This window comes from Hydrogenovibrio sp. (genome assembly GCF_965140365.1).
Lineage (GTDB): Bacteria > Pseudomonadota > Gammaproteobacteria > Thiomicrospirales > Thiomicrospiraceae > Hydrogenovibrio.
This window is the reverse complement of the sequence record NZ_OZ223196.1, coordinates 1,380,555-1,611,240: the sequence shown is the minus strand read 5'-3', so window position 1 is coordinate 1,611,240 and position 230,686 is coordinate 1,380,555. Positions and strand designations below refer to the sequence as shown.

Annotated in this window: 220 protein-coding genes, 2 tRNA genes and 1 other RNA gene (2 of these 223 only partly in view); 167 read left to right on the top strand and 56 right to left on the bottom strand. The window is 47.5% G+C overall.

The features are described 5' to 3' along the window. Both AC0KH7_RS07790 and AC0KH7_RS07785 read right to left on the bottom strand, forming a co-directional pair. Nucleotides 1-2,495, bottom strand: partial view of a valine--tRNA ligase gene (locus AC0KH7_RS07790; RefSeq protein ID WP_472372274.1) — the 5' portion only. It extends 280 nt beyond the left edge of the window; 2,495 of the gene's 2,775 nt are visible here — the first part of the coding sequence; the start codon lies at nt 2,493-2,495; the stop codon falls past the left edge of the window. A gap of 251 nt (nt 2,496-2,746) precedes the next feature. Further along, a complete protein-coding gene (locus AC0KH7_RS07785) occupies nt 2,747-3,544 on the bottom strand; it encodes a flagellin N-terminal helical domain-containing protein (protein ID WP_472372272.1) in 798 nt (265 codons plus the stop codon). Nucleotides 3,545-3,657: 113 nt separating this feature from the next. Between AC0KH7_RS07785 and AC0KH7_RS07780 the strand changes: the two genes are divergently transcribed. Further along, on the top strand, nt 3,658-4,086 hold the full coding sequence (locus AC0KH7_RS07780) for a hypothetical protein (protein WP_472372270.1): 429 nt from the start codon (nt 3,658-3,660) through the stop codon (nt 4,084-4,086). Between the two features lie 67 nt (nt 4,087-4,153). On the opposite strand, the gene AC0KH7_RS07775 is transcribed toward AC0KH7_RS07780, so the two are convergent. Next, nucleotides 4,154-5,398: an ammonium transporter gene (locus AC0KH7_RS07775; protein WP_472372268.1), complete on the bottom strand. Its 1,245-nt coding sequence runs from the start codon at nt 5,396-5,398 to the stop codon at nt 4,154-4,156. Between the two features lie 52 nt (nt 5,399-5,450). Beyond that, nucleotides 5,451-5,789: a P-II family nitrogen regulator gene (locus AC0KH7_RS07770; RefSeq protein ID WP_011370920.1), complete on the bottom strand. Its 339-nt coding sequence runs from the start codon at nt 5,787-5,789 to the stop codon at nt 5,451-5,453. A gap of 145 nt (nt 5,790-5,934) precedes the next feature. Between AC0KH7_RS07770 and AC0KH7_RS07765 the strand changes: the two genes are divergently transcribed. Next, entirely contained in the window at nt 5,935-6,756 is an 822-nt protein-coding gene (locus tag AC0KH7_RS07765; protein WP_472372266.1) for a methyltransferase domain-containing protein, read from the top strand. Between the two features lie 220 nt (nt 6,757-6,976). Next, nucleotides 6,977-9,718 carry a bifunctional [glutamate--ammonia ligase]-adenylyl-L-tyrosine phosphorylase/[glutamate--ammonia-ligase] adenylyltransferase gene (glnE, locus tag AC0KH7_RS07760; protein WP_472372264.1) on the top strand — a complete coding sequence of 914 codons (2,742 nt, stop codon included), beginning with the start codon at nt 6,977-6,979 and terminating at the stop codon, nt 9,716-9,718. Nucleotides 9,719-9,822: 104 nt separating this feature from the next. On the opposite strand, the gene ppa is transcribed toward glnE, so the two are convergent. Continuing rightward, a complete protein-coding gene (ppa, locus tag AC0KH7_RS07755) occupies nt 9,823-10,371 on the bottom strand; it encodes an inorganic diphosphatase (RefSeq protein WP_029938382.1) in 549 nt (182 codons plus the stop codon). 184 nt (nt 10,372-10,555) lie between these two features. Beyond that, nucleotides 10,556-11,530: a class 1 fructose-bisphosphatase gene (locus tag AC0KH7_RS07750; protein WP_472372262.1), complete on the bottom strand. Its 975-nt coding sequence runs from the start codon at nt 11,528-11,530 to the stop codon at nt 10,556-10,558. A gap of 276 nt (nt 11,531-11,806) precedes the next feature. Between AC0KH7_RS07750 and AC0KH7_RS07745 the strand changes: the two genes are divergently transcribed. Together AC0KH7_RS07745 and thiI are read left to right on the top strand one after the other, a co-directional pair. Beyond that, nucleotides 11,807-12,646, top strand: coding sequence for an HDOD domain-containing protein (locus AC0KH7_RS07745; protein ID WP_472372261.1), 840 nt, complete (start codon nt 11,807-11,809; stop codon nt 12,644-12,646). Between the two features lie 48 nt (nt 12,647-12,694). After that, a complete protein-coding gene (gene thiI, locus AC0KH7_RS07740) occupies nt 12,695-14,143 on the top strand; it encodes a tRNA uracil 4-sulfurtransferase ThiI (RefSeq protein WP_472372259.1) in 1,449 nt (482 codons plus the stop codon). Nucleotides 14,144-14,159: 16 nt separating this feature from the next. Here the strand turns inward: thiI and AC0KH7_RS07735 are convergent, their stop codons facing one another. Further along, the gene (locus AC0KH7_RS07735) at nt 14,160-15,671 is read right to left on the bottom strand and encodes an MltF family protein (RefSeq protein WP_472372257.1); all 1,512 of its coding nucleotides are present in this window, start codon (nt 15,669-15,671) and stop codon (nt 14,160-14,162) included. A 239-nt stretch (nt 15,672-15,910) separates the two neighbouring features. On the opposite strand from AC0KH7_RS07735, the gene AC0KH7_RS07730 reads away from it, so the two are divergent. From AC0KH7_RS07730 to rlmB, 3 genes are all read left to right on the top strand, one after another. Beyond that, complete coding sequence (locus AC0KH7_RS07730) at nt 15,911-17,314, top strand: dihydrolipoyl dehydrogenase (RefSeq protein WP_472372255.1); 1,404 nt, start codon at nt 15,911-15,913, stop codon at nt 17,312-17,314. A gap of 312 nt (nt 17,315-17,626) precedes the next feature. Continuing rightward, the gene (rnr, locus tag AC0KH7_RS07725; RefSeq protein WP_472372253.1) at nt 17,627-19,978 is read left to right on the top strand and encodes a ribonuclease R; all 2,352 of its coding nucleotides are present in this window, start codon (nt 17,627-17,629) and stop codon (nt 19,976-19,978) included. 3 nt (nt 19,979-19,981) lie between these two features. Continuing rightward, complete coding sequence (gene rlmB, locus AC0KH7_RS07720) at nt 19,982-20,710, top strand: 23S rRNA (guanosine(2251)-2'-O)-methyltransferase RlmB (protein ID WP_472372251.1); 729 nt, start codon at nt 19,982-19,984, stop codon at nt 20,708-20,710. Between the two features lie 66 nt (nt 20,711-20,776). Here rlmB and AC0KH7_RS07715 read toward each other — a convergent pair whose 3' ends face one another. Then, complete coding sequence (locus tag AC0KH7_RS07715; RefSeq protein ID WP_472372249.1) at nt 20,777-21,982, bottom strand: PfkB family carbohydrate kinase; 1,206 nt, start codon at nt 21,980-21,982, stop codon at nt 20,777-20,779. A 509-nt stretch (nt 21,983-22,491) separates the two neighbouring features. Between AC0KH7_RS07715 and AC0KH7_RS07710 the strand changes: the two genes are divergently transcribed. The 8 genes from AC0KH7_RS07710 to AC0KH7_RS07675 all read left to right on the top strand — a co-directional run bounded on the left by AC0KH7_RS07710 (nt 22,492) and on the right by AC0KH7_RS07675 (nt 30,973). Next, on the top strand, nt 22,492-23,211 hold the full coding sequence (locus AC0KH7_RS07710) for a helix-turn-helix domain-containing protein (protein WP_472372247.1): 720 nt from the start codon (nt 22,492-22,494) through the stop codon (nt 23,209-23,211). A gap of 158 nt (nt 23,212-23,369) precedes the next feature. Further along, the gene (gene pal, locus AC0KH7_RS07705) at nt 23,370-23,912 is read left to right on the top strand and encodes a peptidoglycan-associated lipoprotein Pal (protein WP_472372245.1); all 543 of its coding nucleotides are present in this window, start codon (nt 23,370-23,372) and stop codon (nt 23,910-23,912) included. 140 nt (nt 23,913-24,052) lie between these two features. Next, nucleotides 24,053-26,686, top strand: coding sequence for an aminopeptidase N (pepN, locus tag AC0KH7_RS07700; RefSeq protein WP_472372243.1), 2,634 nt, complete (start codon nt 24,053-24,055; stop codon nt 26,684-26,686). A 12-nt stretch (nt 26,687-26,698) separates the two neighbouring features. Then, nucleotides 26,699-28,099, top strand: a complete 1,401-nt coding sequence (locus tag AC0KH7_RS07695; protein WP_472372241.1) for a penicillin-binding protein activator — start codon at nt 26,699-26,701, stop codon at nt 28,097-28,099. Nucleotides 28,100-28,365: 266 nt separating this feature from the next. Next, entirely contained in the window at nt 28,366-29,634 is a 1,269-nt protein-coding gene (locus AC0KH7_RS07690) for a hypothetical protein (protein ID WP_472372239.1), read from the top strand. A gap of 32 nt (nt 29,635-29,666) precedes the next feature. Continuing rightward, on the top strand, nt 29,667-29,921 hold the full coding sequence (locus tag AC0KH7_RS07685; RefSeq protein WP_472372237.1) for a hypothetical protein: 255 nt from the start codon (nt 29,667-29,669) through the stop codon (nt 29,919-29,921). 15 nt (nt 29,922-29,936) lie between these two features. After that, complete coding sequence (locus tag AC0KH7_RS07680; protein ID WP_472372235.1) at nt 29,937-30,617, top strand: LPP20 family lipoprotein; 681 nt, start codon at nt 29,937-29,939, stop codon at nt 30,615-30,617. 56 nt (nt 30,618-30,673) lie between these two features. Beyond that, nucleotides 30,674-30,973, top strand: a complete 300-nt coding sequence (locus AC0KH7_RS07675; protein WP_472372233.1) for a hypothetical protein — start codon at nt 30,674-30,676, stop codon at nt 30,971-30,973. A gap of 84 nt (nt 30,974-31,057) precedes the next feature. Here the strand turns inward: AC0KH7_RS07675 and AC0KH7_RS07670 are convergent, their stop codons facing one another. The 4 genes from AC0KH7_RS07670 to flgA form a co-directional block, all read right to left on the bottom strand. After that, the gene (locus tag AC0KH7_RS07670; protein WP_472372231.1) at nt 31,058-31,636 is read right to left on the bottom strand and encodes a PilZ domain-containing protein; all 579 of its coding nucleotides are present in this window, start codon (nt 31,634-31,636) and stop codon (nt 31,058-31,060) included. Nucleotides 31,637-31,766: 130 nt separating this feature from the next. Beyond that, nucleotides 31,767-32,246 carry a flagella synthesis protein FlgN gene (locus AC0KH7_RS07665; protein ID WP_472372229.1) on the bottom strand — a complete coding sequence of 160 codons (480 nt, stop codon included), beginning with the start codon at nt 32,244-32,246 and terminating at the stop codon, nt 31,767-31,769. A 4-nt stretch (nt 32,247-32,250) separates the two neighbouring features. Further along, complete coding sequence (gene flgM, locus AC0KH7_RS07660; RefSeq protein WP_472372228.1) at nt 32,251-32,556, bottom strand: flagellar biosynthesis anti-sigma factor FlgM; 306 nt, start codon at nt 32,554-32,556, stop codon at nt 32,251-32,253. A gap of 100 nt (nt 32,557-32,656) precedes the next feature. Beyond that, nucleotides 32,657-33,271: a flagellar basal body P-ring formation chaperone FlgA gene (gene flgA, locus AC0KH7_RS07655; RefSeq protein WP_472372226.1), complete on the bottom strand. Its 615-nt coding sequence runs from the start codon at nt 33,269-33,271 to the stop codon at nt 32,657-32,659. Nucleotides 33,272-33,556: 285 nt separating this feature from the next. Between flgA and AC0KH7_RS07650 the strand changes: the two genes are divergently transcribed. The 29 genes from AC0KH7_RS07650 to AC0KH7_RS07510 all read left to right on the top strand — a co-directional run bounded on the left by AC0KH7_RS07650 (nt 33,557) and on the right by AC0KH7_RS07510 (nt 62,389). Further along, the gene (locus tag AC0KH7_RS07650; protein WP_472372224.1) at nt 33,557-34,534 is read left to right on the top strand and encodes a chemotaxis protein; all 978 of its coding nucleotides are present in this window, start codon (nt 33,557-33,559) and stop codon (nt 34,532-34,534) included. Between the two features lie 28 nt (nt 34,535-34,562). After that, nucleotides 34,563-35,855 carry a hypothetical protein gene (locus tag AC0KH7_RS07645; protein WP_472372223.1) on the top strand — a complete coding sequence of 431 codons (1,293 nt, stop codon included), beginning with the start codon at nt 34,563-34,565 and terminating at the stop codon, nt 35,853-35,855. A 336-nt stretch (nt 35,856-36,191) separates the two neighbouring features. Continuing rightward, nucleotides 36,192-36,593 (top strand): flagellar basal body rod protein FlgB, encoded by a 402-nt coding sequence (gene flgB, locus AC0KH7_RS07640; RefSeq protein WP_472372221.1) that lies wholly within the window; start codon nt 36,192-36,194, stop codon nt 36,591-36,593. Nucleotides 36,594-36,595: 2 nt separating this feature from the next. Beyond that, nucleotides 36,596-37,006 (top strand): flagellar basal body rod protein FlgC, encoded by a 411-nt coding sequence (gene flgC / locus AC0KH7_RS07635; RefSeq protein ID WP_472372219.1) that lies wholly within the window; start codon nt 36,596-36,598, stop codon nt 37,004-37,006. Nucleotides 37,007-37,015: 9 nt separating this feature from the next. Beyond that, a complete protein-coding gene (locus AC0KH7_RS07630) occupies nt 37,016-37,702 on the top strand; it encodes a flagellar hook assembly protein FlgD (protein ID WP_472372217.1) in 687 nt (228 codons plus the stop codon). Between the two features lie 15 nt (nt 37,703-37,717). Beyond that, nucleotides 37,718-39,325, top strand: coding sequence for a flagellar hook protein FlgE (locus AC0KH7_RS07625; RefSeq protein WP_472372215.1), 1,608 nt, complete (start codon nt 37,718-37,720; stop codon nt 39,323-39,325). A 309-nt stretch (nt 39,326-39,634) separates the two neighbouring features. Further along, the gene (locus AC0KH7_RS07620) at nt 39,635-40,375 is read left to right on the top strand and encodes a flagellar basal body rod protein FlgF (protein ID WP_472372213.1); all 741 of its coding nucleotides are present in this window, start codon (nt 39,635-39,637) and stop codon (nt 40,373-40,375) included. Nucleotides 40,376-40,393: 18 nt separating this feature from the next. Then, nucleotides 40,394-41,185 (top strand): flagellar basal-body rod protein FlgG, encoded by a 792-nt coding sequence (gene flgG / locus AC0KH7_RS07615; RefSeq protein WP_472372211.1) that lies wholly within the window; start codon nt 40,394-40,396, stop codon nt 41,183-41,185. Between the two features lie 39 nt (nt 41,186-41,224). Continuing rightward, entirely contained in the window at nt 41,225-41,974 is a 750-nt protein-coding gene (locus AC0KH7_RS07610) for a flagellar basal body L-ring protein FlgH (protein WP_472372209.1), read from the top strand. Between the two features lie 330 nt (nt 41,975-42,304). Next, complete coding sequence (locus AC0KH7_RS07605; RefSeq protein WP_472372207.1) at nt 42,305-43,405, top strand: flagellar basal body P-ring protein FlgI; 1,101 nt, start codon at nt 42,305-42,307, stop codon at nt 43,403-43,405. Nucleotides 43,406-43,424: 19 nt separating this feature from the next. Continuing rightward, nucleotides 43,425-43,910: a rod-binding protein gene (locus AC0KH7_RS07600; protein WP_472372205.1), complete on the top strand. Its 486-nt coding sequence runs from the start codon at nt 43,425-43,427 to the stop codon at nt 43,908-43,910. A gap of 41 nt (nt 43,911-43,951) precedes the next feature. Next, complete coding sequence (flgK, locus tag AC0KH7_RS07595; RefSeq protein ID WP_472372203.1) at nt 43,952-45,856, top strand: flagellar hook-associated protein FlgK; 1,905 nt, start codon at nt 43,952-43,954, stop codon at nt 45,854-45,856. An 18-nt stretch (nt 45,857-45,874) separates the two neighbouring features. Continuing rightward, nucleotides 45,875-46,897: a flagellar hook-associated protein FlgL gene (gene flgL, locus AC0KH7_RS07590; RefSeq protein ID WP_472372201.1), complete on the top strand. Its 1,023-nt coding sequence runs from the start codon at nt 45,875-45,877 to the stop codon at nt 46,895-46,897. Nucleotides 46,898-47,036: 139 nt separating this feature from the next. Further along, the gene (locus AC0KH7_RS07585) at nt 47,037-48,278 is read left to right on the top strand and encodes a murein transglycosylase domain-containing protein (protein WP_472372199.1); all 1,242 of its coding nucleotides are present in this window, start codon (nt 47,037-47,039) and stop codon (nt 48,276-48,278) included. Between the two features lie 37 nt (nt 48,279-48,315). After that, nucleotides 48,316-49,317, top strand: coding sequence for an NAD-dependent 4,6-dehydratase LegB (locus tag AC0KH7_RS07580; protein ID WP_472372197.1), 1,002 nt, complete (start codon nt 48,316-48,318; stop codon nt 49,315-49,317). After that, nucleotides 49,310-50,521 (top strand): LegC family aminotransferase, encoded by a 1,212-nt coding sequence (locus AC0KH7_RS07575; protein WP_472372195.1) that lies wholly within the window; start codon nt 49,310-49,312, stop codon nt 50,519-50,521. The genes AC0KH7_RS07580 and AC0KH7_RS07575 overlap by 8 nt, the downstream gene beginning before the upstream one ends. Further along, nucleotides 50,518-51,174 carry an acetyltransferase gene (locus tag AC0KH7_RS07570; protein ID WP_472372193.1) on the top strand — a complete coding sequence of 219 codons (657 nt, stop codon included), beginning with the start codon at nt 50,518-50,520 and terminating at the stop codon, nt 51,172-51,174. Before AC0KH7_RS07575 ends, AC0KH7_RS07570 begins: the two co-directional genes overlap by 4 nt. After that, complete coding sequence (gene neuB, locus AC0KH7_RS07565; protein ID WP_472372191.1) at nt 51,175-52,224, top strand: N-acetylneuraminate synthase; 1,050 nt, start codon at nt 51,175-51,177, stop codon at nt 52,222-52,224. It begins immediately after the preceding gene. Continuing rightward, nucleotides 52,217-52,924, top strand: a complete 708-nt coding sequence (locus AC0KH7_RS07560; protein ID WP_472372189.1) for a TylF/MycF/NovP-related O-methyltransferase — start codon at nt 52,217-52,219, stop codon at nt 52,922-52,924. The genes neuB and AC0KH7_RS07560 overlap by 8 nt, the downstream gene beginning before the upstream one ends. A gap of 15 nt (nt 52,925-52,939) precedes the next feature. Beyond that, nucleotides 52,940-53,641, top strand: coding sequence for a class I SAM-dependent methyltransferase (locus AC0KH7_RS07555; protein WP_472372187.1), 702 nt, complete (start codon nt 52,940-52,942; stop codon nt 53,639-53,641). Beyond that, complete coding sequence (locus AC0KH7_RS07550) at nt 53,638-54,528, top strand: ATP-grasp domain-containing protein (RefSeq protein WP_472372185.1); 891 nt, start codon at nt 53,638-53,640, stop codon at nt 54,526-54,528. The genes AC0KH7_RS07555 and AC0KH7_RS07550 overlap by 4 nt, the downstream gene beginning before the upstream one ends. Beyond that, the gene (gene neuC, locus AC0KH7_RS07545) at nt 54,528-55,679 is read left to right on the top strand and encodes a UDP-N-acetylglucosamine 2-epimerase (protein ID WP_472372183.1); all 1,152 of its coding nucleotides are present in this window, start codon (nt 54,528-54,530) and stop codon (nt 55,677-55,679) included. Before AC0KH7_RS07550 ends, neuC begins: the two co-directional genes overlap by 1 nt. 101 nt (nt 55,680-55,780) lie before the next feature. Continuing rightward, a complete protein-coding gene (locus AC0KH7_RS07540; protein WP_472372181.1) occupies nt 55,781-56,458 on the top strand; it encodes a PIG-L deacetylase family protein in 678 nt (225 codons plus the stop codon). A gap of 63 nt (nt 56,459-56,521) precedes the next feature. Further along, the gene (locus tag AC0KH7_RS07535) at nt 56,522-57,250 is read left to right on the top strand and encodes an acylneuraminate cytidylyltransferase family protein (protein ID WP_472372179.1); all 729 of its coding nucleotides are present in this window, start codon (nt 56,522-56,524) and stop codon (nt 57,248-57,250) included. Next, nucleotides 57,237-58,298 carry an N-acetylneuraminate synthase family protein gene (locus AC0KH7_RS07530; protein WP_472372177.1) on the top strand — a complete coding sequence of 354 codons (1,062 nt, stop codon included), beginning with the start codon at nt 57,237-57,239 and terminating at the stop codon, nt 58,296-58,298. The genes AC0KH7_RS07535 and AC0KH7_RS07530 overlap by 14 nt, the downstream gene beginning before the upstream one ends. Beyond that, a complete protein-coding gene (locus tag AC0KH7_RS07525) occupies nt 58,291-59,268 on the top strand; it encodes a phosphotransferase enzyme family protein (protein ID WP_472372175.1) in 978 nt (325 codons plus the stop codon). The genes AC0KH7_RS07530 and AC0KH7_RS07525 overlap by 8 nt, the downstream gene beginning before the upstream one ends. 367 nt (nt 59,269-59,635) lie before the next feature. Continuing rightward, nucleotides 59,636-60,601 (top strand): hypothetical protein, encoded by a 966-nt coding sequence (locus tag AC0KH7_RS07520; protein ID WP_472372173.1) that lies wholly within the window; start codon nt 59,636-59,638, stop codon nt 60,599-60,601. Next, nucleotides 60,598-61,311, top strand: a complete 714-nt coding sequence (locus tag AC0KH7_RS07515) for an acylneuraminate cytidylyltransferase family protein (RefSeq protein ID WP_472372171.1) — start codon at nt 60,598-60,600, stop codon at nt 61,309-61,311. Before AC0KH7_RS07520 ends, AC0KH7_RS07515 begins: the two co-directional genes overlap by 4 nt. A gap of 25 nt (nt 61,312-61,336) precedes the next feature. Beyond that, nucleotides 61,337-62,389, top strand: coding sequence for a nucleotidyltransferase family protein (locus tag AC0KH7_RS07510; RefSeq protein ID WP_472372169.1), 1,053 nt, complete (start codon nt 61,337-61,339; stop codon nt 62,387-62,389). Between the two features lie 63 nt (nt 62,390-62,452). On the opposite strand, the gene AC0KH7_RS07505 is transcribed toward AC0KH7_RS07510, so the two are convergent. Beyond that, nucleotides 62,453-64,936, bottom strand: coding sequence for a 6-hydroxymethylpterin diphosphokinase MptE-like protein (locus AC0KH7_RS07505; RefSeq protein ID WP_472372167.1), 2,484 nt, complete (start codon nt 64,934-64,936; stop codon nt 62,453-62,455). Nucleotides 64,937-65,187: 251 nt separating this feature from the next. Between AC0KH7_RS07505 and AC0KH7_RS07500 the strand changes: the two genes are divergently transcribed. The 24 genes from AC0KH7_RS07500 (at nt 65,188) to AC0KH7_RS07385 (ending at nt 89,671) form a co-directional block, all read left to right on the top strand. Further along, a complete protein-coding gene (locus tag AC0KH7_RS07500) occupies nt 65,188-66,006 on the top strand; it encodes a flagellin N-terminal helical domain-containing protein (protein ID WP_472372165.1) in 819 nt (272 codons plus the stop codon). Nucleotides 66,007-66,066: 60 nt separating this feature from the next. Then, a complete protein-coding gene (locus tag AC0KH7_RS07495) occupies nt 66,067-66,540 on the top strand; it encodes a flagellar protein FlaG (protein WP_472372163.1) in 474 nt (157 codons plus the stop codon). 292 nt (nt 66,541-66,832) lie between these two features. Next, nucleotides 66,833-67,651, top strand: coding sequence for a flagellin N-terminal helical domain-containing protein (locus AC0KH7_RS07490; protein ID WP_472372161.1), 819 nt, complete (start codon nt 66,833-66,835; stop codon nt 67,649-67,651). Nucleotides 67,652-68,748: 1,097 nt separating this feature from the next. Beyond that, entirely contained in the window at nt 68,749-69,567 is an 819-nt protein-coding gene (locus AC0KH7_RS07485) for a flagellin N-terminal helical domain-containing protein (protein ID WP_472372159.1), read from the top strand. Between the two features lie 244 nt (nt 69,568-69,811). Beyond that, the gene (gene fliD, locus AC0KH7_RS07480) at nt 69,812-71,818 is read left to right on the top strand and encodes a flagellar filament capping protein FliD (protein ID WP_472372157.1); all 2,007 of its coding nucleotides are present in this window, start codon (nt 69,812-69,814) and stop codon (nt 71,816-71,818) included. A gap of 93 nt (nt 71,819-71,911) precedes the next feature. Next, complete coding sequence (fliS, locus tag AC0KH7_RS07475) at nt 71,912-72,352, top strand: flagellar export chaperone FliS (RefSeq protein ID WP_472372155.1); 441 nt, start codon at nt 71,912-71,914, stop codon at nt 72,350-72,352. Nucleotides 72,353-72,362: 10 nt separating this feature from the next. Next, complete coding sequence (locus AC0KH7_RS07470; protein WP_472372153.1) at nt 72,363-72,650, top strand: flagellar protein FliT; 288 nt, start codon at nt 72,363-72,365, stop codon at nt 72,648-72,650. A gap of 273 nt (nt 72,651-72,923) precedes the next feature. Continuing rightward, on the top strand, nt 72,924-74,045 hold the full coding sequence (locus tag AC0KH7_RS07465; protein ID WP_472372151.1) for a sigma-54 interaction domain-containing protein: 1,122 nt from the start codon (nt 72,924-72,926) through the stop codon (nt 74,043-74,045). A 12-nt stretch (nt 74,046-74,057) separates the two neighbouring features. Continuing rightward, a complete protein-coding gene (locus AC0KH7_RS07460) occupies nt 74,058-75,242 on the top strand; it encodes a sensor histidine kinase (protein WP_472372149.1) in 1,185 nt (394 codons plus the stop codon). Beyond that, entirely contained in the window at nt 75,239-76,621 is a 1,383-nt protein-coding gene (locus tag AC0KH7_RS07455) for a sigma-54-dependent transcriptional regulator (RefSeq protein ID WP_472372147.1), read from the top strand. Before AC0KH7_RS07460 ends, AC0KH7_RS07455 begins: the two co-directional genes overlap by 4 nt. 224 nt (nt 76,622-76,845) lie before the next feature. Beyond that, a complete protein-coding gene (fliE, locus tag AC0KH7_RS07450; RefSeq protein ID WP_068649139.1) occupies nt 76,846-77,178 on the top strand; it encodes a flagellar hook-basal body complex protein FliE in 333 nt (110 codons plus the stop codon). A gap of 30 nt (nt 77,179-77,208) precedes the next feature. Continuing rightward, entirely contained in the window at nt 77,209-78,894 is a 1,686-nt protein-coding gene (fliF, locus tag AC0KH7_RS07445; protein ID WP_472372145.1) for a flagellar basal-body MS-ring/collar protein FliF, read from the top strand. A gap of 1 nt (nt 78,895) precedes the next feature. Next, a complete protein-coding gene (gene fliG / locus AC0KH7_RS07440; RefSeq protein ID WP_472372143.1) occupies nt 78,896-79,915 on the top strand; it encodes a flagellar motor switch protein FliG in 1,020 nt (339 codons plus the stop codon). Continuing rightward, complete coding sequence (locus AC0KH7_RS07435) at nt 79,916-80,737, top strand: FliH/SctL family protein (RefSeq protein ID WP_472372141.1); 822 nt, start codon at nt 79,916-79,918, stop codon at nt 80,735-80,737. It abuts the gene before it with no gap. Between the two features lie 19 nt (nt 80,738-80,756). Then, nucleotides 80,757-82,094, top strand: a complete 1,338-nt coding sequence (gene fliI, locus AC0KH7_RS07430; RefSeq protein WP_472372139.1) for a flagellar protein export ATPase FliI — start codon at nt 80,757-80,759, stop codon at nt 82,092-82,094. A gap of 26 nt (nt 82,095-82,120) precedes the next feature. Continuing rightward, nucleotides 82,121-82,570: a flagellar export protein FliJ gene (fliJ, locus tag AC0KH7_RS07425; protein WP_472372137.1), complete on the top strand. Its 450-nt coding sequence runs from the start codon at nt 82,121-82,123 to the stop codon at nt 82,568-82,570. Nucleotides 82,571-82,649: 79 nt separating this feature from the next. Continuing rightward, on the top strand, nt 82,650-84,392 hold the full coding sequence (locus tag AC0KH7_RS07420; protein WP_472372135.1) for a flagellar hook-length control protein FliK: 1,743 nt from the start codon (nt 82,650-82,652) through the stop codon (nt 84,390-84,392). A 33-nt stretch (nt 84,393-84,425) separates the two neighbouring features. Then, nucleotides 84,426-85,436, top strand: a complete 1,011-nt coding sequence (locus AC0KH7_RS07415) for a methyl-accepting chemotaxis protein (protein WP_472372133.1) — start codon at nt 84,426-84,428, stop codon at nt 85,434-85,436. A gap of 46 nt (nt 85,437-85,482) precedes the next feature. Then, nucleotides 85,483-86,334, top strand: a complete 852-nt coding sequence (gene motA, locus AC0KH7_RS07410) for a flagellar motor stator protein MotA (RefSeq protein ID WP_472372131.1) — start codon at nt 85,483-85,485, stop codon at nt 86,332-86,334. Between the two features lie 21 nt (nt 86,335-86,355). Then, nucleotides 86,356-87,249: a flagellar motor protein MotB gene (gene motB / locus AC0KH7_RS07405; protein WP_472372129.1), complete on the top strand. Its 894-nt coding sequence runs from the start codon at nt 86,356-86,358 to the stop codon at nt 87,247-87,249. A gap of 39 nt (nt 87,250-87,288) precedes the next feature. After that, nucleotides 87,289-87,876, top strand: a complete 588-nt coding sequence (locus tag AC0KH7_RS07400) for a flagellar basal body-associated FliL family protein (protein WP_472372127.1) — start codon at nt 87,289-87,291, stop codon at nt 87,874-87,876. Nucleotides 87,877-87,898: 22 nt separating this feature from the next. Further along, the gene (gene fliM / locus AC0KH7_RS07395; protein ID WP_472372125.1) at nt 87,899-88,918 is read left to right on the top strand and encodes a flagellar motor switch protein FliM; all 1,020 of its coding nucleotides are present in this window, start codon (nt 87,899-87,901) and stop codon (nt 88,916-88,918) included. Beyond that, the gene (gene fliN, locus AC0KH7_RS07390) at nt 88,911-89,378 is read left to right on the top strand and encodes a flagellar motor switch protein FliN (RefSeq protein WP_472372123.1); all 468 of its coding nucleotides are present in this window, start codon (nt 88,911-88,913) and stop codon (nt 89,376-89,378) included. Before fliM ends, fliN begins: the two co-directional genes overlap by 8 nt. 95 nt (nt 89,379-89,473) lie before the next feature. After that, complete coding sequence (locus tag AC0KH7_RS07385) at nt 89,474-89,671, top strand: hypothetical protein (RefSeq protein WP_472372121.1); 198 nt, start codon at nt 89,474-89,476, stop codon at nt 89,669-89,671. Between the two features lie 7 nt (nt 89,672-89,678). Here AC0KH7_RS07385 and ssrA read toward each other — a convergent pair. Further along, nucleotides 89,679-90,036: a transfer-messenger RNA gene (gene ssrA, locus AC0KH7_RS07380) on the bottom strand. Between the two features lie 131 nt (nt 90,037-90,167). Continuing rightward, entirely contained in the window at nt 90,168-90,644 is a 477-nt protein-coding gene (gene smpB, locus AC0KH7_RS07375; RefSeq protein ID WP_472372119.1) for an SsrA-binding protein SmpB, read from the bottom strand. 34 nt (nt 90,645-90,678) lie between these two features. Here smpB and AC0KH7_RS07370 point away from each other — a divergent pair, with 34 nt between their 5' ends. Beyond that, complete coding sequence (locus tag AC0KH7_RS07370) at nt 90,679-91,110, top strand: type II toxin-antitoxin system RatA family toxin (RefSeq protein ID WP_472372118.1); 432 nt, start codon at nt 90,679-90,681, stop codon at nt 91,108-91,110. Then, nucleotides 91,107-91,385: an RnfH family protein gene (locus tag AC0KH7_RS07365; protein WP_472372116.1), complete on the top strand. Its 279-nt coding sequence runs from the start codon at nt 91,107-91,109 to the stop codon at nt 91,383-91,385. Before AC0KH7_RS07370 ends, AC0KH7_RS07365 begins: the two co-directional genes overlap by 4 nt. Nucleotides 91,386-91,392: 7 nt before the next feature. On the opposite strand, the gene AC0KH7_RS07360 is transcribed toward AC0KH7_RS07365, so the two are convergent. Beyond that, a complete protein-coding gene (locus AC0KH7_RS07360) occupies nt 91,393-91,746 on the bottom strand; it encodes an outer membrane protein assembly factor BamE (protein WP_472372114.1) in 354 nt (117 codons plus the stop codon). Nucleotides 91,747-91,822: 76 nt separating this feature from the next. Here AC0KH7_RS07360 and fur point away from each other — a divergent pair, with 76 nt between their 5' ends. Beyond that, nucleotides 91,823-92,233, top strand: coding sequence for a ferric iron uptake transcriptional regulator (gene fur, locus AC0KH7_RS07355; RefSeq protein ID WP_472372112.1), 411 nt, complete (start codon nt 91,823-91,825; stop codon nt 92,231-92,233). Nucleotides 92,234-92,306: 73 nt separating this feature from the next. Here the strand turns inward: fur and AC0KH7_RS07350 are convergent, their stop codons facing one another. Together AC0KH7_RS07350 and ettA are read right to left on the bottom strand one after the other, a co-directional pair. Beyond that, entirely contained in the window at nt 92,307-93,227 is a 921-nt protein-coding gene (locus AC0KH7_RS07350) for a GGDEF domain-containing protein (protein WP_472372110.1), read from the bottom strand. Between the two features lie 38 nt (nt 93,228-93,265). Further along, nucleotides 93,266-94,936 (bottom strand): energy-dependent translational throttle protein EttA, encoded by a 1,671-nt coding sequence (gene ettA / locus AC0KH7_RS07345; protein ID WP_472372108.1) that lies wholly within the window; start codon nt 94,934-94,936, stop codon nt 93,266-93,268. Nucleotides 94,937-95,175: 239 nt separating this feature from the next. Between ettA and glyA the strand changes: the two genes are divergently transcribed. The 8 genes from glyA to thiL all read left to right on the top strand — a co-directional run bounded on the left by glyA (nt 95,176) and on the right by thiL (nt 102,176). Continuing rightward, nucleotides 95,176-96,447 carry a serine hydroxymethyltransferase gene (gene glyA / locus AC0KH7_RS07340; protein ID WP_472372106.1) on the top strand — a complete coding sequence of 424 codons (1,272 nt, stop codon included), beginning with the start codon at nt 95,176-95,178 and terminating at the stop codon, nt 96,445-96,447. 35 nt (nt 96,448-96,482) lie between these two features. After that, entirely contained in the window at nt 96,483-96,947 is a 465-nt protein-coding gene (nrdR, locus tag AC0KH7_RS07335) for a transcriptional regulator NrdR (RefSeq protein ID WP_029938293.1), read from the top strand. After that, nucleotides 96,947-98,131 carry a bifunctional diaminohydroxyphosphoribosylaminopyrimidine deaminase/5-amino-6-(5-phosphoribosylamino)uracil reductase RibD gene (gene ribD, locus AC0KH7_RS07330; RefSeq protein WP_472372104.1) on the top strand — a complete coding sequence of 395 codons (1,185 nt, stop codon included), beginning with the start codon at nt 96,947-96,949 and terminating at the stop codon, nt 98,129-98,131. The genes nrdR and ribD overlap by 1 nt, the downstream gene beginning before the upstream one ends. An 8-nt stretch (nt 98,132-98,139) precedes the next feature. After that, nucleotides 98,140-98,796 (top strand): riboflavin synthase, encoded by a 657-nt coding sequence (locus AC0KH7_RS07325; RefSeq protein WP_472372102.1) that lies wholly within the window; start codon nt 98,140-98,142, stop codon nt 98,794-98,796. A 20-nt stretch (nt 98,797-98,816) separates the two neighbouring features. After that, nucleotides 98,817-99,929, top strand: coding sequence for a bifunctional 3,4-dihydroxy-2-butanone-4-phosphate synthase/GTP cyclohydrolase II (gene ribBA / locus AC0KH7_RS07320; protein ID WP_472372100.1), 1,113 nt, complete (start codon nt 98,817-98,819; stop codon nt 99,927-99,929). Between the two features lie 214 nt (nt 99,930-100,143). Continuing rightward, entirely contained in the window at nt 100,144-100,605 is a 462-nt protein-coding gene (gene ribH / locus AC0KH7_RS07315) for a 6,7-dimethyl-8-ribityllumazine synthase (protein WP_472372099.1), read from the top strand. Nucleotides 100,606-100,621: 16 nt separating this feature from the next. Continuing rightward, complete coding sequence (nusB, locus tag AC0KH7_RS07310) at nt 100,622-101,107, top strand: transcription antitermination factor NusB (RefSeq protein ID WP_472372097.1); 486 nt, start codon at nt 100,622-100,624, stop codon at nt 101,105-101,107. 103 nt (nt 101,108-101,210) lie between these two features. After that, nucleotides 101,211-102,176: a thiamine-phosphate kinase gene (thiL, locus tag AC0KH7_RS07305; RefSeq protein ID WP_472372095.1), complete on the top strand. Its 966-nt coding sequence runs from the start codon at nt 101,211-101,213 to the stop codon at nt 102,174-102,176. 40 nt (nt 102,177-102,216) lie between these two features. Here thiL and AC0KH7_RS07300 read toward each other — a convergent pair whose 3' ends face one another. Together AC0KH7_RS07300 and aroG are read right to left on the bottom strand one after the other, a co-directional pair. After that, a complete protein-coding gene (locus AC0KH7_RS07300) occupies nt 102,217-104,754 on the bottom strand; it encodes a methyl-accepting chemotaxis protein (protein ID WP_472372093.1) in 2,538 nt (845 codons plus the stop codon). 144 nt (nt 104,755-104,898) lie between these two features. Further along, complete coding sequence (gene aroG, locus AC0KH7_RS07295; RefSeq protein ID WP_472372091.1) at nt 104,899-105,963, bottom strand: 3-deoxy-7-phosphoheptulonate synthase AroG; 1,065 nt, start codon at nt 105,961-105,963, stop codon at nt 104,899-104,901. A 244-nt stretch (nt 105,964-106,207) separates the two neighbouring features. Between aroG and AC0KH7_RS07290 the strand changes: the two genes are divergently transcribed. After that, nucleotides 106,208-106,501 (top strand): DUF3579 domain-containing protein, encoded by a 294-nt coding sequence (locus AC0KH7_RS07290; protein WP_472372089.1) that lies wholly within the window; start codon nt 106,208-106,210, stop codon nt 106,499-106,501. Between the two features lie 18 nt (nt 106,502-106,519). Here the strand turns inward: AC0KH7_RS07290 and AC0KH7_RS07285 are convergent, their stop codons facing one another. The 5 genes from AC0KH7_RS07285 to AC0KH7_RS07265 form a co-directional block, all read right to left on the bottom strand. Next, nucleotides 106,520-107,314: a prepilin peptidase gene (locus tag AC0KH7_RS07285; RefSeq protein ID WP_472372087.1), complete on the bottom strand. Its 795-nt coding sequence runs from the start codon at nt 107,312-107,314 to the stop codon at nt 106,520-106,522. A gap of 11 nt (nt 107,315-107,325) precedes the next feature. After that, nucleotides 107,326-107,616 (bottom strand): STAS domain-containing protein, encoded by a 291-nt coding sequence (locus AC0KH7_RS07280; protein ID WP_068649080.1) that lies wholly within the window; start codon nt 107,614-107,616, stop codon nt 107,326-107,328. Nucleotides 107,617-107,715: 99 nt separating this feature from the next. Beyond that, entirely contained in the window at nt 107,716-108,099 is a 384-nt protein-coding gene (queD, locus tag AC0KH7_RS07275; protein ID WP_472372085.1) for a 6-carboxytetrahydropterin synthase QueD, read from the bottom strand. 92 nt (nt 108,100-108,191) lie between these two features. Continuing rightward, a complete protein-coding gene (locus AC0KH7_RS07270) occupies nt 108,192-109,067 on the bottom strand; it encodes a polyprenyl synthetase family protein (protein ID WP_472372083.1) in 876 nt (291 codons plus the stop codon). 94 nt (nt 109,068-109,161) lie between these two features. Next, nucleotides 109,162-109,764 carry a peroxiredoxin gene (locus tag AC0KH7_RS07265; RefSeq protein ID WP_472372081.1) on the bottom strand — a complete coding sequence of 201 codons (603 nt, stop codon included), beginning with the start codon at nt 109,762-109,764 and terminating at the stop codon, nt 109,162-109,164. 212 nt (nt 109,765-109,976) lie between these two features. On the opposite strand from AC0KH7_RS07265, the gene AC0KH7_RS07260 reads away from it, so the two are divergent. After that, complete coding sequence (locus AC0KH7_RS07260) at nt 109,977-110,609, top strand: CBS domain-containing protein (RefSeq protein WP_472372079.1); 633 nt, start codon at nt 109,977-109,979, stop codon at nt 110,607-110,609. A gap of 10 nt (nt 110,610-110,619) precedes the next feature. Here the strand turns inward: AC0KH7_RS07260 and AC0KH7_RS07255 are convergent, their stop codons facing one another. The 3 genes from AC0KH7_RS07255 to AC0KH7_RS07245 form a co-directional block, all read right to left on the bottom strand. Then, on the bottom strand, nt 110,620-111,549 hold the full coding sequence (locus tag AC0KH7_RS07255) for an exopolyphosphatase (protein WP_472372077.1): 930 nt from the start codon (nt 111,547-111,549) through the stop codon (nt 110,620-110,622). 131 nt (nt 111,550-111,680) lie between these two features. Further along, a complete protein-coding gene (trxA, locus tag AC0KH7_RS07250; protein ID WP_472372075.1) occupies nt 111,681-112,052 on the bottom strand; it encodes a thioredoxin in 372 nt (123 codons plus the stop codon). A 32-nt stretch (nt 112,053-112,084) separates the two neighbouring features. Further along, nucleotides 112,085-113,479 (bottom strand): class II fumarate hydratase, encoded by a 1,395-nt coding sequence (locus AC0KH7_RS07245; RefSeq protein WP_472372073.1) that lies wholly within the window; start codon nt 113,477-113,479, stop codon nt 112,085-112,087. Between the two features lie 119 nt (nt 113,480-113,598). On the opposite strand from AC0KH7_RS07245, the gene AC0KH7_RS07240 reads away from it, so the two are divergent. Then, nucleotides 113,599-115,536: a hybrid sensor histidine kinase/response regulator gene (locus tag AC0KH7_RS07240; protein ID WP_472372071.1), complete on the top strand. Its 1,938-nt coding sequence runs from the start codon at nt 113,599-113,601 to the stop codon at nt 115,534-115,536. Nucleotides 115,537-115,632: 96 nt separating this feature from the next. Next, nucleotides 115,633-116,331: a response regulator gene (locus AC0KH7_RS07235; RefSeq protein ID WP_472372069.1), complete on the top strand. Its 699-nt coding sequence runs from the start codon at nt 115,633-115,635 to the stop codon at nt 116,329-116,331. A gap of 71 nt (nt 116,332-116,402) precedes the next feature. On the opposite strand, the gene AC0KH7_RS07230 is transcribed toward AC0KH7_RS07235, so the two are convergent. Continuing rightward, entirely contained in the window at nt 116,403-116,783 is a 381-nt protein-coding gene (locus AC0KH7_RS07230) for a DUF6858 family protein (protein WP_472372067.1), read from the bottom strand. Between the two features lie 27 nt (nt 116,784-116,810). Next, nucleotides 116,811-117,935, bottom strand: coding sequence for an NAD(P)/FAD-dependent oxidoreductase (locus tag AC0KH7_RS07225; RefSeq protein ID WP_472372065.1), 1,125 nt, complete (start codon nt 117,933-117,935; stop codon nt 116,811-116,813). A 516-nt stretch (nt 117,936-118,451) separates the two neighbouring features. Between AC0KH7_RS07225 and AC0KH7_RS07220 the strand changes: the two genes are divergently transcribed. The 5 genes from AC0KH7_RS07220 to AC0KH7_RS07200 all read left to right on the top strand — a co-directional run bounded on the left by AC0KH7_RS07220 (nt 118,452) and on the right by AC0KH7_RS07200 (nt 121,417). Next, nucleotides 118,452-118,709, top strand: coding sequence for a hypothetical protein (locus tag AC0KH7_RS07220; protein ID WP_472372063.1), 258 nt, complete (start codon nt 118,452-118,454; stop codon nt 118,707-118,709). 174 nt (nt 118,710-118,883) lie between these two features. Further along, nucleotides 118,884-119,201 carry a hypothetical protein gene (locus AC0KH7_RS07215; RefSeq protein WP_472372061.1) on the top strand — a complete coding sequence of 106 codons (318 nt, stop codon included), beginning with the start codon at nt 118,884-118,886 and terminating at the stop codon, nt 119,199-119,201. A gap of 66 nt (nt 119,202-119,267) precedes the next feature. Continuing rightward, a complete protein-coding gene (locus AC0KH7_RS07210; protein ID WP_472372059.1) occupies nt 119,268-119,615 on the top strand; it encodes a hypothetical protein in 348 nt (115 codons plus the stop codon). A 22-nt stretch (nt 119,616-119,637) separates the two neighbouring features. Further along, nucleotides 119,638-120,924, top strand: a complete 1,287-nt coding sequence (locus AC0KH7_RS07205; RefSeq protein WP_472372057.1) for a GGDEF domain-containing protein — start codon at nt 119,638-119,640, stop codon at nt 120,922-120,924. Nucleotides 120,925-120,970: 46 nt separating this feature from the next. After that, nucleotides 120,971-121,417 (top strand): FKBP-type peptidyl-prolyl cis-trans isomerase, encoded by a 447-nt coding sequence (locus AC0KH7_RS07200; RefSeq protein WP_472372055.1) that lies wholly within the window; start codon nt 120,971-120,973, stop codon nt 121,415-121,417. Nucleotides 121,418-121,429: 12 nt separating this feature from the next. On the opposite strand, the gene AC0KH7_RS07195 is transcribed toward AC0KH7_RS07200, so the two are convergent. Then, nucleotides 121,430-121,690, bottom strand: coding sequence for a PP0621 family protein (locus AC0KH7_RS07195; RefSeq protein WP_472372053.1), 261 nt, complete (start codon nt 121,688-121,690; stop codon nt 121,430-121,432). A 128-nt stretch (nt 121,691-121,818) separates the two neighbouring features. Between AC0KH7_RS07195 and sucC the strand changes: the two genes are divergently transcribed. The 3 genes from sucC to AC0KH7_RS07180 are packed head-to-tail and all read left to right on the top strand — an operon-like array spanning nt 121,819 to nt 125,533. Then, on the top strand, nt 121,819-123,003 hold the full coding sequence (gene sucC / locus AC0KH7_RS07190; RefSeq protein ID WP_472372051.1) for an ADP-forming succinate--CoA ligase subunit beta: 1,185 nt from the start codon (nt 121,819-121,821) through the stop codon (nt 123,001-123,003). Further along, complete coding sequence (gene sucD, locus AC0KH7_RS07185; protein ID WP_472372049.1) at nt 123,000-123,881, top strand: succinate--CoA ligase subunit alpha; 882 nt, start codon at nt 123,000-123,002, stop codon at nt 123,879-123,881. Before sucC ends, sucD begins: the two co-directional genes overlap by 4 nt. Before the next feature lie 20 nt (nt 123,882-123,901). Beyond that, nucleotides 123,902-125,533 carry an NAD+ synthase gene (locus AC0KH7_RS07180; protein ID WP_472372047.1) on the top strand — a complete coding sequence of 544 codons (1,632 nt, stop codon included), beginning with the start codon at nt 123,902-123,904 and terminating at the stop codon, nt 125,531-125,533. A gap of 98 nt (nt 125,534-125,631) precedes the next feature. Here AC0KH7_RS07180 and AC0KH7_RS07175 read toward each other — a convergent pair whose 3' ends face one another. Continuing rightward, nucleotides 125,632-126,432, bottom strand: a complete 801-nt coding sequence (locus AC0KH7_RS07175; protein WP_472372045.1) for an outer membrane protein assembly factor BamD — start codon at nt 126,430-126,432, stop codon at nt 125,632-125,634. A 341-nt stretch (nt 126,433-126,773) separates the two neighbouring features. Here AC0KH7_RS07175 and rluD point away from each other — a divergent pair, with 341 nt between their 5' ends. Beyond that, nucleotides 126,774-127,829, top strand: coding sequence for a 23S rRNA pseudouridine(1911/1915/1917) synthase RluD (rluD, locus tag AC0KH7_RS07170; RefSeq protein WP_472372043.1), 1,056 nt, complete (start codon nt 126,774-126,776; stop codon nt 127,827-127,829). Next, nucleotides 127,807-128,571 (top strand): peptidoglycan editing factor PgeF, encoded by a 765-nt coding sequence (gene pgeF / locus AC0KH7_RS07165; RefSeq protein WP_472372041.1) that lies wholly within the window; start codon nt 127,807-127,809, stop codon nt 128,569-128,571. Before rluD ends, pgeF begins: the two co-directional genes overlap by 23 nt. Nucleotides 128,572-128,621: 50 nt before the next feature. On the opposite strand, the gene AC0KH7_RS07160 is transcribed toward pgeF, so the two are convergent. Both AC0KH7_RS07160 and nadC read right to left on the bottom strand, forming a co-directional pair. Further along, nucleotides 128,622-130,607: a cation:proton antiporter gene (locus AC0KH7_RS07160; protein ID WP_472372039.1), complete on the bottom strand. Its 1,986-nt coding sequence runs from the start codon at nt 130,605-130,607 to the stop codon at nt 128,622-128,624. A 10-nt stretch (nt 130,608-130,617) separates the two neighbouring features. Beyond that, entirely contained in the window at nt 130,618-131,466 is an 849-nt protein-coding gene (gene nadC, locus AC0KH7_RS07155; protein WP_472372037.1) for a carboxylating nicotinate-nucleotide diphosphorylase, read from the bottom strand. 92 nt (nt 131,467-131,558) lie between these two features. Between nadC and ampD the strand changes: the two genes are divergently transcribed. After that, nucleotides 131,559-132,116, top strand: a complete 558-nt coding sequence (gene ampD, locus AC0KH7_RS07150; RefSeq protein ID WP_472372035.1) for a 1,6-anhydro-N-acetylmuramyl-L-alanine amidase AmpD — start codon at nt 131,559-131,561, stop codon at nt 132,114-132,116. Between the two features lie 33 nt (nt 132,117-132,149). Here the strand turns inward: ampD and AC0KH7_RS07145 are convergent, their stop codons facing one another. Then, the gene (locus AC0KH7_RS07145) at nt 132,150-132,377 is read right to left on the bottom strand and encodes a uracil-DNA glycosylase (protein ID WP_472372033.1); all 228 of its coding nucleotides are present in this window, start codon (nt 132,375-132,377) and stop codon (nt 132,150-132,152) included. Between the two features lie 202 nt (nt 132,378-132,579). On the opposite strand from AC0KH7_RS07145, the gene fldA reads away from it, so the two are divergent. The 11 genes from fldA (at nt 132,580) to AC0KH7_RS07090 (ending at nt 140,989) form a co-directional block, all read left to right on the top strand. After that, on the top strand, nt 132,580-133,095 hold the full coding sequence (gene fldA, locus AC0KH7_RS07140; protein ID WP_472372031.1) for a flavodoxin FldA: 516 nt from the start codon (nt 132,580-132,582) through the stop codon (nt 133,093-133,095). A 286-nt stretch (nt 133,096-133,381) separates the two neighbouring features. Further along, nucleotides 133,382-133,723 (top strand): 30S ribosomal protein S6, encoded by a 342-nt coding sequence (rpsF, locus tag AC0KH7_RS07135; RefSeq protein ID WP_472372029.1) that lies wholly within the window; start codon nt 133,382-133,384, stop codon nt 133,721-133,723. 2 nt (nt 133,724-133,725) lie between these two features. Next, nucleotides 133,726-133,953 carry a 30S ribosomal protein S18 gene (gene rpsR / locus AC0KH7_RS07130; RefSeq protein ID WP_029938252.1) on the top strand — a complete coding sequence of 76 codons (228 nt, stop codon included), beginning with the start codon at nt 133,726-133,728 and terminating at the stop codon, nt 133,951-133,953. A 37-nt stretch (nt 133,954-133,990) separates the two neighbouring features. Next, a complete protein-coding gene (locus AC0KH7_RS07125) occupies nt 133,991-134,878 on the top strand; it encodes a YybS family protein (protein ID WP_472372027.1) in 888 nt (295 codons plus the stop codon). Nucleotides 134,879-134,912: 34 nt separating this feature from the next. After that, the gene (gene rplI / locus AC0KH7_RS07120) at nt 134,913-135,362 is read left to right on the top strand and encodes a 50S ribosomal protein L9 (protein ID WP_472372025.1); all 450 of its coding nucleotides are present in this window, start codon (nt 134,913-134,915) and stop codon (nt 135,360-135,362) included. A 214-nt stretch (nt 135,363-135,576) separates the two neighbouring features. Further along, on the top strand, nt 135,577-136,998 hold the full coding sequence (gene dnaB / locus AC0KH7_RS07115; RefSeq protein WP_472372023.1) for a replicative DNA helicase: 1,422 nt from the start codon (nt 135,577-135,579) through the stop codon (nt 136,996-136,998). Nucleotides 136,999-137,072: 74 nt separating this feature from the next. Then, a complete protein-coding gene (gene alr / locus AC0KH7_RS07110) occupies nt 137,073-138,149 on the top strand; it encodes an alanine racemase (RefSeq protein ID WP_472372021.1) in 1,077 nt (358 codons plus the stop codon). After that, nucleotides 138,149-138,760 (top strand): NUDIX domain-containing protein, encoded by a 612-nt coding sequence (locus tag AC0KH7_RS07105; RefSeq protein WP_472372019.1) that lies wholly within the window; start codon nt 138,149-138,151, stop codon nt 138,758-138,760. The genes alr and AC0KH7_RS07105 overlap by 1 nt, the downstream gene beginning before the upstream one ends. Nucleotides 138,761-138,775: 15 nt before the next feature. Next, entirely contained in the window at nt 138,776-139,207 is a 432-nt protein-coding gene (locus AC0KH7_RS07100; RefSeq protein WP_472372017.1) for a hypothetical protein, read from the top strand. Beyond that, a complete protein-coding gene (locus AC0KH7_RS07095; protein WP_472372015.1) occupies nt 139,197-140,594 on the top strand; it encodes an MATE family efflux transporter in 1,398 nt (465 codons plus the stop codon). The genes AC0KH7_RS07100 and AC0KH7_RS07095 overlap by 11 nt, the downstream gene beginning before the upstream one ends. Continuing rightward, nucleotides 140,591-140,989, top strand: coding sequence for a YchJ family protein (locus AC0KH7_RS07090; protein WP_472372013.1), 399 nt, complete (start codon nt 140,591-140,593; stop codon nt 140,987-140,989). The genes AC0KH7_RS07095 and AC0KH7_RS07090 overlap by 4 nt, the downstream gene beginning before the upstream one ends. 11 nt (nt 140,990-141,000) lie before the next feature. Here the strand turns inward: AC0KH7_RS07090 and AC0KH7_RS07085 are convergent, their stop codons facing one another. Next, nucleotides 141,001-141,189, bottom strand: coding sequence for a hypothetical protein (locus tag AC0KH7_RS07085; protein WP_472372011.1), 189 nt, complete (start codon nt 141,187-141,189; stop codon nt 141,001-141,003). Between the two features lie 150 nt (nt 141,190-141,339). Between AC0KH7_RS07085 and AC0KH7_RS07080 the strand changes: the two genes are divergently transcribed. The 6 genes from AC0KH7_RS07080 (at nt 141,340) to AC0KH7_RS07055 (ending at nt 148,231) form a co-directional block, all read left to right on the top strand. Then, entirely contained in the window at nt 141,340-142,482 is a 1,143-nt protein-coding gene (locus tag AC0KH7_RS07080; protein WP_472372009.1) for an SPOR domain-containing protein, read from the top strand. Between the two features lie 94 nt (nt 142,483-142,576). Next, nucleotides 142,577-142,663 (top strand) — tRNA-Leu (locus AC0KH7_RS07075). 25 nt (nt 142,664-142,688) lie between these two features. Beyond that, a tRNA-Val gene (locus tag AC0KH7_RS07070) sits at nt 142,689-142,765 on the top strand. 199 nt (nt 142,766-142,964) lie between these two features. Continuing rightward, nucleotides 142,965-144,992, top strand: a complete 2,028-nt coding sequence (locus AC0KH7_RS07065; protein ID WP_472372007.1) for a hypothetical protein — start codon at nt 142,965-142,967, stop codon at nt 144,990-144,992. A 288-nt stretch (nt 144,993-145,280) separates the two neighbouring features. Further along, nucleotides 145,281-145,670, top strand: coding sequence for a homoserine dehydrogenase (locus tag AC0KH7_RS07060; RefSeq protein ID WP_472372005.1), 390 nt, complete (start codon nt 145,281-145,283; stop codon nt 145,668-145,670). Between the two features lie 311 nt (nt 145,671-145,981). Next, the gene (locus AC0KH7_RS07055) at nt 145,982-148,231 is read left to right on the top strand and encodes a methyl-accepting chemotaxis protein (RefSeq protein ID WP_472372003.1); all 2,250 of its coding nucleotides are present in this window, start codon (nt 145,982-145,984) and stop codon (nt 148,229-148,231) included. 47 nt (nt 148,232-148,278) lie between these two features. Here the strand turns inward: AC0KH7_RS07055 and AC0KH7_RS07050 are convergent, their stop codons facing one another. Next, nucleotides 148,279-149,694 (bottom strand): sodium/proline symporter, encoded by a 1,416-nt coding sequence (locus AC0KH7_RS07050; RefSeq protein ID WP_472372001.1) that lies wholly within the window; start codon nt 149,692-149,694, stop codon nt 148,279-148,281. Nucleotides 149,695-150,014: 320 nt separating this feature from the next. Between AC0KH7_RS07050 and AC0KH7_RS07045 the strand changes: the two genes are divergently transcribed. The 4 genes from AC0KH7_RS07045 (at nt 150,015) to AC0KH7_RS07030 (ending at nt 157,493) form a co-directional block, all read left to right on the top strand. After that, the gene (locus tag AC0KH7_RS07045) at nt 150,015-150,398 is read left to right on the top strand and encodes a SpoIIAA family protein (protein ID WP_472371999.1); all 384 of its coding nucleotides are present in this window, start codon (nt 150,015-150,017) and stop codon (nt 150,396-150,398) included. 135 nt (nt 150,399-150,533) lie between these two features. After that, nucleotides 150,534-151,637, top strand: a complete 1,104-nt coding sequence (locus AC0KH7_RS07040) for a cytochrome-c peroxidase (protein WP_472371997.1) — start codon at nt 150,534-150,536, stop codon at nt 151,635-151,637. A gap of 115 nt (nt 151,638-151,752) precedes the next feature. After that, nucleotides 151,753-154,905: a hypothetical protein gene (locus tag AC0KH7_RS07035; protein ID WP_472371995.1), complete on the top strand. Its 3,153-nt coding sequence runs from the start codon at nt 151,753-151,755 to the stop codon at nt 154,903-154,905. A gap of 83 nt (nt 154,906-154,988) precedes the next feature. Further along, nucleotides 154,989-157,493: a TonB-dependent receptor plug domain-containing protein gene (locus AC0KH7_RS07030; protein WP_472371993.1), complete on the top strand. Its 2,505-nt coding sequence runs from the start codon at nt 154,989-154,991 to the stop codon at nt 157,491-157,493. Nucleotides 157,494-157,543: 50 nt separating this feature from the next. Here the strand turns inward: AC0KH7_RS07030 and AC0KH7_RS07025 are convergent, their stop codons facing one another. After that, nucleotides 157,544-158,074 carry a DUF3087 domain-containing protein gene (locus tag AC0KH7_RS07025; protein WP_472371991.1) on the bottom strand — a complete coding sequence of 177 codons (531 nt, stop codon included), beginning with the start codon at nt 158,072-158,074 and terminating at the stop codon, nt 157,544-157,546. Between the two features lie 241 nt (nt 158,075-158,315). Between AC0KH7_RS07025 and queA the strand changes: the two genes are divergently transcribed. The 5 genes from queA to secF all read left to right on the top strand — a co-directional run bounded on the left by queA (nt 158,316) and on the right by secF (nt 163,982). Further along, nucleotides 158,316-159,386, top strand: a complete 1,071-nt coding sequence (queA, locus tag AC0KH7_RS07020; protein WP_472371989.1) for a tRNA preQ1(34) S-adenosylmethionine ribosyltransferase-isomerase QueA — start codon at nt 158,316-158,318, stop codon at nt 159,384-159,386. 17 nt (nt 159,387-159,403) lie between these two features. Further along, nucleotides 159,404-160,516, top strand: a complete 1,113-nt coding sequence (gene tgt, locus AC0KH7_RS07015) for a tRNA guanosine(34) transglycosylase Tgt (protein ID WP_472371987.1) — start codon at nt 159,404-159,406, stop codon at nt 160,514-160,516. A gap of 95 nt (nt 160,517-160,611) precedes the next feature. Next, nucleotides 160,612-160,944: a preprotein translocase subunit YajC gene (gene yajC / locus AC0KH7_RS07010; protein ID WP_029938235.1), complete on the top strand. Its 333-nt coding sequence runs from the start codon at nt 160,612-160,614 to the stop codon at nt 160,942-160,944. Nucleotides 160,945-161,073: 129 nt separating this feature from the next. Next, nucleotides 161,074-162,951: a protein translocase subunit SecD gene (gene secD / locus AC0KH7_RS07005; protein ID WP_472371985.1), complete on the top strand. Its 1,878-nt coding sequence runs from the start codon at nt 161,074-161,076 to the stop codon at nt 162,949-162,951. Between the two features lie 14 nt (nt 162,952-162,965). Continuing rightward, on the top strand, nt 162,966-163,982 hold the full coding sequence (secF, locus tag AC0KH7_RS07000) for a protein translocase subunit SecF (protein WP_472371983.1): 1,017 nt from the start codon (nt 162,966-162,968) through the stop codon (nt 163,980-163,982). A gap of 108 nt (nt 163,983-164,090) precedes the next feature. Here secF and AC0KH7_RS06995 read toward each other — a convergent pair whose 3' ends face one another. Continuing rightward, nucleotides 164,091-164,537: a hypothetical protein gene (locus AC0KH7_RS06995; RefSeq protein ID WP_235585266.1), complete on the bottom strand. Its 447-nt coding sequence runs from the start codon at nt 164,535-164,537 to the stop codon at nt 164,091-164,093. Between the two features lie 259 nt (nt 164,538-164,796). On the opposite strand from AC0KH7_RS06995, the gene AC0KH7_RS06990 reads away from it, so the two are divergent. Next, the gene (locus AC0KH7_RS06990; RefSeq protein ID WP_472371981.1) at nt 164,797-165,510 is read left to right on the top strand and encodes a TIGR01621 family pseudouridine synthase; all 714 of its coding nucleotides are present in this window, start codon (nt 164,797-164,799) and stop codon (nt 165,508-165,510) included. Between the two features lies 1 nt (nt 165,511). Next, nucleotides 165,512-165,961, top strand: a complete 450-nt coding sequence (locus tag AC0KH7_RS06985) for a YcgN family cysteine cluster protein (RefSeq protein WP_472371979.1) — start codon at nt 165,512-165,514, stop codon at nt 165,959-165,961. Nucleotides 165,962-166,054: 93 nt separating this feature from the next. On the opposite strand, the gene AC0KH7_RS06980 is transcribed toward AC0KH7_RS06985, so the two are convergent. After that, nucleotides 166,055-166,537, bottom strand: coding sequence for an FKBP-type peptidyl-prolyl cis-trans isomerase (locus AC0KH7_RS06980; protein ID WP_472371977.1), 483 nt, complete (start codon nt 166,535-166,537; stop codon nt 166,055-166,057). 44 nt (nt 166,538-166,581) lie between these two features. On the opposite strand from AC0KH7_RS06980, the gene AC0KH7_RS06975 reads away from it, so the two are divergent. Next, a complete protein-coding gene (locus AC0KH7_RS06975; RefSeq protein ID WP_472371975.1) occupies nt 166,582-167,043 on the top strand; it encodes a CopD family protein in 462 nt (153 codons plus the stop codon). A 21-nt stretch (nt 167,044-167,064) separates the two neighbouring features. Continuing rightward, nucleotides 167,065-168,129 (top strand): sialidase family protein, encoded by a 1,065-nt coding sequence (locus AC0KH7_RS06970; RefSeq protein WP_472371973.1) that lies wholly within the window; start codon nt 167,065-167,067, stop codon nt 168,127-168,129. 106 nt (nt 168,130-168,235) lie between these two features. Here the strand turns inward: AC0KH7_RS06970 and AC0KH7_RS06965 are convergent, their stop codons facing one another. Next, complete coding sequence (locus AC0KH7_RS06965; protein ID WP_472371971.1) at nt 168,236-170,356, bottom strand: TonB-dependent receptor plug domain-containing protein; 2,121 nt, start codon at nt 170,354-170,356, stop codon at nt 168,236-168,238. Between the two features lie 502 nt (nt 170,357-170,858). Here AC0KH7_RS06965 and AC0KH7_RS06960 point away from each other — a divergent pair. Continuing rightward, nucleotides 170,859-171,986 (top strand): DUF1513 domain-containing protein, encoded by a 1,128-nt coding sequence (locus tag AC0KH7_RS06960; RefSeq protein ID WP_472371969.1) that lies wholly within the window; start codon nt 170,859-170,861, stop codon nt 171,984-171,986. A gap of 104 nt (nt 171,987-172,090) precedes the next feature. Here AC0KH7_RS06960 and AC0KH7_RS06955 read toward each other — a convergent pair whose 3' ends face one another. The 6 genes from AC0KH7_RS06955 to AC0KH7_RS06930 form a co-directional block, all read right to left on the bottom strand. Continuing rightward, nucleotides 172,091-173,266 (bottom strand): porin, encoded by a 1,176-nt coding sequence (locus tag AC0KH7_RS06955; protein WP_472371967.1) that lies wholly within the window; start codon nt 173,264-173,266, stop codon nt 172,091-172,093. A 2-nt stretch (nt 173,267-173,268) separates the two neighbouring features. Continuing rightward, on the bottom strand, nt 173,269-174,006 hold the full coding sequence (locus AC0KH7_RS06950; RefSeq protein ID WP_472371965.1) for a PepSY domain-containing protein: 738 nt from the start codon (nt 174,004-174,006) through the stop codon (nt 173,269-173,271). Beyond that, nucleotides 174,003-174,542, bottom strand: a complete 540-nt coding sequence (locus AC0KH7_RS06945) for an FMN-binding protein (RefSeq protein ID WP_472371963.1) — start codon at nt 174,540-174,542, stop codon at nt 174,003-174,005. Before AC0KH7_RS06945 ends, AC0KH7_RS06950 begins: the two co-directional genes overlap by 4 nt. Beyond that, a complete protein-coding gene (locus tag AC0KH7_RS06940; protein ID WP_472371961.1) occupies nt 174,543-175,625 on the bottom strand; it encodes an imelysin family protein in 1,083 nt (360 codons plus the stop codon). A gap of 8 nt (nt 175,626-175,633) precedes the next feature. Further along, nucleotides 175,634-176,935, bottom strand: a complete 1,302-nt coding sequence (locus tag AC0KH7_RS06935) for a di-heme oxidoreductase family protein (RefSeq protein ID WP_472371959.1) — start codon at nt 176,933-176,935, stop codon at nt 175,634-175,636. 315 nt (nt 176,936-177,250) lie between these two features. Next, nucleotides 177,251-178,744 (bottom strand): imelysin family protein, encoded by a 1,494-nt coding sequence (locus AC0KH7_RS06930; protein ID WP_472371957.1) that lies wholly within the window; start codon nt 178,742-178,744, stop codon nt 177,251-177,253. Nucleotides 178,745-179,008: 264 nt separating this feature from the next. On the opposite strand from AC0KH7_RS06930, the gene AC0KH7_RS06925 reads away from it, so the two are divergent. The 20 genes from AC0KH7_RS06925 to AC0KH7_RS06830 all read left to right on the top strand — a co-directional run bounded on the left by AC0KH7_RS06925 (nt 179,009) and on the right by AC0KH7_RS06830 (nt 197,848). Then, nucleotides 179,009-180,268 (top strand): cytochrome-c peroxidase, encoded by a 1,260-nt coding sequence (locus AC0KH7_RS06925; RefSeq protein WP_472371955.1) that lies wholly within the window; start codon nt 179,009-179,011, stop codon nt 180,266-180,268. Nucleotides 180,269-180,387: 119 nt separating this feature from the next. After that, nucleotides 180,388-181,752 (top strand): 30S ribosomal protein S12 methylthiotransferase RimO, encoded by a 1,365-nt coding sequence (gene rimO, locus AC0KH7_RS06920; RefSeq protein ID WP_472371953.1) that lies wholly within the window; start codon nt 180,388-180,390, stop codon nt 181,750-181,752. 180 nt (nt 181,753-181,932) lie between these two features. Further along, entirely contained in the window at nt 181,933-182,586 is a 654-nt protein-coding gene (locus tag AC0KH7_RS06915; protein WP_472371951.1) for a peroxiredoxin, read from the top strand. 268 nt (nt 182,587-182,854) lie between these two features. Further along, entirely contained in the window at nt 182,855-183,334 is a 480-nt protein-coding gene (locus AC0KH7_RS06910) for a hypothetical protein (protein WP_472371949.1), read from the top strand. Nucleotides 183,335-183,448: 114 nt separating this feature from the next. After that, complete coding sequence (locus tag AC0KH7_RS06905; RefSeq protein ID WP_472371947.1) at nt 183,449-183,955, top strand: DNA-deoxyinosine glycosylase; 507 nt, start codon at nt 183,449-183,451, stop codon at nt 183,953-183,955. 49 nt (nt 183,956-184,004) lie between these two features. After that, entirely contained in the window at nt 184,005-185,486 is a 1,482-nt protein-coding gene (gene trhP / locus AC0KH7_RS06900) for a prephenate-dependent tRNA uridine(34) hydroxylase TrhP (protein WP_472371945.1), read from the top strand. A 32-nt stretch (nt 185,487-185,518) separates the two neighbouring features. Continuing rightward, nucleotides 185,519-185,776, top strand: coding sequence for a YfhL family 4Fe-4S dicluster ferredoxin (locus AC0KH7_RS06895; RefSeq protein WP_472371943.1), 258 nt, complete (start codon nt 185,519-185,521; stop codon nt 185,774-185,776). A 357-nt stretch (nt 185,777-186,133) separates the two neighbouring features. Continuing rightward, on the top strand, nt 186,134-186,700 hold the full coding sequence (locus tag AC0KH7_RS06890) for a DsrE family protein (RefSeq protein ID WP_472371941.1): 567 nt from the start codon (nt 186,134-186,136) through the stop codon (nt 186,698-186,700). Nucleotides 186,701-186,886: 186 nt separating this feature from the next. Next, nucleotides 186,887-187,561: a glutathione S-transferase family protein gene (locus AC0KH7_RS06885; protein WP_472371939.1), complete on the top strand. Its 675-nt coding sequence runs from the start codon at nt 186,887-186,889 to the stop codon at nt 187,559-187,561. A 55-nt stretch (nt 187,562-187,616) separates the two neighbouring features. Next, the gene (locus tag AC0KH7_RS06880) at nt 187,617-188,432 is read left to right on the top strand and encodes a hypothetical protein (RefSeq protein ID WP_472371937.1); all 816 of its coding nucleotides are present in this window, start codon (nt 187,617-187,619) and stop codon (nt 188,430-188,432) included. Between the two features lie 31 nt (nt 188,433-188,463). Continuing rightward, nucleotides 188,464-189,372, top strand: a complete 909-nt coding sequence (locus AC0KH7_RS06875; RefSeq protein WP_472373792.1) for a prenyltransferase — start codon at nt 188,464-188,466, stop codon at nt 189,370-189,372. Between the two features lie 271 nt (nt 189,373-189,643). After that, on the top strand, nt 189,644-190,567 hold the full coding sequence (gene cysM, locus AC0KH7_RS06870) for a cysteine synthase CysM (protein ID WP_472371935.1): 924 nt from the start codon (nt 189,644-189,646) through the stop codon (nt 190,565-190,567). Nucleotides 190,568-190,629: 62 nt separating this feature from the next. Further along, nucleotides 190,630-191,130, top strand: a complete 501-nt coding sequence (locus AC0KH7_RS06865) for a CYTH domain-containing protein (RefSeq protein ID WP_472371932.1) — start codon at nt 190,630-190,632, stop codon at nt 191,128-191,130. Then, entirely contained in the window at nt 191,114-192,502 is a 1,389-nt protein-coding gene (locus AC0KH7_RS06860) for a TolC family outer membrane protein (protein WP_472371930.1), read from the top strand. Before AC0KH7_RS06865 ends, AC0KH7_RS06860 begins: the two co-directional genes overlap by 17 nt. Before the next feature lie 63 nt (nt 192,503-192,565). Further along, complete coding sequence (locus AC0KH7_RS06855; protein ID WP_472371928.1) at nt 192,566-194,083, top strand: ABC transporter substrate-binding protein; 1,518 nt, start codon at nt 192,566-192,568, stop codon at nt 194,081-194,083. Between the two features lie 29 nt (nt 194,084-194,112). Then, complete coding sequence (locus tag AC0KH7_RS06850; RefSeq protein WP_472371926.1) at nt 194,113-194,709, top strand: DUF2238 domain-containing protein; 597 nt, start codon at nt 194,113-194,115, stop codon at nt 194,707-194,709. 140 nt (nt 194,710-194,849) lie between these two features. After that, a complete protein-coding gene (locus AC0KH7_RS06845; RefSeq protein WP_472371924.1) occupies nt 194,850-195,425 on the top strand; it encodes a TetR/AcrR family transcriptional regulator in 576 nt (191 codons plus the stop codon). A 163-nt stretch (nt 195,426-195,588) separates the two neighbouring features. After that, nucleotides 195,589-196,074 (top strand): L,D-transpeptidase family protein, encoded by a 486-nt coding sequence (locus AC0KH7_RS06840; protein ID WP_472373791.1) that lies wholly within the window; start codon nt 195,589-195,591, stop codon nt 196,072-196,074. Beyond that, on the top strand, nt 196,071-196,994 hold the full coding sequence (gene nikB, locus AC0KH7_RS06835; RefSeq protein ID WP_472371922.1) for a nickel ABC transporter permease: 924 nt from the start codon (nt 196,071-196,073) through the stop codon (nt 196,992-196,994). Before AC0KH7_RS06840 ends, nikB begins: the two co-directional genes overlap by 4 nt. A 23-nt stretch (nt 196,995-197,017) precedes the next feature. Then, nucleotides 197,018-197,848 (top strand): ABC transporter permease, encoded by an 831-nt coding sequence (locus tag AC0KH7_RS06830; RefSeq protein ID WP_472371920.1) that lies wholly within the window; start codon nt 197,018-197,020, stop codon nt 197,846-197,848. Between the two features lie 23 nt (nt 197,849-197,871). Here AC0KH7_RS06830 and AC0KH7_RS06825 read toward each other — a convergent pair whose 3' ends face one another. Further along, nucleotides 197,872-200,571 carry a bifunctional diguanylate cyclase/phosphodiesterase gene (locus AC0KH7_RS06825; protein WP_472371918.1) on the bottom strand — a complete coding sequence of 900 codons (2,700 nt, stop codon included), beginning with the start codon at nt 200,569-200,571 and terminating at the stop codon, nt 197,872-197,874. A gap of 385 nt (nt 200,572-200,956) precedes the next feature. On the opposite strand from AC0KH7_RS06825, the gene nagZ reads away from it, so the two are divergent. Then, on the top strand, nt 200,957-202,030 hold the full coding sequence (gene nagZ, locus AC0KH7_RS06820; RefSeq protein WP_472371916.1) for a beta-N-acetylhexosaminidase: 1,074 nt from the start codon (nt 200,957-200,959) through the stop codon (nt 202,028-202,030). Then, nucleotides 202,027-203,307, top strand: coding sequence for a mechanosensitive ion channel family protein (locus AC0KH7_RS06815; protein ID WP_472371914.1), 1,281 nt, complete (start codon nt 202,027-202,029; stop codon nt 203,305-203,307). The genes nagZ and AC0KH7_RS06815 overlap by 4 nt, the downstream gene beginning before the upstream one ends. A gap of 119 nt (nt 203,308-203,426) precedes the next feature. Here the strand turns inward: AC0KH7_RS06815 and murB are convergent, their stop codons facing one another. Further along, complete coding sequence (murB, locus tag AC0KH7_RS06810) at nt 203,427-204,458, bottom strand: UDP-N-acetylmuramate dehydrogenase (RefSeq protein WP_472371911.1); 1,032 nt, start codon at nt 204,456-204,458, stop codon at nt 203,427-203,429. Between the two features lie 50 nt (nt 204,459-204,508). Between murB and AC0KH7_RS06805 the strand changes: the two genes are divergently transcribed. Then, entirely contained in the window at nt 204,509-205,861 is a 1,353-nt protein-coding gene (locus tag AC0KH7_RS06805) for a sodium-dependent transporter (protein ID WP_472371909.1), read from the top strand. Nucleotides 205,862-205,949: 88 nt separating this feature from the next. Here AC0KH7_RS06805 and AC0KH7_RS06800 read toward each other — a convergent pair whose 3' ends face one another. The 4 genes from AC0KH7_RS06800 to AC0KH7_RS06785 form a co-directional block, all read right to left on the bottom strand. Further along, nucleotides 205,950-206,438, bottom strand: coding sequence for a Crp/Fnr family transcriptional regulator (locus AC0KH7_RS06800; protein WP_472371907.1), 489 nt, complete (start codon nt 206,436-206,438; stop codon nt 205,950-205,952). A 210-nt stretch (nt 206,439-206,648) separates the two neighbouring features. Then, complete coding sequence (locus AC0KH7_RS06795; RefSeq protein ID WP_472371905.1) at nt 206,649-206,858, bottom strand: hypothetical protein; 210 nt, start codon at nt 206,856-206,858, stop codon at nt 206,649-206,651. Continuing rightward, nucleotides 206,858-207,994 (bottom strand): succinyl-diaminopimelate desuccinylase, encoded by a 1,137-nt coding sequence (dapE, locus tag AC0KH7_RS06790; protein WP_472371903.1) that lies wholly within the window; start codon nt 207,992-207,994, stop codon nt 206,858-206,860. The genes AC0KH7_RS06795 and dapE overlap by 1 nt, the downstream gene beginning before the upstream one ends. Before the next feature lie 92 nt (nt 207,995-208,086). Then, nucleotides 208,087-208,446: an arsenate reductase gene (locus AC0KH7_RS06785; protein ID WP_472371901.1), complete on the bottom strand. Its 360-nt coding sequence runs from the start codon at nt 208,444-208,446 to the stop codon at nt 208,087-208,089. A gap of 163 nt (nt 208,447-208,609) precedes the next feature. Between AC0KH7_RS06785 and AC0KH7_RS06780 the strand changes: the two genes are divergently transcribed. Together AC0KH7_RS06780 and AC0KH7_RS06775 are read left to right on the top strand one after the other, a co-directional pair. Continuing rightward, the gene (locus tag AC0KH7_RS06780; RefSeq protein ID WP_472371899.1) at nt 208,610-209,509 is read left to right on the top strand and encodes a DapH/DapD/GlmU-related protein; all 900 of its coding nucleotides are present in this window, start codon (nt 208,610-208,612) and stop codon (nt 209,507-209,509) included. A gap of 101 nt (nt 209,510-209,610) precedes the next feature. After that, entirely contained in the window at nt 209,611-209,994 is a 384-nt protein-coding gene (locus tag AC0KH7_RS06775) for a VOC family protein (RefSeq protein ID WP_472371896.1), read from the top strand. A gap of 81 nt (nt 209,995-210,075) precedes the next feature. Here the strand turns inward: AC0KH7_RS06775 and glnD are convergent, their stop codons facing one another. Further along, on the bottom strand, nt 210,076-212,763 hold the full coding sequence (glnD, locus tag AC0KH7_RS06770; RefSeq protein WP_472371894.1) for a [protein-PII] uridylyltransferase: 2,688 nt from the start codon (nt 212,761-212,763) through the stop codon (nt 210,076-210,078). 55 nt (nt 212,764-212,818) lie between these two features. Next, nucleotides 212,819-213,625 (bottom strand): type I methionyl aminopeptidase, encoded by an 807-nt coding sequence (gene map / locus AC0KH7_RS06765; protein ID WP_472371892.1) that lies wholly within the window; start codon nt 213,623-213,625, stop codon nt 212,819-212,821. Between the two features lie 236 nt (nt 213,626-213,861). On the opposite strand from map, the gene rpsB reads away from it, so the two are divergent. From rpsB to AC0KH7_RS06690, 15 genes are all read left to right on the top strand, one after another. Continuing rightward, nucleotides 213,862-214,596 (top strand): 30S ribosomal protein S2, encoded by a 735-nt coding sequence (gene rpsB / locus AC0KH7_RS06760; RefSeq protein WP_068648918.1) that lies wholly within the window; start codon nt 213,862-213,864, stop codon nt 214,594-214,596. Nucleotides 214,597-214,861: 265 nt separating this feature from the next. Next, a complete protein-coding gene (tsf, locus tag AC0KH7_RS06755) occupies nt 214,862-215,746 on the top strand; it encodes a translation elongation factor Ts (RefSeq protein ID WP_472371890.1) in 885 nt (294 codons plus the stop codon). A 217-nt stretch (nt 215,747-215,963) separates the two neighbouring features. Beyond that, a complete protein-coding gene (pyrH, locus tag AC0KH7_RS06750) occupies nt 215,964-216,674 on the top strand; it encodes a UMP kinase (protein WP_472371888.1) in 711 nt (236 codons plus the stop codon). A 33-nt stretch (nt 216,675-216,707) separates the two neighbouring features. Beyond that, nucleotides 216,708-217,265: a ribosome recycling factor gene (frr, locus tag AC0KH7_RS06745; RefSeq protein WP_068648912.1), complete on the top strand. Its 558-nt coding sequence runs from the start codon at nt 216,708-216,710 to the stop codon at nt 217,263-217,265. A 118-nt stretch (nt 217,266-217,383) separates the two neighbouring features. Further along, a complete protein-coding gene (locus AC0KH7_RS06740; RefSeq protein ID WP_472371886.1) occupies nt 217,384-218,121 on the top strand; it encodes an isoprenyl transferase in 738 nt (245 codons plus the stop codon). Continuing rightward, nucleotides 218,115-218,924 (top strand): phosphatidate cytidylyltransferase, encoded by an 810-nt coding sequence (locus AC0KH7_RS06735; protein WP_472371884.1) that lies wholly within the window; start codon nt 218,115-218,117, stop codon nt 218,922-218,924. The genes AC0KH7_RS06740 and AC0KH7_RS06735 overlap by 7 nt, the downstream gene beginning before the upstream one ends. Beyond that, nucleotides 218,921-220,291, top strand: a complete 1,371-nt coding sequence (gene rseP / locus AC0KH7_RS06730; protein WP_472371882.1) for an RIP metalloprotease RseP — start codon at nt 218,921-218,923, stop codon at nt 220,289-220,291. Before AC0KH7_RS06735 ends, rseP begins: the two co-directional genes overlap by 4 nt. Beyond that, nucleotides 220,284-222,581, top strand: coding sequence for an outer membrane protein assembly factor BamA (gene bamA / locus AC0KH7_RS06725; protein ID WP_472371880.1), 2,298 nt, complete (start codon nt 220,284-220,286; stop codon nt 222,579-222,581). The genes rseP and bamA overlap by 8 nt, the downstream gene beginning before the upstream one ends. Before the next feature lie 111 nt (nt 222,582-222,692). Further along, nucleotides 222,693-223,226 (top strand): OmpH/Skp family outer membrane protein, encoded by a 534-nt coding sequence (locus AC0KH7_RS06720; RefSeq protein ID WP_472371878.1) that lies wholly within the window; start codon nt 222,693-222,695, stop codon nt 223,224-223,226. Between the two features lie 19 nt (nt 223,227-223,245). Further along, nucleotides 223,246-224,289, top strand: a complete 1,044-nt coding sequence (gene lpxD / locus AC0KH7_RS06715) for a UDP-3-O-(3-hydroxymyristoyl)glucosamine N-acyltransferase (protein WP_472371876.1) — start codon at nt 223,246-223,248, stop codon at nt 224,287-224,289. A gap of 1 nt (nt 224,290) precedes the next feature. Further along, nucleotides 224,291-224,731: a 3-hydroxyacyl-ACP dehydratase FabZ gene (fabZ, locus tag AC0KH7_RS06710; protein WP_472371874.1), complete on the top strand. Its 441-nt coding sequence runs from the start codon at nt 224,291-224,293 to the stop codon at nt 224,729-224,731. Nucleotides 224,732-224,755: 24 nt separating this feature from the next. After that, nucleotides 224,756-225,526: an acyl-ACP--UDP-N-acetylglucosamine O-acyltransferase gene (lpxA, locus tag AC0KH7_RS06705; RefSeq protein WP_472371872.1), complete on the top strand. Its 771-nt coding sequence runs from the start codon at nt 224,756-224,758 to the stop codon at nt 225,524-225,526. Beyond that, nucleotides 225,510-226,691: a lipid-A-disaccharide synthase gene (gene lpxB / locus AC0KH7_RS06700; RefSeq protein WP_472371870.1), complete on the top strand. Its 1,182-nt coding sequence runs from the start codon at nt 225,510-225,512 to the stop codon at nt 226,689-226,691. The genes lpxA and lpxB overlap by 17 nt, the downstream gene beginning before the upstream one ends. Before the next feature lie 5 nt (nt 226,692-226,696). Next, nucleotides 226,697-227,317 (top strand): ribonuclease HII, encoded by a 621-nt coding sequence (rnhB, locus tag AC0KH7_RS06695; protein ID WP_472371868.1) that lies wholly within the window; start codon nt 226,697-226,699, stop codon nt 227,315-227,317. Between the two features lie 159 nt (nt 227,318-227,476). Beyond that, a complete protein-coding gene (locus tag AC0KH7_RS06690) occupies nt 227,477-228,463 on the top strand; it encodes a chemotaxis protein CheW (RefSeq protein WP_472371866.1) in 987 nt (328 codons plus the stop codon). An 86-nt stretch (nt 228,464-228,549) separates the two neighbouring features. Here AC0KH7_RS06690 and ykgO read toward each other — a convergent pair whose 3' ends face one another. Then, a complete protein-coding gene (ykgO, locus tag AC0KH7_RS06685) occupies nt 228,550-228,675 on the bottom strand; it encodes a type B 50S ribosomal protein L36 (protein ID WP_011370693.1) in 126 nt (41 codons plus the stop codon). Nucleotides 228,676-228,809: 134 nt separating this feature from the next. Here ykgO and AC0KH7_RS06680 point away from each other — a divergent pair, with 134 nt between their 5' ends. Further along, a protein-coding gene (locus AC0KH7_RS06680) for an ATP-dependent DNA helicase (RefSeq protein ID WP_472371864.1) crosses the window boundary here: on the top strand, nt 228,810-230,686 show its 5' portion. 43 nt of this gene lie beyond the right edge of the window; only the first 1,877 of its 1,920 coding nucleotides appear in the window; its start codon is at nt 228,810-228,812; its stop codon lies beyond the right edge, outside the window.

Here is a 230,686-nt window from a genome sequence, read left to right as displayed (position 1 = left end):
TCATTCTCCAACAAGGTAATGTCTTCGAGCTTGGCGAGTGTTTGTAAGAAAACGCGGTTTTGGTTTAGCCAGGTTGTATCCTGTTCCGATAAGTTGCTGAGCATAATTGCAAGTTTTTTGCTTGGCGCGATATCCATTTCGGAACGGATTTTTCGAACGCCCATGATGACGTGTTTAACCCATTCCAATTCTTTTTCGGAAAGCTCGTCTTCTAAGGCTTCATTGCTAGCCGGATAGGGCTGCAACATAATGGTATCGCCTTTTTTGCCGGCAAGCGGGGCGACCGTTTGCCAAGCTTCTTCGGTAATGTATGGGGTGATTGGGTGTAGCAACCTTAGGATGGTTTCCAAAACGCGTACTAATGTGCGCCGTGTACCGCGTTTTTGAGCGTCGGTGGCGGTGCTTGAGTTGATGATTGGCTTGGAAAGTTCCAGGTACCAGTCGCAGTATTCGTTCCAAGTGAATTCATAAAGTGTGCTGGCGGCCAAGTCAAAGCGGTACTGTGAAAAGCTTTTCGCCACGTCGGCTTCTACTTTTTGCAGTTTGGATACAATCCATTTGTCGGCTAACGACAGTTCTATTTCTTGGGTATCGTCTAGGCCGGTATCTTGGCCTTCGGTGTTCATTAATACGTAACGTGTCGCATTCCACAGTTTGTTACAGAAGTTTCGATAGCCTTCGCAGCGATTCAAATCAAAGCGAATATCTCGACCGGTCGAAGCCAGTGAGGCGAAGGTAAAACGCAGAGCATCCGTTCCGTAGGATTCGATGCCGTCGGCAAATTGTTTGCGGGTAGTTTTTTCAATTTTGGCGGCTTTTTCCGGTTGCATCATGCCGGTGGTCCGTTTGGCGACAAGGCTTTCCAGATCAATGCCGTCAATCAGATCAATCGGGTCCAGAACATTGCCTTTGGATTTTGACATTTTCTGGCCTTCGCCGTCACGAACCAAGCCGTGGACATAAACCTGTTTGAATGGCACCTGTCCGGTGAACTTCAGGGTCATCATAATCATGCGGGCCACCCAGAAGAAAATGATGTCGAACCCGGTGACCAAAACGGAGGTGGGGTGGAACTTTTCCAGTTCAGGTGTTTTCGCCGGCCAACCGAGTGTGGAGAAGGTCCATAAGGCCGAGCTGAACCAGGTATCGAGTACATCCTCGTCTTGGTGTAACGTGACCCCGGAGGCGATTTGGTATTTTTCGCGCGCCTCTTCTTCGCTGCGCGCCACATAGACTTGGCCTTTGTCGTCATACCAGGCCGGGATGCGATGCCCCCACCAAATTTGGCGAGAAATACACCAGTCCTGCAGATTGTTCATCCATTCGAAATAGGTATTTTCCCAGTTCTTTGGAACGAATTCGATATCGCCATTTTTGACGGCGTCAATCGCAGGTTTGGCCAGTTCCTGAACGGCGACATACCATTGGTCGGTTAGGAAGGGTTCGATGACAGCGTGCGAACGGTCTCCGCGCGGCACCATTAACTTATGCGGTTCGATTTTTTCCATTAAATCGGCCGCTTCCAGGTCGGCGACGACTTGTTTACGGGCGTCGTATCGATCCAGGCCTTGGTATTTTTCAGGCACTTCTTCATTCATGGCGGCATCGACCGTCATGACATTCAGCATCGGTAAATCGTGGCGTTTGCCCATTTCGTAGTCATTGAAGTCGTGTGCCGGGGTGATTTTGACACAACCGGTTCCAAATTCCATATCGACATAATCGTCCGCGATAATCGGAATTTCACGCCCGACTAACGGCAAGGTGATGGTTTTACCAATCAGGCTCTGATAACGTTCGTCTTCTGGGTGAACCGCGACGGCTTGGTCACCGAACAGGGTTTCCGGACGGGTGGTGGCGACAATCAGGTGCCCGGAGCCGTCGGTTAATGGGTAACGCATATGCCACAGGCTGCCCATTTCTTCTTCGGACAAGACTTCCAAGTCGGATACGGCGGTATGGAGAACCGGGTCCCAGTTGACCAAGCGTTTCCCGCGATAAATCAGTCCTTCACTGTGTAACTGAACAAAGACTTCTCTCACCGCATCGGATAGACCGTCGTCCATGGTAAAGCGCTCACGGCTCCAGTCCGGTGAAGCGCCCAAGCGACGAAGCTGCTGTGTGATGGTGCCACCGGATTCGGCTTTCCATTCCCAAATTTTTTGGGTGAAGGCTTCTCGTCCTAAATCATGCCGACTCAACCCTTTTGCGGTCAATTGGCGTTCGACGACCATTTGGGTGGCGATACCGGCGTGGTCTGTACCGGGTTGCCACAAGGTTTCATCGCCCTTCATGCGGTGATAGCGGGTCAGGGTGTCCATAATGGTGTCTTGAAAAGCATGGCCCATGTGCAGGCTGCCTGTCACGTTCGGTGGGGGAATCATAATACTGTAAGTGTCGCCGGACGTGCTGGTCTGCGGTTTAAAGTAACCGCTCTTTTCCCAAGTTTGATACCACTTTGTTTCAATAGATTTAGGGTCGAAATGCTTTTCCATGTTTGGTTTGTGTCTTCTCGGTCTTTAATCGGGTTTACGTGGAGGGAATTCCGGGGTTCTTTTACCTGGAACGCGTGTCGGAATGCCCTGAGTATTTAAATTATGAAATTCATGGGATTATAGCAAATCAAATGGGGCTTTTATGAGAGAAAAAACGATTTGAATGGATAGGCGTGTATTCAACGGCACCGTATTTGGATTCAGAGTATCAATCACTCAAACGGCCAGGCCTGGCCGTTTGAGTGATTGATTTAGCCAAGCAAGGCCAAGACACTTTCATAGCTTTGGTTGTTCTGGGCTTGCATCGCCACCCCGGCATTGTTTAGCACTTGTTGGCGGTTTTGTTCGGCGTAAACCTGCGCCATGTCGGCATCATTGATTTGGCTGCGCGAGGCCATGGCATTCAGGTTTTGGTTGGCAATGGTGTCCACGGCAGCGGTTAAACCGTTTTGCTGTGCGCCAAATTGCGCTTGGCTATCGGTTGTTAAGCCCAGCGCTTCCGTTAGGAGCGCTTGTGTCGCTGCGGCTTGGTCCGGGGTGGTCAGGTTGGAACCCGTCAGGCCCAGAGCATCAATCGTTAAGTTGGGTAGATCAATGGTTGAACGGCTGTTTGTGTCCAAAGCGATGTCTACCGTACTGGTGTCTGCATTGAGTAAGCTGATGCCATTGAACGAAGTGGATTCGGCGATTTGATTCAGGCCTTCCATGCCTTGTTGGAAGGCCTGGTTTAACATATCCCGTTGGCTGGCGGAATAGGTACCGTTTTGAGCTTGTACACTCAAATCGTTCAAATATTGCAGTTGTTCGGTAATCGATTGGCTGGCGGCATCGGCGGTTTGAATTAGGTTGATGCCGGTGTTGGCGTTTTTAATCGCCATATCTTGACCGTCAATTTGTGCTGTTAAAGCCGAAACAATCGCTTGACCGGCCGCATCATCGGCGCTGTTGTTAATGCGAGAACCGGATGCCGCACTTTGGCCGACGGACGTGGAGCGGTTGTCTAGATACGTTGCGTAAGAGTCGGTGGCGTTTAGGGAGTCAATGGCCATGATATGCTCCTCCTTACAGTGCGTGAGTAAGGTTTCTGTTTTTAAGACTTGCTATTTCCTTAAGCTGTTATTTATTATACGCTTTTTTATTTCGTTTGAAAGTGAACCTATCGATGTCATGTTGCCCCGCTAATTTCTGCCAGTTTCAATTTCCGGACGGCCCGCCGTTAACCGATAACCCGGTGACCAATTTAAATGCGCGTTATCTGTTTCTGCCCTATGGCACTTTGTTGCAGGAGGGCGAAGTGGTTCGAATCTGGATGGAATCCGGGCAAACGCAGACCGTGATGTTGGAGTCGAAAATTTTGTTGGAGATTGGACCAACCGGGCCGGTCAGTCAGGAAGAGGGCGCTTTTTTGCCTTGGCAGTTGATTGCGCTGGATTCGGGTATGGAGGAAGAGGATATTCGCAAATGGTACTTTCATCCGTTACATAACCCGGATGCGCAGGCGATGGTATTGAAGTTCAAACATCCGCTCAAAACGAAGCCGACGCTGAAAATGCGTTTGATGCAGTGGTTGTATAAACTTCGGACGCTTTAAAGAGCAAAGATTGGGAATATAAAAAAACCGCCAGGCCTGGCGGTTTTTTATTTTCGTGAAAGAAGGCTTACTTTGTAAACTCTGGGTAAGCTTCCATGCCACATTCAGATTGGTCTGCACCTTCGAATTCATCTTCTTCAGAGATTCGAATGCCCATGACCGCTTTGATGATGCCCCACACGATCAAGCTTGTGATGAAGACCCAGGCAAAAATAACACCGGCACCGATCAACTGAGCGACCAAGCTCGCATCCGGATTTGTGAAGGTGACCGCGATCAAACCAAAGATCCCGACGACACCGTGAACCGAGATGGCACCAACTGGATCGTCGATCTTGAACTTCGTATCCAAGATGATGATTGAGAAGACCACGATGATACCGGCCACAACACCAATCAGTGTCGCGGACAAGGCTGTTGGCGTGAGTGGTTCGGCTGTAATCGCAACCAAACCAGCCAAAGCACCGTTCAACATCATCGTCAAATCCGCTTTACCGAACTTGATCTTAGACATCAATAGGGCACCGACAACACCACCAGCAGCGGCTAGCAGCGTGTTAACAAAGATCATTGCAACCGCATTTGCCTCGTCAACGTTCGAGATTTTAAGCTCAGAACCGCCGTTAAACCCGAACCAACCTAACCATAGGATAAATGTCCCTAAAGTCGCAAGCGGAAGGTTTGCACCTGGGATAGCGCGAGATTCGCCGTCAGGGCCGTATTTACCTTTACGGGCACCCAGTAGTAGGACACCTGCAAGTGCTGCCGCCGCACCGGCCATGTGAACGATGCCGGAACCAGCGAAGTCTAGGAAGCCAAGACCGTCTAGGAAGCCGCCGCCCCATTTCCAGTAACCTTCAACCGGATAGATGACACCCGTGAAGATGATGGCGAAAACGAAGAAAGACATCAACTTCATACGTTCCGCCACCGCACCCGAAACAACCGACATGGCCGTTGCAACGAATACGACTTGGAAGAAGAAGTCAGACATGTTTGAGTAGTAAGGTGCGTCATCGCCACCTGCAACAACCGCTGCAGTCGCGTTATCACCACCGATGAAGAAGCTTAGACCAGGGACGATCGAGCTGATGGCATCGCCGTACATGATGTTGTAACCCACAAACATATACATGATACAGGCGATGGCAAACAGCCCGACGTTCTTAGCTAAAATTTCCGTTGTGTTTTTGGTTCTGACCAAGCCTGCTTCCAGCATGGCAAAACCGGCGGCCATCCACATGACCAAAGCGCCAGACATTAGAAAATAAAACGTATCCAATGCATAGCCGAGTTCTAATACTTGTTCCATAACATGAGTTCCTTACCGTTAAATATCAAGACTTGTAAAGGGTAGCCTCTGCTTAAAGCGCTACTTCACCTTTTTCTTCGGTTCTGATACGAACAGCTTGTTCGATCGGGCTGACAAAGATCTTACCGTCACCGATTTTGCCCGTTCTTGCTGCGTTGCCGATGGCTTCGATTACGCTTTCCACTTTCTCCTCTGGTACCGCAATTTCAATGCGCACTTTTGGTAGGAATTCGATCGCGTATTCAGCGCCACGATAAATTTCTGTGTGGCCTTTCTGACGGCCGAAACCTTTCGCTTCAGTGACGGTCATGCCATGCACATCGATTTCGTGCAAGGATTCACGAACATCATCAAGCTTAAAAGGTTTGATAATTGCGACTACAAGTTTCATACTAACCTCTGTATTTTGTTATTAAAGAATGTTCAAGCTTTTTAAAGCGTCGCTTATGCCAGTTTTGAATTATTTTTTTAAAACATAGGGTTACGTCAATTTTTGCGTTTTTTTTGAAAAATAAAAAATTTTTTGTGGTGCTGTTTTGAAACAAGTTGGTGCAATCAAAAAAACACTGGGGAAATTTCCTAAGATTGTCATTGCCTTATTGGCGCAAATCGTGGCGTTGATTGTGCTGGCAGGGCTTGTCTGGTGGTTGCCGTGGGTGGTCGCGCCGCCTTACCCTTTGTGGGCTTTGGTCATTGCGCAAGGCGTGTTAGCCGCCTTTTTAAGCTGCCGGATGGGGCTGCCGTGCTGGTGGCGTATTATTCAATTCGGTTTGCCGGTTGGCTTGTATCTTGGCGTGCATTATGCGATTAATCCCATATGGGCATTGGGTGTGTTTCTGGTGCTTTGGCTGGTGTTTTTCAACGCTATCAAAGAGCGCGTTCCGCTGTATTTGACCAACGCCACCACGCGTAATGCACTGAAACGGTTAATCAAACGCCGCAAGTCGGTGCGTTTTCTGGACTTGGGGTGCGGCTTGGGCGGGAACGTGGTTTTCATGGCCCAACAAGTCAATGTCGAACGTTCCGATGGGGTAGAAACGGCCCCGATTCCTTACCTGATTGCTAAGTTCTATTCGTTATTGAGAGGCGGTGACGTCTTTGCCATGGATTTATGGAAAACACAGTTGGATTATTACGATGTGGTCTATGCGTTTTTATCCCCGGAACCCATGCCGAAGTTGTGGCAAAAAGTACGCGAAGAAATGCGCGAGGATGCGGTGTTCGTATCCAACAGTTTTGCCGTGCCGGATGTCGAGCCCAGTGAGGTTTGGGCTTTGTCGGATCGACGCGAAACGCAATTATATGTTTATTATTTGAAAGATTTTAAAACACCCCCTGAAGCCAAAGCCGAATCATGATTTTAGCCAGGCCTGGCTAAAAATTGGATTAGAACCAAGAGAGCTTTGCACGGGATGGATACACGGCTAAAAATGGCTAAAATCTTCCTGAATGTCGTTAAAAAACTCGTTAATAGCTAGCTATTAGCTTCGTTTTCCGCCTAATTCAGAAAAATTTTATCTCATTTTTTCCACGCGCCCCACCCCTGCAAAGCTCTCCAAGAATAAGAAGAGTAAAAGCATGAGTCACGAAATCAGTCTGGAACAAGTGCAATCCTGGAGTTTGTTTGTTGAGCGGGAAACCAAACGGTTTCCGGAGCTGTTAGCCGAAGACACTTGGCAAAATCCGTATTCCCCGGGTGAAATGGTGGGACGCATCCATACGGCTTTAGTGGCATCCGAGAGTTTGGCGCAACTTAACCAGCAGTTAAGGCAGTATCGTCGCGCCGAAATGGTACGCATCGCCATCCGTGATTTGAAAGGCCTGGCTGAAGTGGAGGAAACTCTGCAGGATTTATCCGATTTGGCGGATGCACTGGTGTCGGGCGCGTTGGATTGGCATTATGCGGTATTAGCTCAGCGTTATGGCACACCCATCGGTCAGGAAAGTGGTGAGCCGCAAAAATTGATTGTACTGGGGATGGGAAAACTCGGCGGTCGGGAGCTGAATTTCTCCTCGGATATCGACTTGATTTTTGCCTATCCCGAAAAAGGGCAAACGCAAGGTGCCGACCGTTCCATTCCGAACGATCAATTTTTCATTCGGCTTGGTCAGGCGATGAATAAATCACTCACCGAATTCAATGCCGACGGCACCGTATACCGGGTGGATATGCGTTTACGCCCGTTTGGTCAAAGCGGACCTTTGGCGGTCAGTTTTGCGGAAATGGAAACTTATTATCAAGTGCATGGCCGGGCCTGGGAGCGTTATGCTCTGGTCAAGGCGCGTATTATCGCCGGGGATCATGAGAAAGGGCAGGAACTGTTCGAAATTTTGCGACCGTTCGTATACCGTAAATACGTCGACTTTTCCGCGATTGAAGCCTTGCGTGATCTGAAAGCGATGATTAACGTTGAAGTTCAGAAAAAAGATATGCACCGTAATATCAAACTCGGACCAGGCGGAATTCGAGAGATTGAATTTATTGTCCAGGCCTTTCAATTGGTGCACGGCGGCCGCGAAAAATTGTTGCAGGGGCGTCAATTGATGCCGATGCTGGACACTTTGGTCCAGCGTCATTATCTTGATGAAGCTACTCAGCAGCGTTTGTTGGCGGCCTATGTCTTTTTGAGACGAGCCGAAAACCGTTTGCAGGAATGGAACGACCAGCAAACCCATGATTTACCAGTCGATGCGCGTCAACAGCAAGCCTTGGCCGAGTCGATGGGTTTTGGTGACTATGATGCCTTTAAAGCGGCCTTGAATGGGCATTTGACGTTTGTGCAATCGGAATTCGACCTGGTGTTTGCGGACGAAGCGCAAGAAGCCGTGACCGATAAAACCTTAAAAGAAGCCTGCCTGTCGGATGAAATCGTCTCGTCCGGGTTGCAATCTCTTTCACTGGAACAACCAGATGAAGTGGCCAACAAACTTAATAAGTTTATGACGTCTCGTTCCTATACGCATGCCAGTGCGGAAGCCGTTGAGCGCTTTAAAGCGGTGTTGCCTTTGGTGCTCACGGAATTGAGTCAGGTGGACAACCAAACCTTGGCGTTGGAGCGTTCCTTGAATGTGTTGGCCAGTGTCATGAATCGCAGTGTGTACTTGGTGTTGCTGAAAGAAAATCTGCAAGCCATTAAACACTTGTTGCAACTCTGTGCTTTGAGCGCCTGGATGGCCGAAGTGTTGGTGAAATATCCGGCACTGTTAGACCAGCTGTTGGACGAAAGCATTCTGTATGAGCCGCTTGATTTGGCCGGATTGAAACAGGAAGCCACGGCGATTTTGGCAGAAACTTTTGATGACGACGAAGCGTTTATGAACCAAATTCGTCAGTGGAAGCACGCTCAGGTGTTCCGGGTGGCGGCGGCTGACATTACCGGCCATTTGCCGATTATGAAGGTGAGTGATTACCTGACTTGGATCGCCGAGGCGGTGCTGGAAGCCACCACCGAATATGCCTGGCAGTTTTTACAGAAACGCAGTGGTTTGCCCGGCGGTTATGACCCGCAAGCCGGGCTGCCGTTTTTGATTATCGGGTACGGTAAACTGGGCGGGATTGAGCTGGGTTACGGTTCCGATCTGGATATTGTCTTTTTGTACGATGAATTGAATCCGTCGGCAATGAGTGATGGGCCAAAGGCGCTGGAGAACAATCTTTACTTTATGCGTCTGACGCAAAAGGTGATTTCGTTGCTGACGACCTTTATGCCAACCGGGGTTTTGTACGAAGTGGATACGCGTTTGAGACCGAATGGGGCCAGCGGTATGATTGTGACGGATTTAGCGGCGTTTGAGGCTTATGAAAGAAATAAAGCCTGGGTTTGGGAACATCAAGCACTGGTACGTACGCGGGCCATCGTCGGTTCTGAACGGGCGCAAACGCATTTTTACGATTTCAAGAAAGCCTTTATCGCTCAAGAGCGATCATTGGGTGACTTGAGAGATGAAGTGGTGTCGATGCGTCATAAAATGCGTGCGTCTCTGGACAAGACGTCGGCGGAGCGGTTTGATTTGAAGCAGGGCGCTGGCGGGATTGTCGATATTGAATTTATGGTGCAATATTTGGTGCTTGGCTTCGCGCATCAATATGAGTCTTTAATCGATTGGTCGGATAACATACGGCTGCTGGAAACGATTAAGTCGGTTGGATTGTTAGAGGCCGAACAAGCCGATCAACTCATTGAGGCGTATCGCGTTTACCGTAACCGTTATCACCGTTTGGCGTTGCAGAATGAAAAGGCACTTGTTTCGGTGCAAGAGTTTACTGAGGAACGGGCCGCCGTATCAAACGCCTGGCAGGCTTTGATGGAACCGACGTAATTCACGGTCACGTTCATTTTTTCGGATGCAAAAAAAGCCCCGCTTAAAGGCGGGGCTTTTTTATCATTGAAAATGACCAGGCCTGGTCATTTTTTGCATGAAACTTAGGCTGGTTGAGAACCCATTTTAGTGGCTTCGTATTGTTCGATGCCGTCCAAAATTTCTTTACGGGCCGCTTCGACATCGCCCCAGCCGTCGACTTTCACCCATTTGCCTGGTTCAATGTCTTTATAGTGGCTGAAGAACAGTTCAACTTGTTCTTTTAAAAGCGGAATGTCTTCAACTTTTTCCACGTCTTTGTAGATGGGTGTCAGCTTGTCGACCGGCACGGCGATGACCTTGGCGTCTTCACCGCCGTCGTCGGTCATGTGGAAGATCCCGATTGGGCGACAGCGAATAACCGAGCCGATCATCAATGGATGGGGAGTGACTACCAAAACATCGACCGGATCGCCATCATTGGACAAGGTGTCGTTGATATAACCATAGTTGGCTGGGTACTGCATGGTGGCCCCTTGAAGGCGGTCAACCCAAACCAGGTCGGTTTCTTTGTCGACTTCGTATTTGATCGGTGGCGCAAACGCCGGAATTTCAATGATGACGTTAATGTCGTTAGGAGCGTCTTTTCCGGCTGGAACGGCTGAATAACCCATGATATTTCCTTTTTTAATACTGAATAGAGCCTTTTGCACCCAATGCACTCAAGCGGGCATCGGTACGAGATCGGAAAGAATTTTTCGTCTCTGGCTTGTGCAAATTTCTCTGGTAAAAAGTGTGGTTAGAGACTAAAACACCCGCCGGAAGCGGGTGTTCGTAAACATTACAGAAACTGTAAGCTTATTTTGTGTGGTATGCAACCACTTTAGCAACTTCGTTCTTGGAACCAAGCACCACCGGAACACGGTCATGAATGCCTTCTGGCTGAACGTCCATGATGTCCATGCGGCCAGTTGAGGAGGCCCCACCCGCTTGTTCAATCAACATGGACATCGGGTTGCCTTCATACATCAAGCGCAGTTTACCGGCTTTAGACGGATCGCGGTTGTCGTAAGGGTACATGAAGATACCGCCGCGTACCAGGATACGGTGAACTTCCGCCACCATGGAAGCTACCCAGCGCATGTTGTAGCGTTTGGCCAAAGGACCTTCTTCGCCCAACAAACAGTCGTCGATGTATTGCTTCATTTCCGGTTCCCAGAAACGTTGGTTCGACATGTTGATCGCAAACTCAGAGGTGTCGGCCGGGATGGTCACGCCTTCTTTGGTTAGGACGAATTCACCGACGGTTTGGTCTAGCGTAAAGAAGTTGACGCCGTTGCCCGTGGTTAGAACCAAAATGGCGGATGGTCCGTAAAGAACGTAACCGGCCGCGACTTGCTTGCGTCCGTTTTGCAAGAAAATGGATTGATCGTCTGCAGCACGGTCGTCTTCCGGCGCTTCAAGAATCGAGAAGATGGTACCAACGGACAGGTTGACGTCGATGTTTGAAGAACCGTCTAATGGATCGAATGTTACCAAGTATTTGCCTGGGGTGGTGCTGGCAACCGTGTAATCTTCTTCTTCAGACCCGATGGCTTTAACATATGGGTTGTCGATCAGAATATCTTTCAACAAGTCGTTAGAAATGACGTCCAGTTTCTTTTGGGTTTCACCTTGGATGTTTTCGTCTTCAGTGGCACCTAAAATACCGGCCAATTCACCTTGTGCCAGTTTGTAAGCGATGTCCTTACAAGCAATCATGATGTGGTCGATGACCAATTCCAATTCCGCTGGAACACCGTCACGTGCTAATACTTGATCCAATCTTTTCATTGAGATTCTCTCTTTATAGTCGATAAAAAACTGGCGTAAGCATAACAGGCAAGGGAGCAAATATCAAGCTGGGAAGTGCAAAGCCCGGCGACCTTAAGACGATGGAATTGCTGGTAAAAGCGTGGCCGGGTGTCGGGGTGATAAAGCTGACACGACCAGGCCTGGGTGTTTTATAATATCGCACACTCCATCCGGTTATTTGCACAGGGTAATGTGTACCTGTCATGCTTGGTTGGAATGAACCCATGAATGAAACGCAAACTAAAACGGTATTAAATGGATTTAAAGCAACAAATGCTGGCCGCGCATCAGCAACTTGAGGGGTTTGAAATCCCTACCATTCCAGCCGAATTGCTGGAGCTTCAGGGCTTACTGCAAAAAACCGATTTTCCGGACTTTGGTGAAGTGGCGGACATCATCGGCCGTAATACCGTTTTGTCCGGCGAGCTCATCAAAGTGGCGAATCAGGCGCAGTTTTTGCCGAAAGACTCCGATCCGGTCAGTACCATTCGCGGTGCCATTGATTCATTGGGGTTGTATCGTTTGAAAAACCTAGTATTCAGCCTGGGGTTTAAAACACAAGTCTCCGATATTATTTTCGACGATCTGATGGACCACAGCATTGATGTGGCGAATGTGGCGACGGAACTGGGGCGTTGGGTCAGCGATATTTCACCGGATGAAATCTATCTGGCCGGGGTTTTTCATAACGCCGGGGCGATTATTATGGAAATGAAATTTGGCAACTACCAATCCACTTTCTACAATACGCTCACGAATTGTTACACCGGCTTGGTCAGAGAAAAGACAACCTACCAGGCGCATCATGGCGTTTATGGTTTGTTGGTGGCTAAAAAATGGCATCTGGATTCCGTTTTTGCTCAGGTGATGTTGCTTCACCATCAGCGTGATCTAAGTGTGATTAAAGACGAATATGTCCGAACATTAGTGGCGTTGATTCAAGTGGCCAATGCAATTGTCAGCGAAGTCAGCTTCGGCAGTTTTCTTGGAACGGAGGTGAAGGATATGCTGCATAACGCACAAGAAGAGTTGCTGATTCAAGATGATGTCATTGATGAAATTCGTATGGCGTTGATGAGTAACAGTTTGGTGTGATGCAAGGGGGAATCCCTGTTTTTAGGTTAAGGGTTTTGAACGTCGTTTATGAAATTTATAATTAAGCTTTTTCCGGAAATCATGGTAAAAGGCCATGCCGTTAAGAAAAAAATGGTCAATCAGCTACATTTTAACCTCCGGAATTTGCTGAGCCGGGAAATCCCCGAAGTCGAGACCAAGCGGTACTGGGATAAAATTGAGGTTTTTTGCCAGCCGGACGAAGCGGATTTTGTCCGCCAAGTGTTATTAAACACGCCGGGTATTGAACAGTTTCTGGAGGTGGAGCAGTTTTACACCACCAGCTTGGACGAAGTGGCGCAACGGGTGGCGGATTTTGCGCTGCCGAAAATCGAAGGTAAATCGTTTGTGGTGCGGGTTAAACGCACCGGAAACCACACTTTCTCATCATTTGATATGGAGCGTATCATCGGCGCGCATTTATGCCGTCATGGCAACCCGGATAAAGTGGATTTACACCATCCAGACGTCAAAATCGAATTGGAATATCACCAGGATCAACTGAATATCGTTAAACACCGTCGCCCAGGCCTGGGCGGTTTTCCACTGGGTTCTCAAGGGGATGTTTTGTCCCTTATGTCCGGTGGTTTTGACTCGACGGTCGCCAGTTATTTGACGATTCGACGTGGCTTGAAAACCCACTTCATTTTTTTCAACTTGGGGGGCGCCGCGCATGAGATTGGCGTTAAACAAGTGGCCTTGTATCTGTGGGAAAAGTTTAGCGCCTCGCATCGAGTCATGTTCGTTACCATCCCATTTGAAGCGGTGGTGTCTGAGATTTTCCGCAGTACACCGGAACCGTATATGGGGGTTACTCTGAAGCGTTTAATGATTATGGCGGCCGAAAGTGTGGCGGATGACATGGGAATTGATGCTTTGGTAACCGGAGAGTCGGTGGCGCAGGTCTCGAGCCAGACGTTGCGTAACCTGGCGTTAATTGATCAGGTGTCCGAAAAACTGGTATTGCGTCCGTTAGCGGTGATGAGCAAACCGGATATTATGGCGATTGCCGACCAAATCGGTACGCGTGAATTTGCGGAAAATATGCCGGAATATTGTGGTGTGATTTCGCAAAACCCGATTACGCATGGGTCTTTTAAACGCATGGCGGTGGAAGCGAAAAAATTTGATTATGCCGTGTTGGATCAAGCGGTGGCGTCGGCGGAAGCGATTCCGGTGGATTCGATTATTGAAAATGTCAATCAGGCGCAAGCGGTGGAAATTATCGATGACATTGGGCCGGATGATGTTGTTATTGATATTCGCAAGGCGGAAATGGCCAAGGCGCATCCCTTGGGGATGGAGTCTGTTTTGACAATACCGTTTCATGAGTTGAACCGAGCTTTTAAGACGCTGGACGCTTCCAAGCGTTACTTGCTGTATTGCCAAAAAGGGGTCATGAGCCAACTGCACGCTCAATATTTACGTGATGCGGGCTTTGAGAATGTAAAAGTCTATCGTCCCAAATCCACTGGCTAGCAAATGGGGCAGCGGGTCAGTTAAGGGTTGCAGCCGGAAGATTGGCTTGGTCATTATCCTCCTGGCCGTTGTTCAGCAGTAAGCGTTTGTTTTGATCTAACCGCTTCGACGCATCGAGGAATATACGCATTTTTTGAATGCTGGTGACGTAGTTAACCGTTTCATGTCCGATGACTTGTCTGGCCGTTGTTTCGACATTATAAAACCATTTGTACGGGTCCAGCCCCAGTTCACGAGTTTTCTGTTGTAGCTGTAATACCCGGCGTGGCCCGGCATTGTAAGCCGCAAGTGCAAAGTTCTCTTTTTCTTCAGGGGTGTAATCCGTGCTTGAAAAATAGCGGTCTCGAAGGAAAGCTAAATACTTTACCCCTGCGTGAATATTGGTTTCCAGATCGGTAATATTTGGCAGATTGACGTTTCGGTCGCGTGCTGTGGACGGTTTGATCTGCATAATACCGATGGCGCCCGCGTGGCTTTTTTTGCTGGGGTCAAAGCGTGATTCCTGATACGCCAAGGCGGCAACCAACCGCCAATCGAATCCATAGAATTCGGCGTAAAGTTGGAAATAGTATTTTAAACAATTCACTCGCTTCAAGAGGTCGTGCGTTAGAGGGCGCTCAATCCAATAAGTATCTTCAAAATATTTACGGTAAACGGCGTTGCCCAGAAAGCGCCCCGGTTCGGCATAGTCTTCAATGAATGTATTCAGCGAGGCCAAGAGTTTCGGATGGTGCTTTTGCACGGCCCAAGCGATATTGCTGTGGTGGTGAATGATGATATTGGGGTGCAATGCTATATTGTCGAGAATTTTTTGCCAGATGTCGGCAATGTGATTATCAACCACCGTGTACTGGTAGATGTCTTCGTTTAGCATTTCCAATATGTCTTCCGCTTCCACTAAAGGGTCCGCTTTGATGATTTCCATGGTGGGCAAGCCTAAAAAGCCAAGGGTTTGGTTGATGCGTTCTAAGTGGATGATGTAGCTGCTGTTCCGAACGACGATGACGCGCTTGCCGGAGAAATCGAGTAAACTGTTAATGGGCGGGGCATTTTTGTTGGAAACCAGTATTTCTTTCACGTTTTCGATATACGGCTGTGTAAAGTCGACCAGCCCTTGTCGTTCTGGTGTGATGGTTAATCCGGAAGCGGCAATATCGCCGTATCCCGCTTGTAGGCTCGGCAATATTTTGTTGAAGGTGGTTGGAATAAACGTTAAATGGGTTTGATAGCGTTGTCGTCTTGGGCCACGATTCAAATAGGCTTCATAAGCCTTTAAGAGGTCGTATTCCACCCCTCGGAACCCGCGAGGCGTGAGAAAAAAGTTGGTGCGAGTGTAGCTCACTAAAACTCGTATCAACCGTCGCTCTCGCAGTTCCGGTAAATCGCCATGGAACGGTTTGAGTATGCGTTCGGAGATGGATATTTCAGGCAAAGGCGGGGTTGGGTCTCCGAGTGAATACACTGGCGCCAAGCCAAGTGTTATTCCAAAGACGGCCAGTAACAACGCACGTTTCGATTTTTGTAGCAAACTCGTTATCTCAAATGGGTCAGAAGGTTTGATTGTATTTTGACTCACATATTAATCAAGTCAAAATTGCGAAAAATCACCGATTTCAGTTTCATTTCTTTAAGTTGTCATAATCTAGGGTTAGAATGAAACCCACTGCGCGTGAATAATAGATAGGCAGCAGCGGCCTCCAATGAGGGGGTTATGTTAGCTGTGGCACGATTGAATCGATTGAAAATACGTTTAGAGATGGTAAAAGAATGAGACAGGTTAAGTACATTATTTTGGGAGCGGGTTCATCCGGTTTGACAGCACTAAGCCAGATTCGTCGTGAAACCGATGATTTCGTTATGATTAATGGCGGATATTTTGGAACCACCTGCGCCCGTGTGGGCTGTATGCCATCAAAAGCCTTGATTCATTGCGCGGAGCATTTCCATGCCCGCAAACACTTTTATGATTTTGGCATTGACGGTGCCGATGGCTTGACAATTGATCATGCTGCCGTGATGAAGCGGGTTCGCGCGTTTCGTGACCGTTTTACCAACGGAGTGCAATCCGGTTCCACGGATACCTTAGAAGATAGCCAGTTGATTAAGGGGTATGCTCAGTTTGTGGCACCGGATACTGTGGAGGTTAACGGGGAACGTATTCAAGGCGAGCGCATTATCATTGCCACCGGCTCCAGACCGGTGGTTCCCGCACCTTGGAAGGAATCGTTAGGCGACCGGTTGCTGACAAGCGATGAAATTTTTGAGTTGGAAACCTTGCCGAAACGGATTGCGGTGATTGGTTTGGGGGTGATTGGTCTGGAACTCGGGCAGGCCCTGTCGCGTTTGGGGGTTGAGGTCATTGGTTTTGAAATGACCAACAGCATTGCCGGGTTGCGATCGCCAAGTGTTTCAAAAGAGGCGGTTAAGTTAATTTCCAAGGAATTCCCAATTTATCTTGGAGAAGCGGCGGAAATTGAAGCGACGGAATCGGGCGCGAAAATTACCGTTTCGTCCGGATCCTTTGAAGTGGATGTCGTGTTGGCCTCGCTTGGTCGTCGCCCGAATATCGACCAAATTGGTATTGAAAATTTGGGGGTGAAACTGGACGAAAGAGGGATGCCGCCATTTGACTTGAATACGATGCAGGTCGCCGACTTACCGGTGTTTATTGCCGGGGATGTGAATGCTTTCCGTCCAATTTTGCATGAAGCCGGGCATGAAGGAAAAATCGCTGTCTTGAATACCATGAGTTATCCAAATGTTCAATCTTACAAGCGTAAAACCGCTTTGGGGGTTGCGTTTACCCATCCGCAAGTGGCGGCTTTCGGGTGTGGTTATGATGACTTGGATTTGGACGAAAGTGTGGTGGTTGAGTTCAATCTTGAACGTAATAACGGCCGAGCGATTGTCATGGGTGAAGACCGTGGCATGATTTCTTTATTCGCCGATAAAACATCTAAGCGTTTGATCGGGGGGGAGCTGATGATGCCCCAGGCCGAGCATTTGGCGCATTTGTTGACATGGGCGATTGAGCAGGAAATGGATGTTTTACAGTTGGTGAGAATGCCTTATTATCATCCGGTGCTTGAAGAGGCGGTTGAATCGGCCATTCAGTTACTGGCAAAAGAATTGTATTCGTCTGAAACGCTAAATGCTTTGGAAACCTGCTAAGGGTTTCTTTTGATTAAAATGCCGGGCGTGAGCGAGGCGAAAATCTTAATACTTACATATTGTTATAATTGGTATATAATAGGCGCGCCCGATTTGGTTCGGGCTTTTTAAAATTAAACATTTAAATCTGACTGAATGAATGGAAAGATGGTTGCCTTGATAGGGGCCTTTCAGACGGTTTAAATTGAGTGAAAAATCCTTTAAAGTGTGGAATGAATAACTTTAGATTTTTCAAAAGTAGACACAAAAATAGTTGAATTTCGAGTGACTGAAAAAAGTAAAAATGAAAATATCGAGTCGTCTGTAGAGACGATGAAAGAAGAATCCCATCCGCAAACCCAACCTGATACGCCTACCGCTGATCCGCATGCTGATCGCGAGGCCGACAAATACGAAAACCCGATTCCGAGTCGAGAGTTCATTATCGATTTGCTGGAAAACGAGCAAAAACCTCTGCGTATCAAACAGATTGCCGACAGCTTAGATATTAACGATGATGAACGCTTTGAAGCCTTATCTCGCCGCTTGAAAGCCATGGTGCGTGACGGGCAGTTGCTGAGAAACCGACGAGGCGCTTTCGGGTTAATCCAGAAAATGGATTTGATCAAAGGGAAAGTCATCGGCCATCCGGGCGGTTTCGGCTTTGTTCAGCCGGAAGACGGTGGTTCCGATTTATTCCTGGGTGACCGGGAAATGCACAAGGTGTTTCACGGCGACTTGGTGATTGCTTCTGTTATTGGCGTCGACCGTAAGGGACGTCGTGAGGGGATGATTGTTGAGGTTATCGAGCATGCCAACGAGCAGCTTCTGGGGCGTTTGCACTTTGAAGATGGTTTGGCTTGGGTGCAGCCGACCAATAACAAGATTGCGCAGGACGTTTTCATCCCGCAAGATGGTGTTCTGGATGCTCAAGAAGGTCAAATCGTTAAGGTTGAGGTGATTCACCAGCCGACCAAACGTTCCAGCGCCATCGGTAAAGTGATTGAAGTGGTCGGGGACTATTTGGCTCCGGGAATGGAAATCGATTCCGCCATTCATGCTTATGATATCCCGAATGAATGGTCCGACGAGGCCTTGAAGCAATTGGATGAAATTCCAGATGAAGTGACGGAAGAAGATAAAGCGGGCCGTAAAGATTTGCGAAGCCTGCCGTTGGTGACTATTGACGGTGAGGATTCCAAAGACTTCGATGATGCCGTGTTTGCAAAACGTCGTAAGAAAGGCTGGCGTTTGGTCGTGGCGATTGCCGATGTGTCGCATTATGTGAAGCCGGGAACCGCTTTGGATAAAGAAGCTTATGAACGCGGTAATTCGGTGTACTTCCCGCAACAGGTGATTCCGATGTTGCCGGAAAAACTGTCGAATGGCTTATGTTCTTTGAACCCGAAAGTGGACCGTTTATGTATGGTCTGCGATATGTATATCGACGATGACGGGAAACTGGAAAGAACGCAGTTTTATGATGCGGTCATGAACTCAAAAGCGCGTTTGACTTATAACAAGGTGCACGAAATGTTGACGGATAAAGATTCCGAACACCGTCAAACTTATGCGGAGTTTGTGCCGAACATTGAAGATTTGAATGAGTTGTATCAAGTCTTGAAGAAAGCGCGCGATGTACGCGGTGCCTTGGATTTTGATACTACCGAGACGCGTATTGTCTTTGATGACAACCGTAAGATTGAAAAAATCGTTCCGGTGACTCGTAACGACGCGCATAAGTTGATTGAAGAATGCATGTTGATGGCGAACGTGGCCACAGCCCGTTATTTGAAATGGCATAAGATTCCGATGTTGTATCGTGTGCATGACAAGCCGTCGGAAGAACGCTTGGCTAACCTTCGAACTTTCTTGGGCGATTTTGGCCTGACATTGGAAGGGGGCGACGAGCCGGATGCGCATGATTACGCGGCTGTTTCCGAAGCGGTTAAAGGTTCGCCACATGAGCATTTGGTGGAAACCGTGTTGCTGAGAAGTATGAATCAGGCCGTATATCAGCCGGAAAACTTAGGGCACTTTGGATTGAATTACGAATATTATGCGCACTTCACGTCGCCGATTCGTCGTTATCCGGATTTGTTGATCCACCGTGCGATTCGTTTTGCCTGGACTAAGCAACCCGTGACGGAGTTCAGTTATTCTGAGCAAGATATGAAATCCTTTGGTGAGCATTGCTCTTCCACTGAAAGACGTGCCGACGAAGCGACACGTGATGCCGTAACCTTCTTGAAGTGTGAGTTTTTATCACATCGATTGGGTGAAGAATATGACGCCGTGGTAACCGCTGCGACCAACTTCGGCTTGTTCGTCGAACTGGATCCGTTGTACGTTGAAGGTTTGGTACACATTACTGAACTGGGTGAAGATTATTTCCACTACGATGCGTCCCGCCATTGTCTGAAAGGGGAAAGAACGGGCAAAGTCTACCGTCTAGGCGACCGCTTGAGAGTGCAAGTGGCTCAGGTCAATTTAGATGATCGTAAAATCGATTTACGTTTTTTGTCTTCGGATGAAGACGCGGAACCTGCGGTTGAAGAGAAGTCGACCAATGAAGAAGCCTCTACAGAAGAGTCGGAAGATTCGAAACCGAAAAAGCGTAAGCGTTCTTACCGTAAAAAACGCGGTGGACGTGGGCGCGGCGGCAAGAAAAAGTCAGGCAGCTAAGTCGTGAAGCAAGATATCCTTTACGGCATTCACGCAATTGAAAAGTTCCTGAAACAGTCGCCACATCTCGTTTATTCCCTGACCTTTCAAAAAGGTGTGGAGAATAGACGCATTCAGGCTTTGATGGCCCAAGCCAAGTCGCTTGGGATTCAGTATCAGTTGGAACCCAAATCTTACTTCAATCGTTTTGATGCCGTGCACCAAGGGGTCGTGGCCATGATTGCTAAGCAAGCGGAATTGCAAGAATCCGATTTGCTGTCGATGATGGAAACGGAAAACCAGCCGGTTTTTTTGTTCCTGGACGAAGTGCAGGATCCGCATAATTTAGGAGCCATTTTGAGAACCGCGGATGCCGCGGGCGTGACGGCGGTGGTGTTGCCGAAACATAATTCCGTCGGCGTCAATGCAACGGTTCGAAAAGTGGCCTGTGGCGCGGCAGAGACGGTCAAAGTGGTGGTGGTTTCAAATCTGGCGCGTACTTTGAAAACACTGCAGCAAGCCGGGTTGTGGGTGACGGGATTGGATGGCGAAACCGAATCCACCATTTACGATATGGATTTTACCGGGGCGGTTGGACTGGTCATGGGAGCTGAAGGCTCAGGCTTGCGTAAGTTAACCCGTGAAACTTGTGACCATTTGGCCGCCATTCCGATGGTGGGGTCGGTGGAAAGTTTAAACGTTTCGGTGGCCACCGGGGTGACGTTGTATGAGGTTTTCCGTCAGCGAAAGTAGGTGTGTAAGGTTATACAGTAGCTCATTGTGAGTCAATTCAAAAAACGACCAGGCCTGGTCGTTTTTTTATTGTGCGAGGTAGATATCCCCTTGTTCATCAATTTCAATCGCGACAGCGGTTAGCTCTTCGTTCATACAAGGGCCTTCCACACAGATCCCATCTTCAATATTGAAAAAGGCATCGTGTACCGAACATTTTAAAGTGTTGTCAAAAGGATTGACGTCGATTTTGTAGGCTTCATTTAATGGCACATCCTGATGCGGGCAATTGTTTTCATAAGCTTTGATGTGGTCTTCGTATTTAATGAGCACCACGGAGTGCGGTAAGTCGTCGCAGGGAACAACCAATGTTTTGGCATTGGTGACCTGTTTGATGTTGGCGAGGGGCTGCTTGTCTTTGATTTCGCTCATCAGGTTATCTAAGCCTGTCTGGCGGCATTTTCGGGCCGCCAGTCGGCTTCCCGCTTGCACCGCTGCGGCCAAAGAGTCGTTGTGTAAAAGACGGTCAATGACACCCGCATTAAACGTATCGCCCGCGCCTAGGCTATCAACCGTATGTGGGATGGCGTCAATGGGCTGGTGCTGGATAGCTTCATTCGGAGAGGCGTACCAGGCACCTTGTTTTCCCCAAGTACACACCAAGTGGCTTTGCGGGGCTTTTTTCTGCATGGCTTTTAACAATGTCTCACCATCGGCATAGCCTTTGGCGGCTGCATAATGATGTGAGAAGAAAATGACATTGGCTTGCGGGAAAAGTGCCTCAATGCCGTCACGAGGCTTTTCCACTTCCAGTGAAATGGGTTGATGGCTTAAAAAGGTTTTGGCGATATTGAGCATGCCGGTCAAATTTTCAATATTTCGACCCTCAAAATGCAGCCAGTCATATTGTTCGATTTCAACTTTGGCAAAAAAATCAAAGCTCAGTTCCGGCAAGTCTCGATAATGGGTAATGGTTCGGCTGCCGGTGGCTTCATTCAATAATACATAAGACGTTGGCGTTTGCCCCTGAATAAAACGTTGAACGTGTTCTGTTTCGATATGGCGCTCTTGTAAACCGTTTAGCAATTGTTTTGAAGATTGGTCGCCGCCAACGGTTGTCATAATACTGGTTTGGTGCCCCAGTTGGTTCAAGACATAAAGGCTATTGCATACATTGCCGCCGACTTGATGCAGTCGGGAAAGTGCTCGCAGTTCTTCATCTTCCTGCGGAAAATGCGGCGTTTTTAAAATGATGTCCAAAACCGCGTTACCAATGCCTAAAATATTCGCCATGAGGTGTTCCTTAATAATGACCGTTTTATGACGTAAATTTTACCATAAATCCAATGTTTAAGAGGGATGCAAGCCTTCTGTCGATAAAAGTGAATAATTTCAAAAAAAACTTGACAGGAGAATAGGGGGTATTAGTTTTTTAAATTAATTTGCATTCTATTAATGTGTCGTAACACATTGTATTTTATGAATTATTAGGTTTTTTATAAAGTTTATCATGCTTTTTTGTGCTTTGAATTATAATCCACAGAACCTGTGGATAACTTTGTGAAGATTTCTTTTTAGAGCGGCTAAATGCTTTAAAAATGTTACTGTTTTTATAAATTGATTAAAAAATAGGCAGTTTAAATTTATAAGAAGTTTTAAGTAAAAAATAAAATTATTTTTAGGACAAGTTATGCGTTTTTTGACGAATTCAAAATGCCGGGTCTTTTTTCATACATTTTGTGTCCTTGAAAAGATATTTTGGTAGAATCGCCGAAAAAGGGATTTTACAAAAAAGTGGTGTTATGACAGAAAAGCATTCCGGTTTTAACGCAAGTTGCTCCAAATGTGCAATGCAAGGGATTTGCTTTGCCAATGGGTTATACGATACCGATATCGAGCGGTTGGATCAACTCGTCGACCGAAAACCCTCTTTAGTGAAGGGGGAGTACCTCTATCAGGCAGGAGACGCGTTTACTTCTCTGTATGCAATTAGAGCTGGAATGGTAAAAGTTTTTTCCGTCAATGAGCATGAGCTGGAAGTGATACATGGTTTTTATCTGCCGGGCGACATTGTTGGGATGGAAGCCTTGGCTTGTTGTCAGCATGAATTTTATGCGGTAGCGATGGATACGACCACGGTCTGTGCTTTGCCCTATGAACAACTGACTAAACTGGGATCGGAAGTCCCAAATCTGAATGCTCAAATTTTCAGTCTAATGAGTCATGAAATCGTCACAGGCCGATTGCATTCAACGATTTTGACGCAGAAGACGGCGGAACAACGTTTGGCCGATTTTGTTTTGATGATGTCGCAACGCCTTCGAGCGCGTGGTTACGAGCACACTCAGTTTCGGTTGAATGTGCTACACCGCGATGTTGCCAGTTACCTTAACCTGACACCGGAAACCGTTTCGCGCATTCTCGGAAAATTTCAAAAGCAAGGGTTAATGATTTGGAAGCGCAAAGAGGTTATTATTCAGGACATGGATGGCTTGCAAAACATGGCGTCCTCGATGATGTAACTTGCTTTAAGCTTTTCTGTTGGAGTAAATAAAATCTAAAAAAATAAGGTTTTTTACATAAATTCTTATTTTGAGTTCAATTTTCTTTGGAATTCAGGTATATTTGAATTTCGGTTATATTTTAAATACGTTTTTTTAACATTTTAGGGAGATTTACGATGTCTTTATCAGGTCTTAAACAGCTATTTTTAGTTGGCTTCTTGGGGTTCGCGCTAGTCGGTTGTAGCTCTACGCCAACAACAGAAGAGTCTGGTTCATCAACGGATACGCAAGCTGAAAATGCAGAGCCAGTGGTCGTTGAAGAAGCAGAAGTTGTTGAAGTCGTTGAAGCGACAAATGATGCCGGACAAACGGCGGCTGAATTGAAAGCGACTTTGCAGGGCAAAGTGGTTAACTTTGATTTCGACCGTTCTGCAGTGAAACCAGAATTCTATGAAATCATCAAAATGAATGCCGATTACATGGCATTGGACTCCACTGCAAACGTAACCATTAAAGGTTATTGTGATGAAAGAGGCACCCGTGAGTACAACTTGGCGTTGGGTGAGCGTCGTGCAAACGCGGTGAAAAACGCATTGGTCGCTGAAGGCGTTAGCCCAAGTCGTATCAATGTTATCAGCTATGGTGAAGAAGATCCTATCGATCCAGCTCATACTGAAGCCGCCTGGGCGAAAAATCGTCGCGCTGAGTTCTCTTACTAAGACACTCCTGTAACTTTCCCTAAAAGCCTTTCTGTCTTTGGCAGGAAGGCTTTTTTTTTCGGATTTTTTTTCGCCAGTCTTTTACAATCAACACCAAGAAACATTCAATACAACGATTCAACCGAGCTCCCGATATTCTTATGACACAAAATTTACCCAAAACGCATTACTTAACCGATTATCAACCCCCAGCATTTGATATTGAGTCCATTTTTCTGACATTCGAATTGTCGCCAAACGTTACGCGCGTTACGAACCGTATGCGTGTCCGTCGAATCAGCGATGCCGCAACCCCCTTTGTATTGGATGGAGACGGTTTAAAGCTGGCGCAGGTTGATTTGGATGGTGTGGCGTTGATGCCCACACAGTATGAGGTGACGGATACGCAATTGATCTTGGCCGATGTGCCGGAGCATTTTGACCTGGAAGTGGTAACCGAAATTGATCCGGAAAACAACACACGCCTGGAAGGGCTTTATCGGACCAGTGGTAATTATTGTACGCAGTGCGAAGCGGAAGGGTTTCGCCGCATTACCTATTATCTGGATCGTCCGGATGTTTTGACTTATTTCACCACTAAAATCATTGCCGACAAAGCGGAAAATAAAGTACTGCTTTCCAACGGTAATTTGGTCGAAGTGGGTGATTTACCGAATAACCGCCATTATGCGATTTGGAAAGACCCTTATAAAAAGCCTTGTTATTTATTTGCACTGGTCGCCGGAAACCTGGAAGAGGTGGAAGATACGTTTATCACACGCGACCAGCGGCAGATTGATTTACGTATTTATGTTGAACCGAAAAACCTGGATAAATGCGAGCACGCGATGGCGTCGCTGAAACGTTCCATGAAATGGGATGAAGAGCGTTTCGGTTTGGTATATGACTTAGATATTTACATGATTGTGGCCGTGGACGATTTCAATATGGGCGCCATGGAAAACAAAGGCCTGAATGTGTTCAACTCAAAGTATGTTTTGGCCAGGTCTGAAACGGCGACGGATATGGACTATGAAGGGATTGAATCCGTTATCGGACATGAATACTTTCACAACTGGACCGGCAACCGGGTGACGTGCCGTGATTGGTTTCAATTGACCTTAAAGGAAGGCTTAACCGTTTTCCGCGATCAAGAATTTACATCGGACATGCTGTCGCCAGCCGTGAAACGAATCGAAGACGTTAAGCGTCTGCGGAGCAATCAATTTCCGGAAGATGCCGGCCCAATGTCGCACCCGATTCAGCCGCAGTCGTATATTGAAATGAACAATTTTTATACGATGACGGTGTATGAAAAGGGCGCGGAAGTGGTGCGTTTGTATCACACGTTACTCGGTGAAGCCGGTTTTCAAAAGGGAATGAACCGCTATATTGAACGTTTTGATGGGCAGGCGGTAACGGTTGAAGATTTCCGGGATGCAATGGGCGCGGCCAACGATGTGGATTTGTCTCAAATGCACAACTGGTACACGCAAGCTGGAACGCCGACGCTGAAGGTGGAAAAACATTTCGATGCCGCGACCGGTACCTTAACGCTCCACTGCGAACAATTTTTAAAGGGGCAATCCACTCACGCACCGTTATTGATTCCGGTTTTATTCGGCTTTTTGGACGATTCCGGTACCGCTTTGCCGGTCAGGCCTGGTGAAAATAGCCGAAACAAGGTGTTTGAAACCGAAAAAGGCCATTTATTGAAAATAACCGACATTTCGGAGACCTTTGAATTTACCGGGCTGTCTCAAGTACCGCATTTATCTTTGTTGCGCCATTTTTCCGCGCCGGTCAATCTGGATTATGTCGCCAGCGACGACGAGTTAATGATGTTGGCGTCCCACGATTCGGACAGTTTTGTTCGCTGGGAGTCGATTCAAACCCTTGCATTGCAAAACATTAAAGACAATGTCGCCCGTTTCCAGGCCGGTGACGGCATGGTGTTTTCAGCGCATTATCAGAGCGCCTTTAAAGCAGTTTTGGAAGCGCAAGGGCTAGACCCGGCCTTGAAAGCACTGGCCATGGGGTTGCCGGATGTGCCTTATGTGTTCGAACAGTTCGAATCGATTGATGTCAATGGCGTGTTGCAGGCACTGGCATATCAGAAGCATCAAATTGCGCAGGTATTTCAGCCGGCCTTGGAGGCAACTTACACTGAGTTGCAATCCGAAAAAAGCTATTGCTACGATAAGCATGATATTGCAGATCGAATGCTGAAAAACCAATGCTTGATGTATTTAGCCTATGGCGATGAATCCATCGAGACGTTAGTGGCGCAATACCAAAAACAGCAAAATATGACCGACGTTTTGGCGGCCTTAAACGCGTTGAATCATTTAGATGTTCCAGAAAGAGCCGATTGCCTGTCGGACTTTTATCAGCGTTGGCACAAGGACAGCTTGGTAATGGATAAATGGTTTTCACTTCAGGCACGCTCGGAATCAAGCCAAGCCTTGCAAGTTGTGAGAGGTTTGTTGGAGCATCCTGACTTTAATTATCGTAATCCTAACCGGGTTCGCAGTGTATTAGGTGTATTCGGACGACTCAATATGAAGGCTTTCCATGACGCATCGGGCGGTGGCTATGACTTATTGGCCGAAGAAGTGCTTAAAATGGACAAGATTAACCCGCAAGTGGCGGCCCGACTGGTAACGGCTTTTACGGCCTGGAAACGTTTTAAAGGTCATCGTCAGGAAAAAATGCATGCCGCTTTACAACGGATTGCAGCGGAAAAGGCGCTGTCGAAAGATGTATATGAAATTGTTTCCAAGTCGTTAGAGTAGACCGACGGTATCATGAGTATGCATCGAAACCTGTTGGCTTGGGGGGCAATGGTGGCAATATTTGCCTCTCCGTGGGGATGTTTCGCCGAAGAAGGCCGTGTTGTATCATCGCTGTCGGAAAACACCTTGCAAAGTCAGGACTTGACGTTGGATCAACAGATTCAAATGATCGATGTGGAAATTCTGTTGTTGAAAGCTGAATTGGCGCAAAAAAATCAGCAAGTTTCCCAAGTCGGTGTTTATTTGAAAGAGTTGAAAACCCTGCTACCGCCGAAGTCTCTTAATTCGACAATGCAGGCGCGTTTCGATCGATTGCAAACCTATTACGATTCGGCACAGCAGACTTTACAACCGTTAAACGCTGGGCAATTCCATTTCAATCCAAAGAAAATGTTGGCTCTCTTGCCCATGAGCGGACCTTATTCCCAGGCCGGGCAAGCCGTTTATCAGGGGTTACAGGAGGCTTTTCAGGAAATGCCCATGCCTTATGACCTGGAAGTGTTGGATACCAATATCTATGACTCCATGTTTGATGCTTGGGAATGGGTTCGTTTATATCAACCCAGTTTCATTTTTGGCCCTTTACAGAAATCGCATGTCGCCGAGCTGAAAACTTTGGATTTGCACACGCCGGTACTGGCTTTTAATGAGGTTGAAGAGGCGGATTTTGGTGATGCGCTGCGCGTTCTCTCTCCGTCGTCGGCTAACGATGCGCTGACGTCGTTAATAACGTATTTGCAGGAAAGTCATGCGCAACGAATTGTATTGCTGTCTGACGGTGACAAAAAATCTCAGCGGCTGGTTAAACGTTTTGAAGCGCTGCTTAAACAAACCGATGCGCTGTTGCCGATTGAGGTCGTGGACGTTACCAAAATTGATTCACACGTTGACGCGGCTTTGGAAAAAGCGTTGCATGCGCGGCAATCTCAGGGCCGAAAAGGTTGGTTACAACACACTATTGACCACCGATTGGAGTTTGACGAGCGCCCGAGGCAAGACCTTGATGTGGTGGTGAGTTTTTTACCTTATCGTTTGGCGATGCAAGTTTCCCCTTTGCTGGAGTATTACCATTTGAATGCTCTGGCGCATTACTGGTTACCATCTGAGCTACCGCCTGTGGATCAGTTGGTAACCAGCCTTCCTTACTGGCAGTCTACATCTGCTATTCTTCCAAGCTATTATGCCGCGTTGGTCCGGGAAAAACAGTCTTCAAAGGCAAGCGATCCTGGAGTTGGCATTTTTTATGCTTTAGGTCAGTTGGCGGCAAAAGCCGTTGTAAATTTGACGCAAGAAAATACGCATGTCATGCGCTCTGAGTTAGGTGACTTAAGCGTGGACAGTGAACAGCGCTTTCATATCTACCCGGATGTCTACTGGTTAGACACAGGGGTGTTTGAGCGGCTGACGCCGTAATTTCAAGTGTATCCGGTTTGGCGAAAACGGCCAGGCCTGGTGAATTTTAAGAAATTGATAGAGAGCTTTGCACGAGCGGGGCGCGAGTAAAAAAGGAGATAAAATTTTTCTGAATTAGGCGGAAAACGAAGCTAATAGCTGGCTATTAACGAGTTTTTCAACGACATTCAGGAAAATTTTAGCCATTTTTAGCCGTGTATCCATCTCGTGTTTATGCCCTTTGGGTGCGAAGCTCTCTGATAATAGGCAAGTTTGGGGAATAAGCGGTGGCTGAATCCAATGATACCATTGATCCGAATGATCTAGACAGCATCGATGCCTTACTGGATGAGGCCGAGCTGGAAGCGATTTCGGCAGAAGATGATCAAGACGATACTCAAGCGGATCAAGCCGAGGAGGTAGCTTCTCTTGATGAAGGGAATCTCGATGACCTTCCAAAAGAAGAAGCGCCTGAGCCGGTTGATGAGCCCGCTGAACCGGAACCTGCTGTTGACGAGCCTGCTGTTGAAGAACCCGCAGAGACCGGGGGCGGAATTATGGATAACTTTCCGTCACCTGACGAGGAAGAAACAAGACCGCTAGAACCGGAAATGCCGGCTCCGGAACCGGAGGCACCGCCAGAACCGGAATCTGCTCTGGAACCAATGTTTAAAGACGAACCGGTTTCGAAACCGGACGCCGCGAATATGGGCGACGAATCGCCTACGGCCGCTCCGATTGCTGAAGAAGGAGCGGAAAGCTTTTTGCAGAAGCGAGCGGCATTACAGCAACAGAATCAAAACCAAAATCAAAATACGTTAACGGTGGCCGAAATGGACTCAATTAAAAAACTGATCATTATTTTCAGCTCAATCACCATCACTTTGGTCTTGGTGGCGATAGGTACCGGGGTGTGGGCCGCTTTAGCTTCCAACCCTGGGCTGGATAAAGAGGCACAATCTTTATTGGAAGATATTCATGCCGGCTCAACTCAGAGCATGATCAAAAGCGCCAGCTCAGAAAAAACCGTTAAGCAGTTAGAAAAAAAGCTTGATGCGCTGAGTTTCCAGGTTGAACAGCTGAACCGTGATTTAGTACAGATGATGCCGAGCCAAGAAGCGGATACCGTTTCTGAAGCGGGGGCTTCACCGGAAAAAGACACTAAAAACACTGAGCAGAAAGGAACGGGCGTAACCGTTATTCCTCAGGCAAGCCAACCCGTTCCTATCGCTCAAAGTTTACAGGTGGCCGCCGTGGATCCGGAGTTGGTGAAGAAAATGGATAAAGTCAGCTCTCGAATGGTCGTTACACAAAGAAGAGTGAATGAAATCAATAACCGTGTTAAGTCTTTACAGTCTCAGTACAAGTCGATATTAAGAACGGTTAAGAAAGTCGAGCAAGGCATGCTGCAAGAAAAGGTCAAGGTGGCCGATGAGCAGAAAAAAGCCGAAGCGCTTGAAAAAGAGGAGCTGGCAAAACAGAAGCAACGTGCGATGGAAAAGGCCAGAGCTTATGAATACAGCGCGCCGAATAATCCTTATTTCGATTCGTACTAAGGATAGGACGACCTTTGTTGGGAGAGCGTTAAATGCCCGGAAGTATGCAAAAAATTGTTTGGTTGATGCTGGTCAGTGGTTTGATGACCGCTTGTACCGGCATGGATGCGAAATACCGGGTACCCGACTATTACACGAATGAACTGATTCCGAAGCATTATCAGCCGGGTCCGGAATACTCAGTGAATGGGCTGAAATGCAGTGAACAAATTAACCGGTGTGAGCCGAAGCGATCCAACCGTTGGATCACTCATCGAGCTTACCCAAAACCTTATTTTTTTGAGTAAAATGGAGACACTGTTATGAATAAACAGAGCTTATTTTTAACAACCGCCATGGCCAGTGCAATGGTTTTGGCTGGTTGCAGTACCCAACCGCAAGTGAAGTCCACTTCGGCTCCTACGCCAGCCCCTGTTCAAGTGGCTAAACCTCAACCGGCTTCTGCTCCGGAAGAGTCTTCAGCCGGCTCGGCGAAAATGTCGGATCAAGCTTCTTCTGAAAAAGAGGCACCAACGGTCGAAGAGATGGTTGCGAAACAGCCAGTTGTGTACAAAGTGCCAAAAAGTGCCTTACAACCGCAGTTAATTAAAATTTCCGGTATTGGTTATGGTGCCGAAAGTACCTATGAAGGTTACACTCCGGGGCAGCGTCGTTTGATGGCGATTCGTTCGGCAAAACTGGATGCCTATCGTTCTTTGGCTGAGCAGTTGTATGGCATTAAAATCGACAGTAATACATCGGTGGCCACTTTGACCGCGCAAAATGACAGTTTCCGCGCTCGTGTCAATGCGATTGTCCGAGGTGCGCGAGTGGTGAGTATCACGCCAATGGCGGATCATAACTATGAGACCATTTTGGAAGTCTATATTGATAAAAGTTTCTTCTACAATGCGTTTGTTTATTCTAAAAAAGAAGAAGAAACAACGATTTCAGCGGACGATTTATGCCGCACACTGACTTGTCACACGATTGGAGAGCACTGATATTTAGCTTTTGTCAGTGTCGTTCGCGTCTTGGTGACGTATAAGGAGAAACGATAATGAATCGAACAGCCATTTTGGCTTCGGTGGTGGTCATGTTTTTGACCTTCCAATCGATTGCCGAAGCCGCAAGTATCAGTACTCGGGTGCGGATTCTTGAAAGCAAGGTCTATAAACAAGGTAAGCTGATTCAACAGCAAGCTAAGAAAGATCGCGCTTATACCAGTGATCTGAAGCAGGGGCTGAAAGAGATTGAGTTATTGAGAGTTGAACTCCAGAAGTTTATGCGTCAAAAAGAAACATCGGAGAAGAAACCTTCTTATGATGGCGACCTTGACCGAGCGTATTCTTTTCCTTAGAAAGTGTTTCCACGGACTCAAAAAAATAAAACCGGCGAAAGCCGGTTTTTTTATATCGGGAGATTAAATGGAAAAAAGACCGGTTTACTGGGATTCTTTTTTCATTTGGTTGGCCAACTCGATTTCCTTACTTTGAATGAAGTAGACTAGTTTGCGACGATCATCTTCGGTCATGTTTTGATATTCTAATGATACGGTAGCGGCAGAACCGTCGGTTTCCGGCATAATTTTAACGATATTGCAACGAACCAGAACAGGTGATTCTTCTTCAAGTGGCTGGAATAACAAGTCGACCTTATCATTTGTATCGACGTTTTCCGAAATTTTGATCGCAACACCGCCGGCGCTGATGTTCACCATTCGCTGCGGGATAGCGTGAACCAGTTGTTTTCTATCCACTGTCTGTAGCAGAAAGTTGATTTTACTGTTCATTGCCGTTAAAGCGGTGGCAAGTAAAGTACTTTTCTGACCAATTTGAGAGATGACAGTGCTTAACTGCTCGTCCAGTTGTGTCAAATTCTCCATGAAATATTTTTCGATGTAACCGGCATCAGGTGCGGTTGGAAGAGGCTGATTTATCGCTTCTTCTTCTGTGACGATTCGATAGCTGCACGGTAGCATGACATCAATTCTGAAAAAAGATCGACTGTTTTTCGACGACATAAAGGTTCTCTTTTAAGTTGCGTTTTCAGGATATCTTAATCGATATGCATGAAACGAGTTTATTAAATTCAAAAAAATCGTCAAGCAGAAATTACGCCAAATATTGGGTGTAAGTCAGAGTGAACGGTTATCAAGCTTTTCCAAGCGGGTTGGATTTTTGATCACTGGGAACGGTTTTCCCGGAAGCGCTATAGGTTTTGGTGTTTTCTTGCCCGGTCAGGAGGTTGAGTGTGGTTTGGTTTAAGTGTCTTAAGGACTGGACGGTCATGCCGTTAATGGTGTTTAGCTTATGACAATGTTTGGCTTTTTCAGAGATGTTCTGTAATGCCTGTTTGTCTTCTGGCTTTAAGCCTGGTAGGGAGGATAAAGAAACCTCTTTTGGAGAGGACAGGTTCACGTCATTTGGTAGATGTGTCGCTAAAGCATCAAACTTTTCGGATACCGATTGAGAAAGCTGTTCTTTTCTTTGGAGTGTATCGGTTAAGTTGTTTAGTTGAGCGCTTTTTAGCGCAGAGGCTTCTGCCTCCAGAACGGATTCGAATTGAGACAGAAGGTCAAGCAGCTCAGTTAAAAGCGGGGATAAGTTTTGAGTGTCTGCGGCTTGACCCATTCAATTAACTGCCTGTGAATAACGTCTCGGTTTGAATCAATTTATTAGCAACGCTTTCAGCGTTTACTTGATAACGACCATCTTGGATTGCCGCTTTTAATTCTTCAATTTTGGCTGAGTTGTCAACAGTGCTGGCAGCCGCTTGTTTTTCAAGCGTTTGCATTTGCGTTGAAACGTCTGTCAATGTGACTCTGTCAGTGTTGGCATTTGGCTGCGCAACATTCTGCCCACCAGCATTTTTCGGTGCACCATTTCCCGATTCGTTTAATCGGCCGTTCACCAGATTTTGATTAATATTCTTAATATCCATAACGGTATCCCCAAACCTTTAATGTATTTTAACAACTTATGACATTTGTTCTAGTACTTTTAACGGCTGAACCTTTCGATACTTTAATTTTATTTTTACCTTAAGGTATTACAACGGTATTGGGAGCAATAACTATGCCTTTTACCACTTTTTGTGAAGAAAGGTTTTTAACCGGTATTTGCTGATTCTTTATGCCGTTTTTTAAAGCAACGCCAATGGATTTGACTTTGATGTGGCCGACACGGGTAATAATAGTCACATTATTATCTTTAAACACCATATAAGGCGGTTGCAAATGCCGAACCTTTAAAATGGTATTGGGTGGAATGGCGCGTTTGGCTCGCATGCCGACGGCTCGATCAACGTTAATCAAGGCGCCTCGCCGAACTTTTTGGTAGGGCATGAAAACTTGTTTGACGTCGCCAGGTTGAATAACGGCCTGTTTTAGAATTCCTTTAGTGGTCATGACAACGGGCAAATCGCCCTCTACGGTGGCGGTGACAAAAATTTTCCATTCCGGGGCGGGGCACTGAAGTTTGAATGTCATGCGCCCAAACGTTTTTTCTGGGGCTTTGTCTTCGAGCTCGAGCGGTTTTTCGCAGCGGGGTAAGCGCAGTCGATCACTGAATTTTCGAATGTCGTAAGACGGGTTGTGTATTTTTTGGTCGGTTTTTTGCTTAAGGTGTTTCAGCACCATGTCATAAAGCACTTGCATTGGTTGGTTTTCAGAGCGGGAATCGCTTTGTGAGGCTTGAACTGGCTGGAGGCATAAGAGGCTTGTGCTCAGCGCAAGGCCCAGAAGAGGCAAGTATTTGATTGTCCATTTTGTGAGTGAGTGCATAGGTGACTTTGCTTACCGGCTTGTGTTTTGCTTGCTTTAGAGAATTCAGTTATATTAACTGATATTGATTGAATTATCATTGTTGTATTCGTTATGCGTCATACGATGGGTGTTGGCGAATAGAGTACGATAATCAAAATGAAGAAGAAGGTGGCATCCATGTCAAGTTTTCTAAAAGGGGTTGACCAACGAACGTCGCTTGCGGGTATGAACCGCATGGAGTTATTGCTGTTTAAGATTCACGGCAATCAGTTGTTCGGAATCAATGTCTTCAAGGTTCGTGAGGTGATTCGCACACCGTTCATTTCACCGGTTCCAAAAGCGGATTCAAGAGTGGTCGGCGTGTCGGATATTCGTGGGCAAACCATGCCGATGATTGACTTGGCCAAGTCTTTGGACTTGCCGGCGGTTCCAGCCGATAAATATAAAGACTCTTTGACGATTGTGACCGAGTTTAACAGTTCCGTACAAGGTTTTTTGGTAGAGGATGTCGATCGCATCGTCCACTTACGTTGGGAAGATATTTTACCGCCACCGGATTCCCTGCAAAACGTCAATTACTTGACAGGCATTACCCGAGCTCAAGAGCAGATTGTCGAAATTGTGGATGTCGAAAAAGTATTGGCCGAAGTATCGGGAATGCAAGAGCAGATGTCGGATGAATTCTTACATCAAAATCAATCCAAAACAGAAGGGCATGACTTCTTTGTTTTGGCGGCGGATGATTCTGCGGTGGCACGTAACCAATTAAAAACCACGTTGGATAAGCTTGGGATTACCAACAAAATCGTCACTAATGGCCGAATGGCTTTGGATTTCCTGAAAAAATGGGCCGATGATGCTGACAAAGACATTAGTCCAGCCGTAAAAGATCGGGTCTTGATGGTGATTTCCGATATCGAAATGCCGGAAATGGACGGTTATACCCTGACCACCAATATTCGTAAAGACCCGCGCTTGAGTGATTTGTATGTGGTGTTGAGTTCATCGTTGAGTGGTGGTTTTAATGAGACGTTGACTGAAAAGGTCGGGGCGAATAAGTTTATGTCGAAGTGGCATCCCGAAGAACTGGCACAGGCCATTATTGATCGTATCGATGTTGTCACCACGCAAAAACAGCAAGCACAGGCTTCCTGATCAAAATTGAGTGAGAGTTGGAACTTTTATGAAACAGGTGACTAAGAGGCTTTTTGTCTTTTTTTTCATCTTGATGTTCGGGGCGGCCGCTTGGGCGGCTCCCGTTACGGATGGTGTGAAAAAAGAGTACCCCAGTCGTTGTGTCGTGGTGACGGGGGTCGCGTCGATGGATGGTGTTTCCAAAGAATTTGCCAGGCAAATGGCGATTCGTAACGGTTTGAAGCAAGCCAGCATGCAGAATAACTTGAAAGTGTCTTCTGACCAAGTCATGAAGGATTTCATGCTCACAAAAGACGCCACGCGTTTTACCTCAAACAGTAAGGTTTCCCAATTTTTGATTGTCGAGGAAGGGGTACAAGAAGCCGATTTCAACAAACGTTTTGATGATAAAGGCATTGAAATTCTGGATGAGCAGAAGCTCAAAAAGATGGAAACTTATCAAGTCAAAATGGAAGTGTGCCTGACGGAAGACCCACAAGCCTGTAACAATGTGCCGGGAAACCATTATCAACCTAAACTGGCCATTGCTCGTCCCATTACGACCGATAGCCGAGGTGCGACCGACATCTCCAACTTGTTAGGCGGTTTCCAAACGGAATTGCAACGGCGTTTGTATGATCGCGGTTACCGCAATATGGTGATGATTGAAGATAATTCGTTATTGGATACCACTCAGGCCGTAGCGCCGAATTTATCACCGGATGTGTTAGAACCGATCCGGGAGGGCACGGGAGCGCAATATCTTTTATTGACGGTGATTCGTTCTATTTCCAGACACAATGATGACCCGAAACTGTGGAATGACTTTAAACGTTTTTATAGCCGTGAAGTTCAACCGAACACGCGCTTTATTGAGACGGACACCTATATTGTGGATTTATATAATTACGATATTGTGCTGGAAAAACGTAACGGTTTTGATATTAAAGGCGATGTAACGGTCGGGCGTCAGCGTCCGTTTGGCACCAATGCGTTTTTCGACACGAATACAGGCATGGTTTTCCATGCGTTGTTAGCCAACTCAACTCAGCAAGTTTATGGTTATATGCGCTGCAAGCCGGTTGAAACCCGTATTATTGATATTCGTGGCGACGATTATGTGATCTATCTTTCCAACGAATCCGGTGCTCAAGTGGGTGACGAGTTGGCGGTTTATCATAATGTCGGCCGCCCGGTTCGATACCAAGGAAACGATTTGGGTCTGGATTCTGTGCCGTCCGGCTTTCTTAAAATCAAACGGATCCAGTCGCGTTTTGCGGTGGGTGAAGTTCTCGCAAAAGACGGTCTTATCCAGATCGGCGATAAAGTACGATCCTGGTAATCTCTGATTTCTTTAATGGCAAAAACGGCCAGGCCTGGCCATTTTTGCCTAATGTATTTAAAACCTGCCTTTTTACTCAAAAAATAACACGTTAAAAAACAATCTCTTATGACTTTTATCGGCAAATTTTGCCGAATTCGGAAAAAAATGGCCTTTTTTTTCTAAAGTTTTTTCAACCTCAGCCGATAAACGGCCAATTTTTCAGTCCTTTAGCCTTTTTTTAATATTTGGCATTCCTATTGCTACGTTTCGATAGAACAATAAAAACAATAGTATTTTGACGGTTGTTTGACAGCACGTCTGGCGCGACCGAAAAAGATCAGAAAGGAAAAAATTATGGAATCTGTTTTTGGCATACATGAGCAAGCCTTAGCGGTTCGTAAAGAGCGCCAAGGCATTTTGGCAAACAACTTGGCCAATGCCGACACGCCGAACTTTAAAGCGCGTGACTTGGATTGGCGGAAAGAATTGCAAGCGGCAGAAGAAAATATGCAAAGTGGTCGTTATAAGCCGGATATGAAAATGACGAATAGCCGTCATATTGAAGGCTTTGCAGAAGCATCAACCGATGATTTTCTGAAATATCGCATGCCGACCCAGCCATCATTGGATGGTAATACGGTCGAAACGCATATTGAAAAAGCGCAATTTATGGAAAATTCCATGCAGTATCAAGCGACTCTGGAGTTTATGAATAGCAAAATCACCAGCATTCGCGGCGCCTTGAGAGGAGAATAATCATGAGTATGTTTCCAACCCTTGATGTTTCTGCAACCGGGATGCATGTGCAAACGGTTCGATTAAATACCATTGCATCGAATATGGCCAACGTTGACAGTATCAGCTCCAACTCGGATGAGACCTATCGTTCCAAACAGCCGGTTTTCAAGACGATTTTGAATGAAGAAACCGGTCGTCCGGTGGGTGGCGTCATGATCGACGATATTGTTGAAAGCGAAGCACCGGCTATTATGGAGTACAACCCGAATCACCCAATGGCGGATGATGAAGGTTATATTTACCGACCAAATGTCAATGTGGTGGAGGAAATGGCCAATATGATGGATGCGTCCAGAACCTATGAGACGAACATCGAGGTGATGAACACCACTAAACAAATTTTATTGAAAACCATTCAGATGGGTAAATAGGAGTAAGTTATGTCGACAGCCGTTTCAAATAACTCTGTGTCGGACTACATTGCTTCGACGCAAGACAGTTCCAATCCTGCTGCCTTTGCGCCGAATAAGACAATGGATCAAACGGATTTTTTACGTTTGCTGACGACGCAGCTAAAAAATCAGGACCCGAATAAGCCGATGGATCCGACGAACTTTGTCACTGATATGACGCAGATGAGTCAGTTGGAAGCCACAACCCAATTGAATGCTTCTGTAATGTCTATGACGGAAGGTTTTCAAAACTTGCAAACCATGCAAGCGTCTTCCTTGATTGGTAAATCGGTATTGGCCGAAGGCGGTGAGTTCAGTCACACAGAAGGTTCTGAGTCATCTTTTAAACTGAACCTGGATGAGCCCCTGACGGATGTCACCGTCGTGGTGTCGGATGGCAATGGAGCTGTTAAGGAGCTGGATGTTGGTGATCTCGCTTCCGGAGAGAAAACCATTTCTTGGGATGGTACCGATGATCATGGTACTCCTATGGCAGGTGGCGTATATAAATTAATTGCTTACGGCACGGACAAAGATGGTGAAATGCAATCCGTCAAAACGGTGGTGAGCACAAAAGTAAACAGTGTGTCCATTAACTCAGATGGCACGATGAAGTTAACGTTGGCGACAGGTGAAGATGTCGACATGTCCGCCGTTAGAAAAATTAGCGAATAGAGAAGGGGTAGAACAATGGCAACTTATGATTTAAACGCACTGAGTGGTATCAACGCCGCTTCCAATGGTTTAGGCGTTATTTCAAATAACTTGGCGAATGCGCAGACAGTTGGCTTTAAGTCTTCTCGTGCTGAGTTTTCAGACATGTTTTCCGGCGCACAAAAATCGCCTGGCAACGGTGTTCGAGTCGGGGCGATTACGCAGGATTTCAGCGTGGGGAGTATCAATGATACCGGCCGTGAACTGGATATGGCGATTGATGGCGAAGGCCTCTTTATTTTGGAAGATAAAACCGGAAAATATGAAAATGTTTATACCCGTAACGGCTCTTTTAAACTGGATAAAGAAGGGTATATTACGGATCAGAGGGGCAACCGCCTACAGGGGTATTTATTGGATCAAACCTTGTCAACGGAAACCAATCCTGTGTTCAGTACGGCGTTAAACTCGATTGATTTGGATGATTTGAATAAAATACCCAAAGCCACTACAGAAATGACCTATGACATTAACTTAGATGGCGATGAAGTGAATAATGTCGATCCAACTGGCACCAATACCGGTGTCGATGGGACGGATGACTCCGTTGGTTCAAGCCAGAACTTAGCGAAGTTAGCTGACCCTGAAAATAATACCGGTTCAGGTGGTCTTTTTGATGGTTCGCCGGACTATTTTGCACCTCCAAAAACTATTTACGATAGTTTGGGAGGGGAGCATACGCTGAATGCCAGCTTCTATAAACGTGATGTGGTGCCGGAACCGAATGCTAGTTCAGCCAACACTTCCGGTGAAAAATATACTTCTTGGATCGTGCAATACACTATTACTGCGGAAGACGATCAAGGTAATCCACAGTATACAGGGCATGTCATGGACCCAAATGTCGGTCCCCCTCAAGCTCCATCCAACCGAGCTGGCCAGGTGTATGAATTGCGATTCGATACGGATGGTAACTATTTGGGAGCCTATGCCCCAACGTTAGATGCGAATGGTCAGTATGACCCAACTGCAGCGATTGCCGGTGGTCCGGACTCGGATCCGGCGGCAGGTACTCCTGCTACCGACTTGGGTACTGCTGGGTGGGTTCCGGTAACGGGTAACCCAAAACTTAACTTTATGATTGACAATCCTATGACAGGGGCAACCGATCCGTTGGGTGGCGCGACTCAAGGCACCCCAGCCGGCTTTGAAATCGATTTAGATATGCAAGAAATCACCCAGTTCGGTGGGGCTTATATTCAGCGCGGTACGACTCAAAACGGTTATGCCATCGGGGATTTGGTCGGAGTTAATACCAACTCGGATGGTGTGATTGAAGCGCGTTACTCCAATGGCCGTTCCGTTCCGGTGGCTCAGCTGGCTTTGGCTAACTTTAACGATAAAAATGCCATGGAAAAACTCGGTGGACAAACCTATGCTGAAACCTTTGGTTCAGGCCCTGTTCAAATAGGTAAGCCAGAGCAAAATGGTTACGGTTCGATCAGTGCGGGCTCCTTGGAGTACTCTAATGTGGATACAACCGGTGAATTGGTGAATATGATTCAAACGCAACGAACCTATCAGGCGAGTGCTCAGGTTATTTCAACGTCACAAACCTTGACACAAACCATTCTGAATCTGTAATTGATTTTGTGGCACAAAAGAACCGGCATTTTTTGCCGGTTTTTTATTTAATCCTTCCTATATATCTTTATCGGCCGAATTCTGAAGGCTTTAATTCTTTTTTGCTTAATTTTGGCACGGCAAGTGCTACTAACTCTTTAACAGATTTTCGAAGCGTCGGAAATTTGACGAATAGCAGTACATAACGTTAACACACAAGGAAGTCGAAACACCGGCCGTTAGAGCCATTTAAATATAAGTGTTTCTATGGGAGCCGCCTCTTTGGCGACTCCATTCTTTCAAGACTGGATAAAAGTAAGGATTTCGCTGATGGATCGTATGTTATACATCGCAATGAGCGGCGCCAAAGAAGTGATGCTTTCCCAGGCGAATAATGCCAATAATTTGGCCAACGCCAATACAGATGGGTTTAAGCAGGACTTCAACCAGTTCCGCGCGCAACACATGGAAGGGCCGGGCTGGCATACGCGTACTTATGCACTGGATGAAAGACCGGCGACCGACTTTACGCCGGGAGCCGTCAAGGTGACCGGGCGGAATATGGATATCATGACCAAAGAAAATGGGTTTATCGGTATCCAGGCTCCGGACGGGTCTGAAGCGTTGGTCCGTTCCGCTTCCATGCATGTAACGCAAGAGGGCGACTTGGTGAACGTTAAAGGTGATCCGATTCTCAACGAGGGCGGGGCTCCGATTAATATTCCACCCGCGAAAGCCATCGAGATCGGCGATGACGGTACCATCTCCTTTTTGCCGGCCGACGCGCCGAATAATTTGATGGTGGTGTTGGATCAGGTTCGTATGGTGAGCCCCGATGTTAAGAATTTAGAAAAAGGGCTGGATGGTTATATTCGCAGTACTGAAGACGGTGAGTTGCCGCAAGCACCTGTGAAGGTTGTTAATGGGGCTTTGGAAACCAGTAATGTTAATACCGTTCAGGCTTTAACGAATATGATTGAGTTGTCACGAAAATATGAGATGCAAATCAAAATGATGAGTACCTCAAAGACGCATGCTCAAAAGTCAGACAGTCTTGTGAAGTTAAGCTAGGGAATTTAGGAGTTTAAAATGAATCGAACACTCTATGTTGCGACAACCGGTCTTGAAGCCCAGGATTTTAGATTGGCAACCATTTCCAACAACCTGGCCAATGCAAACACTTATGGTTATAAAACCGGCCGTGCTGAATTTGCGGATTTGATGTATCAAAATGTCCGTCAGCCAGGGGCTCAAGCGACCCAGAATGAAGAAAATACCTTGCCATCCGGCCTGCAAATGGGAACCGGGGTGAAAGCCATTGGCGTGCAAAAAATTCATACCGAAGGGAACCCTATTATTACCGATAACGAACTGGATTTAATGATTCAAGGTAAGGGTTTCTTCCAGGCATTAGACCAGGATGGGAATTTGATGTACACCCGTGATGGCTCGTTTGAAGTCAATCAAAACGGTGACTTAGTGACTTCATCCGGGTATCTGGTGGAACCCAATATCAATATCCCGCTGAACGCGACGGAAGTTTTTGTGACGAATGACGGCGTGGTCTCCGCAAAAGAGCCCGGTAATCCACAACCTGTACAGCTTGGGCAGCTGCAACTGGCCACGTTTATTAATCCATCCGGACTGGAATCCATTGGGAAGAACTTCTATATGGAAACACTGGCCAGTGGACCGCCAAACGTGAAAAACCCTGAGGTGGAAGAAGCCGGCGGAATCCTTCAAGGCGCGCTGGAATCCTCAAACGTGAATACGGTGGAAGAACTTGTCGGCATGATTGAAGCCCAGCGGACCTATGAGATGAACTCAAAAGCCATCAGTGCTGCAGACGGCATGATGCAATACTTAAATAATAACGTTTAACCATCTGGCGGCTAAAAAATTTAGCCTAAGGAGTGAGAAATGACTGGAAAAAAACAACCATTACAAGGTGTGTCGTCGCCCTTACTCAAAGTGGCGATGGCGACGGCTGTATCATCCATGATGCTGTCAGGGTGTTCAACCGTTCCGGAGCGTATGGAGAAGTTTTCATATGAGCCGAATTATCCGATGAATATTCCCGCGAAGACCGTACCAAGAGATGGTTCACTGTATCAAGCGGGTGATAACTTGAGTTTATTTGATGATTCCCGTGCACACAAAGTTGGGGATATTATTACGATTAACTTGGCTGAAAAGTTCGATGCCAAGAAAAAAGACGAAGCAAAATACAACAAAACCAATCAACAGAACTTCGGTTTGAATGGCCAGGCGGCGATTGGGTCCAATGCAACGGCTTTTGGCGGGAATATTTCGGTGCCCGGACTGGGGACGGGAATCGGCATTGGTTATGGGTCTGATGGCTCCTTCAATGGCAAGTCAGACGTCAAACAGAACTCCAGCTTGAGTGGCTCGATTGCGGTGACCGTTGTCGAAGTCATCCCAAACGGTAATTTGGTGATTCGAGGCGAAAAATGGATCACGATCCACGAAGGGGAAGAAGTGATTCGTTTTGCGGGGATTATCCGACCACAGGACATCAGCCCAGATAACACCATTGATTCGGCGAAAGTGGCGGATGTTCGATTGATTTATAAAGATACCGGCATCTCCGGTGACATGAACCGACCAAGCGCGGGGACTCAGTTCTTGCACAAGTACTGGCCGCTGTGATTTTGGTTCGAGTTTGATTTTGGTGGGCCGCGCACCGAAACGGCGGCTAAGTTTTTCCGACTTGTTTTTTTTACAATCTCCTTTTTGCAAGTCGGTTTTTTATTCTCTTCAAAACGGCCAGGCCTGGTCGTTTTTTGATAACCGTTTTTTCTGGTCTTTGGGGGCGCTCGGCGCCCCATTTTTTTATCTATTATTTTCAATAACCCATCTTTATCGGCTTACCCTACAAATTATTGAGCTATTTTTTGTGTTTTTGTCTGTTATGGCATAACTGATGCTAAGCTGTTATTAAAATAACAATAAAATTGTCCTAAATGATAGGAGAAAATCATGTTTACCAGAAGAAATGTCATTTTAATGGCGATCTTACTTGTTTGGAGTGCCGTGTCCTATGCCGAAAGAGTCAAGGATTTGGCAAATGTGGCAGGTGTGCGCTCCAACCAATTGATTGGTTATGGTTTGGTTGTCGGGTTAAATGGTACCGGCGACAAAACCGATTATGCCGATCAGAGCTTGCTGAGTATGTTGAATAAGTTTGGCATCAATTTACCGCCGGGCACCAAAACCAATTCCAAAAACGTAGCCGCGGTAGCCGTTCATGCTGATTTACCGGCGTTTGCTAAACCCGGTCAGCGGATTGATGTAACGGTTTCTTCTTTGGGGAATGCCAAAAGTTTACGAGGGGGCACTTTGCTGTTGACGCCGTTGAAAGGGGTGGATGGCAATGTCTATGCGTTGGCTCAAGGAAATTTGATTGTGGGCGGTTTGGATGCAACCGGTGCCGATGGTTCCCGTATTACGGTCAACGTTCCAAGTGTGGGGCGAGTACCGGGTGGCGCATCCGTGGAAAAAACCGTTAACAGTGGTTTTGATTTGGGCAATACCATTACGTTGAATCTCAAGAATGCCGATTTCACAACGGCGTCCAACCTGGTGAAGGCCATCAATAAAAAGCTGGGTGACGGCACCGCTTATGCTTTGGATGGCGAGTCGGTGGAAGTCATGGCACCTCGTATTCCGAATCAACGCGTCGCGTTTTTATCGATTGTTGAAAATATTGAGCTGAAGCCGGGCGCTGAAGCGGCGAGAGTGATCATTAACTCACGAACAGGCACGGTGGTCATTGGCAATAATGTTCGCGTTTCGGCCGCTGCCGTTACGCACGGAAACCTTGTGGTAAAAGTCAGCGAATTTGACAATGTTTCTCAACCCAACCCGTTTGCCGGTGGGGAAACCGCCGTGACTCCGGAATCTTCAATCAGTGTGCAAAACCAAGGAAAAGGTCGTATGTTCAAATTTCCGAAAGGCGTGACGTTGGATGATATCGTTCAGGCCGTGAATAAAGTCGGGGCCGCACCGGGTGATTTGGTGGCGATTCTGGAAGCGTTAAAGCAATCCGGTGCGTTGCAAGCGGACTTAATGGTTATTTAAGGAGAGGATGATGTCGGGAATGGATTTACAGGTCCCGAAACTGGAGGCCTATCAACAAATTTACGGTAACGGCGGCAGCTTTAACGACCTGAAACAGACCGCCAAGCACGATCAGCGAGAGGCATTGCGCCCTGTTGCAGAACAGTTTGAAGCACTGTTTTTATCGCAAATTCTGAAAGAAGCCCGTAAAGTCAAGTTGGATGATGGCTGGTTAGACGGCGACCAAGGCAGTTTTTATCGGGATTGGTATGATCGACAGTTGAGCCAGGTTCTCTCCACTAAAGGTTCTCTTGGGTTGGCCGATAAAATAGTTGAAGAACTTGCGCCTAAGTTGCCGACTGTGTCAAAATCAGACTATAAAGATCTGTTAAATCAAGGTCCTAAACACGAGGGTCCTAAGCAAGAGAGTCAAGAAAGCACACAAGTGGAAGACGCTCAGGCAAAACAAAATATAACACCGGCGCAAACGACAGCAGACAGTCTGGCATTACGACGTTTTCGATAAACGGTTGACCAGATAAATGAGACCAGAAAGAGGAAAACACAATGGCTGACCTATTATCCATCGGTTCCAGCGCGGCCAATGCCTTCAAAAATGCCATCGACGTGACCAGTAACAATGTCGCGAATGTGGCTACAGAAGGTTACAACCGGCAACGTGCAGAATTTGCCAGTAATGCCACTCATGCTTTGACCACTTCCTATAATGGTGGGGGTTCTCGAGTCGAAAGTGTCGAGCGTATTTATGCCAGTTACATTCAAACCCAGCTTGTAAACAGTTACAGCCTAAAAAGTCGTTATGATGAGCAATTGTCTTTAGCTCAGCAAGTTGAAGGGGTGGTTGCGAGTAATGACGAAGGGGTTCAGGATTTTATGAGACGTATCTTTGATTCGTTTCAGGAGTTGGCGGATAACCCGACATCGTCTACGGCCCGCAAATTAACGGTGGATCAATCCAAAAGCCTCGAAAACCTTTTGGGTAATATGAACAGCGTCTTAAATGAAACCAGTGATCAGGTCAATAAACAGCTTTCTAATACGGTGGATGAGGTGAACCAACGCCTCGAAAGCATTAATCAATTGAATCAACAAATCGCTAACCTGTCGCATGTTAACGGCCAACAACCGAATGATTTAATGGATCAGCGGGATGAGGAAATCAAACAACTCAGTCAATACATGGACATCAAAACATCCCCACAGCCCGATGGTAAAGTGAATGTAGCGACGGGGGATGGGCGTTATTCTTTAATTGGTGATAATACCGTTACGAAGTTGTCCTCTGGCTTATCTGAGTTTACGCATGATAACCGTTATGAAATTTACATGAACGTGAATGGCGAAAAGCGGGTGATTTCCGATCATATCAACGGCGGCGAAATGGGGGCGGTTCTGGATTTCCGGGATAATATGCTGGACAAGTCCAAAGACGAGCTTGGCGTGGTGATTAATGGTTTGACGGCGTCCGTTAACTGGCAACATTATCAGGGCTGGGATCAAAACGGTGAACCCGGCCAATCTTTCTATCAACCGTTGGACACGAATGCAACGGCAAGTAGTAAGAATAAAGAGATTGCCGGTGGTGGCGCGGAAGACGGAACCAATATCTTGGTGAACTTTACTCCGGTTTATGATCCGAACGCACCGGTACAAGGTTCGAACCCCCCATATTCCTCGACCGCCGTTCCGCCTGCCGCAGATGCTCAGCCGGTAGGTTATGGTACGAAGCAAGGTTTTTTGGATCAGGCTCTGACGGAAATCGGTAATTTTGAAGCACGAGAATATGAATTACGGGTTAACACGGCCGGTAATTTTGAAGTGTTTGACCATAAAACCGGAAATGCGGTAGAAGATTCAACCGGTGCACCGGTTGAAATCACTTTAGGTGCACCGGACAATGGTATTGAAAATATCGAAGGTTTGCGTTTTGATGTTCGTGGCATTAACGCCGTACAGCCGGGCGAAAAGTTTTTGGTGAAGCCGCATCAAGATATGCTGGAGAACTTTAAAACGGAAATAAGTAGTTCGGAAGGCGTTGCGACGCGAGGCCAGTCGCCGGTTGAAACAGGGACTGGCAATCCGGTATCGCCAACCAGTCCGCCTGAACCGGGGGCGGCTGGGGATAACGTCAATATGGCGAATATGGCCAGTCTGCAAAATAAGAATCTGTTGTACTCCGATTTGACAGGTGAGGCCTCTGAGACCTTGTTGGGTGGCTATTCGACAATGGCGACGAATGTCGGTGCCTATGTCAGTAATACCGAAATTCAGCAAGTTGCTCAGAACAATGTTTATGGCGAAATGGTGGCGAGACGGGAATCTTTGTCCGGTGTTAACCTTGATGAAGAGGCCGCGAATTTGTTGCGATTCCAGCAAGCCTACCAAGCTTCAGCACAGATTTTGCAGACGGCACAATCGACATTTCAGACATTAATCAATGCTATCGGTTAAGGGTTGAAGGAGAAAAAAATGAGAATTTCAACCAACTTATTTCATATGCAATCGTTCGCTTCGATTGAAAAACACCAAAATTCGGTATTGGCAATCCAGGAAAAACTCAGTTCCGGTCAAAGAGTTAACAAGCCCAGTGACGACCCTTTAGCCATTGGTCAGATCCATGCGCTGAATCAAAGTATGAATGACCTAGCGCAGTTTAAGAAGAATGGTGATTTTGCCAAAACCATGTTGTCTTATGAGGAAACTCAAATTGACTCGGCTGTTAATGTAACGCAGCGTGCCCGTGAGTTGACCATTCAAATGATGAATGAAACTTATACACCTGAGCAGCGCCAAGCGGCGGGTTTGGAAATCGGTCAATTAATTAAAGGAATGGCGAACGTTATGAACAGCAGTAACTCGGAAGAAGAGTTACTGTTTGCGGGGAACAATGTAACAGCGAATGCCGCTTTTGTTAAAGATCCCGCAAACTCCGGCGGATTGCAGCCGGGGAATGAATACTATGCTTACATCGGTAGCCCGAATGCGGGAGCGGATTATGATGTTCAAGCGAATTATGGATCGCGTTTTGTGCAGATTGCATTTGACGATAACAATCAACTAAGCCCAGATGATGACGGCGATCCAAGCCGAGTACGTGTGACGGATAACGGCTCCAAGGTTTTTGATGTGCCGGGGGCCAGTTCGTTACCGCCGGGGGTGGATCGTAATCTGTTGAATGTCATGGTTCAATTAAAAGATGAACTGGACCAGGGCAATCAGCCACCGGCGGAGATCGGTACCGATTTATTAGCTGGGCTGGATGCTATGTCGGATGCTTTGGCCGAAGTGGGTAGCCGCCAAAACCGTATTCAAAACCAAGATGAGTCCGGCCAAGAGTTTGGCATTGCGTTGAATCAGCGTCGTTCAGATTTGCAGGATCAGGATGTGGTGGAAGGAATCTCGGAATTCACCATGAAACAGAACGCTCTGCAAATGGCTCAACAGGTTTTCTCCCGAGTTCAAGGCATGACGTTGTTTGATTATTTAGGATAATTCTCGTCCAGACTGGATATTTTAAAGCCTCTTTTTCAAGAGGCTTTTTATTTTGTCGGCTCAGCAACAAAATTGGCGTTTAAATTGCTACGTCCTGTCGAATACAACTTTTTTTACGGATTTTTGACAGAGGGTGCACGTGTCATTGCCTAAAATTTTTTTTCATTTGATGTTTGCCGTCATGATGCTCGGGGTGGTGAGTAGTGGTGTAATGACCGCTTTTCAACATTGGGTTTTGTCGCAATCGGTGCTTACGGAGCCGCCAAAAAGCCAAGTGGTCGCGGAGTCTGGCATTCGTCATATGATTTCCTCTCCCAAAAAAGATGACGATAATCGTTTGGCTAAGAAAGCCTATACAGAATCTTTTCCCAACGAAACGACTCCGGCTAAGCCGAAAAAGGCCGTTTTGCCTGAGTTGAAAGCACCCGTTTCATCTTCTTCTATCGTGACCAAGTCCGTCACCTCACCGGTGGGAAAAAATGCTTCCGTTAAACCTGATGCCAGTTCGGCCAGCCCGGTTTTGGTTGTGTATGAAGATGAGTTGGTGATTGAATTTCCGAAAGCCATCGCCTCTACACGAAATATTAAAAATGCCGTTAGCCGTGTGCTGCTGCTGGATCGCCCGACGGCTGGGCATGAACTACTGTCCCGTGAAAAAATGAATTTGCGCAAACGCCCGTATTTTTATCGTCGAGTGTTGGACCAAAATCAAAATCCGGTCCGTTACCCGAAACAGGCCTTCGACTACGCCGATTATCTGATGGAACACCAAGTGGAAGAGTTGTCGGATGAAGAGGGCGACTTTATTGCCCTGCATATTCCATTGCATGAAAGTGGTTTGTCGGGTCCGGCCAAAGACTACCAGGCCTGGGTGAAAACCTACGCGAGCGAGTTTGGCGTGCCGGAGTCTTTGGTTTATGCGGTGATGGAAACCGAAAGTGCCTTTAACCCCAAAGCCGTCAGTCGCTCCAATGCCATTGGTTTGATGCAGGTCAAGGCGGAAGCGGCCGGAAAGGATGTCTACCAATATATTGACGCCAAACCCGGTCAACCCAGTCTTGACGAATTGTTTGATTCCGAAAAGAACATTCGCATGGGAACAGCTTATCTTGGCTTGTTGAAGCATGATTATCTGTCGGATATTCTGGATGATAAAATCAAGCAAATGGTGACCATTTCTTCTTATAATGGTGGCATCAAAACGGTCTTGGGGTTGTTTGGCAAAACGCCGGGAGCAGCAATTAAACGTTTGAACCATATGAAGCCGAATCAGGTGTATCGTAAATTACGTTACGATCACCATTCGGACGAAACGCGTCGTTATTTGGATAAGGTCATGAAAGCCGAAACCAAATATCGGGAGTTGTTGCAGGAAACCTGACCGTTTCAAGACAAACACAATAAAAGCGAGAGAGGGAATGACGGAAGCATATTGGCACGGAAAACAGGTTTTGGTCACGGGCGCGGACGGTTTTATCGGTTCGCACTTAACGGAGCAACTCGTGAAAGCCGGCGCCAAAGTCCGCGCCCTGGCGTTATACAATTCCTTCAATTCCTGGGGCTGGCTGGATCAATCCCCTTATCTGGACGACATCGAAGTGGTGGCCGGGGACGTTCGGGATCCGTTTCTGTGCCGAAAAATCACTCAGGATTGTCACACGGTCTTCCATCTGGCCGCTTTGATCGCGATTCCGTATTCCTATGTCGCGCCGAATTCGTATGTGGAAACCAATATCAACGGGACTTTGAATATTGCCCAGGCCTGCCTGGATAACGGCGTTCAACGATTGATGCATACCTCCACGTCGGAAATCTATGGCACCGCGCAGTATGTACCGATTGACGAAAAACACCCGGCGCAACCGCAATCGCCTTACAGTGCCAGTAAAATCGGCGCCGACGCCATGGCGATGTCGTATTTCAACGCCTTTGAATTGCCGGTTTCCATTGCAAGACCGTTCAATACTTACGGGCCGAGACAGTCCGCCAGAGCCGTGATTCCGACCATCATCACCCAAATCGCCAATGGCATGAAAGAAATCAAACTCGGGGATACCAGCCCGACACGCGATTTTAATTTCGTGACCGATACTTGCCGAGGCATGATGGCGATTGCTCAGTCTGAAAATGCGGTTGGTGAAACCATTAATATTGGTTCCAACTTTGAAATTTCCGTGCAGGATACGTTGGAGATGATTAAAGACATCATGGAATCCGATGTGGTGTTCGTGACCGACGAAGCGCGCTTGCGTCCTAAGGATTCGGAAGTCTTTCGCCTATGGTGTGACAACACCTTGATTCAATCGTTGACCGGTTTCGAGCCGCAATACGACCTGCGAACAGGCCTGGAAGAAACCGTTCGTTGGTTCCGCAACCTGGACAATCTCAAACAATACAAAGCGGGCATTTACAATGTCTGACCGCTTGGCCGACACGCAAACACTGATTGATTTTATCCGGGATACCTATGCGGTGCCGAGCGCTGAAGACGGCTTGATTCCATTGCACGCGCCTTGTTTTGACGACACCGAAAAACACATGGTATCGGACTGCATCGACAGCACCTTTGTGTCGTCAGTAGGTCAGTATGTGAACCGCTTTGAAGAAGCCATGGCCGACTTTACCGGCGCCAAGCATGCGGTTGCGGTGGTGAATGGCACCATGGGCTTGTTTCTGGCGCTGAAAGTGGTCGGTGTGCAACCGGGGGATTTGGTGTTGACGCAGTCTTTGACTTTTGTGGCCACGCCGAATGCCATCAAGTTGTGTGGCGCGGAGCCTGTGCTTTTGGATGTGTCTCGTAAAACCATGGGTTTGTGTCCGCACAGTTTGGCGAGTTTTCTCGCCGAACAAACGCATTTTGAAAACGGGCAATGCGTGCATACTGAAACCGGCCGACGCATTGCGGCCTGTGTGCCGATGCACACCTTAGGGTTTCCGTGCGAAATCGACCGTCTGGTGGATATTTGCCGAGAACATCACATTAAGCTGGTGGAAGATGCCGCTGAAAGCCTCGGTTCCGAGTATCGAGGGCGCCATACCGGTACGTTTGGCGATGTCGGTGTGTTCAGTTTTAATGGCAATAAAATTCTCACCACTGGCGGCGGTGGCATGTTGGTGACCGACAATGCCGAATTGGCAGAGCATGCTAAACACCTCAGCACCACCGCCAAGGTGCCGCACGCTTGGCATTTTGAGCATGACGAAGTGGCGTTTAATCTGCGGATGCCGAATTTGAACGCGGCGCTGGGCGTAGCGCAAATGCAAAAGCTACCGGCGTTTCGCCAGCAAAAACGCGCTTTGGCCGAACGTTATCGAACGATTATTGAAAAAACGCCAGGCCTGGCGTTTTTTGATGATGCCAATAATGGCCATGCGGCGGAATCCAATTATTGGTTGAATGCCGTTTTGTGTGACGATGCCGCTCATCGCGAGGCATTTCTGGCGTTTACCAATGAGCAGAAGATCCAAACCCGGCCACTCTGGACACCGATGCATAAGTTGGAAATCTACCAGGCCTGCCTGCAAACCGAGCTGGCGAATACCGAGTGGCTGGCGAATCGGGTTGTAAATTTGCCGAGCGGGATTCCTTGCCAAGGTTCGTCAAAAGAGGGCACGGGGTTATGAATCGGACGCCTTTGTTGTTATTGGGGGGCGGCGGTCATTGCGCGTCGGTGATCGAGGTGATTGAAGCCACGGATGCTTATGATATTGTCGGCATTATTGAGTCCCCCGAATCGCAAACCGACTGTGTGTTGGGATATCCGGTCATCGGGCTTGATGACGATCTGCCTTACTGGATTCAAAAAGTGCCGACTTGTCTGGTGACCGTCGGCCAGCTTAAGTCCTCAGCGGTACGGCGTCGTTTGTACCAACAGGTGCTTGATTTGGGCGGGCATTTCCCCAGTGTGATTTCGCCATTCGCGAAGGTATCCGCATCGGCTAAAATCGGCGGGGGTACGGTGGTGATGCATCATGCCTTGGTGAATCCCGGAGCGGAAATTGGCGTGAACAGTATTATCAATTCAAAAGCGTTGGTCGAGCACGATGCTCGTATCGGAGATCATTGTCATATTGCGACGGGCGCCTTATTGAATGGCGGAGTGAGTGTTGGCGATGATTGTTTGGTCGGCAGCGGTTCGGTGGTGGTGCAATCAACGCAGATTACTGAAAAAACCGTTATTGGCGCAGGCGCTGTGGTGGTTAAGGATATTACCGAACCGGGTGTTTATCTCGGGCAGCCAGCCGTCCGGTACGTTGAAACGGGGGCAGGAGATTAAATGGCAAACTCAAACAGTACTTTCCGTACTTTCATTATCGCCGAAGCCGGGGTGAACCATAACGGCCATTTAGAATCGGCGTTAGCCTTGGTCGATGCCGCGGTTGCGGCGGGTGCGGATGCGGTGAAGTTTCAAACGTTCAAAACCGAAGCCCTAGTGTCTAAATCCGCCAAACAGGCCGATTATCAAACGGAAAATACCGGTCAGGAACAAAGTCAGTACGATTTATTGAAATCGCTAGAGTTATCGGACTCCGATCACCAAACCCTGATCGAGCATTGCCATCAAACCGGGATTGAATTTATGTCCACGGCGTTTGATTCCGACAGTATTGATCTTTTAAGCGCTTTGGGTGTAACGCGGTGGAAAATCCCATCGGGGGAATTGTTGTCGGTGCCTTATTTGCGGAAAATCGCGAATTTGAATCAGCCAACCATTTTATCGACCGGAATGGGAAACTTGGAAGAAGTGCAACTGGCGGTGGCCACTTTGCTTAATGCCGGACTGCATGTCTCTAATTTAACCGTATTGCATGCCAATACGGCTTACCCGACGCCTTATGAAGATGTTAATTTACGCGCGATGAAAACTCTGAAAGAGGCGCTGAATGTGCCCATCGGTTTGTCCGATCATTCCCTCGGCATCGAAGTGCCGATTGCGGCGGTGGCATTGGGGGCTTCGATTATTGAAAAACATTTTACATTGGATCGTTCTTTACCCGGGCCGGACCATAAAGCCAGTTTGGAGCCGCCAGAATTGGCAAGTATGGTTTCGTCGATTCGTCATGTTGAAATGGCCATGGGATCCGGTCAAAAAGTCGCGTCTGAGTCAGAAAAGTGCAATATGTCTGTTGCTCGTAAACGAATTGTGGCCGCGACGGCTATTCAGCCGGGTGAGACCTTGTCTGAACGTAATTTAACCTTGAAAAGGAGTGATCGGGGGATTGAAGCCCGTTTTTGGGATCAGGTGATTGGCATCGTGGCCGATAAAGCTTATATGAAAGATGCTGAAATCGAAGCGTCTATAATTCTAGGAAACAAACATGATTGAAAAAATTTGGAATCAAAATACCAGTGGCCTTCAAGCCAAACTGGATCAGTTTGAAAAATATGCCCGAAGACAAAATATATCGCGTTTCATTGCTCGATATGAGCTTTTTAAATTACAGATGCCTGTCAAGGGTTCGATTGTGGAAGGAGGCGTTCATCACGGAGCCGGTTTATTCGGTTGGGCAAAACTTTCGTCTGCACTGGAGCCTTATGCATTGGATCGTTGGGTGGTCGGCTTTGATTCGTTTGGTGGTTTCCCGTCTACACACGCCAAAGATCAGGAAACGGCTCATGAAAATGAACAACGGGTGACGGGCGGGTTTGATACGGGCTATGATGTTTTCCAAGAGCTTCAAGACTTAACCGAGGTTTATGATGAAAATCGTTTTTTAAATCAATTTGAGAAAATTAAACTGGTGAAAGGGGATGTGGCCGAGACGGTACCGGCTTTTTTAGAAGAAAATCCACATTTTTTGTGTAGTTTATTGGTGTGTGATTTTGACTTGTATGAGCCGACGAAGGTGATGTTAGAGCAGATGGTTCCGAGAATGCCGAAAGGAGCTGTGATTGTGTTTGACGAAATCAATAACCCGAACTGGCCGGGTGAAACGATGGCGTTACTTGAAACGCTGACATTGAATCAGTTACGAATTCAGCGCTTCCCGTTTGATCCAAATATCGCTTATGCAATGATTGAATAATAAATGGAATGAATTATGTCGGACAAATTGAAAAAAGAAAAATGGGATGAAAGTTACTTGAGAAAAGGCGGTCATGTCTTTTTTCCGCATGAAGAAATTATTCGCTTTTTTGCAAAATACATTCGTAAACGCACCGGCGTCAATGAATTTGAAAATCGCGTCGACTTTTCTACAGCACCTAAAGTGTTGGACGTAGGTTGCGGTATGGGACGCCATATGGTTTTTGCGAGCCAAATGGGATTGGATGCTTATGGCGTGGATCTCTCTTCGGAAGCGATTCGTTTGGCTAGAAGCTGGTTTGAAGCGGAAGGTTTGGGGATTCCCGATGATCAGGCTCATAATGGCAGTATCACAGAGCTGCCGTGGGAAGACGCTTTTTTCGATTTTGCGATGAGCCACGGTGTGTTAGACAGCATGTATTTTGATATTGCCAGGCAGGGGTTAGCCGAAGTGGGGCGAACCTTGAAGCCCGGCGGTCTTTTTTATTGCGACTTGATTTCCGGTGATGACTTTAAACACGCCAAAGAATATAGCGGAGACGAAGTGGTTGAAACCGAGCATGAAAACGGCACGGTGCAATCTTACTACAACTACGGCCGTATTCAGGAATTGTGCCAAGGACTGTTTGATATCAAAGAAGCTTTTTTGATTCGAAAGGAAGAAGTCCATTCAGGTGTTTACATTTCCAGATGGCATTTGGTTTTAGAGAAGCAATGACATACAAGGTTATGACCGAGGCTTCCGGAAGTCTGGCGGCCGCTTTCCTGATCGAAAACATTCAACAGGCGGGGTTTAAAGCCATTGCTTCCGATATTTCGGAGGAAAATGCCGGGCGTTATTTAGCGGATGACTTTATTCAACTTCCGAGGGTTTCGGCAGAGGACTTATGGTCGGTGACGCAAAAAAAAGTGATTCAACATGGCGTGGATACCATTCTGCCCTCTTTGGATGAAACCCTGAGTGATTGGTCAGGCCAGGCCTGGCTGAATGAAGAGAAGATTACTTTGGTGGCTTCGCCAGTGGACACGTTGAACTGTTTTTTGGATAAATGGCAAGCCTATCGTTTTTTTACGGCGGTGGGAATTCCGACCCCTAAGACAAGCCTGGAAGCCGATTATGCCTTGGTTAAGCCACGGTTTGGTCGAGGAGGCCAAGGTATTGAGGTGGGGACTCAGCCAGAAGATATGAGCGGGCTTATCAGCCAAGAAGTGGCCTCTGGCATTGAGTACACGGTGGACGTCCTGTGTGACCAATCGGGAGAACCCGTGTATATTATTCCGCGTCGGCGTGGTGGTGTAGTGGCCGGTAAATCGACCAGCGGCCTAACCGAAAACCATGTTGAAATCATTCGAACCGTCAAAAAAGCCTGTCAAGCGATTCATTTTATCGGTCCGGTGAATTTTCAATGCTTTGTGAATGAAGATGGTCTGTCTTTTATCGAAGTGAACCCCAGAATATCGAGTGGTATGGCCTTGAGTTTTGCGGCGACGAATAATTGGATTGAGCAAATCGTTAACCATCTGAAAAATGGAAAGCGGATTGAAAGCGTCCCCGTTCGATGGGGGATGAAAATGTATCGATACTACAAAGAGGTCTTTGTTTAATGAAGGTCATGGGCATTACTGGCATTCGTTCGGAATATGATATTTTGCAGCCGGTTTTAGCGGAAATCGCTCGTCGAGCAGGGTTTCAAGTTTCCGTTACCGTGATGGGTGCGCATTTATCTAAAACGTTTGGTGAAACGGTTCAGGAAATTCGTAAAGACGGTTTTCAGATTGCGGATGAAATCGAGAGTTTATTGGATAGCGATCGTAAAAGTGCACGGATAAAAGGTCTGGGAATGGAAGTTTTGGGGCTGACGCAAACGGTGACGCGGGAGCAGCCTGATTTATTACTCATTGTCGGCGACCGTGAAGAATCGATTGTGACGGCTCTGGTTGGCGCTTATTTGGATATTCCGGTAGCGCATATTGCCGGAGGAGACCGGGTTGTAGGGAATGTAGACGATCAGGTGCGTCACGCGGTTTCCAAGTTGGCAACCATCCATTTCACCACCAATGAAGAAAGCGCGCAAAGACTGATTAAGATGGGGGAGCAACCGTTTCGAGTGTTCAATGTCGGTACTCCGGGGATTGATCGCTTAATGAGTACGCCGACGCTTTCTCGTGATGCTTTGGGTCAACAATTGGGCATCGATTTAGCCGGCGAAAAGCCTTATATTGTGGTCTTGCAACATGTTATTTCTTCTGAAGCGGATGAAGCTTATACTCAAATGACACAAACACTTCAGGCGGTTAAAGCTTTTGGGCACCCCGCTGTGGTGATTTACCCGAATTCAGATTCCGGTGGACGGGAAATTATTCGGTGCATTGAAGATGAGGCGCCCGAAGGGTATTTTGTAACGGCGCAGAATTTGCCCCGGCTGGAATTTGTTAACCTTCTGAAAGGGGCGAGTTGTTTGCTTGGAAACTCCAGTTTAGGCATTATGGAAGCGCCCGCTTTATCCTTGCCGGTCATCAATGTGGGTAACCGCCAAAAAGGACGGCTTCACGGTAATAATGTGCAATTTATTCCCCACCAAAGTGACAAGATTGTTTCTGCATTACAGAAAGCCGTTTATGATTTGCCATATCGGCAATCGGTTCAAGAAGGGGAGAAGCCTTACGGAAGCGGTGATTCAGCCAGTAGAATCGCTGATGCGCTTGAAGGTATCGACTTTGATGATCAATGGATGATTAAAGATATAACGTATTAAATAAGTATTAAATAAGGACACCTCGAATACCCACCGGTGAGATTTTGCGGGACAAAAAGGTGGCTTATTCGAGATGCCCATAAACGAAACCGGATAAATAAATGAAAGATTCGAAACGCGTTTTAGTGGTGGCCCCACACCCGGATGATGAAATTTTAGGGTGTGGCGGTTCTTTATTACGGTTGCAAAACAGCGGGGCTGACATTTATTGGTTAATCGTGACCCATATGAATGAAGCTTTAGGGTATTCCGCTGACCAGATTCAAAAGCGAAATCAGGAAATTCAATCGGTGGCCAAAGGCGTTGGGGTGACTCAAGTTTTTAATCTTGAGTTCCCGCCTGCACGCCTGGATACACTCCCGTTATCGGATTTGGTGGGAGCCTTTGTCCAAGTGGTTGAAACGGTTGAACCGGATACGTTGTTAATTCCGAACCGGGGCGATGTTCACAGCGATCATAAAATCGTTTTTGATGCGTGCTCGCCGCTCTCCAAGTCGTTTCGGTTTCCTTATATTAAAAACATTAAAGTCTATGAGACGCTCTCGGAAACCGACTTTAGTATCAACCCGGATGCGAAGCCCTTTCAACCGGATTTTTACTTTGATATCACGGATTTTCTGGACGAGAAAACGAAGTTGATGTCTTTGTATGAAAGTGAGGTCGCTCCATCGCCGTTCCCTCGGAATGGCGAGGCTCTAGAAGCTTTAGCACGGCTCAGAGGTCAGGTCGCTGGTTGTCGATATGCCGAAGCGTTCATGACGTTAAAAAATGTGCAATAACCCGAGCTTGAATGATCAATTCGCTCGTTTAGAAAACATCCTGTGTTTGAGAAAAAGGTAACTATGTCCAACAGTACTCAAAAAGCGATTGCTTTGATTCCCGCACGCGGGGGATCGAAAAGATTTCCGGGCAAAAACATTGCCCGTTTTATCGATAAACCACTTCTTTGTTGGACGCTTGAAGCGGCGATGGCTTCAAACTGTTTTGAAAAAATCGTGGTCAGCAGCGATGATGATGAAACGCTTGAGATTGCGAACCGTTATAACAACCCGAAAGTTGAAGCGATCAAACGATCAGACGCGCTTTCGGCCGATAATGCGACAAGCGCGATGGTGTTAAACGATTTGTTGGATCAATGTGACGCTAAGGGAGAAGCGTATGATTGCTGTGCCATTTTATTACCGACCTGCCCTTTGCGAAGCGGTGCGGATATAGTCAATGCGTTTGAGCTGCTGGATTCGGAAACGGATGCGGTTGTTTCGATGAAAGCGTCGCCCTGCATTCCGGAGTTTGTTTTCACCTTGGATGGGCACCAAAAGGCGGCACCTTTGGTTAAAAATTCAGCTTTGTTTAAAGGCATCAGTCGTCGTCAGGATTATCAGGAAATGTTTTACCCAAACGGTGCCATCTATTTGGGCTGGACATCGACTTACCGAGAAAATGAATCATTTTACACGCAAAATTTTAAAATCTACGCGATGCCGGAATATCGGTCTGTTGATATTGATGTGGTTGAAGACTTGACCTTGGCAGAGGCTTACTGGAAGGACTACATTAATGGACAAAAATAAGACCTTTCAACTTGGTGGTGTTATGGTCGGAGCGGGGAAATGCCCGCTGTTGCTGCCGGATATCGGAACCTTTTTCAATCAAGATATGGAACAGGCCGAACAAATGATACGGCAGTTGGCGGAAGCCGGTGTGAAAACGGTGAAGGGCGAAGTCTTGCAACGAGCCGATATTGCCTTGGACGTGGATTATGAAGACGAATATTTAGTACGCGAAGGTCAGCTTCAAAAAGAAAATTACCGTCGTTTGATTGAACGTAAAGTGGTCAGTCTAGAGGGTTATGAACGCTTGTTTACGCTTTGTCGAAACCTTGGCATGCAAGTGGTGGTTTCCATTTACGATTTCGAAGGCGCAACGTTCGCCGCTGACCAAGGCTGCGTGGCGTTAAAAATTGCATCGTCTAATATTACGCACCAACCGTTGATTGAATATGTTGCCCAGCTTGGATTGCCGATGATTATGGATACGGGACGGGCCAACTTAGGCGAAATTGCGCGAGCGGTGAATTGGGCCGAGAAAGCCGGAGTTCGCCACTTGATTATTCAGCAGAGTCCTAAAGCGCCGCCTGCACCGGTTTCTGAACACAATTTGCGTTTTATGGAAACTTTACGTCAAACATTCGGTTGTCAGGTGGGGTTGTCGGACCATCATGCCGGGACGGAAATGCTATTGGCCGCTACGGTGATGGATGTGGCGGTGTTGGAGAAGGGTGTTTATCCGGATGGTGCGGAAATGGATCAAGGCGTTTATCATGCCATGCCGGTTTCGCAAGTAGGTGAAACGCTCAAGCAAATTCAACAAATTCATGCCGCTTTGGGGGATGGACGAGCGCCGTTGGAAACCCAACCACACCGTGCACGAATGGGGCTGGTTGCTAAAACGGATTTGCCCGCGGGTGCCGTTTTAAGTCTGGACATGGTGGATTTTGCTTTCCCAGCCTTGGGCATTGGTACCCAGGCCTGGCCAGAAGTGGATAAAGCCGTTTTGAAGCACCCCATTGCAGGTGGCAGCGTGATTCGATGGAGTGACCTTGAGCCACGAAATGCATAAACCTCCAGCCTTTCTTGCGCATGCGCCAGAGCGAGTGTGTTATGAGGCCTTATCGGCCTCTGACAATGCGGCTTTGTGTCAGTTTCTGGATGAAACTGAGGGCCAGCTGTTTCGGATGCAGGAGACCGCTTATGAATTTCCATACGGTTTTTATCGATTTGACGAAAAAGGGTCTGACCCATGTCGCCGTTTTTGGAAGCTGCTACCGGAGGCCTTTTACGACTTGGAAAGTTTTTCAGCTCAATTGGAAAGAGATCTAAACCAAGCCGGGGTGCGGGCGCGGTTTTTGAACATGGCCAGAGGTGACTTTCAGGGGGTTAGGGTCTGTGTGGTCGGCAGTGATTTTCTCGATTTTTCTCCCTGGCCCGCGCAACCGGAACACGCCGCTAGGCTTGGCCAATATTTAGCACGCTTACATCAGGTACTGAAACGGCACCCTTTTCAGGCACAATGTCGTGAAAACTGGTTGGAGCGAAAAACCGGGTTCGATCACGTTCTGGAGTGGGTTGACGCTTTTTCGGGTTCAAAACTGGTGGTGGGCGAGTTGACCATCCCTAAAGCCGAGTTAGCGTTATTCATTGAGCATTATGCACTGTTGGATTTTGATTTAAGTGACGCGCAAATGGTGCATGGTGATTTGAACCCGGGCAATGTTTTGTCGTTTGAAGGCGAGCCTTGTGTCATCGATTATGAAAATGCGCGTTACAGTTTTTTTCCTCCGGTATTTGATTTGGCCATGGCGGTTCAACGGTTGTTGTGGAAACAACCGTTGAACACGGTCGAGCTCCTCGAAACACGTATGTGTGAAGCTTATGGATTTGACGGCGATTTAAAGCCTGCCATGATGGCATTGTCGGTTCGTTCCATGGCGGTCTTACTGGAAAATGCAATTTTTAAACAGGGGCCTGTGCCACAGAGAGAGTGGGATAAATTCGTGGCACTGATGAGGCAGGCACAAAACCGTCCTTGATCCAAAGGAAGGATAGCGAGTCGTCCTGTCGTTCCTAGGATGACGTGCTTAAAAAGGATTGAATTCGGAGTGGTAAAAAGCCGTATTTTTATATAACCTTAACAGTGAATTGAACTGGGAATCGATAAACCATAAGGATTGTGGCCGACCAATTAATTTGATGATGAAATTATTGATAACAGCGAGAGACCCCGCAACGGCCGTTTCCTTTGAAAGATTGATTCCGGAATTGTTTCGAAGCAATCGATTCCAGTTAAAGGTGCTTTGTCAGGAGCCGGCCTATGGGCTCTTAAAAGCGTTGATCCCGAGGGAACAATTGGAGCGGGTCGCGGAAAAGGATTGCAAGGCACTCTTACAAGAAGGGAGCTTGCAAACCATATTTAAGCGCTTTCAACCGGATGCGGTTTTGACCGGGATCTCCGGCCCGGATACGGGGCTTGATGAAGCGGTCTTGCATTATGCGGAGCAATGTCAGATTCATTCTTATGCCTTACAAAATTCTTGGGGCGGGATGAATCGGCTTTCCGGCGCTTTGCCCAAAACGGTTTTTGTGATTGACCAGGAAGCGGCGCGATTGACGCATAAGCGACACCCCCGAATAGAAAGTGTTCCGATTGGGTCGCTTAAACATGCCGGTTATCGTTATTATGATCCGGTGTCGTCCAGGCGGAAAAATCGTCCAGGCCTGGTCGGTTTGGACTCGGATACCATTTTGGTGGGTTTTTTTGGGCAACCGATTCCGGGCGTTCTCGGCTACTTTGAAACCGTGGAAGGCTTGATTCGACAATTGTCGAAATGGCAGCGACCCTTTAAGTTACTTTATCGACCACACCCGAAAGAAAGCCGTCAGCAACGCGATCGGACGTTGGACATGTTTCGGAAGGCGTTCGGCAATCAAGTCGAAATGAATCCGTGCCGGGATATTAAAGACAGTTTGGTGGTATGTGATTTGGTTTTGAGTGCGTTTTCCAGTTCGTGCTTTGATAACCTGTATTTGAATGAAGTGGCGGCTGAACCCTTTAATGTCAGTGTCTATTTATGGTTTGAGCCGGCTTTGATCGAATGGTGGCAGTCCTATAGCCAACTGGAACAATTGCCGTTGGTGACTGAAGAGTTACTGTTGTCGGTCGATACAGAAGATGAGTTACTATTCGTTCTTGAGAAAGGGTTACGGGGCGATACGCGCCATTATTTATGGAATCGAGCCAAACGGTCTTTGCCCTGTCCGCAGGCGTCTGCCGATTTACTCATTCATAAGTTATTGAGTGACTTTGACGCTATGAAGCATGGAATGGACGATACCCCGGAGTTTAAAAGACGAGGAAAGGTATGATTGAACAAGAAACAATTTTAGGCATTATTCCAGCCTATGATGCCGAGATCGGTTTCATTGCTCGGGACCTGTATCCGATTTTAGACAAACCGCTTTTGCAATATACGATTGAAGAGGCGCAAAAAAGCCAATACTTTAATCGGTTAATCGTATCCAGCGAAGAGGCTCAAGTTATTGAGTTTGCCGACACATTTGGTGTGGAAACCGATAACGATTGCTTGGATCGCTCCTTGACAGATCAAGATAGGCTGGTTGAAGTTGTTCTTCATGCCTTGGATCGTCTGGAGGAGTGTGACCAGTTGCCGGATGTGGTTGTGGTGTTATCGCCGACGACGCCTTTACGTACCATCGAAGAAATTGAGGCGGCTATTTTGCAGTTTTTGGAAAATGATTCGGATTCTTTGGTCAGTGTGCATCCGGTGAGTGAATCCCTCCATAAATACCTGAGCGTGCAGGATGGGGGCTGGGAGTACAGTTGTCAGTCGCAGTTGCCTGTGGAAGAAGCGGCTTTAACGGATGGGCATTATTTGATTAATGACGCTATTTGCATTGTCACGCCCCAATTTTTAAGAGAACATCGTCAATGGGTTGTGAAAGGGGCATCCAGTCTGTTTATGATGGACGCGGCTTCCGGTATGCATGTGAATGATTTGGCGAATGTGTATCAAGTGGAAGCGCTGTTGAAGATGCGACAGGTCCATATGAAGTAAAAGGAAAATGAAGTTGGGAGATGCGATGGATTTATTTGATTGGCAAGCCATTTCGATAGACGAAAAGGCGACGATTCGCGATGCCTTGACGGTATTGGATCAACAGGCAATGCAAATTGTCCTGGTCATTTCCCAAGATCGAAAGTTGCTTGGCACGGTTACCGATGGTGACATCCGTCGTGGCTTGCTGAGAGGGGAAACCTTGGATAGCCCAATCGACTTGGTCGCTAACCCGCACCCGACAGTGGGGTATCAATCGGAAACGGAAATGGTTTGGCATCAGCATATGAAACGGCGTTCGTTGCGCCATATGCCAATTCTGAACGACCACCATCAAGTGGTTGGTCTATATTACCGTAAAACGCAAGCCACGCCACGCCGTGATAATCCGGTGGTCTTAATGTTGGGTGGGCTAGGGATGCGGTTGCGTCCTTTAACCGAAACCATTCCAAAACCCATGTTGCCGGTTGGCAATCAACCCATTTTGGAAACCATTGTGAAACACATTGCAGAACAAGGCTTTACGGAGTTTTATTTTTGCATTAATTATCTGGGTGAGAAAATTCGTCAATATTTTGGGGATGGCGAGAAGTGGGGCATTCATATTACCTATATTGAAGAAAGCAAGCCGATGGGAACGGCCGGCGCTTTGGGGTTGTTGCCAAAATTACCAGGCCTGCCTTTTATCGTTATGAATGGCGATTTGTTAACTAAAATTGATTTTCGTTCTTTGCTGGAGTTTCACGAAGAGCATGGCAACTGTGTTACAACCTGTGTTCGTGAATATTCGCATCAAGTACCCTATGGCGTGATTGAAATGGAAGGCCCTTATATCAATCAAATGGTGGAAAAACCGATTTATCGATACTTTGTGAATGCCGGTATTTATTGCCTCTCGCCAGAGGTATTGGCGAAGATTCCGCAAGACAGTTTTTATGATATGCCAACCTTGGTGGATGTTTTGATTGACGATAATCGAAAAACAGGTGGTTTTCCATTGACGGAATATTGGATGGATATCGGCCATATCCCCGATTACGAACAAGCGCAAGCGGATTATGAAGTATATTTTAAATAAGTCGCAAAAAAGCCAGATTTTATCCGGCTTTAAATGTTTGTGACTTTGGTGAATAAAGAAAGGTTAATTTTTCGGGCGGGTGGCTAAATTCATTAACTCATTCGCAACGATGTTGTCCGGTTCCATTTCTTGAATGGTTTGAATGGTTTGAATGGCATCGTCTTGAAGCCCGAGATAAATCAAAAGTTTGGCCAGTTTTATCCGCGCCGCGACATCCTTTTCGTTGCGGTTTAAATAGTGTATGTAGATTTCGGCCGCGCCAGGCCCGTCGCCTGTGGCCGCTAAAATATCGGCGTAGGCTACAAAAAACTCGTCGGAGTAATGGGTTAACACTTCGAGCGCATTTAACGCTGTGTGATAATCTTTTTTCTCTAACGATATTTTCACGACGCGTTTCAATCCTGTCATGAGAAGTTGTTGGTCTTTAATTTGAACGAATTGGTCGATGGCATCGTCCAGCATACCTTTCAATTCATACAAAAAACCGGTTCCTAAATGACAGAGATCTTTTGATTTAGGATTATCCCGTTCCGAAATGTAATTGATCAGTTCTTGCAAATCGTACGGACGGTTTTCTGCAAAGTAACGGCGGGCTCTTTCGGCCAGGTTGGATAACTTTTCGCCTTCCAGTTTTAGCTGACGATGCTGCTTTGTTTCTGTGGATTTCAGCTCGGTTTCATAAGCGTCTAAAAGTTCATCAACTGCTTTGCGCTGAGAAGCGTCGAGATCCTCTAAGGACAGGTTGTTCATTTTTAACCAGACGAGCGGTCGGCCTTCCTCGTGTAACTCTCGCCATTTGGGGATTAATTTATCGAAGTGTTTGGTGCCTTCCGTTTCCTTTAAGCGGTGGTTTAAGCGGTCAATGGCGGTTTCAATCGCTTTTTTCAACGGGGTGGCTGAATCCACCAGGCCTGAAAAATAACGTAGAAAAGATTCTTTGATCTCGTCACGTGTCATTTCTTCCTGGTTGATACTGGGGTCCATGAAGTCTTTATAGGCTTTAGTGTAGTAATTGAAAATGAATTCAGCATGTGATCCGAGTTGATGATTGACACTTCGTATCAGCTGAATGATGTCTTGAGTCAAACGGTCGGTTTCATCTAAGTTTTTAAAAAGGCGCTTGGCGTATTTTTTACCTTGTTTAGATTCTTTGATTACAGTTTGACATAAGCTGTGTATTTCCTGGCAATAACGTTTGGCGTCTTTTAAGTGCGTTTTGTAGGACTCTAAGTCAAACGTTAAGACATCTTTAATGGACGCTAGGGCGGAATTTTTGTTTAAGTCGGACAGGTGGATTTCGTCAGGGTGTCTGTATTCAACATTTTCCATAAACGCCGTTTCTTGGCTCAGAGTGAAATAACGGCTTTTGAAATGTTTTAACGAATAGATGACAAGTTCTTCCATGCCTTCACGGGCATTGGCAAAACTCGGTGTGGTTTCGGCAATACGCCCACTGTAAGTCTTAACTCGGTTGGTTGCGGTATTCAGGTATTTACCCGTTTTGGATTCGACACTTTCGGATTCATGGCTTTGGCCGCTTGCGGCATGGCAAAAGTCGACGCCGGAAAATAATATTTGTTCGGCACCGAGGTAGGCTGCCACGGAGGTCATTGTGTTCGTCACGGTCGGGCCGACAATGTTTAAATTGTCTGGCTGAGGATGAGCATCGTCAAGCCATGGGTACATCAGCCCCAGATAGGCATGAGCGCCCCCCCATTCAGCCAATAATTTATTATTGGCGTTATTGGAATGAACCAAAATGGCGGAGTCGGCAAACTGCAGTATCGGCTTGCTGTTATCGTAACTGACATCATGCGGATCAACGGTAACGAAGAAATCAGGGTGAATGCCTTCTTTTTTCAGACGATTGGCTATCCTTGCAGCGGCAAATATAATCAGTTGATGTTGATGCTGTTTGACCCAGTTAATCGATTCGTCAAGAGAGGGGCCTCCGCCCATAATGACGGCGGTTTTACCCTCCAGTGTATTTTCGATGAGAGAGAGGGGATGATGGTTTGTGGCTAAATTGTTCAGTTGGCTGTCAACAAAAATGTTATTGATGGCGAACCCGACTTCAGAAATAGAAAAAATATTGAACTTGTCAAGTGTGGTTTCCCAAAGCTGCTGGTAGGGTTCACTTTTCCGGTCCAGGACGGCTAAGGAGCGTAGCAGCTGATATCGATTATGGGCAACGTAGTCTGTGTAGCTGTCCGATAATTCAGAGAAGTTAATATCTTCCGGCTTCAGACTAATCAAATCCTCATCCCAATCCATATTCTTTTGGATGTAATCCATGAGTTCCGGTTTCTCAATCACAATATAGCGCCGACCCTTGCCAGAATGATATTTTTCGAGGTATGGAATCAGTAAGCCAGAATCCGAACCGACAATAATAAATAGAGTGTTTTTTTGATCAAGAACTTGGCTGAATACCTTGTTGAAGGTCGATGTTGCACCGATGTTATCAAAAGCCGATTGATTGATCTCTTGGAAATATTGGTCACCGAAAGCATTGGTGTAGACATTTTGGGTGTCGATGGTATTCATAGACTCTCATTTTTTGCATATGGTTGGAAAGAAAATTCTGGGTTGAAAGGCTTTGTTTTTCAAGCTCTTTATATTTCCTGAAACCCTAAACAGGAAGTATGCCAAAAAAAAATTAAAAAAAATGTATTTTTTTTCTAAAGGTTTATAAAAATCGGCCGTTACCAACAGTGAAGGGAAAGATTCTGACGATTGATGAAGCTATAAAAATAATAACAATCGCGTATTAAGTAATAGTAAAAGGAGATAAGATCATGGCAATGGTAATCAACACCAATATCCCATCGGAGAATGCGGTACGTTTATTAGATCGTTCAAGTACTCAGATGGATACTGCAATGGAACGTTTGACCTCAGGTCTTCGTATCAACAAAACAGCCGATGACGCAGCCGGTAAAGCGGTGGTCACTGGCATGACAGCGCAAATCACCAGTACCGATATGGCCATTCGTAATGCCAATGACGGGGTTGGTCTGGTACAAACCGCAGACGGTGCCGCGGAAGAAACAGTGAATATGCTGTATCGAATCCGTGAGTTGGCCACGCAGTCCACCAACGAAACCTACACGTCTTCACAACGTGCACAAATGAATGTAGAGGTGTCGCAGTTACGTCAGGAAATCAACCGGGTGGCTTCGACCACCAAATTCAACGGTGTCAAACTGATGGCTTCCGCGAATAACATTTCCATCCATGCCGGTTGGGAAACCAATGGGATGAACACGTTGAAAGTGTCCTTGAAACGCATGACGGCTTCTTCGCTGGGTGTGACCGGGACGGTACAAACAGCGGCTTCTGCGCTGGGCGTGATGTCTCAGGTGGATCAGGCTTTGAAAAGTGTGGCCACTATTCGTGCCGGTTGGGGTGCGATGCAGAACCGGATGGAATACACCATCTCCAACCTGCAGAATGTGAATGAAAACATCTCGGCCGCGCGTAGCCGAATCGAAGATACGGATTATGCGAAAGAGAGTGCGGAACTGGCAAGAACGCAAGTATTGCAGCAAGCGGGTCAAAGTATGTTGGCGCAAGCCAATCAGCAACCGCAAAACGTTTTGTCACTGTTGAGTTAATCTTAGTGTAAACTTTGAATTAGCTCACTGGGCTTGTTTATAGATAGGGGAGGGTATGACATGAATACTCTTAATGATGAAATGTTAAGTATCAGAGCTCTGTTGCAGGGAGGTGCTGTTGTACAGTCTCGTTCAGAGGATACCAAAGCATCCGAACCATCGACTCCTTTGAACAAGCTCAGCGTTTCTGATGAAGTGCAAGCTTCTCGGGATTCGTTAAAGTCAGGGGTTTCTCAATCGGCAACGCAAGAGGTGCCTAAAGTCTTATCGAATGAAGACATGGAGGCATTGGTTGATAACATTAATAATATGTTAGAGAATCTGGATAACTTTATGCGTTTCCAAAAAGATGAACTTACCGGTCGCAACATTTATTCGTTGGTCGATGGTGATTCAAATGAAGTGATAAAACAATTTCCTTCAGAAGAATTTCTTGATGTCTCTCGTAGATTGGTTGAATATTTAGAAGCTGAGCTTTCTAAAGGCGCTTCTCTAGACAGTAAAACTGGAAATATAGTCAGCGATATTGTTTAGCTAGGGGCTTGTTTTTTGCTCGAAGCCTTAAAAAAGCGGATGTTAGGGGAAACCTAACATCCGCTTTTTTATTTTTAGCATTTATTCCTTTATAACCGGAGGTTATATTTGACCCCTTGCGCTGTTTAAAAAGCGTATTTGTTGAAGGGGAAGTCATTTTTTTTGTAAAAAAGCATCAAGTTTTTAGGTGAGATACCGATAACCCTATTGAAGCACAGAGGTTTCCAACTTTGCTTAATAGAAGGTAAGGAAGGTGGCCTTTAATTTCGACTACACATGGGAGTAAAGTATCATGGCAATGGTAATTAATACGAACATCCCTTCCGAGAACGCGGTGCGTTTATTGGATCGTTCAAGCAATGAGATGAGCACAGCAATGGAACGTTTGACTTCCGGTCTGCGTATCAACAAAACCGCAGATGATGCGGCCGGTAAAGCAGTTGTTACAGGGATGACAGCGCAAATCACCAGTACTGAAATGGCGATTCGCAACACCAATGACGGGATTGGTCTGGTACAAACCGCAGACGGTGCCGCGGAAGAAACAGTGAATATGCTGTATCGAATCCGTGAGTTGGCCACTCAGTCCACCAACGAAACCTACACGTCTTCACAACGTGCACAAATGAATGTAGAGGTGTCGCAGTTACGTCAGGAAATCAACCGGGTGGCTTCGACCACCAAATTCAACGGTGTCAAACTGATGGCTTCCGCGAATAACATTTCCATCCATGCCGGTTGGGAAACCAATGGGATGAACACGTTGAAAGTGTCCTTGAAACGCATGACGGCTTCTTCGCTGGGTGTGACCGGGACGGTACAAACAGCGGCTTCTGCGCTGGGCGTGATGTCTCAGGTGGATCAGGCTTTGAAAAGTGTGGCCACTATTCGTGCCGGTTGGGGTGCGATGCAGAACCGGATGGAATACACCATCTCCAACCTGCAGAATGTGAATGAAAACATCTCGGCCGCGCGTAGCCGAATCGAAGATACGGATTATGCGAAAGAGAGTGCGGAACTGGCAAGAACGCAAGTATTGCAGCAAGCGGGTCAAAGTATGTTGGCGCAAGCCAATCAGCAACCGCAAAACGTTTTGAGTTTACTTCGGTAATCAATAGGGTAGTAACCGAGAGGGCTTTGTCCTCTCGGGCATTTTCAATTATGTTTTGATTTAAAGGCTGTATCTACAGCCTTTAAATCAAAACATAATACCACTTAGATGGGCTTTAAGGCTTTTGTATCGGTGAGGAGAGCTATCGTGATAGACCCAAAAAGTGTCAGGTTTAACAAAGGAATCTATGCACGTCGAATAGGGAGTGATTTAACGTTCTCTTTGTCGTTGCTTTCTTCCAGCAGACAGGAAGCCAGCAAGATTCAATCTTTTGAGCGGCTAGAGGTTAGGCGTTTAATGGCTCGAATTAAAGACTGCGTGAGAGGCGGAGCGAGTGAGTTTATGAAAGCGCAATCCTCTGCTTCAGAAGACGGTAGCATTTTAAAGCTATTAAGATAGTAGAGAACAGGACGTGTTGATTTGTCCGTTGATAATAACCTCAATATCAATTAGAAATCATCAAATAAAACATTTTAAATAAAAATTTTTAGGGGTTTCCCTTGTGTGTTAACGGCGTGACCAGTAATGGCATGCCGTTTTTTTTAGCTGTTTTTTGTTGAATAGAATGAGAACCGGTTCTGTGGGGGAGAGAAAAAATGTTACTGGGGACAGTCTTTATGATTGATTAAAGTTATACGGATCGACCTAAGAGGAATAAGTAATTGAGTCGATTTTAAGGTAAAATAAAGGTGCTGGATTATCTTTGTGATAATAACAGCTCCCTTGTGTGTTAACGGTTTGTTCAGAAATGGGCAAGCCGTTTTTTTTGTTACTAATTTTGAAATATTTTGAGAGATTTGCATGAGTGGGGCGCGATAGAAAAATGAGATAAAATTTTTCTGAATTAGGCGGAAAACGCAGCGAATAGCGAGCTATTTGCCAGTTTTTCAACGACATTCAGGGAAATTTTAGCCGTTTTTATCCGTGCATTCATCTCGTGCAAATCTCTCATTTTTTTAAAAAAAGACAAAAAAAACTAAAGAGATTTGATTTGGGTCCGATAAAGGTATTGAAGGCCACGAAGAAGGTCTCAATAGTAAAGATAATAAGCAATAACAAATAGTTAAAACACACAGGTACACACAAGGAGAACTATCATGGCAATGGTAATTAATACAAATATCCCTTCAGAAAATGCAGTACGTTTATTGGATCGTTCAAGCTTTGAAATGAACACTGCAATGGAACGTTTGACTTCCGGTCTTCGTATCAACAAAACTGCAGATGATGCAGCCGGTAAAGCGGTTGTCACTGGTATGACAGCGCAAATCACAAGTACCACCATGGCGATTCGCAACACCAACGACGGGATTGGTTTGGTACAAACCGCAGACGGCGCGGCGGAAGAAACAGTGAATATGCTGTATCGAATCCGTGAGTTGGCGACTCAGTCCGCCAACGAAACCTACACGTCTTCACAACGTGCACAAATGAATGTAGAGGTGTCGCAGTTACGTCAGGAAATAGCTCGAATTGCTTCCACCACCAAATTCAACGGTGTCAAACTGATGGCTTCCGCGAATATCATTTCCATCCATGCCGGTTGGGAAACCAATGGGATGAACACGTTGAAAGTGTCCTTGAAACGCATGACGGCTTCTTCGCTGGGTCTGGTCGGAACGGTACAAACAGCGGCTTCTGCGCTGGGCGTGATGTCTCAGGTAGATCAGGCTTTGAACAGTGTGGCTACTATTCGTGCCGGTTGGGGTGCGATGCAAAACCGAATGGAATACACTGTGTCCAACCTGCAGAATGTGAATGAAAACATCTCGGCCGCGCGTAGCCGAATCGAAGATACGGATTATGCGAAAGAGAGTGCGGAACTGGCAAGAACGCAAGTATTGCAGCAAGCGGGCCAAAGCATGTTAGCACAGGCTAATCAGGCTCCACAAAATGTGCTGTCCTTGCTACAATAAGTTTAAAAGCAATTAAGCATCAAACCCGGGGGTGTACGCCTACCGGGTTTTTTTTTGCCATTTTACCCATCCTGGCCTATGTTATGCTTTAGGTTTTAAAGGTGTCTTTTTAATCTGTGGCGAGATGTGGCCGTATAGAATTAAAGTTTTATTTTAGGCGGCCGATTTACTAATTGTAGTAACCAAAAAATAATACAAATAGCGTTACAATATAGATATTCCAATTTTAGGCTGGAGAAAAATCATGGCAAACGATATCGGTGTAAGTATTCTCAACTCGATGGGTGCGAACACGTTTGATGTGGCAAATATGTCCAAGACACTGGCAGAAGCCGATGTCGCGTCCAGACGAAGCATTATTGAAAACAATGAAACCAGATATAACAGCCGTTTAACAGGCTACGATACTTTAGGATTGGCCTTTGATGGTTTTATGTCGCAAATAACGACGTTAACGGATATCAGTAATTTCCAGCAGAAATCAGTGCTTTCGTCCGACCCTTCTGTCATTGATGCGACTGTGACGGGCAGCCCTAATAATGGTTCTTATCAAGTCGAAGTTCAGTCTTTAGCCTCTTCTCATACTTTGGCGACACAGGCCGAGTTTGCTTCTACGAACAGTGTTGTTGGGGAAGGTACTTTGAGCTTTAATGTGGGCGGTGCGGTGAGTAATGTCACTATCGATGCCACCAATAATACCCTGTCCGGTATTCAGCAGGCCGTGAATGATGCCGGTATCGGTGTTAATGCGACTGTCGTCAATGTCGGAACAGGCTATAAGTTGATGTTTTCTTCTGCTCAATCGGGTGCCGGTAATACGATTGATGTTTCCATCACGGGCGATACCGATGGAAATAATACGGATGCCTCTGGTCTGTCACGATTAGCCACCGCCAATATGGATCAAACGGTAGCGGCTCAGGATGCGACGATTGTGGTGAACGGTTTGACCGTAACAAACTCCGGTAATCAAATTGACGGTGTTATCGAAGGCGTATCTTTAAACTTAAAATCTTCCGATGTTGGCAGCGTTAAAACCATTGAAATTCAGAATGATACCGAAGGCTTGGGTCAAGCGGTTCAGGATTTCGTTGATTTGTATAACTCCCTGGGAGGCATTTTCGACAACTTAGGTTCAGATGAAACCAGTGAAGATGACGAAACCATGGGGGTGCTTAATGGCGATTCGACGTTAAGAGAAGTTAAAAGTCGTATTCGCAGTGCGTTGATTGATTCGATTCCAGGGTTGTCCGGCTCGGTTCAATCGTTAGCCGATATTGGAGTCAAATCCAATTTGGATGGTACGTTGTCTTTGGATACGGCTCGTTTGAATACCGCCATCGCCAATAATCCTGAAGCCGTCGGGAAGTTGTTTGCGGCCAGTGCAACGGCGACAGACAATCAGGTTTCCTACCTTGGTTCAACGGACGAAACGGTGGAAGGAACCTTTGATTTGACAATCAATACGGCGGCTTCACAAGCGCAAGTTGCCGGTGGTTCAATTGGTGCCGGAGGCGACATTACCATTGACGGTACCAATAACGTTTTGAAGGTTGGCGTGGATGGTGCCACATCGCTTGATTTGCAGTTGACTGCGGGAACCTATACTCGAGATGATTTAGCGAAAGAAATTGCTCGGGTGATTAATAATGATACAAATGTCTCGTCCGCTGGCGGACATGTCGCGGTTGAATATGATGCGGCCACGCAAAGTTACACGATGACATCGGAAAAATACGGGTCGGCTTCCAAATTGGAGCTGGTCTCCGGTAATTTTTTAACCTCTGGTGTGTCGGGGCTTGGTGTGACGGCGGAAACGGCCGGGCAGGATGTACAGGGTTATCTGGAAAACACCGATGGCACTTTGTATACGTTTGTTGGCCAAGGGCAAGATGTTACCATTAATTCGATCTTAGATGGTTCGCCGAGAGGATTGGAATTTAAAGTTGAAGGCGCTACGACTGGTGCCAGAGGCTCTTTAGAATTTAACCGCGGTTATGCGGATCGTTTGGGTATTTTGTTTGACGAGTTAATGGATTCTGAGACCGGTGTGGTTGGTAATCGTATTTCGAATTATCAAGACCGCTTAGATGAGGTCGAAGCAGAAAAGGAAAAAGTGGATGATCGCTACGAAAAATTGGAAATGAAATATCGCATTCAATTTGGTGCCCTTCAAAGCTTGATTTCTCAAATGGATCAAACGCGTCAGTCACTCGCTTCTATGTTGGTGACAAATAATAATGATAACTGATCATTGTGCAATCGCTCGGCTTAGGCACTTTTATGTTTAAGCTGGGTATTATCAATGACGAAGTACAATGATATAACATAGGGAATGAGAATAATGAATCCAATGATGAAACAGAAGTTTTTGGATCAATATCAGCAAACATCCTTGCAAACGGGGTTGGAAGACGCAACTCCGCATAAACTGGTCGCCATGTTATACGATGGCATTCTGGATAACTTGGCATTAGCCAAAGGCGCGATGGAGCGTAAGGATTTTGAGTTAAAGGCCAATAAGCTTAATAAAGCGATTATGATTATTGGGTCTTTACGTTCGAATCTGGACATGGATAATGGCGGTGAAGTGGCCTCAAACTATGAAGCCTTGTATTCTTATATGAACCGTCGTTTGCTGGAAGCCAGTTCACAAAATCAGGTTGAAACGTTGGATGAGGTGGCTGGCTTGGCACGCGAGCTGAAAGACGCCTGGAACCAGATGCCTAGTAATTTTAAAATGGCCAGTCAATCTCAAATTGAAATGGTTAAAAAAGCCACATAATGAGGTTTATATGACTCCTGCATTTTTAAATTGTCTTCATGAATCACAGTTATTGCTCGACTTGGCTCAAAAAGGCGATTGGGATGCTTTCATTGAGCGTCACTCTGCTTGGAGCCACCAAGTTGATGATGTTATTCAGGCTTCGCCACAAGATGAGCCTGAAGGGGCGAGTATTCGTCAACTCTTGAACGATGTTGATGAAATTCGCTCTCTGATTCGACAAAGAATGAACGAATTAGAATCGCAAGTCTCATCGGGAAGACAGCAAAAACAGGCGGTCAAACAGTATTTGAAATAGAGAGCTTCGCACGAGGTGGTGCACGGCTAAAAATGGCTAAAATCTCCCTGAATGTCGTTGAAAAACTCGTTAATAGCTGGCTATTAGCTTCGTTTTTCGTCTAATTCAGAAAAATTTTATCTCATTTTTCTATCGCGCCTCACTCATGCAAAGCTCTCAAATAGTTTTTTTACGAATCTGGCGGTTATTTGGCAAAAAGAATGCCAAATTTTTGACATCCTAGGTAAAAACTTATATAAAGAGCCTTAGATGTCCAAATAAGATGGCGGCTAGATGAAAGAAGAACTTTTATCCTCATTGGTTGGTAACGGACCAGCCATGCAACAAGTCAAAAAACTCATTCAACAGGTTGCCAAGACAGATGCAACCGTCCTCATTCTCGGGGAGTCGGGAACGGGTAAAGAAGTTGTCGCCCAAACCCTACACTCCGTTTCCAATCGATCCAATCAATCATTTATACCTATTAATTGCGGTGCCATCCCGGGTGAACTGCTGGAATCCGAATTATTTGGTCATGAAAAAGGGGCTTTTACCGGCGCGATTACGGCTCGAAAAGGTCGTTTTGAAATGGCGGAAAAAGGAACGATTTTTCTTGACGAAATTGGCGATATGCCATTGCCGATGCAAGTGAAGTTGTTGCGTGTTCTGCAAGAACGAATTTATGAACGGGTGGGCGGTAATAAAAGTTTTGAGTGTGATGTTCGAGTCATTGCGGCCACGCACAGAAACTTGGAAGATAACATTGCCGATGGCTCTTTTCGTGAAGACTTGTTCTATCGCCTGAACGTTTTTCCGATTGAAATGCCTTCTTTGAGAGAGCGCCCGGAAGATATCCCGGATTTGTTCGACTTTATGTTTGATAAAATCCAGGCAATGGGGCGCGAGATTCCTAAATTATCGGAAAAAGCGATGATCGCTTTGCAGCATTATTCGTGGCCGGGTAATGTGCGAGAGTTAGGGAACTTATCGGAACGCTTGTCCATTCTTTTTCCCGATTTAACCGTCGATTACGACGACTTGCCGGTGAAGTATCAAATTGAACTCCCTGAAGATGCCAGTTTGATTCGCATTGATTCGTCTCAGTTGGCGCAAGAAGCTAGAGATGCGGGTTCCTGCGAGCAGACAGGGCAAATCTCGGCAACCGAAATTGTAATGGAATCCGGTTCGATTGAGCCTTCAGAGAGTACTTCTGAAGAAAACAGTTTTTCCGCTTCCAGTGCGGCACCTAACTTGGAAGAAGGATTGGACCTAAAGTCGTATTTGGTGGAAATGGAAGTGCAGCTGATTCAAAAAGCGTTGGTTCAAACGGATGGTAATGTGTCGCAAGCCGCTAAACTGTTACAAACGAACCGAACAACACTCGTCGAAAAAATTCGCAAATTTAACTTGAACTGATAAGGGCTCTTTGTGGACGAAGCCAAGGATAATGCGGTTGAGCAAAAGCGTTTAGCCGAGCTGGAAGAAGCATTTGAACTGTTTAATCAGACGTCTTCACAATTGACTCTGGCTTATGAGTCTTTGCAACATGAGGTTGAAGATCTTCAGCACAAGTTAGACGAGAGTAATCGTGAAAAGCACCGTGTTGGCGAGCGTCTTAAGCAGTTATTGAATTTATTGCCGGCCGGCGTAATTGTGTTGGATGAGCACGACCGTATTATTGATATGAATCCGGCGGCCGAAACCATCCTGGGGGCCGATGCGATTGATCGCAACTGGGAGGTCGTGGTGCGCAATGTTTTTTTGATTGCCAACGATGCCGGTGAATTGATCACGCACAACCAAGATTGTTATCAGTTATCCGAATCACCGTTGAGTTTGTCTCAAGATCACGGAGCGCATCTAAATGGCAAAATCTTGTTGATTCAGGATGTGACGGCGGCGAGAGATTTACAGCAACACATGAGCCGCCACCAACGTTTGAGTTCTATGGGCGAAATGGCGGCTTCTCTTGCTCACCAAGTTCGTACGCCTTTAGCTTCTGCGCTCTTGTATGTGTCGCAAATGTCCTCAGCACAGCTGGGGGACGATAAGCGTGAAAAGTTTGTGGCCAAGACTTTAACCAGCTTACGTCATTTGGAAGCCCTGGTAAACGATATGCTGCAATATGCAAAAGGTGGTAAGGCCAAAGACCAAAAGGTTGAGATTAGTGCGCTTTTAGAGGGGTTGAAACACTCGGTAGAGCCGAAAGTTCAACAGTCACACAGTTTGATTCGGTTTCATGAAAAATCACCAGGCCTGGTGGTTTTAGGCGATCAGGATGCGTTGTTGACCGCCTTGGAAAATTTGGTCAGTAATGCTATTGACATTGTTTCCGAGCACGCTGAAATTGACGTGTCGGCGGCACTGGACGAAAAACGCCATCAAGTCGATATTACGGTTGCGGATAATGGGCCGGGCTTGAGTGAAGAAATGAATGAGAAAATTTTTGAACCTTTTTTTACCAGCCGCGCGCAGGGCACCGGCTTGGGATTGGCCGTAGTCAGAGCCGTCGCCGAAGCACACGGTGGTGAAGCCTGGGTGAAATCGGTAAAAGGGCGTGGAGCCGTCTTCGGCCTAAGATTGCCGTTATTAGCAAATGGAGAGGATGCATGACTCTAGCGAAAATACTTGTGGTGGAAGATGACCTGAAATTGCAGGAAGCATTGGTCGACACGCTTGAGTTGAATGACTTTGAGGTTGTGGCGGTCAGCTCCGCTGAAGAAGCGCTGGTCGCACTGGATGACGAAATTGCCATGGTGTTTAGCGATATTCGTATGGACGGCAGTATGGATGGCTATGACTTGATGAAGCGTATTCGCGCTATTAAGCCCTATCTTCCAATTGTCTTGATGACCGCTTATGGTACGGTCGAACAAGCGGTGGATGCCATGAAATCCGGTGCGGTTGATTACATTTTGAAACCGTTTGAAGCGGATATTCTGGTGGAAAAGGCCCGGGCCTATTTTTACCGCGATGCATCGGCGGAAGAAGACTTTGTTGTCGCGGATTCGACCACCATTCAATTAAAAGCGATGGCTCAAAAAGTGGCGGAAAGTGACACGACGGTTCTGATTACCGGTGAAAGTGGAACCGGTAAGGAAGTATTGGCGCGTTTTATTCATAATCACTCTAATCGCAATAAGCAACCGTTTATTGCGATTAACTGTGCCGCCATCCCTGAAAATATGTTGGAAGCCACCTTGTTCGGTTATGAAAAAGGGGCTTTTACCGGTGCGTTGAAGTCGATGCCCGGCAAATTTGAGTTAGCGCAGGGCGGCACCATCTTCTTGGATGAAATCGGTGAGATGAAACCGGATTTGCAGGCTAAGTTACTGCGTGTTCTGCAAGAGCGTGAAGTGGAGCGTATCGGTAGCTCGAAAATGATCAAATTAGACGTTCGAGTCTTGAGCGCTTCCAATATCGACATGAAACAGGCTATCGCCGATGGTGACTTTCGTGAAGACTTGTTTTACCGGTTGAATGTGTTTCCGATGCGCATTCCTCCCTTGCGGAGTCGACCGAAAGACATCGCAGCCATTGCGGAACGACTTTTGCAGCGTCACTGCGGTGGTCGCCGAGTTGAGCCGATGTTGTCGGCCCCCGCGTTGAAAGCGCTGATTGAGTTTCCGTGGCCCGGTAATATTCGTGAGTTGGATAACGTTATTCAGCGTGCGTTGGTCATGATGTCGGGCGAAACCATTCAAAAGCAAGACATTTTTTTTGATGACACTTTTGAAATGGATGCACCGCCGGTTGCTCACCCCTCTGGAATGAATCGTTCGGGAGATGGTTTGAACGCCGCATCTAGCGGTCTTGAAGAAGCCATGACCAGTACAACGGATTTAAAAGAACGTGAAGTGCAGATCATTTTGGAAACACTCAAAGCCAATAACGGCCACCGACAAAAAACAGCGGAGGCGTTGAATATCAGTCCACGTACTTTGCGTTATAAGTTGGCCAGATTTAAAGAACAGGGCTTGGATGTTTTATAGCTTGCTGAAACATGTTACATTGGCGATATGGTTCAGGCTACACCGCTTGTAAACAAAGGGCGAATTTTGTTCCTCAAGGCCCCAGTTTTAAAGCGTTGAAGGTTGTGTTATTTATTTGACACATTTTTGGCATATCAATTGCTCATTGTGTCATAATTGAATCATAAAAATATCGGTTGGATTTTTATCGAAAGTCCTCGATTTAATGGAGTTTTAACGAAATCATGACTAATTCGGTAGACACTCAAAGTTTAATGTTGCAAATGCGTTCCCTTGCGGCGGAAGCGGCCTCTCAGTCGCAACCGGTTAAACAACCGGAAAAAGGTGCCGAGGCGGCGGGGAATTTTGCCGAGTTACTGTCGCAGTCCGTCAATTCGGTTGCGGAAGAACAGAATAAATCTTCTGCAATGAAAACCGCTTTTGAGAAAGGCGAAGACGTTGATCTGACCGAAGTAATGGTTCAAGCGCAAAAGGCGAGTTTATCTTTTCAAGCAATGACACAGGTTCGAAACAAACTGGTTGAAGCTTACAAAGATATTAAAAACATGCCGATTTAAGCATTTTTGTAACAAGAGACTATTTTTTCGATGGCTGAACAACCTACTCTTGATCCTAGTTTAAGTTCGCAAAAGGCGTCGGAAGGTTCCCCTCTCCTTAAAAACCTCACGTCGCTTTCCGTCGCGAAACAAGTGAGTTTGGTCATTGCTTTGGCTGCCAGTGTGGCTCTGGCTGTCGGTATTATTCTTTGGTCTCAATCCACTAACTATACGCTTCTTTTTGGCAGCATGGATGCCAAAGACATGAATGAGGTTATTCAAACCCTCGACCAAGAAAACGTTCCCTATAAGATTGAAGAAAACTCCGGCGCGATTTTGGTGCCGAATGAGATGGTGCATTCATTGCGTTTGAAATTGGCGGCTCAAGGTTATCCAAAACAAGCGCCGACCGGCTATCAATTGCTTGATATCGACCAAGGGTTCGGGATTTCTCAATTTAAAGAAACCACGCAGTACCAACGAGCCCTGGAAGGGGAGTTAGCGAAATCGGTTTCCAGTATTAACGCAGTGAAATCGGCTCGTGTTCTTTTGGGGATGCCAAAGCGATCGGTTTTTGTCCGGAAACAGCAAGAACCCACAGCATCGGTGACGGTGAAGCTTTACCCGGGGCGTTCTTTGGGTGAAGAGCAGGTTAATGCCATTGTGTATCTAGTGTCGTCCAGTATTCCGAATATGAAGCCTAAAGGCGTAACGGTTGTTGATCAGCAGGGGAACTTGCTGACCAGTGATTCCCATTCCGGCATTATGAATGTCAGCCTGAAGCAGCTTGGTTATACCCGTCAAGTGGAAGATACCTTATCCCGCCGAATTGTGCGTTTATTGACACCGGTTGCCGGTGGCGACCACAAAGTACGGGCTCAGGTTACGGCGGAATTGGATTTTACGCAGCAGGAACAAACGCGCGAAAATTATGAACCGGACCCGGAAGCCATTCGTTCCGAGCAGGAAATTAAAGAAATTAACCGTAATGAAGGCCCGATGGGCATTCCGGGCGCTTTAACCAATCAGCCTCCGCGTGCCGGGATTGCACCGGAAGAAGGCTATGAACCGGAAAAAGACCCGAATCTGAAAAACTCCAAAGAGAAAACCACCAAGAATTACGAATTGGACCGTACGGTGAGTCATATCAAGAACTCCGTTGGAAGCATTCGACGTTTGTCGGTGGCCGTTGTGTTGGATGATAAGTTGACGCTTGACGAAAATGGCGATACCCAGCGTACACCCTTGACCGAAGATGAACTGGCGCGTTACCGTCAGTTGGTGAGTGATGCCGTGGGCTTGGATGAAGCCCGTGGCGATACGTTAAGCATTGTCAACGCGTCGTTTGTTCAAGAAAAACAAGAAGATTTTGCGTCCCCGGAAATTTGGGAAGAACCGTGGTTCTGGACGCTGGTGAAGCAAGTATTAGCAGGCCTGGCCGTTTTGATTATTATCTTCGGCGTGATACGTCCAATGTTGAAAGACCTATCGAAACGCGAAGAAACGGTGGTGGATTATCCGGAAGATGTTCCGGAGGAAGAAGAAAAGCTTGAAAATGCGGACGAAATTTCACGTGCGCTTGAACAGATGAATGAAGAAGTCGAGCAGAAAGCAGAAGAGGATGATGAGACCTCCGAGAAAGAAAAAGAGATGCTCGAGAAAGTCAAAGCCATTGTGTCGGCGGACCCGAAACTGGCCGCTCACATCATCAAGCAATGGATGACGAAGGAAAAGTAATATGGCGAATTCAGAAATCGAAGAAGTTGGTGATGACAATTTGACTGGTTTGGAAAAGACCTCGATTCTGTTGCTGGCGTTGGGCAAGGAAACGGCTTCCAAAGTTTTGTCGCACCTCAATCCGCGAGAGGTACAACAGATTGGTACCGCCATGACCGATGTATCCGATGTATCGCATTCCGACATTCATGTGGTGCTGAAAAGCTTTATGGATGAATTGGGTGAAGATGCATTGGGCATTAACCCGACCGAATACGCTCAATCCTTGATGGTGGATGCTTTGGGTGAAGGCGGCGGTGGCTTAATGGATGCCGCGATGCTGGGCGATCAAGTAAAAGGGCTGGAAGCCTTGAAGTGGATGCATCCATCAACCATTTCCAATATGCTGCGTAATGAACACCCACAGGTCGTGGCCATCGTATTGTCTTACTTTGAGCCCGATCTGTCGGCGGAAATTCTGGCGGGGATTCCTGAACGTTTCCAGTCGGAAGTCATTTATCGTATTGCCACCCTGACCACAATTCAGCCGCGCGCTTTGTTCGATTTGAACGAAGTGTTAGAGCATGCTTCCAGTGACGGCGAAGGCGGTAAACTGGCGACTATTGGTGGTGAAAAACGTGCGGCAGAAATCCTCAACTTAGTTGGTGGCGGTGTGGATTCACGTGTGTTGGACGACATTGCGGTTGAGCATGAAGACATCAGTAAAGCGATTCAAGACAAAATGTTCGTATTCGAAGACATCAGCGGCATCGAACCGAGAGGCATTCAAACCATTCTGGGCGAAGTTCCAACCGATGTGCTTAAAATCGCGCTTAAGGGAGCCGATCAAACGATGGTGGAATTGTTCCTGGAAAACATGTCCAAACGTCAAGCCGAGATGCTGAGAGAGGAATTGGAAATGACCGGACCAGTCAAACTCAGCGATGTCGAAGAAGCGCAGAGAACCATTATTCAAACCGTTCGCCGTCTGGCCGACGAAGAGAAGGTTATGATGCCGGGTGGTGGCGAGGAGTTCGTCTAAATGGCCATTGACGACACCCCGTTGACCAAAGACGCTCCGGGGGAAGAAGAGGCTCTGCCGGTTGCGACTTTATTACGTGCCGATGACGTTGAAGCTCCGGAAATCAAAGCGTGGCAATATCAGGATCTTGCAAAAGAAGAAGCCGAAAAAGAACAAAAGCTTCGCTCTGATGTTGAAGAAAAATTGCGCGAGGAAATTCGTCCTGAAATCCTCCGTCGAGCTTCGGTTTTGAAAAAAGAGGCTTATGAATCGGCTCAAAAAGAAGGGTATGACGCCGGCTACCAAGAAGGATTGGAAGTCGGCCGAAAAGAAGCGTTTGAAAAAGCCGAAAAGGAAGCCGATGCGGCCTTATCCGCACAGGTTAAATCCATGCAAAACCTTGTCGAGGCGATGAGTGATCCCTATCAGCAGATTGCACAAAGTGTCTTCGAGTCCTTGGCCAAATTGTCGTTGGATTTGGCAGAAACCTTAGTCGGGGAAGAAGTTCAGTCGCGTCACGATTGGGTTTTAGAAGCGGTACAAGAAGCGATTGGTCAGTTGCCAGATGACAGTGTTCAGTTGGAAGTTATTTTAAACCCCAAAGACGCCGATATTATTCAGAAATATCAGCAAGCGCATCAGAAAAAATGGCGATTACAAACGGATGATAGTGTCGCTGTTGGTAGCTGTAAAATCAAACAAGGATCCTCCTTAATCGTCAACGATTGGCGTCCCCGTATGAGTGAATTATTGGAAAGCGCTCAAGCGGCTTCGGAAAGAGTCGCTAAAGAGGCCAGCCAGCCATTAGCTTCACCAAACGCCAGCGAATCATCTTCCTCTTGAGGATAAGGGGTTTGCCGTTATGATGAAGCAACTCTTCAATCAATATCTTAACCATAAATTTGCCGAATTTTCCGAGCAATTGCCTGATAAGCCGGATCTAAAAGTCGAAGGCAAATTAGTGCGCATGGTTGGCATGACGCTGGAAGTGGTTGGAACCTATGCTCCCATTGGCTCGCGTTGCCAAGTCATCTCTAAATACGGCGACCCAGTGGAAGCCGAAGTGGTTGGTTTTAATAATGATCGCCTTTATCTGATGCCAATTGGTAAGGTACACGGGTTGGAGCCCAATGCCAAAGTTATTCCGGTCTCTGGCGGGATTAAGGTCGGGGTGAGCGCAGCCATGCTGGGGCGGGTGATCGACGGTGCCGGCAACCCTCTAGACGGCCAGGGGCCGATTGCTTCAGAAGAACGAGTTTCCTTGAGCGGCGAAAAAATAAACCCTCTGCATCGCGCTCCAATTGAAGAACCATTAGACGTTGGAATCAAAACCATTAATGGTTTATTGACGCTTGGTAAAGGGCAGCGTGTCGGATTGTTGGCTGGCACCGGGGTTGGGAAAAGTGTCTTGCTTGGTATGATGACCCGCTTTACCAATGCCGAGGTAGTGGTGGTTGGCCTGGTCGGAGAGCGTGGCCGAGAGGTAAATGATTTTGTGCGTAACAACTTGGGGGAAGAAGGGTTGAAACGCTCCGTTGTGGTGGCAACACCAGCGGATGATCCGCCTTTGATGCGGTTGCATGGTGCTATGCTGGCCACTTCCATTGCCGAATATTTTCGCGACCAAGGCAAAGATGTTCTTTTGCTCATGGATTCCCTCACTCGTTTTGCTCAAGCGCAACGTGAAATTGCTTTGGCGGTGGGCGAACCGCCGGCCAGTAAAGGGTATCCACCATCGGTGTTTGCCAAGTTGCCGCAGTTGGTGGAGCGTGCCGGTAACGGCTCAACCCATTCCGGTTCGATTACGGCGATTTATACGGTTCTGGCTGAAGGGGATGATCAAAACGATCCGGTGGTGGATTCGGCTCGTGGGGTGTTGGATGGGCATATCCTGTTATCCAGGCAAATTGCCGATTCGGGTCGTTATCCGGCAATTGATATTGAGTCGTCTATCAGCCGGGTGATGATCGATATTGTTTCACCCCAACAGACTCGATTGGCACGACGCTTTAAACAAGTCTATTCGGTTTATCAACAGAATCAGGACTTAATCAGTATCGGGGCTTACCGGAAGGGGACCGACGCTTCCATTGACGAAGCCATCGACAAGTTCCCGCAATTGAACGGTTTCTTGTCCCAAGGCATAGACGAATCCTTTTCGGTGAAGGAAAGTCTTGAAAAACTGGAAGCGCTCTTTTGATACGCCATCGTATTTAAGGTTGTCCTATGGCTCTGTCAAAACTTAAAAGGCTCCGTATTTTAGTCGATTTAGCACAAGATGAGCTTGATAAAGCGCAAGATGTGTTCGTGGCTGTCCGCAGTCAACGGGACGAACATCAAATGCAGCTCGACTCCTTATTGGAGTATCACACGGATTATGTCGGTCAGTTGACCAAGTCTCGAGACACTTCTGTGACGCAACTTCAAACCATGCAAGCGTTTCTGGACAAGGTCACCAATGCCATCCATTCACAAACCCAGCAGGTTCGGCAACTCGATGAGGTGGTCGAAAAAGCGCATGCAGAATGGTTGGAAAAACGTGTCCGGCATAAATCACTGGAAAAATTATGTCAAAAAATCGAAAAAGATCATCATGCCAAGCTGGAAAAACAAGAGCAAAAGTTGCTTGATGAATTGGCGTCACAGCGCTTTGTGCAAGGCACTCAAAAGGATTGAATGTACGGTTTGCTAAGTTGGCTTGCATGTTGCTTAATCCAAACTGACGTTGAACAATATCTTATTGGCGGACAGTATTATGATTGAACAAAATCCAGTTTTAAAAGCGCTTAACACCAGTGGGCAACCGCAAGCAGGCACCGAAAGCACAGGTGAACGGCAATTATTGCCGAAGTTGAAGGGGGCGTTTGCAGAGGTTTTGAATCAAGCTTCGCAGGCCACGGAAAAAACGTCACTTGGCGCTTCAAAGCTTGGTCAGACGGCCTTGTCAGACATTCAAATCGATGTGGAAGGGGCGGCTAAAAATGCGGGTGTGATGGTGGCTTCTTTGGCTGTTGCCGAAAACGATTTGCCGCAGACGGCACTTATGGATGGCGCAACCGAAACGGATTTGGACATGGTGATGAAGCAAATTCACTTACCGCAAGAGAAATTACCGGCTTTGCCATCTGATGCTATGAAAGCGGTTTCTTCGGTAAACACCATGCTGGACGCGGCAACTGAACCGTCTGAGAAATCACCAGGCCTGGCGAAATTAAGCCCGGACTTGGTTGCGGAGGGCGAAGAAGCTAATGTTTTGCTCGATCAGGAAACTGCTGCTAATAACCTTAATCAGCCGGTTGTTTCGGAAAGTGTCTCCGATATCGTTGATTCAGAGCTAACCGCTGAATCGATGAGCGATGTGGCGGATAATGTTTCACAAACGGTGAGTCCTGAAAAATTAACGGGCTTAACGCAAGCAAGCGAAAACTTAACAGAAAATACACCGGATGAGGCCAAGGCTTCCGACATTCTGGCTTCGCTTCAAAGTGATGCGGATAACGAATCCGATGAAGTGGATCCATTGATGAAGGCTAATTCGGCGATGAATGATCCATCACAGAAACCTTCTGGAGTGAACGAGGCTCATGATGGTTCGCAAAATACAGTGCCGGGAATGGCGACTTCTGCAAATGGAGCGGCTCAAGCGCAAACATCTGAAAGCAATATAAAAGACGTTGCACAGGAAAAAGAACGTCCGCCTATCAATGCTCAAATGCATACCACTCAATCTAAAGCCGATAACGCTCTGGGCAAAGAAATGAGTGACGGTAAATCGCTCAAGTCGTCGGAGGCTGGAATTTCCACTTCCACACAGCAAAATACAGCTTCGTCACAGTCTAACCAGCAAGGACAACAGTCTTTTTCTGGCCAGCAACAGGCGCAACAACAGTTTATGAACCAGGTGCAAAAGCAAGTGGTTCAGAGTCAGCAAGAAGCTGTGAAAACGGCGAATGAAGCCTCTACTGTAGAATCGGAAAAGGCCGAAAAAGCCGAAAAACTGCTGGGGAATCTGGGGTTGGGAACGGATGCCAAAAGAACCATGAATCCGGGACTTTCCATTCCGCATCCAGTGCGTTCTCCTCAATGGGGCCAGGCATTAGGTCAAAAAGTGACTTATATGGCGAACAACAAGCTTCAGGAAGCCAAGATTACGTTGAATCCGGAAAAGTTAGGGCCGATTCAGGTGAAATTAACTGTGGATAAAGATCAACATGCGCATGTGTCAATGGTGGCGCAGCATGGTACGACACGAGAGGCCATTGAAAATGCAATGCCTCGACTGAAAGAGATGTTGGAAGCAGCCGGTATTGGGTTTGGATCTTTTGATGTTCGCGATGAAAACGGTTCTTCTGAGCAAAGCTTGGCGAATCAAAATGGTCAATCGGGTTCTGGTCAATCGTCCGGAGGTTTGTTAGCGGATGGTGAAGAGGTGGAAGCTGATGGAAATGGTATGGTCCAGACAGTTTCATCCGATAACTTAGTAGATTTCTACGCATAAAAAGATAAGCATAAAGAATAGAAAGGAATGGACATGAAATTACATCACAAAATTTCAATGGCAATGATGGCGGGATTGGCTTCTCCTTTAGTGAATGCGGATTCCGAAATACAAGGTATTCCGACAGCCGGTATTGCGTTGATTGCCATTGCCGTCGGCGCGGTGGTCGCCGGGGCGTTAGTGTATCTGGTTTGGTGTAATAAGCCGGGTGTTTGTGAACAATCCTCTTTGATCAGTGCTTTGAATAAGCGGACGGAAAATGGTGATTTTTCGGGTGGTTTAGCCGAGGAATCGGCTGACCCGAAGCTGGTGAAGGCTTTAAATGAATTGTTCTCAAAAGTGTCAGAATCTCTGGATGAAAAAGACATGGCGGCGAATCTTGCAGGACAACGGGTCACCGAACTGGAAGAACAAATTGAAGAATTAAACGCCTCGTTAGCGGCTGCTTATGAACAGGTGAATGCCTCCGGTGGCGAAGACGCCGCTTTACCGGCGGTTTTTGATTCTTCCGAGTTGGTCAGTGTATCTGAGAAACTATCGGATGTGGTTGAGCAGATGAATTCTGGCACGAAAGAAGGTATGACTTCAGCGGGCAGTGTTATTTCAGAAGTCACCGGGCTAACGGATGAAGTTACGCACGCTTCTAGCGTCATCAAAAAATTGGAAGAAGACAGCAGTAATATTGGAACCGTTTTGGTCTTGATTCGTGACATTGCCGAACAGACGAACCTGTTGGCGTTGAACGCGGCGATTGAAGCGGCCCGTGCCGGTGAGCATGGACGAGGGTTCGCGGTGGTCGCGGATGAAGTGCGTATTTTGGCTGGTAAAACCCAACAAGCGACAACCGAAATTCAGACAATTATTGAAGAGTTGCAACAACGGGCGCGTAATGCTGTTGAAGTCATGGGAAATGGGCAAGAGCGAGTGGAAACGACCCAAATGCAAGCTGGAAAAGTGAATGATTTTTTACATGAAATCGAAGATAATCTGTTCCAGCTTAAAACAGCGCAGGAAGCGTTGTCTAATGTTGTTAAAAACCTTTAATAAGCCTAATTGCTTAGTGTGGTGCAAATAAAAAATAAGGTTATATATGAAAGCAATTGTCGGAACATTGGTGGTCATAGGCTGTTTGCTTGGCGGGTATCTTCCGCACGGCAGCTTTGGCATTTTGATTCAGCCCTTGGAAGTGCTCATCATTTGTGGGAGTGCTTTGGGGGCCTTCATCATCGCCAATCCGGGTTGGGTGGTTAAAGCCAGTTTTTCTGGCGCTTTGGGGTTAGCCAAGCCCGCTCCTTACAATAAAGAAGCTTATATGGAGCTTCTGGGGCTGATGTTCCGTATTTTCAATAAAGCGCGTCGTGAAGGTTTGATGGCGATTGAGGCGGATGTCGAAGAACCTCATGACAGTGAGCTGTTTAATGCGTCGCCTAAAATTGCCAATGATCACCATGCCGTCGATTTTATTTGTGATTATTTGAGACTGATGATCAGTGGCGCGAGTAATCCTTACCAGCTTGAAGATTTGATGATTTTGGAAATGGATATTCATCACCATGAGGCCGCAGCTCCGGCTGAAGCAGTTGGCAAAGTGGCGGAAGCGTTACCCGGTTTCGGTATTGTGGCCGCGGTACTGGGTATTATCGTCACGATGAGTTATTTGGATGCTGGGCCGTTGGAAATTGCGCACCATATGTCGGTGGCCCTGGTCGGGACTTTCTTGGGGATTTTGGTGGCCTACGGGATTGTTGGCCCGATTGCATCGGACATGGCGAACCGTGCCCATGATGAAGGTGCTTTTTTCGGGACAATCAAAACCTGTTTGATGGCCAACCTGAATGGTTATGCTCCGCAAATTGCGGTGGAGTTTGGACGAAAATCGATTCCAGGAGCGGAAAGACCTTCGTTCCAGGAAGTGGATGAGTTTTTGCAGACTCAAAAATAACGAACACGGTAGAGAAGCGCCATGAGCGATGAACAGTCCATAATCATCAAGCGGCTGAAAAAATGCCCGCATTGCGCCCACGGTGGTGCTTGGAAGGTGGCCTTTGCCGACTTTATGACGGCGGCAATGGCCTTCTTCCTGATGTTGTGGGTTTTGAGTGGTGTAAACGATGAAGAGATGCGCGCCATGGCGGAATATTTCCGTGATCCGACAGTTATTGAGTCGGCCCCTGCTCAGTTGGTACAGTCCAAGGAAGCTGGCCAGAGTTCGGATTCCATGATTGACATGGGAGGCTTTAAAGATACCCCGAAGGGCGATCAAGGCGATGATGATGCCGCCAATAAAGCGAAAGAAAAAGCCGAAATGGAGATGTTGAAGCTTCAGATTGAAAAAAAGATCTCCGAAAATCCGGTATTGGAGCAGTTTAAGAATCAGTTAAAAATTGAAGTGACGCCAAATGGCTTGCAGGTGCAGATTTTGGATGATCGTAAGCGCCCGATGTTTGGTAGTGGGGTGGATTTGCCGAAAGATTATGCGGCGAAAATATTGAAAGAGGTGGGCAGTGTGTTGGCTCAAACTAATAATCGAATCAGTATTGCCGGTCATACCGACTCCTCTGGGTATCATTCGAATGCGGAATATACCAACTGGGAGTTATCGGCTGACCGAGCGAATGCCGCCAGACGATTATTGTTGGACGGCGGAGTTGAGTCGAATAAAGTCGCCCAGGTCGTGGGGCTGTCGGATACGGTGCCATTTGATAAAGAAAACCCGTATAATCCACGTAATAGACGGATTAGCATCATCGTCTTGAATAAAGAAGCAGATCAAAGGCTACGAAGCCTGAGCGAAGCACCTGGTATTGAAGATTTGTCCAAGGAGATGGTGAAGCCTCCCGAAGGTGAGTCCAACTAGGTTTGATGATTATAAAGTTGCTGAAATAAAGGAAAAAAGATGGCTGAAGAAGTTCAAGAAGAGAAAAAAAGTGGTGGTGGAAAAGGTCTTGTTGTCGCCTTGCTGGTGGTCGTGATTCTATTGATCATCGGGATAGGGGTGATGACCTTTTTCCTGTTGAGCAGTGGTGGTAGCGATAACGGTGCCAACTCTTCAGAAACCGAACAGCATGCTTCAGCCGAGCACGGTGGGGAAACGATTGGTGATGACGGAGTGGTGAGAGATTATTCTCCAAAATTCAAGCAATACGATCCGCCGGAGCCGGGTTCTGCTCCGCAATATTTCTCCATGGAGCCGTTTGTGGTTAACTTTAAAGGCGAAGGGCAAGCTAAGTTTTTGGCCGTGAATATGAAGTTTATGTCGCACTACCCTCAATTGATTACCGATATGGAAAATTATCGCCCGATTTTGAGAAACGACATTACCAGCTTGTTGCGTATTCAAACCTATACGGATATGAATCAAGATAACGGACCGGATATTTTAAGAGAGAAAGTGTTGGCAAAGGCACGCAGTGTTCTGGAGAAGCACAATATTTATCCAGACCTGCTGGAAGACGTCTACTTCGAACGCTTTGTGATGCAATAAGTTGTGATCGGGTAATCAACCAATGGATGATATTTTAAGCCAAGATGAAGTCGATGCCCTGTTAAAGGGGATGGGCGGCGGAGACGTTGAAACCGAAGGGGACGAACCGGGTGAAGGAACGTCGGCTAAGGTTTATGATTTCACGAACCAGGAAAGAATCGTTCGTGGGCGTTTGCCAGCTTTGGATATCATCAATGAACGATTTGCCAGAGGCTTTCAGCGGCACTTCAATGAGATGATTATGTCGAGTGTCGAGGTGACGGCAGGAGAAGTCAAGATTATCAAGATGATTGATTATCTGCGTAACTTGTTCGTTCCGACAAGCTTGAATATTTATCGAATTAATCCATTGAATGGTGTGTCTCTGTTTACCTTGGATTCCAAGCTGATTTTCACCGCAGTGGATATGTATTTCGGTGGTACGGGTTTACTGCCTTTCAAAATTGAAGGCCGTGAATACACCCCGGTGGAAATGAGTATGGTCCGCAGTATTCTTGACATGTCGTCGGAAAACTTGCGAAAAGCCTGGGCGCCGGTGATGGACATTGAAATCGACTACATGCATTCGGAAATGAATCCGAAATTTGCGAGTATCGTCGATGCAACGGACATGATTGTGGTCAGCCCGATCAATGTTCGTTTTGAAGGTGTGGAAGGGCGTGTCGATATCGTGATGCCTTATGCCATGTTGGAACCGGTGCGAGATAAGTTGGAAGAAGGCATGTCTAACTTACAAGGCGAGTCGGATAACCGCTGGTCACGCACACTGAAAGAAGAAGCGAAGAATATTGAAGTCGATCTATCCGTTAATCTTGCTGAGTTGCAAATGCAGATGGACGACTTGATGAAAATGGAAAAAGGCGACATTATCCCGATTGAAATGCCGGAACTGGTAACGGTCAAAGCCGAAGGCATTAGCCTAGTGAAAGGGAAAGTCGGTGAAAGCAATGACCGTAAAGCAGTACGTATAGAACAGATCTTACACCATCCTGCTTATCAGGAAAGAATGATCGAAAACGTAAAGGAATGGTACGATGAGTGAAGAAGATGATTTGAGCGCATGGGGTGACGCTCTGAACGAACAAGCGGAAGCCGAGCAAGAAGAAACTTCATCATCGGCGGCAGAAGACGACCCATGGGGCGCAGCTTTAAACGAGCAGGCTGAAGCATCAAATAACTCGGATGAAATCGATGCGGCGTCTTTCTCGGCCTTAGAAAAAGGGCGGGGTGACAGCAGTGAAAAAGTCGACCTGGACGTTTTGCTGGATATTCCTGTCACGCTTCAGTTGGAAATCGGCCGTGCGAAGGTGTCGATTCGTAATTTGTTGTCTTATACTCAAGGCTCGGTAATTGAAATGGATCGTTTGGCGGGTGAGCCTTTGGATTTGTTAGTCAACGGCACACTGATTGCGCATGGCGAAGTGGTTGTCATCAATGATAAGTTTGGTGTGCGCCTGACGGATGTCATCAGTCCGCAAGAACGGATCAAAAAACTGAAATAAGTTTTTTGATAACCGATAAATCGATGATAAATCGAGATTAGGAAAAGGGCTTTCAAGCCCTTTTTTTATGGCTTTTTAATACAACGAGTGTTTTGGTGAACGAATTTAGCGAATTGATTCTGCAAGGTGATGCGGTCGCGATTGCCGGTTTAGTGATGATTCTTGCCGTGTTGTACCTAGTGGTCAGGTTATCGGGTATGCTATTAAAAGGGGCGCTGATTGTCAGCGTCATCGTTTTGGTCGCCGTGTGGGTTTTTCCGGGTGCGTTTGAGGTTGTCAACGCAAACGGATAAAAGAATTTGGTGGAGATGGGCGGAGTCGAACCGCCGTCCGAGAAGCCTCCATTTAAAACTCTACATGCTTATTTGATCTACTATTTTAACCAGAATACTGCCCGATCAACAGGGATCATATTCGGCGAGTTTGTAAAGTTTAATCAGACTCCATCCAAACACATGGGCCTGACGATTCCGTGTAAGTCGACACAGAACTGGGCGCCACGAACAACGGCCCCAGTCTGCGCTAGCGGGATTAAGCCGCTAGAGCGTAGTTATCGTCGTTTGCAACTATAACAAATTGAAATAAAGATTAACGTGCATCATTCAGGCACGGCATGCATCCTAAACTTTGTACTCCCCGTCGAAACCAGTGCATCCCCAAATGGTGTGATGGTTTGTCGGAAATATGAAAAGTCACCAGGTCTGGTGGTTTTCCGCAAAATTTAATCAGGTTGCTTATTATACGAGTTATATGGGGGCCTTGTTAAGTTTTTCAAGGCCTGACGGTGAATTAGCCGTGATATTTCATAATACGTTGTTTGTCACGGTTCCAATCGCGTTCTTTTTCGGTTGCACGTTTGTCGTGCTGCTTTTTCCCTTTCGCCAAGCCAATATTGAGTTTGACCTTTCCTTGGCGCCAGTGCATGTCTAGAGGGACAATGGTGTAGCCTTTTTGATCCACCAAACCCAGTAAGCGATCGATTTCGCGACGATGCATCAGAAGTTTGCGCAAACGCAGTGGATCGTGCGGCAGGTGGGATGAGGCGGAAATCAAAGGCGTAATCAAAGCACCGAATAACCAAGCTTCGTTGTTTTTTAACAGAATGTAACTTTCGTTAAGTTGAATCTTTCCCTGTCGCAAGCTTTTGACTTCCCAGCCTTCCAGAGCCAACCCCGCTTCAAAGGTGTCTTCGATAAAATAGTCGAAACGCGCCTTTTTATTCTGTGCGATGGTGTTTGGATTGTTTTGCTTTTTTTTCTTTGCCATAATAAGCGGATTATAGCGAATTTACCGGGAAAATATGAAAAAAATCTCACGCTCGGCGTTGTTGCCTTATTCGTCACAAGCGGTGTTCGATTTGGTGAATGATGTCGAAGCTTATCCTGAATTTCTGCCTTGGTGTGGCGGGGCGGAAATCAAAGAATCCGCCGAAAATGAAATGGTCGCCAGTGTTCTGATTTCCAAAGCGGGCATCAAACAGGCATTCACGACGCGAAATACGCTGACCGAGCCGGAACGAATCGATATGACCTTGGTGGACGGTCCTTTTAAGGCCTTGACCGGAACCTGGTTGTTTAAGGCGCTGGATGAAAATGCGTGTAAAATCAGCCTGGACATTGAGTTTGAAATCAGCAACAGCCTGTTGAATGCGGCCATCGGTGCAATTTTTGAACAAATTGCTTCAACCTTAGTGCAGTCTTTCTGTGATCGAGCCAAGCAGGTGTACGGATGAAGATTGAAGTGGCGTATGCGCTTGAAGAGGAACAGTTTCTTTTCGAGGAGGAAGTGCCCGAGGGAACAACGGTTGAAACGGCTTTGAAAACGTCAATGTTATTGAAAAAGTTTCCAGATCTGGATATCAGTAAAGTCGGAATCTGGTCGCAAGTTGTTAAGCTGGATCAGGTCTTGCAAGAGAGAGATCGTATCGAGATCTACCGTCCTCTGAAAGCCGATCCGCGTGACCGTCGTCGTAAACAGGTGGCGGCAGAGCGGCAAAAGGGCGCTTAATAACGGTTTAATCGCCCGGATGGGGTTCGCGTTGCAGAATTTTCCAATCCGTTAAGTAGCCTTCGCGGTCAAAGTTGACATACATATGGCGTACCGCATCCGGGTGAAAAGTGGGGTCAGTGGTGTAGAAAACGTACTCCCAGTGCAAAGGGTTGTAAGGGTCTTGGCCCATCGGTGGCCCTAAAATGTCTTTGACCTGCCCCATAACCAAACCGGGTTGCAGAGTATCCAAAGCTTCCTGGTTAATGACCGTTCCCTGGGTGATCGTTGCCTTGTAAGGTGTAAAAAACGAACATCCGGATAGAGTGATCAAGGCGCAGCTGAGCGCAATGATGAATATTTTTTTAATGCCTTTATTCATAGATTAGTTTTAACTTAGATCAATTTTTGGTTTATTATACACACTACTGAAGTTTTAATAAGGAATCTTAAGTTCGATGAGCAGCGCTGATTTAAAAAAAGTTGGTCTTAAAGTGACCTTGCCTCGCTTAAAAGTGTTAGAAATTCTCGAGCAGGAAGGGGATGAACATCACTTGACGGCGGAAGACGTTTACAAAATGCTGATTGACCAAGGTGAGGAAGTTGGCTTGGCGACTGTGTACCGTGTTTTGACTCAGTTTGAGCAAGCCGGTATTGTGCGACGTTTGAATTTTGAGAATAATATCTCCGTATTTGAGCTGGACACCGGCGACAACCACGATCATTTGGTGTGTTTAAAAACCGGTAAGGTCAAAGAGTTTGTTGACCCGATCATTGAAGAGCGTATTCAGGAAATTGCCAAGGAGAAAGGCTATAATCTTTCCGCTCACAGTTTAGTGATCTATGGGACCTTGAAAGACGAAGAATAAAATTCGGTTTCAAAGGAATATAAAAAAACCGCCAGGCCTGGCGGTTTTTTTATGTCTGTTGAAAAGGTCGGTTTTATAATATCTTGGTTTTTTCGCGCGTCCCTTCCAGGGATTTGATGGCTTTATTGACGCGTTTGAAAAGTACTTGGCTGTCTTCTTCGTTCGGTTCCCGTAAATCGGTGACACCGGCATGGCTGGTCAGGCAAGTGGTCTCATTTTCATCCAACGGGATGGTTTGAGCGGAAATGGTTTCCTGTGCCAATTTGGTGATTCGAAAAGCATCCACCGCCTTCACTTCCGGTAAAACAATCATAAATTGGTCGCAGCTTAAGCGGCCAATGTAGCCCAATTCACCGACCACGTTTCGAATGGCGTGTGCGGCTGTTAGAATGGCCTTGTCACCCATTTCATGTCCAAAGGCATCGGTAATGCGCTTAAAACAATCCAGGTTGATTTTTGCCAGCGATAATGGCCGATTGTTCAAGCGAGCTTTATTCAACTCTTCGTCAACAATTCCCAAGAAGTAGTCTCGGTTATAGAGATCCGTGAGGGGGTCGTTGGAGGAAAGGCGCTCAATTTGCTCTTCCATGTGTTTGCGATGGGTGATATTGATGGCCAGCCAAATAACCGCCGGCTGGTCGTAAGTATTCTCTTCCAAAGGGTAAACACGCGCTTCATACCACTGGCCTTCCGTTGTGGTTAGGGGTTCGATCCCTTGAACTTCGGTGTCGGCCAGCTGGTATTCGATTTCCTGAAGATGATTGGCGCGAATCGCTTTGTTGACGACTTTCAGAAAGCGTTCAGCCATTTTTTCAGGAAGAACATCGGCGTATTTTTTACCGATCAAACTGTGACCATCCGCATACAGCGTACGCTCCTGACCGCCGATAACGTCTAAATAGGTGCCGTCCTGTCCCATCACAAAGATCGGGTCCGGCATCGCATTCGCGATGGCTTCAATGTGCGAGTGCATTTTTTCAAACTGTTCGGCCATACTGTGTTTCCTCTGTAGTGGGTCTGAGTGGGCAGAAATTAATTTTTAATAACCGGTTTGTATTTGATTCGGTGTGGCTGGGCAGCATCGGCGCCTTTGCGACGCTTGAGGTCTTCCTCGTAATCCGAGAAATTGCCCTCGAACCATTCTACATGAGAGTCGCCTTCAAAAGCGAGCATGTGTGTGGCGATTCGGTCCAAGAACCAGCGGTCGTGGGAGATTACGACGGCGCAGCCTGCAAAGTCCAGCAAGGCCTCTTCCAGGGCGCGTAATGTTTCGACATCCAGGTCGTTGGTCGGCTCATCGAGCAATAATAAGTTGCCGCCACTGCGCAGCGTTTTCGCTAAGTGGACTCGGTTGCGCTCACCACCCGATAACTCGCCAATGCGTTTTTGTTGGTCATTGCCTTTGAAGTTAAAGCGACCACAATAAGCGCGGGCATTGATTTCAATATTGCCGACCATGAAAATGTCGTCGCCTTCGGATATTTCTTCGTAAACGGTTTTGCTGTCGTCCAGTGCATCACGGGATTGATCAACATAGGAGAGTTTGACGGTTTCACCGTATTCGATGTTGCCGGCGTCTGGTTTTTCTTGCCCAGTAAGCATTTTAAATAGGGTGGATTTACCGGCACCGTTTGGCCCGATGATGCCGACAATGCCGCCTTGCGGTAATTTGAAGTTCAGGTCTTCGATTAATAAACGGTCGCCGAAGCTTTTGGAGATATTGTTCACTTCGATGACTTTTTCACCTAAGCGCTCGGAAACCGGAATGAAGATTTCCTTGGTTTCGTTGCGTTTTTGGCTTTCCTGGCTGCTTAATTCATCAAATCGTGCCAAACGGGCCTTGGATTTGGCGTGGCGTCCCTTGGCATTGGAGCGGACCCATTCCAATTCGTGTTGGATGGTTTTCATGCGAGCGGCTTCTTGTTTGGCTTCCATTTCCAGGCGTTTTTCCTTTTGCTCTAGCCAGGAAGAATAGTTGCCCTGATAAGGAATGCCTTCACCGCGATCCAGTTCTAGAATCCACTCGGCGGCGTTGTCCAAGAAGTAACGGTCGTGCGTGATGGCGACGACGGTGCCGCTGAACTCCAACAGAAAGCGTTCCAGCCAGGCAATGGATTCCGCATCCAAATGGTTGGTCGGTTCGTCCAGCAGCAGCATGTCCGGTCTTTCCAGTAGCAGCTTGCATAACGCCACTCGGCGGCGCTCCCCGCCGGAGAGTTTGGTCACGTCCGCTTCCCAAGGTGGTAGGCGCAGTGCATCGGCTGCGATTTCCAAGGTGCGGTCCAAATTGTGACCGTCTTTGGCTTGAATCAGGTCTTCGATTTCCGCTTGTTTCTTTGCCAGAGCGTCAAAGTCGGCATCTGGTTCGGCGTAGGCGGCGTAGATGGCATCCAATTCCGCCAGGGCGTCTTTGACTTCTTTGACGGCTTCTTCCACATTGCCTCGAACGTCCATATCTGGATTGAGTTGGGGTTCCTGAGGTAGATAACCGATTTTAATGCCTGGTTGTGGGCGCGCTTCGCCGACAATATCCGTGTCGATGCCCGCCATGATTTTCAGCAGTGTGGATTTCCCGGCACCGTTCAAACCCAATACACCGATTTTGGCTCCCGGGAAAAAGGATAGGGAGATGTCTTTCAGGATGTGTTTGTTTGGCGGAACGATTTTTCCAACGCGATTCATGGTGTAAACAAATTGTGCCACGATATTACCTCAGGTTGTTTTGGTTCGAAGGTGTTTTAACTTAGCCGTTAAAATTTTAGGATGTTTTCAGGCCAGCTTTTTGAAAAATCCATAAAAATGCCTATTTTACAAACTTGATCATCCGCTTGTGAAAATAATTCAAGTTAAACCACCGGTTTTGTCGTTTAAACCCTGAATAATTTGGTAAAATTTCTCTTTTAAATTCAGTAGTACTTATTTTCTGTTTGGAGACCTTTAGCATGTTTGATAAGAATATGACCATTGCCGGTTATGATGATGCACTTGCGGATGCGATGAATGCAGAAGCGCAACGCCAGGAAGATCATATCGAATTGATCGCTTCCGAGAATTACACCAGCCCGCGTGTAATGGAAGCGCAAGGCTCTGTGTTGACCAACAAATATGCTGAAGGGTATCCGCACAAACGTTATTACGGCGGTTGTGAGTACGTCGATATTGTTGAACAATTGGCCATTGATCGTGCGAAGGAATTGTTTGGCGCCGATTACGCCAACGTACAGCCGCACTCAGGGTCGCAAGCCAACGCGCCGGTTTACATGGCGTTGTTGGAACCGGGCGATACCGTGCTGGGAATGAGTTTGGCGCACGGTGGTCACTTGACGCACGGTTCGCACGTCAGTTTTTCCGGCAAAATGTACCATGCCGTCCAATATGGTTTGAACACCGAAACAGGTGAAATCGATTATGAAGAAGTCGAGCGTTTGGCGAAAGAGCACAAGCCTAAAATGATTATCGCCGGTTTCTCGGCTTATTCCCAAGTGGTTGATTGGCAGCGTTTCCGTGACATTGCCGATGCCGTTGGCGCGTATTTGATGGTGGATATGGCGCACGTAGCTGGCTTGGTTGCGGCGGGCGAATACCCGAATCCGGTACAGATTGCTGACGTTACCACCACAACAACGCATAAGACTTTACGCGGCCCAAGAAGCGGGTTGATTTTAGCCAAAGCGAATCCTGAAATTGAGAAAAAATTGAATTCGGCGATTTTTCCGGGTGCGCAAGGTGGGCCTTTGATGCATGTCATCGCGGCCAAAGCTGTTGCCTTCAAAGAGGCGATGGAACCGGAGTTTAAGGATTACGCCAAGCGCGTTAAAACGAACGCCAAAGCCATGGCAAACGTCTTTATGGCGCGTGGTTACGATGTGGTTTCAAAAGGCACTGAAAATCACCTCTTCTTGGTCAGCTTCATTGAGCAAGGCTTGACTGGTAAATTGGTGGATGCGGCGTTGGGCGAAGCGCACATCACCATCAATAAAAACTCGGTTCCGAATGACCCTATGTCACCATTTGTGACCAGCGGGATTCGTGTTGGGACGGCGGCATCAACGACGCGTGGTTTCACCGAGGAAGATTCCGTGAACTTGGCCAACTGGATGTGTGATGTCATTGATTCTTGCAACCAGGAAAGCGAGTCTTGGGACGAACAGGTCATCGCAGACGTTCGCGAAAAAGTAAAAGCATTGTGTGCCGCAAGACCGGTGTATAAATAAGCCACTTTGATAACAAACAACGGTGACCGCAAGCTATGCATTGTCCTTTTTGTAACGCGCCAGATACCAAAGTAATTGATTCCCGCCTGGCCACGGAAGGCAGTCAGGTTCGGCGTCGGCGTGAATGTATGCGTTGCGGTGAGCGCTTTACAACCTATGAAACCGCTGAACTGACCCTGCCAAGGGTCATTAAATCCGACGGTAATCGTGAAAAATTTGATGACGATAAAATCCGTCGCGGGTTGATTAAAGCGCTGGAAAAACGGCCGGTGGAAAGTGAAGTTATCGATCAGGTTGTCAATCGCATTCATAAGCAGTTGACTGCGGAAGGGGTGAAGGAGATCCCTTCCTCTCAAATCGGTGAACTGTTGATGGATGCACTTCGGGAACTTGATCAAGTGGCCTATGTCCGTTTTGCTTCCGTTTATCGTTCCTTTCAGGACGTGAACGCTTTCCGCGAAGAAATTGAAAAACTGGTGAAAGCCACCACTTCCCAATAATGATGTCTTCTCGTTCCAATACGTTTTCTAATTTCGATATCCAGATGATGACACGGGCAATGGCGCTTGCTCGTCAAGGTGAATTTTCCACCAAGCCGAATCCGGCCGTCGGCTGTGTCATCACAAAAGACGATAACATCCTCGCCGAAGGTTGGCATCAACGAGCCGGCGAGCCACATGCGGAAAGAGTGGCGTTGGCCGCCGCTCAGGAGTCAGTGGAAGGTGCGACCGTTTACGTCACGCTGGAACCCTGTTCGCATTATGGTAAAACACCGCCGTGTGCCGATGCCTTGGTCGCAGCCAAGGTCGCTCGAGTGGTGGTGGCGATGGAAGATCCGAATCCATTGGTCTCCGGTCAGGGCTTGGCGCGATTGGAAAACGCCGGTATTGCGGTGCAATGTGGTTTGTTGGCGGATGAAGCCGAAGCCTTGAATGCGGGGTTTGTACATGCCATGCGGTGCAAATTACCTTATGTCCGCTTGAAGATGGCGAATAGCTTGGACGGCCACACGGCGATGGCCAACGGGGAAAGTCAGTGGATCACCGGTGACGCCGCTCGCCATGAAGTGCACCGAATGCGGGCCAAAAGCGGCGCTTTGGTGACAGGGATTGGAACTGTCTTGGCGGATGACCCAAGTATGACCGTGCGGTTGCCGGAAGCCGAGTTGCAAGCCATGCATTTGTCGGAAGCGGACAGCCACCCGATTCGCGTGGTGTTGGACGCGCATTTGAGTATGCCGTCCGACGCGAAAATACTCTCTCAGCCGGGCCGTACTATCTTGATGACCTCGCGTGAAACGGTTGATGGTCAACCGACACTCGTAGAGTTGCTGGCTAATGCCGGCGCGGAAATCGTTGCGGTGGAAGCCGATGGCGATAAGTTGGACATTCTTTCGGTGCTGGAGTACCTTTATCAAGAAGAGCGGGTCTTTGATGTGTTGGTGGAAGCCGGCGCCATTGTGGCGGGGGCTTTTTTGCAATCCGGCTACGTAAACGAACTGCATGTATTTATGGCACCGTGCCTGATGGGGCACGAAGCCAAACCGATGTTCTTTTTACCAGGCCTGGTCGAAATGAGTGATAAAATGCCGTTTCAATATCAGTCGGTTCAAACCGTTGGAAATGACTTACATCTGGTTTTGAAGCCGGTTTCCCAAGCAGCCACTCCGGCGACATCTTTTTAGGAGCGCACATGTTTACAGGCATTATCGAAGCAGAAGGCACCATTCGAAAAATTCAGCCCGTCAATGGCGACGCGAAAATGACCATCGCCACCGGAAAACTGGATATGAGCGATGTCAAAACCGGTGACAGTATCGCCTGCAACGGTGTCTGCTTGACGGCCGTGGAACTCGGGCACGATTTTTACGTCGCGGACGTATCGGCGGAAACCTTGAAAGTCTCAACGTTGGGGCATCTGAAGGTCGGTTCGCAGGTGAATCTTGAAAAGGCACTGCGCTTACAGGATCGATTGGGCGGCCATTTGGTCAGCGGCCATGTGGACGGCATCGGAAAAGTGATCTCGATTCGACAAGAAGCGCGTTCTTGGCGTTACCAGATCGAATCACCGGTGGCGTTGAGCAAATACATTGCCGCGAAAGGTTCTATCTGCATCAACGGCATCAGTTTGACCGTGAATCAGGTGGAAGACAATACATTTGATGTTAATATTGTGCCGCATACGCGGCAAGAAACCACGATTAAGGATTTTCAGGTTGGCACCGAAGTCAATTTGGAAGTGGATTTACTGGCGCGCTATTTGGAACGGATGCTGACTGCGCCGCAAGATGATAAACAAAGCCCGGCAGGTGTGACCGAAACGCTTTTGGCCGACCGCGGTTTTATCTAACGAAATTTCTGGAAAGAGACATGCAGTTAAACACGATTGAAGAAATCATTGAAGATTATCGCCAAGGCAAGATGGTCATCCTGATGGATGACGAAGACCGGGAAAACGAAGGGGATGTGATGATTGCCGCCAGTGCGATTACGGCGGAGCATATCAACTTTATGGCACGTTACGGGCGAGGCCTGATTTGTTTGACCTTGACCAAAGAACGCTGTCAACAATTGCACTTGCCATTAATGTCGCGTACTAATCAGGATACGCACAGCACCAGCTTTACGGTTTCCATTGAAGCCGCAGAAGGGGTGACGACCGGTATTTCAGCGGCAGACCGTGCCACCACGATTCAAGCGGCCATCAAACCGGATGCTACGTCGGCGGATATCGTCACACCGGGCCATGTCTTTCCCATTATGGCCAAGCCTGGCGGTGTTCTGGAGCGCGCCGGCCATACCGAGGCGGGTTGTGATTTGGCGCGTTTAGCCGGTTTGGAGCCCGCTTCGGCCATTGTGGAAATCATGAACGAAGACGGCACCATGGCGCGTCGCGACGACCTGGAAGTGTTTGCTCAGGAGCATGGTATTAAGTTGGGTACGGTAGCGGATTTGATCCAATATCGTTTGAAAAATGAAAAAACCATCGAGCGAGTATCCGAATGCCACATGCCAACCGAGTACGGTGATTTCCGTTTGATCGGCTATGAGGATGTTTTAGAGCATCGAGCGCATATGGCCTTGGTTTACGGCCCGTTAGATAGCACTCGGCCTACAGCGGTTCGCGTCCATATGTTGGATACGCTGTGCGATCTGTTTGACTCCAAGCGCAGTGAATGCGGCTGGTCGTTGCGTTTGGCGATGAAGCAAATCGCGCAAGAAGGCTCTGGTGTGATCGTTATTTTGCGTAAGCATGAAGAGGGCGCCGAGTTGTTGGATAAAATCCAGCAATTTCAGATGAAAGACCGCGGCATTAGCCAGCCGGAAACGCAATCGGAAGACGATGCCAAAACTTATGGTTTGGGCGCGCAAATCCTGTCTGATCTAGGACTGAAAAAATTAAAAGTCATCGGTTCGGCTTGGCGCATGAGCGCGTTGGGCGGTTTCGGCTTGGAAATTGTAGAGAATATTGAGAAAATATAAGAGAGCCTTGCACGAGATGGATACACGGCTAAAAATGGCTAAAATCTTCCTGAATGTCGTTGAAAAACTCGTTAATAGCTAGCTATTAGCGTCGTTTTCCGCCTAATTCAGAAAAATTTTATCTCATTTTTTCCTCGCGTCCCACTCGTGCAAAACTCTCTATGAGATTGAGGCGCTCAAGCGGCCACAATGAATTGAAAAATAGGGTATGAGAATGAAAATCATCGAAGGAAATTTGACGGCGGAAGGGTTGAAAATCGGTCTGCTTGTTGGGCGTTTTAACAGCTTTATCGTTGACAGCCTGGTTAAGGGTGCTGTAGACACCATCGTACGTCATGGTGGCTCGGAAGCTAATATTGAACAAGTTTTTGTGCCGGGTGCGTTTGAAATTCCAATCGTGGCGCAAAAAATGGCCGATTCCGGTAAGTACGACGCTATTGTGGCTTTGGGTGCGGTCATTCGAGGCGGTACGCCGCATTTCGATTACGTGGCCGGTGAATGTGTGAAAGGCATCGGCCAGGTGGCGTTGAAAAGCGGTACTCCGGTATCGTTCGGTGTTTTGACGGTGGATACCATTGAGCAAGCCATTGAGCGTGCCGGTACCAAAGCCGGTAACAAAGGTGAAGAGTGCACTTTAGCGGCGATTGAAACCGCTAATGTGTTAAAACAGTTTTAATGGATTTCGGAACACTATGAATCGATCGGATTTTAAGCCCGGCGACGGTGTCGAGGTGGCAGAAGAAGAGGGGCCGGTAAGCCCTCGTAGCCAATCGCGCCGTGTTGCACTGCAGGCCTTGTATCAATGGCAGATGAATCATGCTGAGCCATTTGACATCATCAAGCAATTTTCAGAAGACGGCTTGTTGGGCGATGTCGACGCGTCTTTGTTTCGTGATTTGGTCAATAGTGTGACCGGCCAGGTCACGGAACTGGATGCGATTTTTGCGCCGTTTTTGGATCGTGCTGTGGCGATGATCGATCCGGTGGAAAAGAACATTCTGAGAATGGGGGTTTATGAGCTTCAGTCGAAGCCGGAAATCCCTTATCGAGTGGTGATTAATGAATCCGTTGAACTGGCGAAACGCTTTGGTGCGGAAGAAAGCCACAAATACATCAATGGTGTTTTGGATAAAGTGGCTTTGGAGTTACGCAGTCTGGAAAAAACGCAAATGGACTGACCCCAGGTTCTTTTCGGTCATTTAAAAAGCCAGAGCTTGCTCTGGCTTTTTTGTTTGACCAGAGAACGACCACAAAGTCCTTTTAACAAGAGATAAAGAATGCATGGCGCATGAATTTGATTTGATCCGAACCTTTTTCCAGCCTTTATCGCAGGTTGCGACACCGGATATCGGGATTGGCGACGATGGAGCGGTCTTGTCCTGCCCTCAAGGCCAACAATTGGTGGTGGTGACCGATACCCTGGTGGAAGGCGTGCATTTTCCAATCGATACCGCACCGGAAGACATCGGCTGGAAAGCGTTGGCCGTCAATCTCAGCGATTTAGCCGCGATGGGCGCTTGTCCGGCTTTTTTTTCATTGGCGTTGAGTTTGCCGGAATCGAAAAATCACCTGGCCTGGTTAAAAGCCTTTTCAAGTGGGTTGCGAGATTTAGCGGAAGACCATCAGACTCCGTTGATCGGCGGGGATACCACCCGTTCGGATCGTTTAACGGTGACAGTGACGGCGCACGGTTGGGTGCCTGCCGGGAAGGCCTTGCGGCGTTCCGGTGCGAACCCGGGGGACGGTCTTTACGTTTCCGGTCATATCGGCGATGGTGCTTTGGGATTGATAGCCGTCAACGAATCATTGAACGTCGAAGATTACGCCGGTGCCTTGCAAAAATTGAACCGGCCCGAGCCGCGAGTGGCGTTGGGAAGTTTATTGTCTGATCTGGCCAGCAGTGCCATTGATGTTTCCGATGGTTTACTGGCTGACATTGAGCATCTATTGGAGGCGTCCCAGTGTGGGTGCGAAGTGAATGTGGCCGCGGTTCCGTACTCGCAAGCCATGCGAGGTTATTTGGCGCAAAACCCCCAGGCCTGGTCATTACCGCTGACGGGCGGCGACGATTATGAATTATGTTTTACCGTGCCGGCTGAAAAAGAAGTGTTGCTGAAAGAGCGAACATGTCATTTGAATTTGCCGATAACGCAAATCGGTCGCATCATCACCGGAACCGGCGTGGTATTGAAAAACGCACCGAAAGGGGTCCAAACCTTGGAACACTTAGGCTATCAGCACTTTTAAATTGACCTTGGCCTTTATAAACCGCTTAAACAATTGGCTCTTAAGCCGTCTTGTCGGTCAGTAACTTTTCTTCGCCAACGTCGTCATCATGAGGGTCTTCTTCATTTTCATCCATTTCGTTGGCGGGCGGTAAGTCTGTGACCGCATCGCTGGCTTTAAGCCGGAAGTTCAACAAACGTTCCTCAACCCCTTTTACGCTGTCGATGATGCTGGTTGAGGTGTGCGTCACTTCTTCCACCAACGAGGCGTTTTGTTGGGTGATTTCGTTGATTTCCAACAATGAATGGTTCACTTGTTCGATGCCGTGAGACTGGTGGTTCAGCGAATCGTGCATGGCGGACATCATCGATGAAATTTCGTCGATGGCTTGAGCGTTCTCTTCAAAAGCTTTTTTGGTGAGTTCGCTGAGTTCAATGCCTTGTTTGACTTTTTTCAAGCTGTTTTGAGTCACTCCCTGAATGCTGTGCGCCGCATCACCGGACTTGGACGCCAGATTACGGACTTCGCTCGCCACCACGGCAAACCCACGACCTTGTTCGCCGGCACGTGCCGCTTCAACCGCCGCGTTCAACGCTAGGAGGTTGGTTTGGAAAGCAATGTCGTCAATGACCTGGGTAAAGCTGGCGATTTCCTCGCTGGCGGCTTCGATTTCGCTGATGGCTTCGACCATGCTGTTGACGATATTGACGCCGGATAAGGTATTTTCCTTGGCCTGGGAACTTCGGTTATTGACCGTTGACGCATTAGACAGGGATTCATTGACCTGATTGATCATTTGTTGCATGTGGTTCATGGTGTTTTGAATGGCCTGGGCTTGTTGGTTGACGCGCTGGTTCAAGTCCTGATTGCCCAAGCTGATTTCCTGCACACCACTCACGGCATCGGAGGAAGCATTTTGCACGTCGGCCAGCATGTCGCTGATGTTGGTGGCCATATCTTGCATATTATCTTTCAGTTCTTTCAGCTTGCCTTCAAATTCGCCTTGGATTTCGAAAGCGAAGTTGCCTTGACGGAAATGATCCAATGTGTGGGATTTTTGAGTGATGGCTTCATCCAGTTTGTCCAGGGAGTTGTTCAAATAGGTTTTCAGCTGGGTTAAATCCCCCGGCATATCCAGTTCGATGCGCTTTGAAAAATCGCCTTTATTCATCATTAGCATCACGTCCTTGACCGATTCGATGGCTTGACGTTGGGTGGTCATGGCATCGTTCAGGCTTTCGACCACTTTGCGATAAGCCCCTTGGTATTGATCGGCCGATTCGCTGAAAGCCAAGTTGCCTTGTTGGATGGCTTCACTCATGTTCTGAATGGAAGACATGGTGTGGGAAATCTGGCTGACGGAATCGTTGAAGTTTTCTTTCAGGCTGAGCAGATCGCCGGCATATTCTTTTTCGACGTGGCGATTAAATTGGCCGTGGGACAGGGCGGTGCCGACTTGTTGCAGTTCACCGGTAATGTGACGGAAAGAACCGATCAGGTCGTTGATGCTGTTGCTCATTTCGACCAGCTCGTTTTTACCTTTAAGGGTTTTCCATTGCGCCAGTTCACCGCTTTGGGCAATGCGGGCGATGGTTTTCTTCATGCGATGCAGCGGGCCGGTTATGGAGGTGACGACCAGCAGGTTTAATAAAAGAATCAAAATCAGTCCAATCAAACTGAGCAGACCTAAGCGGTAGATTTGTTCATTGGACAGTTGGTTCAGTTCTTGAATCAGGCCAGAGGTGGTTTGTTGGGATTCCGAGGACAGAAAGTTGATTTGCTGGTTGGCTTGGTTAATCAAAGCAATCAGTGAATTGTTGTTCTCGGTTTCCGTGTTCAAATAATCTTTAATGTCGCCGAAGGATTCCTGAAAGCCATCTCGCGCATTATTTAATTCGGATAGGGTGTCCATCCAGGCAAAGTTGGAACCGAGTTCATCGTTTAAAACCGATAAATCGGTATCGGCAATATCGCCCAATCCGTGTTGATCAAATAACGTATTGACGCTGGTATCCTTTGTGGAAATCAGTTTTCCGAGCATTAATTGCGAGTCGGCCAGGCGTTTTTGCAGATTTTTGACGGCAGTCATCAAGGCCTCGGAATCTTGAATCTCAGGACTGACGGCGAGGCTTTTAAGGGTTTTTTCCATGGTTTCCGCGGTGGGTGTAATGCCATACTCCAAGGTATTGTTGATTTCATTTTTTAGGAAAACGTTGGAGTTGGTGACTTTCTTGTATTGGCGCAGTACCGTTTCAATGGTGTGAATGACTTCCTGGTTTTCGGGGGACGTCAGTACGTTCAACATCTGCTCGGTTTGTACTTTGAGCTCATCGATGGCTTGGTTGAACTTTTGGTTGGAGGCTTGGCTGCGCGTCAAGATGTATTCATTCGATAACTGGGTGGTCAGAATCAGCGATTGCTGTAAATGGGCGATACGACTGGTGTGTTCTTTCTGTAACACGGAGAGCGCATCGGCTTTGGTTTGCACATCGGAGAGTGATTGCCAGCCGATATAGGCGATGGCGGACATAAACCCGATGGATAACAGCGTGTTGATGAACAGTCGTAGATTGATGGAAATGTAATTGAAAAACTTCATATCGCCTTTGAGGCTCCTTAAATACCTGTTATGGAAATAACAGTTTCAGTATATAAAAGGAATGTGACAGCGGGATGAAGTTTAGAGGAAGACATCCTGTCCTTGTTGGCTGAAGGACGGGATGCCATCAATAAGACAGAACGGTTATTTTGCAGCGCGGCGGGCGCGAACGCCGGTGGCTAAATCTTCCAGTAAGGTGAGGCTGGATTCCCAGCTGATGCAGGCATCGGTGATGCTTTGACCGTAGGTTAGAGGTTGACCCGAAACCACGTCCTGGCGACCTTCAATCAAATGGCTTTCCACCATGGCCCCCATAATATGGTCGGCGCCTTTGCTGAGTTGATCTCGAATCGATTGGGCGACGACAAGCTGTCTTTCATGTTGTTTGCTGCTGTTGGCATGGCTGCAGTCAATCATCAATTTTTTCTGAACGCCGGCTTTTTCCAGTTCGGATACGGCTTGATTCACGCTGTCTTCATCGTAGTTCGGGCCGTCGTTGCCACCACGCAGGATGACGTGACAGTCCGGGTTGCCGTTCGTGGAGAAAATCGCGGAATGGCCCATTTTCGTTAAGGATAGGAAAATGTGCGGGTTGTTGGCGGCGCGGATGGCGTCAACGGCGATTTTAAAGCCGCCGTCGGTACCGTTTTTAAATCCAATCGGGCAGGAAAGGCCAGACGCTAATTCACGGTGCCCTTGGCTTTCGGTGGTGCGTGCCCCAATGGCCCCCCAGGAAACCAAGTCGGCAATGTACTGTGGTGAAATCAAATCCAAAAATTCAGTGGCACAGGGAACACCCATGTCGTTGATGTCGACGAGTAGGGAACGGGCGGCTTCCAATCCTTTATTGATTTCAAACGATTCGTTCAAGTCGGGATCATTAATTAGACCTTTCCAACCGACGGTTGTACGAGGCTTTTCGAAGTAAACACGCATGACAATCAACAAATCTTTTTCATAGTGAGCGATCTGCGCTTTCAGGCGTTCAGCGTATTCTCGCGCCGCCTTGGTGTCATGAATAGAGCACGGGCCGATAATGACCAACAGACGATCGTCTTCACCGGTCAGAATGTTGTGAATTTGTTGGCGGGTATCGTACACGGTCTTGGAGGCGTTTTCCGAAATCGGAAACAGTTCGTGCAAGACTTGAGGTGGGCGTACTTCCGTGATCGTCTTTATGCGTAAATCGTCGGTCTGATACTGTGTCATCGTGCTGTCTCTGGTGTCAAATTCATTAACCGTAAAAACGGTATATTATGCCATTTCTGGGACGAAAAAGTTGGCTAAAAATGCGTCCGTGTCATCGGCAATGGTTTTGATAGTTATTTTTTATGAAATTCTGCGGAATTTAACGGGGTTAAGGGTGGCTATTCGAGCGAGTTATGCTAGAATCCCCCGTTAATAAATCGAACATCACACGTCTTAAATTCGGAATTTTTGGAAGAGAAACGCAGTGCATTGTAAATATATTATTGAAGGTTATACCAACGAAGGGCGTAAATTTCGTCCCAGTGACTGGATCGACCGCATCGCGTCGATGATGGCATCGTATGGTTCCTCGCACCGTTTAGTGTTTTCGGAATTGCTGCATCCGGAGTTGTATAAGGGGCAAAAGTGCTTGATTATTGATACCGAGTTGCAGGCCAAGGACCCGGCGATGTTTGATTATGTGATGAATTTTGTTAAATCCAATGATTTGAAAATGTCTGAGGTTTGTGACTCCATGGAGTCTGATCTCGGTTCCTGAGCTCTTTTTTTCCTGTCTTTAGAGTTGTTGAATCAACTCGCTCCCAAACATTAAACTGACCCAACCGCCCAGCGCCAGGAATGGCCCGAACGGGAGTGGGCTGTTAAAACTTCTGCGTTTCAGCAAAACCAATGTCAATCCAACGATTAAACTGCTAATCGAAGCAATTAAAATAATTTGCGGTATCGCCAAGGCACCAAACCAAGCTCCGAGTGCGGCCAGTAGTTTGAAGTCGCCATAGCCCATACCTTCCTTGCCCGTTAACCCCTTAAACGTTTGAAAGATGGCCCATAGGATCAAATATCCGGTTGCGGCGCCAAGAATAGCCTGCTCCGGTGTGGTAAACATACTTTGGGTGTTGAGGATAAGTCCTAGCCATAATAAAGGTAGGCTGAGTGCGTCCAGAATCAACTGGTGTTCGATATCGATAATGGCAATCGCCAGCAGTATCCACAAAAAAATCAGACCGTAAATGGCTAACCAGTTGAACCCGGCATGATAGACCAACGTGGCTGAGAGTACGGCGGTGGTGAATTCAATGACTGGATAGCGCCATGAAATGGTCGTATGGCAATGATGGCATTGACCTCGACCCCATAACCAGCTGAACAGGGGGAACAGTCGAAACCAGGGTAAGGTTGCATGACAGTTGGGGCACGCGGAGCGACTAAGTGAAAGGTGTTTGAATTGTTCTGAAGCGTTTAAGTGTAGTAGGCGTGGCCAGCGCCAAGTGAGCATCGACAGGAAGCTCCCGACAATTAACCCCAGAACGGCCGCGAATAAAACAGCTTCTGTCGGATGAATCGTCGGCATGAGGCTAGGCGTCAAGCCATTTTGAAAAGTTTTTCGAAGTTGACGACTTCAAAGACTTTCAGGATATGATCCGATAGACCGGAAAGGGTAATGCGATTGGCGTTTTCGCCTAAATGAGTACGAAGTTGCAACAACATCCCCAAGCCTCCACTATCAATCTGAGAGGTTTGACTGAAATCGATGACAATGTCTTTGAATTCGTTCTCGCAGTAAGCGGCTTGAAATTCGGCGAAAGAATCAATGGTGAATTTGTCGCCGACATACACCCAAAGCGTATCGCCTTTCAATTTACTGTTAATCATTTTGATCTGTCCAGTTTGCTGTTTTCTCTGCTTAGTATAGGGTAAAAAAAATTTAATTGAAAGCTTTCCGAATTGTGACCTCGGTCAAAAAACGAAACCTCAGTCGTCTTCGCTGTAGATGACGCAATTACGGTCGTTTTCCCAGACCGTTAAACTGTGCATTTTCACCGTCTCGGATTGAATGCGCGATTCGATTTCACGGTATAAAAAAACCGCGATGTTTTCGGCCGTCGGGTTTTGCTCTTGGAAAGAAGGGTGATCGTTCAAAAACGTATGATCCAGTTCGGCCACAACTTGTTTAGCGTGCTTTTTGACTTCTTTGAAATCGACCAGCATGCCAATTTCATTGAGTTTGGAACCTTGCACTTGCACTTCGATTTTCCAGTTATGGCCGTGCAGTTTGGCGCAATCCCCGGGGTAGTTTTTCAAACTGTGAGCCGCGGCGAAGTCCAGTAGGGTTTTGAGTACAAATTGTTGTGCCATATCGGAAACCGAATCCAGTGTTGCTAAGTTGGCGACAATTATAGCAAATTTCCATTTGAGATAAGGAAATTTGCATGAGATTTCCAGTGGATTCAGTGGTCACGCTGGGCGATGTATTGAATCAGGTTTTCCAGAAAAGGGCTGTCGATTTTCAGCTGCATCAGTTGGTTTTGGGCTTCCTGGATCAAGTGGTCTCGGAAAGCTTTGGCTTCGTTTATTCCCATGAGTTTTGGATAGGTCGATTTGGCTTGTGCTTCGTCACTGCCTTGCGGTTTACCGAGTTGCTCAGTGGTGCTTTCGATATCCAAAATGTCGTCCTGCACTTGAAAAGCCAGGCCGATCTTTTGGCCTAAATCCGCCAGGCCTGGTCGAATGCTCTCATAACGGGGTGAGGAAACCGCCCCCATGAGGAGGGCGGCCTGAATCAGCGCGCCGGTTTTCATTTCGTGAAGCCGTTGGAGTTGTTCGAGCGAAATGCGTTGACCGGTGGATTCAATATCCAGTATTTGACCGCCAATCATGCCTTCCGGCCCAGCGGCATGTGCCAGAAGGCGTAAGGCTTCCACTTGTGCTGCCGGCGGCAGATGGGTGTCGGTCAAGATAGCTTCGTAGGAGAGGGATTGCTGGGCGTCGCCTACCAAGATCGCGGTGGCCACATCGTATTGGATGTGGCAGGTGGGTTTCCCGCGGCGAAGGTCGTCGTCGTCCATGGCGGGTAAATCGTCATGCACCAGTGAATAACTGTGAATCAGTTCCAGTGCGCAGGCACAGGCGTCTAATCGCTCAATGGGGGTTTCGAGTGCTTCGCCGATGGCATACAGCAACGCCGGGCGCAGACGCTTGCCCTGATTCAGGGTGGCGTATTGAATGGCTTCCAGCAGGCGGGGTGGTATGGACCGCGGCTGTTCCAGAAACTGGGACAGTGTCTGATGGATGCGTTCTTGGTAAGCAATCAGCGTGGTTTTCAAGCTATCTCCCAGGCCTGGTCAAAATTGAATGCCAGTTGTTAGAAAGAAAAAAGGCTGCTCGAAGCAGCCTTTTGATATTTCCTTTCGGAAAGGATTACAGTTCTTCACCGTGCTTGGACAGGTAATCCGCCACACCTTCTGGTGAGTCTTTCATCCCTTCGTCGCCTTTGTTCCAACCGGCCGGGCATACTTCGCCGTGCTCTTCGTGGAATTGCAGGGCTTCAACCATGCGAACCATTTCGTCAACGTTACGGCCTAATGGCAGGTCGTTGACTACTTGGTGACGAACCACGCCGTCTTTGTCGATCAGGAAGGCACCGCGAAGCGCGACGTTACCTGGGTGAACAATGCCGTAAGCATCCATGATGGAGCCGCCTACATCGGCTACCAATGGGAATTTCACCGGTCCTAGGCCACCTTCGTTGACCGGTGTGTTGCGCCAAGCATTGTGCGTGAATTGCGAATCGATGGATACGCCGATGACTTCGGTGCCCAGTTCTTTAAATCTGTCCACACGGTGGTCGAATGCCAAAATTTCAGATGGACAAACAAATGTGAAATCCAACGGATAAAAGAAAACAACCGCGTATTTGCCTTCAATGTGGCTTTTCAGGTTGAAGTCATCAACGATGGTGCCATCGGCTAAAACGGCGGCGGCTGTGAAGTCTGGTGCTTGTTTGGTAACGAGTACTGACATGATTGACAATCCTTTTTAACGTTTCAATTTTGAAGTGCAAATAGTATAGTCAATTTGTGGCGGCTTGAAAACTGCTTTACAATCGAAATATCCGTTTCGGCTTGTTTCCGCGTTCAGGGTGTTTGAATGCTGGGTGGGTAAAATTTATTTAATCCTTTTAAAAACAAGGTCGATAACCACTTTATTGAAGTCTTTTAAAAGGAAATCCGGTTATGTTTATCGTCTATACCCCAGAAGGACGCAATCGCATTCAGCCGGGTGAATTGTCACCGCAATTGAAAGTGGCTCGAACCAAGCGGGTGAACCCGGTCGGTGAATCGGAAATGGACCAGATGCATTTTAAAGAGGCGATGGCCCAGGTGCATGAAAAAACGCAACCCGCGGTAAAAGAGTATCAATCCGTCCAGAACAAGAATGAACGGAAAGCGGTGGTGAAGGTCTATGAAATCATGACCCAACCGGTGATGACCATTCGTGATGACCGCACCTTGGCGCAGGCCTGGCAACAAATGGTGGAAGCGCATGTCCATCATTTACCGGTGCAGGATGAAGCTGGTGAACTGGTGGGGTTGGTGTCCAGCCATGACATTTTGATGCGTGCCGTGGTGGGCGATAACGGTCAGTTGGATATCGGGGGGGAAGGGCTGGTAACTGATGTGATGACGGAACAGGTGGTGACGACCAGAGCTGAAATGGATATCCGACGTGTGGCTCAGGTCATGAGCGAATACGATTTAGGCTGCATTGTTATTATGTCTGACGCTGAGTCGATTCGCGGCATTGTTACGCTGTCCGACATTGTGCGGCGGCTGTCCGAATCGCCACCGCTGGAGATTTACGTATAATTTTGGCAGGTTAACCGTCCTGGTTAATAGCGCTGACCAATTCCTTGAGAACGATGTCCGCTTGCTCGTTGTCGACCTGACAGGTGCCGGCCGCTCGATGGCCGCCGCCATTGTATTTCAGACATAATTCCCCTACATTGGTGTTGGAACCACGGTCCAAAATGGATTTTCCGATGGCGAATACCGTGTTTTGTTTTTGAAAGCCCCACAGTATGTGAATGGAAATATTGCACTGCGGGTAAAGCGCGTAAATCATAAAACGGTTGGTGGGGTGGATGATGTCTTCATGCCGTAAGTCCAAGACCACTAAGTTACCTTGCACCGTTGAGCAACGCTGAATTTGTTCTTTGGCTTGCGCCTCGTGTTCAAAATACAGGTCAACGCGTTCTTTGACGTCGGGCAATTGCAGGATTTGGTCGATGGTATGGTCGCGACAGTAATCAATCAATTCCATCATCAACTGATAGTTGGAGATGCGAAAGTCGCGGAAGCGCCCCAGCCCGGTGCGGGCATCCATAAGGTAGTTCAGTAGCGGCCAACCGGTTGGGTTGAGCACTTCTTCACGGCTGAATTGTGCGGCATCGCTTTTATCGACCGCCTCCATAATGTCATCGGAGACACGTGGAAAGGCTTTTTTACCACCGTAATAATCGTACACAACACGTGCCGCGGAAGGCGCACTGGCATCGATAATGTGATTGTCGGTCTGAGCGTTGCGGACGCTTTCGCTTAAATGATGGTCAAACGCGAGATGGCAGCCTTTGACGTAAGGGAGGTTGGTGGTGATGTCGTTCTCGGTGATTTCAATCTTGCCATCCTGCATATCCTTAGGGTGGACAAACAAAATATCATCAATCAAATCGAGTTCTTTAAGTAGGACGGCGCACACCAAGCCGTCGAAATCGCTGCGCGTGACTAAACGAAATGTCTTATCCGCCATAAAAGCCTCCTTGTACTTGTAAGGTGTTTAGGAAACCTCTGTGATTAAATCCAAACGGATTTAATCACAGAGGTTCCTTAGGTTGTTCAGAACATTTCGTTTAATTTAGCACAAATTGCGCGGATAGAAATTTAAGAATTTTCTTGTTGGGCGGCTTCCAAATCCTGACGGACTTTTGCCATGTCCAAATCGCACAATTGTTGGATGCCTTCTTCCAGATTGGACTCCGGAATCATGCCGGGGTTGGAGAAAACGACAATTTTTTCGCGCATGAATACCAGCGTTGGAATGGAGCGCACTTGGAACATGCCAGCCAGTTCTTGCTGTTCTTCCACATTGACCTTGGCGAAAACGATGTCAGGGTGTTTTTCGGATACGGCTTCGAAAATCGGTGAAAATTGTTTACAGGGGCCACACCATTCGGCCCAGAAGTCCAGAATGACAATGTCGTTGTTTTCGATAGTGGATTCAAAATCTTCGATTTTTAGGTTGGTTACAGCCATTCTAGTCTCCTTGAGCTGGTTTAGTGAACGGATTAGGCATCCGGGTTGGGATTGCCGCCTTGCGTGAGCAGGGCGGGATTCAGGTACTTGCGCAGAGTCTCTTCGTCGAGCTCCGTCATGGCTTTAGCCACGTCCAAAACCGGTTGTCCGGTTTCGTAGGCTTTTTTCGCGATGGCGGCCCCGGTTTCGTAACCGACAACACGGTTCAAAGCGGTGACCAGAATCGGATTGACTTCCAAGGCTTCTTGAATGTTCTGTGGGTTGACGGTAAAACCGGCAATGGCTTTTTCCGCCAGAACCTTGCCGGCATTGGCGGCAATTTCAATGCTTTCCAATAGGTTGCGGGCAATCATCGGTAACATGACGTTCAATTGGAAATTACCGGCCTGCCCGCCAACGGTGATGGCGGTGTGGTTGCCCATGATTTGCGCGGCGACCATGCAAACCGCTTCCGGAATGACCGGGTTGACCTTGCCCGGCATAATGGAGCTGCCCGGTTGTAAAGCCGGTAGTTGAATTTCGCCCAGGCCTGCCAAGGGACCGGAGTTCATCCAGCGCAAGTCGTTGGCGATTTTCATCAAGCTGGTGGCCAGCACGTTTAATTGTCCGCTGAGTTCCACGGCGGTGTCTTGTGAACTGAGGCCGACGAACAGGTTGGCCATGGGTTCGAAATGCACGGCGGTGATGGTGGACAGGTTGGCGCTCACCAAGCGGCTGAATTCCGGGTCGGCGTTAATGCCGGTGCCGACGGCCGTGCCGCCCTGCGGTAAACGGTGCAGTCGAACCTGAGTGTGTTTCAAGCGTTCGATATTGTCCAGAATCAGGTGGCGCCAGGCGGAAATCTCCTGGTCGAACCGAATGGGCGTCGCATCCATTAAATGGGTGCGACCGGTTTTAACGGTTCCGGCCAGCTCGTGTTCTTTGGCTTCCAGGGTTTGAACCAATGCTTCCAGGCCTGGTAATAATTGCTCTTCGACGGCAATGGCGGCTGCGACATGAATGCTGGTCGGAATGACGTCGTTGGAGCTTTGGCTCATATTGACGTCATCATTCGGGTGAATGTCCACTCCGGTCAGCTGTTTCGCCAGTGTGGCGATGACTTCGTTCATGTTCATGTTGGTGCTGGTGCCGGAGCCGGTCTGGAACACATCGATCGGGAAATGTTCCAAATGTTGGCCTTGAATGATTTCTTTGGCGGCGGCTTGGATGGCACTGGCTTTTTCTTCCGAAATCAAGCCCAGTTCCAAGTTACTTTCCGAGCAGGCGAACTTGACATAAGCCAGCGCCTGGATGAAACCGGCGGGTATCGGTTGATGGCTGATCGGAAAATTGTCGATGGCTCTTTGTGTTTGAGCGCCGTAAAGGGCGGATTCGGGAACTTCCAAGGTTCCCATACTGTCTTTTTCAATGCGATAGTGTTGTGTCATAGGAAGCGTCTTTGGCTTATTTTTAGGGCGTTGAGCGGACTCGGCCCCTTTGCTGGTATCTGGTTAAATTTGTTGCTATTCTATCGCATTCATACTCAAAATTATAGAAAGTGTCGCGAATGGATTTGGATAAAAATTTTCTGGGCGAAATGCTGCTCAATAAAACCCTTTGGTGGTGTTTAACTCAGGAAGGTGACGGCGTGAAGTTCAAAGCGTCGCCGGCGTTGCAAGAGATGGTGGGGGCGCAAATTCCGGACTATGCCACCTTTCTTTCCTATTTGATGCCGGAAAGCGCGCACCTGCTTGAGTATAAGTCTCGTGAATTTATGGCGCGTCCGGAAGTGGATGAACGCTTTTTAGTCGGCTTTAAAGTCGACGAAAAGATTACCTGGCTGATTAATAAGCTTCATCTGGCCCATCAAGGGCCGGGCGATTGTCGCGTGCTTTACTCCACTTGTGTGGAAGTGTCGGAGATGTACGCACTGGAAGAGCAGTTGATCGAATCGCACAGTCGTTTGATGATCGAGCAGCTCCGTGCTAAAGAGGAAATGGCCAAAAAAGAAGCGGCGTTGTTGCAACAGCAATACGACGACCAAACGCAGTTTTTGGCGATGCTCAGTCATGAATTGCGCTCACCCTTGATGGGGATGAACAGTTTGGTTTCCGTGGTTAAAAAGAAACAGCAAGCCCATGAAGATGCGACGGACGATCTGAAAACCATGCGGTTGACCATCGAGCAACTGAATTTTCTGATTAATGATATTTTGACGTTCGCTCAAACTGAATTCGGGTCAATTCAATTAAAACCGACGATATTTGAACTCGATCAGTTGGGCGAATATGTCAGTCACCTAACCAAGTCGATTGCGTCGGAGAAAGGCATTTTTGTCTCCTTCGCGATCAGCAGTCGCAATAACTGCTTCTACGGCGATTTAGTCCGGGTATCGCAAATTTTGGTGAATCTGATTGTCAACGCCATTAAATTTACCGAAATCGGCGGGGTGTTCGTTGAAATCCGCGAGTTGGATAATGAATTGGAAATTCAGGTGTCCGATTCCGGAGTCGGAATGGATGAAGCTGACTTAAAAAACATTTTTAAACCGTTCAAGCAGCTGGAATCGGATGCGGGGCCGCGTTATGTGGGGTCGGGTTTGGGGTTGGCCATAGTGAACACCTTGGTTGAGTTAATGAACGGACGGATTTATGTTGAGTCCACAAAAGGCGTCGGCAGTTTATTCACTGTGAATTTGCCGATGGAGGTTAAGTCCTGCCCAACAGGTGACCTCAATGTGGCAATGGGGTGTGATACCTGTTCGGAGCTGAGTGACAGTTTTCGGTGTGAGGATGTTGATGTCTTGATTGCCGATGATTCCAATATCAACCAAAAAGTGCTCGAGACCTTTTTGGAGCAAATCGGTTGTCGGGTCGATAAAGCAAATGACGGTAACCAGGCCTGGGAAAAATTCCAACAGAACGCCTATGACTTCGTGTTTTTGGATATTCAAATGCCAGGCATGAATGGCGCGGAGGTGTGCCAAAAAATTCGAGATTTACCGGCGGAATCCAAACCGCGTTTGCAAGGCGTATTTGCGTTGACCGCGGCGCATACCGTCAATGAAGTCGAGCAGATGGGGATTGAAATCGACCAAAGCATTTTTGATGAATGGGTGGAAAAGCCAATTTCACAGGACAAGATCATTCATCTGCTGCATTGCAAGGAACACGCGGCGACAAAAGCCAATTTAAGCACCTTGAAGGGCGTTAAGCAGATGGAAAGTCTAGCCTTGGATATTCCCGAACACCTGCAGCATCTTGTGCCGCAATTAGTGGAAAGCAGCCGAAAAGAAATTGATGAGATACGAGCCCGGCTTCAGGCTGAGGATGAGGCGGCTATTCGTAAGGTTCTGCACCGCATGAAGGGGAATTTGATGTTGTTCAATATGCCAAGCGTGTTGGATGTGGTGCGTGAAATGGAGCAAATGCCGTCTTATCAGAACCGCTCGGATGTGGAAGCGCGGTTGCGCTTTCTGGAAAATCAATTACGAAAACTGGGGTAATTTTTCAATGAAATTTTTTTGAAACGGTCTATAATGACCAAAATAAAGAAGTTTTACTACGAACTTTTACTCCCAAAACTACAGAAGGATTTTCGCATGGCAAAAGCAAAACCTAAAGTTCTCTTGGCAGAAGATCATGATTTGGTTCGTGCCGGTTTTAAGTCCATCTTGGATTCCGACGGTACGGTCAAGGTGGTAGCCGAAGCTCAAGATGGTGAATCCACACTTGCTTTGATTGACGAAAAACAGCCGGATATTTTGATTATTGACCTGTCGATGCCTAAGTTGAGCGGCATAGCGGTGATCACGCACCTGAAAAAGAAAAAATACGATACCAAAGTCATCGTCTTGACGGCGGCCGAAGCACCGAATGTTTGGAAAGAAGTACTGGATTTGGGGGTAGAAGGGATTGCGCTAAAATCGGTGTCGAAAGAAGAGCTAATTGGCGGTATCAAAAATGTGATTGCCGGTGAGAGTTTTGTTCATTCCGATATTCAGCCAGGTCTGGAAGAATATAAAGCGGAATTGGCCGCACAACAAACCGACGACGTGGAGCTGGACGATAAGCCCAAGCGTCCGAAAAAATTGTCGGTGCGTGAAAAACAGGTTATTAAACTGGTAGCCGAAGGTTATAAGACCAAAGACATTGCCGAAATGTTGGAGATCAGTGACCGAACGGTATCCAAACACCGCGAGAACATTATGACCAAGCTGGGGATGACCGCGTCTGCGGAATTGGTGAATTATGCCAGTCATATCGGTTTGTTGAAAGTCGGGTTGAACGAAATCCACTGATTGCAAACGTTCACTTAGGCATAAAAAAAGGGGCTTTTAAGCCCCTTTTTTTATGGGTTATGACTTGAATCTTAAATGGCTTCCACCCACTCCGTCATCCAGTCTTGTGCTTTTGGGTTTGGCGCTTCCATAAAACTCACGACAAAGTTATCTCCCATATCGGTTACGCCGAACGAGCGAGGGCGAACCGCCATCGCTTGAGGCACCGGTAATTGCATGCCAAAGCAAAAGATGATGTGCTTGGCTTCCAAAATATCCGGTGCCACTTCACCGTTAATGTTTTGAGTATGAGCGGCGTGGTCGAAACGGGCGATGTATCCCGCTTTTTCATTGTCGTTAATACAGTCTTCCAAGTAATCTAAGATGGCATCGACACTTTGATATTGGGTGTCGGATTTAGCAATGGTTTTCGAGAAAACCGGGTATTTGTCATGAAAAAGCGATTGTTCCATGTGTGGTTCCTAAGTAATGATGAAAAATTACTTGTACTGTCTGAGGTACAAGAGTTCGAAAAAGCGTTTGGCTAAATGCATCAGACGACACGGTGGCAACATCAATGTTCCTTTTTCGGTCCGCTTGATGAGAACGCCGTGGGATAGGGTGTCGATAATGCATATTAGTTCGTGCTTAAAGGTTTTAAAATTCGTTTGGTCTTGCAGCTCTGCAACCAGGTTGTGGGCCGCGGCTTCGGCTTGCAAGTCGGCCATATGAGCTTGTTTGGCTTGCCAGTCTGGTCCCGGGTAGCTACCGGAGTCACCGGCGACATAGGTTTTTTCCAACCCGTCCACTTGGCAGAATTCGTTGGCTTTGATCAAACCGCCTTCGGATTTTGCAATGTCTGAATTTTGTGACCAGGCCGGTCCGGTCATGCCAGGCATAAACAGAATCAAATCCGCTTCAAATTCATCGCCTTCGGTGATGACTTTGTTGGCCTCAAAGGCTTTCATTTTGTGGCCGAGGCGCGTTTTGATGCCTTTTTTGGCCATCATCTTCATGACGGCATCCGGTACTTTGTCGCCCAAGCGTTTGCCGGGTTTGGGGGCCGGGTTGAAGAAGATGAGTTCGAATTGGTCGCGACGCCCTTGTTTGCGAAGCAGGGTGTCGATGCCGAACAGGAATTCAAACATCGGGCCGCCGCGCATGGCGGAAGGTTCTTTTGGGTTGCCGCCGAAACCAATGGCAATGGTTCCGCCGGACATATTGTTCAAACGTTCTTTGATTTTCTCGGCGGCCGGAATGCCTTCACAGGGGGTGATGGCGTGTTCGATGCCGGGCAGTTTTTTGATAAAGCGGCCGCCGGACGCGATGATCAGACCGTCGTTTTCAAAATCACCTTGGTCAGTGTGGACGGTGCGTCCGTTATTGGAAATATCGGTGACGCTGGCCTGAATGTATTCCACTGTTTGGCGGTTAAAGAAATTGGTCAAATTAATACGAAGGTCCTCTCCACGGCGGAGATTGGACGGAATCCAGATTAAACTTGGAAGATAAATCAATTCTTTGGTGGGGGCAATCACTGTGATCCGAGCGTTTGGTGCTAGTTTACGAGTTTTCTTGATAGCGGTAAGGGCGGCAAATCCTGTGCCGAGAATGGTAATATTCATCAGAGTTTAATCCTTTTATTTAAGGTTAAATAAATGGTATAGAAAAAATCTATATGGGTAAAATAAAATTTTATCGATGTTCGTGATAAAAATTAATTATGTTTCTGTTTGTCGTGTCTTTTTTGCATGTGTAAAGCATGGACGTAAGTGTTTGAAGTTTTAAGAATTCATTAAAGTACACATATTTTACCTCGTCAACCTTAAGAAAATTGACTATACTCATTTTGCCTTATGGACGGACGGTGGAAGCCGGCTGGAATGGAACGCTCGCGATTGATGAAAATACAATTAAAAAATATAAAAACATTAAATGAACGTATAAGAGAGCTTTGCATGAGATGGATACACGGCTAAAAATGGCTAAAATTTTCCTGAATGTCGTTGAAAAACTCGTTAATAGCCAGCTATTAGCTTCGTTTTCCGCCTAATTCAGAAGAATTTTATCTCATTTTTTCCTCGCGTCCCACTCGTGCAAAGCTCTCTAGTAAGTGAGAGGGTGTAACCATGAAACAATTAATGAAATTATTTAGTGTCGTGATTCTATTGGGTGCAACGATGAGCGCTCAAGCGGGGTTGTGGAGTAATGTTAAGGAAGATGCCGCCAAGGCTTGGGAAGGTACCAAAGAAAATGCTTCCAAAGTCGCCGATGACGGTGAAGAAGCTTATGAAGACGGTAAAGATACTTCCGTTAAGGAAATTAAGCAGGAAGCCGAAGAGCAAGGTTTGAAGCCGGTGAAGCCGAAAGAAGACGAAGCGGGAATTCCCGTGGATTGATGTCGTTTGGGTGGAACTCGATTCAATTTGGAAAGCCGACAATTGTCGGCTTTCTTGTTTTTTGACGCCTTAAAACGTGTAAAATAACCCTCAATTTTAAACAAAGCTCTCACAAAGACGTTTTGTGAAAGCGTCCGTGTTCAATAACGGTCTCACTTGAGGAGCCAAAGGTTGATGAAAAAGATGAAACCTTTTCTGAAGTTGCTGTTGGTGCTGCCTGCTTTGTTGGCGGTAACGGCATGCGAAAAAGTCTCGAATACCGCTAAGAATATTCAGTCCGATTGGGTCGGCCTGGACCGTAAAATAGAGATTTACAGCTGTTATACCGGTAAGGTTTTGAAAACCTATAAAGGCAGTGTTCGTTTGAACCCGGATGACAAAATCGGTGGGGCCACTTCCTTTTTGGTGGACGGCAAAAAGCTGCACACCAATATGTGTTATGTGGTGAGTGAAATCGGGATTAAAGAAGAGCCGGTCGATTCGGCTCCGTAAAATCATTCAATCGGGTCATTCGGTTTTGAATGACGACCATAAACTGTTTAATAGAGAAGCATTCACGTGTTTAAACCATCCTTTTTCAAGCTTTTTTTACTGTCAGGCCTGGCCGTTTTTCTGGTGGGCTGTTCCGGCGTGCAAACCAAAGACATGGGCGACGATACCTATCAAATCGTCAACTTTTACAGCGAACCACCACGTGATTTCGACAGCTTCACCATTGAAAGCGAAGCGGATGAACTCTGCCCGCTGGGGTATTTGGTGCTGACCAAAAATGCCGGGAAATCCGCCGAATTCGGTTATAACGATTTCAGTTGTGCCGCCGGTCAAAACTGTGATTATGTGTTGGAATGGCGTATTCGCTGTGAAGAAAGAGCCAAACCGGACTTCTCCATTTTCGGTAAAACCTAATCGACGGTTTGAGACGCGTTAAATGGGGCCATTGAAACACATTATTTGGTTGCTGGGGTTAACGGTATTTGCCATTTGGCAGATGCCGAGCATTCCGAACTGGCCTTTGGCGTTACAAAAGCTGCTGTTCTGGTTGCCCTATCTGATTGCAGGCCTGGGTATTTTTGTCAGTGCGTTTCTGAACCGTCTTCAACCGATATTGATTCTCGCCAGTCTGGTGTTGTTCAACGCCGGAATGCAGTATTTTGTGCCCCAGGCGGACGTCACCTTGTCGGCCATTACCTTGTACCCGGTTTTAGCGCTGCTGTTGCCATTGAATTTACTCTTCTGGTTACTGTTTCCGGAAAGAGGTGTTCAGGATAAACTTTATGTCTCTGTCCAATTTATTTTGTTGGCTGCGCAAGGCTATTTTGTTTATTGGGTTATGGCGAATTTGCCGCTTGAATACTGGCGTTGGGTTGCTTCGCCGAGCGGCTATGAAGCGGTACGTTTGCCGTTCGTGGCGATGCTCACAATGGTGGGAGTCTGGTTCCTGATGATGTTCCGCAATGCACTTCTCAGTCACGCCAAGGTGTTGGATCAAACCGTGGTGTTTGTTCTGATTGTCATGGCGTTTGGTTTGAATGCTTTTTACGAGTATGGCGCTTTGGCCTGGACCAGTGCCTTTGCCGCGATGATGATTTTATTATCGCTGATTTTCGATGCGCATCATATTGCTTATACCGACCAGTTGACGGGGTTAAAAGGGCGTCGCGCCTTATTGGAATCGTTTTTAGGTTTGGGCCGCAAATACAGCATCGCCATGATGGATATCGACCATTTTAAATCTTTTAACGATACTTACGGTCATGATGTCGGGGATTTGGTGTTGCGAACCGTTGCGCAGGAGTTGGAAATGATTGCCACCGGCCAGGTGTATCGCTATGGCGGTGAAGAATTTACGGTGGTGTTTAAAGGCAAGTTGCCTGACCAAGTGTTACCGGCGCTGGAAACCGTGCGCAAGGCGATTGAGACCCGTGTTTTGAAGGTGCCGTTGAATGGCCAGGATGAGGAAACACATGTCACGGTGAGTTTTGGCCTGGCCACGCGGGATGCACAGCATAAGAAACCGCACGAGGTCATGAAATACGCCGATGAAGCCTTGTATCAAGCCAAGGAAGCCGGACGAAACCGAATCGTGGTGGCGGGGCAACCGGTAGCGACTGCAAAATCGACGCCCAAGACGCGTACTAAAACAAAACCAAAGACCGCGCCTAAGCCCAAAACGGCCAGGCCTAGTCAAAAACGTTCAACTCCCGCCAAGCGGTAATTCGAAACCAATTCGTCGCCGATTATCAAAACGAGAAGATAATATTATGAGTCAAAAAACCGTTAAAACCGTACAAGAAAACAGCGAAATTGAAATTTCTTTTCAACTCTCCCTACTGGATGGCACCGTGGTCGATCAAACCGAAGAAGGGGAGGTGTTTGCCTTTCAGATCGGCGATGGGCAACTGTTGAACCGTCTGGACGAGTTGCTAATCGGTCTGGAAGTGGGCACGACCGGAAAATTCACACTGATGCCGGAACAGGCGTTCGGTTTGCCGGATCCCGAGAACTTCAAAACCATGTCGCGCAATGAATTTCCCGACACGATGGTGCTGGAAGAAGGCTATGTTATCGGCTTTGATACCCCGTCCGGGGATGAAATACCCGGTACGATTTATGAAGTGAACGGCGATGAAGTGGTGGTGGATTTTAATCACCCTCTGACCGGTCAGGTCGTGGTGTTTGAAGCGAAAATCGAAAACATTCTGTCCTGATTTCGTTTCAGCTTAATCTTCTTTATGTGCCTGTTGTTGGTGGGCCTCTGAACAAAAAAAGCGGTCGCCTGCTTCGGACGTTTCGCAAATCGCTTCGTGTTTTGGCAGGTGTAAACCACAGGTCGCGCAGGCCACCATTTCTTCCGGTTCGGCTTTGTTTTTTAAGGTTTCAGCCTCGGCTGACGCGGCGCGCAATTCCCGCACACGTTTTAATGTAAAGCGAATGGCCAGGTAAACGACTAGGATAAATACGAAAAAAAGCAGGGCTCTCATAGGAATTCAGTGATTTCAGCGGTTGTTTTAATGCATTTATTGTCTAAAAAACATAAAATAATTGCAATTTAATTTACCGCCGAACATCGTATCAAGGTGGGTGCGGCAAATCCGTTAAAAGGCAATTCATGAACTTACACGAATATCAAGCAAAATCGCTGTTTCAGCAGTATGGTATCCCGACGCCGACCGGCGTCAAGATTGATGACTTGAGCCAGTTGCCTGATGCGCTGGCGCAAATCGATTCGGATGGTTGGGTCGTTAAGGCCCAAATTCATGCCGGAGCACGTGGTAAAGCCGGTGGTGTAAAGCTGGTGAAAACGGCTGAAGAAGCACAGCAAGCGGCGGCTTCTTTATTAGGGTCGTCATTGGCGACGATTCAGACGGCCGGAAAAGCCTTGCCGGTGAATGCGCTTTTGATCGAGCAGACGTTGGATATTCGCCACGAATTTTATTTGAGCTTATTGGTGGATCGTGTCACCAAAACACATACCTTTGTGATTTCCGAAGCGGGTGGCATGGACATTGAACTGGTGGCCGAAGCCTCGCCGGAAAAAATCTTGTCCGTGCATGTGGATGGTGCCATCGGGCTGATGCCGTATCAATGCCGTGAAATCGGTTTTGCATTGGGTTTGACCGGTACCGCATTCAAGCAGATGGCGGCGATGATGCAAAGCTTTTACCGTATGGCGCTGGATCAGGATGTCTCTCTACTGGAAATCAATCCGTTGGTGCTGACCGCGGACAATGAGTTGGTGGCATTGGATGCGAAATTGAATATCGATTCCAATGCCTTATATCGCCAACCAGGCCTGGTGGAAATGCGCGATGCGACTCAGGAAGACGAGCGTGAAGCCAAAGCGGCCGATCATCAGCTCAATTACATTGCGCTGGACGGCAACATCGGCTGTATGGTCAATGGCGCCGGTTTGGCGATGGCCACGATGGATTTAATCAAGCTGAATGGTGGCGAGCCAGCCAATTTTCTGGATGTGGGCGGTGGCGCGACGCCGGAGCGCGTGGCGGAAGCTTTTAAACTGATTCTATCCTCTTCTGAAGTGAAATCGATTCTGGTGAATATTTTTGGCGGCATTGTGCGTTGCGACCTGATTGCCGACGGGATTATTCAGGCGGTGCAGGAAGTTGGTTTGCAAATTCCTGTCGTGGTGCGTTTAGAAGGAACCAATGTGACATTAGGAAAAGAAAAACTCGCCAATAGCGGCTTGAGTATCATTACCGCAGACGGCTTGGCCGATGCGGCGCAAAAAGCAGTCGATGCGGCGTTAAATGCGGCAATGGAGGGTCAAGCATGAGTATTTTGATCAACCATCAAACCAAAGTCATTTGCCAAGGCTTTACCGGCAAACAAGGCACTTTCCACTCCGAACAGGCCATGGCGTATGGCACCCGGATGGTCGGCGGCGTGACGCCGGGTAAAGGCGGCAGCGAACACTTAGGCTTGCCGGTGTTTAATACCGTCAAAGAAGCGGTGGCCGCAACCGGCGCCGAGGCCTCAATGATTTATGTGCCGCCGGCGTTTGCAGCCGATTCGATTATTGAAGCCATCAACGCCGGTATTAAAGTGATTACCTGTATTACGGAAGGGATTCCGGTCAATGATATGTTGAAAGTTCGAACAGTGCTGGACAAGTCCGATGCCTATTTGATTGGGCCGAATTGCCCAGGCCTGATTACGCCGGGCGATCATCAACAGGGCTGTAAAATCGGGATTATGCCGGGCCACATTCATTTGCCCGGAAAAGTGGGTATCGTGTCGCGCTCTGGCACCTTGACGTACGAAGCGGTTCACCAAACCACGCAAAACGGCCTGGGTCAATCGACCTGTGTCGGTATTGGCGGAGACCCAATCCAGGGGATGAACTTTATCGATTGCTTGACCTTGTTTGAGCAGGACCCACAAACCGAGGGCATTATTCTGGTCGGTGAAATCGGCGGTCAAGCCGAAGAAGACGCCGCGCAATACATTCAAGAAAACGTTTCCAAACCGGTGGTGGCTTACATTGCCGGTGTCACGGCACCGGCCGGAAAACGCATGGGCCATGCCGGCGCCATTGTCAGCGGTGGTCAGGGCACGGCGGAAGCCAAGTTTGACGCCCTGGAAGCGGCGGGCGTGACCGTAGTGCGCTCTCCAGCTGAGTTGGGTAACGCCATGTTCAAGCTGATCGGATAAGGTCAAACGGAATTCAAACTATGTCACAACAATTAACGGTCGTCATGGCGCAAATCAATCCAGTAGTCGGTGATATCGACGGTAACGTCGATTTGATCATCGACTCGGCACGACGGGCAAAAACCGAACAAAATGCCGATATCGTGGTGTACCCGGAAATGACCTTGACCGGTTATCCGCCCGAAGACCTGTTGTTTCGCGAAGCTTTGTACGATCAGGTTAAAAAAGCCTTGCTGAGCATTTGTGAACAAGTCCAGGACGTGGTGCTGGTGTTGGGGTATCCGATGATGGACGAATTGGGTGAACGCTTCAATATGGCCGCCTGGATCGAAAACGGTCAGATTCAAGCCAGTTACATCAAGCAGAACCTGCCGAATTACAGTGTGTTTGACGAGAAGCGTTATTTTTCGGCCAGTGAGCAGCCTTGCGTTGTGGAATACAAAGGCGTGCGTTTTGGGTTGTTGATTTGTGAAGATATTTGGAAGCCGTCGCCAGCCAGTCAATCCGTTCAAGCCGGAGCGGATATTTTGCTCAGTCTAAATGCCTCCCCGTTTTCGCAGGAAAAACATCAGGATCGCATCCAGGTGGTCAATCGCCGCGTCAGTGAAGTGAAGCGACCGATGATTTATGTCAACCAGGTCGGCGGACAGGATGAACTGGTGTTTGATGGTGGCTCCTTTGCGACCTGTGCCGAAGGGGATGTTCAGGTGCAAGGCGGCGAATTCAAGCCGGACCTGATTCCCGTTCAGGTCTTAAAACAAGCGGACTCGGTTGTCATTTTGCCGGGGGAAAAACAGCCGTTATATCAAGATGAAGCGCGTATTTATGAAGCTCTGGTAACCGGCGTGAAGGATTATGTCGAAAAAAATGGTTTTGGTGGCGTGGTATTGGGCTTGTCCGGCGGCATCGACTCGGCTTTGACGTTGGCGGTGGCCGTGGATGCGTTAGGTGCCGATAAGGTTGAAGCGGTGATGATGCCGTTCCGTTACACGGCAGACATTAGCATTGAAGATGCTGAAAAAGAAGCCAATACTCTTGGTGTCAAATACCATTCTATTCCGATTGAATCGGTGTATGCGGCAAGTGAATCCGCTCTGGCAGATCGTTTTCAAGGTTATGAAGAAGATGTGACGGAAGAAAATATGCAGGCGCGCATTCGCGGGATGTTATTGATGTCGATTTCCAATAAAACGCATAAATTGGTGCTGGCGACGAGCAATAAATCCGAAGTGGCCGTGGGGTATTCTACTTTGTATGGCGACATGGTCGGTGGCTTTTCGCCGTTGAAAGACGTGCCAAAAACCTGGGTGTATCGTTTGGCGGCTTATCGAAACCGTGAGGGTGAAGTGATTCCGGAGCGGGTGATTACACGCGCGCCATCAGCCGAATTGCGCCCGGATCAGAAAGATCAGGATTCGCTGCCGGATTACGAGGTGCTGGACAATGTGATTCAGGCCTTTGTGGAAGAAGATAAAAGCCCGGAACAGATTGTTAAAGCCTTTGGGTATGACGAAGCCGAAGTGCGTCGTGTGGTGGGAATGATTACTCGTAACGAATACAAACGCCGTCAGGCGGCACCGGGAGTGAAAATTTCGCCGAGAGCTTTTGGCCGTGACAGACGTTATCCGATTACCAGCCGTTACAGTGAATGATGGTTGAGGCTTTGAATAGCACTTTTCACCCGAAATAAAAAAACCGCCACACCCTAAAGAGTATAAAGGCTTGGCGGTTTTTTTATATCAGTCGTTTTTTAATCAGTTTCCTCGGCTTTTTCTTGAGATTGAATACGAGCCAGGTTGAGGTCAATGACCGCTTGAGCGTCATCGGCGTTCTGCTTCATGCCCAGCTCTTGGTAAGCATCGCGCATCAGTTGCAAGGCATAAATATTGACCACCGAGCGTGGGTAAGTATCGATAATGAATTTGGCGCGGTTGGCGGAGGCTAAATAGGCTTTGCGTTTGAAATAATATTCGGCCACCTGATATTCATGGCGTGCCATGCGATTGCGCAACACAATCAGCCGCTCGCGGGACTTGGCAGAATATTTAGACGTTGGAAAACGGTTCAGTAACTCTAAATAAGCATTATAGGCTTCTTGTGTCGAATCCATGTCTCGTGAGGCGGGGTCGGTTAGCCAGCTGTCGAACCAGCTTTTGTTGATGGAGTCTGCCGACAAAGCGCGCAAGTAATAAGCGTAAGGCAAAGCCGTATGTTTCGGGTATAAGCGAATAAACTCTTCCAGTTCGCGTTGAGCCGATTCCGGTTCATCATAGCGATAATAAGAGTAAGCCAGTTCCAGATAAGATTGTTCGGCGTATTTGCCGTAGGGGTAGTAGGCTTTGAGCTTTTCATAATACCCAATGGCCGATTCCCACTGCTCGCTGTTATAAGCGTCTTTGGCATGTTCGTAGAAATCTTTGACCGTCCATTCGGATTCGTCTTTCTCTACGAGAGAGCAAGCTTGCAGTGCAAGGGTCAATAAAACAATCAGGGATAACAGCGAGTGCTTCATATTTTGGTAAAATGGCGTTTCGAATAAAAAATTAATCATACCATATGTGCCGAGCTGAGTATAAGTAGTCGACTCTGAATAACGCATTTAAATTTATGTGAGACGTTTAAGCAGGTGGGCTCTAGGCGTGGATTGAAGATAATGGTTATTCCATTATCGAAATTCACAACAACGAGAATGCTTGCTTAAACGCTCACCCGAAGGGGCTTCTCCAGTTTTCACTCCTCTGCGTTAGAATGCTTTATGTTATCTAGATAGCATTGCACCATTCTTTCTTGATGAGTAAAAACTGGCTTTGCCATAAATTAAATGAGTTATTCAGAGTCGACTAAGTAATGGATGGTTAAAATCCATTCGGCACTGGGTTTTTAGGAGCGGTTTTGAGCAGTCAACAATTGGAAGCACGCATTCCTTCGGATAAGTTGGGGCAACGCCTCGACGCGGTTTTGGCCGAATTGTTTTCGGATTATTCACGCAGTCGGATTCAGGATTGGATTAAAACGGGGCAGACCACATTGGATGGTCAGGTCCAAACCAAACCCAATATGAAAGTGTTGGGCGGGGAGAAAGTCGTTCTTCAAGCGGAAATCGAAGAAGAAATCGAGTATCAGGCTCAAGAGATTCCGCTGGACATCGTCTATGAGGATGCGGATATTCTTGTTATCAACAAACCGGCTGGTTTGGTGGTGCATCCGGGGGCCGGTAATCCGGATGGAACCTTGCTGAATGCCTTGTTGTTTCATGACGAACGTTTGCGTGAAGTGCCGCGTGCCGGCATTGTGCATCGTTTGGACAAAGAAACCACCGGTTTGATGGTGGTGGCCAAAACGGTACCCGCACAAACGCACTTGGTGGAGCAGTTACAACGTCACGCGGTCGAGCGTGTCTACGACGCCATCGTGGTGGGGAAAATGATTTCCGGTGGCACGGTGAATAAATCGATTGGGCGTCACCCAACCGACCGAAAGCGCATGGCCGTGATTACCACTGGTGGCGGAAAACCCGCCGTGTCGCATTATCGAGTACTGGAACGGTTTCGGCAGCATACTCATGTTCGGGTTCAGCTGGAAACCGGGCGAACGCATCAAATTCGGGTTCACATGTCGTCGCTTGGTTTTCCTCTGGTAGGGGATCCGGTTTACGGTGGTCGTTTACGAATTCCACAGAAGATGCTGCCTGAGTTTGCCGATTTTCTGCGCGGCTTTAAACGTCAGGCGTTGCATGCCGGACAACTCAGTCTGACGCACCCGGTGACAGGCAAACTGATGAAGTGGAAGGCGCCCATGCCGGACGATATGCTGGAATTAATCGATATTTTGCGTGACGATATGGAAGATTTTCATGCTATGCGGGATGACCTGGGCTACGATGACTACGACTATGATGATGGTGTTGAAGTCGAGTGGGTGACGGATGCAGATATTCCTCAAGAATGATTTGCAGTTTATTCGTCCGGAATGGCAGGCGCCCCTAGGCGTTAAAGCTTTTGTGACAACCCGTTTGGGTGGCCAAAGTCAGCCGCCTTATGATGGTTTGAACCTAGCCAGTCATGTCGGTGATAATTCAAATGACGTCGCCGCGAATCGTCAGGCGCTGGAAGGGGCTTTAGGGTTGCCGACGGAACCTTTTTGGTTGGCTCAGGAGCACACGACTGAGGCGATACACTGGCAAGGTCAGCGATATGAATCGCCGCCTGTGGCTGATGCCAGTTGGACCTGTCAAAGTGGTCGCGTCTGCTGTGTGATGACGGCGGACTGTCTGCCGGTGTTGATCTCGAATCGGAGTGGTTCGGTGGTGGCGGCGATTCACGCCGGTTGGCGAGGATTGTTGAACGGCGTTGTCGCCAATACGATTCGTCAGTTACCGGATGAACCGGAAAATTTGTTGGCTTGGATTGGGCCAGCCATCAGTTCGGCTTACTTTGAAGTCGGGGCGGATGTATATGACGGGTTTGTCGAGCAAAATGTCGATCATGCGCCGTATTTTATCGCAGCGGCGTCGCATGGAAAGTGGTATGCCGATTTACCAGGCCTGGCGGAATTTGAGTTACGGCGTTTGGGCGTGGCGGAAGTAACGCAAAGCGGACTGTGCAGTTACCAGGACGAAGACTTGTTCTATTCTTACCGTCGCGACGGGCAAACCGGTCGGATGGCGACGATGATCTGGTTGGCGCCGTAATCCGGCGATCCTTTTAAACGCGGCCAACCGTTCCGGAACCCCACCGCCGGTTAAGTTTTTCCGGTATTTAAATAGTGTTCGAATTTGTCGATGTTTTCCGGCAGCCCTTGCACAATCAAAATATCATTGACGCGGATTCGGGTTTTCATATCTGGATTGTCACCGCGAACCGACCCGCGTCGGACCGATTTAATATAAAGATCCAACGGTTCAACAGGAAAGGCTTCCAGGCGTTTGCCGACGGCGAATGCGGATTCATTGACGGTAATCGGCTGGATGATTTGCCCCATTTGCGCATGATCAAACGGAACCTGGTCGGATTCACCGGGGTAGAGACCATTCAGCAAATTATAGCGACCGCGCCGAGCTGCGCGGGTCTGCTTCAATACCTGGCTCGGCGGGTGTCCGATCATCAACAGCAGGTGTGATGCCAACATGATACTGGATTCGAAGGTATCCGGAATAACTTCCGTGGCGCCGGCTTTGGTCAGCTCGTTGATGTGGGTGTCGTCGATGGAACGGACCAAAATCGGCAGTTCCGGCGCCACGTCCTGTAAGGTTTTCAGCGTTTTGATGGCGGCGTGGTAGTCGTGGAACGTAATGATGGCGACTTTGGCTTTACTGATGTTGGTGGCGTGGATAATACTGTGCTTGGCCGAATCGCCGAAATAGACCGGTTCGCCACTTTGTTGGGCTTCATGCACCCGTTTGATATCCATATCCAGGGCCACAAACGGCACGTGTGCCTGTTCAAGAAATTTTGCGGTAATCTGGCCAACACGGCCGAAGCCGAGCAAAACCACGTGGTCGGAAAGGAATTTGGTGTCTTCTTTGATGACGCTTTCCATTTCGGCAAAGTCATTCTGGTAACTTTTACGACAGAAACGGTTGGCAATTCGCCCGTTGTACTTAATGAGGAACGGTGTGGCGACCATGCTGAATACGGCGGACGTTAACAAAATTTGCCCGAGTTGGTGCGGCAGCAATTCGTAGGTTAGCGCCAGGGTGATTAAGACCAATCCAAATTCGCCGACTTGTGAGAGGGAAACGGCGGTGCGGAGGCTGACACCGTCCGGTTTTTGAAACAAACGCATAATGCCGAAAATGACAATGGTTTTGACCAACATAATGCTGAGAGTGATGGCCATAATGGTCATAAAGTGGGTTTGAATCAACTCCGGTGAAATCATCATCCCGACGGTGATGAAAAATAACCCCAGCAAAATGTCTTGGAAGGGGCGGATATCGGCTTCGATTTGGTGGCGATATTCGGTTTCGCCGAGCATCATACCGGCCAGGAAGGCGCCCAGTGTCATAGAAATTTCCATTTCTTCGGTAAAGGCCGCCGCGCTTAATACGACGGTGAGAACCGTTAAGGTGAACAACTCCTGGGATTTGGAGGAGGCGACTTCATGGAAGAGTGGGCGCAGAATATAGCGCCCGGCAAACAGCATGACCACAACCACGACGGCCCCTTTTAAAAAGGCCATGCCCAGTTCGGTTGGCAGGGATTGCCCCGTGGCTGTGCCGAGGGCGGGGATCAAAATCAACAATGGAATCGCCATAATGTCCTGAAAAATCAGGACGCCGACGGTGGCACGACCATGCCGGGTTTGAATTTCCGATTGCTCGGTTAACTGTTTGATGACGATGGCGGTGGAGGATAAAGCGAATGCACTGGCGATTACGACGCTGGTTTCCACGCCAAAGCCCAGCAGATAAGAGACTCCGAAAACGGCCAGGCCTGTGATTAAAACCTGTAAGCCGCCGAAGCCGAATACCATGCGGCGCATCGACATCATTTGCGTCAGTGAGAACTCCAAACCAATCGAGAACAGCAGAAATACGATGCCGAATTCGGCCAGAAAACTGATGCTTTTTTCACTTTGAATGAGCCCGAAGCCGAAAGGGCCGACAATGGCCCCGACCAGAATGTAATTTAGGATGGCCGGAAGGTGTAGGCGTCTGGAAATCGATACCAGTCCGACGGTAATAATGAGCAAAAAAACGATGTTTAAAAGAATGTGATCAAACATAGTGTCCGGGTTAACCTTTCTCTAAATCAAAGCGCATGGAGTAATCAATCGCTCGAATGTGTTTGGTGATTGCGCCAGTGGAGATAAAGTCAACACCCGTTGTTGCCAGTTCCGTTAAGTGCGGCAGTTCGACATTGCCGGAGACTTCCAGCTTTGCCTGATGGTTGACCATTTTAACCGCTTCATGCATGTCCGTCAGAGAAAAATTATCCAGCATAATAATGTCTGCACCGGCTTCGAGTGCTTGTTTGACCTCGTTGAGGTTTTCGGTTTCCACTTCAACGGTTTTGCCGGGGTGATGCTGGCGCGCTTGCTGAACCGCCGCGTCAATGCCGCCGGCGGCCATGATGTGGTTTTCTTTCAGTAAAATAGCGTCGTATAGGCCGATGCGATGGTTGGTGCCGCCGCCGCAATGGACGGCGTATTTTTGTGCCAACCGTAAACCCGGCAGCGTTTTGCGCGTGTCTAACAAGCGGGTTTGAGTGTCTTTCAGTTGTTCGACGTATTGATGTGTAACCGTAGCCGTGGCCGATAAAGTTTGCAGAAAGTTCAAAGCACTGCGCTCACCGGATAAAATGGCGGCGGCCGGCCCTTTTAGTTCGCATACTAGGGTGCCGTTCTTGACGGCTTCGCCTTCGTCACAATGCCAGTGGATTTCAATGCGTTCATCGACTTGGTGCATGACTTCGTCAAACCAAGGGCGCCCACAAACAACGGCATCTTCCTTTGCGATGACGGTGGCTTTCGCCATTTGGTGTTCGGGGAGAAAGCTGGCGCTCAAGTCGCCATGGCCGATGTCTTCGGCGAGGGCGTTGGCAACGTTGGTGTGCAAATCATTAAAATAGTTTATTTCTGGCATATTAATTTACAGGTTCAATAAAGGCTTCTTTGTCTGTTTCTTATCCATGCGAGTTCTCATGGCCGATTCTTTTCGATTATACTATCTGACATATGAAAAGCCCATTAACACTTGACCCGAATAGCCATCTTTTTCAAGGTGCGCGCTACATTCCAAGCCCGAATGCGGATGATCGTCCGGATGAATCTGATTTGCATCTGATCGTGATTCATGGCATCAGTCTGCCGCCCGGCCGGTTTGGCGGCAAAGGGGTTGAGCAGCTGTTTACCAATGCCTTAAACCCGGATGAAGATGAGTATTATAAGCAAATTCAATCGCTTAAGGTGTCATCGCATTTGTTTATCAACCGCGCAGGAGAGTTGTTTCAGTTTGTGCCGCTCAATAAACGGGCCTGGCATGCTGGGGTGTCGCAATTTGAAGGGCGCGAAGCCTGTAACGATTTTTCAATCGGGATCGAGTTGGAAGGAACCGACGATACGCCTTACACGGCATCGCAATATGAGACATTGAAAGAAGTCGTGCAAGCGATGACAGAAGCTTATCCGTCCTTGTCTCTGGAGCGTATTCGCGGGCACAGTGATATTGCGCCGGGCCGCAAGACCGATCCTGGGCCGTATTTTATGTGGGATTTTATCGAATCGTTGAAGTAGGGTTAAGGCGTAGGGTCAATGCAATGCGCCAAGTTAAGCAATCCAACCGTTGTCTTTTGTGTCCGATGGTGGTGGGCGACGTTTGGGTTTGAATTTCATGCAGGGGTGGCCGGACGATTCCAAGACCACAACGCTGGGCAGCTGCTTGGTTTTAAAGCCGAAGGCTTTGCAGCCACGCGGTTGGTTCGCATCCCAGGTGACGAAGAAGTGTTCGCACTGAAAACAGTCGATGGGCGGGTTGTCAGAATTAGTTTTCTTCATTGTTGGTAATAAGTTTTTTTTGAAATGCGATAGTTAATATTTATGCTATGATGCCCAGCACGAAATAACTTGCAGGACGGGTGGTTTCCCCACGCCGTTTTTCGTATACTTAAATTCACATTGTCGGTCTTGTGAGGCGCGGCTATCAAAGCTTAGTCACGCATTTTACAAGAAATGGATAACTTTTAAAAAGGGTTTAAACATGAGTCAAGTCGGCCTATTCTATGGAACGGATACAGGAAACACCGAGCGTGTTGCGGATATGATTAAAGACAAGATCGGAAGCGATCTGGTAGATGTTTATGATGTCGCGACGGCCAGTCCGGAAGATTTCGCCAAATATGACAAGATTATTCTGGGGCAACCGACTTGGTATTACGGCGAGCTACAAAGCAGCTGGGACGATTTTTGGGAAGACTTTAAAACCATTGATTTTACCGATAAAACGGTGGCCTGTTTTGGTTTGGGCGATCAGGCTGATTATGCGGAGTATTTCCTTGATGCGATGGGCATGATGCACGACATTGCTTTGGAAAACGGCGCAATTCCAGCGGGGTATTGGTCTACGGAAGGGTTTGAGTTCGATGAGTCTAAAGCCGTCACCGAAGACGGTGAATTCTTTGTGGGTTTGGCGATTGATGAAGATCAACAGCCTGAAATGACCGCCGAGCGGGTTGATCAATGGGTTGATCAAATCAAAGAAGAAATGGGACTGTAACCGAGTTTCTGTGAAAGCGCCCAGGAAATACGGGCGTTTTCGCGATGCGTTTTTCGTTCAAAACCACCAGGCCTGGTGGTTTTTTGTATTCCGTTCTTACACGCCTTTTAAATAGTTATTAAAATACTTGTTGTTTTTCAAATAAATAGCGGTTTTTCTGTTTGAAAAAATACGGAAAGTGTTTATAATACTGCGCTTTCAGTTTGTTTAAATTCTGAATTTCCTTGCTTCACCGGTCCATTTCGGGCTTGGGAGGCTTAGTTTTAATCCATAAGGAGATCAATAAATGCGTCATTATGAAGTCGTATTTTTAGTGCACCCTGATCAAAGCGAACAGGTCCCTGCAATGATTGAACGTTACCGTGGTCTGATCGAAGAGAAGGGTGGCGCTGTTCACCGTCTTGAAGACTGGGGTCGTCGTCAACTGGCTTATCTAATCAACAAAGTCCATAAAGCACACTATGTTTTGATGAACATTGAATGTGATCAAGCAACTCTGGACGAGTTGGATAACTTGTTCTACTACAACGATGCGGTTTTGCGCAACATGTTCATTAAGCGTAAAGCAGCGGATACTGAGCCGTCTGTTATGGCTTCTCAGAAAGAAGATAAGCGTAGAGGAGAGTAATCATGGCTAGAGGTTTTGGAAGAAAAAAATTCTGTCGTTTCACGGTAGAGGGTGTTAAAGAGATCGATTATAAAGATCTGGATACCTTGAAAAGCTACATTACTGAAACAGGTAAAATCGTTCCGAGTCGTATCACTGGAACCAGTGCTAAATACCAGCGTCAGCTAGCCACGGCTATCAAGCGCGCTCGTTACTTGGCGCTATTGCCTTATACAGATCAGCATAAGTAATCCGTATTTGTATTAGGAAGCAAGCAAAGGACAGACAATGCTAGGTGTTGCCAACTATGTGATGAAAGGACCGATGCAGGCCCTCATCGCAACGCTGTTGTTATCCGCACTGACTGTCTGGATCGCCCCGCTGGGAATTCTCGTGGGCGCGATTATTTCACTGGTCACGCTCAGAGTCGGTGAAATTGAAGGATTGAAAGTTTTAGCCGCTGCTGTGGCGACGACACTGGGGTTGACATTGTTTATGTCCGGTTCGATTTGGCCGGGCGTGGTTGGTGTCATCGAGTATATGCTCCCGATTTGGCTGTTAAGTTGGGTCTTGCGCAACACCAATTCCATGGCGTTGAGTTTGAGCCTGAACATGCTGATTGTCGGAGCGGGTGTCATTGCATTTCACTTGGTTGTCGGAGATACCGCGGCTTGGTGGCAGCAAGTGTTTAAGGAATTTGTGCAACCGGTTTTTGAGCAAACCGGAACACCGTTCCCGCAAGCTATGTTTGAAGACCTGACTCAGGTCGCAACTATGTTACTTGCCATGTTTGTGGTGGTATTATGGTTTTCAATTGTGCTGTTGGGGCGTTGGTGGCAAAGTGCCTTGTACGTTCCGGGACAATTCCGCACTGATTTTTATGAAATTCGGTTGCCGAAAGGAATCGCAGGGCTCGCCGTCTTTGTGGCGGTGGTTGGGTTATTTACCCAAAACGGTTTGATTCAGGATTTGTCCGGTGTGCTGATGGCGGGGTTGATGTTCCAAGGCTTGGCCGTGGCGCATCACACCGTTCATAAGCGGCAGATGAGCTCAATGTGGTTGGGCGGCTTGTATGTGCTTTTGTTTTTGTTTCCACAGGCAGTTTTAATTTTAGCAACCATCGGTTTGATAGACATTTGGGTGGATATCCGAAATCGATGGACAGAGGCCGAGTAAGGTCTTAAAGAATTTAACTTTAGAGGTTTTAGCCATGAATGTTATTTTACTTGAAAAAGTACAGAACCTAGGATCCTTGGGTGATCAGGTGACTGTTAAATCAGGTTTTGCACGTAATTTCTTGATTCCACAAGGAAAAGCCAAGCCAGCGACCAAAGAAAACATCGCTGAGTTTGAAGCGCGTCGCGCTGAGTTGGAAAAACAAGCGGCCGAAGCATTGGCGGCGGCTCAAGCGGTTTATGAAAAAATGAACGGCGTTGTTGTCACAATTGAATCCGTTGCCGGTGACGAAGGGAAACTATTCGGTTCCATCGGGACGGCGGACATTGCAGACGCATTGTCAAGTGCCGGTTTTGAAGTCGAGCGTAAAAACGTTCGCATGCCAGAAGGGGCAATCCGTTTTGTTGGTACATTTGAATTCGACGTTGAGTTGCACTCTGATGTCGTTGCATCCATCACGGTGGATGTGAAACCAACAGAGTAATAATAAATTGTCCTGAACTTTCTGACATTATGTCAGCTTGAAAGCGAGGTTTATCCTCGCTTTTTTTTGCCCTTTTTTTAGGCCTGACGCTGTCAGCCCGGCTTGTAAGCCGCTCTTCGGATCCATTATGAAAATCGAGTCCAAAACCGGGTAATTCCCCGTATAATAGTAATCTTCTTCCGACACGAAAACGATGGAATAGTTTGACCGCCGCATGACTCAAGAAGCTCTATTTAAAACCCCGCCGCATTCGATTGAATCCGAACAGTCTGTTATCGGTGGACTGATGTTGGATAATGAAAAGTTTTCCGACATCTCGGTGGTGCTGAAAGCGGAGGATTTTTATACCCATCAACATCAGTTGATTTACACCGCCATCACCCAACTTAGCGAGCGCAATAAGCCTTTCGATTTGGTCACGGTCATTGAAATGCTCGAATCCACCGGTAAGCTGGAGGATGTGGGCGATAAACAGTATTTGATCGACTTGGTGTCGAATACGCCAGGTTCGGTGAATATTGAGTTCTACGCAGAGACCGTTCGGGAAAAATCTATTTTGCGCTCTTTGATTGCGGTTTCCAATGAAATTTCCGAAGCGAGTTACTTCCCGCAGGGCAAAGATATTCGTGAAGTGCTCGATTTGGCTGAATCCCGAGTAATGGGGATTGCCGAACATGGTTCCGGCAAACAGCGCGAATATGAGACCATGGAAACCTTGTTGAGTCGGGCGGTCAGTACGATTGACGAGCGTTTTAACTCCGACGGGTCGATTACGGGGCTGGCCACTAAATTGACGGAATTTGATGAAGTGACCTCCGGCTTGCAGAATGGTGACTTGGTGATTGTCGCGGGGCGCCCGTCGATGGGGAAAACCACTTTTTCGATGAACCTGGCCGAGAATGTCGCCATGCAAAATAATCCGGTGGCGGTCTTTAGTATGGAGATGCCGGGAGAACAACTGGTGCTGAGAATGATTAGCTCCATCGGTAAAATCGATGCCGAGCGTATTCGAACCGGTAAATTGCAACAGGAAGATTGGCCGAGCTTGAATAAGGCGGTCAGTATGTTGTCGCAAACCCAATTCTTTATTGACGATACCCCCGCCTTGATGATCACGGATTTACGGGCCAGGGCGCGTCGCATCGACAAAGACATTCGTGATGCTCAGTTCAAAAAAGCCGTTGAAGAGGGCGCTGAAAATCCGGAAGAAAAAATGACCGGTCTCGGCCTGATCGTCATCGATTACCTGCAATTGATGCGCGGTTCCACGAATACCGATAATCGTGTGAATGAAATTTCCGAAATTTCACGAGGATTGAAGGCCATTGCAAAAGAGTTGAATGTGCCGGTAATCGCGTTGTCTCAGTTGAGTCGTAATCTGGAACAGCGTCCGGATAAGCGCCCTAAAATGGCAGACTTGCGTGAGTCAGGGGCGATTGAGCAGGATGCTGATTTGATCATTTTTATCTATCGTGACGAAGTCTATAACCCGGATACCGACGATAAAGGCACGGCAGAAATCATTCTCGGCAAACACCGTAACGGTGCTTTGGCGAATATTCGCTTGACCTTTATGGGGCAATACACCAAATTCGAAAATTATGCCGGGTTTGATGTGCCCGACGATCCTTACTGATTATTTGTTAACCGCCTGAAAAAAGGTAGCCACAGGATGTCTGAACAACCTCTCTTACGATGCTGGATGATGCCATGACTGCGTATCGTCCCATTCAAGCCCGTATTCATTTAAATGCCTTTCATAATAACTTGTGTGTCGTAAAACGCTTTGCGCCAAAAGCTAAAGTGCTGGCCATTATTAAATCCAACGGCTATGGTCACGGTGCCGAACGTGTGGCGCGTGAGCTGGCTGAAGCGGATGGTTTTGGGGTGGCTTCCATTGATGAAGCGATTTTTTTGCGTCAAAAAGGCTTTTTACATCCAATCGTCATTTTGGAAGGACTGTTTACAGCAGCGGAGCTGGAACTGGCCGTGCAGCACCGTCTGGAATTTTCCATACATAATTGGGAACAACTGAATTGGTTGAAAGAAAGCCGAATCACCACTCCGCTGAACCTTTGGCTCAAATTAGACACCGGTATGCATCGTCTGGGCTTTGAAGAAAGTGAGGTTGAACAAGTGTTTGCGGCTGTTGACAGCCTCTCCATGCCGGTTAATTTGAACTTAATGTCGCACTTTGCCTCCGCCGATACATCCGACGACTTTACGTTACAACAATTGTCTATTTTCAATCGGGTTGCGCAAAAACTGAATTGTCCAAGAAGTCTGGCCAATTCGGCCGGTGTGCAGCGTTATCCACAAAGCCATTTCGAATGGGTGCGCCCGGGGATTATGTTGTACGGTGCCTGTGCTACTGAGGAAACCGTTCCTGGCTTGCAACCGGCCATGACGTTGGCTTCTGAAATCACCAGTTTGAAATGGGTCGAAGCCGGGGAAACCGTCGGGTATGGCCAAACGTGGACAGCGAAACGACGGAGTTTGATTGCGGTGGTGGCCGCCGGTTATGGGGACGGTTATCCACGTTGTGCGCCAACCGGAACACCGGTGTTAATTCAAGGGCAGCGAATGCCGATGGCCGGACGAGTGTCGATGGATATGTTAACGGTGGATGTGACCGAAATGGCCGACAAAGTCGCGTTGGGCGACGAAGTCATTTTGTGGGGTCGAGGCTTGCCTGTGGATGTCATTGCTCAGGCTTGCGGTACCATCGGGTATGAGCTGTTGTGCGATGTCACCCAGCGGGTACCGAGAGTTGAGGTGAAAGACTGATGGGCGACGATAAACGCATTGAACTGAAGCAAAAACAACGTGGTTACGACGGTTTTTTTAAAATTGACCGGCTGACCTTCCGTCATACTTTGTTTCAGGGTGGGTGGACGCCTTGGATTGAACGGGAGTTGTTTGGCCGCGGGCAAGCGGTGGTGGCGTTGTTGTATGATTTAGCCGCGGAAAAAGTGGTGTTGGTCGAGCAATGCCGGGCCGGTGCCCTAACGCATGCCACCGAGCAAAACGCCCAGGCCTGGCTGATTGAACCGGTCGCGGGCATGATTGATGACGGTGAAACCAAATTGCAGGCCTGTGCGCGTGAGGCTTATGAAGAGGCCGGCGTAAAAGAAGCCGAATTTGAGTTTATCTGCGAGTTTTATCCCAGCCCGGGCGGCAGTGATGAAATACTCCATTTGTATGCGGCGGAAGTCGATTCGATGGCCTTGCCTGACCATGCTGGCCAAGCCCATGAAGTGGAAGACATCCGTTTGTTGAAAATGGACTTTGAAACCGCGAAAGCCAAGCTCGGACGAGCGGAATTCAATGTCGCCAGCACCATTATTGCTTTACAATGGTTGTTTTTTCAAAAGCTCCAAAAGCTCCAAATGCCTTGAGGATAACGTTGTCTGATGTTTTGTTTATTTAAAAATTCCCGTATCGCGTATCCGTTGAACTGGTGGGTTTGGCTCGCCAGCTTGAGCGGCACAGGCTATTGGTTGTACTTCGCGTTTATCGAAAAAGCGTTTTTACAGAAAGTCTTTGCCGGGCAGGCTTTGTTTGTCGATTTGTTACTGGGCCTGCCCGTGGTATTGGTGTTCGCGTTGGTGGTGTACGCCATGATTTTCTGGGGGCTGAAAGTCTTAATTATTCTGTTCTGGTCGGACAAAATCATTCAGCTGCCGAGTGATGCCTCTGAGTTGAGCGATGAGTTGGATCCGACCTTGGAAGATCGCTATTGGGAACGCGAGGAAGACGCTCCAAGAGACCATCCGGCGGATTCGTCTTCCACGTCAAGTAAACCGACTTCTGAATCCGAAACCAACACATCGCATGACAAATAGCACCACTTCGAACCCCGTCAGTGGATATTGGCTGGAGTTGAAACAGCTGGTGCATTTGTCTGTACCGATTTTATTGGCGCAACTGGCTTTAACCGGGCTGGGCGTCGTGGACACGATTATGTCCGGTCAGGTGGGTACCGACGATTTGGCGGCCATTGGGTTAGGCTCCAGTTTGTTATTTCCGGTGTTTATGATTGCGACCGGTGTACTGTTGGCGGTGACGCCGATTGTGGCTCGCCAAAAAGGCCGCGAAGCCTGGGGCGACGTGACCCAATTTCTGCATCAGGCAATTTGGTTATCGATTCCGTTAGGCCTCTTTTCGTTATTTGTTTTAATGCATTTGCAATGGGTGCTGGATTGGTTGGCGCTGCCGCCAGCGGTTTACCGCTTGACCGATGATTATCTGTTTTATATTGCCTTTGGATTGCCCGGTATTGCGCTCTATCAAGCGTTTCGTTTTTTTTGGGAAGGGTTAGGGCTAACCGTTCCAACCATGATTATCAGTGGCTTGGCTTTGGTGATGAATATTCCGCTGAATGCTATGTTTATTTACGGTTGGGGGCCGGTTGACGCTTATGGCGCTGCCGGTTGCGGCATCGCTTCGGCGATCGTGATGTGGGCAATGTTGTTGATGGCGGTATTGTATGTGCTGGCTTCACGCCACACCTCGCATTTGGTGGCCTTGCATTGGGCAAGGTTCAGCTTGCCCAGTTGGCAAAACGGCATTCGAGATTTGTTGGCGCTGGGGGTTCCGAATACGCTGGCCTTATTGTTTGAAGTCAGTCTGTTCAGTTTTATCGCATTGTTTATCGCTCAGCTTGGCACGGTCGTGATTGCTGCGCACCAAGTCGCCATTAGTTATACCTCTATGGTTTTTATGATTCCGCTGAGCGTGGCGATGGCGATTACCGTACGCACCGGGTTGGCTTACGGGCAGGGACGCTTACAGGCCGTGAAGCAATCGTTGGTAACGGGAATCGGTTTTTCAGGCCTGATCAGTTTGGTGACGGCCGGACTGACGTACTGGCTGGCTTACCCGATTGCCGCACTTTATTCGCCGGATGCGGACGTGATTACACTGGCGGGCAGCTTGCTATGGCTGGCGGCGATGTATCAGCTCTTTGATGCGGTTCAAGTTGGTTGTGCTGGTGCCTTACGCGGTTTACACAGTACGCGTATTATCATGGTGGTCACCTTTATCAGTTACTGGCTGATTGGTCTTGGTTTAGGTTATGCGCTGGCCTTCGTCGATTGGTTTTGGGCGCCGCAAGGGGTGATGGGTTTTTGGATTGGTATTTTGCTGGGGCTGATGCTGGCCGCAGTGCTTTTGTCACTTAATTTGCGTCAGCGGGTTCGTTATTTGGTGAAAGCAGGGGAGTTGCAATGAGTGAAGCGCTTTGTCTGTGTGGGTCGAAAAAGTCGTATGCCGAATGCTGCCAGCCGTTTCATTCCGGGGTGGCTTTCCCGGCCACGGCTGAGCAGTTAATGCGCTCACGTTATACGGCTTATGCATTACACCTGAAAGATTATATCTTGCAAACTTGGGATAAAACCACCAGGCCTGGTGATTTTACCTTTGAAGTCGGCTTGCAATGGTGCAAGTTGCGAATTGTGAAAACCAAGCAAGGCACAGAAAAGGATGCAAAAGGCATGGTGGTGTTTCGGGCGGAATACGAGCTGGACAGCGAATTCGGCAGTGAAAAAGGCGTGATGACGGAAAAAAGCCGATTTAAGCGTGATGCCAATGATCACTGGGTGTATGTCAGCGGAGAGGTTTCCTAAACCAGGCGTTTCTATTCGGATTTGGAGCGATTAGAAGCGTCATCGGCGTGGTTGGTTTTTTGTGCGTTTTTTTCGTCTTTATTTTTAAAAAAACGGTACAGCCACCACATGGCTAATCCCACCACGGTAAGACTGACCACCAGCATTACCAAAGTAATTAATAAAGCGGAACCGACATCATCCAAACCGATACTGTGCATAGACTTTTTTCTATCCTTATTACTTCCCGCCGCCGTTAGCAGGAATCCGTAAAATTTCCCTTTGCAAAGGTCATGTAACATTCTACAATACAGAAGCGGTTGAAAGTGAAATTAATCGCTCCCATTAATCCGTTACGAAGTGTTTGTCGAATGGCCCAAACCATCTCAGAATTGGAAAAAGAAAGAGCCGAGTTGCTGGAAGCAATTGAAAGCCAGGCTCAGCAAATGTCTTCATCGCGCCAAAGCCGCGATACCCACAGCTCCGAACATACCTTGAACGATTGGCTCAATGCCGCAGAGGAAGTTATGCCCAGTACCCCGAAAAGACCGACATCATCCAATGACACCAAATCATCGAAACCAAAATCCAGCAAAGCCTCTTTCTTTGGCGTGGTGATCATGTTGTCACTGTTGCTGACAATTCTCGGCGTGGTGTACATCGCCTACACCAGCATTCATAACGAGCTGCAAAAAGTGTTGGCCGTGAAAGAAGACTCAATGCGCGAAGTCACTTTATTAAAAGAGTCGGTTGCGGAATTGAAAAAGTCGGTGGCTACCGGTGGAAAAAGCGAATTATTCGACCAATTACAGCAGCGTGTCGCTACTTTGGAAAAGGAATTGGCGGCCTTGAAGAAGCAACCGTTGGTAACGGCAGAAACGGTTGAAAGTCAAACCGTGACCGAGACAGTGCCATCCTCTGACGCTTTAGCTCCGAATGTGGTGACCACGGATATTTTGGAGCAGAAGCTGCAAGAATATACCCAGGGGATTGATAAAAAGCTCGAAGTGATTCTGAAACACTTGCACATTAATCCGGCCGAGATGGAAGAGGGAGGTCAGGCGGCAGGAGCGGCCAATGTCTCCATTAAGGAAGAAACGGTCAAGGAACCGTCCATAACCGAACCGGCACAACCGAAAGTGAAACCCCTGGATCAACCGGTGGTACGTTTGGTGAAAAAGGTTGAAAAACCAACGGAACCGACGACTGAAACCCCGGTGAAAAACTACACCGCCGATGTGAAATGGCTGTTGGAAGAACCGGCTTTTAATTACACCTTGCAGTTGGCCAGTATGCAAGAGCGCAGCTCGGTTGAGAAAATGATTCGTGAAAAAGGTCTGGACGGAGCCAAAATCATACCGTTGGAACGAAAAGGCGAGGCCTATTACGTTTTGTTGACCGGCAGTTATGCCTCTCGCACTGAAGCCGATAAAGCCGCTAAGCGTTACAAGCAAAACTTCGGCATTTCGCCTTGGGTACGTAAAATCAAAGACTTAAGCAACAAACTCGATTGATGCGCGAAAAAAGGCGCTTTTTAAGCGATTTTTCCTGGAAAAACGTTTGACTTGCCCAGGGAATCTCTCTATAATTCGCACATCTTTTCACAGCGCCAGTGTGATGAAATTGGTAGACATGACGGATTCAAAATCCGTTGGTGGCAACACCGTGGCGGTTCGAGTCCGCCCACTGGTACCATTTACTTTTCGTATATTCTCTATATACGACCGTAGCTCAGCTGGTTAGAGCACCACCTTGACATGGTGGGGGTCGGTGGTTCGAATCCACTCGGTCGTACCAAATTTTCTTTATTTTCCCGTCGTCAAAATATTTCGCATTTAACCGTTTGTGTGATGTTTTTGTGACTTTCGTATCATAGTGTTTTCTTTTATCCTTTAAGTGTTTTATACTCGGGGAAAATTCAATATTCGGATAATGCGCAAAGAAGCTCTTAACCGGTTTTGTCAGTAAGCACTCAGTTTTCGGAAAGGATAACGGTATGAAGGTCATTCACGGATTGAAATTTTTAGTTGTTTTCACGCTCTCTTTATTTATATCCGCTTGTGGCGGCGGTAGTTCATCAAGTTCTTCAGATAACCTTGATGCAGCTACTCCAACTTCTAAACTGGAACTGTCTTACGAAGAAAATATCGGCGAAACGCTTTACTATAATGACCCCACAGGCCCGCAGTTTAATTATAAGCCGGTTTTCGTCTTTAAAAACACATCCGGTTCTTCTGTTACCGTCAATACTGTGGATGTCAACGATGCGTCTTATTTAACCAATGTGTCGTATCAGTGTAATGGTGTTTCGAAGGCGTTGCCGTGTTCATTAGAGGCTGATGAGACCTTGAGTGTGAAAGGAACGCTTGCCGGTTTCAGTGAAGCGAACAATTCTAAAACCCTTTCTAACTCTAAAACCCTTTCTTTAACGTTTAAAAATACCAACAATGAGAGCATTGGCCAGTATGAAATGACGACGCAGTTCGTTAAATATTTAGCTTACCATGTTGCCGTGCGTACGATTAATAAAAATGCGGGTGCGACAGCTTTGTACTTGGCTGCGGCCTATGGTGGAAACACGGTGCATTTTGCTAAAAATAGTGATGGACTCTATGTCGGTACAAAAAGTACTACGATGGAGTATATGACCGATGACTTTTCTTTTCCTAATAAGGATGGCGGAGTTGTGTATATTCCAGATGGTTCGTCAGGAACACTTTATTTGTCATTTGAACAATTTACTTATGAACAAACCCCTAGTGTAAATGATCCAAGAACGCCTGGTTTCTTTACCGCTGAATTTACCTATTTGAATCAGGTGCCGAGTCCACCGCCTAAGTGTACAGCATCAGATGGAACCTGTGAGCAACTTACTTTGGATACAACCTATGTTAATTATATGCAGTATTTCGGTTCTGCTAGCACACTGGGAACTTCCAGTTATTTACCGGATTCTGTTTTAACGGGTAATGGTTATGCCGGAGCAACGGAAGATGCCATTTCACAGGGGACAGCAGCCGTTTACAAAGCCATTTACGATGTTTATGAAACCTTTGATGTTCCTTGGAAGTACGTCGAACCTGCTACGCCGGATTTAACGGCCAACTATTTTGCAACATCTAAGACGGGTGGGGCCATTCCGGCTGATACAACCACGCTTTACGCGCCTATCCAGCTTTTTGATGCCGCACAAGCATCGAATGCACCAATGGGCAATGACTATTACACCAGTTATGTGAATGCCCTTTGGGAGTACATGAAAACGAATCCTATTTTTGTTGATGCCAGTTCGGTAACAAACCCAGCAAGTCCCGGGTGTATATTAAAAGGGCAGGTTGTAACAGCAAGCCCGCAAGATTTACTCAAATTTCAAGCGGTTGATGTTTCAAAGTGTCCGGACTATGCATATGTGGTTCCGGCCTTGGCTGGTAGTTTTTCATCTTGTACTGGTTCGACCGCTCCGGTATCGGGAGGAACGGATTGTGCCGATACACCAAATTTAACGTTTGCCAAGTTCAATACTTGCGATTTTGTAACCGCGGCCGGTTCGGCGTCATGCAGTGGAACAACTATTGATCAATCAAAGTTTGTAAGCAATACAACCCTTTGGGGGCCAAATGGTACCTTTAGAGCGATTGTCGGGCGTGCCATTGCTTCTTATCAGGCGGCCGGTTTGCTTCCTATTTGTTCCGGTTCCGGTATGACACCAATCAGTGAATCTAGTCCGATGAATCAAACCAATAGCCGTAATGCCGTGGCAACCGGTAATGCGTTTCAAAACCCGAGTTGTTTGACGGGCCTTAGTAGTTCTAAACCGGTGTACAATCTGTACACCAAAGAGTTATCAAAATACGTTCAGGCTTATACCTATAGCTATGGCGACTTCTTGGGAATGGATGCTACCATGACCTATTCCCGTAATGCATTTTCCGGTAATGACGGTAGCGAGACCTGTGCAACTAACCCGGATAGTCAGTTCTGTAATTTACCGCGTGCCTTACCGATTACGTTGAAAATTCATTAAGGCTGAGACGAGATGCCTTTCATTAAAACGCCCAGACCTGGGCGTTTTTTATATTTAAAACTCACTTGGTTCGTTCCAATGAATGGCAGCCCGTCTTTAATTTTTGCACTTATAACCTATGCGTTTTTAGCTATAAAAAATCCATATCCAGAAAACGGGGTGATTGCATAGATTGGCTAAGTAGGATGTCGTATACTCTAATGGGTGGCATCTAACCTTTGTTTTTATAAGGAAATTAATGAGGTTTTTACGGTGCCGGTTTTAATAGAGCATGGAGGAGCGTACTCAGTGAGAAAAATCACGATATTAATGATTGGTTTAGGTCGTATTGGCGGCAAATTTTATGAACAGTTCAGCGAATTGAACCCGGATCAAGTGGAAATCATCGCAATCAGCGAACCGAATTTTGAAAACCCTTTGGTGGACGATGCTGAAAAGAAAGGGATTCCGAATTATCCACAGTTTGAAGAGGCCATTGACCGTTTCGGAGAGGGCATCGACATTATTATGGATACCTCGAACCGGCCGGAACTGAAACAGGCAATCCGTCAAAAATTGGTGGATTCGGGCAATCAGCACAGTGTGGTTGTGCCAATGGTGGTGGACTATTTAATGTGGTATTTGTTACCGGGAACAGAAGCCATTCCACAATCGCATCATAAGAATATCGGTTATTAGTGTCAGTTTAGCAACCGTTATTCAAAAAGGCGCTGAATAAGCGCCTTTTTTGTATGTGAATTTAGGCTTATAAACAGGTAGCAAAGCTCTTATTTTGACGGTTTTAGGTTGATTTTTGTCATTCTTTGAGGACAAAGTTAAACCTTAAGTATTGTTATTTATATTTCTAGTTATTCTTTTTTAATTCATTACCATTTTCTTATATAATCCTGGCCTAATAAAATGCAACAGTGGTGTAACACTGTGCGAACGTCACTCTGAATGTTTGTCTTTAAATGTTTTGAAAACCTCGTTTCGAGGCTGAGGATTCTATGACCATTCGAACAAGATTAATTTTGTCTTTTGCAGCCATGCTGCTCCTTACAGCCATTCTTGGGCTGACAACCTTATGGGAAACGCAACGGCTTTCTAGCTCTCAGGAGTTAATCGTCAGTGACCGATTACCGAAACTGTCCGCGGTGAATACTATTCAAGCACTTAACCCTCGTATACAGCGAGACTTTCGGGAGTATTTATTGGTTACGGATGAAACGTCACGAGATGTTTTAATGAAGCGTATTTCGAATTATCGTCAAGATGTTGCTAAGCAGTTCGAGTATTTGAAACAAAATACACATTCCAAGAAAGGGAAACGTTTGCTGGCGGATCTGGAAGCGAAAAACACGGATATGATTGACGTTAATAATCTGGCTGTAGAATGGGTTAAAAATGGTTATGAAGAGCAAGCCAAGCAAACTCTGTTGGATTCCACGTCAAGAGAGAAGCGCATTGCCTTAAGGGATGCTTTGCAAGACATTGCTGATTATCAGGATGGATTGGCAAAGCAAAGCGGCGATGAAGGCGTTCGAATCGCCAATGAAACTCGGGTGGTCGTGACGGCGATTTTGATTGCCGGGTTGGTTTTTGGGGTGCTTATGGTGCTGTACATTTTGCGAAGCGCCGTCAAGCCGATTAACGAGATGCAAAGTGTGATGCAGGCTGTCGCGCAGGATGGTAATTTCAAACGTCAGGTGCCGGTTAGGAGCAAAGACGAGATTGGTTTGGCATTGATGGCCTTCAACCAGTTGCTGAAAAACTTGGATGAAGCCCTTGAGCAAACGGGGCTGGTGGTTGTGGCGCTGTCGGAAGGCGATTTCTCTAAACGCATTACCGGCGATTTTGTCGGCAGCTTGAATGATGTCAAGCAGGGCGTCAATACTTCGGTGGAACAGGTTTCAAACACGATGACCGAGTTGAATCAGTTGATGCAATCCATGGCGCGTGGCGACTTTAAAGCTCGTTTCGATGCCGATGTAAAAGGTGAGTTTTCAGAAATTGCCAGCAGCGCGATGACCACCGTGAATGGTTTGGATCGTGTGATTTCCGAAATCAACGGTGTGATGGCGCAAGTGGTGGATGGACAGTTTTCGGGGCGTGTTAAAGCCAATGCCGAAGGCGATTTAGCCAAGTTGAAAACGTCGATTAACGAAACACTGAACAATTTGGAAAGTGTGATGCGTAATATCGGCGATGTATTGCAAGCGCAAGCACAGGGCGATTTCACTAAAGAAATCACGACGGAATGTCATGGGCAATTGAAAGAGTTAAAAGACGCTATTCATTTTTCCTCTACCAAGGTGAGCGAGGTGGTTGCCCAAATCAGTCACAGTAATGAAGTGGTGGCATCGGCCGCACAAGAGTTGGCGCAAGGCTCCAGTGATTTGTCGTCGCGCGTTCAACAGCAGGCGGCCGCGTTGGAAGAAACCTCAGCCACGATGGATCAAATGGCTTCGACCGTGAAACAAAACACCGATAATGCCATTCAGGTCGCAGATATGTCGCAACAGGCCAGTGAAGAAGCCGGGCAAGGCATGACGGTGATGAAGCAGACCATTGAAGCCATGAATGGCATTAAAGACTCCAGTCACCGTATTGCCGACATCGTGACCTTGATTGACGGTATCGCTTTCCAGACCAACTTGCTGGCCTTGAATGCGGCGGTGGAGGCGGCGCGTGCCGGTGACCACGGGCGTGGTTTCGCGGTGGTGGCCGGTGAAGTCCGCGCTTTGGCGCAAAAGTCGGCCGAAGCAGCGAAAGAAATCAAAGACTTGATTGAAGAAAGCGTGAGCCGTGTCGAAAACGGTAGCCGTCTGGCCGAAGATTCCGGGCAATCGTTGGAGTCGATTACTGAGGTGATTCGCCAGGTCAATGGCATGATTAATGAAATCTCCAAAGCGTCACAGGAGCAAACCACCGGTGTTGAACAAGTGAATCGTGTGGTGACCGATATCGACCAGATGACCCAGCAGAATGCGGCGTTGGTGGAAGAATCTGCATCGGCTTCGGAAGAACTGAACGAACAAGCGAATGAAATGCGGGAAGCGGTGGCCTTCTTTAAAGTGGTCGGGGGCTATACGCCTAAGGCACTTGAAGCGGAGACTGCGTTGAATGCCCCCAAAGCCGCTGAACCTGCCGCTTTGGAAAGCCAGTCGGCACGCCATGCCGAGAAGCTAGCTCCGACAAAATCGGCTTCCAACTCGGATAAGGTGTTGGAAAATGATGGCGAGTGGTCAACTTTTTAAAGGCCCTCGAAAGGCCTACGCTTTCATTCATCTGATTGATCCCGGCGTTAGCCGGGATTTTTGTTTGCGGCCACTGGAATAAGTCGCGATCCCAGGAAAGCGGTTCCAAGCCCGAACAAGAAGCCGAAGGTGATGGTGTACACAAACGATAGCCATCCAAAATAAGTAATCAGTGTAAAGCTCAGCATGCCGACCAGAATGGTTAAAATCGCCCAGGCCTGGTTGATTCGTTGTTTTAACGCCAGCCAGATAATCAATGGGCCAAAGGCCGAACCGAGCAGCCCCCAGGCATCCAAGACCAGACTGAACACGGTTTGGTTGTTGGATAAAGCGATGGAAACGGCGACAACCAAGATGGTGAAGGTGGCGAGTTTGGTCAGCATCAGGCTGTTGGTCGGCGTGTTTCGTAAATCCCGCGTTAGAGACGCCGAGCAAGACAGAATCAGGGAATCCACAGTTGACATGGTCGCGGCAAACAGCGCGGCCAGCATCAGGCCGGCAAACATATCCGGCATCAATTGGTTAGCCAACAGTGGCAGGGCCATTTCAGCATCGAAGTTATCGGTGGAGGGGATTAATAAGCGGCTTAAAAGTCCGACACAGAGGGTCAGACCATAAAATACCGTAAACCAACCGTAATAATAAAACTGCATTTCTTTCGGCGTACGATCCGGGTGCAGTGTCATAAAGCGGATGACCACATGCGGTTGACCGATGACGCCCATGCCGCCGAATATCCAGCCAATGACAAACAAAACGGCAGAAAAGGCATTCAGATCGGAGGGAAACCAGAACATATAGTCGCTGGATACCTCATGCAATAAATGATTGATGTCACCGAAACTGCCAAGCGACACCACGCCGAAATACACCATCAGCAGCATACCGCCCAGCATGACGATGGATTGCGCCACGTCGGTCCAAATCGAAGCGCGTAAGCCGCCAACCAAACTGTAAACGAAAATAATGACCGCCGCCAATAAGATACCGGTTTCTCTTGGCCAATCCAATAAGGCTTCGGTGGCTTTGGTACCGGCTTTCAATTGTGCCGCCGCGTAGATGGTGAGAAATAGAATGGTCAATAACCCGATGAGTTGGCGTAGACGATGTGCGCTGGGCGCTTTCATCCAATGCAGAATCAGCCCGCCGAACGAATGAACATGGTCGTTCTGCGCCTGGGTTTGAATGGCTTTGACGGCCTGGCGTTGCACCAACCAATCGCCGAAAATCCAACCGATCATCAGCCAGATGGAGGACAGCCCCATAAAGTAGGTGGCGCCGATCATGCCGATAAACATAAAGCCGCTGTTATTGGTGGCAACAGCCGACAAACCTACCAATGCAGGGTGGACGCTTTTACCCGCAACGAGGTAATCTTCGGTGGTTTTTCGCGAGAAAAAGTAACTGGCGACACCAATCAAAAAGAACAAGGATAGAAAAAACAAAAAAGTATATAAAATCATAGGATTCCGATTGATTGAAATGGGTTGCTGTTGGAAAAAGGCTGAGGTACCGTCTGGGCGGAGTAAGGCATTGAAGGAATTGAAGGAATTGAAACAGATCGGGCTAGAAGCAAGAAAGCCGAATCGATGAAAGCGGTCAAGCTGTCGATAATAACGCCTTTGGGAGGTGTTTAAATTGGTATTCATCCTAACAAACCGTTTCCGGGATGGCAAATTTGGTGTGAAACGGGATTTTAATTTTGCGTGATTAAGCGTATGATTTGAATGGTTGTTGAGACGTCTCTTCGGAGGCATTTTAAAGCAGTGTTTAGGAGGCAAAGATGGCAGTTCAAAAACACGGTATTTCGTTGGGCATCCAACGGGTCGGCGCGCAGTTTTTTCTGGCGTTGACCGCAGTAGGAAAACTGACGCACGAAGATTATGAAATGATGACCCCGATGATTGATTCAGCCTTGGAAGGGGTTAAAGAAGCGAAAATTCATGCCTTGGCCGATTTAACCGAAATGGAAGGCTGGGAAATGCGTGCCGCCTGGGATGATTTTCGGCTGGGCATGAAGCATCGTAATCAGTTTGAAAAAATCGCCATTTTGGGCCATAAAAAGTGGCAGGAATACTCGGCCAAAGTCGGTAAGTGGTTTGTGTCGGGCGACATCCAGTATTTTGAAGACGAACAAGCAGCGTTGGATTGGTTGCAGGAACCGTAATCGATAACGTTATCTCAATATTAAAAACCACCAGGCCTGGTGGTTTTTTTATGTCTAAAAAATACAGAAGGGGGTTTTATAAGGTAATAAAAAGAATTATCATTTGCTTTTTTGGTTGTATTGAAGAGGGTTTTAATGAAAAGGGCGTTCTTTTTTTTCTTGATATTGGTGTTGATCGTTTTAACCGTGGGCGCGTCTTGGTGGTTTTTAAGCTTGGGTAACAGCAGTTCGAGTTTACGTTCTCTTTATGCCACACAACCGGAAAATTGGCCCCAACCCACGTTGGATGAAGGGGTTGAACTGGATGAGTTAGGTTCTTTACCCCCTGTACAAGCGGTGGACGATGAATTGGCCGACTTGGGAAAACACCTCTTTTTTGACCCCAGACTGTCCAAGTCAGGGCAGATTTCCTGTGCGTCTTGCCATGATCCGCAATTAGCCTGGGCAGATGGTCGACGTTTTGCTTTTGGTCATGATCGGGCACAGGGTAATCGTAATACCATGAGTTTGTTCAATATCGGTTTGTTCAATGAATTTTTCTGGGATGGTCGAGTGTCGGGCTTGGCCAAGCAAGCGCTGGTGCCGATTGAAAACCCCATCGAAATGAATGCCAAGCTATCCGAGGTGTTGGAGAGATTGAATGCGACAGCCTTTTATCAAAGTGCTTTTCAAACGGTTTTTCCGGAAGAGTCGCACATTACCGACGAGATGCTTGGGCAAGCGTTGGCTGGATTTGAAATGACCATTCGTTCCAGAAAAACACGGTTTGACCGGTTTGTGGAAGGGGACTATAAGCAATTGTCGGATCAGGAGATTCAGGGGCTTCATTTATTCCGTACAAAAGGGCGCTGTTTGAATTGTCACAGTGGCGCTTTATTTTCGGACCAAAAATACCATAACACCGGCTTGAGTTACTTTGGCCGCAAATATCAAGACTTGGGGCGCTATGAAGCGACACAGCTTGAAACGGATAAAGGAAAATTCAAAACACCTTCATTACGAAATATCACGCTTTCTGGCCCTTATATGCACAACGGTCTGTTCCCGCACTTGAGAGGGGTGCTCAATATGTATAACCATGGGATGACCGTCAATAAAAAGCTCAAACCTGGGGAGCCCGCGGTTTCATCTTTGATAAGGCCTTTAAAGCTGACCAGAAAGGAGTTGGAAGCCCTCGAGTCTTTTCTGGAAGCCATTTCCTCGGAGAGCAGTGGTTATGTCTCTCCGCCTAATTTTTAAACTTTTCCTAAATTAATTGACGACCGACGGTTGTAATTTTCTCATAAATGTAAATAATAATAACTATCATTTATTTTATAATTGTTTTTCCAAAATTTATTTTTTCGGGGTTTTTATGTTTATGAGAAGTCGTTATAAAGCGTTGGTTGTCACCGCTTCTTTTTCTTTATTGCTCTCTGCCTGCGGTGGAGGCGGCGGTTCTTCCAGTTCCGGGAGTACTACACCAACGCCTTCAGACCCTGATACATCGACTCAAACTGTGCTGGGGAAGGTGGTGGATCCAGCCATTGAAAATGCCATTGTCAAAATGTGCCGAATCGATTCACCATCCATGTGTCTTACGCAAAAAACGCTCACGAATGCGGTCGGGGGATATTCACTGCAGGTGCCAGGGGATACCGATTTGACAGCACATTCCATTGTCAGTATTGGTGGTTCGGATACCGAAACCGGTGAAAGCTTAGGTCGCATGGCGTTGAGTTCGCCTTTGGCGTTTTCTGAAAATGGCATGCTTTACGTCACGCCGGTGACGACACTGGTTTCCAATTACATGATGTCCCAATCGGTTGATGTTGAAACCGCCAGAACGGCCATCGCCTCTCAGCTCAATTTATCGAAAAGCATTCTCGATGACTCCACCGAGAGCTCAGCTAGCTTAATGAAAACCGGTTTGATGTTGACGCAAGTTGGTTTGAATCGAACAGAAGGGCTTTCTGGTTTAACGGTCAATAATGGCGATTTGGATGCCTTAATTGATTCTCAGGTCTCCGACGCGACGGTATGCGCTAAATTGAAAGAAACCAATCGTTACATTCAAGCGGCCACAACCGTTAGCGGGGCCGTGAACGCTTTTGTGGTGCATAAAGCGGTTTTAGAGAGTGCGTTTTTGAACAGTGCGGATTTATCCGACGCGACGACGTCGAGCAACGCTGAAAAAATTACCGAAAAAGTGCTTCAGATTTTAAGTGATAACGGTGTTTCCCAGGCGAATAGAGCGCAAGCGCAATTAATCCTTTCTAAGCTGGACAGTTCTTTGGACGTCACCGACGCTGGCATGACGATTCCCGAACCGGATCTGAGTGGCGTGAACTTGGCCGCCGTGGTGGTCGATAATTTATTGAATAATGAGCAGCCGTTGGCGGAAGCCTTGTCTGGGGACAGTGATTCAAAACGAGCCTACTATTTTGCCTCTTCCGCTTCTTATCTGGCCCAGTCGGAAACCATTGTGGCGGATGTCACCGATGTCGACACCATGGAAGATGTTTATGTTGCGCTGGCAGAAGCCTATCTTAAAAATGGGGAACCGGAACTGGCTTTGCAATATGCTAACCGAAAATTATTCAAACCCATCAGTGAGGCGGAAATTTCAGAGGACATTGCCGATTACTATATCGACCACAATGAGGAGCTGGAAACAGCCGAAGCGCTTCTGGATAAAGCGTATACCTTGATGAAAAGTTATCTGGAATCTAAAGGTTTTGCCAGTGTTAAGTCTGCAGATTTGCAGATTATGATGGCGGTGTATGGTGGTTATAACCACCTAGGGAAAACTGAAAAAGCCGATCAGCTTTTTTCTTATGTAAACGCTATGGTTGATAGTTTTGGCGATAATTATAGCCCTTATTTTGCACTTGTCAGTGGCTTAGCGTCTTCGGCGGAAGTGTTTGCTGAAGAGGGGGAGTCGGTATTGGCTCGTTCAATTCTGGAAAAAGCCTATGATGTGGCGAAAATCATGCCACCCAATAATAAAGCCAAATATCCGGATACACCGGAAAAATGGAATTATTTCACGAAAGTCTTTGCTATGGTCACTGTCATGGATGTTTATTACTGGCAATTGCAGGATACTGGTAGAGCGCTTTCCATTATTAACGATATTCAACTGATTCGTGCCGATGACGGCATTGCCGGGAATACCTATAAGACTTACGACGATGCAACCCTTGCGAGAACGGACTTTCATATGTATTCATACATCGTTCCTCTGTTAGCGGATTATGGCTATAACACAGCGCAAATCAGTGACGTAATCGGGACGATGGTACAAGAAAAATATATATCCAATGCGTGGGCGAATTTTGCAAAATTCTATGCTAAAACGGACATTGGCGGTGCTTTACAGGTTATTTCCGATGAGATGACGGCAACGGCGTTTGGTTCCGATTATTATCGCGATGTTGTTAAAGCCTTAACGTACAACGGTATTAATAAAGGTGGCGACTATATGGCGCAATACTTGATCGAAAATGGCTATAACGCGGAGGCGATTAAAGCTGTCGATGCGGCCAGAGCCGCGCTTGATAATGCTGTTGCGAATGGAATTGAAACCTCTGACTCGAATAAAGCCAGATATTACGTGAATTACGGCTATGCCAAGCTCGCGGATTTATATTATTTTGCCGGTGCACCCGATGCCAAAATTAATGAAATGATGGATTTGGCCATTGCCATCGCCACCAATGCGGATAGTGCGCCAGAAAGCGCTAAAGTGTCTGATCCTTATCACCAAGTTTATGCTTTGACTTACATTGCGGATCATTATTTGGAAATGGGTATGGTTGATAAAGGCACTGAGTATGCTGAAATGGCTTTGGCTTATGCGGACAACATTTCTGATTTATTGAAGCGTGATGACCGTTTGGGGACATTGGCAACTGTGATCAATGATGAAGGGGATTCAATGTTGGCCACTTCCACAAAAGTTACGGATGCCATTTATGCTCTGGCAACGGGAGATGCGATGATGGATACCGATTCGGTCCAGGAAGATTATGTTGCCAAAGCGGAAATTTTAGCGGGTAGTTATCGGTCTGCGACCTACTCTTTTGCCAGTAATCTCGCCGTCTTTTATATTGAAGTTAATAATTTAACGAAAGCACAAAATGCGGTAAATGCCTTAATTGATGTGGCCGGTAATATTGCCGACGATGGAGACCGTATCGACTCTTATCAAGCGGTGGTTTATGGTTATGCACTGCTCAATCAAGTGGATTTGGCGAAAAGCTTTGCTGTCGCGAATATTCCGTATACAGAGGATTATTTACAGAGTTTGGTGATTTTGTCGCATGCATTAGCCAATTATGATGCGTTTAAGACGTGTGATGTAGCGACCGTGGATTTCGACAAAGATGGTAAGCCTGATTTTTACGATTACGGCGCGACCAATGATCAGATTGCCGCGTGTGGCCTGACACTGGATGACGACAGTGATGGGGATGGTGTTATCGATTCGAATGATTTAACGCCGTTCTATGCCGGTTCTTATTAAATAATCCAATTTTAACCAAATCATAGGGTGGGGGCGAACAGCTTCCGCCCTTTTTTGCGTTGAACGTAATTGAGCAAGAAAAAGTGACACATTATCAAAGAATTTTACTTGGCAGTAGCTTATGGGTCCTGCCGGTTTATGACGTTATAGCGGATGAGCTGCCGACGGTTGTAGTGCAAGGCGAAACGGAAGAACACTCGCTCTCCAAAGACTCGACCAGTCAGTCAGGAAAAAGCGTTTTATCCGAAGAGGTTTTGAAGGCTATGCCAGAGGGTAACGGCAATATGAACGAAGCCCTGAGAATTGTACCGGAAGTGGAGTTGAGCGACTCTTCAATGACCTCCTCGCAAGCTGGGGAAATCAAGCCGGGGGAAGTGTCGATTTTGGGCGGGCGAGCGTACCAGAATAATTTTATTGTGGATGGCTCACCAAACAACTCGATTTTAGATCCGGCATCCGAAAGTAATGGTATTGGGAGTGTGGCAGGCCATTCTCAAGAAATGTTTCTGAATTTGGATTTGATTGAAAGTATCAATGTGTACAGCAGCAATGTGCCGGCTAAATATGGACGGTTTGGTGGCGGTGTAATTGATGCTAAAACCAAGCGTGCCAAATTTGACTTTACCGGTCGCATCAGCGGGCGTTATACCTCGGATGCAATGACACAGTTTCATGTGCCGGACGAAACGGATTTTGAGCTATCGAATAATGCCTCAAAGGCGCAACCGAAGTTTGATAAGCAAAACTATAACGTGTTTATCAATATGCCAATTAACGAAGATACCGCGTTTTATATCAATTATGACCGAACTTCGTCCAATATTCCGGTTTTGCACCTTGGTGAAACAGTTAATGAAAAACGGGGACTTGATAATATCCTGGCAAAAGTGACCCATTATTTTAATGATGATCACGTTGTCGACGCGTCATTCACCTATGCGCCTTATACGGAAACCCGATATTTGACCACAACGGCGAACAGTCAATACGACATCGAAGGCGGCGGCTATAAGTTCAACCTGGATTTTGAAAATCGATTTGATGTCGGGGTGTTTAAAACCACCGCGTCTTATAACCAAAGTTACAATCGCCGTTTTGCGCCAGATGATTATTATCGTTGGGCGCCAACGGATACCTTTCCTTGGGGGCGTGTCTATTCCGATGGGGTATATTCGAAAGAAGGCGGTTATGGCGACCTGGATAGCCAGCAAAGTCGAACCTATTTGAAGTCGGACTTTGAAGGTAAAGAGTATTCGATTGGTAGCTGGCTAAGTCAATTCAATGCCGGAGCGGAATTGGATTATGTGTCGGCCTATAAAAAACGGCCTAACGATACCCATAATTATGTGGTGGGTAACGATGCCAGTGGCCTGCCGGAAGCAGGGTTATCGAATTTAAGGTGTAATGGGACGGATGCCTGTGTGGAGGGTGAACAATATGCCGTTGGAGATATTACCTATAGTGCCGGTCAGGCCAATGCGGACATTATGAATGTCGGAACCTATTTAGAAGATATTCTGGAGTATGAACGTTTAATGCTGCGTTTGGGGCTGCGATACGACTATAACGACTTTATGGAAAACCACGATGTGGCTTATCGTACGTTTGGTAAGTTCGATTTGTTCGGCGGTAAAAAAGTGTTTTTGACGGGGGGGATGAACCGTTATTACGCCAATACGTTTTTGACCTACAAGTTACGACAAGCCGGACTGGATTATCAGCAATATACTCGTGGAGCAACGGCGGGTTATGACGCTTACGGTCAAAAGGTCATTACGCCGGACGCTTGGAGTCTCGGAACTGGAACCAATGAAGACATTACCCGTTACTCGGAATTGAATACGCCCTATACCGACGAGAAATCACTTGGGGTGGAAATTAATGTTTTTGGCGGTGTGTTTGTCGCCGAGCGAGTGTTCAGAAACAGTTACGATCAATTTGTCAGTACTACCAGCCCGGTGGCGGATGACGGCCATCAATATGAAGAAATGACCAATGATGGTTGGAGTAAGTACGATAGCTGGAAGCTGGAATGGCGCCGTGAATGGACTCGGCATTTGTTGCAAGTGAGTTTCTTCATCGGTGAAGGCGAGAAGAATTTCTTGGATAATTACGATGATGAAGTTGATGACGGTGTGAATACCGCAGAAATCTACTACAACGGTGAAACTATTCCGATTTCTCAAATGGGAAAAATTAAAGACCCGAATCCGGGAACCGTGAAGTTGTATTACAGTTATCTGCCACGCGAAAACTTACAGTTGGGTGTGTATGCCTTCTATAAAGACGGCTATACTCGTTTTGAACAAACCGGGGCGGAGCATGTCGAGTTCGTTCAGGATGATGGAACGGATAGAACATCGTCTTTTGATATTACCAATGAATACGACTACATTGACTATGAGCCATATTTTCAGATGGACTTATCCGCGATTTACCGCTTTAAAATCTCGGAAACCTTCTTGAGTTTGACTGTCGATGTCACCAATGTGTTCGATAATTACCAGAAAAAGTTCAATAAGAGCAGTGGTTCTTACGATTATGTATTGGGTCGTCAAATATGGCTGGGCGCCGGTTACGACTGGTAGAAAAGCGTTCTATAAAAAACCACCAGGCCTGGTGGTTTTTCATTTTAGGCTTACGATGCCTCGGGGTCTTTGTATTCTTCGACCATGCTGGGATCGAACCGGGTTTGGTTGATGTCGATGCCAAGATTGACCAGACGTTGAACCAACTGTTCTTTTTCGGATTTGATTTCAATCAGCTCATGGCTGTTTTCTTCCAGTTGATACATTTGGGTGAGCCCCAGGTGATAGAAGCGCAGGATTTTTAACGCCTTTTCATCGTCCTGATTGGCTTTGGCCTTGACCTTGTCAATGACGTTGGTGATGTACATTAAATTGCGTTTCAAACGCCAGCCGTACATGGCCTCGTTCATCCAGGCGCTGTCCTTAAAGAAAAAACGTACGATCAGGCCGGTAATCACCAGGCCGACAAAGGCCCCCAGCAGGTTCAACACGATGTGGTTCGAGCTGTAAGGGCCAAGATACTCCACAAAACTGGTCGCGGTAATCATGCCGATGACAATGAAAATCGCCATGATTTTTAAAGTGGCATTACGGGTTTGTTTGCGGTAAAACGCCGGATCAATGTCTTTGATTTCGAACATAACCGATTCCTTGCTGATTGCGTGTTATCTCCCCATGAACCGGGGCGTTATTCTGTGTATGGCAAAATCTTAGCATGACCGTTGCTGGGTTGCGAGACAATCTCATGATAATGGTCTAAATGGCCAGGCCTGGTGAATTTTGATTTTCCATCTCACGACACGGTCAAATCACGGTATAATCTTGCGTTTTTAACCCGTGACTGAAAACAGAACCGCCGGTCAATGTCCGGCATTCGATACTATGCGACGACAAGATTTTTATTTTGACCTGCCCGAAGAACTGATTGCGCAGCAACCAACGGAAGAGCGTACCCAAAGCCGACTGCTGGTGATGGAGCCGGACGGTGGTGTATCCGACAAATATTTCCCGGATTTACTGTCGTATCTGAATGAAAACGATTGTTTGATTTTCAACGACACCAAAGTCATCCCGGCGCGGCTGTTCGGGCAAAAATCCACCGGCGGTCAGGTGGAACTGTTGATTGAACGGGTGCTGGATCATGATCGGGTGTTGTCGCATGTGCGTTCCAGTCGCGCCCCGAAGCCCGGTGCCGTTCTGCACATCGCGGATGCGTTTGAGGCCGAAGTGTTGGGGCGAGAGGGTGCGTTATTCGAATTGAAGCTGTCGCAAAAAGCATCGGATGTGTCGGCTTTGGAATTGATTGAAGCGCACGGACATATGCCGTTGCCGCCGTATATTGAGCGCGAAGACGAATTGGAAGATAAAGAGCGCTATCAAACGGTGTATTCCGCCAAACCAGGAGCGGTCGCCGCACCGACGGCGGGACTGCACTTTGATGACGCCTTGCTGGAGCGCATTCGTGCCAAAGGCGTCTCGACCGGGTTTGTTACCTTGCATGTCGGGGCCGGCACCTTTAAACCGGTGCAAGTGGACGACATTGCCGAGCATGTCATGCACTCCGAAGTGATTGAAGTGTTGCCGGAAACCGTTGCCCTGATTGAGGAAACCAAGCGGAAAGGCGGGCGGGTGATTGCCGTGGGCACCACGTCGGTTCGCTGTTTGGAAAGCGCCGCGCATTTATCTGATTCCGGTGTTTTGCAAGCCTATCAGGGCGAAACCGATATTTTCATTACCCCCGGTTACGAATTCCAGGTGGTGGATGTACTCTTGACTAATTTTCACCTGCCGGAATCCACCTTGATAATGTTGGTGTCGGCGCTGGCCGGCTATCAGCGTACCATGCAAGCTTATGCGCATGCCGTAGAACAAGGTTACCGCTTTTTCAGTTACGGCGATGCCATGTTGGTGCATCCCGCGAAGAAAACGTCAGAAGAGGCGGTCAACGAATAACAAATGGACACGATTGAATGAAATTTGAATTGGATAAACAGGACGGACGTGCGCGTCGCGGACGATTGATTTTTGACCGTGGCGTGGTGGAAACACCGGCCTTTATGCCGGTCGGCACTTACGGCTCGGTGAAAGGCATGATGCCGGAAGAAGTGGCCGACACCGGCGCACAGATTATTTTAGGTAATACGTTTCATTTAGCCATTCGTCCGGGAACGGACATTATCGAACAGCATGGCGATTTGCACGATTTCATTAACTGGCCGGGCCCGATTCTCACCGACTCCGGCGGGTTTCAGGTGTTCAGCCTCGGCAAGATGCGCAAAATCGTGGAAGAGGGCGTGCATTTCCGCAATCCTGTCAATGGTTCACGCTTGTTTATGGGGCCGGAAGAGTCGATGGAAATTCAACGCAAGCTGGGTTCCGATATCGTGATGATTTTTGACGAATGCACTCCTTATCCGGCTTCACATGAGGTGGCGGCCGAATCGATGCGTTTGTCATTGCGTTGGGCCGAACGGTCCAAAAAAGCACATGAAGGGAACCCATCCGCTTTATTCGGTATTGTGCAAGGCGGCATGTATGAAGATTTACGACAAGAGTCCATTCAGGCGTTGATGGAAATCGGTTTCGACGGCTACGCCATCGGCGGCTTGTCCGTAGGCGAGCCGAAAGAAGAAATGATGGCGACGTTGGATTTTACCGAACCGCATATGCCGAAAGATCGTCCCCGTTACATGATGGGGGTCGGAAAACCGGAAGATATTGTTGAAGCGGTTCGACGCGGCATTGATATGTTCGACTGCGTGATTCCGACCCGCAACGCTCGGAATGGTTTCCTGTTTACCCATTCGGGGGTCATCAAGATCCGGAATGCGGTGCATAAAACCAGTCTGGAGCCGTTGGATGCGAAGTGCGACTGCTATACCTGTCGGAATTACACACGGGCTTATCTGCATCATTTGGACAAGTGCGGTGAAATTCAGGGAGCACGTTTGAATACCATTCATAATCTGCACTATTATCAATTATTGATGAAAGGGCTACGTGAGGCCATTGCGTCGGATTCTTTAGACACATTTGTCGCCGATTTTTATGCTGAACGAGGCGAGACGGTCCCGCCGTTGTGATAAACCCATCTTGACGCAAAATAACACAGGGTTTGTTAATAGAATTTTCAAATTTTTTATGCAACAATAACGCAGTTAATTTTAAGGAGAAAAATATGATTTTGATTTCGGATGCCATGGCAGAAGGCGGCGCGGCCGCGCAAGGAAGTGGTTTTGAAGCGTTGCTTCCGTTGGTTCTATTGTTTGTGGTGTTTTACTTCTTGTTGATTCGTCCACAGCAAAAAAAGGTCAAAGAGCATAAGAAGCTGGTTCAAGCGTTGGGTAAAGGTGCCGAAGTGGTTACTTACGGCGGTTTGGCCGGTAAAATCCGCGAATTGGACGAAAACTTCGTCGATTTGGAAATCGCCGATAACGTTACCGTGAAAGTTGAACGTCAAAACGTTGCGCGCGAATTGCCGAAAGGCACATTGAAAGGGACGGCCGAATAAGTCGGCGTCAAAACAACAAGGGGCTGATCGGCCCCTTTTGTTGTTTTAAGAGAAGCATTTGCACGTATCGAAACCCACGGTGCGTACTCTCTAGGCTAACGCTTTAGCCGTTTTTTGGAAAATACGACCATGTTTGAATCAAGACAAAAAGTCATCAGTAATCAGTATCCCGCCTGGAAATATCTACTCTTGCTCGTTGTCATCGTGCTGGGATTGATTTATGCCGCCCCGAACCTGTTCGGTGACGATCCGGCGGTACAGGTTTCTCCGGCCAAGTCGGTGCAATTTAATGACGCGACGGAAAAGACCATTGAATCCACCTTGGCGAAAGCCGACTTGGATCCAAAATCCTTAAAATATCAAAACGGCCAGTTCCTGATCCGTTTTCACAATGCCGACGATCAGCTAAAAGCCAAAAGTGTGCTGAAAGAAGTCTTAGGCCGTCAGGCCGTGGTGGCGTTGAACTTGGCTCCGGCCACACCGGAATTTTTGAGAGCGCTGGGCGCACAGCCCATGTATCTTGGCCTGGATTTACGTGGCGGGGTGCATTTCTTGATGGACGTCGATATGGAAGCGGCTATCGAGAAAAATTACAACCGTTATGTGGATGAAATCAAAGCGACTTTCCGTAAAGAACGGATTCGGTATCTTGGTGTGGATTACCAACAAGATCACTTGATGGCAAAATTCCGTGATGCGGCCAGTGTGCAGTCGGCGGAGAAAGCGCTTCAGGTAGCTTATCCGGGGCAGTTCAACTTGATTCAAAAGCCGGAAGAGCATGCCTTGGAAATCCGTTTGCTTCCGAAAACATTGGAAGAAGCGCGCACCTATGCCTTAAAACAAAATATCACCACTTTGCGTAACCGTATCAACGAGCTGGGCGTGGCTGAGCCGGTGATTCAGCAGCAAGGTGACCGCCGCATCGTAGTGCAGTTGCCGGGGGTGCAAGACACGGCTAAAGCCAAGGAAATTCTCGGTGCGACCGCCACTTTGGAATTCCGTCTGGTGGAAGAAAAAGGCGATGCGATTCGTGCTGAAAAAACCGGGTATGCGCCAAATGGTTCTCGTTTATACCACTTCCGCAACGGGCGCCCGATTTTGTTGCAGCGCAGTGTGATTGTCACCGGTGATAATGTCATTAACGCGCAATCCGGTATTGATGCCGAAGCCGGTTCGCCGGAAGTCACCGTGACATTGGACGGTGTCGGTGGGCGTAAGATGTTGGCAACCACGAAGGAAAACATTGGTAACCGCATGGCGGTGGTGTTTATTGAAAATCGTGTGGATACCATCGAAAAGGGCGATGAAACCATTAAAAAACGCGTCACCACCAAAGACGTGATTAATGCGGCGGTCATCAGGGGGCAGTTCGCTAACCGTTTCCAAATCACTGGTTTGGACAGTCCGCAAGAAGCTCAGGATCTCGCGCTGTTATTGCGAGCCGGGGCCTTGGCGGCACCGATGGAAATTGTTGAAGAACGTACGGTGGGGCCAAGCTTGGGGCAGGATAATATCAACCAGGGCATGATGTCCGTGATCGTTGGCTTCCTACTGGTTTTGGTCATCATGGTGTGGCGTTATAAGACGTTTGGTATGATTGCGAATGCGGCGTTGACGCTCAACCTGGTGTTGATTGTGGCGGTGCTGTCTTTGTTGCAAGCGACCTTGACCTTGCCGGGGATTGCTGGCATTGTGTTGACCGTCGGGATGGCGGTGGATGCCAATGTGTTGATTTTTGAACGAATTCGCGAGGAATTGCGTAACTCGTCGGTGCAGTCCGCCATTCATGCCGGTTATGAAAAAGCTTTCGTGACCATCGCGGATGCCAATATCACCACCTTGTTGGCGGCGATAGTGTTATTCAGCTTCGGCACCGGCCCGATTAAAGGGTTTGCGATTACGCTGTCCATCGGGATTATTACCTCCATGTTCACGGCTATCTTGGGCACAAGAGCTGTGGTAAACGCGCTATACGGCAATAAGCCGGTAGAAAAATTATCGGTTTAGTCAGGAGAAACACTATGAGCGCACAAGTAAAAAAACAATATAACTTTATGGGCCATCGCAAGTTGGCGATGGGGGTTTCGCTGGCTTTTGTCATACTGTCGGTTGTGGGACTGTTTGTAAAAGGTCTGAATCTTGGCATCGATTTCACCGGCGGAACGATTATCGAGCTGTCGTACGAAGAGCCGGCCGATGTGGACAACATTCGCGATGCCTTACAGGTCAGTGGTTTTGAAGAAGCGGTGGTTCAGAACTTCGGTTCGGCAGAAGATGTTTTGATTCGCATCGCGCCGCGTGACGGCGTCAATTCCGCACAAATCAGCAATATGGCGATGGACGGCCTGCGTGACAACCATTCCGATGGTTTTGAGTTGCGTCGGGTGGAGTTTGTCGGCCCGCAGGTTGGGGACGAACTGACCGAAGACGGTGCTTTATCCGTGATTTATGCCTTGATCGGGATTTTGATTTATGTCGCTTTACGGTTCGAATTCCGTTTTTCGATTGGTTCTGTTGCCGCCTTGGTACATGATGTTGTGGTGACGTTAGGCGTATTTGCCTGGACGCAAGCCCAATTTGATTTGACGGTGTTGGCGGCCTTGCTGGCGGTCATCGGTTATTCTTTGAATGATACCATCGTGGTCTTCGACCGGGTGCGGGAGAATTTCCGAACCGTGCGTGACGGCACGCCGGAAGACGTCACCAACCTGGCCATCAATCAAATGTTGTCGCGTACAATCATGACCTCTTTGACCACCTTGTTGGTGTTGATTGCCTTGTTCGTTCTTGGCGGGGAAATCATCCACAACTTCGCGTTGGCCTTGATTGTCGGTGTGGTGGTCGGGACCTATTCCTCCACCTATGTCGCCAGTTCCATTGCGTTAGCGTTAGGGGTGTCAAAAGAAGACTTGATGAAACCGGTGAAGGAAGGCGCGGATGCGACGGCTCAGGAAGAAGAGTTAAACCGCATTTTCCTAGAGCAGGAAGCGGAGCGTGAAGCACGCGACGCGGCCAAACAGACGAAGCGCAAAAAATAATCCGGTTTTCAGACAGAAAATTGGAAATATAAAAAAAGACCAGGCCTGGTCTTTTTTTATGTCTGCCGTTCAGTGAACGACATTGAACAGGACATTAAACCGATTGGCTTAATGGTGCGTGGACGATACCGGCAGTTGTTTGATGTCCGACGCCATTAAGGCTTCAATCTGCTCCTGCGTCAAGTATTCATGCTCGTGTTCAGGGTGGTCCCGTTTCACGGCGCTGGGCATGTCGAAATCCAGGTGTTTCAACTGCTTTTTATTCATGGTGTTGATAAAGTTCTGCAGCGCTTGAATGACCTGGCCGTTCAAATCCCGATTGGTTTGCTCCAGAATAATGTCATGCAATTGATTAACCCACTTCATTTGAGTGGTGCGCACGCGTTCGGCATGCTCTCTCAGTTGATTGTTTTTCAGGGCTTCCGGATAAGCCGCCGTCAGCTCTTTGATATCGTTAATAATCATTTCAGCAATCTGGATGGTTTGTTCGGACGTGGTTTCCAAGCGTCGGTCAATGTAATCCAAACAGGTGCTGACTTTTTGTGATGTATTCATTTTACTCGCCATAATAGAGTTCCCCAGTGTTTGATTGTCAATTTGTTGACGTTTTAACGCCTGTTGGTTTGATTCAAACAGAACCATTACAAGAAGCATGCCAGAATTAAAGTTAACTTAAGGTATTGAAATTTAAATAATTTTAGTGATCTTTTAGTGTCATTTAATTGTTGTTTTTGAAGCGGCGGTATGAAATTAAATGACAATTAAGGCCTTGAATTCGGTAAACTTTCGCTTTTTTAGGCCATGACGGTTGCAAATGACACAGCGGATTTCAACGGTATTTCGGGGACAGGACTTCTGGGTGGTGAATAAACCGGCCGGTTTGGACTTTCACACTGAGGCGGGCACGGCGGGTGAAAAACAGCCAGGCCTGGCTGTTTTGCTGCAACAGCAATATGAATTGCCTGAGCTGTATCCGGTGCATCGTTTGGATAAAATGACGTCAGGCCTGGTGATTTTTGCACTTAACTTGTCGGCGGCGCAGCGCTTTCAAACATTGTTTGAACAGCGTGAAGTGGAAAAGTACTATCTGGCGGTTTCCACGCACAAGCCGAAGAAAAAGCAAGGCTGGGTGAAAGGTGATATGCTTCCGGCGCGTCGGGGCAGTTGGAAATTGGCCACCACACAAACCAACCCGGCCGTGACGCAATTTATTTCCCAGAGTTGTTGCCCGAATGAACGTTGGTTTTTATTGAAACCGCATACCGGCAAAACTCATCAGTTACGGGTGGCATTGAAAAGCCTTGGCGCACCGATTGCGGGCGATCAACGTTATGATGCCATGGAAAAAGCACGCCATGAAGAACGTGGCTATTTGCACGCTTATGGGTTGCGATTTGTTTATCAAGATGAAGAGTATGAGTTTGTTTTGAAGCCGGATCAGGGCGAACGCTTTTTAAGTGACGCCGCCGACGCTTGTTTGAACGAATGGCAAGCGCCTTGGCGGTTTTTCAAGAAAAAAGAGAAATGAGATGACGGATAAGACGCCTGAAAAACCTTTTTGGGAAATCAAAACCTTGGCGGAAATGACTCCAAGTGAGTGGGAAGCGATTTGCGATGGTTGCGGCTTATGTTGTTTAACAAAATTACAGGACGATGAGACCGACGAAATTGTTTATACCCGCGTGGTTTGCCCGTATTCGGATACCCAAACGGCGGCGTGTTCCGATTATGCGAATCGTTCGGTGAATGTACCAACCTGCGTTAATTTGACGGTGGAGCGGGTCGCCGAGTTTGATTGGCTACCGGATACCTGCGGTTATCGGGTGTTGTTGCGCGGCGATCCTTTACCGGGTTGGCACCCGCTGGTATCGGGCCATAAAGACTCGGTTAAAAAGGCCGGGGTTGGGTTGTTGGCGATTCCGGTGGTGGTGGATCGACCGGGGTTGGATTACGAAGACTATCTGATGGAAAAGCCGTAAAGCCATTTCAATATATCGGACGCCTTGTAGCGGATATAAAAAAGCGCTGGAATGTAATCATTCTCAGCGCTTTTTTGTTCAAGCTTTTAGCTTTTAGTGCTGGTGTCCGCCGTCGCCGTGTGCGTGGCCGTGTTCCAACTCTTCTTCGGTGGCATCACGTACGCCCATAACTTCAATGTCAAAGTTCAAATCTTTACCCGCCAATGGGTGGTTACCATCCACGGTGACCGTTTCGTCTTGAATGTCGGTGATTTCAACCGAGTGAACGCCTTGTTCGGATTGGGCTTCGAAACGCATGCCGACTTCCAGGTTTTCGACACCCTGGAACATGCTTTTCGGTACACCTTCTTGAATCAAGTTCGGTTCGATGTCACCGTAGGCTTCGCCGGCTGGAATGTTTGCGTTGAATTTATCGCCGGTGGTTTTACCTTCAAGCTCTTTTTCCAAACCAGGAATAAGATTGGAATGACCGTGCAAATAAGCCAGCGCCTGACCGTTTGAAGAATCGATTAAGTTGCCTTCGGAATCCGTCAAAGAGTAGTTGATCATGCCAACTTTATTTTGTTCAATTTTCATCTTAAAGTCCTGTTTTGTTCATGTTTTGAATCGTTAGAAATTGTATGATACAGATTCTAAAAACCGTATTGGAGAAAATCGACGTGTTGTGGTTAAAAACTTTTCATATTCTGTTTATGATGTCTTGGATGGCGGGAATCTTTTATTTACCGCGTATTTTTGTGCATTTTGTTGAAGGTCAGGCGGCTGGTGAACAGGTGGACCGTTTGGCGATAATGGCCAAAAAACTGTATAAATTTATGACCATTATGATGGTGCTGGCGGTGGGAACCGGACTTTGGTTATGGCTGGCGTATTGGCCATTGGCGCAAGGTATGGGGTGGCTGCACGCGAAAATTTTATTTGTGATTCTATTGTTAGGGTATCACTATTGGACGAAAAAGCGCACCGATGAAATGCAGGAAGGGCACTTGAATCACAGCGGGGTTTATTATCGTTGGGCCAATGAAATTCCGCTCTTGCTGACCATTGTGATTTTGATTTTGGTCGTCGTTAAACCTTTTTAAACACACTTGGTGATGGACACGATGAAAGCCTATCCTGACATTCAACTGGATTTTAAACGGGCGCCGAAAACCGAGACGAGTGTTTATTTGAATGATAGCGTGCAACCGTTGGGCATTGAACAAACCGGGCCGTTTGTTCGTAACGAGCAAGGTGAAATCGTTTGCATCAAGGCAACGCAGGCGCTTATCTCTAAAGATGATGGTCAAAGTTGGGATTCCGCGCCATTATTTTCCAGTGACGGGTTTGAAGCGCATGATTCGCACAGTTTGTGTGTGACTGAATTGGGTGTTATCGTGCTGGGCTTTTTGAATTTGGCCGATTATCATTTTAATTGGCGACGGAAAGCCAACAAACCCACACAAAACACCCAAATTGTTTTGTGGTCCGTACGCAGTTTGGATGGCGGTTATACCTGGGAAGCGCCCGTGTTGGTGTCGAAAGGGTATTGCGGGGCGACCACCACTATGGTTCAACTCGGCAGTGGCGAGCTGGTAATGGCGGCACAAAACCTCGATTATGAGACCGGTCGTCATTACAGCTTGACCTATCGCTCGGAAGACGAGGGCCAGACTTGGCAAGCCAGTAATAAACTGGATATCGGTGGGCAAGGACATCATGCCGGTTGCTTTGAAGGCAGTTTGGTTGAACTGAAAGACGGGCGGGTTTGGTATCTGATTCGCACCAATCTCGATTGGTTTTGGAATGCCTATTCCGAGGATAAGGGGCGAACTTGGACGCAGTTATCGCCAGGCTTGGAAGCCAGCAGTTCGCCGGGCATGTTGTGCCGTTTGCAAAGCGGACGATTGCTGTTGGCGTATAACCCTCTGACCAATACACAAGACGGCACCGCGCCACGAGTGGCCGGACTCTTTTCCGAAGTTGCCGCTTCTTGGTATCGGGCGGAATTGTGCTTGATTTGGTCGGACGATGACGGCCAGACCTGGTCAAAACCCAAAGTGCTCGCGCAATGCGATGGCGCTTGGTTGTCTTACTGTTATCTCTTTGAAGCCAGGCCTGGCCAAATTTGGCTAACCACCATGCAAAGCCATCTAAAAGTCCGTTTTTTAGAAAAAGACTTAATTTGACCAGACCTGGTGAATAATAAAAGCGGTATAAAGGACATGTGGATGGTTTAAACCCAATGCATGGATGTGATTGAGTTTAACCGATTTGAAAGGAATGGGGCTTTGTTTAGAATTTGGCGTTAATACCGCCGTAAATTAAACGACCGCGTAGTGGTCCCCAAATATGAGTGACGTCGACATTGCCGTCCGTATCATAAAAGAGTGGCGAATCGCCTTCTCCGGTTTGGGTGTAATCAAACAGGTTATTGGCACCGGCGTAGACTTTCCAATGGTTACCGAGCGATTTGGCGATTCTGACGTCCACCGTGTAGTAAGCCGGGGAGTGATCGCCTTTGCTTTCGGTATTGGCTTTATCGTCGTAATGCTGGTCGTAATCGGCATTGCTGTAATCTTTATAATCGCGTTCACCAATCCAGGTAGCTGTGGCGTTGAATTCCCAGCCGTGCCCTTCATAGTCGGCCATCAAACGCACACGCTGTTCCACCGGAATGATGCTGAAGGTGTCGCGGTAGTTTTTGTCGTAGAAGAAACCTTCCACCGTGCCGCCGGCCGACCAGTGCCCGGTCAGTTGGTAAGTGGCCGACACGTCGGCATGCTGTACCGTTCCGGTATCCGGGCTGTTGACCAGCGTTGGAATATTATGAATGGTTTCCAGCATGGCCAGGTTTTCCACTGCCGTCCAGGTATAACTGGTTTCAAAAGTGGTTCGGGCCCCGTTATAGGCTAGGCTGTATTGCGCTGAGTTGGATTTTTCCAGTTGATCGACACCAACGGAAAAACCGTCGTCGACAATGCCGTGATCGGTTTCAAAAAACGCCAGAGGAACGCGATAACCTTGTCCGGCGGAAAAACGGGACGTCCAGTTGAAGTTGTGATCGTAGCGGATATGCAGACGCGGGGCGACAACGGTTTCGTTAAAGTGTCGATCCTGATCAACGAAATCCACATTGACGTTATCGGCTCGTAAAGCCAGAGACACTTCCAGTTTAGAAGACGCCGTCCAGATATCACGAATATAAGCGCCATAGGTATTCAGATCGTAGGAATCGTTGGCGGGCAAAGTGCCGCCGGTGGATTCGGAACGGTAGGTGTCGTCTTTCAAGTCCACGCCAAACGTTAAGGCGTTGGTGTCGTTTAAGAAATAGTCGGCTCGTGCATCGGCATAATAAATGTCCTGATCGGCTTTGTAGGTGATGCCTTCGTAAATGGAGTCCATGGTAATGTCGACATAGGAACCGGTGACTTGTGTTTGCAGATCGGGTGAAAATTCATGTTGCCATTTGCCGGTATAGGCCTGTTTGGTGGTGACGATGTTTTCCAAGAAATCCCTCGGCGAGGCGCCGGCGGTCATATCCGGGCGATTATTGATGTTATTGTCCACAAAAGCCGCCGTACCGGGTTGAGAGGTTTCCGCCGCTTTTTCCGAAGCGGCAAATGGGGTGTCGACCATGGGGCCGCCGAAGACTTCCGAGCGCTGATCGGTCAGGCGGAAATCGAGATTGTCGGCTTCCGACGCTTTTAACCAGACCTGGGCGACCAGAGCGCGGTTTTCCAAAGAGGGGGACTCGTTTACCCAGTTGTTGTCTTCATCAACCTGCCCGCGATTGTCGGATTGAGCGGAAACAAAAAGGGCGGTGTCTTTGTCTTCACTGACTTTGGTGCCGACGATCTGGTATTTTCGGTAATCTTGATTGCCCTGAGAAAGGTCGAATTCCAAACGGTCGTCGGTCGGTTTGGCGGTGACGACGTTAATGACACCGCCAATGGCTTCGGGCGCAATAAGCGAGGCACCAGCACCACGAGCGATTTCCACTGATGTGACACCCGCCATCGGGATGGCGTCGTAACCATAAAAACCTTCCATAATGGAACTGTTCGGTACGCCGTTAATCATTAAGGTAGTGTGTTCACCTTTCAACCCATTCAACATAACGCGTTTGACCCCGCACAGTGAGCAGTCGGTACTGACTTTAACCCCTGGCTCATTCTCAATGGCTTGAGTTAGGCTGCCGGCTTGCTTCTTTTCAATTTTTTCCTGAGTGATCACTTCGGTGTGAACGATGGAATCTTTCAGCTTCAACATCTTGTCGCGTTTTTGTTTTGCGGATGCGGATTGAACGGTGATCGGTGCTAGCGTCGTTTTTTCAGGTGTGGCTAACGCCACATTGTGGGGGCCGAACATCGCTAATGCGAGCGGTGTTATCGCAAAAAATTGAGTTTTGTTCATAGAGAAAATAACCTTTAAAAAATAAATAAGAATCAAAATCATTAAGTTTGCTGTATGCTACAAAATAAATTTTTAAAAGACAATAAAAAAATTAGTCATAGCTAAAATTTTTATAGGAAGCAAGACTGATCTACTGAAAAAGAGCGAACTACTTTTCGGATACGGATGAATGGGCGAGGAATTTCATAAATTGAGAATTTAAACAATGAGTGCTTTTAACAAAATTAAATGTTTTTAGTATGGATAATCATTCTTATTTAAGGCAAAATAACCCTTTCGAATGATCGTACGCTAACTACTTCCCAGTTTAAATTCAAAGAGAGCTTTGCACGGGTGGAACATGAAAGAAAAATTCGGAAAAAAATTGGTTGATTTAGGCGGAAGACGCAGCTAATAGCTAGGCTATTAGCCAGTTTTTCAACAACAATCAGGCGGTTTTCAACCATTTTTACTCGTGTAATCATCTTGTGCAAATCTCTCTCAAATACAGTAAGGAAATCTTATGACGCTTCGTAGACGTGATTTTTTAAACGGACTCATGGTTTTTGGATTATCTCCCGCCATTATGGCAAAGCAGTTTTCCGAACGACCGAAAAATCCGCACGAAGTTTGGTTTTCCGCACAGGGAACGCGTTCTCAAGGTTATGGTTTTGCCGCTTTAACCGATGAAACCCATTTAATGAAAGGGCATAGCTCCTTCCGAGGACATGGTTCGGCTCTTCACCCTTTAAAGCCCGGCTCGGTGATTTTATTTGCTCGTCGTCCAGGACGAGAGGCTCTGGAAATTAACTTGAAAACCGGGGCGGTCGAAAAACGCTTTGAAGCCGCCGAAAATCGGCATTTCTACGGTCATGGTTGTTTCAGTGAAGACGGTAAGTGGCTGTTTACGACCGAAGCGGACCTGACGGGAAATATCGGCAAAATCGGTATTCGAGATGCTTTAACTTATCAGCAGGTCGGTGAGTACGAGAGTTATGGTATCGGTCCGCACGAAATGAAGTTGATGCCGGACGGGAAAAGCTTTGTGATCGCCAACGGTGGCATGCTGACTCGCCCCGAAAGTGGTCGGAAGGTGTTGAACCTGGATACGATGAATTCACACCTGACTTATGTTGATGCTTTGACCGGGCAGAAGGTGGATGAGTTTCATGTGCCAGAAGCTAAAGCCAGCATTCGGCACTTGGATGTAGCCAAAGACGGTACCGTCGCCATTGCCATGCAAGTACAACGTAAGGCGATGAGTTCTTCTGATATTGTGCCTTTGGGCGCGATTCAAAAACCCGGCCATTCTTTACGGTTACTGAAAGAACCGGTCGGTATTTTATCAAGCATGAACGACTATATGGGCAGTGTGGCCATTAATAACCGTAGCCGTATTGCTGGTTTTACCAGCCCGAGAGGGGATGTGGCCGCATTCTGGCATTTGGACGATGAACGTTTTGCAGGCTATTACCGTTTGAACGATGTGTGTGGTTTAACCGTTTCCGAGGATGAGTCACATTTTATTGTGAGCAACTCATTTGGCTCGGTGCGTCAGTTGGATGCCTTTAGTTTGCAGGAAAATAAAGCCAAGCGGCAAAAGTTTTCAGGCGTGGCTTGGGATAATCATATGATTACCGCCAGCATCTGATTCGTTAAGAAGTTAAGAATTAAAAAAACGCCCGTTTAATCACGGCTAAAGAGTAAAAGCCTTTGTGATTGAACGGGCGTTTTGCATTTTATGTGACTCGGGAGTTAGAACTGGAAGCCCATACCAAGATTGAAGCCATTGGTGTCTATGTTGTCTTGCGTCTGATTGACGACATCCACTTTGAAGACGATGTCTTCAATTGGCCAGTAGTTCATACCGAAATCGGTTTGCGTATTGTCGACGCCTTTTTCTTCGGACCATTGGCTTTGGCGAACGAAGAAGCCGAATTTTTCAAACGGTTTGTAATCCAGTTCGGCGTAAGCCCCCCATTGATTATCACGTCCGGCATTTTTGGCACCATCTCCGGCCAGGAACCAGTTTGCATAAAGCCCTTTAAAGGTGAAATCGGAGAATTGGTACACTAGGTGGGTGCTGACCAGTGTGGCGGAGTCGGCATAAGAATCTTTTGCGCTTTGATCCAAGTCAGGTTGATATTGAAGGGAAGCGGCAATTTCCAAGCCGGGTGTTCCGGTGTATTTGATGCGTCCCGTCATCGCTAGATCGTAAGCGTCTGCCGCGCCGCCTTCACCGGCCGGGCTGGTGGTTTTTTGTTTTCCACCTTTGATGTTGTATGGGTCGTTATTGGCGTCGACAGTCGGGTCCTGGGTTTTTAAACCTTCCGACAAGAATAGGTCGTAGCTGATTCCCGATGACATCTGCTGGGTAAACATGGCACCTGCGGCCCACCAAGTTGATGGAATGATGGTGGTTTCGACAATCGGCCGATCCACGCCGTAAAATGTTGGCGGTTCGTGGTTTTCGTTAATCAAGCCGACCGGCATTAGAATAATCCCGGTTTTCAGGTGCATGCTTTTGGTTTCGTCGAGGTCAAATTCCAGATAAGCTTGCTCCAGTTCCACTTCACCTGCCTTGGAGGCACTGGAAACAGTGTGTTCCAATTCGATCTCCGAAACCAGTCGAATGTCGCTGGTGAAATCATACCCGACAAAAAGGACAAAACGATGGAAATCGAAATTCTGCTCGTCTTTGCCATCGACGCTTAGGTTGTGGTATTTCAATTCGCCATAGCCGCCCAAATGGACTTTATGCAATGTCGACGACGAGGTGTTCTGTGGTTGAGACTCCACCATTTCGGTTAAAGCGTCCACTTTTTTTTCCAGTTCGTTAATGCGCTTGTCGTCGTCCGTTGCCGCGTGTGCGGGTAAATGGACCAGGGAAGAAATCACAGCTGTCAGTAACAGCTTGGAAGGGATTTTCATAATTATTTCCTTTTTGCTTGATTACGAAATTGCTTTAAATAAATCCAAAACCCGGAAAGACTGATAATGATAAATACGATGGCGAAACCATCCATGACCCAGTGCCCGTACGAACCGAAAAAGCGTCCGGAATGAATATCCAGAATCAAACGCTCTAACGACAGGCCTTGCCGGTAAAGAGCGTTTTGAAGTGGTTTTTTGACGTTATCGGGAACGGGAGTCAGCTCCATGCGATTAAGGGATTTGGGCTCGGAAGCCACGGGAGTCAATCGAGTCCAATCGGTATTGGCCTGCCAAACGGTACCGTCATTCATTCGGAAGTAGAGTGTGTGTTTATCGAACTTAAGACGTTGCAACGATCGATTTTCCGGGTAATTGAGCCAATCGATGGCTTCACCTTGGGCGGTGGTGAGCAGGGCGCGTGATTTTAAGGCTAGAAGAAAACCAAACGATGTTTTCCAAGCCCCTCGAAGTTCGCCCTCGCTCAGTTGGGTTTGATTGAAATAAACGTTTTTCCCCACTTGAATGAACCACTGGCGATCAAGAGAGATGCCTTGCGAAACTTGTGGAATGTCAATGCCGTACCAATCATTTAGCCAGGCCTGATGTATTTGTACCTGATTCAGCTTCAATCCATCCGTATGGTTGAGCAAAATGCCGGTAAACGACAGCAGAAGCACGACGACCAGCGCCGAAAGCCCTAGACGTTTGTGCCAGTTTCTTAACGCCGCCAGTTTCATTGAGCTTCGGCCTCCACCTGTTTGTCAAGGTACAGGGCCATACGCGCCAGTTTAGTGACGGCTCGCCAGGATAGAGTTGCGCCGGTTATGGCATCAATGCGGTCTGAGAGATCGTGGGAATCGGTTAAGCCGATACCTTCAAATTGTTTGGTAAAGAAAGGGAGCTTAACTTCCCATCCTCGGCTTTCCCGAAAGGCCAATACCCGCAGTTTTTGAATTTTGTGCCGTTCGATTTGAATGCCAACGTCGATCATTCTTTCTTTGCCGATTTCCTGCAAAATCCAGACTCGTCGGTTTGGAAAATGGGGGTTCTGCCAATAACCGACGCGTAAAAAGTGATAAGGATGGCCGAGAATTTCGGTTGTGACGCGTTTTTTATCACCGATGAGCCAGATTTTTTTGGCCTGAGTGTTGGCCTGCTGTTCAAAAGCCTCGGCGATAAATGTATCCGGTGCAATATCGGCTCTTACCCCGGTTGATGCGCCGATCAGCATAAAGGCGAGAATAAGCCAGGCCTGGTGAAAACCGAAACGCATTTAGTCTCCGTCGTTAAAGTTAATGCTGAGCGAGACGGCTAGAGAATCGGGAATTTCGCGTTTGAAATTTCCGTCTAGCAGGCCTATGTAGGTTGCCAAAGTGCTTCTATCCTGGTCAACGGCGGCTTGTTTTGCGGCCGCGAGATTGGTTTTAACCGTTTCGATTGCCGAGGTATAACCACCGGCTTCCATGTATTCGAAAAAGCTCGGGGTTTCACCGCGTCGATTTAAAAAGGCTTCGATACCGTCCAGCATTTGCAGAATATTTTGGTAAAAAACGCCGGACAGTTGGGCATCTAAAGTGCCTTGCAATTTACGGCGTTTGATGTAATCCAAGTGTTGCTGGATAGTGGTCAGCAAAGAGGGAATCGGTTCGGAGTCATCGTCAAGTTTCCCCGTTTTTAACAAGGTGGCATAAGGCGTGCCGGACGATTGGTAGCTTTGCAACCATTGCTCGGACAGTGTTGTACTCATACGGTTGACGAAAGCGGCCATGCCGAGCAGATAATCACATTTTCGGTTATTGGCTTGATAATCGGAAACGATATCAGACGGCGCTTGAGAATGACCACTGCGTGAGTCTTCGAAAATCAGCACCTCTAAAGACAGGAGCCCGGTTTTGGTGAAGGATAGATTGTCGAAATATGCTTCATTCAAGGGGGCGCTGCCGCTCACCTGAGTTTCAATTTCGCTGCGCACCGTATTGGTGTAATCGGTGCCTCTTTGACGCATGGATTCGATATAGTTTATCCGTGGCGTAATCAAGTCGTCGTTCAAAGGACCGATGTTATAAAAAGCGGTTTGATTCCATTGGTAAGAAAGGTTTTTCCAGGCCTGTTGCAGTTGGGTCAGGTGGGGTTCGTCTGTGGCGCTGCAAAACGCTTCTGCGGTCGATAAGGTGTTTGCAGTTTGGCTTTGAAAGGACGTAAAGGCGGGGGCGACTTCATTGTCGACGGTGTAGTTCAATGTAGCCTGTAACCCTCCTTCTGTTGTGTTTAACGAGTCATTTTGCCGATCACCACCGCAAGCGGTTAATAAAAACATCGGTAGGGCATAAACGAAGAGAGATTTTAATCGAATCATTTCGAGTCCTATAAAGATTTAACAAATGTGAGCAAGGCGTTACGGTAAGGCTCGTCCAAAGCAATAAAGGCCTGTTTGGTGTCTTCCGCTTCGCCGCCATGCCATAAGATCGCTTCTTCAATACTTCGCGCGCGACCGTCATGTAGAAAGTTGCCGGCACCGTTCACCTGCTGACTCAAGCCGACGCCCCATAATGGCGGAGTGCGCCATTCCGAGCCAGAAGCCTCATAATCCGGACGATTGTCCGCCAAAGCCGGCCCCATATCATGTAGCAAAAAATCACTATAAGGCCAAATGGTTTGGTTAGACAGATGCGGGTAATCGGGCGCTTTTCCGGTGGTGTAGGACGGGTGGTGGCATTTGACGCAACCGGTTGTGTAAAACAGCTTTCGCCCGAGTTGTGCGGTATCGCTTTGAAGGTTACGGGCTTTCGGCACACCGAGCGACCGAGTGAAGTCCACCATTAATCCCATTAATTTCTCGTTGATTTCCAAGCCGTCCGAGTCGTTGCCGGTCGGTGCTTTCAGGCAGTTTTTTTGGGCCGCGGTACAAGGCTGTGTCGGAAACACAGGGTTGGCAATGCCCATATCACCGTGTAGGGCCGCTGCGGTTTGTAAGCGAACACTGGCCTTATTCGCCTTCAATCCAAAGCGTCCCGGCACGGTTTGTTTGGTTTCGAAATCCCACACATGGTTTAATCGACCGGAAATGCCGTCACCGTCACGGTCATTTTCATCAACAAGTGCGTCAATCTGGACTTGAGGAATCTGTTCAATCAGCCCAACACCGTGAATCGGCGGTGCGTTACGAAGGCTCATTAAGGTGTTTGGCGATAAGTCGCCGTACCCAAGGTTTTCAATGCGTATTTTGGGTTGCCGCATGGCCACTTTTCGGCCGTCCGGATAGGTGAAGCTCTGTGATTGCCAGTCAATATAAACATAGCCTTCCGGGCGAACGTCTCCAGGTTGGTAAACCGGTTGTACATGGCGAAGTTGGTGGGCGAGGGCCGTGGATTGCGCTTGCAATTGGTCGCCGTAGATCGGCTCTGGTACCACGCCGTGAACCAGGTCTTTTCCGGGTAAGCTCAGCCGTAAAAAGTTGGTAAAAAGCAGTTGTTTTCCATCCTGTGGCATTAGGCCGCGTCCGCCGTTAATGTGGCAGGCCAGGCAGGTGCGGGCATTGTAAAGTGGACCGAGTCCGTCACGAGCGTCGGTGGCTGTCGGGGCCTTTATCCAGGGTTGGTGTGCTAAGGCTTTTCCGGCATGGAAATTTGCTTGCCGATTGGCCGGCAGGTTTTCTGCTGGTTTCATATAAGATGGAAATGGAAGGTAGGAAACACTGGTTTTCCCGCCTGGAAAGCTTTCGGTATTGGAAAAACCGGGTACGGTATTAGGCTTTAAAAACAGGGCCGCCGGCGCATAAAAAACTCCCAAGATAATCAGGATAAAAAACGCCAATAAAATAAAAATAAGAATGATTGCTTTTCTAAATTTCATAAATGGGGATTTTAGCATAATGAGATGCTAAAGTAGCGAATTTAACTCATAAATTCTGTTGTGCTGGGTAATGAAAAGCCGGGCAATCGCCCGGCTTTTTATGGAGAGAATGTTTAAACGTTACGGTGTTTATTCACATTCAGCGGTTGGATCGGTGGTATCGCAGGCGGTTCCTTCCGGATCGTAAGCGTCACCGTCGATTTCCATGGCTTCCAGAATTTCTTGCACGCCAAAGGCTTCTTCTGTCAGTGAATAAATCATGTCCGCTACGGGCTTCGCTCGTTCGCCTGTTTTATCCATAATCACTACATCCACCGGGTAACCGGCACGGGCATTGGCGTCAATTGCTTCATATTTGGTTTTGGTTGTGGTTAACGCGACTTCCAGGTCGCTTCCGGCTGAAGAGCCAACATCCGCCAAGTAGTCGTCAAGACCATAACCTGTGACGGCGCGGGTTGTATTGTCGTCGGTGCCGTCCAGTGTTGAATCATAGCCGGCGTAGTCGCCGTAATAAACATTGGCAATGCCTTCCGCGTTTAGCCAGAAATCACGGTGCGTATTATCGGAGAAGCAAGAGTGTTCGTCTTCTTGGGAGTCTGCCGACAGGGCAATCTGCATACGCTCACCCGCCAATTCGCCTTGGGCTAAGGTGCCCATAGCGTAAAGAATTTCATAGAATTTGCTTTTGGCTTGGTCAATTGACGAGACAGAGGTGAATTGGTCACGATAATTCCCGGCTGAATAGCCCGGTTGTCCTGATTTTGCCCAGCCATTACGAACGGTGGTCAAATCGTCAACCAGTTTCTGTGCGGCGACTTGAAGATAATCCAGGCGTCTCTGTGCATAAGTGTCAGAGGTAAAGTCTGTTAAAGGGCGCTGACCACCCGTTGCCAAGTTGTTGGCATCATGGGTCTTGACAGCTTCATCGCGGCTTCCGCTTGTGTCAGGACTCATCGTGTTGTCTAGGTCCTGTCCCCACAGCAGAAACTCGATGGCGTGGTAGCCGGCAATGACATCACGTTCATCGGCTGCTTGCATGGTGTTTGACAGTAACGTGGCATCAATTGTAATGCTGGTTGTATTAATGATGTTTGCATCTCCGGAGTTAACCGCTCCTCCCGAGTTCAGCCCTGGTGCTGGTACCGAGTTTTCCGTGACGCCGAGTTGGTCGTTTCCAAAGTCATTACCCGCAGTGGTATAGTCGATTAACGCTTCTCCTAGTGGCCAGGCATTGATATCACCCTCTGGGCCGTCTTCATTGGTATAGTCCGTAGAATCGATCGGGCTAAGACGAAAACGGTAGACTTCCGTTTGTCCATAAGGTTCACGGGCCACCAACCAAGCTTCTTTGGCGGCATTGAGGTTGGCTTGTGTTGGGTTGTTCGCGAAAGTATCAATAGCCTCTTTAAGGTTTTGCGCCGTATCCACCGAGTCGCTGTAGGCGGCATAAGCAATGTCGGCATTGGTTTCCAATACTTTTTGCATATTTGTTAAATTATGGGAGATGTTTGAAGAGCCTTGTTGGGGGTCGGGGTCATTTGAAGAACCGCCGCTGGATGAACCTCCGCAGCCGGAAAGTAGAGTGGTGGACAAAATGGCCGCTGTAATGAGTTTGAGTTTCATAAGGTTTAGTTTCCTTTATATTTGCGTTTTAAGTTTTTAAGTGAAATAAATGTAAACATTTTTATCGGCATGAAATTTTCAATATATTTTCATGATTATTCTAAGTGTAAATAATAATTATTGTCAATACTAATACTTAATTGATTTATTTTATGTTTGTCCATTATTATTCATTTCTTTATTTTGTTTGCTTCTCCCTTTAAAATAAACCGTCTTTGATGGCTTTTTGCTTAGTGTGGATTTAAAGTGGGTTTATAAAATTAAATGAAATTTCGAACGATTGTCTATTTGTCGGTCACAATGTCCTTGGCCGGGTGTGGTGGTTCTAGCGGCGGTTCCAGCGCTGGTAAAGATGGCGTTTCTTATAATTCCGAAGCGGAACTGGGAGAGGCCTTGTTTCATGACGTGAATTTATCCGAAAACAGAACACAATCCTGTGCCACTTGTCATAATCCCGGCCATGGCTTGGCGGACACACGCGACAATGAGGCGACTGATGTGGGCGTTTCTTTGGGAGATGATGGTTTTTCAATCGGAGTGCGTAATGCGCCGACGGCTTCTTATGCCGCTTTGATGCCAGCGTTTCATTGGAACGAAGAGGAGCAGGCTTATATGGGAGGACAGTTTCTGGACGGTCGAGCTTCCGATTTAGCCGCGCAAGCTGGCGGTCCGCCATTAAACCCGGTGGAAATGGCAATGGCCGATAAGCCAGCCGTGGTGGCGCGACTGGAAGAAAATTCCGATTATGTCGCGGCCTTTAAGCGTTTTTATGGCGACACGATTTTTGATGAATGCACTGCGGAAAGTTGTGAGGCTTATGAGTCTATGCGCGGTGCCATTGCCGAGTTTGAAAAAACCGATACCTTTGCGCCGTTTGATTCCAAGTGGGATAAGTTTGTGAATCGTGATATTCCGCTGTCGGACTTGTCGGAAAAAGAGCGGTTGGGCTATTCGGTATTTTTTTCCAATGCCAACAGCAGTTGTGTCAATTGCCACCAAATGAATGATGCGCCGCAGACCTTTGCTAAAAATCAAACTTTTACCGATGCAAAGTACTTTAATATTGGTGTGCCGAAGAATCAGGCGTTGATTGACTTGAACGAGGCGAAAGGCTTGAATGCTGGTTTTGTTGCAAACGGCGATATGGGGTTGTATGAGAATCCGGCCGTCACTGAAGAAACTGAAATGGGCAAATTCAAGGTGCCGACTTTGCGTAATGTCGCGGTGACCGGACCTTATATGCACAACGGGGTGTTTAAAGATTTGAGAACAGTGCTGGAATTTTATAATTTTATGGGCAATACGGCCGGAACCCAAAGCCCAATCAATCCGGAAACCGGCCAGGCCTGGGCGGAAACGCCGTTTCCTGAGACGATTGATCACGATCTGTTGGGGCAGCAACCTATGACGGAAGAGGAATTGGAAGGGTTGGAGTGCTTTTTACGAACCTTGACGGATGAGCGTTATGAGCATTTAATGCCGACAACACGTTCCGACGGTTCGGTTATCGATTGCAGTGATTAAAACACAAACGAATCTGAATATTCATACAAGCGGCTTTAATATTAGCCGCTTTTTTGTTTTTATGATCACAGGGGCTTTTTGATAAAATAACCTTTTCGATTATTTACAAAGAGCTTTTTATGTCACACGCGCAATCAACCGTCGGTATTGTCAGTTTAGGGTGCCCGAAGGCGACCGTCGATTCGGAGCGGATTCTCACCCAATTGAAAGCCGAAGGCTATCACTTAACCAACTCTTATGAAGAGGCGGATACGGTCATCGTCAATACTTGCGGGTTTATCGACAGCGCCGTGCAGGAATCGCTGGACACCATTGGCGAAGCCTTGGAAGAAAACGGTAAAGTCATCGTCACCGGCTGTTTGGGTGGAAAAGACGATAACCAAATCAAGGAGATTCATCCGAAAGTCTTGGCGGTATCCGGCCCGGCGGCTTATGAGGAGGTCTTGACAGCGGTACATGACGTGATTGCGCCACCGGCGCATGATCCGTTTGTGGATTTGGTGCCGCCACAGGGCATTAAATTAACACCGAAACACTTTGCCTATCTGAAGATTTCCGAAGGGTGTAATCATCGTTGTACTTTTTGCATTATTCCGTCGATGCGTGGTGACTTGGTTAGCCGCCCTGTGGCGGATGTGGTGGCAGAAGCCAAGCGTTTGAAGGAAGCCGGCGTTAAAGAGTTGCTGGTGGTGTCTCAGGACACGGCGGCTTATGGTGTGGACGTCAAATATAAAACCGATTTCGCCGATGGGCGCCCAACCAAAACCTCCATGCTTGGTTTGGCCGAAGCGCTGGGTGAGCAGGGCATTTGGGTGCGTTTGCATTATGTGTATCCCTACCCGAATGTCGAAGAAGTGATTCCGTTGATGGCACAAGGCAAAATCTTGCCGTATCTGGACATGCCGTTACAGCATGCCGATCCGGAGATTTTGAAAGCCATGAAGCGTCCGGGGAATGTCGATAAAACCTTGGAGCGCATTCAAAAGTGGCGCGAACAGGTGCCGGACTTGACCATTCGTTCCACCTTTATCGTCGGGTTCCCGGGTGAAACGGAAGAACAGTTCCAGAATTTGTTGGATTTCATCACCGAAGCGCGCCTCGACCGAGTGGGGTGTTTCCAGTATTCACCGGTGGAAGGGGCCGTGGCCAATGATTTGGCCGAGCCGGTGCCGGACGGGGTTAAACAAGAGCGATTCGATCGTTTCATGCAATTGCAGCAGCAAATCAGCGCCGAGAAGATGCAAGCCAAAATCGGCCGGACGATGCAGGTGTTGGTGGACGAGGTGGATGAAGAGGGTGCGATTGCGCGCTCTCAGGCGGATGCACCGGAAATCGATGGTCTGGTGTTTATTCCGGAAGGGCATCATTTGAGTCCCGGCGACTTTGTTGAGGTGGAAATTTTTGCAGCCGATGAATATGACTTGTGGGGCACTCCGGTGAGTGGGTTTATTCCTCAGGAAACGTCTTATGTCGAACTGGGGTAATGGATTGATTTTTAATGGGAAAAATGCATTGATAGTTTTTTGCTATTAAATTTTAATAAATAATTAATTAGATTAATTTTTGGTGCGTTGCTATAGTTTGCTCCAAGCATTAAATATGCTTGTGGATGAAAAAATATATTTTATACCTAGGTATAAATAACAACTATAGGAGATTCCAAAATGGAAAACCAAGAAGCACAAGTTATTTCTCTACCTCGTTTGAACGAAGCGGCACCGGCATTTGATGCGGTGACGACTCACGGCCGTAAAACGCTTGAAGACTACAAAGGGAAATGGTTGATCCTTTTCTCTCACCCTGCGGATTTCACGCCGGTTTGTACGACTGAGTTTATGGCGTTCCAAGCCCGTAAACCACAGTTTGACGAATTGAACTGCGAACTTTTGGGGCTTTCCATCGACTCGCACCATTCGCATAACGCTTGGGTATTGAACATCAAAGAAAAATTCGGTGTGGACATTGAATTCCCAATCATCGCGGATCTGGATATGAAAGTCGCGACGACTTACGGGATGGTTCACCCGGGTGCGGCCGATACGTCTGCCGTGCGTGCGACCTTTATCATCGATCCGGAAGGCGTCTTGCGTGCTATGATGTATTATCCGATGAGTAACGGTCGCTCCATGGATGAGTTTGTACGTCTTGTGAAAGCCATGCAAACGTCGGATGCGAATGCTTGTGCGACGCCGGAAGCTTGGCAGCCAGGTGATAAAGTCATCGTTCCACCGCCTTCCACCACGGAAGAAGCGAAAGAGCGCATGGCCTCCGGCGAGTACGAGTGTGTCGATTTCTACTTCTGTAAAAAATCCATCTAATTGGATTTAGAGACAAAACGTAGAATAAAAAGCGAGAACTGCCTGTTTTTACAGGCAGTTTTTGTATCTGAAGATTTGTTGAGAGCTTGGCATGAGATAGATACACCAGTAAACATGGCTAAAATTCGTCTGATTTTTGTTGAAAAACTGGCTAATAGCGGGCTATTAGCTGCATTTCCCGCCTTAATCAGCCAAATTTTCTCTCATTTTTTCTCGTGTCCTACTCGTGCCAAGCTCTCTGTTTTAACAACTGTTTTGGAGCTCAAAAATGTTAAAGAAAATCATGATGACCATGATGTTGTTGGTTGGCGTTCAGTTCGCCGCGTATGCTCAGGCCCCGGCCAAATTGCAGGCGTTGCCCGCACAGGAATTCAAAAACCAATGGGATCAGCCGATTCGCTTGACAGCCGGAACCGAATGGGTGATTTTTTCGCACCATAAAGACGGTGGTCAATGGGTGAAAGAGACTTTCGACAACTTGAACATCACCGACCCGAAAGCGCATCAGTGGTTATATGTCGCGGATGTGTCGCAAATGCCGAGTCTGATTACCCGTTGGTTCGCCATCCCTAAAATGCAAGATTTTGCTTTCCCGATTGCGCTGTCTTATGACGAGCAATTGACGGCGACCTGGCCGCAGCAGCCGGAGACGGTCTCGGTTTATAAGCTGTATAATCTGGTGATTAAGGATGTGGAATACTTTTCAAATCAAGCCGATTTGCAAGCTTTCTTAAAGTCGGTTCAATAATTCTCGACTGAGAAAAAGAGAATAAAACCGCCAGGCCTGGCGGTTTTTGGTATTCATACTTCCAATACGCCTAATTGTAAACGACTCAATCTTTGTAAACGGTTATTCGCACTTATGTCCAGTTGTTCCGGCTTTGCGCCGATTCTGCCTGAAAACCCGAAAGTGATGATTCTCGGCACCATGCCCAGTGTGGCGTCTTTGGAAGAAGCGTTTTATTACGCGCATCCGCGCAATGCCTTTTGGCCGATTCTGGCGGACGCTTTCCAGCAACCGATTGAAACGGTCGAGCAGAAAATCGCTCTGTGTCGACAACACGCGATTTTGCTTTGGGATGTATTGGCGTTTTGTGAACGCGCCGGCAGCTTGGATTCCGCCATTAAACAGCCCGAAGCCAATGATTTTGAATCGCTTTTCAAGCGCTTCCCAGATTTGAAAACGGTACTTTTTAACGGCAAAGCCGCTCAGAATCTGTTTGAAAAACAAGTGATGAAAACCCAATCCTTGCCGGATGATCTGACGTTTCATTCGCTTCCTTCCACCAGTCCGGCCAATGCGCAACTATCCTTTGAAAATAAAAGGGTTTTATGGCATCAAACACTTGAGCAAACGGGTGTGAGATAGAGTAAAATACCCGGTTCACAACTCGGAATTAAACGATAAAGGATTTGCCTTGAAAGCAGACAACTTTAAACCGGAATTACTCTCGCCCGCCGGGACTTACAAAAATATGGAATACGCCTTTGCTTATGGCGCGGATGCGGTTTATGCCGGTCAGCCGCGTTACAGCCTGCGTGTGCGCAATAACGAATTCGACGAAGAGACCTTGGATAAAGGTATCAAGCGAGCACACGAATTGGGTAAAAAATTCTATGTGGTCAGTAATATCGCGGCGCATAACGCCAAAATCAAGACTTATATGCGTGATATCGCTCCGATTATCGCCATGAAACCGGATGCGTTGATTATGTCCGACCCGGGCTTGATTGCGATGGTGCGGGCGGAGTATCCGGAGCAGGAAATTCATTTGTCGGTGCAGTCCAATGCGGTGAACTGGGCCACGGTGAAGTTCTGGCACGATCAGGGCATCAGCCGAGTGGTGTTGTCGCGGGAGTTGTCGATTCAAGAAATCCGTGAGATCGGCGAAGCGGTACCGGGCATGGAGCTGGAGGTGTTTGTGCATGGTGCTTTGTGCATCGCTTATTCCGGGCGTTGTTTGCTGTCCGGTTACATCAATAAACGGGATGCTAACCAAGGTACTTGCACCAACGCCTGTCGTTGGAACTACAACACTTACGAAGGCCAGGAAGACGACAGCGGTGACATCGTCGGGATTCCGGTCGAGCAGGTTGAAAACATCACTGACTTAACGGCGCCGAATGACGATACGCCGGATGTGACCATTGGGGCCGGTAAACCGACGGATCAAATGATGTTGTTGGAAGAAGAAGGGCGCCCGGGCGAATATATGCCGGCTTATGAAGACGAGCATGGCACTTATATTATGAACTCCAAGGACTTACGTGCGGTCGAACTGATTCCGGAATTGGTCGATATGGGCGTGGATTCCTTAAAAATCGAAGGGCGTACCAAGTCGCATTATTATGTGGCTCGTACCGCGCAGGTGTACCGCAAAGCCATTGACGATGCGGCCGCCGGTAAACCGTTTGATCAAAATTTGTTAAGTGATTTGGAAAGCCTGGCGAGCCGCGGTTACACTGAAGGTTTCTTGCGTCGTCATGTGCATTCCGAATACCAAAACTACGAATATGGCGTATCCAAATCCGACCGCCAGCGTTTCGTCGGGGAAGTGGTCGATGTGGTTGAGCGTGACGGCAAGAGTCTACTCGAAATCGACGTGAAAAATAAATTTTGCCTGGGGGATTCGATTGAGATTATGACGCCGGCCGGCAATGTGACCTTGAAGCTGGCGGAAATGCAGGATCATCACGATAAACCGGTTGAATGTGCGTTGGGGTCCGGTTGGTTGGTCCGCATCCCGAATCCATTTAAAGACCTGGACTTGGAAACCTTGCGCTTTGGTTTGGTGATGCGCAATGAAGCCTGGGGCGGCGACTTGAAACGCGATGCGGCGGCGCGTGAAGCAAAGGCGACCAAAGAGGCGGCTAATGATACGGCCGATGCGTCGGTTTGAAATCGCTCGGGTAAGTTGAAGGAACGACGATTATGGCCTTGAAAATACTGGAAGGGTGCACCAATTGCGATATGTGCGAACCGGAGTGCCCGAACCAAGCGATTTATTACGGCGAGAAAATCTACGAAATCAACCCGGATTTATGCACGGAATGTGTGGGGTATTACGATACCCCGACTTGCGTCAGCGTGTGCCCGGTAGATTGCATTATCACCGATCCGGAACGGGTCGAAGATCAGGATACCTTGCTGAAAAAATTCGAACACTTGGTGTTGACCGACAAAATCTGACCTTTGATGCGTGCTTCTTACGCACGCCTTTATCACCTCTTTTTTTCTCAAAAATGGCCAGGCCTGGTCAATTATAACTTTATGAAATAACAGTTAAAAAACCTTCTATGAGAGCTTTGCTCGAGTGGGACGCGAGAAAAAAATGAGATAAAATTTTTCTGAATTAGGCGGAAAACGAAGCTAATAGCTGGCTATTAACGAGTTTTTCAACGACATTCAGGAAGATTTTAGCCATTTTTAGCCGTGAATCCATCTCGTGCAAAGCTCTCTATATTAGCAAGTTTTAATAAGACTGGTGTTTGATTAGGCACCGGAGTAGAATGCAAATAAAACTTGACTCTAAAGGTAGGTTATTCAATGTTGAATCCAACCGTCACCCGGCTCCAAAATCGATTTTTGCTCCTGATTTTTGCTCTGTGTTCAATGGCGGCAAAAGCCGAGCCGCTGCCCGATGTACATCCGCAGGTTGACGTTATCCTATCTGAAGCGGCCGCTCCCGACGGCGTGGTGTTCGATATTGAAACCTTGGACGCCAACGCCCTGAATTCGCTGGCACCTTATGTACGCAAGCAAATCCGCTTGATTCGGGAGCGGTTTCCGGGTGTCGATATTGCGGTGGTCAGTCATGGTGCGGAAGAGTTTGCCTTGCAGAAGCAAGCGCAATCCGACAACGCGGCTTTGCATGATACCTTCAGCCAGCTCACCCAATCCGACGGCGTTTCCATTCATGTTTGTGGCGCTGTGGGCGGCTTGAAAGGACTCTCGCGGGAAGACTTTCCCGATTTCGTCAGCTATTCCGAATCCGGCATGGCTCAACTCAATGATTATAAGGCGCTCGGCTATCAAGTCGTCACCATTCGGCAATTGTCCGATTCGGATCGCAAAGCCTTGTTCGACACACCGGAAAAATTCATTCAACCCTAAGATGCCCTGTACATGGGCGCATACCGATTTTTATCCTCCTCCATTTAGGATAGGCGTTTAAGTTCATACTTAGGCGCTCTTTTTCGGCGGCTTGCTTTCGAATACCGCTCCGATCCGGTGCCTTGGGTTGACCTGCGGCGCCGAAATTGTATGATGGGAAATCATTATTTCTTCACAGGAGACAACATGGCGAACTCGACACCGGAAAAAATGGAATTAATCAGTTTCAAACTGTGCCCGTTTGTACAAAGAGCAGTGATCGTTTTGAAAAAGAAACAGGTCGATTTTGATTTGACCTTTATTGACTTGAACAATCCTCCGGAATGGTTTGAGAGCTTGTCGCCGTTGGGGAAAGTGCCGGTGCTGAAAGTGGGGAAGGAAGTGTTGTTCGAGTCCATGGTGATTCAAGAATACGTGGATGAAGTGACGCCGCCGTCTTTACACCCGAAAGACCCGCTCAAAAAAGCCATGAACCGGGCTTGGATGACGTTTGGTGACGACTTGAATATTCTGCAGTTTAAAATGGCACATGCCACTGACCAAGCTGCATTCGACTCCTTCCGGGGTGAAATCAACGATAAGCTGGCGCGACTGGAAAGCGTTCACAGCGGTAAATCGTTTTTCAATGGCGAAGATTTCTGCCTGATTGATGCCGCTTATGCGCCGTTCTTTATGCGATTGTCGCTGATGAAAAATGTCTGTTCCATCGATTTTTTGGATGGTTTTCCGAAAATGCAGGCCTGGTCGAAAGCCTTGTTATCACAGGATTGCGTGACCGATTCGGTGGTGCCGGAGTTACCGAGTATGTACCAGAATATGATTCGTAATGTTGAAGGTGGTTATCTGGCGTCGATGGCATAAAGCCCATTGACGTAACGACCGAAAATGAGATGTTAAAACCGATGAACATGATGCCGTGAAACGACTTTTGAAAAACTTCATTCCGTTGCTGAGTGGCAGCATTGCATTGTTCTGGTTGACGGCAGCTCAGTCGGCCGATTTGCAATTGTCGAACCAACGCATCGACTATCAATGGGTGGCGAAGCAAATTGAGCAAAATGAAACCGGCGGCGATGCAAAATATCTCACCTATTGGAGCCGGAACGAGCCGTTCCCGTCATTCGGCATCGGGCATTTTATTTGGATTCCGAAAGGCGTGATGGTCCCGTTTGAACAAACCTTTCCGCAAATGGTGGCGTTTGTGTCTGCCCGTCAACCGGCACCGGAATGGCTGCAAGAGCTGACGCCGTTCGAGCCGCCCTGGCCAAATCGTTCGGCTTTTGACCAGGCCTGGTCAAAACCGAGATTAACCCAATTGCGTCAATGGCTGGCGGCCTCCAAGTCTGAACAAGCCGAGTTTATTTTTCAGCGCCTGGTGTCCGAATTGGACAGGCTGTGGTCAACCTTAACATCCGCCCAGCAGCAGCATTTGTCGTATAATGTGAATCAATTAACGCAAACGCCGCAGGGCGTTTTTGCGATGATTGATTACGCTAACTTTAAAGGCATCGGCCATAATGCCAAAGAGCGGTATCTGGGCGAAGGCTGGGGCTTGGTGGATGTGTTGCTCGCCATGCCGGAAGCCACAGAAGCCACGGCGTTACCCGATTTTGTGACATCGGCCAAAATGCGTTTGCGGTTACGGGTAAAATTATCGCCGTTAGATAACAATGAAAAACGCTGGTTGCCCGGTTGGGAAAAGCGTTTAAATCGCTATTTGACTCTCTCTTAAACAACATGAGGCTAACTGTTCCGTGATATCGATGTTTAAGCATGCCAAGACCGTTTTTCAGGCCATGCGACCGCCGTTTTTATTGTTGACACTGGCGATGATGCTGTTGGTGTCGGGCATTGCGACCTACGAAGGGTTTGAATGGTCCGGTCCCTTATTCTTTTTGATTTGTATCGCAGCCTTGGCCGCGCATTTGAGCGTCAATCTACTCAATGAATTCGAAGATTTTGAATCCGGTTTGGACTTGCAAACGGACAAAACGCCGTTCAGTGGCGGCAGTGGTGGTTTGCCGTCCAACCCGCAAGCGGCGGAGTCGGTGGCCGCCGCCGGGTATTTCTTTTTAGGGATGGTTATCAGTCTTGGCGGTTTTTTTGTCTATTTGCGTGGTGGGTCCATTTTGCCGTTGGGGCTACTTGGTGTGGTGTTGATTGTCACTTATACCTCGCACATCACGCGCTACCCTTGGTTGTGTCTGATTGCGCCAGGCCTGGCATTTGGCCCCTTTATGGTCGTGGGCGGGGTTATGGTACTGACCGGGGAATTCAGCTGGTTGGCGTTTTGGGTGTCGTGGATTCCATTTTTGTTGGTCAACAATTTGCTGTTGCTGAATCAGTTCCCGGATGAAGAAGCCGACCGGCGTATGGGGCGGTTTAATATCATTATGCGGTTGGGCCGAAAAGGGGGCTTGCGTGTTTTTAAAAGCTTTCTGGTACTGAGTTATTTGGCGTTGGCGTATTTGATTATTGACGGTTGGTTGCCCTATCAAGCGGCTTTCGGCTTTTTATCGTTGATTTTGGTGGTGCCCTTATGGCAGAAATTACGCACGCCTGCTCAGGATTTAATACAATTGACCCCTGCGTTGGGAATCAATGTGGGGGTGGTGTTGACGATGCCGGTTTTGATTGCGATTGGCCTCTATCAAGGCTTATGGAACTTCTGATTGAATCGGTTTGAGCTTCTGCGGGACTTAAAGCCTGCTTATTTTAGGCGTGGCTCGCCGACCTTAGTCATTTTAAGGTCAAGAGCCACAACAACGAAGAAGTGGGCTTTAAGCCCCGCCCGAAGGGGCTTAGCCAATTTTTTCAGCTCCGCGTTGTGAAGTTTTGCAAGGTCTAGACATTGCTGCAACTTCACGCCTTGATCTGGAAAACTTGGCGTTGCCAGAAGCCAAACCGATTCAATCAGAGGTTCCTTATCTTAAGGAAGAAACAATGTATAAGACCTTAATGGATACAGTGGGCAATACGCCTATGGTGCGGGTACAACGATTGGTACACCCGGACACGAACAGTGTGGTTCTGGCGAAGTTGGAAGGGAACAACCCGGCGGGTTCCGTGAAAGATCGTCCGGCCGTCAATATGATTCGTCAGGCGGAGAAGCGCGGTGACATTCAACCGGGAGACACGTTGATTGAAGCCACCAGCGGTAATACCGGTATTGCGTTGGCCATGGCTTCGGCCCTGATGGGGTACCGTTTGAAATTGATTATGCCGGACAATATGTCGATGGAGCGCCGCGCTTCGATGGCCGCTTACGGCGCCGAACTGATTCTGGTATCGAAAGAAACCGGTATGGAAGGCGCACGGGATTTAGCGAAAACCATGCAAACCGCGGGCGATGGGTTTGTGTTGGATCAATTTGCGAACCCGGATAACCCAATGGCGCACTACCATTCCACCGGCCCGGAAATCTGGCATGGAACGAATGGCGACATCACGCATTTCGTCAGCGCGATGGGGACCACGGGCACGATTATGGGGACGTCTATGTATTTAAAAGAACAGTCCGGTGCGGTGCAGATAGTCGGTGTTCAGCCCACGGAAGGTTCATCGATTCCGGGTATCCGTCGCTGGCCGAAAGAATATTTACCCGCCATTTACGATGACCGGCGCATTGATCGGGTGATTGATATGTCTCAGACATTGGCGGAAGACACCATGCGTGCCATGGCGGTTCAAGAAGGTATTTTTGCCGGGGTGTCTTCGGGGGGCGCGATGGCGGCGGCTTTGCAAATTGCACGAGAAACGGAAAATGCGACCATTGTGACGATTGTGTGTGACCGCGGCGACCGTTATTTATCCACCAATGTGTTTTCCGAAGGGAAAGTGACGCATCATAATGCGCCCGGCGCTTAAAACAATAAGAGAGCTTTGCATGAGTGGGGCGCAAAGCTCTCAATAATTAAAAAAGACACGAAATGGCAAGAGAGATTGAACGTAAGTTTTTGGTTGAAGGTGAGGCTTGGATGGCCCAAGCCGATAAAGAAGTGCATTTTGCACAGGGCTATTTAAACGACATCCAGCAGACGGGCAGTAAAAGCTCGGTGCGCATTCGTTTGGAAGGGCAGGAAGCGAATATCAATATCAAGAGCCTGGAAATTGGGCTGAGTCGCGACGAGTACGAGTACTCCATTGATGTGGATGATGCGAAAAAAATGCTTAAGACACTTTGTGTCGGTCCGGTGATTGAAAAAATTCGATATTATGTTACATTTAAGTCACATATTTGGGAAATCGATCGTTTTTTAGGCGATAATAACGGTTTGATTGTGGCAGAAGTTGAGCTGTCGTCGGAAGATGAAGCGCTGGAACTGCCGGAGTGGGTCGGGAAAGAAGTGACCGAACTCCCACGATATTACAATATTAGTTTAAGCCAACGGCCTTATTGCAACTGGAGTGATAATGAAAAGAACATCTGAACCGCATGCTGAGAAAGTGCGAAAAAACGTATTATTGAAGCCTTTGGCGGCGGCTTTGTTAATGGCTTCTACGACGGCTTGGTCTGCACCAGGCCTGGTGGATATTTATCAAATGGCGGTGTTGCACGACGCCAAACTGGCACAAGCCCGTGCCAGCTATCAAGCCAACCAGCAGGTAGTGGATATTGCAAAAGCCCCTTTGCTGCCGCAAGTTTCGGTTGATGGTGGCCTCAATAAGGTGGACAGTGACATTGATAATGCTGATGTGACGACGGGCGAAATCGGATTGACCTTGAATCAATCGATTTACAACCATTCTTATTGGTCGTTGTATTCGCAAGCGGACTATCAATTAAAACAAGCGGAATACCAAATGAAGTTTGCTGAGCAGGACTTGATTGTGCGTGTTGCAGACGCTTATTTTAAGGTGGTATTGGCGCAAGAAGATTTGACGTTGGCCCAAGCTAAAGAAGAAGCCGATAAAACGCAGTGGGAAAGAGCCAAGGCCTCTGCTGAAGTGGGGTTAGCCAGTAAGACCGATGTACTGCAGGCCAAGTCGAGTTACGATTTATCAACCTCCGATCGCATCACGGCTCAGAATAACCTGGACGTGACTTATGACGAGCTGATGAAGTTGACAGGCAAATCGGTACATGAATTGAAAGTCATTTCATTGAATACCAAGCTGCCTTCTCAGACTTTAAATCTCGACGAGTGGGAAATGAAAGCCCAGGATCAGAATTTGACGGTACTTCAACAGGAAGAAGCCAGCAATGTCGCTTCTGAAGAGGTGGAAGTGCAAAAGTCCGGTTATTGGCCGGATATCGGGCTAAGTGCCGGGTATCGCAACTACAACTACATCGATTCTCCATCAGGCACTGGTTCACAATATAAAGATCGTAACGATTTAACAATCGGTGTGAATGCTTCTTGGCCGTTGTATTCCGGTGGGGGCACTATGTCTCAGGTCGCGCAAGCGCGTTCCAACTACAAAGCGGCAACCGCCGGGTTGCGTGATGCCCGCGAAACGGCGCGTCTGGATGCTCGTATCCAGGTGCGTAATGTCATTCGTGGTATGGAATTGGTCACGGCCAACCGCGCGGCGGTGCAATCCAATGATGCTTTCTTGGAAGCGGCGGAAGAAGGGTATAAAGTGGGCTTGAAAAACCTGCTGGAAGTTTTGACGGCTCGAACCAATATGTTTCAGGCGCGACGGAACTTGGCCGAGTCATTGCATAATGTGGTTTTGAGTCGTTTGAAGCTGGAAGCCGCTGCAGGCTCTCTGACACCGGATAAACTTGATAAGTTCGATCAGGTGTTGTCTAACCCAACCGATGAGAAAATGCCGAAGTTAGATCCGCTTGATCCGTAAGCGGTTTTCATGACGTGGCTTTTATGACGGTAAAATCGTATTTTTTGTCAGGCTGGCGACGGAATGTTTAGCCGTCGCCAATTGTTTCAATGGGCGGCCGTTTCGGCGAGTGCGCCTTTTTTAACGGCCTGTTCATCGCCTTCAACGGATGCGGCAGCCATTCGTTTCGGCGTTACCAGCCGACCGCGTATGTTGGACCCCCGCAAAGCCACCGATGCTTTGTCCAGCCGTGTGAACCGGTTAATCTATCGTCAATTAATCGACTTCAACCAAGCGTTTGAACCGGTGCCGGAATTGGCCAGGTGGCAAGCGCTTTCCCCCACGCATTACCGATTCACCTTAATCGAATTCCCTAAGTTTCATAACGGCGAAAGTCTGACCGCGGAAGACGTCGCGGCCACCTATCGTTCGGTTTTGAACGAGGGGTTTGGTTCGCCGCACCGCGGTTCGCTCAAGCATGTTCAATCCATTGAGGTGTTGAGCGATTCGGAAGTTGAGTTCAAACTGGCTCGGCCGGATGCGCTATTTGTGGGGCGCTTGGTCATTGGCATTTTGCCGAAATCGTTGATTGAAGCCGATCACCCGTTTCAGTTGTCGCCTGTTGGTTCCGGCCCGTGTCGTTTTGTGTCCATGACTGAGCAGCGACTGGTCCTGGAACGTCCGGATAAAATGCAATTGGTGTTTATGCCGGTCAAAGACGCCACGGTTCGAGTTTTAAAGTTGCGTAAGGGTGAGCTGGATATCATTCAAAACGATTTATCGCCGGAATTGGTGCATTATTGTGATGAGCGTGACGACTTGAAGGTGTTGTGGCATAGCGGCACCAGTTTCGGGTATGTTGGTTTCAATTTTGAAGACCCATTATTATCGCAACTGGAAGTGCGCCAGGCCCTGGCTTATGGGATTGATCGCCAAGCGATTATCGACAGTGTTTTCAGTGGTCATGCCCGTTTGGCTGGCGGTTTGTTGGTACCGGAACATTGGTGTGGCGTGCCGGGGTTGCATGGTTTTGATTATCGTCCCGATAAAGCGCGGGCCTTGGTTGAGGCGGTGAAACAAAAACACCCAGGCCTGGTGAATTCCGACGGAATGTTGGAATTCAGCTATAAAACATCGTCCGACCCGACGCGGATTCGTTTGGCGACGATTTATCAGTCGCAATTGCGGGAAGTGGGCATTCATTTGAAGGTGCAAAGCTATGATTGGGGCACCTTCTACAACGACATTAAACAAGGCCGTTTTCAATTGTACAGTCTGGCGTGGGTTGGGGTGAAAAGCCCGGACATTTTTCAGTATGTGTTTGACAGCGATGCGATTCCGCCGAAAGGGGCCAACCGCGGGCGTTATCGTAATGCCGAAGCCGACCGTTTGATTCGCGAAGCGGGTGAGACCGAATCCTTGGCAAAACAAGCGGAACTGTATCGTGAGCTGCAAGTGCATTTGCAAGAAACGTTGGCCGTGATGCCGTTATGGTATGAAGATCAGTATGCGGTCATGCGTCCCCAGGTTCGTGGTTATCGAATGTATGCCGATGGCCGTTTTGACGGTTTGTTGGATGTGACAAAATCCGTCAGCGGCTAGCCGCTGGATAAACCAACAGGAGTTTGGTCATGTGGAAAGCCCTATGGGGAGTGGTCTTTTTCGGTGTCATGCTGTGGTCGGCCATCGGCGCAAAAGATACGGTGATCTGGTGGTTGGAAGCGTTGCCCGCTTTGATTGGGGCGGCGGTGTTGGCCGCCACTTACCAGGCGTTTCGTTTAACGCCCATGTTGTATGGGCTGATTCTGGCGCATATGGTGGTGTTGTTTGTCGGCGCCCATTACACCTATGCTGAAGTGCCGTTGTTTGACTGGTTGGCACAAGAGTTGGGGCAGGGGCGCAATAATTTCGATAAGTTAGGGCATTTCTTGCAGGGCTTGGTGCCGGCGTTGATTGCGCGTGAAATTCTGCTACGAAAGGCGATTGTGAATGGCCAGGCCTGGTTAAATTTTCTGGTGATGTGTTTTGCACTGGCGTTGAGTGCTTTTTACGAATTGATTGAATGGTGGGTGGCTTTGTTGAGTGAACAAGCCGCTGAAGCCTTTCTCGGAACACAAGGCTATGTCTGGGATACCCAATCCGATATGGGCTTTGCATTACTGGGAGCGTTTGTCGCTGTCACGCTGTTGGCTGGTTGGCAGAATAAGCAGATTCGAGCCCTAGGATAAGTGCTTTGAATTCATGTCAGCTTGACAGATAGTGTATGATATTAGGCTTTGAAAGGGAGTTTTGACAAAATGCAGATAATCTCTTTTTCAATTTTAATTTAGACAAACATAAGAATTAAGTAAAAAATAAGGATGCTGTTTTGAAAAATACGCGTGAAAAAATCATCTGTGCGGCTGTTTCTGTCTGGAATGAAGATTACAGCGCCCCGTTGAAGTACATCGCGCGAGAAGCTGGCATCAGTCGCATGACCTTGCATCGTCATTTTTGTGGGCGGGATGCGATATTACTGGCGATTACAGACGATTTTATCGAGAAAATCGCTAAGGTGTTGGATGATACCATGGATAAGACACAAAACCCGGTTCAGCAGATGGAGTATTTGGTAAAAAGTACGCATTTGCTGGGTGAAGATTACAATTTCTTATTTGATTTGTTTGAACAAAAAGGCCGTCCGGACGACCTGGTGGAACGGTTCACGTTTTTTGAAGAAAAGTTCGCGACCTTCTTTGATAGTTTGATTGCGCAGGGGGTTGTTAAGCCGGGCATTAATGCGCGATGGGCCAATGCCTTGCTGGAAGGCGTGATGAAGTCGGCTTTCCGTATGCGACAACGTGGCTGGCAAGGCGATTTGGATTTGGGTGATTTGCTTTGGGATTCGTACCAATCCGCCATTTTCGACCCGCAAGCCTTGCAAGAGGTGCGTTCAGCAAGCTGACAGCCTAAACTCAAGGTTTATGATCTTCTTGATTTTCCACTCTTCCTTTCGTTGAATTTTGACTCTCATTTTTGACCAGGCCTGGTCATTTTGGTTCTTTCCAAGCAAACCCTGAGCGGACACGTTAAAATAAGTGTTTTTGAGAACAACTAGAGTGTTTCGTTTGTTTTTGCATTTGTCCATTTCCAAACAGCAGTTGGCTTTATTTTCTGATGAAAGCGCTTCCATTCCTGTCAAAACCTATTCGGTCAGCACGGCTTTGAATGGCATCGGTGCGGAAAAAAACTCTGGCAAGACTCCCGTGGGGCGTCACATTGTTCGCGCTAAAATCGGAGCGGGGCAGCCATTGAACACGGTATTTGTCGGACGGCGTCCGACTGGAGAGATTTATAACGAAGCACTGGCCAAGGCTCATCCGAAGCGTGATTGGATTTTGACCCGAATCTTGTGGTTATCCGGTTTGGAAAAGGGCGTCAACCGTCTGGGGCAGGTGGACACCATGCAGCGCTATATTTACCTTCACGGTACGCCGGATTCCGAACCCATGGGCGAACCTTTGTCTCACGGGTGTGTGCGTATGCGAAACACCGATATTCTGGATTTGTTTGATCGTATCCCGGCGGGCACGGAAATGGTGATTGAAGCATGATTCAATATTTGGTACGACTGATTGGGTCGGTGGTTCTGATTACCTGGGTGGTCAGCTCGTTGGTGTTTTTATTGATTCATTTGGTTCCCGGTGATCCGGTGGCCGTTATGTTGGGCGATTGGGCCAGTCCGGCGGACGAAGCTCTGTTGCGTAAACAGCTTGGACTGGATTTGCCTATTTGGCAGCAATATTTGCATTATATGGGCGGATTATTGCACGGCGATCTCGGTGAATCGCTGTTTTATCAGCAACCGGTTTCCAGTCTGATTGCCGAACGGTTTCCGTATACATTAAAACTGACAGTAATGGCGCTTTTGATTGCGGCATTAATCGCTTTTCCATTAGGGTTTTGGGCCGCCCGCCGCGCGGGACATTGGCCGGATTACCTATCGATGACGGTGTCGTTGCTGGGCGTTTCCATTCCGAATTTTTGGTTGGGACCGATGTTGATTTTGATTTTTGCCATCGGTTTGGCCTGGTTGCCGGTGAGTGGCGCGGCTCAGCCGTGGTCGTGGGTGTTGCCGGCCCTCACTCTAGGAACGGCTTTGGCCGCAATTCTCGCCAGAATGTTACGCGCGTCCCTGTTGGAAGTGTTTCATGAGGACTTCATTCGAACCGCACAAGCTAAAGGACTGCCTCCCAGGACGGTTTTTGGTAAGCATGCGCTACGGAATGCATTGCTGCCGGTGGTGACGATTTTGGGGCTGCAACTTGGAACCTTGTTGGGCGGTGCGGTGATTACCGAGGTGGTCTTTGATTGGCCAGGCCTGGGCCAATTGTTGGTGGATTCGATTCAACGCCGCGATTATCCGGTGGTGCAAGCCTGTATTCTGATTATCAGTGTGGCGTATATTACGGTGAACGGTTTGACGGAAGTGATTTACGCTTGGCTGGACCCGCGAATCCGGTTGGCCAAGTAGGGATGAAATAAGGGCAAAGTCGAATGAAATTTCCGATGATTAAATGGTTACCTATTAAATGGTTACCTTATGGCATTGTCCTCGCCTGGATGTTGATGGCTTTGGGCGGGTATGCCGTCGGACATGCGGCCATTGAGGTGCAACTGGATAAACTTCTGGCGTTGGGCGATGTTCAGAGTTTTCTGGGGTATGACGAGCTTGGGCGGCCGGTTTGGGATCGATTGTTGATGGGGGCACAAACCTCTTTGTTGGTGGCGGTGTCAGTGGTGGTGTTTTCTGCGTTGATTGGTACGACGATAGGGGTTTACAGTGCTTATGTCGGTGGTTGGACGGATAAGCTGATTGTTAAAATTATTGATGTGTTCCTGGCGTTTCCGGGGCTGTTGTTGGCGATTGCGCTGGCCGCGATCTTAGGGCCGGGAATTGAAAATGTGGTGTTCGCCTTGGTGACGGTGGGTTGGGTCGGTTATGCGCGTCTGGCGCGGGCGCAAACCTTGAGTTTACGTCAGCGTGAGCATATTCTGGCGGCGAAGGCGATGGCCGTACCGACGCATTTGATTTTATTCCGGCATTTGATTCCATTAATGTTGGCCCCGCTGGGCGTGGAAGCGACCTTTGGCATTGCCGGAGCGGTTATCTCTGAAGCCGGGCTATCTTTTCTTGGGTTGGGCGTGCAAGCTCCAGACGCTTCCTGGGGCAGTATGATTCGAGAAGGGACCCGTTATCTTCTCGTCGCACCGCATTTGGTTTGGGCTCCGGGCATCGCGTTGATGCTGGTGGTGTTAGGCGTGAACCTGCTGGGAGACCAATGGCGTGATCGTTTGGATGTTAAGGCTCGCCCTCGCGCCATTTAATACGCTCGAACGCCGATGAACCATTAGACGTTGCTTTGCAATTTGGCCGTCATTTCATCATAAGTCACAGGCTTGCTGTATAGATAACCCTGAATCATATAGCAGCCTTCTGAATTCACAAACGCCCGCTGTTCATCCGTTTCGATGCCTTCCGCGATAATATCCAGGTTCAAACTGCGACTCATGGAAATAATGGCTTTGGTGATTTCCGCATCGTCCTTGTCGCCCGGTAGGTTGCAAATAAAGGAGCGGTCAATTTTCACTTTGTTGATTGGCAGTTTTTTCAGGTAGGCTAACGATGAATAGCCGGTGCCGAAGTCGTCGATGGAGATGGTGATGCCGCGGCGTCGAATTTGATGCAACAGCTTGATGGTGTGTTCGGTGTTTTTCATCACCGAACTTTCGGTGATTTCCAGCTCTACCCATTCGGGTAGACATTGATTTTTATCCAAAATGGCACTGAGCGTTTGCGTAAAGCTGATGTCACGCAATTGTTTGGCAGAGACATTAATCGCCATGCGCGCCCGCGTCAGGCCGTTGCGCTGCCATTCGGCAATGGTGGCGGTGGCCATATCGAGGATTTGACGGCCAAGTGGCACGATCAAGCCGGTTTCTTCAGCCACGGGGATGAATTGCTCGGGAGATATCAGGCCGCGTTCTGGATGATTCCAGCGCACCAGTGCTTCAAAACCGATGATTTCGTTGGTGCTGGAGTCGTACTGAGGCTGATAGTACATTTCGAATTCGTTACGGCTTAACGCTTCACGAAGGTTGTTTTCCATGAAGATGCGTTCGAACGCCTGTTCGGTCATTTCTTTGGTGTAGAAGTGGTAGGTGTTTTTGCCGTCGTCTTTTGCTTTATACATGGCGGCATCGGCATTTTTTAACAGTTGCTGGGCATCTTGCCCGTCGGTTGGGAATAAACTGATGCCGATACTGGCCGTCACGTGGAAAACGTCGTCGCCGAGATAAATCGGCGCCGATAAGCGGTTGATGATTTTTTCGACAATGTTAATAATCACGTTGTTGCTTTTTAGAGCATCCAGAAGAATGGTGAATTCATCGCCGCCAAGACGTGCCACGGTATCGATTTTTCGAATGCAGTTTTGTAAACGTTCTGCACACACAATGAGCACTTCGTCACCGCTGTTATGTCCGAAGGAGTCATTGATTTCCTTAAAACGGTCCAGGTCGATGAACAGCAAGGCGATTTTTTCATTATTGCGTTGTGCTTGATTGATGGCCTGGTTCAGACGATCCAAAAACAAGATGCGATTGGGTAAATCGGTTAAAGGGTCGTGATAGGCAATAAAGTCCAGATCGTTCTTTTGCTGCTGTAATTGCTCTTGAATATCCAGATAATTGGTAATTTCGTGCCCGAGTTGAATAATCGACGTGATGTCATTTTGACTGTTTTTAATGGGGGTTGTCGTCAATTCAACATAGTGCTTTTTAAACTGGTTGTCGAGATAGTACAAAACCGCCTTATGCGGTTGGCCGGATTCAAAGCTTTGTGAGGCCAGCTCCAACGCGGCAGGATAAGTTTCTAAGGTGGCTTCGCGGCTATTGAGTTGATTTTGACTGAATTTCAGTTCCGGTAAGGTGTTGGCGGCTCGGTTCATTAAGGACGTGGACAGGGTGGAATCGTATACGGTGACGGCATCAGATACGCCATCGATAACGTTTTGCAGAAACTGTTTTTGTATCGACAGTTGCTGTGTTTTTTGATCCACCTTTTCGGCAAGTTGTCGATTAAAGTTGAATATTTCTCGGGTATGATTTTTATTGGCCCAATAGAAATAACCGACCAGGAGGAAAAGATAGACCAAAATGGTGTAGGTATAGAGGTTAAACGGTTTGATTTCCTGGACACCGGCTTCAATCCGGTTTAACGGGTAAAAAAAGAAAAAATGCCCCATGGGTTCGCCGTTAATATTGGGGAGTTTATAGAAGGTAATTAATTGTTGTTGGGCGGTGTCGACGTAATAGTGATGATTTTTACTGTAAGCCAGTAAAGCGTGGCGGGTCACTTGTTGAAGATTGGTTTCGCTGGCTTGGCCGTTGACGAGGTAATAACCATCCAGGAAGCGTTTTGAAAATGGAAATTTGATTTGCGGGCGGTAACGCTTGTCCACCAATAAAACGCTTTCGATGTGACGATTTTTGAGTTTTTCGACAATAGAGTTGAATTTACCGATGACTTCGAAGACTCCTAAGAAGCGATCCTTGTCGTAAATCGGTACGCTGGATTTGAAAGTCATGTCGAAAAGTCCGACGCTAATGGTTTCGATAACCCTTGGTTTTTGCAGCATTTTTTGTAAGTCTCGTCGCTTATCTAAAACGATATCGCCACGTTTGTCGGTCCAACTCCGGTAGAAACTGTAACCATTTTTATCAACAATATGAATCCAAAGGTGTTTTAAATCAGAGTGTTGCGAAAGGGTTTTTAAGTAGCTTTGATAAGAAAGCTGTGTGTGTCGGTTTAATAAAGCGTCTTTGAGTTGAGAGTCTTGCGCCAAGGAAAGGGCGATGAACGTCATCTTGTCTTTTTGACTTTGGATCAGCGTATCCACCAGGTTTTGGATTGCCACCGCTTTGTTTTCGTATTTTTCTCGGGTGACTTCTTCCGTACGTTTTTCAGTATAAAAATGAATGCTCATCAGCAGGAGCGACAGAATCAACAACGAAAACAAGGTGGGAATAATGAGGTGTTTCTGGGGCATAAATATCCGGTTTGAATCCTTTCAAACGCTTTCAGGGTTATCGACTGTTCCGAGTCGAGGTTACGAATTGACCAGGCCTGGTCGTTTTTGTTATTTTTTGGTTGTTATTAGTTTTTGGTTGTTATTATGCGCTTGAAACGGAGCCATATTATTGTCATGAAGAGAAGGGCCATCCTCCCGTTGTTTCAAGCATTTCTCAAAATTATAACGAAGATTTTGTGGAAATGTGAAGCGAATGTCACCTAGACGGTTTTAAATTCAGTAAAACCCTAATCCATGGCTGGAGAAGCGTTGCATATAAGCCAGTTTTTCCACTTGGGAAGACTGCATTTTGGTGTGAAACCGTTATAATCGTGGCAAGTATTTTACGTAAGCACGGAAATTTATGGAAAAGTTGTTTGGTGAGTCTATGCCGTTGGGCTGTGTGATGGTTGACCTGCAAGGCACGCAGATGCAATCGCACGAGCGTGAACGTTTGATGGACCCTTTAGTCGGCGGCGTGATTTTGTTCAGCCGTAATTTTGAATCGGTGGAACAATTAATGGCGTTGACACAGGAAATTCACCAGCTGCGTCACCCGAAATTGCTGATTGGTGTTGACCATGAGGGCGGGCGTGTACAACGCTTTCGAGAAGGGTTCACTCGACTGCCGCCGATGGGCCTGATTGGTGAGCTGTATCATGAGCACCCCAGAAAAGCACAGGAATTGGCTGAGAGTGTCGGTTGGCTGATGGCGACGGAACTCTTGGCGGTGGGGATCGATTTTAGTTTTGCTCCGGTGGTGGATTTGGACTACGGTGACAGTCGTGTCATCGGCGACCGGGCCTTTGATGCCGACCCGCTGGTGGTCGGACTTTTGGCACAACACTTGGTGTCCGGGATGAAAAAAGCCGGTATGGCTTCAGTGGCTAAGCATTTCCCCGGGCATGGATATATTCAGGCGGATACCCATTTAGAAGTGGCGGTTGATGAACGAAACTTCAATACCATTTTGCAAACCGATATTCAGCCGTTTTTAAAATTGATCGAATATGGTTTGGATGCGGTCATGCCCGCTCATGTACGTTATCCGAAAGTGGACGATTTACCAGCCGGGTTTTCCAAAACCTGGTTGCAGGATGTGCTGCGCCACCAATGTCATTTTGAAGGTGCGATTATCAGCGATGATATGTCGATGCATGCGGCCACCGAATTCGGCGATGCCCCCACTCGGGTAAGAGCGGCTTTAGAAGCCGGGTGCGATTTGGTGCTGGTCTGTAATGATCCGGTTTCAGCCGATCAGGTGTTGGCGAACGTTTCCTGGGATACCGGACCGGTTTCTCATGCGCGTTTGATTCGTTTGCACGGTAAAGGTAAACTGCACCAGAAACAATTATTGACCAACCCGCTGTGGCAAGCCGCAGCCGCACAAATTGAACACTTTATGAATCAAGAAAATCAACAGGCCTTTACCGTATGAATATTTTTATGCCCATTGTCGGTTTTTTGAACGAAATGTTGCTGTCATTCGCGGGTCCTTTCGTGAATTCAGACATTGAAAAAGCTTTAAACCAGGATGAACAGACGCTGTTTGAAGACTTTGCGAAAAGTAGCTTCACCAATACGGTTGATGCTTTTCCGGAAGTCTGGCGTTATTTGGCCGAATTATTTGGCGGGCAGATCTGGTTATTGCTGTTGTTGATTGTATTTGTCATTACCTTATTGGTGGATGTGGCCTTTCGAGTCGCAATCGGTGGGCTGGATCGTTATTTGGTGAAACATCGCAAGCGTTTTACCGGCACGATTACTCAATCGCTTCGAGCGCCGGTGTCTTTTTATATTTGGTTATCCGGTTTGATCCTGGCGATGATTACCATGATGAACCATTTTCGGGTGTTCGTGGAGTTGAAACCCTACCTTACCGACTTTAAATCCACTTTGGGTGTGATTGCGGTGGCCTGGTTTTCGGTACGGTGGGTTCGACATATCGAAGTTTACTTAAAGCGTTTGGAAAGAAAGGATTCACGCTGGGATTCGGTCACCGTGGAAGCGGGGGCCAAAATGTTCAAGCTTACCGTGTTCGTGGTGACCGGGTTGTTTGTTTTGAGCGAGTTGGGGGTCAACCTCGCCGGCTTGATTGCCTTTGGTGGTGTGGGTGCGATGGCGGTCGGTTTTGCCGCTAAGGACGTCATCGGTAATGTGTTGGGCGGCTTGATGTTGTATTGGGATAAGCCTTTCAGCACGGGAGACTGGATTCGTTCACCGGATAAGGAAATTGAAGGCACGGTGGAGAGTATCGGCTGGCGTTTGACGGTAGTACGCACCTTTGATAAGCGCCCGTTGTATATTCCCAACGGTATCTTTTCGACCATTTCCATTGAAAACCCATCGCGTATGACGAATCGCCGAATCAAGCAGGTTATTGGGTTACGGTATTGTGATATCGATAAAATGGCGGCGGTGACGTCAGGTATTAAAGAAATGCTGAAAAATCATCCTGAGATTGATCAGGATCAGACCACTTTTGTGAACTTTGTGGCCTACAACAGTTCCACTCTGGATATCATGATTTACACCTTTACTAAAACGACCGTATGGGTACGTTATCAGGAGATTCAGGAAGATGTGTTGTTGAAAATCGCCGATATTGTTGCGGCACATGACGCGGAAATGGCCTTTCCGACACGCACTTTGTATGTGGAGGACTCTGTTAAGCTGGAATCACCAGGCCTGGCGGAAATGTCACAAACCAAATAAATATAGGAAAAGGCGATTGCTGTGTGGTCGATTAAGCGTAATCGGCGCTTATGTGGGGCACTTATGTGGTTTGAGTGATGCGATGAAGCGGTTCAAGAAAACGTAAAGCATTATCCGCTTTATTTCATGACGATGACTTCTTTTTCCAAGTGAATACCGAATTTGTGGTCGACGTCTTCTTGAATGCATTCCGCGAGTCGGACGATGTCGCAGCCTTTGGCGTCGCCTAGGTTGACCAAAACCAATGCGTGTTTTTCCGAGACCCCCGCATTGCGCAGTTTTCGACCTTTCCAGCCCGACTGCTCAATTAGCCAAGCCGCTGGAATTTTGTATTCATTCGTAATGGTTTTATGGTGTGGGATGTCGCCATGGACGGCGATCAATTTTCTGTAATAGTCTTCTGTAATCAACGGATTTTTGAAAAAACTACCAGCATTACCGTATATGCGCGGGTCGGGAATTTTTTGTTCTCGAATGGTGACCACGGCATCGAAAATATCCAACGGCGTCAAGCCTTCTTTATTGGGATAATGCGACAGTATCGCTTCTTTTAACGGGTCATACACTAGGTTGGGTTGGCCGGCTTCCAGTTTTTTCAGGCGAAAGGTGACGCGATGTACCAGTAAACGGTTTTCGTGTTCTTCTTTGAAAATGCTGGTGCGGTAACCGAAGCGGCAGTCGCTGTTTCGGTACTCACGGCGTTCTCCGGTGAAGAGGTTGAGGGTTTGCACCCGGGTAATGGTGTCACGGGCTTCGGCGCCGTAAGCCCCAATGTTTTGCACCGGTGCGGCTCCGACGGTGCCGGGAATTAACGCCAGGTTTTCCAGGCCCCAGTAACCTTTTTCCACGGTGTATTTCACAAAATCATGCCACGGCATACCGGCGCCGACCGACAACCAAATGCTGTCGTCGTCTTCTTTCATCACGCGAATTTTATCGTACTGACAGGTGACAATGACTTTTTCCAGATCCTGTGTGAACAGAATGTTACTGCCGCCCCCCATGATTACCCAGGGAATGGCCGATAATTTCATATCGGAACGCAAAATGGGAATGTCAGACTGTTTGCTTATTTCGACAAAATACTGTGTTTTGATGTCTATTTTGAACGTATTCCGGCTTTTTAGGGAATAATTCGCGTGAATATGCATATCTGCTATAATTTTGTAACAATAAGTGTGGTTATTATAAAGGAATATTTATGGCGCAGTTGAAACTTTCAACTCAGGCGTGGACGTCCCAAACGATTTTCATCTTAGCAGCAATCGGTTCGGCCGTCGGGCTCGGCAACCTCTGGAAGTTTCCTTACATTACCGGCGAAAATGGTGGTGGCGCTTTTGTCATTGTTTACCTGCTTTGCATCCTGCTGATCGGCTTGCCGATTCTTATCGCGGAAATCACCCTGGGGCGCGCCGGTAAGGCCAGTCCGCCGCAAGCCATCGCCAATATCGTCCGTGAAACCGGTTCCAGCAAGCTGTGGGTGCTGCTGGGGTTTAATGCGGTGATGGGCGGTTTATTGATTCTGACGTTTTATTCGGTGATTGCGGGGTGGGGCATTGCTTATTTCGTGGACAGTTTGTTTGGTGTGTTTAACGGGATGAATGCCGACCAAGCGCAACAGCACTTCGATGATTTTGTGGCCAGCCCATCCGGCTTGACGTTTTGGCATTCGGTGGTGATGCTGTTAACGATTTTGATTGTGGTGAAAGGCGTGCGCAGTGGGATTGAACGCGCTATCAACATCATGATGCCCGGTTTATTGATTATCTTGATGGTGTTGCTCGGTTATGCGACGACAACCGGCGCCTTGGGGCAGAGTTTTGAGTTTCTGTTCAAACCCAATTTTTCCGCTTTGACGACCGATTCGATATTGATTGCGTTAGGGCATGCGTTTTTCACGCTGAGTCTCGGGTTCGGTACCATGATGGTGTATGGCTCCTATATGCCGAAAGATTATTCCATCGTGCGTGCCAGTTTATGGATTGTCGCGGCCGACACCCTTATCGCGTTGATTGCAGGCCTGGTGATTTTTGCGATTGTATTTGGTAACGGCCTGGAAGCCGGCTCCGGACCGGGCTTGTTGTTCCAGACCTTGCCAATTGCTTTCGGGCAGATGACCGGCGGCTGGTTCTTCGGCACTTTATTTTTTGGTATGGTGGTGTTTGCCGCGTTGAGTTCCGCGATTTCCATGATTGAACCGGCCATCAGTTGGCTGGAACAGAACTGGGGTTTTACGCGCCGTAAAGCGGCCTGGTCACTGGGACTGTTTTCCTGGACCTTGGGCTTGGGCAGCGTTCTCTCGTTCAATCTTTGGAAAAACGTGCATTTCTTTCAGGATAAAACCTTTTTCGAGACCATGGACTTCCTGACATCGAATGTGATGTTGCCATTAGGCGGAATGTTCACCGCTTTGTTTGTCGGTTGGGTGTGGACACAGCACCAGCGTGATGAACAATCCGGTATGCCGCCAAACTGGTCAGGAATTTACGGCGTATTGGTGAAATTTGTAGCGCCGGTTTTGGTGTTCATTGTGTTTTTTGAGAGTGTGACCTAGAAGGGTAACGTTTGCGGGTTTCAGGCAAAAATTAGGTATAAAAAAAGCGGCTTTTGAGCCGCTTTTTTTATTTGAACGTTTGTCGTCATCAGTATTGCGCCATATAGCTGCTTTGAATGTGTTTTTGCATTTCCAGATTCTCTTGCAGCATTTTACGTTGTAGATGGTGGGAAAAGCGCAGGATGGAGCGCATCACATTGAACATGAGCTTTGGGTTTTTCTCGACCAGTGATTCGAATTCATCTCGATGCAAAATCAGCACCGTTACGTCATCCCGGGCTTGCAGTCGCATCGTGTGGGCAATACCATCCAAAAAGCTCAGCTCACCAATCAAGGCGCCTTTTTTCAAGGTATTGATGTGGATGGTTTTTTCCGGGTTGATGACTTTGAGAATTTCCAGTTTGCCATCCACCAGAATATACAAGTTGCCGTCCAGCGTGTCCGGTTCAAATAAGATTTCACTTTTAGTCAACGTACGTTGTTTGACGATTTCGGAGAGAGCTTCGCAATCTTCTTGCGTTAAGTCAGCTCCAAGTACGGACTCGGCAATCAACTGGGTTTCGGCTGGTTTTGGCATGGTTTGGCTCCTAAGCTTCTTTATTGTTGTTATATGGAGAGCTTTGCACGAGATGGATGCACGGATAAAAATGGCTAAAATTTCCCTGAATGTCGTTGAAAAACTGGCGAATAGCCAGCTATTCGCTGCGTTTTCCGCCTAATTCAGAAAAATTTTATCGCATTTTTCCATCGCGCCCCACTCATGCAAAGCTCTCATATGGTTTTACCATTATTGGTCAAGTCGTTCAATCGGATAAAAGTTTTCGAATAAAAGTGATAACCCAAAAGTAAACAGTAAAATCACCACAAAGACGATGAGGATTGAACGGGCTTGTTTGTTATCGATGAACTTTTCTTTCCAGTTTTCTTGTTTAATATAGGGCCAGATCAGCGCGATAAAAATGACCAGTGCCAGGATTTGGAGCATTATCGATAACATCAGTTCACCAATAGATTGATTAAAGTTTGTTCGTAAATATCCGTCAATGTATTCAAGTCATCCACGCTGACATGCTCGTCGATCTTATGAATCGTGGCATTCAGTGGTCCCAACTCAATGACTTGCGCGCCGGTTTGGGCGATGAAACGACCATCCGATGTCCCGCCGCCGGTGGAAAGCTGTGTTTGCAAACCGGTTTCCTGCCGGATGGCTTTGGAAACGGCTTGAATCAACTGGCCTTCGGCAGGGGTAATAAACGGCAGTCCGGATAAATTCCATTGTAAATCATAATGGAATTCACAACCATCTAAAATGGCGTGTACGGCTTGTTTTAAGCTGTCTGGGGTTTGTTCGGTGGAAAAGCGAAAATTGAAGTCCACGACGCAATCCCCCGGAATGACGTTAGTGACGCCGGTGCCCGCATGAATGTTGGATACTTGAAAGGACGTGGGCGGGAAATACTCGTTGCCCGTGTCCCAGACGGTGTCAGTCAAGGTTTTCAACGCTGGCGCCAGGGTGTGGATCGGGTTTTCAGCCAACTCGGGATACGCAATGTGGCCTTGTGTTCCTTTCACCGTCAGACGACCGCTGAGCGAGCCACGACGTCCGTTTTTAATGGAATCCCCCAGTTTTTGGCTGCTGGAAGGTTCTCCGACTAAGCAGTAATCGTATTTTTCACCGCGTGCTTCCAGTGCTTCCACGACTTTGACTGTACCGTCTTTGGCGGGGCCTTCTTCATCACTGGTAATCAAAAAACCGATGGAACCTGGCGCATTGGGGTATTTTGCCACGAAACGTTTGGTGGCGACCATAAAGCAGGCAATACTGCTTTTCATGTCGGCGGAACCGCGGCCGTATAACTGTCCTTTATCATCGATGTGCGCGGAGAAGGGCGGGTGTTGCCACTGCTCCTCCGGGCCGGTCGGGACCACATCGGTGTGTCCGGCAAATACGATGAAAGGGCCGGTGTCGCCACGTCTGGCCCACAGGTTATGGACCTCTCCGAATGGCATGGGTTCGATCTGGAACCCCAGCGGACGAAGGTAGTCGGCAATTAAGGGTTGGCAGCCGTTATCGTCCGGAGTGACGGATTCAATTTGAATCAGTTGTTGAGCAAGTTGAATGGTTTCGGTCATAGAGGTCATCGTGTGTTTTTGTTGGTGTATTCGTTTTCTGTACCGCTTATTTTAGGTGTTTGGCGGTGGTTTTAGAAGGCTTGAGCGGAACCTTATGTCGGTTTTTGCGTTGCCTTTTGATAATCGGCTTCATTAAAGCCAAACAGTATAGCTGTGTCGGTCTGTAAAACGGGGCGTTTAATTAACGTGGGGATGTCGGCGAGTAATAGAATGTCGTCACCGGCCATCAGTTGCTGTTTTTGTTCGTCACTTAGTTGTTTCCAGCCTGTGCTGCGTTTATTGACAATCACGTCGATCGGTTGTTGCCGTAACCAGTTTTGAAGAATGTCCTTTGTGAGGCCGTCTTTGCGGAAGTCGTGAAATTGATAATCGACTTGTTGTGCTTCCAAGAATTTACGCGCTTTTCGTACCGTATCGCAATTGGGGATGCCGTATAAAATGATGGGGTTCATCAGAGTCGTTCCTAAAAGTGTATTTTGAATGACGGTTATTTTAAAGCATTTTGCGGTGACTTTGAGCGGGAAGATGGTGCTTTTCTCGGTTGGAACGGCTTCTCTGTTTTGGTAAGAAAAGGTATAATTCGCGTTTTGGTTTTGAATAGATGAGAAGACTGTTATGACTATCAAACGAATCGGCCATCGTTATAGCGATGCAAAAACAGGTGCGACATTAGATGTATGGTTCCCGCGCTCCAATAAAGAAATTGCGCGTAACTGCTTGGCATTAAAAGCCGGCATTATCAAAAGCGATTTTGTGACGGTCGAAATCGCTTCGGTGGATGATGCGCCGACATCGGCGGAAGACGCGTATTTGCGTCTGCATTTGTTGTCGGAATGTGCTTATAAACCGCACGACATTAACCTGGATGGTGTGTTTGGTTTATTGACCAACGTGGCCTGGACCAGTGCCGGACCGGTGCTGCCGTCTGAAGTCGAAAACTTGCGTGAAGCGATTGCGGATGAAGCGATTCAGTTAACGGTGACTTCGATTGACAAGTTCCCGCGTATGGTCGATTACGTCATTCCGGAAGGGGTGCGTATCGGGGACGCGGATCGCGTTCGTTTGGGTGCGCACTTGGCACCGGGTACGACGATTATGCACGAAGGTTTCTGTAACTTTAATGCGGGCACCTTGGGGAATTCCATGGTCGAAGGTCGTATCAGTGCCGGTGTGGTTGTGGGCGAAAACACGGATATCGGTGGTGGTGCTTCCATTATGGGAACCTTGTCCGGTGGCGGTAAACAGGTCATTTCCATGGGGCAGCGCAACTTGTTAGGTGCGAATGCCGGTTTGGGTATTTCCTTGGGCGATGACTGCATTATCGAATCCGGTTTGTATTTGACCGCCGGCACTAAAGTGAAGATGCCGGACGGTTCGATTGTGTCTGCTCGTGATCTATCAGGGCAATCCAAATTGTTGTTCCGTCGCCACAGCCAAACCGGTGAAGTCCAAGCGGTTATGACGGACGGAGCCGTTTGGGGTGGCTTGAATGAAGCGCTTCATAATAACGACTAACCCGAAAACTTTATAAGGTTAGACACCCTGAAACCCAGCCTTTGTGCTGGGTTTTTTGTATTATGCGAGTGTGTTTTTCGATTTTTACAGGAGAGGAGCGGATGGCAAATGTTATTGGGCTGGATCATGTCAGCATTATTGTCTCGGATGCGGAAGCCAGTTTGAACTTTTATCAGAGCTTATTGGGGCTGTCGGTATTGAATCGGCCGAATTTAGGCTTTCCGGGTTACTGGCTGGACTTATACAATGGCCAGAGTTTGCACATCATGGAATTGCCGAACCCGAACGAAAACACTGAACGTCCTGAGCATGGCGGACGGGATTTTCACTTTGCGTTGAGAGTGGATTCGGTGACGGATTATGAAGCTTTTTTACAAGCAAGAAACGTGGTGTATACCCGAAGTCGTTCCGGGCGAAATGCGTTGTTTATCAAAGATTTGGATAATAATGCATTTGAGCTGTTTGAGGTGTGTCCAGATTCATAAAACCACCAGGCCTGGCGAGTAACAAAAATCGCCAGGCCTGGTTGGAAATGCGAAAACGAACCAAGTGGTGTTTAATGGTGTTTAGGGTTCGATATTATCCAGCAATGCGGCTTTCAAGGCTTCCTGCGTATGGTGCGAGTGAATGGAGTGGTTGCTGGTCGAGCTGATCATAAAGACGTCTTCCGCTTTTTCACCCACGGTATTGATTTTGGCGTCATGCACTCGAATCTGACAGCTCTTGAACGCTTGTCCAATCCGAGCCAGTAGGCCTGGAATGTCTTTGGTGGTAATGCTCAATTCGGTCAATTCTTCATTTAATTCCTGGAAATGAATTTCCGTTGGCGTGTGGAAGGCGCGTGTTCGCCGTGGCTCAGGTTGGGGCTGCGGTGTGCTGTCCATTTTCAGGAATAATTGATATTTCAGAGTGTCTTCGATTTCCGCCAGAATCACTTCGTCAGTAATCGATAAATTTTCGTGGTTTAACAAGTAGATAATGACCAAGGTCATGTTATCCGTGCCGGAATAAATTTTGGCTTCGACGATATTGAGCCCGAGTTTGTCGAGAATCTGAGTGAATTGCGCGAACAAGTAGTTGCGGTCGTGCATGTAAATAATTAATTCTGTGGCTCCGCGAGACGTGGTCGGCTGTAGATGAATGTTGATGTCGTCTTCGTCTTCATCATGCAGGGCCGCGGTGATGCGCGCGATTTCGCCTGGACTTTGGCGATTAAAAAAGTCGGTTTGTTCGAAAGATTGCCAGAAAGTTTGAAATTCCCGAGGTATTAGCCCTTTACCTTTCAGGATGTCGCTGGCTTTTTCTTTGTTGAAAATCGCTTGCTTGGCGCGGTCTCTCGGCTGGGTCGATGTGGCGTCCAGCGCCTGGGTGGTGTTGTGGTAAAGCTGTAGGAAAAGTTGGTTTTTCCAATCGTTCCAAACATCATCTGAGGTGGAGCGGACATCCGCCAAGGTTAGGAGATAGAGGTAGTCCAGTCGCTCCTGTGTGCCGACTTTTTCGGCAAATTGGGCGATGACTTCCGGGTCGGATAAATCTTTTTTCTGAGCGACATAGGAGAAATCCAAGTGGCGCAAAACCAACCAGCTTAAGAGTTCGGTATCGTTTTTACTTAAGTTGTGCTTAAAGCTGAACTCTTTGGCATCGACCGCACCGAGTTTTTCGTGTGCGCCATTGCGCCCTTTGGCGATGTCGTGGAAGAGTCCGGCCAGCAACAGGATTTCCGGTTTGCACAATTGTTTGGCGACTTGGTGCGCCGTTGGAAATTCATAAGCGTATTGGTTGATAAAGAATCGACGTAAGTTTCGAATGACTAAAATAGTATGCTCATCAACGGTATAGGCGTGAAATATATTAAACTGCATTAACCCGGAAATCTTTTTAAAGCTCGGCAAATATGCGCTCAATATGCCGTAAGCATACATGCGTTTAACGGCGGCATTGACGCCTTTGGGTTGGCGGAAAATTTCAATGAACAGGGCTTTGTTAATCGGGTCGGAGCGAAATTGGTCGTCGATCCGGTGCAGGTTATTGCGAATCAAGCGAATGGTGCGAGACCGGATACCTTGAATCAGGTGTTGGTAATTTTCAATAATAATGAAAACTTCCAGTAGTGCGGTTGGGTTTTTTTCGAACAGGTTGGTTTTGGCAACGTCAAGATAGTTATTGACGATGCGGAAACGCGGGTTAATCTGCTCAATATGGTCTTCGCTGGTACGAAAAATTTCTTCTTTGAAGTGTTGCAGCAGGATTTCATTCAGGCGCGCCACGATGTGGACGTTCTGATAGTAGGGTTTCATAAAGGCTTCGACGGCTTTAACGCTGTCTTCGTGGGACAGGTTCGGGTAGAGCTTCTCCGCCAGTTGCTGTTGGTTATCAAACAGTAAGCGGTCTTCGTGGCGCTTTTTCAAGCGGTGCAGGGCAAACCGAATTCGGTTGAGATACAGGTAGGCGGCCTGAATTTCCTGAAACTCGTGTTGAGTGATGAAGTTATGTTGCATCAATTCCTGTAGCGAACTGGCACCGAAGTGGCGTTTGGCCACCCAAAGAATGGTTTGAATGTCCCGTAAACCGCCCGGACTTTCTTTGACGTTGGGTTCCAGTTGGTAAAGCGTGTTGTGATAACGTTTGTGGCGGCGAGACTGCTCTTCCTGTTTGGCCTCAAAAAACTCCTGACTGGGCCAAAAAGTTTTCAGGTTGAAGAGGTTTTGCAACGCGGTGAATTGCTCGTAATCGCCTGATAACCAACGGGCTTCAAGCAGGTTGGTGGCGGTGGAGACATCTTCTTTGCCGGATTGGATGCATTCTTCCAAGTTGCGAACGGCATGGCCGACTTCGAAGCCCAGGTCCCATAAGTAGGTGATGAACTCGATGATGGTTTGTTGTTGTGTTTCATAGGACTCGCCGAGAATCAGCAGGTCAATATCGGAATAGGGTTGCAGTTCGCCTCGTCCGTAACCTCCGACCGCAATCAACGTCAGTTGATGGTTGCCGTCTTTTGGAAAGTGATGTTGCCAAATTTTTTTGAGCAGCTGGTCGATAAAAGAGGTGCGCTCTTTAATGAGCGCTTCAATGGAACGGTCCTGGTCAAATTTGACGAACTGTTGTTCATTGAACTCTTTGAGCAGGTTTTTGCCGGCGCTCAAGGATTGATTGCGTCCTTCGTGTGTCAGCTGGTAGATGAAGTTGGGAATCGAACTTTCGTCGTTGTGTTTATTCTCTGGCGTGTCGGTGGTGGTTGGTTTATCACTCGGCATGCGAAGTCCTTTGATGGTTCAATCAAATCAAAATGGCCGGCATGGGGTCTTGTTTTTAAGGTAAGACGGGTTGTTCGCCGGGGCGTAGCGTTAAGATTTCATAACCATCGTCGGTGACGGCCAGCATGTGTTCCCACTGTGCGGAAAGTTTTCGGTCAGCGGTTTTGACCGGGAAAATGGTATTTCCCGGGTGTTTTTTATTGGGGCCAAGCGTTTTAACATTGGCTTTGCCCTGGTTGATCATGGGCTCAATGGTAAAGACCATGCCGGGTTGTAGGACAATCTTCTTTAATTCCGGCTGTGTGTAGTGTACAACTTGCGGTTCTTCGTGGAATTCGGCACCGATGCCGTGTCCACAATATTCCTTCACCACGGAAAAGTCATTGTTGTGGGCGTGTGTCTCAATGGCTTCGGCTATATCGTACAAGGTGGCCCCCGGTTTGACGGCTTCAATGCCGAGCCACATACATTCGTGGGCCACACGACATAAACGGCGCGCGAAAGGTTTGACCTCGCCGACTTCGTACATCATGCTGTTGTCGCCGTGGTAACCATCTTTGATGACCGTGACGTCGATATTGACGATGTCGCCGTTTTTCAGCTTTTTGTCGTGATCCGGAATGCCGTGGCAGACGACATCATTAATGGAGATGCAGCTTTCTGACGGAAACCCATGATAGCCGAGTGTCGCCGAAACGGTGCCTTGAACCTCGGTCATGTACTTGGCCATAATGTCATTTAGCTCTCCGGTCGAGACGCCGGGCTTGACATAGGGTTCAATCATGACGAGTACGTCGGCGGCCAATTTGCCGGCAACGCGTAATTTTTCAAGTTCCTGTTCGGTTTTGATTTTAATGGCCATTGAGCTTCCAAAGTTAAGTGGTTTGAGATCGAAAAATCTTGAAAAAAAAACGGCTACATGGTATAAATGCGCCGCCTTTTCGAATAAAGGTATTTTAACAGAAAAACCACACGCCTGCCGAGACATCAAACGGGGTGCTGTTTCCTTGTTTTGAGCGATTTTATCTTAAATGTCGCTTATGCGAAACAGTTCGTTTGATGGGCAGGCGGAGGCTTAACCCAAAATGGAGAAAAATCATGGCTAAAGTCACTATGCGCCAAATGTTGGAAGCAGGTGTTCACTTCGGACACCAAACACGTTATTGGAACCCTAAAATGGGTGAGTACATTTTTGGTGCTCGCAATAAGATTCACATCATCAACCTAGAAAAAACCTTGCCGATGTTTAACGATGCGTTGAACTTCCTGGGCGGTATTGCAGCAAATAAAGGCACTGTATTGTTCGTTGGTACTAAGCGTGCCGCGGGTGATTTGGTGGCGGAAGAAGCGAAGCGTTGTGGAATGCCTTACGTGAACCACCGTTGGTTGGGTGGTATGTTGACCAACTTTAAAACCATCAAACAATCCATCAAAAACCTGAAAGACCTTGAGACTCAAGAGCAAGACGGTACCTTTGATAAGATCACCAAAAAAGAAGCGTTGATGCGCTCCCGTCAAAAGGATAAGTTGGAATTGTCTCTAGGCGGTATCAAAGATATGCGTGCTATGCCGGATGCGATTTTTGTGATCGATACCGGGAATGAAAAAATTGCGCTTCAAGAAGCGAAAAACCTAGGTATTCCGGTTGTGGGTGTTGTGGATACAAACAATGATCCGAACGGTGTTGATTATGTTATTCCTGGAAACGACGACGCGGTTCGCGCGGTTTCTTTATACCTTTCTTCGGTCGCGGATGCGATTAATGAAGGTAAAGGGTCTATCACCACGGCTTCTGAAAGCGACGAGTTTGTTGAAGAGAAAGCGGAAGCTTAATCGACCCGAACCGACTTCGCGTTCACTGAAAAACACCAGGCCTGGTCATTCTTTCCAGGCCTTTTAAATTGATTGAGAGCTTTGCACGAGATAGTTACACGAGTAAAAATGGCTAAAATCCGTCTGATTTTTGTTGAAAAACTGGCTAATAGCTCGCTATTAGCTGCATTTTCCGCCTCAATCAGCCAAATTTTCTCTCATTTTTTCTTCGCGTCCTACGCGTGCAAAGCTCTCTGATTACAACTTATTTTTAGGGGTCTAAAAAATGGCTGTTACTGCATCTATGGTAAAAGAGCTGCGTGAAATCACTGGCGCAGGGATGATGGATTGTAAGAAAGCGTTGGGTGAAACCGACGGAAATATGGAAGAAGCGGTTGAGTTTCTTCGCAAAAAAGGTATGGCGGGCGCAGATAAAAAAGCCGGTCGTACGGCGGCGGAAGGTGTCATTGCGATTGCGGTTTCCGATGATAAGAAAAAAGCAGCGATTGTTGAAGTTAACTGTGAAACGGACTTTGTGGCTAAAGGCGACGAGTTCAAAACATTCGCTGATGAGATTGCGGCCATCGTTCTAGCGACGGGTCAAATGGACATTGATGCTTTAATGAATGAGAAAATGGCGAACGGCCAGACCATTGATGAAAGACGTCGTGAAATGGTTGGTAAAATCGGCGAAAACATGGCGGTTCGTCGTATTGAGTTGGTTGAGTCAAACGGCACTATCGGTCAATATCAACACGGTGAGAAAATCGGCGTTGTGGTTGCGATGAACGGTGGGGATGATGGCTTGACGCGTGACGTAGCGATGCACATTGCGGCCGCGAACCCAGCGGCCATTTCAGCCGATGATGTGGATGCCGAGGTGTTGGAAAAAGAGCGTAAGTTCCAAATTGAACAAGCGCAAGATTCCGGTAAGCCGGCTGAAATCATCGAAAAAATGATTGAAGGTCGTATGCGTAAATACCTTCAAGAGATTACTTTGCTAGGTCAAGCGTTTGTGAAAGACCCGGATCAAACGGTTGAAAAGCTTTTGAAATCTTCCGATGCGTCTGTTTCGAACTTTGTTCGCTTGGAAGTCGGTGAAGGGATCGAGATTGAAGAAACGAACTTTGCAGACGAAGTTGCGGCGGCGGCTGCGGCTGTAAAAGGTTAATTCTGTTTCCGGTTTCATGGAGCTGAAAAAGCGTTGCCGACAAATGTCGGCCGCGCCTTTTGATGAAAAGCCATGATAAGCAAGTTTGTTTATCATGGCTTTTTTTTAACTTTTTTCCGCGATTTGTTTTGAAAGTCATTTTATAATGCTTTCCATTCCAAAAATGCATTTCAAAACGGTTTGCAGATAAATAATTCAAGATGGGTTAAGGTGAGTCATGTCATTGAAATATGAGCGAGTGCTGTTGAAGTTCAGCGGAGAGGCCTTGATGGGCGATGGTCAGTTCGGCTTAGATGCGCAGACGTTACGTCAAGTGGTGTCCGAAGTAAAGGCGTTGCGAGAGCTGGGCGTTGAAGTCGGCCTGGTGGTGGGCGGTGGCAATATCTTCCGCGGAGCCCAAATCATGGGGTCGGGGATTCAGCGTACTACCGGTGATCATATGGGAATGATGGCGACGGTCATTAATGCACTGGCCCTGCGTGACGTGATTGAAGACATGGGAATGCCCTCGGTGATTTATTCGGCAATGGGTATCGAAGGCGTGTCCCACGGTTTTAATGCCAATCATGTCAAAAAGGGCATGGCGGAGGGGCAAGTAGCCATTTTTGCCGCTGGAACCGGGAGCCCTTTCTTTACAACCGATACGGCGGCTGCGTTGCGTGGCATCGAAATTGATGCCGATATTGTTTTAAAGGCCACTAAAGTGGATGGGATTTACACGGCCGATCCGGCGAAGGATTCAACGGCGGAGCGTTTAGCTGAATTAAGTTACGATGATGTGATTCAAAAAAACCTACAGGTTATGGATATGACCGCTTTTGTGTTATGTCGTGATCATAAAATGCCGATCCGCGTATTTGATATGTTTAAAAAGGACGCGGTGATTCGAATTGTCAAAGGTGAAGACGAAGGCACATTGGTGCATTGACTTCAAGTTTGGGTTCAAAGGAGAAAATAAGAAATGTTGAATGAAATTTTTGATGATGCAAATGAAAGGATGCAGAAGTCTGTCGAGAATCTGGAAAGTAATTTTGCCAAGATTCGTACCGGACGAGCTCATCCAAGTATTCTGGATTCGATTAAAGTGGATTATTACGGTTCGGATGTGCCGGTGAGCCAGGTGGCGAATGTGAATGTTGAGGACGCTCGTACCTTAACTGTTCAACCTTGGGAGCAGGCTATGGTAGCGGTGGTCGAAAAAGCGATTATGACCTCTGATTTGGGGATTAATCCGGTCACTAACGGGAATATGATGCGCATTCCGATGCCGCCGTTAACGGAAGAGCGACGTAAAGAGTTTATCAAAATGGCACGTGCCGAAGCCGAGCAGGCGAAAGTGGCCGTTCGTAATATTCGTCGTGACGCCAATGCGGATTTCAAAAACTTGAATAAGGATAAAGAAATTACCGATGATGAGTTGCGCCAAGCGGAAGATCGCATTCAGAAAGCAACCGATGCGCATGTAGCGGAAATTGACAAAATGTTGACGGAAAAAGAAGACAGCTTGATGGAAATTTAAGCTGAAATTCTTTCGCATTTACGGCATAATTACTCGTTAATTGTCAACAGCGGCCTGTCTTGGCATACGCCTTGAGAGGCCGTTTTTGTTTAAACCATCAACCTGACTAGGAATACTTTTGAGTCAACACCCGCCCAATCCTGCAATTCCGAAACACATCGCCATCATTATGGATGGGAATGGCCGCTGGGCGAAGCAGCGTTTTTTGCCACGCTTTGTGGGGCACCAAAAAGGCGTTAATGCGGTGAAGCGCGTAGTGAAACGTTGCGGTGAAATCGGGGTGGAATCCTTGACCCTGTTTGCTTTCAGTACTGAAAATTGGAAACGACCGGAAGAGGAAGTGAATAAGTTGATGGGGCTGTTTTTGATGGCGCTGCAAAAAGAAGTTTCCAAATTGAACGAAAATAATGTGCGCCTGAGAGTCGTGGGTGACCGGTCAGCGTTTAGCGATGAAATTCAGGCGAATATAGAAAAAGCCGAAGCTTTGACGGCCGACAATACGGCCTTAACATTGAATGTTGCGGCCAATTATGGCGGACGCTGGGATGTTGTGCAGGCGGTAAAAGCATGGCAAAAAGCGCACCCTGAGCAATCTGTCGCCGATTTAACCGAGGCGGATTTGTCACAGTATGTTTGTTTGGCCGACCAGGCTACGCCGGATTTGTTGATTCGTACCGGTGGTGAGCAGCGCGTCAGTAATTTTTTGATTTGGCAAATGGCCTACGCCGAGTTGTATTTTTCCGATGAACTCTGGCCGGACTTTAATGAAGACTCCATTGATCGAGCGGTTGCGTCCTTTCAAAGACGTGAACGTCGCTTTGGTAAAACCAGTGAGCAGGTGTCGTCACCATGTTGATGCAGCGTGTGATTACCGCGTCTTTATTGTTTTTGTTGGTTGGCGGGTTGCTTTTTTTCGCGAATGACCAGGTCTGGGCGTTTTTTGTCTTAGTGGCAACGTTTTTATGTGGCTGGGAATGGGCCGGATTGGCTCGAGTTGAACGGCCGCTGACGCGGATTTTTTACGCGCTGATTGTCGCACTGGCGGCGTGGGGACTGTATGTTGCAGACAGTTCCTTGTTGTGGCTGTGGCTGACCTTGGTGATCATGGCGGTGATGGCGACCATGGTCATGATTTATCAATGGACTGCTGGGCAATATCTGCTTAAATCAACCGTCATGATTTTGATTTTAGGCGTGCTGGTGTTGGCCAATTTCGCCAGTATTTTGATGGTGTTTTTATCGGTTTTGTCTCCAGTGGTATTGCTGTTGAGTTTGTTTGTGGTTTGGGCCATTGATACCGGAGCCTATTTCGCTGGGCGTCGCTTTGGTCGCCATAAACTGGCCGTTCACGTCAGCCCGGGTAAAACCTGGGAAGGCGTTTACGGCGGGGCGTTATTGGCGTTTGTCATTGCGGTGGTCGGTTTGAATTGGTTGCAACCTGCACTGAATGGCACTTACCTGACGGTTGCGATTGTGTTTTCTGGAGTGGCTTTGTTCTCTATTTTCGGGGATTTGTTCGAAAGTTTATTGAAACGCCAGGCCGACTTAAAAGATAGCAGCCAATTATTACCGGGGCATGGTGGATTGCTGGATCGGGTTGACAGTTTATTGGTGGCGGTACCGATGTTCTTTTTTGTGTGGCAATGGATGTCGATATGACGATTCTTTGGTCGATTGTTGGGTTTGTCGTGGCGATGGGCTTGTTGGTCGCCATCCATGAATGGGGCCATTACATCGTTGCGCGCGCTTTTAATATCAAAGTGACGCATTTTTCCTTGGGGTTCGGCAAGGTTTTTTATCGTAGACAAATGGGCGAAACTCAATTCCAGTTGAGTGCCATTCCCCTGGGTGGCTACGTTAAGTTTGTTGATGAGCGAGAAGGGCCGGTCGCACCAGAAGATTTACCGAGGGCGTTTAATCGCCAAAACGTGTATCGTCGCTTTGCGGTGGTTGCGGCAGGGCCAGTTGTGAACTTGGTGTTTGCCTGGTTGGTGTTTTCGCTGATTTATTTTTCCGGTATTTCCGGATTAAAACCGGTCTTCGAGACGATTTCGCCACAAACGCCTTTGGCGGAAAGTTTGCCTGAAAATACCCAGGCCTGGCAGGTTTTGTCGGTGGATGGTAAGGATGTTTTGGATTGGCGAGCCGTGTACCAGCAAGTGCTGCAAGCACTGGTGAAAGGACAAGCCGATATTGCAGTGGGGTTGCAGGCCTTGAATGGGGCGGCAACTAAGAAGGTGGTTTTGCCGTTGACGGATTTGGACATTAACCAGCCCAAACAGGATTGGTTGAGCGCCTTAGGGTTTGCACCGAAATACCCGAAAATTCGGCCGGTAATCAATCGTGTGGTGACGGATTCTCCGGCGCAAAAAATGGGACTTCAAAGTGGTGATTGGGTTCGCCGTATTGATGGCCATGGTCTCGAATCCTGGTCGCAGTTGGTTGAATATGTGCGCAAACACCCTGGTAAAGAAGTAGAATTGCTGGTCGACCGTAATGGACGGATGGTGTTTGTAAAGGGTGTTTTGGCTGAAAAAGAAACCGCCTCCAGTACCATCGGGTCTTTGGGGGCCGGGGTTAAAATGGATGAAGCGGCTTTGAGTCAGTACCGTGTCACGGTTTCTTATGGCCCGTTGACATCCTTGGAAAAGGGGTGGCATCACACGGTTGACTTGGTTGAAATGACACTGAATATGATCAAGGGAATGTTGGTTGGAAGCGTTTCCATGACCAATATTTCCGGCCCGGTGAGCATTGCTGAGTTTTCCGGTAAGGCGATGCAGTCAGGCTGGGTGGCTTTTTTAAGCTTATTGGGATTGCTCAGTTTGAGCCTGGGGATTTTAAATTTGTTGCCGATTCCGGTTTTGGACGGCGGGCATTTGTTTTTTTATATGATTGAAATGATCAAGGGAGCACCGGTTAAGGAATCAATTGAAGCCGGTGCTCAAAAAATCGGCCTGATGTTAATTTTGGGCCTGACGTTTTTTGCTTTATTTAATGATGTGGTACGAATTTCGAATGGTTAAACAGTTTTTTCAGCGTGTTTTTTTGGTACTGGTGTTTTTCTTTACCGTGCTGAGCAGCAGCGCGCAAGCCGCCGATTTTAAAATTGAAAAAATTGAAATTGAAGGTAATAAACGCATCAGTTTTGAAACCATTCGAAGTTATCTACCGGTTGATGTTGGCGATGAGCTGACGGCAGCGAAGACGCAAGAAGGTATTGAAAAGCTTTATAAAACCGGCTTCTTCCGTGATATCGCCTTTTTTGAGCAAGGTGACGGGGTTTTGGTGATTCGCGTGTTGGAGCGTCCTTCAATTGCGGACATTTCCATTGAAGGGAATGAGTTGATTAAAACCGACGACATGAATATGGCGTTGGATTCGCTGGGCGTCAAACAAGGTCGTATTTTCAATGACACGCAAATGGATCGTATCATTCTGGATTTGCGTCGCCGTTATCAGAATCAGGGCTATTATGCGGCGGAAGTGGATATCGAGGTCACCGACTTGCCACGTAACCGGGTGGGCTTGCTGATTAAAGTTGAAGAAGGAAAGCCGGCCAGTATCGGACGTATCACCTTGGTGGGTAACCAGACTTATGAAGATGGTCGCCTGAAAGAAGCCATGCTCTTATCCGAATCCGCGATGTTTGGTGATTCGGATAAGTATGCCAAGCCGAAATTGCAATCGGATATCGAAACCCTTCGTTCTTACTATATGGACCGTGGGTTTGCCGAGTTTAAGGTCATCTCGTCGCAAGTCAGTTTGTCGTTGGATAAAACTCAGGTATTTTTGACGATTAATATGAAAGAGGGGCCGCAATACACGGTTTCTACGATTAAATTCACCGGTGATACCATTATCACCCAAAAAGAGTTGCGTGGTCTGTTGAAAATTCGCGAAGGCGAATATTTCTCTCGCAGTAAGATTGTGGCCACTGTTAACGCTATTCGTGATCGGTTGAGTGAGGAAGGTTATGCTTTTGCAGAAATTGAGCCGATTACCAATCTGGATAAAGATAATCGCTTGGTCTCGTTGGATTTTCGGATTGAGCCAAAAAGCCGGGTTTATGTTCGTCGCATTCGAATAGAAGGGAATACGCGAACAAAAGATTATGTGATTCGCCGAGAATTACGTCAATTTGAAAGCGCCCCTTATTCCTTGAAAGCCGTTCGACGTTCGAATACCCGCTTAAATCGATTGGGGTATTTTAAAACGGCTAAAATCGACACAGACCGTATTTCCAAAGACCAGGTTGATTTAGTGGTTAAAGTTGAGGAGCAGTCCACCGGATCCTTTAACGCGGGTGTGGGTTATTCACAGGTTGATGGTGTGAGCTTTACCTTAGGGGTGACGGAGCGTAACGTTATCGGTTCCGGTTATCGAGCGAACATTAACGGAACTTACAGTTCGTCAACCAAATCCGCGGATATTGGGGTGACCAACCCTTACTTTACCGTTGACGGGGTTTCGTTGGGTGGTGGACTGTATTATCGTGAAATTGATGCTGCAGAACTCGACGTATCCAGTTACACCACCAATAACTACGGTATCCGTTTGAATTTGGGGTATCCAACCAGTGAGTGGAATAACTTGAGTTACGGCTTAAAGTTTGACGACCAAACGCTCGAATGTGTTGACGACTTTTTGTACTGTAAAAATTATACGGCGGAGTATGGTAAACACTTTAATTCGGTGCGATATACTATGGGCTGGAGTCATGATACTAAAAATGCGTTTTATTTCCCGACGGATGGGCAAAGAACCAGTGTCAGTGGTGAGTTGGTGATGCCAACCAACTCGGATGTGTCTTTCTATAAGTTGTATCTGAACGAAACCTTTTATCAGCCATTGTCGGATATCTTTACGCTGCGTTTGAAAGGGGATGTCGCTTATGGTGATGGTTATAATGGCTATAAAGGTATTCCGTTTTATGAAAACTTTTATGCCGGCGGCATCGGAACCGTGCGAGGCTATGAACCGAACTCTTTAGGTCCAAGGTTTGATGAAACAACAGATGGCTCGGATGATCCGGAGGGTGGTCGGATTCGAATTATTTCCAATGCGGAAGTGATTTTCCCGATGCCATTCATCGAAGATTCCGGAAACCTGCGTTTGAGTTTGTTTGCCGATGCCGGGAATGTGTTTACCGACTGGAATGAAGTGAAGCTGCCGGAGTTCCGTTCGTCGGTCGGTTTGGGGGTTTCCTGGATTACCCCAGTGGGGCCTTTATCATTCAGTTTTGCGAAGGCGCTGAACTATACCGATACCGACAAAACACAAGTGTTTCAGTTTAATTTAGGTGTGGCAATGTAACCCGGTCTGAAAGAAAAGACCTGTTTCAGTGTTAGACCGTAAATATGGTTAAAAATCCTGATTAAATCGGATACAATATTTCAAATATTTTTAGAGTTAAGGGATGTTTTTATGCGAAAGTGGCTCGCGATTTTAGTCGGAAGCGTATTCGTTTTCTTGTCTGGTCAGGCTTTGGCACAACCAGCGAAACTGGGTGTGGTCAATGTCGCCTTGCTGCTTGAAAAAGCCCCACAAGCTCAAGCGGCAGGGCAAAACCTGGAAAAGGAGTTTGGCCCACAGCAGGCAGAGTTGAAAAAATTAGCGAAAAAGCTGGAGAAAAAACAGCAGGATTATCAAAAAAACCAGCTGGTGATGTCTGATTCGCAAAAGGTGTCGACTGAACGCGAAATTAGCATGATGACACGTGATATTCAGCGCAAACGAAACGATATTCAGGAATTGGTGAATATTCGCCGTAATGAAGAACTAGCCGCCCTTCAAAGTTTGGTTAATCAAGCGATTAAAGAAATCGGGAAGCAGCAAAAGTTTGACTTGATCTTATATGAAGGCATTGCTTATACCAATAATCGCTTGGACATTACACAAAATGTGTTGGAGTATTTGAAAAAAGAATACCAGAAAAAACGAGCCAATTTTAATAAGTAAGATTCTTTAGAGTATAAGATTGAAACTTCAAACGATTTTAGATTATTTGGCGAAACAAGATGTCGACGTCGAGTTTCTGGGTGACCCTTCTCATCAAGTAGATCAGGTTTCAGGTTTGGTTGAAGCCGGATCGTCTCATATCAGCTTTCTTTCCGATAGTAAACGCTTTCAGGAGCTAGAATCCAGTCTGGCCGGTGCGATTATCTTGAAACCGGAATACCGGGATATGACGTCGGCTAATCGTTTATTGGTCAATAACCCTTATTATGTATATGCATTAACGGCGCAGTTATTAAACCCTCAAAAGCCACCCGAGGGTATCCATGAATCAGCTGTGATTGACGAGACGGCAACAATCGGAAAAAGGGTGTCTGTGGGGGCCTATGTTGTTATTGGTCGCAATGTGGTCATTGGTAACGATGTGGTTCTGGGACCGGGAACGGTGATTGGAGAAGGTTCTCAGGTTGGGAATCGTTCTTATTTCGCGCCAAATGTATCGGTCATGCACGATTGCCTTATTGGCGAGGATGTTCGCCTTGAATCTGGTTGTGTAATCGGTGGCGAAGGGTTCGGTTTTGCCAATGAACAGGGTGAGTGGTATCACTTACCGCAAATTGGCCGGGTCGTGATTGGTGATCGTGTTTATATTGGTAATAACACAACGGTTAATCGTGGCGCAATAAATGATACGGTGATTGAATCCAACTGTATAATTGACTGCTTAGTGCAAATTGGTCATAACGTTAAAATCGGTTATGGTACCGCTATTGCCAGTCAAGTCGGTATTGCCGGCAGCACTGAAATTGGAAAATACTGTGTTTTGGCCGGGCAGGTGGGCGTAACGGGGCATGTGACCATTGCCGATAAGACTCACTTTGGCGCTAAGTCCGGTGTAACCGGCTACATTAAAGAGGCAGGAAGTTATTCTGGTTTTCCTGCTGTACCGACTTCAGAATGGCAAAAGACCATGGTTCGCATGAAAGGGTTGAATAAAATGGCTCAGAAAGTGAAGCGGTTGGAACGCGAATTAGAAGAAATAAAATCACAATTGGAAAATAATTAAAATGCTAATCGATATAAAAGAAATTTTTGAATATCTGCCGCACCGATATCCTTTTTTGCTGGTGGATCGCGTTACTGAGTTCAACGCGGGTGACTCTTTAAAAGCCTATAAAAATGTAACCTATAACGAACCGCAATTCACCGGCCACTTTCCAGATAACCCCATTATGCCGGGCGTTATGATTATCGAAGCCATGGCGCAGTGTACCGGAATTTTGGCATTTAAGACCCAGGAAGTAAAGCCGGATGGCACTTCCATGTACTATTTGGCCGCCGTGGATAACTGCCGTTTCAGAAAGCCAGCGGTGCCGGGTGACCGTTTGGAATTTGAAGTTAAAACGGTTAATAACAAAAAAGGAATCTGGAAGTTTCAGTGTACGACCAGCGTGGACGGGAAAATGATTGCTTCTTGTGACATGCTGTGTGCGGAACGTAGAGTTTAATCGCTTCAGAATAAAGGATATTGAGTGATACATTCAACGGCCATAGTTGATTCTCAGGCGAGCATTGCGTCCAATGTTGAAATCGGGCCTTACTCCATTATTGAAGGATCGGTGTCGATTGGCGAAGGAACGGTTGTTGGGCCGCATGTCGTCATTTCAGGACCAACCACCATTGGTAAAAATAATCGTTTCTATCAGTTTTGTTCTATTGGCGCCGCCCCTCAGGATAAGAAGTACGTAGATGAGCCGACCACGTTGGTGATCGGGGACAACAATACCTTTCGTGAAAATGTGACGGTTAATCGTGGTACGGTACAGGACCGTGGCGAAACCCTTATTGGTAATGATAACTGGATTATGGCCGGTGTTCACATTGCACATGATTGTGTGGTCGGAAATCATGCCATTTTTGCCAATGCTTCTGCGTTAGCGGGCCATGTGATTGTTAATGATTGGGCCATTTTAGGGGGTTATACCCTGGTGCACCAATTTTGCAATATTGGAGAGCACTCTTTTTGCGGTATGGGCAGTGTTATTAATCAGGATGTTCCTAATTTTGTGACGGTTTCGGGTAATTTGGCTGGTCCAAGAGGTTTGAATGTTGAAGGCTTGAAACGACGCGGTTTTGATCGCGAGCAAATCAACTTAGTGAAAAAAGCTTATCGGGCACTTTATCGTACAGGCTATCGTTTGGAAGAAGCGATTTACGAAATTGATGCGATGAATGATGAACGCGATACTTTAGGAACGCTTGTCAATTTTCTCAAACAGTCCAGTCGTGGCATTGTCCGATAGTTCCGTATCCACAGGCCTGTTGCCTGATTCTCCTATTTTTGCCTTGGTCGCTGGTGAAACCTCCGGCGACACTTTAGGCTCAGAATTAATCCTCTCTCTTAAAAAACGCTTCCCCACAGCTCGGTTTATCGGCATCGGCGGCCCCAAAATGCTGGCAGAAGGCATGGAAAGCTGGTATCCAATGGAACGTTTATCCGTTATGGGATTGTTTGAAGTCCTCAAAGTTTTACCAGGCCTGCTTAAGTTACGTAAAGAGTTGATTCAACGTCTGCTGGATATCAAGCCAACGGCGTTTATCGGAATTGATGCACCGGATTTTAATTTTCGAGTTGAAGCGGCCATGAAATCAGCTAACATTCCGGCCATTCACTATGTTGGCCCTTCTGTGTGGGCTTGGCGAGAGAAACGTTTATTAAAAATTAAACATTGGGTGGACGGTGTTTTGGTGTTGTTCCCGTTCGAACTGCCGTTATATGAAAAATATGGCATCCGGGCAAAATTTGTCGGCCACCCCTTGGCCAATCAGGTTCCGGAGACACCGGATCGTTCTGCGGCCCGACGAGTGTTGGGGTTGCCGGAATCGGTTTCGGTAACCGGCTTGCTTCCCGGTTCCAGAAGCAGTGAAATTAATCTTCTGATCGATGTCTATGTCCAGGCGGCGGTGATTTTACACAGCATGTACCCTCAAATGAAATTCGTTATCCCGTGTGTAAATGATAAGGCAAAACAGCGGATTCAGCAGTCACTGGATACATTTGGGCAGGGACTGGATGTGCGATTGATTGACCAGCAAGCGCAATTGGCGATGGCCGCATCGGATCAGTTGATTGTGACTTCTGGAACAGCGACTTTGGAGGCCGCCTTGATGAAACGACCGTTGGTTTTAGCCATTAAGCTGCATCCAATTACGCATTGGATTATGCGTCGTCTGGCAACGACACAGTGGATTGGTTTGCCCAATGTTTTAGCGCAGAAAACCATTGTGCCGGAGTTTATTCAAGATGAGGCCACGCCACAACAAATTGCGCTTGGGCTGGCCAAATTGATTTCCGATCAAGCGATGCGAGACGCTCAGTTGACCGAGTTTAATACGCAATATCATCAGTTAAAACAAAATGCTTCGGAATTGGCGGCCGATGCCATTGTGGAATGGAGTGGTTTGTAGGCCTTATGAACCACCAAAGTGAACTGGATTTGTTCGGTGCTGACTCGCCTACGGAAACAGGTTACGTGGTGGGTGTGGATGAAGTTGGTCGTGGCCCTTTAATCGGGGATGTGGTGGCCGCGGCGGTTATTTTGCCTGAAAATTGTGCTTTGCCTCTGCAAGACTCCAAGGCCTTGTCAGCTCCTAAGCGAGAACAGTTAACGGAGCAAATTAAAGCACAGGCTTTGGGTTTTTGTATTGCGCGTGCCACACCACAAGAAATTGATGAATTGAATATTTTGCATGCGACCATGTTGGCGATGAAGCGTGCCGTAGATGGCTTAATCTTACCGATTGAAAAAGTGTTGGTTGATGGAAACCGGTGTCCGAGCATTTCATACCCGTGTGAAGCCATTGTAAAAGGGGATGGAAAGATACCGGAAATCAGTGCCGCATCGATTTTGGCGAAAGTGCATCGAGATGAGCAGATGATGACACTGCACCAACGTTACCCGCAATATGGTTTTGACAGCCATAAGGGATACCCGACCAAGTTACACTTGGAGAGGATCGCCGAGTACGGTTTGATTGATGGTTATCGACGTTCTTTTAAGCCGGTTCGAAAAATACTGGATGCGATTAGTTGAATTATTGCTTACTAATGATTAAGGTTTTCAGTGACGTTCATAATGAATTTTAATTTGAGAAAACCCCGTAATTGGATTACAGTTTAAAAAAACCACTGCCACAATGGTGTTAATAAGCCATGTAGTCGGCATAAGACTTTCTAGACATTGGGATTAACCATGACAACGACGCTGGAACAGGTTGAAAAAACCGCTCAACTTAGTAAAAACAACCAGATGAGCCTAATGATTTTTCAGGTTCAATTTCCACGTGAAGGCTATGCGCCACCGTATTACGGCATGAATGTCTTTAAGGTGCGTGAGGTTTTGGAAGGGCGCGCTTTTGAGTTGTCCGAAATGCCGGATACCAATCCATTGGTAGAGGGTATGATTGAATTGCGTGGCGTTTACTTACCGGTGATTAATTTGCCTAAATGGATGGGCTTTGAAATGACCGAGGAAGAACGTGAAAAATCGATCATTATTGTGTCTGACTTCAGCCATAACTTTATCGGCATGCGTGTGGCGCATATTCATGGTGTCGAAGAAAAGGACTGGGCGGATATTAAGCCGGCCAGTAATTATAATGTCGATGTAAACACGAATCAGGTCGTTAACCATACTTATCTGGAAGGCACTGAAACCTTGTGCTTTATTTTGGATATCGAAAAACTGTTGATTGAAGCGATGCCCTCCATGGCGGAAAAAATATTTTCATCCGCGAAAGAGGTGAGCAAAAGCGAATATGATTTTTGTGATGCCATTATGTCTCGTGAGATTTTATTTGCGGAAGACAGTAAAGCAATCCAAAAGTATATGGGAATGGTTTTCGAGCAGCTTGGGTTAAAACACAAAGCCTTTGATAATGGGCGTTTGCTATTGGATTATGTCGATACGCTTGACGATATGAGTGGTGTTTCGATGATCTTTACCGATTTGGAAATGCCCGAAGCGTCAGGCCACACCGTGATTAAAGAGTTACGTGGCCATCCTAAAACGCGTGATATCCCGATTGTGGTGCATACGTCTATGACCAGTGATAACAATAGCCGTGAAGTTTTGGAAATGGGTGCGGACCATTTTGTTGGAAAGGTGGATACTCAGCTGATTGTCGATACGATTAAGAAAATCGAGGCCAAGTTTTATCGAAAAGAAGATGTTGCCTAGCACTTGAGGAGAGGTTGGGTAAACGGTAGATAATAAAAAAGGCACTGATCAGGTGCCTTTTTTAGTTTGGAACCTCGGTTAGGAGATTAACGTTGACGCGCTTTGAATCTTGGGTTCGTTTTGTTAATAACGTAAACTTTTCCGCGACGTCTTACAACTTGACAGTCCTTGTGACGTGTCTTAGCTGATTTCAAAGAAGATAAAATTTTCATTTCTAGATATCCAATTGTTTTTAAGGCCGAAGCCTAGAGTTCAAATTTGAAAGAGCGTATTGTACGTATTTTCGAAAGCCCTGTCCAGTTTTTTGTTAAAATGCTTGGGTTTTTCCAGCAAGAAGTGCGTTTCGATGTCTTTAAAATCCCAAATTGATACTTATCTCGGTGCCGACGGGCGTATTGCGCAGGCCGTCGAGGGTTATCAGGTACGGCAGGCTCAGGTTGATATGGCCGAAACCATTGCCGATATGATCGAAACGGATGGCAGCCTGTTGGCCGAAGCGGGAACCGGCACCGGAAAAACCTTCTCTTATTTGATCCCGGCGCTTTTGTCCGGGAAAAAGGTCATTGTCTCCACCGCCACCAAAACGCTGCAAGATCAGTTGTTAACTAAAGACATTCCGTTACTCATGGAGCTCTGTGGCATTACCGGCACCGCCAAAGTTTTGAAAGGGCGAGAAAACTATTTGTGTCCGCAGCGACTGGAGATTGCCGAGACCGCCGAGCAAAATACCAAAGAAGTTTGGAAGAAGTTGAATCGGATTCATGACTGGCAACTGAAAACGCGCAATGGTGATAAGTCGGAGTTGCAGTCTTTGGATGAAAACGATCCCATCTGGAGCAAGGTCTGCGCGCGCATGGAGTTTTGTCAGGCCAATGAATGCAGTGGGGATGAAGGGTGTTTTTATCCTGGCGTGAAGCAGCAAGCTCAGGATGCTCAGGTTTTGATTGTGAATCACCATTTGTTTTGTGCCGACTTGGCCTTGCGCGAACAAGGCTTTGGTGAAGTGTTGCCGGAAGCCGATATTTATGTTTTTGACGAAGCCCATCAGTTGCCGGATATCGCGGCACAGTTTCTCGGGTTCAGTGTGAGTCGTTATCAGTTAGACGAGCTGATAAGAGATGTTCGTTTGGCGTATAAAAAAGAAGCGCCGGAATCGGCGGAACTCGGTGATCAGGCTTCGGCCTTAGAAGACAAGGTGCGTGTTTTTAACGAAGCTTTGGGTAAGTGGGAAAAGCGTTGGACCTGGGAGGCCTTTGAGGCTTCAAAGGCGCCGCACAAGACTTTGGCGCATTTGCGCAACCAATTGACTCAGTTGATTGATACCCTTAAACCGTTAACCGATAAAGGCAAATTGCTCTCGGCTCTGTATAAGCGAACTCAGGAGTTTGAAAAACAAGTTGCCACCTGGTTAACGGCGTCGTCGGAAAACCAAATTCGTTGGGTGGAGTCTTCCCAGGCCCGCTTTAAGTTGAACTTAACGCCCTTGAGTGTGGCTGAACCATTCAGTCGGCAACGTGATGCGTTGGGCGGAACTTGGATTTTTACGTCGGCTACGCTCAGCGTGAACCACAGTTTTGATTATTTTGCTCAGCGATTAGGGCTGGGTGAAGCTGAAACCCGTCAGTGGGAAAGTCCGTTTGACTACGATAAGCAAGCCGTGATTTATCACCCCATTGGGCTACCGGATCCAAAAGCACCGGATTACATTAAAGTGTGTCTTCGGGCTGCCTGGCCCTTGTTGCAGGCCAGCCAAGGCTGTGCGTTTTTGCTGTTCACCAGTCATCGGGCCTTGCAGGAAGCCAAGGTCATTTTATCCGAGCACTGGGACGGTACTTTGCTGATTCAGGGGGATGGGCCGAAAACCACTCTGTTGCAGCGATTTAAAGAAAGCGATAAGGCGTTGCTATTGGGGACCAGCAGTTTTTGGGAAGGTGTGGACGTGAAAGGCGATGCTTTGAAGTTGGTGATGATTGACCGCATTCCGTTTATTCCGCCGGACGACCCCGTCGTGCAAGCCCGGGAAAACGCTTTGAAACAGAAAGGATTGAACGGTTTTTTTCACTTCCAAATCCCCGAAGCGACCATTGCTTTGAAGCAGGGGATTGGACGATTGATTCGAGACACGTCGGATTATGGGGTGTTGATGCTGTGTGATCCCCGCTTAACACAAAAGTCCTATGGACGCATTATCACCAACAGTTTTCCAAATTTTCGGTGGGTATT

What these genes read in the sequence shown, in the direction of transcription:
- AC0KH7_RS06915 (WP_472371951.1), top strand. Translation starts at nt 181,933, where the DNA reads ATGGAAAACCAAGAAGCACAAGTTATTTCTCTACCTCGTTTGAACGAA.
- AC0KH7_RS07205 (WP_472372057.1), top strand. Translation starts at nt 119,638, where the DNA reads ATGGGGCCATTGAAACACATTATTTGGTTGCTGGGGTTAACGGTATTT.
- AC0KH7_RS07490 (WP_472372161.1), top strand. Translation starts at nt 66,833, where the DNA reads ATGGCAATGGTAATTAATACGAACATCCCTTCCGAGAACGCGGTGCGT.
- AC0KH7_RS07465 (WP_472372151.1), top strand. Translation starts at nt 72,924, where the DNA reads ATGAAAGAAGAACTTTTATCCTCATTGGTTGGTAACGGACCAGCCATG.
- AC0KH7_RS07080 (WP_472372009.1), top strand. Translation starts at nt 141,340, where the DNA reads ATGGCCCAAACCATCTCAGAATTGGAAAAAGAAAGAGCCGAGTTGCTG.
- nagZ (WP_472371916.1), top strand. Translation starts at nt 200,957, where the DNA reads ATGGAAAAGTTGTTTGGTGAGTCTATGCCGTTGGGCTGTGTGATGGTT.
- AC0KH7_RS07420 (WP_472372135.1), top strand. Translation starts at nt 82,650, where the DNA reads ATGATTGAACAAAATCCAGTTTTAAAAGCGCTTAACACCAGTGGGCAA.
- AC0KH7_RS07280 (WP_068649080.1), bottom strand. Translation starts at nt 107,616, where the DNA reads ATGATTAACAGTAAATTGAAAGGCGATACGCTTTGGGTGTATGTCGGC.
- AC0KH7_RS06735 (WP_472371884.1), top strand. Translation starts at nt 218,115, where the DNA reads ATGTTGATGCAGCGTGTGATTACCGCGTCTTTATTGTTTTTGTTGGTT.
- AC0KH7_RS07535 (WP_472372179.1), top strand. Translation starts at nt 56,522, where the DNA reads ATGTCCAACAGTACTCAAAAAGCGATTGCTTTGATTCCCGCACGCGGG.
- nrdR (WP_029938293.1), top strand. Translation starts at nt 96,483, where the DNA reads ATGCATTGTCCTTTTTGTAACGCGCCAGATACCAAAGTAATTGATTCC.
- AC0KH7_RS07730 (WP_472372255.1), top strand. Translation starts at nt 15,911, where the DNA reads ATGAGACAGGTTAAGTACATTATTTTGGGAGCGGGTTCATCCGGTTTG.
- AC0KH7_RS06905 (WP_472371947.1), top strand. Translation starts at nt 183,449, where the DNA reads ATGTCCAGTTGTTCCGGCTTTGCGCCGATTCTGCCTGAAAACCCGAAA.
- AC0KH7_RS07085 (WP_472372011.1), bottom strand. Translation starts at nt 141,189, where the DNA reads ATGCACAGTATCGGTTTGGATGATGTCGGTTCCGCTTTATTAATTACT.
- AC0KH7_RS07325 (WP_472372102.1), top strand. Translation starts at nt 98,140, where the DNA reads ATGTTTACAGGCATTATCGAAGCAGAAGGCACCATTCGAAAAATTCAG.
- alr (WP_472372021.1), top strand. Translation starts at nt 137,073, where the DNA reads ATGACTGCGTATCGTCCCATTCAAGCCCGTATTCATTTAAATGCCTTT.
- AC0KH7_RS06780 (WP_472371899.1), top strand. Translation starts at nt 208,610, where the DNA reads ATGACTATCAAACGAATCGGCCATCGTTATAGCGATGCAAAAACAGGT.
- AC0KH7_RS07575 (WP_472372195.1), top strand. Translation starts at nt 49,310, where the DNA reads ATGTCTGACCGCTTGGCCGACACGCAAACACTGATTGATTTTATCCGG.
- AC0KH7_RS06935 (WP_472371959.1), bottom strand. Translation starts at nt 176,935, where the DNA reads ATGAAACCAGCAGAAAACCTGCCGGCCAATCGGCAAGCAAATTTCCAT.
- AC0KH7_RS07245 (WP_472372073.1), bottom strand. Translation starts at nt 113,479, where the DNA reads ATGACACAACACTATCGCATTGAAAAAGACAGTATGGGAACCTTGGAA.
- flgL (WP_472372201.1), top strand. Translation starts at nt 45,875, where the DNA reads ATGAGAATTTCAACCAACTTATTTCATATGCAATCGTTCGCTTCGATT.
- AC0KH7_RS07300 (WP_472372093.1), bottom strand. Translation starts at nt 104,754, where the DNA reads ATGAAGTTTTTCAATTACATTTCCATCAATCTACGACTGTTCATCAAC.
- AC0KH7_RS06965 (WP_472371971.1), bottom strand. Translation starts at nt 170,356, where the DNA reads ATGAACAAAACTCAATTTTTTGCGATAACACCGCTCGCATTAGCGATG.
- AC0KH7_RS06975 (WP_472371975.1), top strand. Translation starts at nt 166,582, where the DNA reads ATGATACAGATTCTAAAAACCGTATTGGAGAAAATCGACGTGTTGTGG.
- AC0KH7_RS07365 (WP_472372116.1), top strand. Translation starts at nt 91,107, where the DNA reads ATGAAGATTGAAGTGGCGTATGCGCTTGAAGAGGAACAGTTTCTTTTC.
- AC0KH7_RS07780 (WP_472372270.1), top strand. Translation starts at nt 3,658, where the DNA reads ATGTCATGTTGCCCCGCTAATTTCTGCCAGTTTCAATTTCCGGACGGC.
- queD (WP_472372085.1), bottom strand. Translation starts at nt 108,099, where the DNA reads ATGGCACAACAATTTGTACTCAAAACCCTACTGGACTTCGCCGCGGCT.
- AC0KH7_RS07125 (WP_472372027.1), top strand. Translation starts at nt 133,991, where the DNA reads ATGCTAGGTGTTGCCAACTATGTGATGAAAGGACCGATGCAGGCCCTC.
- AC0KH7_RS07685 (WP_472372237.1), top strand. Translation starts at nt 29,667, where the DNA reads ATGCCCGGAAGTATGCAAAAAATTGTTTGGTTGATGCTGGTCAGTGGT.
- AC0KH7_RS07665 (WP_472372229.1), bottom strand. Translation starts at nt 32,246, where the DNA reads ATGGGTCAAGCCGCAGACACTCAAAACTTATCCCCGCTTTTAACTGAG.
- pepN (WP_472372243.1), top strand. Translation starts at nt 24,053, where the DNA reads ATGACACAAAATTTACCCAAAACGCATTACTTAACCGATTATCAACCC.
- queA (WP_472371989.1), top strand. Translation starts at nt 158,316, where the DNA reads ATGCGACGACAAGATTTTTATTTTGACCTGCCCGAAGAACTGATTGCG.
- AC0KH7_RS07230 (WP_472372067.1), bottom strand. Translation starts at nt 116,783, where the DNA reads ATGGAACAATCGCTTTTTCATGACAAATACCCGGTTTTCTCGAAAACC.
- rseP (WP_472371882.1), top strand. Translation starts at nt 218,921, where the DNA reads ATGACGATTCTTTGGTCGATTGTTGGGTTTGTCGTGGCGATGGGCTTG.
- AC0KH7_RS06775 (WP_472371896.1), top strand. Translation starts at nt 209,611, where the DNA reads ATGGCAAATGTTATTGGGCTGGATCATGTCAGCATTATTGTCTCGGAT.
- AC0KH7_RS06970 (WP_472371973.1), top strand. Translation starts at nt 167,065, where the DNA reads ATGAAAGCCTATCCTGACATTCAACTGGATTTTAAACGGGCGCCGAAA.
- fliD (WP_472372157.1), top strand. Translation starts at nt 69,812, where the DNA reads ATGGCAAACGATATCGGTGTAAGTATTCTCAACTCGATGGGTGCGAAC.
- AC0KH7_RS07770 (WP_011370920.1), bottom strand. Translation starts at nt 5,789, where the DNA reads ATGAAACTTGTAGTCGCAATTATCAAACCTTTTAAGCTTGATGATGTT.
- glyA (WP_472372106.1), top strand. Translation starts at nt 95,176, where the DNA reads ATGTTTGATAAGAATATGACCATTGCCGGTTATGATGATGCACTTGCG.
- ribH (WP_472372099.1), top strand. Translation starts at nt 100,144, where the DNA reads ATGAAAATCATCGAAGGAAATTTGACGGCGGAAGGGTTGAAAATCGGT.
- rpsR (WP_029938252.1), top strand. Translation starts at nt 133,726, where the DNA reads ATGGCTAGAGGTTTTGGAAGAAAAAAATTCTGTCGTTTCACGGTAGAG.
- AC0KH7_RS07065 (WP_472372007.1), top strand. Translation starts at nt 142,965, where the DNA reads ATGAAGGTCATTCACGGATTGAAATTTTTAGTTGTTTTCACGCTCTCT.
- AC0KH7_RS07360 (WP_472372114.1), bottom strand. Translation starts at nt 91,746, where the DNA reads ATGAATAAAGGCATTAAAAAAATATTCATCATTGCGCTCAGCTGCGCC.
- fliE (WP_068649139.1), top strand. Translation starts at nt 76,846, where the DNA reads ATGACTAATTCGGTAGACACTCAAAGTTTAATGTTGCAAATGCGTTCC.
- AC0KH7_RS06850 (WP_472371926.1), top strand. Translation starts at nt 194,113, where the DNA reads ATGTGGAAAGCCCTATGGGGAGTGGTCTTTTTCGGTGTCATGCTGTGG.
- tgt (WP_472371987.1), top strand. Translation starts at nt 159,404, where the DNA reads ATGAAATTTGAATTGGATAAACAGGACGGACGTGCGCGTCGCGGACGA.
- AC0KH7_RS07175 (WP_472372045.1), bottom strand. Translation starts at nt 126,432, where the DNA reads ATGATTAATTTTTTATTCGAAACGCCATTTTACCAAAATATGAAGCAC.
- cysM (WP_472371935.1), top strand. Translation starts at nt 189,644, where the DNA reads ATGTATAAGACCTTAATGGATACAGTGGGCAATACGCCTATGGTGCGG.
- AC0KH7_RS06690 (WP_472371866.1), top strand. Translation starts at nt 227,477, where the DNA reads ATGACAACGACGCTGGAACAGGTTGAAAAAACCGCTCAACTTAGTAAA.
- AC0KH7_RS06720 (WP_472371878.1), top strand. Translation starts at nt 222,693, where the DNA reads ATGCGAAAGTGGCTCGCGATTTTAGTCGGAAGCGTATTCGTTTTCTTG.
- AC0KH7_RS07045 (WP_472371999.1), top strand. Translation starts at nt 150,015, where the DNA reads ATGGCAGTTCAAAAACACGGTATTTCGTTGGGCATCCAACGGGTCGGC.
- fliM (WP_472372125.1), top strand. Translation starts at nt 87,899, where the DNA reads ATGGATGATATTTTAAGCCAAGATGAAGTCGATGCCCTGTTAAAGGGG.
- fliG (WP_472372143.1), top strand. Translation starts at nt 78,896, where the DNA reads ATGGCGAATTCAGAAATCGAAGAAGTTGGTGATGACAATTTGACTGGT.
- AC0KH7_RS06995 (WP_235585266.1), bottom strand. Translation starts at nt 164,537, where the DNA reads ATGAATACATCACAAAAAGTCAGCACCTGTTTGGATTACATTGACCGA.
- aroG (WP_472372091.1), bottom strand. Translation starts at nt 105,963, where the DNA reads ATGACACAGTATCAGACCGACGATTTACGCATAAAGACGATCACGGAA.
- AC0KH7_RS07195 (WP_472372053.1), bottom strand. Translation starts at nt 121,690, where the DNA reads ATGAGAGCCCTGCTTTTTTTCGTATTTATCCTAGTCGTTTACCTGGCC.
- dnaB (WP_472372023.1), top strand. Translation starts at nt 135,577, where the DNA reads ATGACTCAAGAAGCTCTATTTAAAACCCCGCCGCATTCGATTGAATCC.
- AC0KH7_RS07555 (WP_472372187.1), top strand. Translation starts at nt 52,940, where the DNA reads ATGTCGGACAAATTGAAAAAAGAAAAATGGGATGAAAGTTACTTGAGA.
- AC0KH7_RS06985 (WP_472371979.1), top strand. Translation starts at nt 165,512, where the DNA reads ATGACGGATAAGACGCCTGAAAAACCTTTTTGGGAAATCAAAACCTTG.
- AC0KH7_RS06795 (WP_472371905.1), bottom strand. Translation starts at nt 206,858, where the DNA reads ATGTTATCGATAATGCTCCAAATCCTGGCACTGGTCATTTTTATCGCG.
- AC0KH7_RS07570 (WP_472372193.1), top strand. Translation starts at nt 50,518, where the DNA reads ATGAATCGGACGCCTTTGTTGTTATTGGGGGGCGGCGGTCATTGCGCG.
- AC0KH7_RS07630 (WP_472372217.1), top strand. Translation starts at nt 37,016, where the DNA reads ATGTCGACAGCCGTTTCAAATAACTCTGTGTCGGACTACATTGCTTCG.
- AC0KH7_RS06945 (WP_472371963.1), bottom strand. Translation starts at nt 174,542, where the DNA reads ATGCGTTTCGGTTTTCACCAGGCCTGGCTTATTCTCGCCTTTATGCTG.
- AC0KH7_RS07605 (WP_472372207.1), top strand. Translation starts at nt 42,305, where the DNA reads ATGTTTACCAGAAGAAATGTCATTTTAATGGCGATCTTACTTGTTTGG.
- tsf (WP_472371890.1), top strand. Translation starts at nt 214,862, where the DNA reads ATGGCTGTTACTGCATCTATGGTAAAAGAGCTGCGTGAAATCACTGGC.
- rnr (WP_472372253.1), top strand. Translation starts at nt 17,627, where the DNA reads ATGAAAGAAGAATCCCATCCGCAAACCCAACCTGATACGCCTACCGCT.
- AC0KH7_RS07160 (WP_472372039.1), bottom strand. Translation starts at nt 130,607, where the DNA reads ATGTTTGATCACATTCTTTTAAACATCGTTTTTTTGCTCATTATTACC.
- AC0KH7_RS07505 (WP_472372167.1), bottom strand. Translation starts at nt 64,936, where the DNA reads ATGAATACCATCGACACCCAAAATGTCTACACCAATGCTTTCGGTGAC.
- AC0KH7_RS07525 (WP_472372175.1), top strand. Translation starts at nt 58,291, where the DNA reads ATGCATAAACCTCCAGCCTTTCTTGCGCATGCGCCAGAGCGAGTGTGT.
- AC0KH7_RS06875 (WP_472373792.1), top strand. Translation starts at nt 188,464, where the DNA reads ATGTTTAAGCATGCCAAGACCGTTTTTCAGGCCATGCGACCGCCGTTT.
- rplI (WP_472372025.1), top strand. Translation starts at nt 134,913, where the DNA reads ATGAATGTTATTTTACTTGAAAAAGTACAGAACCTAGGATCCTTGGGT.
- flgM (WP_472372228.1), bottom strand. Translation starts at nt 32,556, where the DNA reads ATGGATATTAAGAATATTAATCAAAATCTGGTGAACGGCCGATTAAAC.
- AC0KH7_RS07540 (WP_472372181.1), top strand. Translation starts at nt 55,781, where the DNA reads ATGAAAGATTCGAAACGCGTTTTAGTGGTGGCCCCACACCCGGATGAT.
- AC0KH7_RS07645 (WP_472372223.1), top strand. Translation starts at nt 34,563, where the DNA reads ATGAAACAGGTGACTAAGAGGCTTTTTGTCTTTTTTTTCATCTTGATG.
- AC0KH7_RS07240 (WP_472372071.1), top strand. Translation starts at nt 113,599, where the DNA reads ATGGATTTGGATAAAAATTTTCTGGGCGAAATGCTGCTCAATAAAACC.
- neuC (WP_472372183.1), top strand. Translation starts at nt 54,528, where the DNA reads ATGAAGGTCATGGGCATTACTGGCATTCGTTCGGAATATGATATTTTG.
- AC0KH7_RS07510 (WP_472372169.1), top strand. Translation starts at nt 61,337, where the DNA reads ATGGATTTATTTGATTGGCAAGCCATTTCGATAGACGAAAAGGCGACG.
- AC0KH7_RS07470 (WP_472372153.1), top strand. Translation starts at nt 72,363, where the DNA reads ATGACTCCTGCATTTTTAAATTGTCTTCATGAATCACAGTTATTGCTC.
- AC0KH7_RS06805 (WP_472371909.1), top strand. Translation starts at nt 204,509, where the DNA reads ATGGCGCAGTTGAAACTTTCAACTCAGGCGTGGACGTCCCAAACGATT.
- AC0KH7_RS07710 (WP_472372247.1), top strand. Translation starts at nt 22,492, where the DNA reads ATGACAGAAAAGCATTCCGGTTTTAACGCAAGTTGCTCCAAATGTGCA.
- AC0KH7_RS07400 (WP_472372127.1), top strand. Translation starts at nt 87,289, where the DNA reads ATGGCTGAAGAAGTTCAAGAAGAGAAAAAAAGTGGTGGTGGAAAAGGT.
- bamA (WP_472371880.1), top strand. Translation starts at nt 220,284, where the DNA reads ATGGTTAAACAGTTTTTTCAGCGTGTTTTTTTGGTACTGGTGTTTTTC.
- AC0KH7_RS06955 (WP_472371967.1), bottom strand. Translation starts at nt 173,266, where the DNA reads ATGAAAATCCCTTCCAAGCTGTTACTGACAGCTGTGATTTCTTCCCTG.
- AC0KH7_RS07260 (WP_472372079.1), top strand. Translation starts at nt 109,977, where the DNA reads ATGTTTATCGTCTATACCCCAGAAGGACGCAATCGCATTCAGCCGGGT.
- fldA (WP_472372031.1), top strand. Translation starts at nt 132,580, where the DNA reads ATGAGTCAAGTCGGCCTATTCTATGGAACGGATACAGGAAACACCGAG.
- fliI (WP_472372139.1), top strand. Translation starts at nt 80,757, where the DNA reads ATGATGAAGCAACTCTTCAATCAATATCTTAACCATAAATTTGCCGAA.
- AC0KH7_RS07650 (WP_472372224.1), top strand. Translation starts at nt 33,557, where the DNA reads ATGTCAAGTTTTCTAAAAGGGGTTGACCAACGAACGTCGCTTGCGGGT.
- AC0KH7_RS06855 (WP_472371928.1), top strand. Translation starts at nt 192,566, where the DNA reads ATGTTTAGCCGTCGCCAATTGTTTCAATGGGCGGCCGTTTCGGCGAGT.
- AC0KH7_RS07495 (WP_472372163.1), top strand. Translation starts at nt 66,067, where the DNA reads ATGAATACTCTTAATGATGAAATGTTAAGTATCAGAGCTCTGTTGCAG.
- AC0KH7_RS07625 (WP_472372215.1), top strand. Translation starts at nt 37,718, where the DNA reads ATGGCAACTTATGATTTAAACGCACTGAGTGGTATCAACGCCGCTTCC.
- ampD (WP_472372035.1), top strand. Translation starts at nt 131,559, where the DNA reads ATGAAAAGCCCATTAACACTTGACCCGAATAGCCATCTTTTTCAAGGT.
- AC0KH7_RS07455 (WP_472372147.1), top strand. Translation starts at nt 75,239, where the DNA reads ATGACTCTAGCGAAAATACTTGTGGTGGAAGATGACCTGAAATTGCAG.
- AC0KH7_RS07580 (WP_472372197.1), top strand. Translation starts at nt 48,316, where the DNA reads ATGACGGAAGCATATTGGCACGGAAAACAGGTTTTGGTCACGGGCGCG.
- fliS (WP_472372155.1), top strand. Translation starts at nt 71,912, where the DNA reads ATGAATCCAATGATGAAACAGAAGTTTTTGGATCAATATCAGCAAACA.
- AC0KH7_RS06890 (WP_472371941.1), top strand. Translation starts at nt 186,134, where the DNA reads ATGTTGAATCCAACCGTCACCCGGCTCCAAAATCGATTTTTGCTCCTG.
- AC0KH7_RS07285 (WP_472372087.1), bottom strand. Translation starts at nt 107,314, where the DNA reads ATGCCGACGATTCATCCGACAGAAGCTGTTTTATTCGCGGCCGTTCTG.
- AC0KH7_RS07695 (WP_472372241.1), top strand. Translation starts at nt 26,699, where the DNA reads ATGAGTATGCATCGAAACCTGTTGGCTTGGGGGGCAATGGTGGCAATA.
- AC0KH7_RS07715 (WP_472372249.1), bottom strand. Translation starts at nt 21,982, where the DNA reads ATGGCGAATATTTTAGGCATTGGTAACGCGGTTTTGGACATCATTTTA.
- ribBA (WP_472372100.1), top strand. Translation starts at nt 98,817, where the DNA reads ATGCAGTTAAACACGATTGAAGAAATCATTGAAGATTATCGCCAAGGC.
- ppa (WP_029938382.1), bottom strand. Translation starts at nt 10,371, where the DNA reads ATGGGTTATTCAGCCGTTCCAGCCGGAAAAGACGCTCCTAACGACATT.
- AC0KH7_RS07255 (WP_472372077.1), bottom strand. Translation starts at nt 111,549, where the DNA reads ATGGCGGATAAGACATTTCGTTTAGTCACGCGCAGCGATTTCGACGGC.
- AC0KH7_RS06815 (WP_472371914.1), top strand. Translation starts at nt 202,027, where the DNA reads ATGAATATTTTTATGCCCATTGTCGGTTTTTTGAACGAAATGTTGCTG.
- AC0KH7_RS07215 (WP_472372061.1), top strand. Translation starts at nt 118,884, where the DNA reads ATGAAAAAGATGAAACCTTTTCTGAAGTTGCTGTTGGTGCTGCCTGCT.
- flgC (WP_472372219.1), top strand. Translation starts at nt 36,596, where the DNA reads ATGAGTATGTTTCCAACCCTTGATGTTTCTGCAACCGGGATGCATGTG.
- AC0KH7_RS06830 (WP_472371920.1), top strand. Translation starts at nt 197,018, where the DNA reads ATGAAATTTCCGATGATTAAATGGTTACCTATTAAATGGTTACCTTAT.
- AC0KH7_RS07435 (WP_472372141.1), top strand. Translation starts at nt 79,916, where the DNA reads ATGGCCATTGACGACACCCCGTTGACCAAAGACGCTCCGGGGGAAGAA.
- AC0KH7_RS06860 (WP_472371930.1), top strand. Translation starts at nt 191,114, where the DNA reads ATGAAAAGAACATCTGAACCGCATGCTGAGAAAGTGCGAAAAAACGTA.
- motA (WP_472372131.1), top strand. Translation starts at nt 85,483, where the DNA reads ATGAAAGCAATTGTCGGAACATTGGTGGTCATAGGCTGTTTGCTTGGC.
- flgG (WP_472372211.1), top strand. Translation starts at nt 40,394, where the DNA reads ATGAATCGAACACTCTATGTTGCGACAACCGGTCTTGAAGCCCAGGAT.
- AC0KH7_RS07095 (WP_472372015.1), top strand. Translation starts at nt 139,197, where the DNA reads ATGACAAATAGCACCACTTCGAACCCCGTCAGTGGATATTGGCTGGAG.
- AC0KH7_RS06930 (WP_472371957.1), bottom strand. Translation starts at nt 178,744, where the DNA reads ATGAAACTCAAACTCATTACAGCGGCCATTTTGTCCACCACTCTACTT.
- map (WP_472371892.1), bottom strand. Translation starts at nt 213,625, where the DNA reads ATGGCCATTAAAATCAAAACCGAACAGGAACTTGAAAAATTACGCGTT.
- ykgO (WP_011370693.1), bottom strand. Translation starts at nt 228,675, where the DNA reads ATGAAAATTTTATCTTCTTTGAAATCAGCTAAGACACGTCACAAGGAC.
- AC0KH7_RS07530 (WP_472372177.1), top strand. Translation starts at nt 57,237, where the DNA reads ATGGACAAAAATAAGACCTTTCAACTTGGTGGTGTTATGGTCGGAGCG.
- AC0KH7_RS07750 (WP_472372262.1), bottom strand. Translation starts at nt 11,530, where the DNA reads ATGAAAAGATTGGATCAAGTATTAGCACGTGACGGTGTTCCAGCGGAA.
- AC0KH7_RS07515 (WP_472372171.1), top strand. Translation starts at nt 60,598, where the DNA reads ATGATTGAACAAGAAACAATTTTAGGCATTATTCCAGCCTATGATGCC.
- AC0KH7_RS07145 (WP_472372033.1), bottom strand. Translation starts at nt 132,377, where the DNA reads ATGAAGAAAACTAATTCTGACAACCCGCCCATCGACTGTTTTCAGTGC.
- AC0KH7_RS07785 (WP_472372272.1), bottom strand. Translation starts at nt 3,544, where the DNA reads ATGGCCATTGACTCCCTAAACGCCACCGACTCTTACGCAACGTATCTA.
- thiL (WP_472372095.1), top strand. Translation starts at nt 101,211, where the DNA reads ATGGCGCATGAATTTGATTTGATCCGAACCTTTTTCCAGCCTTTATCG.
- frr (WP_068648912.1), top strand. Translation starts at nt 216,708, where the DNA reads ATGTTGAATGAAATTTTTGATGATGCAAATGAAAGGATGCAGAAGTCT.
- AC0KH7_RS07265 (WP_472372081.1), bottom strand. Translation starts at nt 109,764, where the DNA reads ATGTCAGTACTCGTTACCAAACAAGCACCAGACTTCACAGCCGCCGCC.
- murB (WP_472371911.1), bottom strand. Translation starts at nt 204,458, where the DNA reads ATGCATATTCACGCGAATTATTCCCTAAAAAGCCGGAATACGTTCAAA.
- AC0KH7_RS07670 (WP_472372231.1), bottom strand. Translation starts at nt 31,636, where the DNA reads ATGTCGTCGAAAAACAGTCGATCTTTTTTCAGAATTGATGTCATGCTA.
- AC0KH7_RS07610 (WP_472372209.1), top strand. Translation starts at nt 41,225, where the DNA reads ATGACTGGAAAAAAACAACCATTACAAGGTGTGTCGTCGCCCTTACTC.
- AC0KH7_RS07745 (WP_472372261.1), top strand. Translation starts at nt 11,807, where the DNA reads ATGGATTTAAAGCAACAAATGCTGGCCGCGCATCAGCAACTTGAGGGG.
- AC0KH7_RS07025 (WP_472371991.1), bottom strand. Translation starts at nt 158,074, where the DNA reads ATGTTCGAAATCAAAGACATTGATCCGGCGTTTTACCGCAAACAAACC.
- nusB (WP_472372097.1), top strand. Translation starts at nt 100,622, where the DNA reads ATGAATCGATCGGATTTTAAGCCCGGCGACGGTGTCGAGGTGGCAGAA.
- ribD (WP_472372104.1), top strand. Translation starts at nt 96,947, where the DNA reads ATGATGTCTTCTCGTTCCAATACGTTTTCTAATTTCGATATCCAGATG.
- rpsB (WP_068648918.1), top strand. Translation starts at nt 213,862, where the DNA reads ATGGCTAAAGTCACTATGCGCCAAATGTTGGAAGCAGGTGTTCACTTC.
- AC0KH7_RS07225 (WP_472372065.1), bottom strand. Translation starts at nt 117,935, where the DNA reads ATGAATATTACCATTCTCGGCACAGGATTTGCCGCCCTTACCGCTATC.
- rimO (WP_472371953.1), top strand. Translation starts at nt 180,388, where the DNA reads ATGTCACACGCGCAATCAACCGTCGGTATTGTCAGTTTAGGGTGCCCG.
- AC0KH7_RS07100 (WP_472372017.1), top strand. Translation starts at nt 138,776, where the DNA reads ATGTTTTGTTTATTTAAAAATTCCCGTATCGCGTATCCGTTGAACTGG.
- flgA (WP_472372226.1), bottom strand. Translation starts at nt 33,271, where the DNA reads ATGCAAGTGCTTTATGACATGGTGCTGAAACACCTTAAGCAAAAAACC.
- secD (WP_472371985.1), top strand. Translation starts at nt 161,074, where the DNA reads ATGTTTGAATCAAGACAAAAAGTCATCAGTAATCAGTATCCCGCCTGG.
- rnhB (WP_472371868.1), top strand. Translation starts at nt 226,697, where the DNA reads ATGAACCACCAAAGTGAACTGGATTTGTTCGGTGCTGACTCGCCTACG.
- AC0KH7_RS06925 (WP_472371955.1), top strand. Translation starts at nt 179,009, where the DNA reads ATGAAATTTCGAACGATTGTCTATTTGTCGGTCACAATGTCCTTGGCC.
- AC0KH7_RS07350 (WP_472372110.1), bottom strand. Translation starts at nt 93,227, where the DNA reads ATGGCCGAACAGTTTGAAAAAATGCACTCGCACATTGAAGCCATCGCG.
- AC0KH7_RS07235 (WP_472372069.1), top strand. Translation starts at nt 115,633, where the DNA reads ATGGCAAAAGCAAAACCTAAAGTTCTCTTGGCAGAAGATCATGATTTG.
- AC0KH7_RS06950 (WP_472371965.1), bottom strand. Translation starts at nt 174,006, where the DNA reads ATGAAACTGGCGGCGTTAAGAAACTGGCACAAACGTCTAGGGCTTTCG.
- AC0KH7_RS06865 (WP_472371932.1), top strand. Translation starts at nt 190,630, where the DNA reads ATGGCAAGAGAGATTGAACGTAAGTTTTTGGTTGAAGGTGAGGCTTGG.
- pgeF (WP_472372041.1), top strand. Translation starts at nt 127,807, where the DNA reads ATGCAGATATTCCTCAAGAATGATTTGCAGTTTATTCGTCCGGAATGG.
- AC0KH7_RS07550 (WP_472372185.1), top strand. Translation starts at nt 53,638, where the DNA reads ATGACATACAAGGTTATGACCGAGGCTTCCGGAAGTCTGGCGGCCGCT.
- AC0KH7_RS07500 (WP_472372165.1), top strand. Translation starts at nt 65,188, where the DNA reads ATGGCAATGGTAATCAACACCAATATCCCATCGGAGAATGCGGTACGT.
- AC0KH7_RS07600 (WP_472372205.1), top strand. Translation starts at nt 43,425, where the DNA reads ATGGATTTACAGGTCCCGAAACTGGAGGCCTATCAACAAATTTACGGT.
- AC0KH7_RS07675 (WP_472372233.1), top strand. Translation starts at nt 30,674, where the DNA reads ATGAATCGAACAGCCATTTTGGCTTCGGTGGTGGTCATGTTTTTGACC.
- pal (WP_472372245.1), top strand. Translation starts at nt 23,370, where the DNA reads ATGTCTTTATCAGGTCTTAAACAGCTATTTTTAGTTGGCTTCTTGGGG.
- AC0KH7_RS07485 (WP_472372159.1), top strand. Translation starts at nt 68,749, where the DNA reads ATGGCAATGGTAATTAATACAAATATCCCTTCAGAAAATGCAGTACGT.
- AC0KH7_RS06825 (WP_472371918.1), bottom strand. Translation starts at nt 200,571, where the DNA reads ATGCCCCAGAAACACCTCATTATTCCCACCTTGTTTTCGTTGTTGATT.
- nadC (WP_472372037.1), bottom strand. Translation starts at nt 131,466, where the DNA reads ATGCCAGAAATAAACTATTTTAATGATTTGCACACCAACGTTGCCAAC.
- fur (WP_472372112.1), top strand. Translation starts at nt 91,823, where the DNA reads ATGAGCAGCGCTGATTTAAAAAAAGTTGGTCTTAAAGTGACCTTGCCT.
- AC0KH7_RS07560 (WP_472372189.1), top strand. Translation starts at nt 52,217, where the DNA reads ATGATTGAAAAAATTTGGAATCAAAATACCAGTGGCCTTCAAGCCAAA.
- glnD (WP_472371894.1), bottom strand. Translation starts at nt 212,763, where the DNA reads ATGCCGAGTGATAAACCAACCACCACCGACACGCCAGAGAATAAACAC.
- pyrH (WP_472371888.1), top strand. Translation starts at nt 215,964, where the DNA reads ATGTCATTGAAATATGAGCGAGTGCTGTTGAAGTTCAGCGGAGAGGCC.
- fliJ (WP_472372137.1), top strand. Translation starts at nt 82,121, where the DNA reads ATGGCTCTGTCAAAACTTAAAAGGCTCCGTATTTTAGTCGATTTAGCA.
- AC0KH7_RS06980 (WP_472371977.1), bottom strand. Translation starts at nt 166,537, where the DNA reads ATGAAAATTGAACAAAATAAAGTTGGCATGATCAACTACTCTTTGACG.
- AC0KH7_RS06800 (WP_472371907.1), bottom strand. Translation starts at nt 206,438, where the DNA reads ATGCCAAAACCAGCCGAAACCCAGTTGATTGCCGAGTCCGTACTTGGA.
- AC0KH7_RS06785 (WP_472371901.1), bottom strand. Translation starts at nt 208,446, where the DNA reads ATGAACCCCATCATTTTATACGGCATCCCCAATTGCGATACGGTACGA.
- AC0KH7_RS06940 (WP_472371961.1), bottom strand. Translation starts at nt 175,625, where the DNA reads ATGATTCGATTAAAATCTCTCTTCGTTTATGCCCTACCGATGTTTTTA.
- sucD (WP_472372049.1), top strand. Translation starts at nt 123,000, where the DNA reads ATGAGTATTTTGATCAACCATCAAACCAAAGTCATTTGCCAAGGCTTT.
- AC0KH7_RS06910 (WP_472371949.1), top strand. Translation starts at nt 182,855, where the DNA reads ATGTTAAAGAAAATCATGATGACCATGATGTTGTTGGTTGGCGTTCAG.
- dapE (WP_472371903.1), bottom strand. Translation starts at nt 207,994, where the DNA reads ATGACCGAAACCATTCAACTTGCTCAACAACTGATTCAAATTGAATCC.
- trxA (WP_472372075.1), bottom strand. Translation starts at nt 112,052, where the DNA reads ATGGCTGTAACCAACCTAAAAATCGAAGATTTTGAATCCACTATCGAA.
- nikB (WP_472371922.1), top strand. Translation starts at nt 196,071, where the DNA reads ATGATTCAATATTTGGTACGACTGATTGGGTCGGTGGTTCTGATTACC.
- fabZ (WP_472371874.1), top strand. Translation starts at nt 224,291, where the DNA reads ATGCTAATCGATATAAAAGAAATTTTTGAATATCTGCCGCACCGATAT.
- thiI (WP_472372259.1), top strand. Translation starts at nt 12,695, where the DNA reads ATGAAATTTATAATTAAGCTTTTTCCGGAAATCATGGTAAAAGGCCAT.
- AC0KH7_RS07055 (WP_472372003.1), top strand. Translation starts at nt 145,982, where the DNA reads ATGACCATTCGAACAAGATTAATTTTGTCTTTTGCAGCCATGCTGCTC.
- flgB (WP_472372221.1), top strand. Translation starts at nt 36,192, where the DNA reads ATGGAATCTGTTTTTGGCATACATGAGCAAGCCTTAGCGGTTCGTAAA.
- flgK (WP_472372203.1), top strand. Translation starts at nt 43,952, where the DNA reads ATGGCTGACCTATTATCCATCGGTTCCAGCGCGGCCAATGCCTTCAAA.
- AC0KH7_RS07035 (WP_472371995.1), top strand. Translation starts at nt 151,753, where the DNA reads ATGTTTATGAGAAGTCGTTATAAAGCGTTGGTTGTCACCGCTTCTTTT.
- sucC (WP_472372051.1), top strand. Translation starts at nt 121,819, where the DNA reads ATGAACTTACACGAATATCAAGCAAAATCGCTGTTTCAGCAGTATGGT.
- AC0KH7_RS06885 (WP_472371939.1), top strand. Translation starts at nt 186,887, where the DNA reads ATGGCGAACTCGACACCGGAAAAAATGGAATTAATCAGTTTCAAACTG.
- AC0KH7_RS07775 (WP_472372268.1), bottom strand. Translation starts at nt 5,398, where the DNA reads ATGGAACAAGTATTAGAACTCGGCTATGCATTGGATACGTTTTATTTT.
- fliN (WP_472372123.1), top strand. Translation starts at nt 88,911, where the DNA reads ATGAGTGAAGAAGATGATTTGAGCGCATGGGGTGACGCTCTGAACGAA.
- AC0KH7_RS06960 (WP_472371969.1), top strand. Translation starts at nt 170,859, where the DNA reads ATGACGCTTCGTAGACGTGATTTTTTAAACGGACTCATGGTTTTTGGA.
- AC0KH7_RS07415 (WP_472372133.1), top strand. Translation starts at nt 84,426, where the DNA reads ATGAAATTACATCACAAAATTTCAATGGCAATGATGGCGGGATTGGCT.
- AC0KH7_RS07620 (WP_472372213.1), top strand. Translation starts at nt 39,635, where the DNA reads ATGGATCGTATGTTATACATCGCAATGAGCGGCGCCAAAGAAGTGATG.
- AC0KH7_RS07180 (WP_472372047.1), top strand. Translation starts at nt 123,902, where the DNA reads ATGTCACAACAATTAACGGTCGTCATGGCGCAAATCAATCCAGTAGTC.
- smpB (WP_472372119.1), bottom strand. Translation starts at nt 90,644, where the DNA reads ATGGCAAAGAAAAAAAAGCAAAACAATCCAAACACCATCGCACAGAAT.
- AC0KH7_RS07050 (WP_472372001.1), bottom strand. Translation starts at nt 149,694, where the DNA reads ATGATTTTATATACTTTTTTGTTTTTTCTATCCTTGTTCTTTTTGATT.
- secF (WP_472371983.1), top strand. Translation starts at nt 162,966, where the DNA reads ATGAGCGCACAAGTAAAAAAACAATATAACTTTATGGGCCATCGCAAG.
- neuB (WP_472372191.1), top strand. Translation starts at nt 51,175, where the DNA reads ATGGCAAACTCAAACAGTACTTTCCGTACTTTCATTATCGCCGAAGCC.
- motB (WP_472372129.1), top strand. Translation starts at nt 86,356, where the DNA reads ATGAGCGATGAACAGTCCATAATCATCAAGCGGCTGAAAAAATGCCCG.
- AC0KH7_RS07370 (WP_472372118.1), top strand. Translation starts at nt 90,679, where the DNA reads ATGAAAAAAATCTCACGCTCGGCGTTGTTGCCTTATTCGTCACAAGCG.
- AC0KH7_RS07105 (WP_472372019.1), top strand. Translation starts at nt 138,149, where the DNA reads ATGGGCGACGATAAACGCATTGAACTGAAGCAAAAACAACGTGGTTAC.
- fliF (WP_472372145.1), top strand. Translation starts at nt 77,209, where the DNA reads ATGGCTGAACAACCTACTCTTGATCCTAGTTTAAGTTCGCAAAAGGCG.
- AC0KH7_RS07090 (WP_472372013.1), top strand. Translation starts at nt 140,591, where the DNA reads ATGAGTGAAGCGCTTTGTCTGTGTGGGTCGAAAAAGTCGTATGCCGAA.
- AC0KH7_RS07200 (WP_472372055.1), top strand. Translation starts at nt 120,971, where the DNA reads ATGAGTCAAAAAACCGTTAAAACCGTACAAGAAAACAGCGAAATTGAA.
- glnE (WP_472372264.1), top strand. Translation starts at nt 6,977, where the DNA reads ATGAGTCACGAAATCAGTCTGGAACAAGTGCAATCCTGGAGTTTGTTT.
- AC0KH7_RS07680 (WP_472372235.1), top strand. Translation starts at nt 29,937, where the DNA reads ATGAATAAACAGAGCTTATTTTTAACAACCGCCATGGCCAGTGCAATG.
- AC0KH7_RS07040 (WP_472371997.1), top strand. Translation starts at nt 150,534, where the DNA reads ATGAAAAGGGCGTTCTTTTTTTTCTTGATATTGGTGTTGATCGTTTTA.
- rpsF (WP_472372029.1), top strand. Translation starts at nt 133,382, where the DNA reads ATGCGTCATTATGAAGTCGTATTTTTAGTGCACCCTGATCAAAGCGAA.
- AC0KH7_RS06990 (WP_472371981.1), top strand. Translation starts at nt 164,797, where the DNA reads ATGACACAGCGGATTTCAACGGTATTTCGGGGACAGGACTTCTGGGTG.
- AC0KH7_RS07220 (WP_472372063.1), top strand. Translation starts at nt 118,452, where the DNA reads ATGAAATTATTTAGTGTCGTGATTCTATTGGGTGCAACGATGAGCGCT.
- AC0KH7_RS06895 (WP_472371943.1), top strand. Translation starts at nt 185,519, where the DNA reads ATGGCCTTGAAAATACTGGAAGGGTGCACCAATTGCGATATGTGCGAA.
- yajC (WP_029938235.1), top strand. Translation starts at nt 160,612, where the DNA reads ATGATTTTGATTTCGGATGCCATGGCAGAAGGCGGCGCGGCCGCGCAA.